Raw genomic sequence first — 206,042 nt, 5'->3', positions numbered from 1 at the left:
TCTTCCCGGCCGTTGGGCCGTTCCGACGTCTCAAACCTTAGCGGATCCTCCCGGCAGTTCCTAATCGAGCTGCCGAGCCCAAATCGAATTGAATTCGGGCACGCCGAATTCCATCCCGTTGGGAGATCGTGCTGGTGGTTTGTGTGCCGCTGATGCGGCGGGAGGTGCTGTCGAAGAACCGTTACGGCTCTGCGGCAACCCGAAGAACTCTACGTACCTCGAAGGGCGGTGTCAACCACCCCTGTCAAGATCTTTTCGGGTGACGCGTCAGTCCAGGTCAGAGAGGCGACCGCCCGCGTCCGGCTGGGCGTGCTCCACCCTGCGCAGGAGGCGGGTGAGGACATCGCCGAGGGCAGTGCGCTCCTCGGAGGACAGGTCCTGGAGGAGGTCCTCCTCGAAGACCGTCGCGAGGCGCATGGCCTCCAGCCACTTCTCGCGCCCCTCCGCCGTCAGCTCCACGATGACGCGGACGCGGTTGGACTCGTCGCGCTCACGGGTGACCAGCCCCTCCGTGACCATCCGGTCGATGCGGTGGGTCATGGCGGCCGGCGTCAGGCCGAGGCGCTTGGCGAGCTCGCCGGGGCCCATCCGGTAGGGGGCGCCGGAGAGGACGAGGGCCTTGAGGACCTCCCAGTCCGTGTTGCTGATGCCGAGGGCGGAGGTCTGACGGCCGTAGGCGACGTTCATACGGCGGTTCAGTCGCGACAGTGCCGAGACGATCTGCTCGACCTGCGGGTCGAGGTCCTGGAACTCGCGCTGGTAGGCGGCGATCTGCTCCTCGAGTGTCGGCTCGCTGCCGATGTGGAGACTGCCGGGACCGCCGGGGGTGTCAGCCATGGACGCAGTATCGCACGCGGCCGCTTGGCGTTGAAGTCCTTCTCTGTGTACTCTTTAGCTCTGAAATTTAGCTTCGAAGTCTTCGGTTCTAAGTACTGAGGGACTCCAACTACCTGAGAGAGGTGAACGTGACCAGGGCGATGGGCGCAGCGATGCGCCGGATTCACGTGGGTAACGCACTCAGCGCGTTCGGGCTCGGCTTCACCGTCCCCTACCTGTACGTCTATGTGGCGCAGGTGCGGGGGCTGGGAGCCATGACGGCGGGGCTGGTCCTCGCCGTCTTCGCCGTGGCCGCGCTGATCGTGCTGCCGTTCGCCGGCCGGGCGATCGTGCGGCGTGGCCCGCTTCCGGTGTTGCTCGTCGCCCTGGTCACGGCCGCGCTGGGTGCGCTGAGCCTGGGGCTGGCGAGCAACGGGACCACGGTTCTGCTGTCGGCGGCGGCGCTGGGCGCAGGGCAGGCCGTGATGCAGCCCGCTCTGGCGACAATGATCGTGGACTGCTCCGCGTCGGAGACTCGCTCGCGGGCCTTCGCCATGCAGTTCTTCCTGCAGAACCTCGGGCTCGGTGTCGGCGGACTCATCGGTGGTCACCTCGTCGACACCACGAAGGTCTCCTCGTTCACCCTCCTCTTCGCGATCGAGGCGGCGATGTTCCTGCTGCTCGCCGTGGTGATGGCGACGGTGCGGATGCCGCGCGCGCCGCGGATCGAGGGTGCGCCGTCCGCTTCCGCCAAGGGCAGCTGGAAGCAGCTGCTGGGGAACCGGGCGATGGTGCAGCTGTGCGTGCTGGGCTTCGTGCTGTTCTTCGCCTGCTACGGCCAGTTCGAGTCGGGCCTGGCCGCGTACGGCGTCGAGGCGGCCGGGATCTCCACGTCCGCGCTGGGAACGGCGCTGGCCGCCAACACGGCGATGATCGTCGTGGCGCAGTTCGCGGTCCTGAAGTTGGTCGAGCGGCGCCGGCGCTCGCGTGTGATCGCCGCGGTCGGGATCATCTGGTCCGTGGCGTGGGTCGTGGCGGGGTACGCCGGGCTCGGCCACGGCAGCCAGGCCATGGCGACGGCCGCGTTCGTCTCGACGTACGCCCTCTTCGGTCTGGGCGAGGCGATGCTGTCCCCGACGGTCGCCCCGCTGGTGGCCGACCTCGCCCCGACTGGCATGGCCGGTCAGTACAACTCGGCTTTCGCCCTGGTGAAGCAGCTCGCCCTGGCGGTGGGCCCGGCAGTCGGCGGCCCGATGGGCGCGTCCCTGCACGCCCCGTACATCGTGACCTTCCTGCTGTTCTCGCTGGGCATCACGTACCTGGCACTGAGGCTGGGCCGTCAGCTGACACCGACACAGGACCACCCGTGGCGAGCAAGGAGCCGCGTAGTGGCCCAGGGCGGCACCCAGCAAGAAGCAATCGCCGCCTGACTGGAGCTACCTAGGGGCGCGGGGAACTGCGCGACCAGCCACAACGCACCCGCAGTCGCCACACGACCCCGCGCCTCTACCCCTTAGGCAGCACGAACTCGCACCAAACCGCCTTCCCGCCCCCAGGCGTCCGCCGCGACCCCCAGTTCGAAGCAATGGTCGCCACGATCGCGATCCCCCGCCCCGACTCATCCCCGGGTTCAGCCTTACGACGCCGAGGCAGATGGTCGTCCCCGTCAGTCACCTCAATGATCAAGCGACGGTCGGTCCGGCGAAGCCTCAACCGCATCGGCGGCGTCCCGTGCTGCAACGAGTTCGCGACCAGCTCACTCGCCGCCAGCACCCCCAGGTCATGCAGCTCCGCAGGGAACCGCCAACTGGTGAGCACGCCGGAGGCGAACGCACGCGCGCGTGGCGCCGCCTCCACCCCGCCGAGGAGTTCGAGCGCGGCGTTGCGGAAGAGGTCGCTGTCGGGGCCCGTGCGGGACGGGTGCTGGAGGACGAGGACGGCGACGTCGTCGTCATGGTCGGCGGTGACGCCGGCGGAGCGGACGAGGCGGTCGCAGACGACCTGGGGTGTGCCGGTCGCGCCGGACAGCGCGCGCTCCAGCGACGCGATTCCCTCGTCGAGGTCCTCGTCACGGCGTTCGACGAGGCCGTCCGTGTAGAGGACCGCCGTGGCGCCTGGGCCCAGCGGGATCGAGCCGGAGGCGTGGATCCAGCCGCCGGTGCCGAGAGGTGGGCCGGTCGGCTCGTCCGCGCGGAGCACCGCGCCGCTCTCGTCGCGGACGAGGATCGGGAGGTGGCCTGCGGAGGCGTACACCAGCTTGCCCTCGTTGGGGTCGTGGATGGCGTACACGCACGTGGCGATCTGGTTGGCGTCGATCTCCGTGGCGAGGCCGTCGAGGAGTTGGAGGACCTCGTGCGGGGGCAGGTCGAGGCGGGCGTACGCCCGGACCGCCGTACGGAGTTGGCCCATGACCGCTGCCGCGCGGACGCCTCGGCCCATGACGTCGCCGATGACGAGGGCTGTGCGGCCGCCGCCGAGGGTGATGACGTCGTACCAGTCGCCGCCGACCGCGGCCTCGGTGCCGCCCGGCTGGTAGGTGGCGGCGATGCGGAGGTCGTCGGGTTCCTCCAGGACCTGGGGGAGCAGGGAGCGCTGGAGGGTCACCGCGGTTTCGCGCTGGCGGCGTTCGCTGGCTCTGAGGCGCTCGGCCGCTTCGGCGTGGTCGGTGACATCGATGGCGAAGATCAGGACTCCGCCGGTGTCACCTTCGGTGACCGGGGTGCAGGTGAAGGTGTAGGAGCGGCCGTCGGGGGCCTTGCGGGACTTGACCGTGCGCGGCTTGCCGCTGCGCAGGACCTGGTCGAGGAGGGGGAGGAGGCCCGTCTCGTGGAGCTCGGGGAGGGCGTCGCTCGCGGGGGTGCCCGGGGATCGGGGGCCGAAAGCGGTCACATAGGCGTCGTTGACGTAGGCGAGGCGGTGGTCGGGGCCGTGGACCAGGGCGACGAGGGCCGGGACGCGGTCGAGGACCTCGCGCACGGGGAGTTCGTCGACGGCGGGGACGGGGGGTGCGTCATCGGTGAGTTGTTCGGCGCGGGCCGCGGGTACGGCGCCCTCCCCGAGTCGGTCCGGGGTGAGCTCGTGGTCGGTCCGCGCGGCTGCGCGGCGCTGCGTTCCGGGGAGCCGGGCGCTCCAGCGCGTGAAGTTCACGAATCCTTGCCTCGTGTCGTCGTCTTCGGCCGGCTCCGGACCCGGCCTGGGTCCTCGCGGGTTCGGTGGGCGGGCGTCCACCCGTCCTGGGTCGGGGATCAGTGTGGCAGTGTGACCGACCGGGCCGACATCCGTCAGACGCCTGCCCCGCCGGTGGAGTTCCTCGGTCCGGTCAGGACGACCCCTTCGGGTCGTTCGTGGGGTCGTGAGGAGGCTTTCCACCGGCCGCGAGTTCGAACTCCGCTCGGGGATGTTCGAGCGAACCCAGCGAGACGATCTCCCTCTTGAAGAGCCCGGACAGGGTCCATTCGGCCAGGACGCGGGCCTTGCGGTTGAAGGTGGGGACCCTGCTGAGGTGGTAGACGCGGTGCATGAACCAGGCAGGGTAGCCCTTCAGCTTGCGTCCGTAGACGTGTGCGACGCCTTTGTGGAGGCCGAGGGAGGCGACCGAGCCGACGTATTTGTGGGAGTACGTCTCCAGGGGCTCGCCCTTGAGCGCGTGGGCGATGTTGTCGCCGAGGACCTTGGCCTGGCGCACCGCGTGCTGGGCGTTCGGGGCGGTCTCCTTGCCGGGTTCGTCGGCGGTCACGTCGGGGACGGCGGCGGCGTCTCCGGCCGCCCACGCGTGCGTGACGCCCTCGATCGTCAGTTCAGCGGTGCATTTCAGCCGACCTCGGTCCGTGAGCGGGAGGTCGCTGGCGGCGAGGATCGGGTGGGGTTTGACGCCGGCCGTCCAGACGACCGTACGGGTCGGGAAGCGGGCTCCGTCGCTGAGGACGGCGATCCGGTCGGCGCAGGATTCGAGGCGGGTGTTCAGGCGTACGTCGATGTTGCGGCGGCGCAGTTCGGTGACGGTGTAGCGGCCCATCTCGGCGCCGACCTCGGGGAGGATGCGGTCGGAGGCCTCCACGAGGATCCACTTCATGTCCTCGGGCTGGACGTTGTGGTAGTACCGCGCGGTGTAGCGGGCCATGTCCTCCAGTTCGCCGAGCGCCTCCACGCCCGCGTAGCCGCCGCCGACGAAGACGAAGGTGAGGGCGGCGTCGCGGATCGCGGGGTCGCGGGTGGAGGAGGCGATGTCCATCTGCTCGATGACGTGGTTGCGCAGTCCGATGGCCTCCTCGACGGTCTTGAAGCCGATGGCGTGGTCGGCGAGACCGGGGATGGGCAGGGTGCGCGAGATCGAACCGGGGGCGAGGACGAGTTCGTCGTACGTCAGCTGCCGGGCCCCTGTCCCCTCCTCCTCGGTGGCGAGGGTGGTCAGGGTGGCGGTGCGCTTGGCGTGGTCGATGGCGATGGCCTCGCCGATGATCACGGTGCAGTGGTCGAGGACGCGGCGCAGCGGGACGACGACATGGCGCGGGGAGATGGAGCCGGCGGCCGCCTCGGGAAGGAACGGCTGATAGGTCATGTAGGGGTCGGGAGTGACCACCGTGATCTCGACGTCTCCGCGCCTGAGTTCCTGTTTCAGCTTCCGCTGGAGACGCAGGGCCGTGTACATCCCGACGTAGCCGCCGCCGACAACGAGAATGCGCGCGCGTTCCTTCACCACCCCATGACGCACCCGGCGCTTGAGTTTGTCCACAGCCCCGACAATTTGTGTGACCGGCGGCTTCGTGTGCGCGGGGTTGGCCGAATCGACGGCGTGCGGGGAAGGATTGCAGGTCAGCGGGTGTGCGCCGGGGGTCCTTGAGGGGTGCAATCGGGACGTATACGACCCGTACTCCTTTCGGGGGGCGCTCTGTGCGGAACCTGCCCCTTCTGAATTGACTCCCTCTCAACTATGTTCGTGTGTCGACGGGGTGTAGGGGGATGCGCTCATCGGGTCCGCGACGGGCGGCCCGTGTACCGGGTTCGTTCCCTGTGTCGCCCCGGCCTTTCAGTGGCGGGGAGAGTCTCCGGGGGGAGACGTCATTACCGGGGGATCGCTTATGCATGTTCAGGACTCTCATTGGTCTTCCGCGTCCGCCATCGCATCCGGTGGCGGAGCGATGAGCGCGGCGGCGGGCAACGGACGCGGGGACGCGTCGCGCTCGACACCGCTGCGCGTGGACGCACAGCGCAATCTGGAGCACGTACTGCGTGCCGCGCGCGAGGTCTTCGGCGAGTTGGGCTACGGCGCGCCGATGGAGGACGTGGCGCGTCGCGCGCGGGTCGGTGTCGGCACCGTGTACCGGCGCTTCCCGAGCAAGGACGTCCTGGTGCGCCGGATAGCCGAGGAGGAGACCTCCCGGCTGACCGACCAGGCGCGGGCGGCGCTCGGGCAGGAGGACGAGCCGTGGTCGGCGCTGTCGCGCTTCCTGCGGACGTCGGTGGCCTCGGGTGCCGGGCGGCTGCTGCCGCCGCAGGTACTGCGGGTGGGGGTCCCCGAGGAGCACGCCGGGCACGCCGACGGGGCCGTCTTCGACGAGGCGCGGGTGCCGCAGCAGCGGACCCAGCCGGGCTCCGGTGAGTTGCGGCTGGTGTCGGAGGAGTCGCTGCCGGCCGACGACACGGGGGCGGCGGCGCTGCTCGACGTGGTGGGACAGCTCGTGGAGCGCGCGCGGGCGGCGGGTGAGCTGCGGGCGGACGTGTCGGTGTCGGACGTGCTGCTGGTGATCGCGACGGCGGCGCCCTCGCTGCCGGACGCTGCGCAGCAGGCGGCGGCCTCGGCGCGACTGCTGGACATTCTGCTGGAGGGCCTGCGGTCGCGACCGTCGTGAACTCCGCGCGACCCTGTGACTCGAAGAGGTGACGACGGGGTGTGAGCGGTGCGCCGCCCACACCCCGGTCACATTCCGGCCTTTTCGGATACGTCCCCCAACTCCCGCGTGGGCAACGTCAGTTGAGCCTTCCCCGGATGGGTGACGGCTAGTACTGCCTTGCCACAAGTCCCCACGGACGAGTGGATGCCCAGTCCTGCCGGGGCCCGGTCAAAAGCCGGTATGGCACTCTGACCCGGTGTTCGGGACTGGTAGGGCAGGCGGCGGGGGCTTTCCGCGATGAGCGTTGACGGGCGGGACGAGTCACACGGTGACGGTGAGCCGGACGGCCTCGCGTCGCCCCAGGTACCGAGCCAGGGCGGCCGGGCGGGCCGCCCGCAGAGCGGCGGCGACCCGGTGGAGGGCAGCGTCCCGACCCAGCGCGACCGGCGTGACGACGGCGTCCTGCCGCCGCCCAGGGACCTGCCGCCCTCCGACGCCGACCTGATCGGCCGGATGCGCTCGGGCGACGACACGGCCTACGAGGAGCTGTACCGGCGCCATGCGGACGCGGTGCGCCGCTACGCCCGCACCTGCTGCCGGGACGCCCACACCGCCGACGACCTCACCGCCGAGGTCTTCGCCCGCATGCTCCAGGCGGTGCGCGGCGGCTCGGGGCCCGAGCACGCCGTACGCGCCTATCTCCTGACCACCGTCCGCCGGGTCGCCGCGAACTGGACGAAGTCCGCGAAGCGGGAGCAACTGGTCGACGACTTCGCGCTGTTCGCCGCGCAGTCCGCGCGCGTGAGCGAGGTCTCCGACGACGACACGCTGGACCTCGGCGCGGACGTCCGCGCGATGCACGAGGCCGAGCAGTCCATGGCCATGCAGGCCTTCCGGTCGCTGCCCGAGCGCTGGCAGGCCGTGCTGTGGCACACCGAGGTCGAGGACGAGTCGCCCAGCGACGTCGCCACGCTCTTCGGACTCGACGCCAACGGCACGCGTGTGCTGGCCTCCCGGGCCCGCGAGGGCCTCAAGCAGGCCTACCTCCAGGCCCATGTCAGCGCGACCCTCGCCGACGACGAGGAGTGCGCCCGCTACGCCGACCAGCTCGGCACCTACGCCCGCGGCCGGCTGCGCACCCGCGCCGAACGCGGACTGCGCAAGCATCTGGAGGAGTGCGCCAAGTGCCGCCTCGCGGCCGCCCAGATCTCCGAGGTCGCGAGCAGCATCCCGGCCGTCGTGCCGGTCGCGGTCATCGGGTGGTTCGGTGCCGCCGGGTACGCCAAGGTCGCCGCGCTCATCGCCGGTGGCACCGGAGTGGGCGCGGCGGGTGTCGCGGGCGCCGCGGCGGCGAGCAGCGGCTCGTCGGGCGGGGCGGGCGCGGCCGGTGGCGCGGCGGCCTCCGAGGGGCTGGGCGCGCCGGTCAAGGTCGGTATCGCGGCCAGCGTGCTGGTCGCGGCGGGCGTGGCGGCGGCGCTCGCCCTGGCCGGCAACGACCAGCCGGCCGACAACAAGCCCGAGGCCAGGCCGCCCGCCTCCACGCCGGTGGTGGAGCCCGCGGAGGAGACGCCCAAGCCGCCGAAGAAGCAGCCCGCGCCCGCGCCGCCGGTCATCGCCCCGACCCCGACACCGACACCGACGCCCACCCCCACACCCAAGCCCACCCCGAAGCCCACGCCGACCCCGACACCCACCCCCACACCGAAGCCGACGCCCAAGCCGACCCCGACCCCCACTCCGACACCCACCCCCACACCCGCTCCGGCCGTCTACCAGTGGAGCGAGCTGGCGTACAACATCAACGGCGACGGCACCCAGCCCGAGATGCGGATCGCGGAGAGCAGCTGGGTGTGGCAGCGGTACGGCGTCTCGATCGCGGACAAGAGCTACGCGCACGGCGTGACCGTGCACGGCCGGTCCTCCGTCACCATCGACCTCAACCGTGAGTGCACGTCCTACGACGCCTATGTCGGCGTCGACGACATGACCCTCGGGCTCGGCAAGATGTACTTCTCCGTCTACGCCGACGGCGTCCAGCTGTGGAAGTCCGGCATGGTCCAGGGCGGGGACGCGGCGGTCCCGGTCCATGTCGACCTCACCGGGCGCAAGACCGTACGGCTGGTCGTCGAGCCGCACAGCGAGTACGACGACCTGATGCTGGCGGACTGGGCCGAGTCCAAGTTCCGGTGCTCCTAGGGCCTGTACGGCCGCGCCTCAGCGGCCGGTGACACCCGCGCGCAGTGCCTCGTCGAGCTCGTCGAGGACGCCGGCCGGGGTGAGGGTGACCCCGCGCGCGTGCTCCGCCTCGTGCCGCGCCGGCCCCAGCCCGGTGCGGGCCGCCGACTCGGCGCGCTCGGCGCGGGCCGCCTCCGGCTGGGAGCGCGCGTCGTCGCCCCGCCAGTGCCCGGCGGCGGCCAGCAGCCTGGCGGCGCGAGGCAGGTCGCCGAGGTCGGCGAGCAGGGCCGCCGTGGCGTCCACGAGCGTCGCCACGATCAGGTCGGCGCACTGCTTGTCCACCGCCTCCCGGACGGTGGCGACCAGCTTCGGCAGCCCGTGCTCCGGGCCCGATTCGGCGACCGTCACCATGGCCTCGACCGAGTTCAGCATCACGATGAACTGCGGCGGCGGGGTGCCCCGCGCCGTCTCCCCGCGGGCCTCCTCCAGCAGCTCGCGCGCGGTGGCGGTGTCCTTGTCGTCCAGCGCGACATGCGCCCGCAGCAGCAGGACGAACGCCCTGCTGTCGCCGACGCTGTACCGGTCCGCGGCCTCGCTCGCCTCCTCCAGGGCCGTGATCGCGGCCGAGCGGTCACCCGCGCGGTAGGCGATCTCGGCGAGGCGGGCGATGAGGAACGGCGTCTCCGTGTACGCCCCGACCTCGTAGGCGAGTTGCAGCGCCTCCTCGTACTCCCCCTTGGCCTCCTCCAGCCTGCCGCGGGCCATCGCCGTCTCCCCCGCCGCGCTGTACACCTGGGCCCGCAGCCAGCGATCGCCGACGCGACGGCTGAGCAGGCGCAGCTCCGCGAGGTCGTCGTCCACGCCCTGCATGCCGCCCGGCGAGTCGACCACCATGTGCGTGCGGAACATCAGGGTGACGCCCAGCTCCCAGTCGCCGCCGTACTTGCGGCAGTTGGCGACCGCGGAGTCCAGGACGCTCCGGGCGTCCACCCGGTCGCCCATGAAGAACGAGGTCAGCGGCCAGACGAGGCCGGGCATCCGGGCCGCCTGCGGGCCACCCTTCTCGAAGTACGCCCGCACCTGGGCGATGTACCGGCCCAGCCGCTCGTCCGGTTCGCGAGTCCGTGCCTCGAGCTCCGAGACGAGGAGGACGTGCAGCATCCGAAGCTCCATGCGGAGCGCGTGCAGCGGGTGGCCGGCCTCGCCGTCCGGGGCGGAGAGCAGGGCCTCTACGGGGTCCATGGCCTCCATGAGCGAGCAGCGGGCCCGGGGATCCGCGGGGAGTGAGGGGGCTGCGACGGGGCCCGCGGTGAGTGAGGGGGCGACGGCTGCGGGGTCCGCGGTGAGTGACGGCGCGGCGGCTGCGGGGTTCGCGGGTGAGGTCGTGTCCAGGGCCGCGCCCAGTCGCAGGATCCGGTCGACCCAGTCGGCGCCCTCGCGGCGGTAGTTGCGCAGCCACCAGAACCAGCCCATGTGCAGGGCGAGGGCGCCCGCCGCCGCCTCGTCCCCGTCCTCCACGGCCCGGTGCAGGGCCGCGCGGATGTTGTCCAGCTCGGTCTCCAGGCGGGAGATCCACGGGAGTTGGCCGACCGAGCGCAGTACGGGCTCGGCCTCCGCGACCAGGGCGCCCGCCCACGCGCGGTGCCGCCGCTCGGCGTCGGCGCGCTGCTCCGGGGCCTCGGCGGCGCGCTCGACGGCGTACTCGTGGATCGTCTCCAGCATGCGGTAGCGCATGGCTCCGCCGCTGTCCGGGGCCTCGGACGGGGCCGCCACGATCAGGGACTTGTCGACGAGCGCCCCGATCAGCTCGGCGGCGGGGCCGGTGCACACGGCCTCCGCGGCGGCGAGGTCCCAGCCGCCCGCGAACACCGACGCCTCGCGCAGCACCGTCCGCTCCCGCTCGTCGAGCAGGTCCCAGGACCAGTCGACGACCGCGCGCAGGGTCTGCTGGCGGGGCAGGACTGTGCGACTGCCGGAGGTGAGGAGGCGGAAGCGGTCGTCGAGGCGGTCGGCGATCTGCCGGGGCGTGAGCAGCCGCAGGCGGGCCGCCGCCAGCTCGATGGCGAGCGGCAGTCCGTCGAGGCGGCGGCAGATCTCCGCCACGGCGGCGGAGTCGCGGAGGACGAGGTCCGCCGCGTCCGGGCGGACGGCCGTCGCGCGCTCCGTGAAGAGCCGGTGGGCCTGGTCGGGGAGGAGGGGCTCGACCGGGCGCACGGACTCGCCGGGGACGCCGAGGGGTTCACGGCTGGTCGCGAGGATCGTGAGCCCCGGGCAGTGGGTGAGGAGGGTTTCGGCGAGGTGGGCCGTCGCCTCGATCACATGTTCGCAGTTGTCAAGGATCAGGAGTTGGCTGCGCGGGGCGCAGTACTCGACGAGCAGGGTGAGCGGGTCCTCCTGCGGGGTGGACAGCTCGGTGGCCATCAGCACGGTCTGCCGCAGACCGAGAGCGCTGACCACCGCGCCAGGCACCGCCTCCGGGCGGTCCAGCGGTGCCAGTTCGACCAGCCACGCCTGCGGCAGCCCGGCGGCGGCTTCCTCGGCGAGACGGGTCTTTCCAGAGCCTCCCGGTCCGGTGAGGGTGACGAGCCGGGCCCTGTGCAATTCGGAACGGATGGCGTCGAGTTCGGGTTCCCGGCCCACGAAAGAGTTGAGGCGCGGACGGATGTTGCCGGTGCGGGTGGGGTGGGACGGTGGCGGGATCGGCCCAGGTGTCGGGGGTGGCGGGACCGGCCCGGCTGTCGGGGGTGGCGGGGCCAGGAGTTCGGCGTGCAGTGCTCGGAGTTCCGGGCCCGGGTCGGTGCCGAGGCCCTCGGACAGGGCGCGGCGGGCCGTCTCGTACGCGGCCAGGGCGTCGGCCGGGCGGCCGGTGTCGCGCAGGGCGCGGACGAGGAGGGCGTGCAGCTTCTCGTCGTACGGATGGGCCGCGGTCAGCTCTGTCAGCTCCGGTACGGCGTCCTGGGCGCGGCCGAGGCGCAGGGACGCCTCCGCGCGGGTTCTGGTCGCCTCCAGGCGGAGCGTCTCCGGGCGGGTCGCGGCGGTGCGGTCGGGGAGGTCGGCGAGGGCCGGGCCGTGCCACAGGGCGAGGGCCTCGTCCAAGGCGCGGGCGGCGGCGCCGGGGTCGCCTGTGCGGAGGGCCTCGGTGCCCTGGTGCACGAGGTGTTCGAAGACGAAGAGGTCGACGTCCGTCCTGGTCGCTTCGAGGCGGTAGCCGCCGGGGGTCGAGACGATCGTCGTCCTGCCGATGGCGCGGCGCAGGCGGCCCACGAGGGCCTGGAGCGCCGCGTTGGCGTCCTGGGGCGGGTCGTCGGCCCAGATGTCGTCGATGAGGGTGTCGGGGGCGAGGGGGTGGCCGGGGCGGAGGGCGAGGGCGGTGAGCAGGGCTCGGACTCGGGGGCCGCCCAGGGGTACGACGGTGCCGTGGTCGTCCTCTGCCTGGGTGACACCCAGAATTCTGTACCGCACCGGGTCATTGTCGCCGGGGAGGCTGTGGGGGGCACGGGGTTTGTGGGCGGTGGGGTGTCTTGTGGCGGGTGGGTGGGGGTCCGCGCCGGGTTGTTTCCTCGCCCCCGCCGCCCCTACCCGTCCCATCCCCAGGGGCTGCCGCCCCTTCGACCCCGCCGTCCCTGGGGGCTGCCGCCCCCAGACCCCCGCTTCGGCCCCTAAAGGGCCTCGTCCTCAAACGCCGGACGGGCTGAGAGATGCAGGCCGGCGCTGAGAGGGTGACGCCCCCTGCGGGTGGGTGGGGGATAGGGATGGTGGATCCCGACCTCGAACGCCGGACGGGCTGAGCGATGCGGACCGGCGCTGACAGGGTCACGCCCCCCGCGGGTGGGTGGGGGACAGGGATGGCGGATCCCGACCTCGAACGCCGGACGGGCTGAGCGATGCGGACCGGCGCTGACAGGGTCACGCCCCCCGCGGGTGGGTGGGGGACAGGGATGGCGGATCCCGACCTCGAACGCCGGACGAGCTGAGCGATGCGGACCGGCGCTCACAGGGTCACGCCCCCCGCGGGTGGGTGGGGGACAGGGATGGCGGATCCCGACCTCGAACGCCGGACGGGCTGAAAGAGGCGGGCCGGCGCTTCAGAGGTGCCGGGCCGGCTGAGGTGTCGGCCCGTATTGGAAGGGGCCCTACCCCCTCCTCGCCGCAGCCCCCGCCCCCAGCGCCCCCCGCTGTGGCGTGATCCCCGCCGGTACCGCACGCGCGCGGGCCGGGGTTCCGGTCCAGCAGGTTCCTCGGCGGGACAGGAGGCGGCGTAGCCAGAGTTCCAGGGAGACCAGGTCGGCCAGGCCGTCCAAGGGGAGTGGTTCGCCCTCTGCCGCTGACCGCAACGCCTTGCGGACCACCCTTGCCTCCACCAAGCCCGCCTCTGCCAGGAGCGGCGTGCCGAAGAGGGACATCAAGGAGTCCGCGGCCACGCGCAGGCCCGTGCGGGCCGCCACCGCCGCCGAGGCGTGGGACGGGGCGCCCCAGCCCGGGGGGAGGTCGGCCACGCCGGCGCCCTGGAGGACAGTGCGCAGGATGGCGGCCCGGGCGCCCGGCTGGACGCGGAGGGCCTCGGGGAGGGCTCGGCAGGCGCGGACGACCTGGTTGTCGAGGAAGGGGGCGTGCAGGCGTTGGAAGCGGATCTCGGCTGCCTGCTCCAGCACCCTCAGGTCCGCCGCGTGCCTCGCCAGTGCCGCACGCGCGCGGTAGTCGCCCGGGCGCTGACCCGGGCCCACCGCCGAGCGGCTCGTCGCACCCTGGAGGCGAACCGATACTTCAGCAAGGGCCTCGCCGGTCAGCCAGCGGGCCGCGGGGCCCGGCCTGGCCCAGGTGAGGGCGGCCAGGGAGGCGCCGACCGCGCCTCCGGGCTCGTCGAAGCGGCGGTCCATCAGGCGGTCGGCCAGTGCCTCCAGGCCGGTGCGGTACGGCGTACGGGACAGGCGGCGCGCCGCGCTGTACACGCGCGCGGGGACCATCACCGAACCGTCCGCCTTCGCGAGGGCCGCGACCGGGCGGACCAGGTGGCGGCGTTTGCGGTCCATCAGGAGGTCGGCGAGCCGGGCCGGGTGGGCGTCCAGGACCTGGCGGGCGCCGTAGCCCGTGAAGTGGTCGGCGCTGCCGGAGGCCAGGCGGGCGCGATGGCGGGCGGCCGTCACCAGGCTCGCGCCGGGCTCGTCCGTCAGCGGGCCGTCCAGGTCGGCGTACGGCAGTGTCTCCTCGCCGCCGGCCACCACCACGTGGTGCAGGCGCGGGTTGGCGGCGAGGTTCCCGGCGCGTTCGAGCTCGGCCTCACGGCCGCCCACGGCCAGGTCGTTGAAGGTGACCGCCAGGAGGCGTTCGCCCGCACCCGTGCCGTGTCCCAGCACCGTGCCCGGCATGCCCGGGAGGCCCGCCGCCAGCAGGGCGAGGGTGCCGGACGCAGGGCCGCCGGAGAGGTCGGCGCCGATCCCCGGTACCGGCATCCCGCGCGCGGCACGGCGTTCGGCGGGCCCCATGCCGGGCACGGGACCCGGGTCGATGTCGGCGCCGGGCACATGCCGAGGAGCCGACAAGCGCGCGCGTACCGCCTCCACCAGCGCGTCCCGTACGGCGTCCACCGCGCTGTCGGGATCGGCCGTGGGCGCCGCCACCGCGAGGGAGGCGACCGGCTCGTACCCGGCGATCTCACGCGCCCCGGCGCGCAGGATCAGCGCGTGCCCCGGCGGAATGCGCCGCACGCCGTCGTAGGGCGTCGAGTCGTGCAGGGCAGCCGGTACGTCGGGAGCCGCCAGCAAGGCCGCCAGATGGCCGAAGTCGAGGTTGGCCTCGATGAGGTCGGCGAGCGGGAGGGCGGCCGTCGCGTACGCCGTACCGCCGGCCCAGGGCGTGTAGAACACCGGTCGGGCGCCCGCGAGATCGCCGCACACCGTGACGCGGCGGCCCACCTGGACGACCGCGGTGTAGCTGCCGGGCCAGTTCGTCAGATGGCGAAGTGCCCCTCCGCGCGCGGCGAACAGGCCGACCCGCAGCTGCTCGTCGCTCGCGCCGCAGGTGCCGAGGACGGCGATGCGGGTCTGGGCGTCGGCCGTCACCACCCGCACCTCGTCGGGGCGCCAGTCGCCGACCGCCCACAGCGGATCGGGGTCTCCCCACAGGAGTTGGGACCCCACCGGGTGCACGGTCTCGCCGTCCGCGCCGGTGGCCCCGGCGGAGCCGATCTCGGCCGCTCCCGCTGCGGTGCTGCTCCACCCCACCAACCACCGCATGGACGCCTCCACAGGCTGTGGACAACCAGTGCACCGTACGAATCGGTTCACCATGCTGCCATGAAGGACGCGCGCCGGAGGGGCGGCGGAGCCGCTTGAGCTCCGCCGGATGCGCCCCCACGCGCGTGCCCGTGAAGAAGCGAACACCCGTACCGGGGAGGGGGTCTGCGACCTGAATGCGCCCCCGATACGCTCCCCCAGAACGCCCTTCGCGCCGCCAACTTCCATGGTGGGAGCGGTAATTGCCTGCGAAATGCGGGGTCGGTTTTCAGCCAAATTGGCGCAGCGGGGACAGGCTCGCGCACGCTCCGTACAGGCTCTGCGCACCGCCTCGACAACGCGCAGTCCGGGGAACGGAGTTCGCCCCCCGGACCGTTCCGCCGCCCGCGGGGATGGAGGCGGCGGAATCCCCCAGCCCACTGGATCCAGTACAGCGGGCCGACCCACGCACGATCCATGGAACCGCTCCCCCGATGGCCGGAGAAGAGCGCACGCACAGGCGCACGGCCACACAGCGGGAGCACGCCACGACGGTGCGTGTGGGGCCCGTACGCGCGTACGGGCCACAATCCCGCCATCCGGAAGAATGCCCCTTAACGCTTGGGATGCGGCGAACTACGCTGGGTTTACGAATGCCGCGTGGTTATGCCAGCGCGGCAGCCGTCTGTGTCGAGGGGTGGCGCATGTCCAGGGAGCAACGCGGGCCGAACGAAAAGCTCGGCGCCGTTCTCGCCCTCGCGGGAATCAGCAACGCAGGACTCGCGCGTCGCGTCAACGATCTTGGCGCTCAACGCGGGTTGACTCTTCGCTACGACAAGACCTCGGTGGCGCGCTGGGTGTCCAAGGGCATGGTGCCGCAAGGCGCTGCGCCGCACCTCATCGCCGCCGCGATCGGCCAGAAGCTCGGCCGCCCGGTGCCGCTCCACGAGATCGGTCTGGCGGACGCGGATCCCGCACCCGAAGTGGGCCTCGCCTTCCCCAGGGACGTCGGACAGGCCGTCCGCAGCGCGACGGAGCTGTACCGGCTCGACCTCGCGGGGCGCCGGGCCGGCTCCGGCGGCATCTGGCAGTCACTGGCCGGATCGTTCGCAGTAAGCGCGTACGCAACGCCCGCCTCACGGTGGCTGATAACCCCGGCCGACAGCTCGGTCGCGCGCGAGGTGAACACCTCCGAGGACTCCGGCGCACCGCTCAAAGTCGGCCACAGCGACGTGCAGAAACTGCGGGAGGCCGCCGAGGACGCCAGGCGCTGGGACTCCAAGTACGGAGGCGGCGACTGGCGTTCGTCCATGGTGCCGGAGTGTTTACGGGTGGAGGCGGCACCGCTGCTGCTCGGCTCCTACTCCGACGAGGTGGGCCGGGCACTCTTCGGTGCCAGCGCCGAACTCACCCGGCTCGCCGGGTGGATGGCCTTCGACACCGGCCAGCAGGAGGCGGCGCAGCGCTACTACATCCAGGCCCTGCGCCTGGCCCGCGCGGCGGCCGACGTGCCCCTCGGGGGCTACGTCCTGGCCTCCATGTCCCTCCAGGCGACCTACCGGGGCTTCGGCGACGAGGGCGTCGACCTCGCCCAGGCCGCCCTGGAACGCAACCGGGGCCTGGCGACCGCCCGGACCATGAGCTTCTTCCGCCTCGTCGAGGCACGCGCGCACGCACGCGCGGGTGACGCGCATGCCGCGGGCGCGGCGCTGCGGGCCGCCGAGGGCTGGCTGGAGCGGGCGCGGGACGGCGACCAGGACCCGTCCTGGCTCGGCTTCTACTCCTACGACCGGTTCGCCGCCGACGCGGCCGAGTGCTACCGCGACCTCAAGGCGCCGCGCCAGGTGCGGCGCTTCACGGAGCAGGCGCTGTCGAAGCCGACGGAGGAGTTCGTGCGCTCGCACGGACTGCGGCTCGTCGTCTCCGCGGTCGCCGAGCTCGAGTCGGGCAATCTCGATGCGGCATGCGAGCAGGGCGTGCGGGCGGTGGAGGTCGCGGGGCGCATCTCGTCGGCCCGCACCACCGAGTACGTGAAGGACCTGCTGCACCGCCTGGAGCCGTACGGCGACGAGCCGCGGGTGGTGGAGCTGCGGGAGCGGGCGAGGCCGCTGCTGATGGCTCCCGCCTAAGCCCGGTCGTGTCCCGCGTTTGAAGGGACTGTCAGTGGCGCAGTGCACTATCGAGGTGGGAGGTGGTGCACGTGCGTTCGGCCGTCGCTTACGACTGTGACGTGCTCGTGGTCGGTGGGGGCATCGTCGGGCTGTCCACGGCGTACGCGATCACGCGTGCCGCGCCCGGTACGCGGGTGACCGTGCTGGAGAAGGAGGCGGGGCCGGCCCGGCATCAGACGGGGCGGAACAGCGGGGTCATCCACAGCGGGATCTACTACCGTCCGGGGTCGCTCAAGGCGCGGTACGCCGTCAAGGGCGCCACGGAGATGGTGAAGTTCTGCGCGGAGTACGGCATCGCCCACGCCGTCACCGGCAAGCTGATCGTCGCGACCGAGCGGGACGAGCTGCCGCGGCTGCACGGCCTGGTGCAGCGTGGCCGGGAGAACGGCATTCCGGTGCGCGAGCTGGGGCCCGCGCAGATCTCCGAGTACGAGCCGGAGGTGGAGGGACTCGCCGCCATACACGTCGGCACGACCGGCGTGTGCGACTTCGTCGGGGTCGCCCGGCAGCTCGCGGCGGCGTCCGGGGCGGAGATCCGGTACGGGGCGCGGGTCGAGCGGATCGACCGGCGCCCGGAGCTCGGCGTCGCCGTGCGCACCACCGCCGGTGACGTGATCCGCGCGCGCGTGCTGGTGAACTGCGCCGGGCTGCACTGCGACGAGGTGGCGCGGCTGGCCGGGGACGACCCGGAGATGCGGATCGTGCCGTTCCGGGGCGAGTACTACGAGCTGGCGCAGCCCGAGCTGGTGCGGGGGCTGGTGTATCCGGTGCCGGACCCGGCGTTCCCGTTCCTCGGGGTGCATCTCACGCGCGGGATCGACGGGGGCGTGCACATCGGGCCGAACGCGGTGCCGGCGCTCGCCCGGGAGGGGTACGGGTGGGGTGTCGTACGGCCTCGGGAGCTGGGTGCGACGCTCGCGTGGCCGGGGTCGTGGCACATCGCGCGGCAGCACTGGCGGTACGGGGCCGGGGAGCTGCGGCGGTCGGTGTCCAAGGCGGCGTTCACGCGGGCGGTGCGGCGGCTGTTGCCTGCGGTGCGGGAGGACGATCTTGTGCCTGCGGCGGCGGGGGTGCGGGCGCAGGCCGTGTTGCGGGACGGGACGCTGGTGGACGACTTCTTGATCAAGGAGGGGGCGCGGACGGTGCATGTGCTGAACGCGCCGTCTCCGGCGGCGACGGCTTCGCTGCCGATCGGGCGGGAGGTGGCGCGGCGGGCGTTGGCGGTGCTGGGCGGGGACTGAGCGGGTGCCCGGGGTGGGGGTCGCCGTAGGGACGTTTTCGCTTGCCCGCGCTAGCGGGGTGCCGCTGCGCCCACCCGTGCCGCCCCAGCGGCACGACTGCCCGCAGCTACGGTGAATGGACGGCTGCCGCTGCTGGGGTGGGTGCAGCCTCCGCGGCACGACTGCCCGCAGCTAAGGGGCGGCCGCACACGTAAAATCGACCCCACTGTGTCTGACTCCCTCAACACCCCCGACGCCCCCCAGCCCGCCGCCACCCCCGGCGAGCCGACCCCGCACGCCCCCGGCGAAGCGTCCGAGCACACCCCCGGTGTCTCCGTCCGGCACACCCGGTCCAAAGGGGAGCCGCGGTTTCCCGATGGGCCCAAGCCTGATCCCGCCGGGTCTCACTTCGAGCGGCGGATTCGGAGTTTTCAGCCGCGGCGGAGTCGGGTGACCGCCGGGCAGGCCGACGCCTTGCAGCGGCTGTGGCCCAAGTGGGGGCTGGACATCGACGGGCGGGGGGTCATCGACCTGGGTGAGCTGTTCGGCAACGACCATCCCGTCGTCCTGGAGATCGGGTTCGGCATGGGTGAGGCCACCGCGCAGATGGCCGCCGCCGACCTCGGCACCAACATCCTCGCCGTCGACGTGCACACCCCCGGCCAGGGCAACCTGCTCAACCTCGCCGACCAGAACGGCCTGCCCAACGTCCGGGTCGGCAACGGCGACGCCATCATCCTGCTGCGCGAGATGCTCGCCCCCGACTCCCTCGACGGGCTGCGCGTCTACTTCCCCGACCCCTGGCCGAAGAAGCGGCACCACAAGCGGCGGCTGATCCAGCCGGAGTTCCTCAGTCTCGCCGCGACCCGCCTCAAGCCGGGCGCGATCGTGCACTGCGCGACCGACTGGGAGCCGTACGCCGAACAGATGCTCGAGGTGCTCACGGCGCACCCGGACTTCGAGAACACCCAGGCCGACGGCGGTTTTGCGCCGCGTCCCGACTACCGGCCGCTGACCCGTTTCGAGGGCCAGGGACTGGACAAGGGACATGTCGTGAACGACCTGTTGTTCCGTCGCGTACAGCGATAGGCAGCGATAGGCAGCATTAGACAAGGCAAGAGAGAACCGAGAGAGACACGCACCGCAGCCACCCCCCTCGTTAAGGTCAATGCCGTGGCCACCTTTCCCCCGTACCCCACGCACCCTCCCACCGGCCCCGCCGGCGGTGCGCTGCGGCACGCGCACTGGTGGCAGAAGAAGTGGGTGCGCTACGGCGCGCTGACCACCCTGCTGGCCCTGTCCGGGCTCGTCATCCTCGCCCTGGTGCGCGAGCAGACCGGCACCGAGGGGTTCCTGGTCGGCCTCGGCCTCGCGATCCTCCCCGTGCCGCTGCTCATAGCCGCGTTCCGCTGGCTGGACCGCGTCGAGCCGGGCCCCTGGCGCAATCTGCTGTTCTGCTTCGCCTGGGGCGCCTGCGCGGCGGCGCTGATAGCGATCGTCGCCAACAGCTTCGCGACGAGATGGATAGCGACCGCGACCGCCGACCCGTCCAGCGCGGACACCCTCGGCGCGACGGTCATAGCGCCGGTCGTGGAGGAGTCCGCCAAGGCCGCCGCCGTACTCCTGGTCTTCCTGTTCCGCAGACGGGACTTCACCGGGATCGTCGACGGCGTGGTGATAGCCGGGGTCACCGCCACCGGCTTCGCGTTCACCGAGAACATCCTCTACCTGGGCACCGCCTTCGGCACCGACCAGCTCACCGGCGACCGCGGCATCGCGTCCGTGACCGCGGCGACGTTCTTCGTGCGCGTCATCATGTCCCCGTTCGCGCACCCCCTGTTCACGGTCCTCACCGGCATCGGCTTCGGCATCGCCGCCCTCTCCGCCGACCGCCACCACCTTCGCCGCGTCCTCCTCCCCCTCTCCGGCCTGCTGCTCGCGATGGGCATGCACGCCGTCTGGAACGGCTCGTCCACCTTCGGGGAGTACGGCTTCTTCGCCGTGTACGCGGCCTTCATGGTCCCCGCGTTCGGGCTGCTGACCTGGCTCGTCATCTGGACCCGGCAGCGCGAGCTGAAGACCGTCCGCGAGGAACTGCCCGCCTACGCCGTCGCCGGCTGGCTCACCCCCGCCGAACCCTTCGCACTCGGCTCGATGCGGGCCCGGCGCATCGCCCGCCAGTACGCCCGCCATCACGCCGGCAGGCCCGCCGCGCGGGCGGTGGCGCAGTACGAGGCGTACGCGACGTCGCTGGCGTTCCTGCGGCACCGGGGGCGCCGTGGCCGCGCCGGCGCCGACTTCGTCGTACGGGAGAGGGAGCTGCTGCACGAGCTGTGGGCCCGGCGGGACGTCGCCCGTCCCGCCCTGGACCACGCGGCCCGGGCGACAGCACCGCCGGTCCCGGTGGTGGCGGCGCCGTGGCCGATGTACGGGGTGTACGGGTACGGGCAGCAGACGGCCCCGTACCCCCAGACGGCGTACCCCGCGTACAACCCCTACCAGTCCTGACGAGGGCTACGCGGACGCTTCCGTCAGCCGCTCCACCTCAGCCTCCGTGAGGGTCACCTCCGCCACCCTGACCAGCGCCGGCAGCTGGTCGACGATCCGCGCCGAGGCGATCGGGGCTGTCACCGTCGGCTGGGCGGCGAGCCAGGCCAGGGCGATCGTGGCGACCGGCACGCGGTGGGCCTCGGCGATGTCGTCGAGGGCGGCGAGGACCTTGCGGCCCCGCTCGGTCTCCAGGTGCTTGCCCGCGCCGGCGGCCCGGGCGCCCTCCACCACCTCGCCGTCGCGGTACTTGCCGGTGAGGAACCCGGAGGCGAGCGCGTAGTAGGGGACGGCGGCGAGGCCGGTGCGCTCCGCCAGGTCCTGGAGCTCACCCTCGTACGTCTCGCGCGAGACCAGGTTGTAGTGCGGCTGGAGCGCCACGTACCGGGCCAGGCCCTCGCGCTCCGAGAAGGCCAGCGACTTCTCCAGCCGCTCGGCCGAGATGTTGGACGCGGCGATGTGCCGCACCTTGCCCGCCTTCACCAGCTCGTCCAGCGCGCCGATGATCTCCTCGACCGGCACCTCGGGCTTGTCGAAGTGGGTGTAGTAGAGGTCGATGTGGTCGGTGCCCAGGCGGCGCAGGGAGGCGTCCGCGGCGGCCTTGATGTTGGCGGCCGTCAGGCCCTGGAACTCCGGGTGCTGGCTGACCTTCGTGGCGATCACGACGTCGTCGCGGTTACCGCGCGCCTTGACCCACCGGCCGATGATGGTCTCGGACTCGCCGCCCGAGTTGCCCTCCACCCAGGCCGAGTAGGAGTCGGCGGTGTCGAGGAAGTTGCCGCCCGCGGCGGCGTAGGCGTCGAGGACGGCGAAGGACTGCGCCTCGTCGGCGGTCCAGCCGAAGACGTTGCCGCCGAGGGAGAGCGGGAAGACCTCGAGGTCGGACGTGCCCAGCTTGCGAAGAGAAGTCATGGTCATGGACAACGCGCGCGTCGGAGGCGGATCTTCCGGACCAGCCGCAAAATCCACGCCAAGAAAGTCCACGGCAAAAACCGGCAGCCCTGACGTCGGGGGGTGAGCGTCAGGACCGCCGGGGTTCAGAAGGCGACGCGCCTCAGGGGTTGAGGCCCTTGCTCCGCAGCCACGCCATCGGGTCGATGCCGGTGTCCGCCCCGCCGGGGTGGACCTCCAGGTGCAGATGGGCGCCGGTCACGTTGCCGGTCGCGCCCACGCGCCCGATGACATCACCGGTGCTGACCTTCTGGCCGACGCTGACGCTGATCGAGGACTGGTGGCAGAACCACAGCTCGGTGCCGTCGTCGAGGGTGAGGATCGTGCGGTAGCCGTAGGAGCCGGCCCAGCCGGCCTCCGTGATGGTGCCGCTGTGGATCGCCTTGATCAGCGTGCCCGTGGGGGCCGCGAAGTCGAGACCGGTGTGGTAGCCGGAGGACCAGAGCGAACCGGCCTGACCGAAGGTCGAGGTGATCGTGTACGAGGAGGTCGGCAGCGTGAACTGCTTGGCGAGCTCGGCGAGGCGCTTGGCCTCGGCCTCCTTCGCGGCCTTCTCCTCGGCGGCCTTCTTCGCCTCGGCGGCGTCGTCGGCGGCCTTCTTCAGCGCGGCGGCCTCGGCCTTGGCGGCCTGCTCGGCGGCCTCGGCCTCGCTGGCGAGCTGGGCCTTGTTGTCGACCTGGTTCTGCTGGCTCTCGGCCTGCGCCATGATCCGGTTGCGCAGCGCCTCACCGGCGTCCGAGCCGCTCTCGGCGGTCTCCGTGGTGCTGGTGGCCAGGCTGCTGAGGGCGGTGGCGGAACCCTTGGGGGCCTCGTCCTCACCGCCGAAGACGCCGCCCACGCTCGGCAGGTCGGGCATCGAGATGGAGACCGGCGGCTTGCCGGTGTTGGCGCTGGCCATGCCGCCCGCGCCGACGGCGGCTATGACACCGACGCCCAGAACCGTGGAGCTGCGGGCGAGTCCCCCGCCGCGCTGCTTGGCCACCCGGTGCTTGCCACGCGCCGGACGGAGGGCGTCCTCGGTGGGATTCCAGACCTCCTGCGGACCCTCGTCGTGGTGGTAGCTGCCGTAGCCGAAGGCATCGGTGCTGCGCTGGCTCGGCACGTACGGGGCCTCGGGGGCAGGCCGGTTTGACGCCACGTGGGCGTGCTCCTTTCCTTCCTTCTCGCCTACCGGGTTAGCTGACGGGTTCGGAGCAGGAAGGTCTCCTACGCGCGTATAACCGCCGTGCTGCCACGGCGACTTACGCGTGATTCACCCCAAGTTGGTGGTTCCCCGGTTCCCTTGCGGGATTCGGCGCGTGCGCACGGAGCCGACTCTTGTGACGGCTGGGACGACCGCGCTGCGTTATCGAACGTTAATAGACCCGGGGTGCGGATTCCAAGCTGTTCCGCTTGATCATTAACCTTTTTCGGCAGGACGTAGGGGTCATGGCCGGTAAAAAACGGGCGAGTTGACCCCACCGACACAGACTCTCAGGCACCTCACAGGTATTGACGGTATGTCAGTTGTTATGCGGAGGGCGCTCATCTGATCACCCGCCGTGACATCGTCAGGGCCGTCGTACAGCGAGCGGCGCACAACGACTCAGGGCCGGAATCCGTTGACTGGATTCCGGCCCTGGGCCTTCAGTAGCGGGGACAGGATTTGAACCTGCGACCTCTGGGTTATGAGCCCAGCGAGCTACCGAGCTGCTCCACCCCGCGTCGGTGAAACCAGCATACGCCATCCGCGGGACCGCTCGCGCCACCTTTACGTCGCCGCAGCTCAGGGGCCGGTTCTCAGCTGGCGGGATTGCCCGCGTGGGTCAGGGTCTCCCAGGAGACGAAGAGGTTGTCGGTGCCGGCCGGGCGGGTCTCCTCGGCGAGCTTGTGGGCGGCCGGGACGGCGATGTCGAGGCGGTTCTCCAGGTGGTTGAGGGCAACCTCCAGGTCCGGCCCCATGTTCCGGTCGACCTTCCCGCCGCACAGCCACACGGGCGCGGACTCCCCCGCCTGGTACCGGGCGTGGAAGGCAAGCGCGCTCTTGAGCCGGTCCTTCACCTCGCCGTACAGGTCGATGCCCTGGTGCCAGGCGGTCTCGGCGATGTGGGCGGTGGCGGCGATGGAGTAGCCGACGTGCTTGAAGTTGCGGCAGGTCTCCTGGGACATGCCGTCCTTGTACGTCTTCTGCCCGAACCAGTACGTCGTGAGCTTCTGCGGGGTGTTGACGGTCGACCCCTTGGGCGTGAGCGGCAGCCTGCCGTCCTTCGCCAGGTAGAAGTAGGCGGGCACGCGCTGCCGGAACCGTTCCAGGGCGTGCTCGAAGGCCTTGCGGTCCTCCAGGAAGACGGCGATCCCGATGGCCGCGTCGGTCATCACGAGGTCCCAGTTGCCGTTGTAGTCGGGGACCTTGCGGGTGACGGTCGGGAGATAGGCCGCCCGCAGCATGGTCTCGAACCGCGCGACCCGGTCCGCCGGCCAGCCCGCGCCGGGACTGTGCCGGACGATCTCCGCGGCCCGCGCCCACGTCGCCCCGGCCCACCCGGTCTGCAACCCGGCGTCCTCCTCGGTGTGCCGCCGCATCCGCGCCGACCAGGCGTCCATGATCTCCCTGGCCTTCACGGCGTGCTGCTGCTTGCCGGTGATCCAGAAGAGCAGGGCCTGGGTGTAGGCGGCGATGGCGTCCTCGCGCTCCTCGACACACCCGTGCGCGGGCCGGTCGGCGTGGTCGCCGCCGGGGCAGTCGACGCTGGCGTACGGCTCGGGCCGGTACTTGTACGCCCCGTACTTGCTGTCCCGCATGTCGAGGTAGGCCTTGAGCCACGGCTGCTTCCCCGCGGTGACGTTCTTCTTCACGGCCTCCAGCTGCGCCTCGCTGACGAGCACGCCGGGGTGGGTGAAGGCGGTGTCCGGGGGGAGGGCGCGGGCCATGGTGCGGGTGTCGGCACCGGTCCCCGCGCAGGCGGTGGCGAGGAGGGGGGCCAGCAGGAGAGCGGCGGTGAGTCGGGGCCTCATAGGGGAAGCGTGGACCGGGAGTTGCCGGGCCGCAGGATCTGTTGGGCCGATCGGTCGGTCGAGGCCACGGCCGCCGCTGCCGCGGCCGGCTGACGCTACGACAGCAGGTACTGGTTACGACAGCAGGTGCTGTACGACAGCAGGTACTGGTACGACAGCAAGTGCGGGTTACGACAGCAAGTGCCGGTTCGGCGCCTTCGCCCGCTCCTCGTACTCCGGCAGTACGACGACGTCGACGCCCTCCGCCGCCAGCAGCCCGTTCCCGTCCGCCGCCGCCACGAACGTGTCCGGCTCCCGCCAGGTCGTCACCACGCGGCGCACCCCGGCGTCGAGGATCAGCCGGGCGCAGGGCGCCGGGCGGGAGGCGCGGCGGGCGCAGGGCTCCAGGCTGCTGTAGACGGTCGCCGACGCCAGCCGGGGATCGTTCGCGTCGATCTTCGCCAGGGCCGCCTCCTCCGCGTGTACGACGGGGTCGTCGCCCTCCCTCGAATACCCGCGGGCGAGTTCCGTGCCGTCGGCGGCGACCACGACCGCGCCGACGCTGAACGCGGTCCGCGAGGGCGGGCAGAGCGTCGCCAGTTCGCAGGCGAGGCGGAGCCAGTGGTGGTCGGCGGGTGTGGCGCGCGGGCCGGTGCCGGGGGCCGTGGGTTCGTAGCGCATGAGGACCACGTCCTCGATCTGCCGGGTTTCCGTCAGTCGCAGGCGTCCGCCCTGGTAGCCGCCGGGGCCGAAGAGGCGGGGGGCCTCCGGGGTGCCGACGAACAACGGGGCCAGGACCAGCTGGAGTTCGTCGGCGAGGCCCAGTTGGAGGAGCTGGGTGTGGATACGGCCGCCGCCCTCGACCATGAGGCGGTCCACGCCGCGGGCGGCGAGGTCGGCCAGGAGGCGGTGCCAGTCGAGGTCGGGGCCGAGGGGGACTACGTCGGCGGCGAGGCCGTGCGCCTCGGCGCGCTCGGCGCCCTTGTCCGTCGTATAGAGGAGCTTGTCGCCGCCCGTGTGCCAGAACTTCGCCTCCGGGTCCAGGTCGCCCGAGCCGCTGACCGTGACCTTCAGGGGGTACTCCGGCTTGCCCGCCGCCACCCGGGCCGCGCGGCGCTCGGCGGAGTTCACCAGCAGGCGCGGGTTGTCGGCGCGGATGGTGCCGGCGCCGATCAGGATCGCGTCGACGGAGGCGCGGACCTCGTCGACGCGGTCGAAGTCGGCCGGGGAGGAGAGCAGGAGCCGGTCGGGGCCGGTGTCGTCGAGGTAGCCGTCGAGGGAGACGGCGGCGGAGAGGAGGACGTACGGGTGGGGCATCGGCGCGGTCCCTCTCGCTGAGATGTGCTGGCGCGTGGCTGTGACGTGCTGGGGCGTGCTGTGACGTGCAGCTCTTGGTTCAAGTTTGAAGCAAACCTACACTGGGGGCATGACGACCCGCTGGCTCACCCCCGAGGAGCAGCGCGCCTGGCGCGCGTACATCGCCGCGGCGCACCTCCTGGAGGACGCGATCGACCGGCAGCTCCAGCAGGACGCCGGCATGCCGCACCTGTACTACTCCATCCTCTCCACTCTCTCCGAGGCGCCGGAGCGGAGGCTGCGGATGACCGATCTCGCCGAGGGGCTGAAGATCACGCGTCCGCGGCTGACGTACGCCGTGACCCGGCTGGAGAAGGACGGGCTGGTCGGGCGGGAGAGCTGTCGCTGGGACAAGCGCGGCAGCATCGCCGTACTGACCGACGAGGGCATGGCGGAGGTGGAGCGGGCGGCGCCCGGACATGTCGAGACGGTCCGCTCCGCCCTCTTCGACCGGCTCAGCCCGGAGCAGGTGGGTCAGTTGGAGGAGATCTCGCGGGCGATCGCGGACGGGCTCCAGGAGGACACGGGGGACGAGGTTCCGTGGCGGCGGCGGTCGTCGCCGTCCTGTTCGTGACGAGCGCCATATATCCGCGAGCGCCATAAATCTGTTGCTTCAAATTTAAAGCATGGGGTAGGGTCTCGACCTGTAGATCTGCTTCAAATCTGAAGCAGATATGTCTACGGACCGGAGTACCCGCATGACCGACATCCCCGCCGCAACCCAGCGCTCCCGTGTCCGCGTGCCCCTGCGCTTCGGTGACGGCTACCGCGTCGACTCCGAGCTGGTCACCTTCCACGGACTGGTCGACGGCCAGGAACACCTGGCGGTCGTCCTCGGTGAGCCGGGCCCGAACCCGCTGGTCCGGCTGCACTCCGAGTGCCTCACCGGTGACGTCTTCGGCTCCGCCCGCTGCGACTGCGGCCCGCAGCTGCGCGAGGCGGTCGAGCGCATCGCCGAGCGCGGCGGCGTGCTGCTGTACCTCCGTCAGGAGGGCCGCGGCATCGGTCTCTACAACAAGCTCGACGCGTACGCCCTCCAGGACCAGGGCCTCGACACCTACGCCGCGAACACCGCGCTGGGCCTGCCCGAGGACGACCGTGACTACACGGCGGCCGCGCAGATGCTGAAGGCCCTGGGCATCGAGTCGCTGGACCTGCTGTCCAACAACCCCGACAAGGCGGGCCAGTTGCGCGACCTCGGCATCGACGTCCGCGATCGCGTCCCCACCGGCGTCTTCACCACCGCCCACAACGTCCGCTATCTGCGGGCGAAGGTGCTCCAGACGCAGCACACGCTGCCGCTGGGCGAGCTCACCGAGTTGAGCGTCGGATAACTACTTGGGCGTGTGCGCCAGGTAGGCCAGGACGGCCAGCACCCGGCGGTGGCCGCTGTCGCTCGGGGGCAGGCCGAGCTTCAGGAAGACGTTGCCGATGTGCTTGTGGACGGCGCGTTCGGTGACGACGAGAGTCTTCGCGATGGTCGCGTTGTCGTGGCCCTCGGCCATGAGCGCGAGGGTCTCGCGCTCGCGCGGGGTGAGGGAGTCCAGCGGGCTGTCCTTGCGGCGGGTGAGGAGTTCGGTGACGACCTCGGGGTCCAGGGCGGTGCCGCCGGCGGCGACCCGTTCCAGCGCGTCGAGGAACTCGTCGACCCGGCCCACCCGGTCCTTGAGGAGATAACCGACCCCGCTGGTGCCGCCGGAGAGCAGTTCGGCGGCGTACGACTCCTCGACGTACTGCGAGAGCACGAGGACCGGAAGGCCGGGCAGCTGCTGCCTGGCCTCCAGAGCGGCCCGCAGCCCCTCGTCCCGGAATCCCGGCGGCATGCGCACGTCCAACACGGCGACATCCGGCCGGTGTTCGAGGAGGGCGGGCATGATCTCCGGCCCGGTCCCGGCGACGGCCACCACCTCGTGCCCGGCGGACGTCAGCAGCAGGACCAGGCCCTCCCGCAGCAGGGCGTTGTCCTCGGCGATCACCACACGCACGGCAGCTCCACTTCGATCACGGTCGGCCCCCCGACGGGGCTCGACACGTCCACGGTCCCGTCCAGCGCGGCCACCCTTCGCCGCATGCCCAGCAACCCCGAGCCGCCGCTCTCCTCGGCACCGCCCCGACCCTCGACATCGCTCACCCGCACCCGCAGTCCGCGCCGGGTCCGGGTCAGCCGTACCTCGGCGCGGGGCGAGCCACTGTATTTGGCGGCGTTGGTGAGGGACTCGGCGACCACGAAGTAGGCGGCGGCCTCGACGGCGGCGGGCGCGCGCACCCCTTCGTCCAGCCCCTCGTCCTCGATGCTCACGCGCAGCCCGCTGCTCGCCGCGAGGGCCCGTACGGCACCGACCAGACCCCGGTCGCTGAGGATCGGCGGGTGGATGCCGCGGACGACCTGGCGCAGCTCGGTCAGCGCCTGCTCGGCCTGGTCCTGGGCCTCGTCCAGGAGCTTGCGGGCGGCCTCGGGGTCACGGTCGTAGGCCCGTTTCGCCAGCCCGATCCGCATCGACAGGGCGACCAGGCGGGCCTGGGCGCCGTCGTGCAGGTCGCGTTCGATACGGCGGAGTTCGGCACCGTGCGCGGCGATCGCGTCGGCGCGGGTCGCGGCCAGCTCCTCGACCCGGCGGGCCAGCACGGCCTTCGGGGACGGCTTGAGCAGCGCGGTCGACCAGTCGGCCTCCAGGTCGGCGATCCGCACGATGAGCGGCAGGACGACCGGCTGCCGCCGCAGCAGGCCGCTCCACACGCCGTCCACGACGAGCCCGATCGGCCACAGCGGGAGGGCGAGGAAGACCAGGGCGCCGTACAGGTAGTACGCGACCATCCAGCGGAAGTCGGTGAGCGTGCCGGGGTCGTGCACGGCGGTCCGGAAGCGCTCGCGGGTCGTGCCGGTGAGGGGCTGGTAGGCCTCGGGAATCCGTACGCCGGTCCACGCGGCCGTCGTCTTCCGCTTGGCGCCCGCGATCCGCCGGATCAGCAGCACCGTCTCGGGCAGCAGCCAGGCCCCGACCAGCGCGAGGGTGCCCACGGCGGTGATCAGCAGCACACAGACGAAGATCCACACGCCGAAGGCCATCGCCGCGGCGAGCAGTAGATGCCCCGTCGCCCGCACGGCCCGCCGCATGGTCTTTCCCATGCGGGAAGGCTAGGTCACGGGGGTGCGGGACGGCGGTCGAGCGGGCTCCCCTGTCGGGGTGTAGCGGGCTACACCTCCAGCTCTTTCTCCATCAGCACGGTGTCGATCCACCGGCCGTGCTTGGGTCCTACGGCGGTCAGCCGGCCGGCGTCGGTGAAGCCGAAGCGGCGGTGGAGGGCGAGGGAGGCGGCCGCGGCGTCGCTGTCCGCGACCACGGCGATCATCCTCCGCTTCCCGGCCAGGGCCGCCGCCTCGATCAGCGCGCCCAGCAGGGCACTGCCCAGCCCCTTCCCGGTGGCGTCCGGGGCGAGATAGATCGAGTTCTCCACGGTGAACCGGTAGGCGGGCCGGGGTCGCCACGCGGTCGCGTACGCGTACCCGGCGACCGTCCCGGAAACCTCGGCGACGAGGAACGGCAGCCCCGCCTCGGCGAGTTCACGGCGCCGCTGCTCCCGCTCCGCGGCCGAGCACGCCGGTCGCCGTGGCCGTGGCCGTGTCCATGTCCGAGTTCGTCTCCGTCTCCTTGCGCCGGTTACGCCAGGACCACGCACCCCCGCCGCTCCAGCTCGGCCACGAGCGGCGACGAGGTGTCCACGGCGTTCCACCGCAGGTCCAGCTTCTCCAGTGCGGGCAGGTCGGTGAGCCAGTCCGGCAGGTGGGTGAGGTGATTGCTGCGCAGGTCCAGGTGGCGCAGGAGGGGGAGGCCGGCGAGGGCGTCCGGGAGGTCGGTGAGGGCGTTGTCCCGCAGCTCCAGGTGGCGCAGCTCGCGCAGGCCGGCGACGGACGGGGGCAGGCCGGTGAGCCGGTTGCCGCGGAGCCAGAGTTCGCGCAGGGCGGGGAGGTCACCGATGCCGTCCGGCAGGGTGGTGAGCAGGTTGTGCTGGGCCCGGAGTTCGACGAGCCCGGTCATCCGGCCGACGGCGTCCGGGAGTTCGGCGAGCTTGTTCTCGCCGACGTTGAGATAGCGCAGCCGGGTGAGGTCGCCGAGGGCGCCGGGGAGTTCGGTGAGGTCGTTGTCGTGCAGGTAGAGGAAGCCGGAGAGGCCGGTCAGGGCGCCGAGTTCGGGCGGCACCGAGGTGAGGTGGTTGTGGCCGAGGTCGAGCGTGGTCAGGCGGTGGAGGCGGCCGATGGCGGGCGGGAGGTGCGTGAGGCCGTTGTCGGCGAGGATCAGCACCTGGAGTTCGGTGCGCTGCCAGACCGAGTCGGGGACGTGGCCGAGCTGCCGGCGCCAGAGATTGAGGACGTGCGGTGCCGTCATGCCCGCGCCTCCGCCGCCGCGGCCAGCATCCGGAGGGTCTCCCCGATCCGGCGGCGGAACTCCGGGTCGGTGACGGTCCCGTCCGCGCCGAGCATCCCCCGGTCCACGGGAAGTTTCACGCAGGCCGACTCCACGATCCCGGCGCCGGTGTAGCCGAGCACCGTCCGCAGGGTGGCCTCCGCGCCTCCCCCGCGTCCCTTGGCGGCCGCGTTCACCCAGGCGGCCGGCTTGTCGCTGATCTCGGTGCCGCCGACCGTCCAGTCGAGCAGGTTCTTGAACGAGCCCGGCAGCGTCCCCGCGTACTCCGGTGTGCAGATCAGGAGCCCGGCCGCCGAGTCGATCGCCTCCCTCAGCGCGGTCACGGGCGTGGGCAGCGGGTCGGTGTCGTCGTCGGGGTTGAAGTGCGGAAGGCCGGCGAGACCGTCGTACAACACCGCCCGTACTCCCACCGCCGGCGCCACGGCCTCGGCGGTGCGCAGTACGGCCTCGTTGGTGGAGCCGGAGCGCAGGCTCCCCGACAGCAGCAGGATCACCGGTGACGTCGACATGGGCCCAACCTACGTCGCCGCCACAGGTGTTGGACTCGCGTTACCCGAGCGGGCCGAGGATCTCCTGGGACTCGATGAGGCCCTGGTCGCTGGGGGCCTTGCCGTCCTCGAAGACGCGGGCGGCCTGTCGGGCGCGGAAGTCGAGGTGGGCCTCGGCGGGCCTGGGGTAGCCGTGGCGGGCGCGGGCCTCGGCGGGCGTCAGCACTTCCTGTGTGCGGGGCGGGATGCCGAGTTTCATCGGCGCGATCACCGGGACCGTGGAGGGCGAGAGGCGTCCTATCAGGAGCAGTTCGAGCCGGGGGCTGAGATGGGCGAGCGCGAAGGCCGTCTTCATGACGGGCACGATGAGGGTGTCGAGGAGGCGTGACTGCCGGATGCCGGCCAGCTCGCGCATCCAGCGCGGCAGGGTGGCGATCGTGGCGATCCGCTGCGCCCGCGCGACGACCAGGCTCGCGGGCTTCGCCCACCACGGCGTCGGCGGCAGCACGAGCTCGGTCCTCAGCAGGTGGTTCATGGCCTGCCGGGCGATCGGGCTGGCGGACAGCCGCGGGCGCATCTCCGCGAAGTACGCCCGGACGCCGTCCCGGCTGCGAGGGACGTCATCGGGCGAGCAGGTCTGGAGCTCGGCGGCGAGGGCGCATGCCTCCCAGTACTCCGTCTCCTCCTGCTCGGTGAGCTTGCCGGGGCCGTACTTCTCGTACGCGTAGAGGATCGAGTGCCAGCCGGTCAGCTGGATCCACAGCTGGGAGGCGGGGTCGTTGGCGTCGTAGGTGCCGCCGCCGTACGGCAGCTCGCCGATCGCCTTGGAGTGGACCTTGACCAGCACGTCCGCGGCCTTGCAGACCTCACGGGTGCCGGCGAACGCCACCATCGCGAAGTACCGCAGGGTGCGGTCGTAACGGGTGCGGGCGCGCCGGTAGATGCCCTGGGTCGCGTGCACGGCGGCGACGAGCGGCGGGTCGAGTTCCTCGACGACCACGGCGCGCTGGAAGCCGACCGTCGGGGCGGTCGGATAGCTCCAGACCTTCCACACGACCGAGCCGGGCCCGAAGAAGCCGTAGTCCTCGTGCGGTGCGACGTCACCGCGCCTCAGCCTGGCCATGGGCCACTCCTCACTTACGACACTGGTGTCGTAAATTAAGACACGGCTGTCGTAAACTGCCAAGGTGTCAGCGCCCATGACTTCCGAGGACAAGCCCCGCAAGCGCCGCCCCTACGCCCCGCGCGTCCCGATCGAGCAGCGCCGCGAGCAACTGCTGGACGCGGCCCTCGCCGTGATCGTGAGCGAGGGGTACGACCGGATCTCCATCGACGCGATCGCGAAGCGGGCCGGTGTCGCCCGGTCCGTGGTCTACGGCGCCTACGACAACCTCGACACCCTGCTGACCGCGCTGCTCGACCGCCAGCAGGCGCGCGCCTACGACAGCCTGCTCGCCACGCTGCCCGACTCCACGGACTCCTCCGACCCGGCCACGTTCGCCGCGGAGACGGTCCACCGCATGTCCGCGATGCTCCATCAGGACCCGGACACCTGGCGGCTGATCCTGTCCCCACCCGGCAACATGCCGACGGTGGTCCGCGACCGCATCGAGGCGGACCGGGAGCGGTTCCGGCGCCTGGTCGAGGCGTGGCTGGCCCGAACCCTGGCCGACCGCGACGGCCCCGACCTCGACGCCCGCATCCTCGCCCACGCCCTGGTCGCCTGCGCCGAACACTTCGGCCGCATTGCCCTCACCGCCCCCGGCACCTTCGACCCCGCGCACCTGATCGACCAGGTACGGCTGATCCTGGGCACCCTCTGGCCACGGACGCGCTGACCCCGAGAACGAGACGGACGCGCTGACCCCGAGAACAAGTCGGCGCCCGAACCGACCGAAGCCGGCTCGGGCGCCACGCCCCGTAGGCCCTGTGGGACTCGAACCCACAACCAATGGATTAAAAGTCCACTGCTCTGCCAATTGAGCTAAGGGCCCAGGCGATGTTGCCTCCCCGAGCATAGCCGGACGCGGCCGTCTCTCCGATCGGGTATCGGGGACACGGCCGCGCCGCGGTCGGGGACCGGCCGCAAAGATCACGGATCGACCGGTTCGGGGGCACCCTTGCGGGCCGCTTCCCGCGCCCGCGTCCGCTCGTGGTCGGGGTTGAGGAACCAGTGCCGGGCCGAGGCCAGCCACCAGGTCGCCGCGAAGCCGAGGACCGCGAGGACGGCCACCGGCGCGTAGTTGAAGGTCTCCCAGGTGACCGGCGAGACCTGCGGCAGCATGAACAGGACCGTGATCACGCCGACCCACACCACCGACACCACGCCGATCGCCCGGGACCAGCGGCCCAGATGCCACGGCCCGCGCTCGAACTCCTCGCCCTTGCGCAGCCGCAGCAGCGTCGGGATGACGTACGCGATGTAGAGGCCGATGACGGCGATCGACGTCACCGCCGCGTACGCCGTCACATTGATCAGGTACGGCAGGCCCAGGACCAGCGCGCCGCCCGCCGCCAGCCACACCGCCGCGACCGGCGTCCGGGTGCGCGGGCTGACGGTGTGCCAGACGTGCGAGAAGGGCAGCGCGCCGTCCCGCGAGAAGGCGTAGATCATGCGGCTGTTGGCGGTCACGGACGCCATCCCGCAGAACAGCTGCGCCCCGATGACGACGAGCAGCAGCAGCTTGCCGGAGGTCGCGCCCAGGGCGTCCAGCAGGATCTGGGCGGGCGGCGCCCCCGTCGAGGAGTTCAGGGCACCGTCGTAGGACTGGATGGCGAAGGTGAAGCCGAGCAGCAGTACGAAACCGGCGATCCACGACGTCCAGATCGACCGCACGATCCCCTTCGGGCCGGCCGTCGAGGCGTCGTGGGTCTCCTCGGTCATGTGGGCGGAGGCGTCGTACCCGGTGAAGGTGTACTGGGCCATGAGCAGGCCGAGCGCGACCACGTACACGCCGCTGCCCCAGCCCGTGTTGTTCACGAACTCGCCGAACACGAAGGACGCCGACTGGTGGTGGTCGGGGGCGAAGGTGAGCGCCCCGACGATGACCGCGACACCGAGCACGTGCCACCACACGCTCACGCTGTTCAGCAGGGCCACGATCCGCACGCCGAAGGTGTTCAGCAGGCCGTGCAGGACGAGGATCGCCGCGAAGAGCAGCGTGGTCCGGCCCGGGGTCACCTCGAAGTCGAACTGGAGGTTCAGGTACGCGCCGAGGAAGGACGCGGCCCCGAAGTCGATGCCGGCGGTCACGGCGACCTGCCCGAGCACGTTGAACCAGCCCGTGAACCACGCCCACGCGGCCGCCGTCCGGGGCGGGGCCAGCCGATGGGCCCAGAAGTACAGCCCCGCGGAGGTCGGGTACGCCGAACAGATCTCGGCCATCGACAACCCGACGAACAACGTCATCAGCCCGACCGCGACCCAGCCCCAGGTGATCACCGCGGGGCCGCCGGTGTTCATGCCGAACAGATACAGCGTCAGACAGCCCGACAGGACCGAGATGATCGTGAAGGAGACCGCGTAGTTGGAGAACGCCGACATACGGCGGGCCAGGACCTGCGTGTAACCGAGCTGGGCCAGCCGTTCCTCGTCCGACAGGCCGTTCGGCCCCTTGGACGGCCCGCTCGCTATCGCGTCATCTGTCATGCCCCCAGCAATTCCCTCACCGGGGGCGTGACACACGTCACAGCATGGCCAAAAAGTGCCGTGCGGAGCGCCGCCGCCCGCCCGCACCGGGGGGCCACGGCGCTCCGCGCCTCACACGGCGCCGTTCAACCGCAGCTCCGCCCCCTGCCCGTCAGCAGCCGCCGCCACCAACTCCCAGGTGTACGAGCCGTCGTCGACCCCGTCCCACACCACCTCGAGCGCCGCACCCCGCTGCACCGCGTCCAGCGTCTTCACGGTCGTCCCCGACGCGTCCTTGACGACGACGTGCGCGCCCGGTGCGGCCGGCTTGGAGAGTTGCCAGGAGGCGGTCCAGCGGTCGGCGGACCGTTCCGCGTGGGCCTCGGCCGCGGTGAGCGCCGATGTCGGTACGCCCGACGCCACCGCCCGCATCGCCCCCGGCTTCCCGCGCTCCGGGAGCCAGGCCACGCCGCCGCCGAAGCGGTCGACGGCGTAGGCGCCGTGCGCCATGTACCCCGGCAGGTCCGCCGCCAGGACCCGGGTCTGCACCGCGTCGCCCGTGTGGAAGTCGACGAGCCGGAGCTCGCCCGCCGTCTCGTCGTGCACGACCACGTATCCGTCGCCCAGCTCACCGTCCGCCGGTACGTCGATCATGTGCCCGGTCTCGCGGTCCCAGACCCCGGAGCCCGCCGGGTCGCCGGAGGCCGCGCAGGTCCAGTAGACCCAGCGGCCCACCGCCTGGAGGTCGGTCGGCGTGCACTCCTTGCCGAGCGCGAAGCTCTCGGTCGCGCCGGACTTCAGGTCGGTCGACGTCACCGTCCCCTTGGTGGCGCCCGGCGTCCAGAAGCTGCTGCCCCAGACGGCCGCCGCCGACGCGGGCCGGGTCAGGAGGACCTTGTCGGAGCCGGGCTTCTCGCGGTCGATGACGTACTGCTGGTACGAACCGAACCCGGACATGTAGCCGTACCCGAAGACGACGTACCGCCCGGACGCGTCCACGATCTGGCCCCCGCCCGGCACGCCGACCGAAACCGCGTCGTCCGGGGTGGACCGGACGTCGATCCCGCCGCCCGCCGGGTAGGCGAACGCGCCGTCGCCGAGCGCGAACGCCCCGCTGCCCGCCGTACCGCCCGTGCCGTCGGTGCTCAGCGGCGGCTGGGCGACCAGGCTGCGCCCGCCGGCCGACGACACACCGGTGTCGAGGTGGCGCTTGTAGAGGGACGGGAGGTAGTTGGTGTCCGGCTCGCTCGTCGCCAGGTCACCGGCGGCCAGCGTCACCGCCCCGTACGTGCCCGCCTTCGGCGCCACCGAACGCAGCGTGCTCACCGCGAGGGTCCCGTCGGAGGCCGCGGTCACCTTCCGCACGCCCCAGTCGCCCGCCGACGCCCCGCCCGCGACCAACACCCCGCCGTCCGGCGTCGGGTTGAGGCCGTAGGTGCCGCCGAGGCGGGCGTGCGGCAGCAGCGTGCGGACCTGACCGCCGGTCAGGGACACCGCCAGCAGCGGCTCGCCCCGGTCCTTCGGGGCGTCGCTGTTGCGGAACGACTCGGTCTGGCGCAGCGAGACCAGCCAGTCGCCGACCAGCGCGATGTACGCCCGCTGGTCGTACGACGAGGCCACGTCCACCGTGGTCTCGGCACCGTCGAGGGCGTCGCGGCGCAGCAGGTGCGCCTTCTGGTCGCCGTACGCCGGGTCGAACCAGGCGACGTACGTCCCGCCGACCGCGACCTGCGTGTACCCGCTGCCCCACGTGCCCTTGAGCACGCCGGTGATCCGGCCGGTCGTCGTGTCCACCAGGCCCACTTGGCCGGTGGAGTCGCCGGAGACCCAGATGGCGAGGGTGTCGGCGTCGCCGCCGAGCACCTTGTACGACGCCGGCTTCACACCGTCCTTGCCGGTGACCGTGGTGTCCTTCAGCTCCCCGTCGTCGCGGGGGCGCAGCAGATGCAGGGACTCCACGGAGCCGTCCGCGGTCCAGGTCGCGGTCAGCACGGTGTCGCCGTACGTGCCCTGGTACGTCTGTCCCTCGGGGAGCGTGAAGCGGATCGAGGTGCCCGCCTTCATGTCCTTCAGTTCCACGGAACGGTCGGCCGGGGTGTAGACACCGACGACGTCCGAGGCGAAGCCCCCGATGCGCTGGGCGGAGAGGTCGGCCGGGTCCTTGCCGATGGCCGACGCGGTGCCGGACGTGGGGGTCCAGCGGTATCCGGTGAAGTCCTCGGAGCCGTCGCGCTCCACGCGGCCGAGGTCGCCCGTGCCGCCCACCGACTCCAGGTTGAGGCCGCGCGGCAGATAGCGGTCGGGGGCGTCGATGGTGAGGGGCGCCGGGGCCGCCGTGTCGGCATGGGCGGCGGGCAGGACGACGACGGAGGCGGCGAGCGCCCCGGTCACGAGGAAGAGGGAACGGGCGTGGGTGGGCTTGTGGCGTGGGGCCACGACACCTCCAACTGGCTAGGGAGGCGCGGAAGTTAACACAGCCCACACACAGGAATCGAACACACTCACGAATCACAAGGAGTCCGGCAAACCGCCTCCGAGGAGCCCCGAAACGCCGAAGGGCCCGTACGACCGAAGTCGTACGGGCCCTTCTCAGACGGGATCAGCCGTTGCGCTTCCAGCGCGGCTTGTCGTCACGGCGACCGAAGGACGAGCCGGAACCGGAGCCGGTGCCACGGTGGTCGTCACGGCGGCCGTACGGGCGCTCGTGGCCGCCGGAGCGGAAGCCCGGACGGTCGTCGCGGCGGTCGCGGTTGAAGGGACGGTCGCTGCCACGGTGCCCACCGCGCTCGTCACGACGCTCGAAGGAACGGCCGGCCGGACGGTCGTCGCGACGGAAGCCGCCACGGTCGTTGTCCCGACGCTCGAACCCACGCTCGCCACGGTCACGGTTGTCGCGGTTGTCGCGGTTGAAGCCACCGCGGTCGTCACGGCGCTCGAAGGAACGCCCACCACGGTCATCGCGGCGGTCGTCACGACGGAAGCCACCCCGGTCGTTGTCCCGACGCTCGAAACCACGGCCGCCACGGTCGTCACGGCGCTCGAAGGAACGCCCACCACGGTCGTCACGGCGGTCGTCACGACGGAAGCCGCCACGGTCGTTGTCCCGACGCTCGAAGCCACGCTCACCACGGTCACGGTTGTCGCGGTTGTCGCGGTTGAAGCCACCACGGTCGTCACGACGCTCGAACGAACGCCCACCACGGTCATCGCGACGGAAGCCACCCCGGTCGTTGTCCCGACGCTCACGACGCTCGTACGGCGCCGCGCTCTCGGTCCGGTCGACGTCCTGCGCCGCCGGCTGCTCGGGCACGGCCACCTCGGCGGCCTCGACGGCGGCCACGGCCTCCGCCTGCGCCTCGGCCACGGCGGTCTCCGGGTCCTCACCGCGGTCGCGGGCGGCCCGGGCGACGAGACGGTCGGCCTCCTCGCGCAGCTCGGCGGCACGGCGCTGCGCCCGCTCCAGCTGCTTGGTCAGGGAGGCGACCTCACGCTCGGCCTGCTGCGCGGCGTTGCCCGCGGACTCGGCCTGGACCTCGGTCATCGACCGGGCGCCGGTGATCTCGGCGACCTCGGGGTCGAAGGCGCCCGCGCCCTGGATGATGTGCCGGCCGGCGTCGACGCCCGCGTCCTCCATGAGGCGGAAGATCTGGCGGCGCTGGTGCGGCAGGGACAGGGAGACGACCGTGCCGGTGCGGCCCGCGCGAGCGGTACGGCCGGCGCGGTGCAGGTAGTCCTTGTGGTCGCCGGCCGGGTCCACGTTGAGGACCAGGTCGATGCCGTCCACGTGGATACCGCGGGCGGCGACGTCGGTGGCGACGAGGACGTTGACGTACCCGTCCTTGAAGTCGGCCAGCGTCCGGGTGCGGGCGCCCTGGGTCATGCCGCCGTGCAGCGCGTCGGCCTTCACGCCGGAGTCGCGCAGCTGCTCGGCGACGCGGTCGGCGCCCAGCTGGGTGCGGACGAAGATGATGGTGCGGCCCTTGCGGGAGGCGATGGCCGCGGTGACCGGCGCCTTGTCCTTGGGCTTCACGATGAGGATGTGGTGCGACATGGTCGTCACCGCGCCCTGGGCGGCGTCGACCTCGTGCGAGACCGGGTCGACCAGATAGCGCTTGACCAGCGTGGAGATCTCGTTCTCCATGGTCGCGGAGAACAGCATCCGCTGGCCGCCGGCCGGGACCTGGTCGAGCAGCTCGGTGACCTCGGGCAGGAAGCCCAGGTCGGACATCTGGTCGGCCTCGTCGAGGACGGCGATCTGGACGTTCTCCAGCGAGCAGGCGCCGCGGTTGATGATGTCGCGCAGACGGCCGGGCGTGGCGACGAGGATGTCGACGCCGCGCTCCAGGGCGTAGATCTGGTTGCCCATCGACGTGCCGCCGCAGACGACCTTCATCTTCAGGCCGAGGACGTCGCCGTACGGCTGGAGGGCGTCCGCCACCTGCATGGCGAGCTCACGGGTCGGGGTGAGGATGACCGCGCGGGGCTTGTGCTTCTCGGTGCGGCCGCCGGCGAGCGTCGCCAGGGTCGGCAGACCGAAGGAGAGGGTCTTGCCGGAGCCGGTGCGGCCACGGCCGAGGATGTCCTTGCCGGCCAGGGCGTCCGGGATGGTCGCGGCCTGGATCGGGAAGGGGGTGGTCACACCGTTCTGCGCGAGCTTGCGCACGACGCCCTCGGGGAGACCGAGGTCGGCGAAGGTGACCTCGGGGGTCTCGTCGACCGAGTCGGCCGACTCGACGGCCTCGACGGTCTCGAGCGCCTCGACGGCCTCGTTCTCGTCGTTCTCGGGCATGACGATGTGATCAGAACTGGAAATGGACATGCGTAAGCGAAACCTTCCGGAGTCTCGTCGGCACGCGCCCGTCAACTCCGTGATTTCGCAATACGACCGCCTCTATGCGGTCAGCCACGGCAAGGGAGAGAACGCGCCACACGGCGCTCTCTGCAATGGCGCCGGGCAATGGGATCAAACGATCTACCACCATACGCACCCTCCACCCCCGAAGGCAAACCAATCCCCGCGGACTAGACGTACGTCACACATCACGCCGGTGATCCCGCCGTCGGCGCCGGCTCCCGCTGGACCAGCTGCGGCTCGGTGCCCGGGTGCGCGGAGGACGACGGCTCGGCCGTGGGCGTCGGCGGCTCCGGCGACGGGGGCTCCGGCGTCGGCGTCACCGGGTCCGGATCGGCGGGCCTCGTCGGCGTCGGCTGCGCCTTGGTCGGGGTCGGCTGCCCCGGCTTGTCGGGCTTCCCGGGCTTGGGCTTCACCGAGGGGGACGCCTCGTCCGCGGCGGACGCCGAGGCGGAGGGGGACGCCGACTCCCCGTCCTTCCCCTTGTCCTTCTCCTTCTTCCCGTGCTTGCCGTCGACGCCCGCCGCCCCGTACCCGGCGCCGCCGCCCGACACCGCCGCCCCGCCGTCCGGCGCCTCACCGCCCCGGTGCCCCGCGGAGTGCGACGGCTTGGCGCTCTTGCCCCCGTCGTCGTCACCGACGCTCATGCAGCCGGCGGCAGCGGCGACGGCCATGACCGTGGCGGCCAGACGGACGGGTACGTACTTGGGGCGCACGGGCAGCCACCTCCGAGGGCGGGTGAGGGAGTCAACCTGTCCAACTCCCGCCGCCCACAAGAGGACACGCGCCGGGCCCCGGCGCCGCCCGACCGCACCCGAACCGCGCCCGACCCCGCGGATCACGCCCCCGTCCCCGACAATGTCCCTGTGCTGGAGATGACGCGCGACACCTTCGAAGAGCTGGTGGCCGAGGCCCTGGACCAGATCCCGCCCGAGCTGACCCGGGTCATGGACAACGTGGCGGTGTTCGTGGAGGACGAACCCCCGGCGGACGACCCCGAACTCCTCGGCCTCTACGAGGGCACCCCGCTCACCGAACGCGGCGAGTGGTACGCGGGCGTCCTCCCCGACCGCATCTCGATCTACATGGGCCCGACCCTGCGCCACTGCGAGACCCGCGACGACGTCGTCCACGAGGTCGCCGTCACCGTCGTCCACGAGATCGCCCACCACTTCGGCATCGACGACGAGCGCCTCCACGAACTCGGCTGGGGCTGACCCCGGCCCTTGAGGGGCCCTCCGCATACCCACCCCCGCACTTGGGCATACGGGACCAATGGCCCGCGTCCCCGCCGCAGTCCTGAACGCCCTGATCCGTGTCCGCCGCTCGCCGCGCACCCTCGCCCGGCACTACCGCACCCGCCGCCCGCACCCGGCCGTCGAACTCGTGCCCCAGCCGCACCCGTGGGGCCGCGCCCTCGGCCTGGTCGCGGTCGTGCTGCTCGGCGCCTGGCTGGGCCTGCTCATCGTCGGCAACGTCCGCACCCCCGTCGGACCCATGAACACCACGATGACCCTGCGCCCGTCCCTCACCGGCGGCACGAAGATCAACGTCTCCCCGCTCGGCGCCCTGCAACTGGACAGCCACCACGCCCCGGTCCGCCTCGACGTCAACGTCGACCAGCTCGACCCGGCCCGCTCCCAGGCCCTGGTCGACCACCCCGAACGCCTCTCCGGCCTCCAGGACGAGGTCGCCGAGGACGTCGAACACGGCACCCTCGACCTGGCCGTACGCTCCGGCGTCGCCGTCGTCGCCGGCGCCACCGCCCTCGGCCTCGCCGTCTACCGCCGCCCGCGCCGCGCCCTCGCCGCCGGCGGCCTCGCCCTGACCCTGCTGGCCGCGTCCGGCGGGACGGCGTACGCCACCTGGAACCCCGACTCGGTCCTCCAGCCGAAGTTCTCCGGCCTGCTCTCCTCGGCCCCGTCCCTGGTCGGCAACGCCCGCAGCATCGTCACCGAGTTCGACGTCTACCAGCAGGAGCTGGCCCGCCTGGTGACGAACGTGACCAAGCTGTACGACGTCACCTCCACGCTCCCCGCCTACCAGCCGGACCCCACGACCATCCGCGTCCTGCACGTCTCCGACATCCACCTGAACCCGGCGAGCTGGAAGATCATCGCCTCGCTGGTGGAGCAGTACCAGGTCAACGTCATCGTCGACTCCGGCGACACCATGGACCACGGCACCGCCGCCGAGAACGGCTTCCTCGACCCCGTCGCCGACCTCGGGGCGCCGTACGTCTGGGTCCGCGGCAACCACGACTCCCAGGTCACCCAGCGCTACCTGGAACGCATGAAGAACGTCCACGTCCTCGACGACGGCCGCGCCGAGACCGTCGCCGGGCTGCGCTTCGCCGGGCTCGGCGATCCCCAGTTCACGCCCGACCGCAGCGAGAAGTCCGGCGCCCAGGAGACCCAGGAGGCGGCCGGCGCCCGCCTCGCCGCCTCACTCCGCGACTGGACGACCGCCGGAAAGCCCGTCGACGTCGCCGTGATCCACGAACCCTCCGCCGCCCGCGAGGTCGACGGCTCGGTCCCGCTGGTCCTCTCCGGGCATCTGCACCACCAGGAGACGGAGGTCATGAGCAACGGCACCCGGCTGCGCGTCGAGGGCTCCACCGGCGGCAGCGGGCTGCGCGCGGTCGAGGGCAAGTACCCGGACCCGATCGAGGCCTCGATCCTCTACTTCGACCGCGACACCCGGCACCTCCAGGCCTGGGACTCGATCAAACTGGGCGGCCTCGGACTGACGACCGCCGAGGTCAGCCGCCATCTCCCGGAGGAGAACCTGCCGGGCGCGACCCCCACACCCACCCCCTCCCCGACGCCCTCCCCGGCCCCTTCCAGCAGCGCCCCCTAAACCGTTTTGGCGATACCTCCCGGCATCCCATATGCTTCTCACGTCCCCGACGCGCTGCGAGGCGCAAGGCGGGCCGATAGCCCTCATCGTCTAGCGGCCTAGGACGCCGCCCTTTCAAGGCGGTAGCACGGGTTCGAATCCCGTTGGGGGCACGCAACACCGTGTGCGACACTGTCGTACGCAACAGCTTGGTCCTGTGGAGCAGTTTGGAGTGCTCGCCACCCTGTCAAGGTGGAGGCCGCGGGTTCAAATCCCGTCAGGACCGCTGAGGTTTCTCTGGAACCTCGTGGCTGGGTAGCTCAGTTGGTACGAGCGATCGCCTGAAAAGCGATAGGTCGCCGGTTCGACCCCGGCCCCAGCCACAGCTAAGGCCCCGATCTTCGGATCGGGGCCTTGTTGTATGTGTCATAGATTGCTCGGTACGAGCGTCCGCGTCCGCTACCGGAGAGCACTGCTCCCCGGCTTGCAGCTCGCCCCCGCCGATGGCTTCGGCGGCAGCGGCGCATCCAGCCCTATGCGATGAGCGTGAGGGCAGGGGCCTGTGACTCAGCCCCGCAGACCCAGGTCCACCAGCCGCGCTGGCCGATGACGTGGGACGCGTTCAGATCCGCGTGCTCAACGAAGCCGCAGGATCTGCAGGTGAAGACGGACTGGCTGGGCCGGTTCCGCCGGTCGATGTGGTGGCAGCGGGAGCACTCCTGGCTGGTGTACGCGGGGTGTACGTGGACCAGGGGAACGCCTGCCCTGCGGGCTTTGTAGGCGATGAACTCGCCGAGTTGGGCGAAGGCCCAGGAGTTGATCGTGACGCGTTGGGGCTTCTTCAGCCGTGCCCGTTCGCGGATGCCGCTCAGGTCTTCGAGGGCGATGCCGCGGCCGGTGCGTTGTGCCTCCGCCACGATGTGCTTGCTGATCTTGTGGTTGATGTCGCGGGTGCGCCGCGCCTGCTTGCCGGCGTGGCGTTTTGCTCGTCGCTTGGCTGAGCGAGTGTTCTTCTTGGCGAGGTCACGTTGCAGGCGACGGTCGTTCTCGCGGGTTCGGGTGGTGTGTCGGCCGCTGTGCCGTCTGCCGGTGGAGGTGGTGGCGATGTTCTCGATGCCGAGGTCGACGCCGATGAAGCCCTGAGGTGAGGGGTTTTCGGGGGGTTCGGGCACGTCAATGGTGGCGAGCAGATACCACTGGCCGTCGTGCTGGATCAGGTCGGATTCGCCTTGCCGTCGGCGGGCGAGGAGGAGTAGCTGGTTCTCGTTTCCCGTGTAAGGGATGCGTTTCATGCGGCCTTCGACGGTCCAGATGGACACGGTTCGCTGCTCTGTCTGCCAGGAGAGCATGCGGTCGTCGTAGGGCTGGGCTGCGTAGGGGCGGAAGGTGATCGGTTTGCCGGTGGCTTTGGTGTGACGCTCGGAGCCGGGGCGGCCGAGGTTTCCGGCTTTGAGCTTGCCCGCCAGTGATGCGTATGCGTCGCAGGTCTTCTTGATGACGTGCTGGGCGGCTTGGGCGCCGAGGCTCCAGCGGTCTTTGATCTGGAGGTAGATCTGTGCGCGCAGTTCGCGGTTGCGTTTGGTTCCGGTGGTGAAGGCGTGGCGTGATGCGTGGTTGGCGGCTTCATTGCAGGCGCGGAGGGTGGCCTGGAGTGCCGTTGCCTGCTGGGGTGTCGGCAGGAGCTTCACGCGGATCACTAGCTTCACGGGAGTGAATCTAGGCCTCGTTGCAGGTTCGTTCTGCTATTCGGTGATCGATCACCGTTTCGGATGACTGTTCGCACTGACGGACGGATCAGCTCGGGCTGTGAGAGGGGCAGGGCTGGGGGGTGACGGAGGGGGGTGGACGGGGGGTGGGGGGCGGGGGGAGCAAAAGCGTTCGCCAGGAATTTCGGCGGGATGAGATCCTGGATCGCGTATGTCTACGCATCCCGCCCCCGCCCCCGGCGCCTCCGACGCCCCGAGCCTCGGCGCCCTCGCCCCCCGCCTGAGCGAGCTGTCCCTGCGCGACGCGCACCGGATCGGCCGCAGGCTCGAAGGCGCACGCAAGATCCGCAAGCCGGAGGCCCGTACCGCCGTGCTCGCCGAGATCGAGGGCGAGGTCGCGAAGGCCGAGGAACGCATGGCCGGGCGGCGCTCCCGCGTGCCCGCCGTCAGCTACCCCGAGCAGCTCCCGGTCAGCCAGAAGAAGGACGAGATCGCGGACGCCATCCGTGATCACCAGGTCGTGATCGTGGCCGGTGAGACCGGGTCCGGCAAGACGACCCAGATCCCGAAGATCTGTATGGAGCTGGGGCGTGGCGTGCGCGGCATGATCGGGCACACGCAGCCCCGCCGTATCGCCGCCCGGACCGTCGCCGAGCGCGTGGCCGAGGAGCTCAACACCCCCCTCGGCGAGGCCGTCGGCTGGAAGGTGCGGTTCACCGACCAGGTGAACCCGGACGCCACGTTCATCAAGCTGATGACGGACGGCATCCTGCTCGCCGAGATCCAGACCGACCGCGAGCTGCGCGCCTACGACACGATCATCATCGACGAGGCCCACGAGCGGTCCCTCAACATCGACTTCCTGCTCGGGTATCTGGCGCAGTTGCTGCCGAAGCGCCCCGATCTGAAGGTCGTCATCACCTCCGCGACCATCGACCCCGAGCGTTTCTCCCGGCACTTCGGGGACGCCCCGATCGTCGAGGTCAGCGGCCGGACGTACCCGGTGGAGGTGCGCTATCGGCCGTTGCTGGAAGAGGACTCGGACGACTCCGACCGCGACCAGATCACCGCGATCTGCGACGCCGTCGAGGAGCTCCAGGGCGAGGGCAAGGGCGACATCCTGGTCTTCCTCTCCGGCGAGCGGGAGATCCGCGACACCGCGGACGCGCTCAACAAGAAGAACTACCGGTTCACGGAAGTCCTGCCCCTCTACGCCCGGCTCTCGCACGCCGAGCAGCACCGCGTCTTCCAGCCGCACACCGGGCGCAGGATCGTTCTGGCGACGAACGTCGCCGAGACCTCCCTCACCGTCCCGGGCATCAAGTACGTCATCGACCCGGGCTTCGCCCGTATCTCCCGCTACAGCCACCGCACCAAGGTCCAGCGGCTCCCCATCGAGGCGATCTCGCAGGCCAGCGCCAACCAGCGCAAGGGCCGCTGCGGACGTACGTCCGACGGTGTCTGCATCCGCCTGTACTCCGAGGACGACTTCAACGCCCGCCCGGAGTTCACGGACGCGGAGATCCTGCGGACGAACCTCGCCTCCGTCATCCTCCAGATGACCGCGGCCGGCCTCGGCGACATCGAGAAGTTCCCCTTCATCGACCCGCCGGACCACCGCAACATCCGCGACGGCGTGCAGCTCCTCCAGGAGCTCGGCGCGCTGAACCCGGCCGAGAAGGACGTACGCAAGCGCCTCACCGAAACCGGCCGCAAGCTCGCCCAGCTGCCCGTCGACCCGCGGCTGGCCCGCATGGTCCTGGAGGCCGACAAGAACGGCTGTGTCCGTGAGGTCATGGTCATAGCGGCGGCGCTGTCCATCCAGGACCCGCGTGAGCGCCCCGCCGACAAGCAGACCCAGGCCGACCAGCAGCACGCCCGTTTCCGCGACGAGACCAGCGACTTCCTCGCCTATCTGAACCTGTGGCGGTACGTCCGCGAGCAGCAGAAGGAGCGGGGTTCGAGTTCCTTCCGCCGGATGTGCAAGCAGGAGTACCTGAACTTCCTGCGCATCCGTGAGTGGCAGGACATCTATACGCAACTGCGTACCGTCGCCAAGCAGATGGGCATCCATCTCAACGAGGACGACGCCCCCGAGCAGTCCGTCCACGTCTCCCTCCTCGCCGGCCTTCTCTCCCACATCGGGATGAAGGACGTGAAGGACGGCAACAAGAACGAGTATCTGGGCGCCCGCAGCGCCAAGTTCGCGATCTTCCCGGGCTCGTCGCTCTTCAAGAAGCAGCCCCGTTTCGTCATGTCGGCGGAACTGGTGGAGACTTCACGCCTCTGGGCCCGCGTCAACGCCAAGATCGAGCCGGAGTGGGTCGAGCCGCTCGCCGAGCATCTGCTGAAGCGGACGTACTCCGAACCGCACTGGGAGAAGGACCAGGCGGCCGTGATGGCGTACGAGAAGGTCACGCTGTACGGCGTGCCGATCGTCGCCCAGCGCAAGGTCAACTACGGCCGGATCGACCCCGAGACGTCCCGCGAGCTTTTCATTCGCAACGCGCTCGTCGAGGGCGACTGGCGTACGCACCACAAGTTCTACGCCGACAACCGCAAGCTGCTCAGCGAGGTCGAGGAACTCGAACACCGCGCCCGCCGCCGGGACATCGTGGTGGACGACGAGACGCTCTTCGACTTCTACGACGCCCGCGTGCCCGAACACGTCGTCTCCGGGGCCCACTTCGACTCCTGGTGGAAGCGCAAGCGGCACGAGCAGCCCGACTTCCTCGACTTCGAGCGGGAGATGCTCATCCGGGAGTCGGCGGAGGCGGTCACCAAGGCCGACTATCCGGACTCCTGGCGGCAGGGTCAGCTGAAGTTCCGGGTCACCTACCAGTTCGAGCCGGGCGCGGACGCCGACGGTGTCACCGTCCACATCCCGCTCCAAGTCCTGAACCAGGTGACGGAGGAGGGCTTCGACTGGCAGATCCCGGGCCTGCGCGAGGAGGTCGTGACGGAGCTGATCCGCTCCCTCCCGAAGCCGATCCGCCGCAACTACGTCCCGGCGCCGAACTTCGCGAAGCGCTTCCTGGACACGGCGGTCCCGCTCCAGGAGCCGTTGACGATCACGATGGCCCGTGAGCTGAAGCGCATGGTCGGGGTGCCCTTCGAGGCCGAGGACTTCGACTGGTCGAAGATCCCGGACCACCTCCGCATCACCTTCCGGATCGTCGACGAGCGGCGCCGCAAGCTGGCCGAGGACAAGGATCTGGAGGCGCTGAAGCTCCAGCTGAAGCCGAAGGCGCGCAAGGCCCTCTCGCAGGCCGCGGCGGCCACCGCCGAGCGCCAGGGCGGGGAGTCGCTGGAGCGCAAGGGCCTGACGGACTGGAGCATCGGCACGCTGACGCGGGTCTTCGAGACGCGCCGGGCGGGTCAGCCGGTGAAGGCGTACCCGGCCCTCGTGGACGACGGCGACACGGTCTCGGTCCGCCTCTTCGACACGGAGGCGGAGCAGGCGGAGGCGATGTGGAAGGGCACGCGCAGGCTGGTGCTCCGCAACATCCCGGTGAACCCGGCGAAGTTCGCGAGCGACCACCTGACGAACGCCCAGAAGCTCGCCCTGTCTGCCAATCCCCACGGCACGATCCAGGCCCTGTTCGACGACTGCGCGATGGCGGCGGCGGACAAGCTGATCGGCGACTTCGGGGGGCCGGCGTGGGACGAGGAGTCGTACCGGAAGCTGTACGAGAAGATCCGCGCGGAGATCGTCGACACGACGGTGCGTACGGTCGGGCAGGTGCAGCAGGTGCTGGCCGCCTGGCAGGCCTGTGAGCGCCGTCTGAAGGGCGTACGGAGCCCCGCGCTCCTCGCGAACCTGACGGACGTCCGCAAGCAGCTGGACGCGCTCGTGAAGCCGGGCTTCGTGACGGCGACGGGGCTGCGCCGGCTGCCGGACCTGATGCGCTACCTGGTCGCCGCCGACCGTCGCCTCCAGCAGATGCCGACGGCCGTGCAGCGGGACACGACGCGCATGGAGAAGGTCCACGAGATGCAGGACGAGTACGCCTGGCTCCTGGAGCAGATGCCGCAGGGCCGCCCGGTGCCGGCCGCGGTCCTGGACATCCGCTGGATGATCGAGGAGCTCCGGGTCAGCTATTTCGCCCACGCGCTCGGCACGGCGTACCCCATCTCGGACAAGCGGATCGTGAAGGCGATCGACGCAGCCGTCCCGTGACCGACCCTGCACACTGGGTGAGTTCGCGCAGGAGGCACCCCCTCCTGTACAGTCCTTCTCGCAGCGCAACGCAGCAATAAGCGCCGCGAAACCTGGTCCTGTGGAGCAGTTTGGAGTGCTCGCCACCCTGTCAAGGTGGAGGCCGCGGGTTCAAATCCCGTCAGGACCGCAGTGAGAAGCAAGGGCCGCATCCCGGCAAGGGATGCGGCCCTTCTTCGTGTCCGTCCGCGCCATTCAGCCCGTCCGGCGTTTGAGGACGAGACCCGTTCAGGGCCGAAGCGGGGGTCTGGGGGCGGCAGTCCCCGGGCGGTACCCGCAGCGCCGGGCACGGGGAACAGGCGGCGCCCCAGCCACTGCCCCACCCAGCGGAGCGTCGCGCCGTCTTGACGGCGTCACATTCGGTCGGTACCCAGAAACCAGGGGTCCTTCCCTGTGTGGCCCCTGGAGGTGGCGTATGGCGGCTTCGGTCAGGCATGAGACTCGGGCGCTGCTCCGTGCGCATCTGTCGGCCGCTTCCTCCTATCGCCATCTGACCCGCCACTGCCCGATCTGCCATCAGCTGCTGCGGCTGGCCATGGACTCCCCGCCGCGCGCCGCCGCGGAGGGGGCCGACGCCCCGGCGGAGGACGAAAGTCCCGCCGACGCGTGACCATCGGCGGCCCCAACACCCGTGCGCGCGTGGGACGGTGGAACGCGTGCCTCCTCTAGCGCACCCGAGTCGGACGCAACAAGGACTCTGGCATGTGACGGGTGTCACCGCATGAGTTTCTGAAAGCGCGGTACTTACACCCCACCTACAACTGGTCAATTTAATATGTGCAATTGCACCAGCCCGGAGGGCCGTCCACAGGAGATCCGACACCCCTCCCCAGACTCCGACAAGCCCGCTCACAGAGCCCGGTGGCAACCCACAGTCCGCGCACAAAAAAGATCGCGCTGGACCCGGCGGAGTCCAGCGCGATCGACGACGCACCCTGTGATGTTCTTGGGATGAGCTTGGGCGTGGGCCCCGTTGGGGCGGAACCCGCGTCGCTTGGAGCTTGTGAAGCGGTGTCACGGACGTATCGGCACGTTGGGGGACCTGCCGGTTTGCCCGTTATTCAGTTGGTTCAGGCCTCGCTGCGCTGCTGCGGGATGCCCGCGAGCAGTGCACGGACCTCCGCCTCGCGGTAGCGGCGGTGCCCGCCGAGCGTACGGATGGAAGTAAGCTTCCCGGCCTTCGCCCACCGCGTGACCGTCTTCGGGTCCACGCGGAACATGGTGGCGACCTCAGCCGGGGTCAGCAGCGGCTCGGCATCAGGGGTGCGAGCGGTCATGAGCGGCCTCCTCGGGAGAACCGAACCTTCTCGGTTCTTTCCTCTAAATTCTGCACCTTGACCCGCGTTGCCCGAAATGGCGGACGCGAGTCGAGTCGGTTATAGGACGAACGGCTTGTCCTCGGCACTACAACTACACCATCTGTCCAGCCGCGTCGGCCAAACCGATGGAATTGCCCCCCAGGTGTTCATCGGCGACAGAGGCCGATGGACCATGCCATAGCGGACAGTCACGCCACTGTGACGATCAGTCACAGGGCGATCAGGAGTCACCAGACCCCCCAAAGCGGAACCTCCCCCGGGCCCCTTGTCCTATTTTGGCATGAGGAGGGGGAAGAGACGCAAGGGCCAGGTACGTGCGGTCCATCACGCTTGACCGCACTTGAGCCTCAGTTGAGATGAAAGCCCGGATCGTGACGTACGTCCCATGTCGGGGGAACCTCAAGCTCCGCAGGCAACTCAGTGCGAGGACAAAACCCCAAAACGAGCGTCACGTCAAACGTCCGTTCGTGACCTAAGCCTCACTCAGTTCGCCGAACGCCGGTCCCTGACCGACCGCCAGCGCTCCACGAGACGCCCGTACGCCTCCCCCGCGGCCGCCCCGTCGCCCTGCCGCAGCGCCTCGATGCCCTCGGCCACGTCCGCCGCCGAGTGGTCGTCCTCCAGCTCGCCGGCCGGCAGCGCGTGCACGAGGCCGCCGTAGTCCAGCTCGACCAGCGAGCGCGGGTGGAACTCCTCCAGCCAACGCCCCACATCCACCAGGCCGTCGATGAGCGGCCCCTCGTCGAGGGTGTCCTTCAGCGTCCGAAGGGCCCGCGCCACCCGCCGCCGCGCCTGCACCATCGGCGTCCGGTAGCGCAGCATCGCCGGGATCTCCCCCGACCCCTTGTCGAAGGACCGCTCCTCGTCGCCGACCAGCACGAACCAGTGCAGCGGCACCTGCCAGGTCGAGGAGCGGATCCAGGGGCGGGCGTCCGGGTTCCGGATCAGCCAGCGCTCGTAGTCCTTGGCGGCCTGGAGCCTCACGACCTCCGGCAGCACCGCGTCCAGCACCGGCTTCGGCAGCTCCTCGCCCAGCTCCGCCAGCGCCTGCCAGCCGCGCAGCCGGGTCCGCCAGGGGCAGACGCAGACCACGCCGTCCACGTCCAGCACGAAGGCGTCGCTGCTCTCGTGCACCGGCACCGCCATCGGCGGGGTGGGCAGCAAGTCGGCCAGGGAGCGGCGCAGTTCGTCCTGGTACGAGGGGCGGTCGGGGCGGCGGGCGTAGCGCGCCCAGTGGCTGCGCTCCGGCTCCGGGAAGGCGGCCAGCGGCTCGTACACGCGGAGATAGGTCGGATACGGGACGACCACCGAGGACACCTTGGGCACGCCTGCTCCCTCCCCCGCCCACTGCCAGGAAAACCTGCGGAACCCGCTCACAAACGGGCGGGAAATCTATGCAAATCGTCGCACGGGGGTACTCCGTGCGTAGGTGATCCTGAGCACGGCGAGGTGGACGGGTCCGGGCAGGCTCTAATCTCGTGCCCACAGCGCCCGCCACCCTTACGGGAGCTGGTCCCAACCGCCGCTACGCATCCAGGAGTCACCACAGTGACCGAAGTATCAGCCGGCGTCCTGCACACCCTGTTCCACTCGGACCAGGGCGGTCATGAGCAAGTCGTGCTCTGCCAGGACCGTGCCAGTGGCCTGAAGGCCGTCATCGCCATCCACTCCACCGCGCTGGGCCCCGCCCTCGGCGGCACCCGCTTCTACCCGTACGCGACCGAGGAGGAGGCCGTCGCCGACGCCCTGAACCTCGCGCGCGGGATGTCGTACAAGAACGCCATGGCCGGCCTGGACCACGGCGGCGGCAAGGCCGTGATCATCGGCGACCCGGACACGGTCAAGAGCGAGGAGCTGCTGCTCGCCTACGGCCGGTTCGTCGCCTCGCTCGGCGGGCGCTACGTCACGGCCTGCGACGTCGGTACGTACGTCGCCGACATGGACGTCGTCGCCCGTGAGTGCCGGTGGACGACCGGACGTTCGCCCGAGAACGGCGGCGCGGGCGACTCCTCCGTGCTGACCGCGTTCGGCGTCTACCAGGGCATGCGGGCCTCCGCCCAGCACCTGTGGGGCGACCCCTCGCTGGCGGGCCGCAAGGTCGGCATCGCGGGCGTCGGCAAGGTCGGCCACCACCTGGTGACCCACCTGCGCGAGGAGGGCGCCGAGGTCGTCATCACGGACGTCCGCGAGGAGGCCGTGGGCCGCATCCTGGCGGCGCACCCGACGGGCGTCACGGCCGTCGCCGACACCGCCACCCTGATCCGCGCCGAGGGCCTCGACATCTACGCCCCCTGCGCGCTGGGCGGCGCCCTGAACGACGACACCGTGCCCGCGCTCACCGCGAAGATCGTCTGCGGCGCGGCCAACAACCAGCTCGAACACCCGGGTGTGGAGAAGGATCTCGCCGACCGCGGCATCCTCTACGCGCCGGACTACGTGGTGAACGCGGGCGGGGTCATCCAGGTCGCCGACGAGCTGCACGGCTTCGACTTCGACCGCTGCAAGGCCAAGGCGGCGAAGATCTACGACACCACGCTCGCCATATTCGCACGTGCGAAGGCGGACGGTATCCCGCCGGCCGCCGCGGCCGACCGGATCGCCGAGCAGCGGATGCACGAGGCGGCGGTGGCGCGCCGAGCGCGCTGAGTAACGCCGTAACCGGGACGTGGCCGGTACCCGTCGGCGGGCACTTAGAGAGAACTCTCACGTTCGTCGGCGGGTCGGCCGCCAAGAAGTGGTTAAAATCGCGGTTGACCAGCGGGGACAGGGCGCCTCGCGGGTTCTGGGGCCAGGCACGTGCTGCGGGCGACGTACCGTATGGGCGTGGGCTCAGGTACCGTGGAAGCCCTACGGGCCGGTCTCTCCATGGAGAGCCCGTTCCAGATCATGAACGCGTGTCAAGACTCTGGGGCCATCGAGCCCCGTCACCGAGGGGGTCGAGCCATGGGGCGCGGCCGGGCAAAGGCCAAGCAGACGAAGGTCGCCCGCCAGCTGAAGTACAGCAGCGGCGGGACTGACCTGTCGCGTCTGGCCAATGAGCTGGGCGCTTCGACTTCGCAGCAGCCGCCGAATGGCGAGCCGTTCGAAGACGACGAGGAAGACGACCCGTACGCCCAGTACGCGGATCTCTATAACGACGACGATGAGGACGAGGACGACGAGTCCGGTCCGTCGTCGCAGCAACGCCGCGGCGCTTGACGCTCTAGCTGTGCTCGACCCGGTCCGGGGTGGTCCACACCACCGGACCGGGTTTTGCGCTGCCCGTCAGCGGTCCGCTCAGGCGTAGTCGCCGACCAGCTCCGCACCCGTGGTGTGGTCGCCGCGGTCGGTGATCTCGCCGGCCACCCAGGCCTCGACCCCGCGGTCGGCCAGCGTCGCGAGGGCCACGTCCGCCGACTCCTCGGGGACGATCGCGATCATGCCCACGCCCATGTTGAGGGTCTTCTCCAGCTCCAGGCGCTCGACCGAGCCGGTCCTGCCGACGAGGTCGAAGATCGGGGCCGGGGTCCAGGTGGAGCGGTCGACGATCGCGTGCAGGTCGTCGGGGATCACGCGGGCCAGGTTGGCGGCGAGGCCTCCACCGGTGACGTGCGAGTAGGCGTGCACGTCGGTGGTGCGCATCAGCGCCAGGCAGTCCAGCGAGTAGATCTTGGTGGGCTCCAGGAGCTCCTCGCCGAGGGTGCGGCCCAGCTCCTCGATCCGCGCGTCCAGGGACAGGCCCGCCTGGTTCAGCAGGACGTGCCGGACGAGCGAGTACCCGTTCGAGTGAAGACCGGAGGCCGCCATGGCGATCACCGCGTCACCCGTACGGATGCGATCGGGGCCGAGCAGCCGGTCGGCCTCCACGACGCCCGTACCGGCGCCGGCGACGTCGAAGTCGTCCGGGCCCAGCAGGCCGGGGTGCTCGGCCGTCTCGCCGCCGACCAGGGCGCAGCCGGCGAGGACACAGCCCTCGGCGATGCCCTTGACGATCGCGGCGACCCGCTCGGGGTGGACCTTGCCGACGCAGATGTAGTCGGTCATGAACAGCGGCTCGGCACCGCACACCACGATGTCGTCCATGACCATCGCGACCAGGTCGTGGCCGATCGTGTCGTAGACGCCCAGCTGGCGCGCGATGTCCACCTTGGTGCCCACGCCGTCGGTGGCGGAGGCGAGCAGGGGCCGCTCGTAGTTCTTGAGGGCGGAGGCGTCGAAGAGGCCGGCGAAACCGCCGAGGCCGCCGAGGACCTCGGGGCGCTGCGTCTTCTTCACCCACTCCTTCATCAGCTCTACGGCGCGGTCGCCCGCCTCGATGTCGACGCCGGCAGCCGCGTAGGAAGCACCGGTAGAGGAACTCTCAGACATTGCCTGGGATCTTTCGGGTTGGGTTCTACGAGGCTTACGGGCGACGGATCGCGTCGGCCGCGGCCGTGGCTGCGGGACCCGCGGCCAGCTCCGTCTCCAGAAGCTGCTTGCCGAGCAGCTCGGGGTCCGGGAGCTCCATCGGGTACTCGCCGTCGAAGCAGGCGCGGCACAGGTTCGGCTTGGCGATGGTGGTCGCCTCGATCATGCCGTCGATGGAGATGTACGCCAGGGAGTCGGCGCCCAGCGAGGTGCCGATCTCGTCGATGGTCATGCCGTTGGCGATGAGCTCCGCGCGGGTGGCGAAGTCGATGCCGAAGAAGCAGGGCCACTTGACCGGCGGCGAGGAGATCCGGATGTGGACCTCGGCGGCGCCCGCCTCACGGAGCATGCGGACCAGGGCGCGCTGGGTGTTGCCGCGCACGATCGAGTCGTCGACGACGACCAGGCGCTTGCCCTTGATGACTTCCTTCAGCGGGTTCAGCTTCAGCCGGATGCCGAGCTGCCGGATCGTCTGGGAGGGCTGGATGAACGTACGACCGACGTACGCGTTCTTCACCAGGCCCGCGCCGAACGGGATGCCGGACGCCTCCGCGTAGCCGATGGCGGCCGGGGTGCCGGACTCCGGGGTCGCTATGACCAGGTCCGCCTCGACCGGGGCTTCCTTCGCCAGCTTGCGGCCCATCTCCACGCGGGAGAGGTACACGTTGCGGCCGGCGATGTCGGTGTCGGGGCGCGCCAGGTAGACGTACTCGAAGACACAGCCCTTGGGCTTCGCTTCCGCGAATCGGGAGGTGCGCAGGCCGTTCTCGTCGATGGCGACGAACTCGCCCGGCTCGATCTCGCGGACGTAGGACGCGCCGCAGATGTCGAGGGCGGCGGACTCCGAGGCGACGACCCAGCCGCGCTCCAGGCGGCCGAGGACCAGCGGGCGGATGCCCTGCGGGTCGCGGGCGGCGTAGAGCGTGTGCTCGTCCATGAAGACGAGTGAGAAGGCGCCCTTGACCTGCGGAAGGACCTGGTGGGCCGCCTCCTCGATGGTCAGCGGCTTGCCGTCCTCGTCGACCTGGGCCGCGAGGAGCGCGGTGAGCAGGTCGGTGTCGTTGGTGGCCGCGACGCGGGTCGAGCGGCCGTTGGTGTCCTTCGGGAGGTCGGCGACCATCTCGGCGAGCTGCGCCGTGTTGACCAGGTTGCCGTTGTGGCCGAGCGCGATCGAGCCGTGCGCGGTGGCACGGAACGTCGGCTGGGCGTTCTCCCACACGGAGGCGCCGGTGGTCGAGTAGCGGGCGTGTCCGACCGCGATGTGACCCTGGAGCGAACCGAGCGAGGTCTCGTCGAAGACCTGGGACACGAGGCCCATGTCCTTGAAGACGAGGATCTGGGAGCCGTTGCTGACCGCGATACCCGCGGATTCCTGGCCCCGATGCTGGAGGGCGTAGAGCCCGAAGTACGTGAGCTTTGCGACCTCTTCGCCCGGAGCCCAGACACCGAAGACGCCACACGCGTCCTGGGGGCCTTTCTCGCCGGGGAGCAGATCGTGATTGAGTCGACCGTCACCACGTGGCACGTCCCCGAGTGTAGGCGAGGTCGACCACTGGTCCGAATTGGGGAATGCCTGGTGGACGCCCGCCCAGTGGATCACCTCTCGGCGGTCGCTTTGGCGGTTTTTCCGTTTTCGCTGGTCAGCGTGAGGGACCGGTGATCGATTGCGTACTTCACCGTGCCGTCGAAGAAGCCGAGCAGGCTCTTCTCCGTCTTCATGAGTGAGGTGTCGCACACCATTCGGGTGGTGGCCGGGGCGCCCAGGGTGATATGCCCGGCGCTGACCGTGGCGGTCGCCGTGACCTTGTTGCAGCCGAGGCTGCCGGTGACCTTGCCGGTCCTCTTGTCGAAGGTGAGCCGGGCCTTGCCGGTGGGGCTCGGTGACGTGATGTCCCATGTCGTGCCGTACAGCGGGGCGTCCGGTTCCTCGGTGAGGCGGACGGTGTCGCCGTCGTCGGTGGTGAGGGTGAGCCGGTGGTCGGTGACGTCGGTCTTCAGGGCGCTGCCGGCGAGGGTGCGGGCGAGGGTCCGCTCGAAGGCCATGGGGCGTTCCTCGCAGGCCATCTCGGTCGTCGTGGTGTCGCTGAGCCGGAGGGCCCCGTCCTCGAAGGCGACCTTGGCGTTGAAGTGGTTGCAGCCGTAGTTGCCGGCCGCCTTCCCGTCCTCGATGGTGACGTTCGCCCCGGCGGGGGCCTGGTGGATGGTGCCGTCCACGGTGACGCTCTCGACGCTCCAGTGGATGCCGGTGACGGATCGCTCGGCGCCCACCGAACCGCCGTCGGCCTGCTCGGTTCCGCAGGCCGCGGCGAGCGGGAGGACGGTCAGGACGGCGAGGGTCATTCGCTGTTTGTCCATGCCGCTGGGACGGGTGGGACGGAAGGCCGGTTCCCCGGTCACCCCATCAGGGGAAGGAGACCGCTCAGGTCCGCCCGTTCCCCGCTCGCGCTCACCTTGGCGTCCTCGACCGCGTCCTTCCAGGTCAGCCGCCCGGTCGCGAGCCTGATCCAGGTCAGCGGGTCGGTCTCGACGACGTTGGGCGGGGTGCCGCGGGTGTGCCGGAGCCCCTCGACGCACTGCACGACGGCGTACGGCGGGATCCGCACCTCCGTCGAGCCGCCGGGGGCCTTGGCGGCGAGCGCGTCGGCAAGGAGCCGGGTGCAGGCGGCCAGGGCCTGGCGGTCGTGGGGGATGTCGAGGCCGGGGACGGCGGCGTTCAGGTCGTCGGTGTGGACGACGAGTTCGACGGTCCGGGTGACCAGGTAGTCGGCGAGGGTCATGGCGCCGGTGCGGCTGCCGATGAGGCGGTCGTCGGGGGCCTGGGCAAGGCTCTGGGTGAAGCGTTCCTCGGTGCGGGCGTAGAGGGCGTCGAGGTCGGGGTTCTCCTGCGCCAGCCGCCGGGTGCCGTCGTCGATGTCGGCACCTCTGGACGCGGTGGTGGCGGGCCAGTCCAGGAGGGCGAGGGCGCGCTTCGCCGGTTCGTCGGCCTCGAGGGCGTTGCTGATGGCGCCGACGGCCATGGTGATGTGCGCGGCGAGGTCGCGGACGGTCCAGTCGCCGAGGCGGGTGGGGCCGGCCAGCTGCTCGGGGGTGAGGGTGCGTACGGCCTGTCGTACGTTCCCGAACTGGGTGAGCACCGCGGTGCGGATCTTGGCGGGGTCGTAGCTGCGGGTGCGCTTCTTGGCCGGTGGCATGGGGGTCAGCCTAGGCCGGTCTGACGGCGTATCCGGAGAGGCCCCCTGCCACCAACGCGAAGGCGCGCTCGGCCCGTTCGGCGGCGTCGGCGGCGACCTCGTCCACGCTCTCGCCGGCGTCGATGCGCAGGTGGTGCTCCTCGACCAGGGCCTGGCGGGCGGAGGTGAGGGTGGTGGCGGCGATCAGCGCGAGGGTGCGGTCGCCGGTCTCCTCGGTGAGCAGGTCGGCGAGTTCGCGGGCGCCCTTCTCGGCCGACAGGTAGGCCCGTTCGCGCAGGACGGGCGTGGCCATGATGACCGAGCGGATACGGCGGGCGAAGGGCTCGTAGTGCAGGCCGACCGAGGGGTCGCGGGCCTCGACCATCTCCAGGAACTGCCGTCGTACGGCCGCCACCGCCGACTCGCCGGGCTCACGCTCGCGCACCGCGCGGGCCGGGTCGTGGAAGTGCTCCTCCATCGGCTTGAAGACCAGGTCCTCTTTCGTGCCGAAGTAGTTGAAGACGGTCATCTTGGAGACCTCGGAGGCGTCGGCGATCTCCTGCACCGAGACGGCGTCGAAGCCCTTCTCGTCGAACAGCGCCACCGCGGTCCGGTAGATCCGCAGCGCCGTCTGGAACTTCTTGCGCTCGCGCAGCCCCATGCCCTCAGCAAAAGCCATGACGGCACCTTACCAAGCATCGATGTACCCAGATGAAATTTGATCCTGGATGAAACATTGACTCGGTACATGATTCTCGGGCATGGTGCTGCCCATGACCGAAACCCAGCGCAAGATCGGCTTCCTCGTCTGCCTCGCCACGATCGTGCTGGCCGTCCTGGACATGCAGATCGTGTCCGCGGCGACCGTCCCGATCGTCCGGGACCTCGACCCCGCCCACGGCATCGACAAGATCCCGTGGCTGGTCAGCGCCTTCTCGCTGGCCTCGGCCGCGGTGCTGCCGCTCTACGGCAAGCTGTGCGACACCCTCGGCGCCAAGCAGGTCTTCCTCGGGGCCGTCGGCACCTTCCTGTTCGGCTCGGCGCTGTGCGGCGCCGCCCAGTCGATCGGGCAGCTGATCGCCGCCCGGGCGGTGCAGGGCATCGGCGCCGGCGGGCTGATGAGCGTGACGATGGTGGTGATCGCCCAGCTCAAGGGGCCCGGCAAGGAGAAGGACAGCAAGGGCGCCGGCATGGGCGGCATCGTCGCGGGCGGCGGCATGGCGCTCGGTCCGTGGATCGGCGGCGTGCTGTCGGACCACGCGAGCTGGCGGTGGATCTTCTACGTCAACCTGCCCATCGGCGTCGCGGTCCTCGCCCTCGCCGCGCTCGTCCTCAAACTCCCCCGGCACACCGAGCGGCACCGCATCGACTTCCTCGGCGCGGCCCTCGCCGCCGCCTTTTCCACCACGCTGCTGCTGGTCACCGAGTGGGGCGGCAAGACGTACGACTGGACGTCCCCGCAGGTCATCGGGCTGGCGCTGGCCTCGGCGGCCTCCCTCGCGCTCTTCCTGCACCGCCAGAGCACCGCCGCCGAACCGATCCTGCCGCTGTCCATGTTCCGGGTCCCGGAGCTGCGCTGGGGCTTCGTCATCCAGGGACTCGTCGGCGCGGCCATGGTCGGCTCGATGTACTACGTGATGGTCTATCTCCAGGTCGTCCGCGGCATCGCGACCTCCTCGGCGGGCCTGTACCTCATCCCCATGGCGATCGGCATGACCGTGGTCGGCATCGTCACCGGCAAGCTCACCGAACGCGGCTGGTCCGAGCGGACGTTCGTGATCACCGGCTCGGCCGTCACGGCGGTCGCCTTCCTGCTCCTGGCCACGACCGGCACCGGCACCTCACTGTGGTGGCTGCGCGCCGAACTGCTCCTCGTCGGCGCCGGGTTCGGTCAGCTGATCGGCCAGCTCATCCAGCTCGTGCAATACGCGGCACCCCGCCACCAGCTCGGGGTCGCCACGACCGGCATCCGCTTCTTCCAGACCCTCGGCACGGCCCTGGGCGCCGCCCTGTTCGGCACCCTGATCAGCAGGCTGAGCGACGGCACGGACATGACCTCGTACGTCTCCGCCATGGACGCGGTGTTCCTGTGCGGGGCCGGGCTGATGGGGCTCGGGGTGGTGCTGGCGCTGCGGCTGCCGAGGCCGGCGCCCACGGAACCCGTCGCGACGCCGGTACCCGTCACGAACTGAAGTCCGTGGGGAACTTCAGGCCCGTGCAGTCCCGGCGGGCGGCGACATCGTCGACGTACGCCTGGAACAGCGCGCGGAGGTGGGGGCGGATGTACTTCTCGTACGGGTACTGGACGCTCAGGGTGTGGACGGCGGGCTCGCCGCCACAGGTGGAGGACGCCCACCAGACGTCGGCCTCGGTGTCGACGCCCGCCGTGCCGGGGTCGAGGTGGCGCTGGTCGGTGCCGATGCCCTCGGCGACGACCTCGCCGGCCTCGTCCCCGAAGAACGACTCGGCCTCCAGCCACCAGGGCGTGTACGGCTCGCTGCTGTCCCCGCGCTCCTTGTCGCTGAGTCCGTACCAGATCTCGCTCGCCTTCTCCCCGCTCACCGCGAGCAGGCAGCTCTCCTCGGAGACGCGGGCGCCGATCGGGGCGCCGAGGGCACGGTCGGGAAGGCGTCCGCCGCGCTGGTCGGCGTACCAGGCGCAGGTGCCCTTCGCCTTGCCGGCGGGCGTCAACCGGGCGCTGGGAGCGGGGAGTTCGGTGGGGAGGGCGGGTAGCTCGGTCGTACAGCCCGTCTTCGCCGCGGCCCGTTCGGCTGCGGTGCGGGCGAGTTCGGCGAGGGTGCGGCGGTCGGCGTCGGAGAGAGGGGTGTCGTCGTCGGCGTACAGGGCGGTCGCCTGCACGTCGATCGAGGTCTTGTCCTCGGGCTCGTTCGCGCAGAAGGCCTTCACGGACACGCTGCGATCCCCGTACGTCCCGAGCCGTCCGTCGCCCAGCGGGTACGCGGGGCTCCGGGAGGCCTCGCGCGTGACGTCGTCGTCCCCACGCCGGGTCCGCGCGTCGAACGGGTCGTCCCAGCCGTCGGCGATCTGCGCGTAGTCGTCGGACGGGGTGGCCCACACCGACAGCGCGAAGTGGTTGTACGAGGTGCCCGGGTCGCCCACCCGGTAGATCACGCACTCCGTGGGCATCGTGGCCAGCGGAGTGGACATGTCGTCGAGGTCGAACATGACGTCGTCCGCGCTGCTGCCCGGCCGGGCCCTGTCGGTACCGTCGTTCAGCCCGAGGACCCGGTCCGGGTCGACCAGCCCCTGGCAGGCCCGCGTGATCTTCTCCCGGCTGTCGGCGCGGTCGAGGACCTCGTCTGTCTCCAGCCACAGTCCCCAGCCACCCGCGCCGATTCCGACCACCGCGGCGATCACCACAAGTCGGTTGAGCCGGTCACTGAGCCTGCCGCCGCGGCCGGGTATGCGCCAGTACTCCATCGCCCTCGTCCCCCATGATCACCGATGACCGGGCGAAGCTAACACGCTTGAAGGCCCCGGCCGTCGAAACGACCGGGGCCTTCACAGGCGTATCACCGATTACGCGAGCAGCGCCGGGATCGTCTCCTCGTGGGCCTTCTTCAGCTCCTCCAGGGAGAGCGCGAACTCGCCCTGGATCTCCACGGTTTCGCCGTCGACGACACCGATGCGGGTGACCGGCAGGCCCCGCGCACCGCACATGTCGTTGAAGCGGACCTCCTCGGAGCGCGGTACGGCGACGACCGCGCGGCCCGCCGACTCGGAGAAGAGGAAGGTGAAGGCGTCGAGCCCGTCCGGTACGACCAGACGTGCGCCCTTGCCGCCGAGCAGCGCCGACTCCACGACCGCCTGGATCAGACCGCCGTCGGACAGGTCGTGCGCCGAGTCGATCATGCCGTCGCGGGAGGCCGAGATCAGGATCTCCGCGAGGAGGCGCTCACGCTCCAGGTCCACCTTCGGGGGCAGACCGCCGAGGTGGTCGTGGACGACCTGGGACCAGGCCGAGCCGCCGAACTCCTCGCGGGTGTCACCGAGCAGGTAGAGCAGCTGGCCCTCCTCCTGGAAGGCGACGGGCGTGCGGCGGGCTACGTCGTCGATGACACCGAGGACGGCGACGACCGGCGTCGGGTGGATGGCGGCCTCGCCGGTCTGGTTGTACAGCGAGACGTTGCCGCCGGTCACCGGGGTGCCGAGCTGGAGGCAGCCGTCCGCAAGACCGCGCACGGCCTCCGCGAACTGCCACATGACCGCCGGGTCCTCGGGCGAGCCGAAGTTCAGGCAGTCCGAGACGGCGAGCGGCTTGGCACCGGTCGTCGCCACGTTGCGGTACGCCTCCGCCAGCGCCAGCTGCGCGCCCGTGTACGGGTCGAGCTTGGCGTAGCGGCCGTTGCCGTCGGTGGCGATGGCGACGCCGAGGCCGGTCTCCTCGTCGATGCGGATCATGCCGGAGTCCTCGGGCTGGGCGAGGACGGTGTTGCCCTGTACGAAGTGGTCGTACTGAGAAGTGATCCACTTCTTGGAGGCCTGGTTGGGCGATGCCACCAGCTTCAGGACCTGGTCCTTCAGCTCCTGCGAGGTCGCCGGGCGCGGCAGCTTGTTCGCGTCGTCCGCCTGGAGCTCGTCCTGCCAGGACGGGCGGGCGTACGGGCGCTCGTAGGTCGGGCCCTCGTGGGCGACCGTGCGCGGGTCGACGTCGACGATCTTCTCGCCGTGCCAGAAGATCTCCAGCCGGTCGCCTTCGGTGACCTCACCGATGACGGTGGCGATGACGTCCCACTTGTCGCAGATCTCCAGGAAGCGGTCGACCTTCTCCGGCTCCACGACCGCGCACATGCGTTCCTGCGACTCGCTCATGAGGATCTCCTCGGGCGAGAGCGTCGAGTCACGCAGCGGGACGTCGTCCAGGGTGACGCGCATACCGCCCGAGCCGTTGGACGCCAACTCGCTGGTGGCGCAGGAGATTCCGGCGGCGCCCAGATCCTGGATGCCGACGACGAGCTTCTCCTTGAAGGCCTCCAGGGTGCACTCGATGAGCAGCTTCTCCTGGAAGGGGTCGCCGACCTGGACGGCCGGACGCTTCGACGGCTTGGCGTCGTCGAAGGTCTCGGAGGCCAGGATCGAGGCGCCGCCGATGCCGTCGCCGCCCGTGCGGGCCCCGTACATGATGACCTTGTTGCCCGCGCCGGAGGCCTTGGCGAGGTGGATGTCCTCGTGCCGCATGACGCCGATGGCGCCGGCGTTGACCAGCGGGTTGCCCTGGTAGCAGGCGTCGAAGACGACCTCGCCGCCGATGTTGGGCAGGCCCAGGCAGTTGCCGTAGCCGCCGATGCCGGCGACGACGCCCGGCAGGACGCGCTTGGTGTCGGGGTGGTCGGCCGCACCCATGCGCAGCGGGTCGACGACCGCGACCGGGCGAGCGCCCATCGCGATGATGTCGCGCACGATGCCGCCCACGCCGGTGGCCGCACCCTGGTAGGGCTCGACGTACGACGGGTGGTTGTGCGACTCGACCTTGAAGGTGACCGCGTAGCCCTGGCCGACGTCGACGACACCGGCGTTCTCGCCGATGCCGACGAGCATGGCGTCGGACTGGGGGGCCTTCTCGCCGAACTGGCGGAGGTGGACCTTGGAGGACTTGTAGGAGCAGTGCTCGGACCACATGACCGAGTACATGGCGAGCTCGGCACCGGTGGGCCGGCGGCCGAGGATCTCCACGACCCGCTCGTACTCGTCCTTCTTCAGACCGAGTTCGGCCCAGGGCAGCTCGACGTCGGGGGTCGCGGCCGCGTGCTCGACCGTGTCCAGAGGCGTCCGGCTCATGCGTTGACCAGCTTCTTGAGGATCGAGGTGAAGAAGGGGAGGCCGTCGGTGCGGCCCGACCCGATGAGCGGCTCGACGGCGTGCTCCGGGTGCGGCATGAGGCCCACGACGTTGCCGGCCTCGTTGGTGATGCCGGCGATGTCGCGCAGCGAGCCGTTCGGGTTGAAGTCGACGTACCGGAAGGCGACGCGGCCCTCGGCCTCGAGCTTGTCGAGGGTGTACTCGTCGGCGACGTACCGGCCGTCCATGTTCTTCAGCGGGATGTGGATCTCCTGGCCCGCGCTGTAGTCGACCGTCCACGCACTGGAGGTGTTCTCCACCCGCAGCTTCTGGTCGCGGCAGATGAAGTGCAGGTGGTCGTTGCCGAGCATCCCGCCCGGGAGGAGGTGGGCCTCCGTGAGGATCTGGAAGCCGTTGCAGATGCCGAGGACCGGGAGGCCGGCCTTCGCCTGCTCGATGACCGTCTCCATCACCGGCGAGAAGCGGGAGATGGCGCCGGCCCGCAGATAGTCGCCGTAGGAGAAACCACCCGGGAGGACGACCGCGTCCACCTGGTGGAGGTCCTTGTCCTTGTGCCAGAGGGCGACCGGTTCGGCGCCCGCGAGGCGGATCGCGCGCTGGGTGTCCCGGTCGTCGAGACTCCCCGGGAAAGTGACGACGCCAATACGAGCGGTCACTTCGCGGCCTCCGCGACTTCTTCCACCTTCACCGTGAAGTCCTCGATCACGGTGTTGGCGAGGAAGGATTCCGCAAGATCATGGATGCGGGCGAGCGCGGCCTCGTCGACCGGCCCGTCAACTTCCAGTTCGAAACGCTTTCCCTGACGGACGTCCGAGATGCCTTCGAAACCCAGACGCGGCAGTGCGCGCTGCACCGCCTGGCCCTGGGGGTCGAGGATCTCCGGCTTGAGCATGACGTCGACTACGACGCGTGCCACTGGCACTCCCGGTGTGTGGTGCTGAGCAAGGTTCCTGCAGGTGTCCTCCAACAGGCACCTTCAGACTACCCGCACAAAATTTCTACGCGCGTTGACTTGTAGGAAGCTACGTGACCGCAGTCACGATCCGGTATCGGGAGCGGCGTTCACCAAAATTTCCAGGAAAGATCCGCGATCGACACCCGATACCTATTGCGCTCGGACACGCCAAAGGATTTAGTCGGGCTTCACATTGCATTGCCGGGCACTGTACAAATGAATTGGCAAGTGCCGTACGAAGGGACCGATATTCGTGGCGCAGAAGGTCGTGGTCACTCTCTTTGACGACATCGACGGCTCGGAAGCGGCGGAAACGATCGCCTTCGGACTCGACGGCAAGTCGTACGAGATCGACCTGAATCAAGCGAATGCCAAGAAACTGCGTAAGGCCCTCGAGCCCTACGTGGAAGCCGGCCGGAAGCGTTCCCGGTCCGGCAAGGCGTACAAGCAGACCGAGGTCGCTCCCGACCCGGCGGCGGTCCGCGCCTGGGCCCAGGCGAACAAGATGGACGTGCCGGCCCGCGGCCGCATCCCCAAGAAGGTCTACGAGGCGTTCGCCGAGGCGCAGTAGCCCCGTCGACGCCCGGTCACCCGCCCCTCGGGACAACCGACTTGCGCTGCACCCCTCCTGGTCGGCTAGAGTCTGGAGCACGCCGAGGGGCGGGGACGGAAAAGCCCAGCCCACGGAGTACATGCGGGTGTAGTTCAGTAGCAGAACATCCCCCTTCCAGGGGGAAGGCGCAGTGTGCAATTCCTGTCACCCGCTCTGCATCGCCGGCCTGGTCCTCTTGTGGATCAGGTAGGATGGTGCTCGCGCCGGTCGGTGAGAGCTGACCGGAGGCAATGCGAACGTAGCTCAGTTGGTAGAGCGCAACCTTGCCAAGGTTGAGGTCGCGAGTTCGAACCTCGTCGTTCGCTCCAGATCAAAGCCCCTCGCTTCAGCGGGGGGCTTTTTTCGTGCCTGGTCAGGCCTCTGACATTTGTCATGCGGAGTGATGACAGCGCGCACTCCTTCCGGGCCCGCGGCGCCGGGACGCTGGGACCATGGACACGAACACGAACGTGATTGAGGTCACCGACCTGCGACGCGTCTACGGGGGCGGGTTCGAAGCGGTCCGCGGGATCAGTTTCTCCGTCGCCCCCGGCGAGGTCTTCGCCCTGCTCGGCACCAACGGGGCCGGCAAGACGTCCACGGTCGAGCTGCTGGAAGGGCTCGCGCCGCCGACCGGGGGCCGGATACGGGTGCTCGGACATGATCCCTACGCCGAGCGGGCCGTCGTACGGCCGCGGACCGGCGTGATGCTCCAGGAGGGCGGGTTCCCGTCCGAGCTGACCGTCGCCGAGACGGCGCGGATGTGGGCGGGGTGCGTGAGCGGGGCGCGGCCGCCGCTGGAGGCGCTGGAGCTCGTCGGGCTCGCGCGCCGGAGCGACGTACGCGTGAAGCAGTTGTCCGGGGGTGAGCGGCGGCGGCTGGATCTTGCGCTCGCGCTGCTGGGACGGCCCGAGGTGCTGTTCCTGGACGAGCCGACGACCGGGCTCGACGCCGAGGGCCGCCGGGACACCTGGGAGCTGGTGCGGGCGCTGCGCGACGGCGGTACGACCGTGCTGCTGACCACGCACTATCTGGAGGAGGCCGAGGGCCTCGCCGACCGGCTCGCCATCCTGCACGAGGGGCGGATCGCGGTCACCGGGACCCCCGCCGAGGTGACGGCCGGGCAGCCCTCGCGGATCTCCTTCGAGCTGCCCGACGGGTACTTCGTGGGCGATCTGCCACCGCTCGGGCAGCTGGGGGTGCTGTCCCACGAGGTCGACGGGCGGGTCGTACGACTGCGGACCCGGGAGTTGCAGCGGGCGGCCACGGAAGTGCTGGTGTGGGCCTCGCGGGCGGGGGTCGAGCTGCGGGGCCTCGATGTGCGGTCGGCCTCGCTGGAGGAGGCGTTCCTGGGGATCGCGGCTCAGGAGTTCGCTCAGGAGGTCAGGGCATGAGCGCCGTGGTGGATCGGGTCGTGGTCGGCCGGGTGAAGGCCCTCGCGCGGGCCGAGCTGACGCTCTTCGGGCGCAGCAAGGGAATGATCGTCACCGCGGTGTTCGTGCCGCTGGTGCTGCCGTTGAGCGTGCGGACCGCGGTCGAGGACATGGACCTGGAGGGCACCGGGCTCAGCGTCGGGATGGTGCTGCTGCCGGGGGCGATCGGGTTCTCGCTGCTGTTCGCCGTGTACTCGGCGCTGGTCGGCGTCTTCGTCGGGCGGCGCGAGGAACTCGTCCTCAAGCGGCTGCGGACCGGGGAACTGCGGGACGGCGAGATCCTCGCCGGGACCGCGCTGCCCGCCGTGACGACGGGGCTCGTGCAGTCCCTGGTGCTGGCCGCCGCCTGTACCGCCCTGCTCGACGTACCGGCTCCGAAGGCACCGCACCTCGCCGTCGTGGGCCTGCTGCTGGGCCTCGCGGTGTGCGTCCTGCTCGCCGCCGTCACCGCAGGGCTCACCCGGACCGTGGAGAGCGCTCAGGTCACGGCGTTGCCGCTGGTGATGGTCGCCATGGTGGGTTCGGGGATCACCGTGCCGCTGGAGCTGATGCCGGACCGGATGGCGTCGCTGTGCGAGCTGCTGCCGCTGACCCCGGTGATCACGCTGATCCGCGGCGGCTGGACCGGCGAGCTCAGCGCCTACGAGACGATCGGGCCGGTGCTGACCGCGCTGGCCTGGGCGGCGGCGGGGGTGTTTGCTGTAGGGCGGTGGTTCCGGTGGGAGCCGAGGCGCTGAGGCACGGGGAGAGCATGCGCAAGCCGGGGAGCTGGTGGGGGCGGAAGAGCACGCCGGCCAAGGTCGAGACGTACACCCGCTGGTCGTTCCACTTCTTCGCGGTGATCGAGGTGGCCTCGATCGGGCTGCCGCTCCTCGGTGCGATGACGCCCTGGCTCGCGGCTCCGCTGCTGGCGCTGGTGACCGTGCACGCCGTGGTCTGTGCCGTGACCGCCTCGCGGGCACTGGACTGGACGCGCGGGCGGCGCGAGCAGCCCGTCCACATGCTGTGGACACTCGGCACGGTGACCGCCGCGGTCGCCGTCGCGGCGATCGGCGTCTCGGAGCGCGGGCCCGGCGGGGACGACGTCGAGACCGCGGCCGGCGGGGTCTTCGGGGTGGTCCTGATCTTCGGCGCCGGGGTCATCGCGCTGGGCGTGCGCGAGCGGCGGCGGGTGTACGGCGTCGTCGCCGGCTTCGCGGCCGGGGCGGGGGTCGTCGCCTTCCCGCTGGGGCTGCCCGCGCCCGCCACCCTGGTGACGATGCTGGCAGTGCTGCTCGGCGGCGGGTTCCTCGCCTTCACCTCCGCCTTCTCCGTCTGGCTCCTCAACGCCGTGTACGAACTCGACGAGGCCCGCGAGACCCGGGCGCGGCTCGCCGTCGCCGAGGAGCGGCTGCGGTTCGGGCGCGATCTGCACGACGTGGTGGGCCGCAACCTCGCGGTGATCGCGCTGAAGAGCGAACTCGCCGTCCAGCTGGCCCACCGGGGCCGGGACGAGGCGGTGGACCAGATGACCGAGGTGCAGCGGATCGCGCACGACACCCAGCGCGAGGTACGAGAGGTCGTACGCGGGTACCGGGACGCCGATCTCGGGGTCGAACTGAGCGGCGCGCAAGGTGTGTTGACGGCCGCCGGGATCGAGTGCGAGGTGACCGGCGAGGCCGCCGGGCTGCCCGCCGAGGTGCAGTCGGCGCTCGGCTGGGTGGTCCGGGAGGCGACGACGAACGTGCTGCGGCACGGGGACGCCCAGCGGTGCACGGTCGCCGTACGGAGGTCGGAGGACGGTGTCGTGCTGACGGTGGAGAACGACGGGGCCGCCGGTCCGTCCGGGCCGGGCGGGTCCGGGCTCGCCGGTCTGCGGGAGCGGCTGGCGGCGGTGGACGGGACGTTGGAGGCGGGGACCGTGCGGGAGGGTGTGTTCCGGTTGGTGGCCCAGGTGCCGAAGGTGACAGAGGTGGCCTCGTGACCGTACGGCTGTTGCTGGCCGATGACGAGCATCTGATCCGGGGGGCGCTGGCGGCGCTGCTGTCGCTGGAGGAGGACCTGGTGGTCGTCGCCGAGGCCGCGTCCGGGCCGGAGGCGCTGGCGATGGCCCGGGCGCACGAGCCGGATGTGGCGGTGCTCGATCTACAGATGCCGGGGGCGGACGGTGTGAAGGTCGCCACATCGCTGCGGGCCGAACTGCCCGGCTGCCGGGTGCTGATCGTGACCAGTCACGGGCGGCCCGGGCATCTGAAGCGGGCCCTTGAGGCGGGTGTGCGCGGGTTCGTCCCCAAGACGGTGAGCGCGCAGAAGCTCGCCGAGATCATCCGCACGGTGCATGCCGGAAACCGTTACGTCGACCCCGAGTTGGCCGCCGACGCGATCTCCGCAGGGGACTCCCCGCTGACCGCGCGCGAGGCCGAGGTGCTGGAACTCGCCGCCGACGGGGCGCCCGTGGCGGAGATCGCCGAGCGGGCCGCGCTGTCCCAGGGGACCGTACGGAACTATCTGTCGTCGGCCGTCTCCAAGCTCGGTGCGGAGAACCGGCACACCGCCGTGCGTCTCGCGCGCGAGCGAGGTTGGGTATAGTAGGCAGCGCGCTTCGGCGCAGTGCGAACGTAGCTCAGTTGGTAGAGCGCAACCTTGCCAAGGTTGAGGTCGCGAGTTCGAACCTCGTCGTTCGCTCCACTGCAAAGGCCCCGGTCATCGACCGGGGCCTTTGTCATGCGGTCACGCGGTCAGCTCCAGCTCGTGCCGGTCAGCCGCTCGTACGCCTCGATGTACTTGGCGCGCGTGCGGTCCACGACCTCCTGCGGCAGCGCGGGCGGCGGCTGCTCGCTCTTGCGGTCCCAGCCGGAGGCCGCCGAGGTCAGCCAGTCGCGCACGAACTGCTTGTCGTACGACGGCTGCGCGTGCCCCGGCTCCCACGACTCGGCCGGCCAGAAGCGGGAGGAGTCCGGGGTGAGGACCTCGTCGCCGATGACGAGGGTGTCGCCGTCGAAGCCGAACTCGAACTTGGTGTCCGCCAGCAGGATGCCCCGGTCGCGGGCGATGTCCCGGCCGCGGGTGTAGACGGCGAGGGTGGCCTGGCGCAGCCGGGCGGCGGTGTCGGCGCCGACCTGGCGGGCGACCTCCTCGTACGACACGTTCTCGTCGTGCTCGCCGACCGCGGCCTTGGTGGCCGGGGTGAAGATCGGGGCGGGGAGCTCGCTGCCGTCGGACAGGCCCTCGGGGAGGGCGAGGCCGCAGACCGTACGCGACTCGTTGTACTCGACCAGGCCCGAGCCGGTGAGATAGCCGCGGGCCACGCACTCGACCGGGACCATCTTCAGCGACTTGCAGACCACCGTGCGGCCCGCCCAGTCGGCGGGGGCGCCCTCGGGGAGGTCGGTGCTGATGATGTGGTTCGGGATCAGGTCGGCGAGCTGGTCGAACCACCACAGGGAGAGCTGGGTGAGGACCCGGCCCTTGTCCGGGATCTCGGTGGGCAGCACCCAGTCGTACGCGGAGATGCGGTCGCTGGCGACCATCACGAGGTCGCCCGCCTCGTTCTGGTACAGCTCGCGCACCTTGCCGGTGTGCAGATGCACCAGACCCGGAACCTGGATCGGCTCGGGCTTTTCTACGAATCCGGACACGGTTCCTCCCCGTGGTTCTGTCCAACGGGTCGATTGTCGCTTATAGGCGGCTGACCTTGGACTTGGGGTGTGCTGGTGGTGTTCTGCGGGTGATGTGCGTGAGCTCAGTCACGCTTGCAGATGCGGTCCAGGAGGTTGGCGGTGGCGCGCTGGACGCGGGTGTCCACATGGCCCGGGCGGTCCAAGGACGGGGACCAGGCGAACGTCCCCGACGCGAAGACCAGGGCGCCCGAGGGGGCGCGGTAGAGGGACGTCTCCTGGTGGCGGAGGGCGCCCTCGGTGTCGGTGTACGGGGAGTGCGCGAGCAGGATGCGGTCGTCGTGCTCGGGAAGCGCGGTGCGCGGGAAGTAGCGGTCGGCCTCGCCCGCTACCAGGCCCTCGATCGCGTCGCCCTCGTGCGCCCCGGTCGCCTCCCACAGCCAGTGGTCGGCGTTGCGCACGATCAGCGGGGAGGGGTCGGGGACGCGGCCCGCGTACTGGATGCCGACCAGCTGCTGCTCCGGGCGGTCGATCTCCCGCCACAGCACCGGGCGGCCGGGGCCCCGGCGCTTGCGGCAGGTCAGGAGGCGGTCGGGGACGCCGGACGGGGACGGGCCCAACTCCACCTGCCAGTACATGGTGTTGGCGGAGAGGAAGACGAGGGACGTGCCATGGTCGCGGGCCCGCTCCACAGTGCGGCGCATGTTCGCCGACCAGTACTCGTCGTGGCCGGGGAAGACCAGCCCGCGGTAGCGGGTGGGGTCGACGCGGCCGGAGTGCAGGTCGCGGGCGTCGGCGTAGGCGAGGTCGTAGCCGTAGCGCTCGGCCCAGCGGATGAAGTCGTAGGCATGGCCGACGTGGAGGGGCAGGCCCGCGCCCGCGTACGGGCGGTCGAAGGAGACCGTCGTCGCGGCGTCGGACTCGCCGAGGAGACGGCCGTCCTCGTCCCACGCGTGGTAGAGGCTCGCGCCGGTGCGGCCATCCTCCGGATAGAGGTTGTACGCCTGCCACGTCACGTCCGGGAGGAGCAGGAGCAGGTCTGCCGGCTGGTCGTGGCGGACCGTGAAGGGGACGTGGGAGCGGTAGCCGTCGGCGGTGGTGAGGACCGCCACGTACGCCCCGATGCTCCAGTACGACGGGATCTGGAGGCGCCAGCTGAGCCACCAGTGGTGGCAGGAGACCGTACGGTCCGCGGTGAGGGGCGGGGGCTGGACGATGCCGGAGAGGCGCGGGCTGGTGGTGATCTTCGCGGCGCCGTCACCGCCGTAGTGGCCGATGCGGTAGACGTCGACACTGAATTCCTGGGGCGGGTCGACCGTGATGTGGAAGTCGATGGCCTCGCCCGGGGCGACCGCGCCGGTGGAGGCGAAGCCCTTGATCTGGCGGCGGACGTCGTCGGCCGCGCGGGGGCCGCCGGCGGAGCGGGGGGTGGGGATACGGGCGCCGGTGGCTCCGGACGGGGGGTGTGGTGGTGCCGGGTCCACGTACCAGGGGACGACCTGGCCGGTGTCGTCGAAGTACGTCTCGCTGCCCCTGAGCCACGGGAGGGGGCCCTGGCCGAAAGGGTCCGTCACGGCGTGCGCCAGGGCTCCCGACTCCCAGCGGCGGATCGGCTCCGAACCCATGGCTGCTCCCCTCCCTCGTGCCCCCGTGTGGTCGTACGTACCTGTGCGCGCGTGTGAAGCGCTTGTCCTATGTCGCAAGCCCTTGCCATGTGCGCGATCGGTCCCAGCACATCACATAACGCACGCAGGCTGTCACTATTCGTTGCGAATTGGCCGAAAGTGGAATTGGGGGTTCCGATACGGCTGCCTTGACCTGGAGTTCAGGGGTGGGCTCAGACCAGGCGGAGGGGCTTCTCCGGGCGTATGCCTGCCTGGGTCAGCCAGTGGCGCAACGGGGTGGGGTCGCCGTCCTCGATGAGGCTGAGGACTCCGGGGGCGAGGTCCGGGGCCCGTTCTCCGTTGATGAGGAGGGTCGGGCCGTCGAGCCAGTCGAGGCCGGGGGTGGCGCCGGCGGTGTCCATGGCGGCGCAGCAGACCATCGCCGTGACGTGGTCGGTGAGGAGTTCGCGGGCGGTGCGAGGGGGTTGGAGCGGGAAGAGGGGGAGGGTGGTGTCGTCCCAGGGGGGTGGTGGGGTGTCGGGGGTTGTGGTGGTGCGCGGGGGCGTTTCCTCGCGGGCGAGTTCGGTGGTGAGGGCTGCGGCGAGGGTGGCGGTGCGTTCGTTGTCGGCCTCGGCCTCGGCTTCGCCTTCGGCCGTGGTGGTCTCACCCGCACCAACCGTGCGGGTTTCGTGGTCGAGTGCGGGTGGCCCTTGTGGGGGGTGCTCGCCGTCGGCGGCTTTCGGAGAGTGCGTGGGGGTGGTGGCGTGCGCTCCGGTGTCGCGCGTGGGTGCGCTGGCGCCGTTCGCCGGTGCGGTGGCGTCGGCGGCTGTGGTGCCCCGCGCGAGTGCGGCTTCGGTGGTGTTGGGTGCCGGTGTGGCTGACAGGTAGTCCAGGATTCTTGCCAGGGTCGGGGTGCCCGCTGTGGTCGGCGGTGTTGGTTCCGGGGTGTGGTGGGCTCGCTGGGCGTCCAGGGCTCGGTGGAGGCGGGCCGCGTCCAGGCGCCACTTTCGGTCCACTACCTCTTCCGGGTACTCCTGCCAGCTGACCGGGGCCCAGTCCGGGCCCTGTTCGGCGGGGCCGCCGTGGAAGAGGCGGGCGGCGAGGAGGGAGGCCGCCTCGTCGATCGCGCCGGGTTCCTCCAGGAGGTCGCAGGCCGGGCGTTCGCCCAGGCGGGAGGCGAAGCCCTCGGCCAGACGGTCGCGGCGGGACAGCTCCGTGAGGGCGGCCACCACGCCGGCGTCCAGTCGGGAGGGCCAGCGGCCCATCCGCCAGGCGGGCAGCGCGACGCGGGTCAGGAGGCGGTCCCAGCCCGCATACGCCAGGCCCACCTGCTCCTGCGCGACGATCCGCAGGCCGTAGTCCACAGCCTGTGCGCGCTCGGCGGCCGCGGCGGCCACCCCGCGCTCCATCAGCGCCGCGTGCTCCCGGCAGCTTCGGAGGAGCAGCCGAGCCACCCAGCCGACGGCCGCGCACACCCCACGGGTCAGGGGGCAGCGGCCGGACGTCGAGGAGACGGCCACCGCGGCGTCCAGACCCCGCACGAAACGGCGGGCCGCGGCTATGTCGGGGTGGGCAGAGGGGCCCGTACCAGCGACGACGGGGGCGAGGACGGCGCGGAGCTCGCCCACGCGCATCCACCACAGGAACGGGGAGCCGATGACGAGGACGGGGGCCGCTGTCGTACGGCGGTGCGCTCCGTGGGCGCCGGTGAGCTCGTCGCGGTCGGTCTGCGGGGGCGGGCCGTGGGCCGGGTGGGTGCGGTCCTCCAGCCAGCTGTCGCAGTCCGGGGTGAGCGCTATCGCGGAGGGGGCGGGGACGTCGAGTCGGTCGGCCAGGTCGCGGACCATGCGGTACAGGTCCGGGGCGGACTCCTCGGCGATCGGGACCGTCGGGCTCACCGCGGGGCGGGCGCGCGCCACGACCAGGGCGATGCCGGCGGCTGCCAGCAGCACGAGGGCGGCGAGCGGGGTGACGGTCCAGCGCGCGGCATGCCAGCCGGGGCCCACCAGATGGCCGGTGGTGTCCCCCGCGTACAGCACCACGGCGACCGCGGCGGGCAGCAGTGCGACGGCCAGCGCGCGGCTGCGGATGCGCAGCACGGCGAGAGCCCGGGAACGAGCGGCCTGTGCGCCCGCCTCCACACCCATACCGGTCACGACCGGAGTCGCCCCCTCCCTGCTGTCCTGGCGTTGCTCATTCCCCCACTGTGGCACCCACCACCGACATCGCAATGCCGGTGGGCCAAGTGCCGGAACGCTTGCGCCGCACCCTAGTTGGGCCCTCGGTCTCCGTCAGCCGTTAAAGACACCGGTCACTCGATGGAATGGCTTTGGGGAAAGGTGGATGACGGACAGCGAGGATCAGGCCTTGGATCTTGACTTGGATTCAGTCACGTTCATCGTCCTGTTCACGGTCGCGCAAAGGGGCAGGCCCCGAATCCAGAGACGGATTCGGGGCCTGCTCGGTTCATCGGGTCCCGGGTCGGGCTGCGCCGGTTCAGGCGCCGGACGCCGCCTTCGCGGCGATGTCCGTACGGTGCTGGGAGCCGTCGAGGTGGATACGGCCGACAGCGGTGTACGCGCGGTCGCGGGCCTCGTGGAGGTCCTTGCCGGTCGCGGTGACGGACAGGACGCGGCCCCCCGCGCTGACCACTGCGTCGCCGTCGTGCTTGGTGCCCGCGTGCAGGACGTACGCCTGCGGGGCGTCCTCGGCGGCCACCGCGTCGAGGCCGGTGATCGGGTCGCCGGTGCGCGGGGTGCCGGGGTAGTTGTGCGAGGCGATGACCACGGTGACCGCGGCGTCCTCGCTCCAGCGCAGCGGCGGCAGGTCGGCCAGGTCGCCCTTGGCGGCGGCCAGCAGCAGGCCGGCGAGGGGGGTCTTCAGACGGGCCAGGACCACCTGGGTCTCGGGGTCGCCGAAGCGGGCGTTGAACTCGATGACGCGGACGCCGCGCGAGGTGATCGCGAGGCCGGCGTAGAGGAGCCCGGAGAAGGGGGTGCCACGGCGGCGCATCTCGTCGACGGTCGGCTGGAGGACGGTGTCGAGCACCTCCTCGACCAGCTTCGGGTCCGCCCACGGCAGCGGGGAGTACGCGCCCATGCCGCCGGTGTTCGGGCCCTCGTCGCCGTCCAGCGCGCGCTTGAAGTCCTGGGCGGGCTGGAGCGGGACGACGGTCTCGCCGTCGGTGACGGCGAAGAGGGAGACCTCGGGGCCGTCGAGGAACTCCTCGATGACGACGCGGTCGCAGGCGTTGGCGTGCGCCCGGGCCGCCTCCAGGTCCGCGGTGACGACGACGCCCTTGCCGGCGGCGAGGCCGTCGTCCTTCACGACATACGGGGCGCCGAAGGCGTCGAGGGCCTCGTCGACCTCCTCGGGCGTCGTGCAGACGTAGGAGCGGGCGGTCGGCACTCCGGCGCCGGCCATCACGTCCTTGGCGAAGGCCTTGGAGCCCTCGAGCTGCGCGGCCTCCTTGGAGGGGCCGAAGACCGGGATGCCCAGCTCGCGCACGGCATCGGCGACACCGGCGACGAGCGGTGCCTCCGGGCCTACGACGACCAGCTCGGCGTCGAGCTCACCGGCCAGCGCGGCGACGGCCTTGCCGTCCAGGGCGTCGACCTGGTGCAGCTCGGCGACCTCGGCGATGCCGGCGTTGCCGGGGGCGCAGTACAGCGCGGTGACGTCGGGGTCGAGGGACAGGGAGCGGCACAGGGCGTGTTCGCGGGCGCCGCTGCCGATGACGAGGACCTTCACGGGGTTCAGGGTAACCGGCGTGGGGGGTGCGGGTTTGTGCGGGTTGCTGAAGGGCGGGGGGTGAGGGGCCTGTGCGTTCCTCTAATTCCTGCCCGGCGTCGAGGCTCGGCGTCCCTGGGGGCTGCCGCCCCCAGACCCCCGCTTCGGCCCTGAAGGGGCCTCGTCCTCAAACGCCGGACGGGCTGAGAGATGTGGACCGGCGCCGCAACGGGCTGAGAGATGTGGACCGGCGCCGCAGAGACCAAGGGACGACGAGCGGATGCGTTCTCGTATGTCACGCCCGCTGTAGGGAGCCCGTCGGCTTTGAGTTCGCGGCCTACTCGTTCGTGAACTCCTCCACCACCGTCGCCCCCAGCTCCCGCACGATCAGTTCGCGGCCCGAGAGAGCCGACTCGTTGAGGTCGGGGTCGTCGTCCTCCGGGATGTCGTCCTCGGGGGCGACCGGGGGCGGTTCCGGGGCGGAGGGCTGGGGTGCTGGGGTGGGGGCTGTCGACGGAGGGGGTGTCGACGGGGTCGGGGCGGAGGGTGCCGCGGGTGTGGGCTGGGGGGACTGGGGGCGTTGCGCGGGGGCGGCCGGGGCGCCGCCGTACGCGCTGGGGGCGCCGCCACCGCCGTAGCCGCCGTTGAAGTTCTGTGGGCCGCCGGTCGGTGGAGGTGCCGAGCCGCCCGACGCGTCGACGATCGCCTCGATCTTCCACTGGACGCCGAACTGTTCGCCCAACGCCTGCTTCAGGACGTCCTCGCTGCCGCTGCTGACGAAGTTGTCGCGGGCGCCGGCGTTGACGAAGCCGAGCTGGAGGGTGGTGCCGTCGAAGCCTGCCACCTGGGCGTTCTGACTGAGCAGGATCCAGGTGAAGCGGCGGCGGTTCTTGACGGCCTCCAGGATGTTCGGCCAGAGCATGCGGGGGTCGAGGCCACCGGCCGGGGGGGCGTAGGCCGCCGCGGCCGCGGGGGGTGCGGACTGCGGCGGGGCGGGTGCCGGGGCGGCGGAGGGCTGGGGTGCCGCGGGGGTGCCGGCGGCCGGTGCGGCCGGGGGCTGGGCGCCGCCGCCCGCCGGGGTGGCCGTGGGCCAGCCGCCGGGGCGTCGGCCGCCACCGGCGGGGGCGGCCGTGGGCCATGCGCCGGGGGCGGGGGTGCCGGGGGCGGCCGGGGCGGGGGCGGTAGGCGGGGCAGCGGGCGCTGAAGCTACGGGGGGCTCTTGAGTCGGCGGCTGGACTGGCGGCGCCGACGGTGCCGAGGGAGCCGGCTGGGCCGGCTGAGCCGCCGGAAGCGGCTGGCCCTGCTGCACGGGTTGCCCCTGCTGCACCGGCTGGCCCGCGGTCCCTCCCGCTCCCGCGGCTCCCACGGGCCCTGCGCCTCCGCCTCCACCCCGGACCGCCGCTCGCGCCGCCGCCGCGCCGCCGCCCGGCGGGATCGGGGCGGCAGCCGCCGGGGCGTGGGCGTCGGGTCCGGGGACGTAGCCCATCGCAGGCGCGCCCACGCCACCGGAGAAGTTGCCCCCGGCGGCGTTGCCACCAGAGAAGTTGACGCCTCGCTCCAGGCGGTCGAGGCGGGCCATCACGGAGCGTTCGTCGCCGTAGGCGGCGGGGAGCAGTACGCGGGCGCAGATCAGCTCGAGCTGGAGCCGGGGAGACGTGGCGCCCCGCATCTCGGTGAGGCCCTCGTTGACGAGGTCGGCGGCGCGGCTGAGCTCGGCCGGGCCGAAGGTGCCTGCCTGGGCCTGCATCCGTTCCAGGACGTCGGCGGGGGCGTCGATGAGGCCCGTCTCGGTGGCGTCCGGGACGGCGGCGAGGATCACGAGGTCACGGAGGCGCTCCAGCAGGTCCGCGACGAAGCGGCGCGGGTCGTTGCCCCCCTCGATGACCCGGTCGACGACCTCGAAGGCGGCGGCGCCGTCACCGGTGGCGAAGGCCTCGACGACGGAGTCCAGGAGCGAGCCGTCCGTGTAGCCGAGGAGGGAGGTGGCCATGGCGTAGGTCACACCCTCCTCCCGGGCGCCGGCGAGGAGCTGGTCCATGACGGACATGGAGTCACGCACGGACCCCTGTCCGGCGCGGACGACGAGCGGGAGCACGCCCTCCTCGACGGGGATGTTCTCCTTGCCGCACACCTCGCCGAGGTAGTCCCGCAGGGTGCCGGGGGGCACGAGCCGGAAGGGGTAGTGGTGGGTCCGGGACCGGATCGTCCCGATGACCTTCTCGGGCTCGGTGGTGGCGAAGATGAACTTGAGGTGCTCCGGGGGCTCCTCGACGACCTTCAGCAGCGCGTTGAAGCCGGCCGACGTGACCATGTGGGCCTCGTCGATGATGTAGATCTTGTACCGGCTGCTGGCCGGTCCGAAGAAGGCCTTCTCGCGCAGCTCACGGGCGTCGTCCACACCACCGTGGGACGCGGCGTCGATCTCGATGACGTCGATGGAACCCGGGCCGTTCCTGGCCAGGTCGCGGCACGACTGGCACTCGCCGCACGGGGTCGGCGTGGGACCCTGCTCACAGTTCAGACAGCGGGCCAGGATGCGCGCGCTCGTCGTCTTGCCGCACCCGCGCGGACCGCTGAACAGGTACGCGTGATTGACCCGGTTGTTCCGCAGCGCCTGCTGCAACGGGTCGGTGACATGCTCCTGCCCGATGACCTCGGCGAACGACTCCGGGCGATAGCGGCGGTACAGCGCGAGAGACGACACGCATACGAGGTTATAGGCGCCCACTGACAACCCGGGCCCCGCGGAGGCTCCACCCGCCCCGGGAAAGCAAGCGCCCCCCACGCACCCGCCAGAGCCGACCTACCCTTGCTGCCTTCCGGCCCTGGGGGAGTTCAGTCAGATAGCGCCGCGTGAGGGGCTGCCCAAACAGTACCCGATGGCCGGGGGTGGGAACGAGTTCGCGAGCACTCCTCAACGTCTTGTATTGTTTGCGGCGGAGGATTCGCCTAGAGGCCTAGGGCGCACGCTTGGAAAGCGTGTTGGGGGCAACCCCTCACGAGTTCGAATCTCGTATCCTCCGCCAGCCCAGAGGGCCGGACCGTGAAAGCGGTCCGGCCCTCTGGCGTTTGTGCGGCTCGGGCCGGGGCCCGAGCCGGGTCAGGTGGCCCGTGCCGGGGCCGGTTCCGGTTCTGGTTCCGGCTGTCGTTGGGTCGGCAGGGAGATGTCCCGCCGCTCCCATGCCCTGGTGGTCCGGAGGTAGCCGTAGATGACGGAGCCCATCGCCAGCAGGATCAGCGGGCCGTACAGCCACGGGAGGCGGGCCAGTTCCGTCGGCAGGTAGCGGTACGACAGGAGCAGTGCCGTGAAGATCGCCGTGCCGTAGGTGACCAGGTGGGTCGCGGAGCGGTCCCAGCCGCGGGCCTGGGCGCGCAGGGCTGCCTCGATCGTGAGCGTGAAGACCACACCGGCGACGAGGTCGGTGCCGTAGTGCCAGCCGAAGCCGAGGGTCGCGGCGAGGGTGGCGATCAGCCAGAACGTGCCCGCCCAGCGCAGCACGCGCGGACCCCTGCGGGAGTGGATGAAGATCGCGGTGGCCCAGGCGGTGTGCAGGCTGGGCATGCAGTTGCGCGGGGTGAGCTCGTCGAACGGGATCGCGTGCGGGTCCGTGAGCGGGGGTGGTGTGTTCGGCCAGAAGTCGCCCACCATCCAGTGTTCGGTGGCCGGGGTGTGCGTCCACAGGCCGTCCGGCTGCCAGTGCTCGATGCCCGTGCCGTAGGCGAAGATCGGGCCGACCACCGGGAAGATCATGTAGATGCCCGGTCCGAGGAGGCCGATGACGAGGAACGTGCGGACCAGGTGGTGGCGCGGGAAGCGGCGCTCGGCCGCCACGTTGCGCAGCCCGTAGAGAGAGACGACGACGGCGGCCACGGCGAGCTGGCCGTAGACCAGGTCGAGGAAGTGGGCGCCGAGCGGGCCGGTGGCCTTGAGCATGCGGCCCGCCACCCAGGACGGGTCGCCCAGCGCGCGGTCGGCGACCGCCAGGTACGGGTCGAGGACCAGCGGGCGGGCCTTGGCGGTGATGAGCAGCCAGGTGTCGCCCGTCTTACGGCCGGCCACCAGGAGCAGCGCGAGGCCCACGCCCTTGAGCAGCAGAAGGCGTTCCGGGCCGGTGCGGCGGGTCAGCGCGATGACTCCGCAGGCGAGGACGACCCACAGCGCGCCGTTGCCGAACGGGTGGCCGCCGTGCAGGCCGGTGCCGGTCGCCCAGCGCGCCAGCAGCAGGACGGCGTCGATGCCGAGGGCGACTCCGGCCGCGAGGAAGCGCTCCCGCCGGGTGAGCACCACCATCATCAGCGCCATCGCGCCGTACAGCAGGAACCCCGACTTGGGCGGGAACGCCACCTCCTTCACCTGGGTGGTGAGCGGTCCCGGCAGGCCGTAGTGGCGTGCGGTGAGCTCCAGCGCGATGAGGAAGCCGAGGGTCACCGCACCGGCCGCGGTCCACAGGATCGTCTGTGGGCGGCGCCACGCGGCGGACGTGGATCTTCGTCGTATTCGCGGGAGCGGGTGGTCCCGCGACTCTCCAGGTATCAATGGGCCGGCCGATTTCTTGGACGTGGGTGCGGGCGGACGTTGGACGGGCGTGGTGCGGTGTTGGGGCGCAGATCATCGTAAATTCAAAGACCCCCCACAGTTCAGAGGGCCGGGTCGGGAAACTGGTTCGGCTCCGCCGCGTCCGTGCGGTCGCTCACGTCAGATTCAGGCCACCGTCCAGCATGATCACCTCGCCGGTGAGGTAGCTGCTCGCGATCAGGGAGGCCACCAGGTCGGCCACGTCGGCGGGCTGGGCGGGGCGGTGCATCGGGGCGCGTTCGCGCCAGAGTTGGTGGGCCTCGGCCCAGTCCTTCGTCATCGGGGTGTCCACCAGACCGGGTGCCACCGCGTTGACGCGGACGTCCGGGCCGAGGGCGGCGGCGAGGAGGCGGGTTACGTGGTTCAAAGCCGCCTTGCTTGCCGCGTACGGGACGGACGAGCCCTTGGGGCGCACCCCGGCGTGGCTGGTGATGTTCACCACGCTGCCGCCGCCGGGCGCCTCGCGGAGCGCCGGGAGGGCCTCTGTGCACAGCAGCCAGGGGGCGATCAGGTTGACCTCCAGCAGCCGGCGCCAGTCCGCCGGGGTCGCCGCGGCGAGGTCGGCGTGCGGGATGGGCCAGCTGATGCCCGCGTTGTTCACCAGGACGTCGAGGCGGCCGTGGCGGTCGAGGGCGGTCCGGACCAGGGCCCGCGTCTCGTCCTCGACCTCCAGGTCCGCCTGTACGTACGTCCCGCCGAGCTCCGCCGCCAGGGCCTCGCCGGCGTCGGTGCTGCGCCGCGAGTGCACGACGACCCGCATCCCACCCCCGGCCAGCCGCCGGGCCACGGCCTCACCGATGCCGGAGGTGGAGCCGGTGACGAGGGCTACCGGGCGGTCGTGCTGTTCAGTTCCCATGCGGGACGATCCTGCCACCGCGGCCGGGCACCCTTCGCCCGGCGCCCGGCAACCGGAACGCCGCGCGGCACCGCATCGGGTGAAGCCGTCCCGTCTCCCCCTCACCGGCCATCACGCCCTGAAAGCATTCGAGCACAGTGCGTGAGAGGGGACGTTTCTACATGGGGTCTGCGGCGGAGCCGGAGAGCGGGCAGGACACATCGGACGTGCGGGCGGGAAGGCCGCTCGCATGGCAGCCCGTCATGGCGGCGGCCGTCGCGGCCGTGGCGACCGTCGCGGCGGCGTGGATCGCCGCGGTCGGCACCGGGGGGCCCTCGGCGGGGTCCGCGGTGCAGAAAGAGGACGTCCGGCCCCCTGCGGCCGCGCTCAAGCGATGCGACCCCGTCGGCTCCTCCTACCGGTGCTTCGGCGTCTACAGCGATCTGCCGCCCGACTACAGCGTCTTCGTCGTCACGTCGTCGGGCCGCTCGTTTCACGCCAGCCGGGCGGTCGTCCTCCCGGACGGCACATGGCGGGTGTCCCTGGACGAGCCACCGATCGAGAGCGGCCTCCTCGTCGACCCCGCGCACCATGACTCCTACAGCAACGTCAGCGAGCCCTTCGGTTAAGGCCTGTCCGCCGGGTCAGACGGCAGGAGGGCCTCAGCACTCGACGCCCCGCGTGAGGAGTCGGCGCGTCGTCTCCACCCCCCACTGGTCCAGCGACAGCAGCCGGTCGCTCGATGCCGTCAGGCCGCCCGTTGCCTCGACGTGGGCCGCCCAGCGTTCGCGGGTCTCCACGGCCGGGCGGGCCATCAGGCAGTCGGGGTCGTTGACCCAGAGGCGGGCGTGCTGCCACTGGCGTCCGGCGCCGGTGAACTCGGCCGGGTCCTGGCCGGGTTGGCTGTAGTCGTCGGCCTCGGGGCGGCGGTGCGGGGCCGCGTCCGGGCTGACGCGCATGGCGTCGAAGAGGCCGATGGAGGGGAGGATCGGGGCGCCGCAGCCCAGGAGGTAGGCGTCCAGGCCGATGGCCTCGCGGATCAGCTCGATGCCCTCGCGGTACGCCTGGAGAGCGTCAACTGCCGTGTGGCGTACGCCGTCCAGGGCGCCCGCGTACAGGAAGTCGACCTTGAAATAGTCGTAGCCCTCGGCGCGCAGTGTCCGGAAGACGTCGGCGAGGTACTCCGCCGCCTCCGGGTGGGTGGTGTCGAGGACGTTCAGGTCGTGGCCCCAGTTGCGGCCGGCGTGCAGGAAACCGCCCTCCGCGTCCCGGACCAGCCACTCCGGGTGTTCGGCGGCCAGGTCGCTCGCCGGGTCGACCAGGAAGGGGGCCGTCCAGATGCCGGCCCGGCGGCCCCGGGCGCGGATGGTGTCGGCGATGCCCGCGCGGGAGCGGAAGCGGCCGGAGAGGGTGAGCCAGTCGCCGAGGGCCTTCTGGTAGCCGTCGTCGATCTGGACGACGTCGATGGGCAGGTCGAGGGTGTCCATCGCGCGCAGGTTCTCGTGGATGTCGTCCTCGGTGACCTCGGTGAAGTACTCGTACCAGGAGCACCAGACGGTGGGCGCCGGTCGGGGCGGCCGGACGCCGAGGGACGCGGCCCACTCCTCCAGTACCGCCTGGATGCCGGTCCCCGTCCACTCCTTCACCGGGCCGTCGGCGCTGACCTGCGCGACGGTTCCGTCCACGGCGAGCCTGATGGACGGGACCTCGCGGACCGGGTCCGGGGCGGCCCAGAGGCGGACCGGGGTGCCGTCGCCGGGGTCCAGGGCCAGCAACCCCTCGCCCTGGAAGGCGCCTTCGGGGACGGTGACGCCGGGGCGGTAGCAGACCGTCGCCCAGTTGGGGTTCGTCGGGCGGTACGGCTGGTCGCCGAGGGCGTAGCTGCCGCTGGGGCTCCAGGACTGCCAACCCTCCTCGTGGACATGGGCGTTGGCCGGATCCACGGAGACGGCGGCGACCGGGGTGAAGGAGTGGGACACGGTGGTTCTCTTTCAAGTACGAGGGCTTCAGCCCTTGTTGGCGCCCAGCGTCAGTCCGCTCACGAACTGCCGTTGCAGCGCGAAGTACACGATCAGTGTGGGGATCGCGGTCAGCAGCGCGCCGGCGGCCACCAGGTTCGGGTCGGTGAAGTACTGGCCGGAGAGGTTGTTGAGGGCCGAGGTGATCGGCATGTTCTCGCCGGTGGAGATGAGGACGATGGCCCAGAAGAAGTCGTTGTAGATCCAGATGGAGAGCAGGGTGGCGAGGGCGGCCATGGCCGGCTTGCACAGCGGCAGCGTGATCTGCCAGTACAGGCGCCACACGGACGCGCCGTCGACGAGCGCGGCCTCGGTCAGTTCGTGCGGGAGCGAGCGCATGTAGTTGCTCAGCACGAAGGCGCAGAAGCCGGACTGGAAGGCGACGTGGATGAGGACCAGGCCGAGGGCGGAGTCGTAGAGCTTGCCGGAGGCGGTGACGCCCGGCAGGTCGATCAGCAGGTACAGCCGGTACAGGGGCGTGATGATGACCTGCTGCGGCAGCAGGTTGCCGGCCGTGAAGACCAGCAGCAGGGCGAGGTTGAGGCGGAAGTCGAAGCGGCTGACGTAGAAGGCCACCATCGACGACAGCAGCAGGGTGAGCAGCACCGCCGGGACCGCGATGAGCAGCGTGTTCCCGAAGTAGTGCAGCATGTCCGACTGCTGGAAGGCGTTGGTGAAGTTGTCGAGGCTCAGCTTGTCCGGCCAGGAGACATAGCCCTTCTCGCTGGTCTCGGCGTAGGGCCGCAGCGCCGCGAACAGCGCCCACAGCAGCGGGGCGAGCCAGGCCAGGGAGGTCACGATCAGGAAGGTGTGCAGCAGGATGCGGGCCGGGCGTACCGGCTTCCTGCGCAGGGCGAGGGTGCTCATGCGCGCCGCTCCTTCCGGAAGGTCGCGATCAGGTACGGGATGATCACGGCGAGGGAGATGACCAGGAGCACGACGGCGATGGCGGAGCCGTACCCGATGCGGCTGGACTCGCCGATGATGTTGTTGGTGACCAGGATCGACAGCAACTCGGTGCCCTGGGCACCCTTGTTGAAGACGAAGACCAGGTCGAAGGCGCGCAGGGCCTCGATGATCGTGACGACCAGCACGACGGTGTTGGTGGGGCGCAGGGTCGGGAAGATGACGTTCTTGAACGTCTGCCACTCACCCGCGCCGTCCAGTGCGGAGGCCTCCCGCAGGGCCGGGTCGACGCTCTTCAGACCGGCCAGGTAGAGGATCATCATGTAGCCCGCATGACGCCAGGAGGCGGCGACGAGGATGGCCCAGAGGTTGAGGTCCGGGTCACCGATCCAGTCGATGTAGTGGCCGGAGGTGTTGGCGCCGATCATGCTGTTGATCAGGCCGGTGTCGGGGTTGTAGATGAGCTGCCAGACGAACCCGATGACGGCCATCGACATGACGACGGGCAGGAAGAACGCGGTCTGGTAGACGCGGCTGAAGCGGATCTTCTTGTCCAACTGCACGGCCAGGAACAGGCCGAAGGGCGTGGGCAGCAGGATCAGTACGACGAACCAGATCACGTTGTGCTGGACGGCGGGCCAGAACTGCGGGTTGGTGGTGAACAGTTCGCGGAAGTTGTCCAGGCCGACCCACTTGATGGAGTCGAAGCCGATGCCGTCCCAGGTCGTGAACGCCAACGCGATCGACGCCAGGGCCGTCAGCCAGACGAGGGCGACATGCAGGACGGTCGGCACGCCCGCCATCAGACCGAGGGTGAGCCGGTCGCGGCGGGTGAGGAGGCGGCGGTGGCCCGTCGGCCTCTTGCGCGGGGCAACGCCCGAAGGCGACGCGAGGGGCGTCGCCTTGGGGGTCTCGGTGGTCTCGGTGTCGGTCGTCATGAGGAGGCGAAGATCGTCTTCTTCTGGCGCTCGACCGAGGTGAGGATGGAGTCGATGCCCTTGGGGTCCCGGATGAACTTCTGCAGCGCGGGCTGCATCACCGTCGAGGTGAAGTCGGGGCGGCTGTCGCGGTCCATGAACTGGGTGAGGCTCTTGGCGCCGCTGATCATGTCGTACGCCTTCTTCTGCAGGGCGGTGTACGAGGAGGTGTCGGCGGTACTGGAGGCGGCGACGACGCTGGAGTCGGCCTTGAGGTAGATGGCCTCGGCCTCCGGGGTGCCGAGGAACTCCAGGAGCTTGACGGCGCCCGCGTGGTTCTTGGGGCTCTTGCTCATCATGAAGCCGTCGGTCGGCGCCTCGACGGTGTCCTGCCCGAACTCGGGGCTGATCTCGGGGAAGGGGAAGAAGTCGAGGTCGTCCGCGATGGTCTTGTCGGTGGCCTGCTGGCCCACGAAGGAGCCCAGCAGATACATGCCGGCCTTGCCGGAGAGCATGCTCTGGGCGGCGTCCTGCCAGGTGCGGCCGACGGCGCCGTCCTGGTGGTAGGGGAGGATCTCGGCCCACAGGTCGAAGGCCTTGCGGACCTTGGCGTCGGTCCAGGATGCCTTTCCGGCCATCAGGTCGACGTGGAAGTCGTAGCCGTTGGCACGGAAGTTGAGCTGGTCGAAGGTGCCGAGGGCGGGCCAGGCGTCCTTGTCGCCGAAGGCGATCGGGACCAGGCCGTCCTTCTTCATCTGCTTGCACAGGGCCACGAAGTCGTCCCACTTGGTGGGGACCGTGTAGCCATGCTTCTGGAAGACGCTCCGGCGGTAGAAGACCGCCCACGGGTAGGTGTCCAGCGGCACGAAGTAGTACTTGCCGTCCGCGCCCTTGCTGAGCTTCTTCATCGCCTCGGGGAAGTTGCCGCCGATCTTCTCCCACACGTCGTCGAGCGGGGTGGCGAGGCCCTTGGCCGCGAAGAACTGCATGCGGTACCCGGCGAACCAGTTGAAGACGTCGTCCGGTGTGCCCTGGAGGTAGGCGTTGATCTGCTCCTGGAAGGTGTTGTGGTCCTTGGTGTTCACGTCGACCGTGATCCCGGACTGCTTCTTGAAGGCCGCGTAGATCTCGGCGTACGCCTTCTTCGGCACCGCGTCCGAGCCGTTGGAGCCGAGGGTGACGGTCTTCGGGTCGGCGGCCGTGCCGCTGCCGCCGCAGGCGCTGAGCAGGGGGATGCCGGCGCCGAGCACGGCGGCGCCGCCTATGCCGCGCAGCAGGGACCGGCGGCTGGGCGAGGGGAGGTGGAGGTCGGGCATGAACGGCTCCTGGGGGCAGGGTTCGGCCAGGGCAGGGCAAAAGGGGAATGCTGAAGTCCGTCGTAATCGACCAGAAATCAACTTGACCGAACACGGTTGCGTAATGACAGCCGTATGTCTTGTCATGCGTCAAGAGATGACTGTCACCTTTGTGGAAACGTGACCGACACATACAAGATCGGGTCGAAGGCCCGAAAAGCCTTCGACCCGTCGAACACCCTGTCCGTGGCCCGCTACCGGATCTCGACCTTGTCCGTCTCGCTGACCTGGTCGATCTCGGAGATCCGCACGGTCGTCCGCATCGTCCAGGTCCCGGCGATGGGCAGGTTGAAGTCGCTGGTGCCCCAGTAGCCGCCCTGGTCGGTGAGCCGGGCGTCGAGGGGGCCGATGTCCTGGGACGGCAGCGTGAAGGTCAGCCGCAGCTCGGGGACGGTCGCGAAACCGCCGTCGGCGCCGTAGACGATCGCCTGCACCTGGTTCTGGCCGACCCGGCCCGGGTCGAGGGTGATCTGCACGGTGCCGCGCCCGGCGGCGCCCAGGTCGAAGGGCACGTTCGTGACCGAGGCGACGGGCAGCCCGCCGGCCGGGGCCGCCGTGCCCGCCTCCTCCGCCGCCCGCCCGGGCAGCGTGCCGGTCAGCACGGTCGTGAGCACCAGCACGACCACACCCACGGTGATCTCGATGGCCACGGACCGCCGCAGCCCCCGCCGGTACCCGTCGTCGCCGGGGGCGTCCGCGGCCTTCTCCGGCGCGGGCAGCGGCGGCCCGCCCACCGGCTCGGGCACCCGCTCCTGCTCGCGTACGACGCTCTCGGCGCCCACCGTGACCAGCCGCGCCGTCCACTGCCGCGACAGTCCGGCCGCGCCGAGCAGCACGAGGACCGCCGCGAGCTTGAAGAGCAGGAGACGGCCGTACGACGTCCCCGTCAGCGCCGCCCAGGAGCCGAGGCCGCGCCAGGACTGGTAGACGCCGGTCACGACCAGGACGGTCACACAGGCGAAGGCGAGGCGGGAGAAGCGGGCGACCGTGGCGGCCTCGACGACGGAGGCCCGGTACAGGGTGGTGACCAGGGCGGTGAGGCCGCCCAGCCAGGCCGCCATCGCGAGGACGTGCAGCACGGAGGCGGCCATCGCCACCGGCACCTGGATACCGGCGGAGGCGTGCTCACCGGCGGCCCAGGTGAGGGCGAGGGCGACGGCGAGGACACCGCCGGCGATCCGGGTGCCCTTGGCGCTCCACGCCTTGCGCACCCAGCGCAGGTACAGCGCGGTGAGCGCGAGCAGCCCGAGCCGGGCGAGGAGCACCAGGCCGGGCCGGGTCGTCAGCGTCCGGTCGAAGCCGTCGAGGGCCGGGGCGGTGCCCGTCTCGTACGAGGCCCGCAGCAGCAGCTGGGCGACGGTCGCCGCGGCCAAGGTCCCCCAGCCCGCCCAGAGCAGCCGGGGCAGGACGGTCGCGTCCGCGGGGCGGCAGCCGGCGAGGAAGACGGCCGTGCCGATGAGGAGGGCGGCGGCGAGATAGGCCAGATAGCGGGCGATGTTGTAGAGCGTGGCCGTCGTCGGGTTCTCGACCGGGCCGGGGTCGACGACCGCCGAGGTGGCCGAGGGCTTGCCCACCGAGAACGTGAACGCGCCCGACACCGGGTGGCTGTCCGCCGAGACGACCCGCCAGGCCACGGTGAAGGTGCCCTCGCCGAGGCCCTTCGCGGGCAGTGTCACGCGGGCCGTGTCGGAGCGGCCCGGCACATGCTCGGCCGCTCCGGTGCGGACCCGCCGGTTGTCCGGGTCCAGGACGCGGAAGGAGTCGTCGAGCAGGCCGACGGACTCGGTGAAGGTCAGGGTGAGGTGCCCGGGGGCGGAGTTGAGGACGGTTCCGTCCTCGGGGTTGGAGGCGCGGAGGGCGGCGTGGGCCGACGCGGGTCCCGCGCCGCCGAAGAGGAGCAGGACCAGCACGGTGCCCAGCAGCACCAGCCCTTGAAATCGCCGCCGTCCTCGGCCACCGTCACGCTCCACGTCAGTACTCCGTCCCGCCGCTCCGGAAGATGTACGTACGCGGGCCCCGGAACACTCACCAGGTCGGGCGCGCCGACACCCCGCCGTCGACGACCAGGTCCTGGCCGGTGATCCAGGAGGCGAGCGGGGAGGCGAGGAAGGCGCAGGCGTCGCCGATGTCCTCGGGGCGGCCCAACCGGCGCAGTGGGGCCGCCTGTTCCCATCTCCGCACGCCCTCCGGCCAGGCCTCGGCCAGCTCGTCCCGGTCGATCAGGCCCGGCGAGACGCTGTTGACGCGGATGCCGCGCGGCCCGTACTCCAGGGCGGCGGACCGTGCGTGCATGACGACGGCCGCCTTCGCGGCGGAGTAGTGGGCGTGCCCGGCGGCGGGCGCGTGTGCCTCGATCGAGGCGATGTGCGTGACGGACCCGCCCCCGTCCATCACCTCGGCCGCCGCCTGCGTACACGCGAACACGCTCGACAGGTTGGCGTCCACGACCTCCCGCCACTCCCCGGCGGTCATCCCGGGCAGCCCCTGGACCGGTTGCACACCGGCGTTGTTGACCAGCGCGTTAAGGCGCCCGCCACCCCACTCGGCGGCCTCCCGCACCAGCCGCCGGCACTCCCCCTCGTCCCGCAGGTCGGCCCGCAGCACGACGGCCCGGGCGCCCGACTCCCGTACCCGCGCCGCCACTTCCTCCGCCGCCGCCACCGACGTACGGCAGTGGACCGCGACCGCCGCCGCGCCCCGTTCGGCGAACCGCAGGGCGATACCGCGTCCGATGCCGCCGCCCGCGCCGGTGACCAGGGCGGCCTGTCCTTCGAGGAGTCTCATGGACGGCACAGTCCCGCGATCCGGTCGGTCGAGAAAACTCATGGCCGACACAGTCCCGCGATCCGCGTCGCCTCGGCGGGATAACGCGCCAGCAGCGTCTCCAAGTCCCCGTGTTCGTAGCCCTCGTAGGTGAACCCCGGTGCCATCGTGCACCCGAAGAACGTCCAGGTGCCGAGGGTGCGGCCGCCCATCCAGGTACCGGCGGGGACGGTCAGCTGGACCGACTGGCCGGCGAGGACGTCGGGGCCGAGGACCGCCGTGCGGGAGGTGCCGTCGGGGGCGAGGAGGAGGAGTTCCAGGGGGTCGCCGAGGTAGAAGTGCCAGATCTCGTCGGCGGGCAGGCGGTGCAGGGCCGAGTGGTCGTCCGCGGTGAGGAGGGCGACTATGGCTGTGCCCTCCGGGCCGCCTTCCGCCCGCTCGGGGCCTTCCCAGGTGCGGCGGAACAGGCCTCCTTCGCGCGGGATCGGTTCCAGTCCGTAGTGGGCTACGAGATCGTCCGGGGTCACCCGGGGAAGGCTACCTCCCGGCGCAGGAAGGCCAGTTGGGCGTGCTTCTCGGGCAGATACACGTCCGGGATGTCGATCTCCGGCAGCACGACCCGCTCCCCCGCCACGAACCCCTGCCGCAGGAAGCGGGCGATCGCCTTCTCGTTGCGGACGTCGGGATCGACGACGACCCGGCGCCGGTCGAGGACCACCAGGACATACGTGGCGACGGCCCCCAGCAGCGCCGACGACCAGCCGGAGCGCGCACCGGCGGCCTCGGGAGGCGCCAGCAGCAGGTGGACGCCGATGTCGCCGGGCTCCACGGCGTAGCACTCACTGACCCGGTCGGCCTCGGGCTCGTAGGTCTGGAGCAGGCCGACCGGTTCGCCGTCCTTCTCCAGGAGGTAGGCGTGGTGGGTGTCGAGGGTGTCCATGTGGGCGTAGATGTCGGCCACTTGGTCCTCGGTGAGGCCGTTCATGCCCCAGAAGGCGGCGCGTTCCTCACGGACCCAGCCGTGCACCAGCCTGGCGTCGGCCTTGGCGTCGAGCAGGCGGACGGCGACGGTGCCGAAGCCGTCGACGTCCTGCGTGTGCACGTAGAGGTCAGACATCGCTCTCCTTGCTGAGCTGTTCGAAGTCGGTGACGACCGGGACCAGGTCGCCGCCGAGCCACAGGGGCAGTTGATCACGGTGGTGGGGCGAGCCGGGCACCCCGGAGGCGCCGAACGGCACCACCCAGCGGCTGTCCTCGCGTCGGGCCAGGTCCCAGACGTACCGGGCGGCGGGCCCGCGCGCGGCGAGGTCGGTCAGCCCCGGGACGGCCGAGGTGCACAGCACGCAGTCGTGGTCGCCGGAGAGTCCGGGGCCGTCGAACGCGGGATCGGGCAACGCCCGCCAGGGGAACAACCGATGGCTCTCGCCCCACGTCTTGACCGGCCCCGCCAGGGCCACCTCCTCGACGGCCGCACGCACCTCCGCCGACCGGTCGACGCCGTACAACTGCCCGGCCCGCAGCAGGTGTTCGAGCGCGTAGCCGATGCGCGGGGTGAGCCCGAGCCAGGGGAGGAGGACCTCCGGGTAGGCGGGCGGCGTGGTGAGCGCGGCGAAGGCGGGGTGCGCGGCGAGCCGTCGTACGACCGCACCGCGCACGGCCGCGAAGAGCGCGGCGGCCGAACTGTCCGCGTCCATACGGCGGTTCCAGGCGAGGAGGGTCGCCCTGAGCTCGGCGGCCTCGGGGCTCAGGTCCGTCAGGGCCGCCAGGTGGTCCAACAGGGGCCCGGCGGAGGCGAGATGGGTGTCCATGTGGATCGCCGGCATGTCGGCGGCCTTCCACTTCTCCTTCTCGGCGAGCAGGGCGGCGATGCGGTCGGCCCGGTGCGGCGGCGCGAACTCGACGCCGAACGGTGCGGCCGGGCCGCGCTGGTTGGCCATCACGGCGACGCCGTCGCTGAGTTCGCCGTACGGCATCACGTGCCAGCCGGTCCACTCGTGCCCGGCCTCCCAGGCGGGCACCACCCGGGTGCGGTTGGCGGTGGACCGTACCGGCACCCGGCCCGCGACCCGGTGCAGCAGCCCGCCCTCGGTGTCGGCGGCCTGCACGACGTTGACCGGCTCGGCCCACTGGTCGAAGGCCCGGTCGACGTCGGCGACCCGGCGGGCGCGGAGGAGAGGGAGCAGGGTGCTGAAGCCCAGGTCACTGGTCACGCGGGGCGGGGTGCGCAGGCTGAGGGCCAGCGGGGTGCCGTCGTCGAGGCCCTCCGGACCGCCGGCGATCACCGGGCCGCGTGCGGTCTCGATGACCTCGACCTCCACCGGCTCCTCCCCGGCGACCTCGATCGTCTCGGTGTGCCGGGAGGCGCGCCGCCAACTCCCGTCCGGATCAAGGGCTTCCACCCCGGCCCCGGTGCGGCGCAGCTTCTCGCTGTAGAGGTCCTGGTAGTCGGCCATGGCGTTGGTGATGGCCCAGGCGACCGTGCCGGTGTGGCCGAAGTGGGCGATGCCGGGGACGCCGGGGACGGCGAGGCCGATGACGTCGAACTCCGGGCATGACAGGTGGATCTGCTGGTAGACGCCGGGGTCCTCGATGAAGCGGTGCGGGTCGCCGGCGATGACGGCCCGGCCGGTCACGGTCCGCTCGCCGCTGACCAGCCAGCCGTTGCTGCCGGAGGTGCCGGGGCCGTCGGTGGCGAACAGTCCGACGGCGTCCTCGCCGAGGTGTTTTGCCGCCTCGGTACGCCAGAGCTTGGCCGGGAAGCCCGCGAAGAGGATGTGGGTGGCGAGCCAGACGGCGAGCGGGGTCCAGGGCTCCCAGCGGCCGGGGGCGCCGAGCGGGAGCTCCGCGTCGGCGAGGCCTTCGTTGACGCCGTCGACGTACGCCCGGACCCAGTCGGCCGTCTCGGGGTCTTTCACGGAGAGGTCGGCGAAGCAGCGTCTCGCGGTGTCGTCGAGGCGGGCGCGTCTGATGAAGCGGTCCCAGGGGAGGGCGTCGACGCCGAGGACGGCGGCCGAGGTGCCGCGGGCGCGGTGCCGTTCGACCTCCAGCTGCCAGGCGCGGTCGCGGGCGGTGACCAGACCCTGGGCACGGGCGAGTTCACGCACGCTGTCCGCACGCAGATGCGGGATGCCCCAGGCATCTCGGTAGATCTCGGCGCTCACTCTGGGGCTCTCCTGTGCTTTAGGTTAGGCTCACCTAAGTATGTCGTGGTGAAATCGTACGCGAGGGGTGAAGAGGCGATGGGGCAGGGGCACGGCTGGGAGGGCGCGGTCCTCAAACTGCTGCGGGCGAAGGACTACGTCCTGACGGTGACCGGCGCCGAGGACGTCACCCCGCACTACCGGCGGCTCCACCTGACCGACGGCGGCCTGCTCGCCGCGACCGGCGTGCACCCGACGATGTGGGTCCGCCTGTGGTTCTCCGCCGCGGGCAAGCCGCACCAGCGGGCGTACACCCTCGTCGACCCGGACCCGGCGGCCGGCACCTTCAGCCTGGAGTTCGCGCTGCACGAGGGCGTGGCCAGCGACTGGGCGCGCGCGGCGAAGCCCGGCGACACCATCGAGGCCACGGTCCACGGCACGGCCTTCGAGCGCCCCGACCCGGCCCCGACCCACGTCTTCGCGATCGGCGACCCGGCCTCCCTCCCCGCGATCAACTCGCTCCTCGCGGCCCTGGACTCGTCCCCGGCGACGATCTGGTTCGAGGGCTCCCGCGACGGCCTCCCGTTCCGCACGGACGCGTCCCGCCACGACGTCCGGTCCGCCGACGACCTGATCACCCAGGTGAAGGCGGACCTCCCCGACCTCCTGAAGGCCCACCCGGACGCGTACGTCTGGATCGCCTGCGACACCCGCACGACCCGCACCCTGTCCTCCTACGTCCGCAAGGACCTCGGCGTCCCGAAGGACCGGATGCACGCGCTCGGCTACTGGCGGGCGAACTGACGTACAACCATCCACGGGGTTCGTGTGTCATGCGGGACGTCTGAGGCGTCAACCCGTATGTCGAGGAGTCCCTTTGCGCAGAGCTGTCACCGCGGCCGCCGTGCTCACCGCGGCCGCCGCCGTCACCCTCACCCCGGTGACGTCGTCCGCCGCCGCCCCCTACAAGGGCGCCAACACGGCCACCGTCCAGGACGACTTCAACGGTGACGGGTACCGGGACCTGGCGGTCGGCGCGCCGAACGCGGCGAACGGCAGTGTGGAGGAGGCCGGCGCGGTCGTCGTGCTGTACGGGTCGAAGTCGTCCGTGAGCAGCACCCGCCGGACCGTCCTCACCCAGGCGACCTCCGGCATCCCCGGCGACCCGGAGAAGTGGGACGAGTTCGGCCGGACCGTGACCAGCGCCGACCTGGACCGGGACGGCTACGCCGACCTGATCGTCGGCACCCCGCACGAAGACGTCGGCGGCGCCGACTCCCGGGGTGCCGTGACCGTCGTCTGGGGCGGGCCGAACGGGCTGAAGGGCGGCGCGAGCATCGCCCCGCCGGCCGGGTTCGGTGAGGGCATGACGTACTGCCGCTTCGGCATGTCCGTGGCCGCCGGTGACATGAACGGCGACGGCGCCCCCGAACTCGGCATCGGCTCCGGCTGCAACACGGCCTCCTACACCGGGCCCTTCACCCGCACGGGCAAGCCCGCAGCGAAGTACCTGGAGTGGCGCGAGAACGCCCGGGGCGTGGTCATGGGTGACGTCAACGGCGACGGCAGGGCCGAGCGCTTCTATCTCGCCGGACCGACGGACGGCGACATCCGCGGCCCGGTGACCCTCGACGCGGGCGCCCCGGACCCGGAGGACCCCTTGGCCAACCAGGGGGTCGAACTCCCCTACGCCGACGGCCACACCGGCCAGATCGGCGATGTCAACGGCGACGGCTACGGCGACCTCGTCACCGGCATCGCGGGCGACGAGTCCCACTTCAACGCACCCGGCGCGGCCCACAAGGGCGGCGAGATCCAGGTCCTCTACGGCAGCGCCCAGGGCATCACCGCCGACCAGAAGCCCAAGGTCTTCCACCAGGACACCGCGGGCGTGCCCGGCACCGCGGAATGGGGCGACTGGTTCGGCCAGTCGCTCAGCGTCGGGGACGTGAACGGCGACAAGTACGCCGATGTCCTGGTCGGCTCCCCCTTCGAGGCCGTGGGCTCGCGCGAGGCCGCCGGTACGGCCGTGCTGCTGCGCGGCTCCGCCACCGGCCTCGGCACGGCCAAGGCCGCCGGATACACCCAGGACACGGCCGGTGTGCCCGGTGCCGTCGAGAAGGGCGACCAGTTCGGGGCCGCCGTCCACCTCGCCGACCTCAACGGGGACGGCAAGGCCGAGACGGTCGTCGGGGCGCCCACCGAGAACACCGACGGCTGCCTCTGGATCGCCCGTGGCGCGGCGGCCGGCCCCGTCCTCAACGGCTCGGTGAACCTGTGCGGCAAGAGCGCCGGCATCACCGTGGGCGACGTGAAGGGCTACTTCGGCGCCGCGCTGACCAGTCCCCACGTGGAGATGTGACCGCACCGGAGGCATGATCGGGGTCATGGACGTCACCCTGCACCTCGCCCAGGACCCCGAGGCCGACGAACTCCTCGGGCGTTCCCCGCTCGCCGCGCTCGTCGGGATGCTGCTGGACCAGCAGGTCCCGATGGAGTGGGCGTTCAAGGGGCCGCGGACGATCGCGGACCGGCTCGGCGGCGACGACCTCGACGCCCACGAGATCGCCGCCCAGGACCCGGAGGCCTTCGCGGCCGTGCTCTCCGAGAAGCCGGCGGTCCACCGCTACCCGGGCTCCATGGCCAAGCGCGTACAGCAGCTGTGCCAGTACCTCGTCGAGCACTACGACGGGAACGCCGAGCTGGTCTGGAAGGGCGTGACGGACGGCCGCGAACTGCTCCGCCGCTTGGAGGAACTCCCCGGCTTCGGCAAGCAGAAGGCCCAGATCTTCCTCGCCCTGCTCGGCAAGCAGCTGGGCGTCACCCCGAAGGGCTGGCGGGAGGCCGCCGGCGCGTACGGCGAGGCCAGGTCCTTCCGGTCCGTCGCCGACATCACCGGCCCCGAGTCCCTGACCAAGGTGCGGGCGCACAAGCAGGAGATGAAGGCGGCGGCCAAGGCGGCGAAGGCCGCCAAGAAGTAACCCGGTCGGCTCAGCCCACCGCGCAGGGCGGCCGGCCGCGGTCCAAACATGGACCATGACCGAGGCACCGAGCGGCTCCTCCTGGAGCCCGGAGTACGACGACCGCAAGGTTCACGCCCAGCGGCGGGTCGCCGAACCGGAACCACCCTTCGAGGGCCCCCTCCACGCGCTGTCCAAGGCAGCCTGGCAGGTGGTCCTGATCACCGGCCTCGCCTCCCTCGTCCTGGGCATCCTCGTGCTGGTCTGGCCGGGCTCCACGCTCCTCGCCACCGGCATCCTCTTCGGTGTCTACCTCGTCGTCAGCGGCGTCTTCCAGCTGGTCTCCGCCTTCGGCACCCACAGGACGACCGGCCTGCGCGTGCTCGCCTTCATCAGCGGCGCGCTGTCGATCCTGCTGGGCCTGTTCTGCTTCCGCGGCCCCATGCAGTCGATCCTGCTGCTCGCCCTGTGGATCGGCATCGGCTGGCTGATCCGCGGCATCACCCAGACCCTGGCCGCCGCCTCCGACCCGTCGATGCCCGCCCGCGGCTGGCAGATCTTCCTCGGGATCATCACGTTCGTCGCCGGCATCGTCCTCATCGACTCCCCCTTCGAGTCGGTCGCCGTCCTCACCGTGGTCGGCGGGATCTGGCTGGTCGTCGTGGGCGTCGTCGAGATCGTCACGGCGGTACGGATGCGGGGGCGGGCCGGCCGGGTGCCGCGCGAGGTGTGAGCGGGTAACCCGTGCGGGCGGATCTGACGGACGACGCGATGAACCTCGTACTCCCCGGGGCAGACCAGCAATCATGAGCAGCACCAGAACCTGGCTCCGCGCCTTCGTCCTGCTGCTCGCGCTGCTCGTGCCGGCCGCACCCGCCGGGGCGCACGCGGCCACCGCCGTCACGCCGGTCGTCTCCGGCGAGATCACCGAGTACGACGTCCTCGACACGGCCCTGCGACCGGCCGCCCGGCATTCCGTCGCCCCGCTGCGTCCCGCACCCCGCGTCGAGCCGCCCTCCCCCGTCGTCCCGGAGGGCACCCCGCTCCCGGCGCCACCGCACCCCTCGTACCGCCTGCTCACCCTCCGCACGGTGGTCCTGCGCTGCTGACCGGCCCTCGCGCCAGAGGCCCGTTTCAGCAACGAACGCAAGGAGCACGACCACCATGCCCGTCGACCCGTACGCCGTCCTGCGCGCCCTCCTGCGCGCGGAAGCCGCCCGCAGCGCGCCCAAGCCACCGGTTCCGCAGGAACAGAAGCCGCCGGTGAAGGAAGGGAAACGCGGCTGAGCCAGCGGCGGAGGCGGGCCCCTCGGGTGACCGGGGTTACCGGAGTTACCGGGGTTACCGCCTCCGCTTGGCCGTGCCGAAGATCGAGCGGGTGATCTCACGGCCGATCTGGGTGCCGAGGGACCGCGCGAGGGACTTGAACATGCCGCTGCCGACGACCTGTTCGACGACGGAGGGGTCCTCCTTCGGCCGGGCCTGCTTCGGCTGGGCCTTCTTCGGGGGCGCGGTCATCTCGTCCGGGCCCTTGGCCCCCCGCGTCGCGTTCAGCTTCTCGTAGGCCGATTCTCTGTCCACAGCCTGTGCGTAACGTCCGTGGAGCGGCGAGGCCTTGACCGCCTCGTCGAGGGCGGTGGGCTCGATCGGGCCCATCAGGGACTCGGGGGCGCGGAGGCGAGTCGCCGCGACGGGGGTCGGGGCACCCTTCTCGCTGAGGACCGTCACCACGGCCTCACCCGTGCCGAGCCCGGTGAGCAGCTCCTCCAGGTCGTACGCGGAGTCGGGGAACGTCTTCACGGTCGCCTTCAACGCCTTCTGATCGTCCGGCGTGAAGGCCCTGAGCGCGTGCTGGACGCGATTGCCCAACTGGGCGAGGACATCGGACGGTACGTCCTTCGGGGTCTGCGTCACGAAGAAGACACCGACCCCTTTCGAGCGAATCAGCCGGACGGTCTGCGTGATGGAGTCGAGGAACGCCTTCGAGGCGTCGTGGAAGAGCAGATGTGCCTCGTCGAAGAAGAAGACGAGCTTGGGCTTGTCCGCGTCGCCGACCTCGGGCAGGTCGTGGAAGAGGTCGGCCAGCAGCCACATCAGGAACGTCGAGAACAACGCCGGTTTGTCCTGTACGGCGGGCAGTTCGAGGACGGAGACGATGCCGCGCCCGTCGGACGCCGTGCGCATCAGGTCCGCGGTGTCGAACTCCGGTTCACCGAAGAAGTCGGCCATGCCCTGCGCCTCGAAGGCGGTGAGGGAGCGGAGGATCACGCCGGCCGTCGCGGAGGAGAGGCCGCCGATGTTCTTCAGCTCGGGCTTGCCCTCGTCCGAGGTCAGGAAGGTGACGACGGCCCTGAGGTCCTTCAGGTCGACGAGTTCGAGCCCCTTGGTGTCGGCGTAGTGGAAGATCAGGCCGAGGGACTGCTCCTGGGTCTGGTTGAGCTGGAGCACCTTGGAGAGCAGCAGCGGGCCGAAGTCGGTGATCGTGGCCCGCACGGGGATGCCGTGTCCGATGCCGCCGAGGGCGTAGAACTCGGCCGGGAAGCCGGTCGCCGTCCACTGCTGATGGACCTCTTGTGAGCGGCTGCGGACCTTGTCATTGGGCTGCCCCGGCGCCGAGATCCCGGACACGTCCCCCTTGATGTCCGCCAGGAACACCGGCACGCCCTGCGCGGAGAGCTGCTCGGCGATCAGCTGGAGCGTCTTGGTCTTGCCGGTGCCGGTGGCGCCCGCGACGAGGCCGTGCCGGTTCAGCATCGGCAGCGGAATCCTGACCTGCGCGTCCGGCAGGCACACCCCGTCCCACAGCAGCGCGCCGAGATCGAGGGCGGGCCCGGCGAAGGCGTACCCGGAGGCGATCTCCAGGGCCTCCTTCGGAAGCGCGGGGGCACTGCCCGGCGCCTCGGGAGCGGTGGCCGGTGGCATGGTCTCGCTGTCACTCATCTCAGGCACCTGTTCCGGTTTGCCCCCGTTTACGGCATCTTTTCCAGCATCACACTCCGTCGCCATGGCTGCGCCCGGAAGGTCTTGACCGGTAGGCTTTCCGTGTGATCTTCAAGCGCATCGGAAACGGCCGGCCGTACCCCGACCACGGCCGGGAAAGCACCCGGCAGTGGGCGGACGTCGCGCCGCGCCCGGTCCGCCTCGATCAGTTGGTGACGACCAAGGGCCAGCTCGACCTGGAAACCCTGCTCGCCGAGGACTCCACGTTCTACGGCGACCTCTTCGCGCACGTCGTGAAGTGGCAGGGCGACCTGTACCTCGAGGACGGCCTCCACCGCGCGGTGCGGGCGGCGCTCCAGCAGCGCCAGGTGCTGCACGCGCGTGTGCTGGAACTGGATTAAGTGACCAGCCTGTAAAGGGTTGGCCCTTTCGGGTTCTCCTGCCCGGTATCCAATGATCATTTAGTAGGCATCGCCGCCGCGGCGCACTACGCTGCGCCCATGAGCATGCTGACTCCCCCAGGCATGGGCGGCAAGTACCGGATCACGGGGGACAAATACCCACGCATGCGCCGTCCCCGACGGCGCGGCAGGCTCGTGGTCGCGCTGGTGGCGTCCGTCGCCGCGCTCGGTCTGGTCGGCTGGGGCACGTTGCAGCTCATCGGCATCTTCACCGGCAACGACGAGAAGGCGTCCGCGGCGGGCCCCAAGGCGGACTGCGCCACGAAGGCGTCCCCTTCTGCCTCGGCGTCCGCGGCCGCCTCCGCGTATCCCAAGCCCGCGCAGATCACCGTCAACGTCTTCAACGCCACGCCCCGCGCGGGCCTCGCCAAGGAGACGGCCGACGCGCTCAAGAAGCGCGGCTTCAAGATCGGCGACGTGGGCAACGCGACCAAGGAGTTCGACAAGAAGGTCAAGGGTGCGGGAATACTGCTGGGCCGTACGTCCGCGATGAGCACGTCGCTGCGGGTGCTGGGGACGCAGGTGGCGGGGGCGGAGTCGCGTGCGGACGGGCGTAAGGGGGCCGACGTCGATCTGATCATCGGCACGGGGTTCAAGTCGCTGACGGCGAAGGCGGCGGCCGACAAGGCGCTGGCCGCGCTGAGCAACCCGCAGCCGGAGCCGAGCTCCTCAAAGAAGGCCTGCTGAAAGGCTTTTAGGGGCGCGGGGAACTGCGCGAGCAACCACGGACCCCCCGCAGCCGCGCTGAATCCGCACCCCTACGGCGATCAGGCGTTATTCCGCAGCCCCGTACAACCGGTCACCGGCATCTCCCAGGCCCGGCACGATGTAGCCGTGCTCGTTCAGGTGGTCGTCGACCGCTGCCGTCACCACCGTCACCGGGGTCCCCGCGAGTTCGCGCTCCATGAGCTCGACGCCCTCGGGCGCGGCGAGGAGCACCACGGCCGTCACGTCATCCGCACCGCGCTTGATGAGCTCGCGGATCGCGGCAACGAGGGTGCCGCCCGTGGCCAGCATCGGGTCGAGGACGTACACCTGGCGGCCGGAGAGGTCCTCCGGCATCCGCGTGGCGTACGTGGACGCCTCCAGTGTCTCCTCGTTGCGGATCATGCCGAGGAAGCCCACCTCGGCGGTCGGCAGGAGGCGGACCATGCCGTCGAGCATGCCGAGGCCGGCGCGGAGGATCGGCACGACCAGGGGGCGCGGGTAGGACAGCTTCACGCCGGTGGTCCGGGCGACCGGCGTGTTGATGTCGACCTGCTCGGTGCGCACGTCGCGCGTGGCCTCGTAGGCGAGGAGGGTGACCAGCTCGTCGGCGAGACGGCGGAAGGTCGCGGAGTCGGTGCGCTGGTCGCGCAGCGTGGTGAGCTTGTGGGCGACCAGGGGGTGGTCGACGACGTGGAGACGCATGTCCACAACAGTAACCGGGCCCGCTGGGCCCGGCGTCCCGGCGATCGTCCCGGCGATCCCCAAACCTCGCTTCACCCGTGCGCTGGCATCAAACCCCCCGTCGGAGGGAAAGTGGGAGGGACGTGACGGGGGTGGTGTGCCTATGCCAGTGCCTGTGCCGGAGCAGGAGCCACAACAGGAGACCGACGCCGAGCGCCGCAGGCGGCGCGCCCAGTTCCTGCGCGATCTCGCGGAGGCCCGGGAGCTGCGGGACCGCGTCCAGCCCCGGCGCGCCAAGACGGCCCGGCTGCGCCACGCCATGCGCATGCGCACCTTCCGCTGGTAGGGCTTGAGACGTTCTTGGACCGCCTGATGCGTGCGCCACGCCGGGAGCCGCGTACGATCCCGCTGGTGGACGATCAAAACGGGCGGACACAGGGAGCCGAAGACGTCCCCTGAACGCTCCGTTTCTGCCACGATTCCGAGTGGGTGGGGCTCGGAGCCAATGCCTCCCCGCCCACAGCCTCCGCCGGGGGGACCCCCAACCGGCACGCCTATGACCAGTGGGAGAGTCACGGTGTACTTCGCCGCACTGCTCGCGCGCACCGAAGACGGGTGGGAAGCGAGCGACACAGAGCTCCTCGACAATGTGGAGACGCTGTCGGATCTGGCCGACCTCGCCCGGGAAGCCGCGGCCGAGGACGACACGGTGCTCGTGCTGATCGAGCAGGAGGACGCCTGGTTCGGCGTCGTCCGCATCGACGGGGAGGACGACCCTCGTATCTACGTCTCGGACGCCGCCGCCGCTGCCCGCAGCAGTTACGGCGAGATCCTGCTCACCGACGAACTGCTCGGAAGGGAGCCCGGCGAAGACGAAGCCGACCTGGACTCCCTCGACCTTGACGGCACCGAGGACGGCGAGGACGAGGACGACGACGACAGCGAGGGCGGCGCCTCCGCCGAGGCCGTGCCGCACGGTCCGGTCGGCGACGTCGAGATCCTCGACGACCTGGGTGTCAGCCACAAGGAGCTGAAGGCCCTGTCGGAGGACGCGCTCACCGAGATCGCCGAGGCCCTGGGCGCCTCGGAGGTCCTGGAGACCGTCCGCTGACCGGGGAGACCTCGAAGGGTCCCCCGGACCCGGTGCGCGACCGGTGGCGGGCCGCGATGCGGCTCGCCCTGGACGAGGCCGGGAAGGCGGGGGCGGACGTGCCCGTGGGTGCCGTCGTACTGGCCCCGGACGGCACCACCGTCCTCGGCGCCGGCCACAACGAACGCGAGGCGGTCGGCGACCCGACCGCCCACGCGGAGGTCCTCGCGATCCGCCGGGCGGCGGCCGAGCTCGGCGAGTGGCGGCTGACCGACTGCACGCTGGTCGTCACCCTCGAACCCTGCACGATGTGCGCGGGCGCCCTCGTGCAGTCCCGGGTGGACCGGGTCGTCTACGGCGCCCGCGACGAGAAGGCCGGTGCGGCCGGCTCCCTCTGGGACGTCGTCCGCGACCGCCGCCTCAACCACCGCCCCGAGGTCATCGAGGGCGTCCTCGCCGAGGAGTGCGCGGCACTGCTCACCGAGTTCTTCCGCTCCCGCTGAGGGGCCCCGGATACCGATTTCAAACCATGCCCCACCTTGCTGTAAGGTCTCCCTCGGTAGCGTGTCCGAGCGGCCGAAGGAGCTCGCCTCGAAAGCGAGTGTGGCGCAAGTCACCGAGGGTTCAAATCCCTCCGCTACCGCTTCAGAAGGGCCCCGTCGAAAGACGGGGCCCTTCGTGCGTACCGAGACGCGAGGGAAGCGAGAAGAGAGAGGGCGGGGGAAGCGGCCTACGGGGGGACAAGCCGCTTCCCCCGACGGGGTCCGGACCCACAAGTACGCGCCGCTTCGGGGGAAGCCATGCCGCGCACCCCGCAGTGGGGCCCGCCCCACCCGGAGATTCCTGCCAGATCCACCGGGCTCACCTCCATCCTGCGCCCCGGCCCACCTCCCGCGGCCCGGCAAAGGGCCTGAGCCCGCAGGCCGTTGGTCCTTAAATAGGACGTGAAGTTACACTCGCCGCCGGCACACCAGTCCCAAAGAGCACCTCAGTCACGGGGGAGGCCGCGATGGCGGTGAATTCGAAGAAGGCCGCCGTCTATGTGCTCGTGGTCTTCGTGCTGTACGTGATCATCACGGACCCGGCCAAGGCCGCCGACTACGTCCAGATAGGGTTCGAGGGCATATCGGACGCCGCCAAGGCGATCGGCGACTTCTTCACCTGGCTCGCCGACGGGGCGCAGTAGGCCGTAACCAGGAGTGCTCATGATCCGCCATCTCGTCCTCTTCAAGCTCAACGACGGTGTCGAGCGCGACGACCCGCGCGTCAAGGAGGGTGTCGAGGCCTTCCGGGCGCTGGAGGGGAAGATCGAGGAGATCCGGTTCTGGGAGCTGGGGTGGAACCTCAGCGACCGGCCCATCGCCTACGACTTCGCCATCAACTCGGGCTTCGAGGACGCGGACGCGCTGCGGCGGTACGTGGAGCACCCGGCGCACCAGGCGGGGGTGGGGCTCTGGAAGGAGTTCGCCACCTGGGTGATCGCGGACTACGCGTACTGAGCCGCCCCACCTCGTTCGGCCCCTCGTCGGAACGGCGGGGGGCTTTCGTGCGTCTTCTGCCTCAACTCTTCCCTCAACACGGCGTTATGGGGTGCTTGCACACAGTGCACATGTCTTGTGATGCTATGACCGCTTTTGACGGATGAGTTGACCGATGTAGACCGATGAAGAGGTGGCGTTGACCGTGTCGGCCAGTACTGCGCCGCCCCAGGAAGAGGCGCCCGCCCAGACGCCGGTGTCCCTCCAGACCCCGGCGCCCGCCGCCCCCCAGCGCAGCCGTGGCGCCGACACCCGGGCGCTCACCCAGGTGCTCTTCGGCCAGCTCAAGGGGCTCCAGCCGGGCACGCCGGAGCACAACCGGGTGCGCGGGGCGCTCATCGAGGCCAACCTCCCGCTCGTGCGGTACGCGGCCGCCCGCTTCCGCTCCCGCAACGAGCCGATGGAGGACGTCGTCCAGGTCGGCACCATCGGGCTCATCAACGCCATCGACCGCTTCGACCCGGACCGGGGCGTGCAGTTCCCGACGTTCGCGATGCCGACGGTCGTCGGCGAGATCAAGCGGTACTTCCGGGACAACGTACGGACCGTGCACGTACCGCGCCGGCTGCACGAGCTCTGGGTGCAGGTCAACAGCGCGACGGAGGACCTGACCACGGCCTTCGGACGCACCCCCACCACCGCCGAGATCGCCGAGCGGCTGCGCATCGGCGAGGACGAGGTGCTGTCCTGCATCGAGGCCGGGCGGTCGTACCACGCCACCTCGCTGGAGGCCGCCCAGGAGGGCGACGGGCTGCCGGGGCTCCTTGACCGGCTCGGCTACGAGGACCCCGCCCTGGACGGCGTGGAGCACCGGGATCTCGTACGGCATCTGCTGGTGCAACTGCCCGAGCGGGAACAGCGCATCCTGCTTCTGCGGTACTACAGCAATCTCACCCAGTCCCAGATCAGCGCGGAACTCGGCGTCTCCCAGATGCATGTCTCGCGGCTACTCGCGCGTAGCTTCCAGCGGTTGCGGTCCGCTAATCGCATCGAGGCCTGAGGCTGGAGCTCCGGTCCCGAATCGGACGAGGGTCAACCGAATGCAGAAGCGATAGATCACCTTCGCGAGCGAATCGCTCACCAGCGCGGATCCCGACAGTTCTGCGCCGAAAAACCGTCAGACCCCCTTTATCCAGGGCGTATTCACGTCTCGCATGTCGACATGTCACTACAGCGTGTTGCCGACATGTGACATTCTGCCGGAAGCGCGTTTGCCGGGGCTTCGGCTCCGGTATTCAGGTGAAGGCTGACGTTCTCGACGGAACGCCCGCCGCGACCGTCCCGCGACCCAGAGGGGGTGGCATGTCCGCAGACCAGGGCAGCTCGAAGGTGCTCACGCTCACGAAGAGCGAGGCTGCGCCCGCGCTCGACGACGTAACCGCTGTCGAGGCCGCGCCGGCCCCGGCCCTCCCGGCTCCCCCGGCCGTCTCCGGAGCCATCGACACCCGCACCCTGTCCCGCTCCCTCTTCCTGCGGCTCGCCGCACTCGACGAGAACAGCCCCGAGCGTGCCTACGTCCGGGACACCCTGATCGAGCTCAACCTCCCGCTGGTGCGGTACGCGGCCGCCCGCTTCCGCTCCCGCAACGAGCCGATGGAGGACATCGTCCAGGTCGGCACCATCGGCCTGATCAAGGCGATCGACCGCTTCGACTGCGAACGGGGCGTGGAGTTCCCGACGTTCGCGATGCCGACGGTCGTCGGTGAGATCAAGCGGTTCTTCCGTGACACCTCGTGGTCGGTGCGGGTCCCGCGCCGCCTCCAGGAGCTGCGGCTCGCCCTCACCAAGGCCAGCGACGAGCTCTCGCAGAAGCTCGACCGCTCCCCGACCGTCGCCGAACTCGCCGCGGTTCTCGGGGTGTCGGAGGAGGACGTCGTCGACGGCCTCGCGGTCGGCAACGCCTACACCGCCTCCTCGCTGGACTCCCCGGCCCCGGAGGACGACGGCGGCGAGGGCTCCCTCGCGGACCGTCTCGGCTACGAGGACACCGCCCTGGAGGGCGTCGAGTACCGCGAGTCCCTCAAGCCGCTGCTCGCCAAACTGCCGCCCCGTGAGCGGCAGATCATCATGCTGCGCTTCTTCGCCAACATGACCCAGTCGCAGATCGGCGAGGAGGTCGGCATCTCCCAGATGCACGTCTCCCGGCTGCTGACCCGGACCCTGGCGCAGCTGCGCGAAGGTCTCATCTCCGACTGACCGTCCCGGAACGACCCCTTCATAATTGACGGGGCGTCAGCCACCATGGCCCGATGCTCCGTACAACACCGAGTACGACATGGACGCATGGCCGTCGAGGCGCCGCGATCGGCGCATCGGCGGCCGTCGTCTGTCTGGGCGTGGCACTGACCTCGTGCGGGAGCACGGGTGAGGGTTACACGGCCGTCGGCCCGGCGGCCGGCCCGCCCTCGTCCGCGAAGCCGACGGGGGACGTGCGGGTGGTGCCGCTCGAGAGCAGCGGTGCGGCAAGCCCGGGTGTCAGCAACTCCCCTGCCCACCCGGATGATTCACCGGCCCCGGAAGTCCCGTCGCCGAGCACCCGTCCGTCGAGCGGTGCCAAGTCCGGTCGTACGGCGTCCGGTTCGCCGTCGCCGACAGCTTCCTCCAGTCGTACGACCGCGCCCGCCGCCCTCACCTGGGACGATCCCGTGCGGACGGCCACCGACCGGCGGTGGTGCGAGGACGTGACGCTCGTCTTCCGCAATTCCGGGGAGGCCGCGGTCCGTTCGGGGACCGTGCGGTTCGGGACGCACGTCATCGGGGCGCTCGGGATCGACTGGGGGACCGTCGAGTCGGAGGTGGAGCTTCCGGTGCCGGTCGAGGGCGGCGCGCGGAAGGAGCGGACGTGGACGGTGTGCGTCGAGGCGTGGCGCGTGCCGCTCGGCATGCACATCGAGACGCGGGACGTCGACGTCCGCTGGAAGTGACGTCCGGAACTACTTGAGCGCCAGCCAGGCCACCGCCGCGACGATCGCCACGGCGACGACGACACCGACGATCAGGCCGAGGCGCGGGCCGGAGGACGTGGGGGCGGCGGCCGCCTGCTGGCGGCCCTGGGGGCCCTCGTCGACGAACGCGCGGAACATCTGGGTGCTGCCGGCGGGGTCGTAGTTGCCCTGGGGGTCCTGGGGGTTAGCCATGGGGCGAGAGACTAGCGAATGAGGCGGGGCGGCCCAAGTGCGGGGCTCGCCGGTTCGTTTCCGGGTGCGGCTCGGTCGTGGCTGGTCGCGCAGTTCGCCGCGCCCCTTACGTGCGCATGGTCCCGTCTCTCCAGCCGCTACCTGCGTGTTTACTGTCGCAATACTTGCCTTTGCCAAGTTTTTATGCCGCACCCATCCCGTTTTATTTGCCTGTAGCAACCAACCGCTCCTATGGTTGCCCCAAGCAACGAATACGGGAGGTGGAATGGCCGGGCAGCCGCAGTACGAGGAGCTGATGCGCCAGTTCAGTGCCTTCGGCGCCGTGAAGCGGGAGATGGGGCGGATCCTGCCGTCCGACTGCCCGAGCGGTTCCGCCGCCGTGCTGACGCTGCTCGCCCGCCACGGGGACATGCGCATGAGCAAGCTCGCGGAGCTGCTCGCCGTGGACATGTCGGTGACCAGCCGCCATGCGGCGCACCTCGCCGAGCGCGGCTGGATACGGCGCTCCCCCGACCCGGCGGACAAGCGCGGCCGCATCCTGCACCTCACCCCGGCGGGTCTGGCCCAGCTCGACGAGCTGTCGGAGCGGACCTGCCGGATGCTCGCCGAGCGGCTCAGCGACTGGAGCGACGACGAGGTGGCCCAGTTGAGCGGGCTCATGGCCCGGCTCCGGGCGAGCTTCGACGACTGCCGCGGCGCCCCTCACGTATTCGAAGGCGCATCTCACAGCGCATCCGAAGAGACCACCCGTACACCCGCGAACACTTAAGAGAAGGAAACCCATGGCAACGACCACACCAGCCGGTGTGCGGGCCCACGCCAAGCACGGGGGAGGCACCGCGCACGCCGAGCATGCCCCCATGAGCCACCGGCAGATCATGGAGGCGCTCTCCGGGCTGCTGCTCGGGATGTTCGTGGCGATCCTGTCGTCCACGATCGTCTCGAACGCCCTCCCGGAGATCATCGGTGACCTCGGCGGCGGCCAGTCCGCCTACACCTGGGTCGTCACCGCCGCCCTGCTGTCCATGACGGCCTCCACCCCCCTGTGGGGCAAGCTCGCCGACCTCTACAGCAAGAAGGCGCTCGTCCAGATAGCGCTCGTCATCTACGTGCTGGGGTCGGCCGCCGCCGGCCTCTCCCAGAACGCCGGCATGCTGATCACCTTCCGCGTGGTCCAGGGCATCGGCGTCGGCGGCCTCTCCGCCCTCGCGCAGATCGTGATGGCGGCGATGATCTCCCCGCGCGAGCGCGGCCGTTACTCCGGCTACCTCGGCGCGACCTTCGCCGTCGCCACCGTCGGCGGCCCGCTGCTCGGCGGTGTCATCACCGACACCTCGTGGCTGGGCTGGCGCTGGTGCTTCTACGTCGGTGTGCCCTTCGCCGTGATCGCGCTGATCGTGCTGCAGAAGACCCTGCACCTGCCGGTCGTGAAGCGGGACGTGAAGGTCGACTGGGCCGGCGCGTTCTTCGTCGCGGCGGCCGTGTCGCTGCTGCTGATCTGGGTCACCTTCGCCGGTGACAAGTACGACTGGATCTCCTGGCAGACCTACGCCATGGTCGGCGGTTCGATCGCCCTCGCCCTGATCTTCGTGCTCGTCGAGTCGAAGGCGTCCGAACCCCTCATCCCGCTGCGGCTGTTCAGGAACCGGACCATCACCCTCTCGTCCATCGCCTCGATGTTCGTCGGTACGGCGATGTTCTCCGGCACGGTCTTCTTCGCCCAGTACTTCCAGCTGGCCCGCGACGAGTCCCCGACCATGTCCGGCGTGCTGACCATCCCGATGATCGGCGGTCTGTTCGTCTCCTCCACCGTCTCCGGGCAGTTCATCACCCGTACCGGACGCTGGAAGGCCTGGCTGGTCAGCGGTGGCGTGCTCATCACGGCGGGCCTCGGTCTGCTGGGCACCATCCGCTACGACACGGACTACTGGAAGACCGCGATCTTCATGGCCCTGCTGGGTCTCGGCATCGGCATGATGATGCAGAACCTGGTGCTGTGCACGCAGAACCAGGTCGAGCCCAAGGACCTCGGTTCGGCGTCCTCCACGGTCACCTTCTTCCGGTCCCTCGGCGGTGCGATGGGCGTCTCGGTGCTCGGTGCCGTGATGGCCAACAAGATCACCGACTACGTCAAGGACGGCCTGACCGACCTCGGCCCCAAGTACGCCTCCCTCGGCTCCGGTTCGAGCGGCTCCAGCGAGATCCCGGACATGGACAAGCTGCCGGCGCCGCTGCGCACGGTCATGGAGAGCGCGTACGGCCACGGCATCGCGGACGTGTTCCTGATCGCCGCCGGCCTGGCCGCGATCGCCTTCCTGATCACGCTGTTCATCAAGGAGGTTCCGCTGCGGACCAAGGGCGCGATGGCGCAGGCGGCGTCCGAGTCCGAAGGAGCTTCGGCTGAGGCTCCGGCGGAGGTCGCGGCGGAGGTTCCCGCGCCGGTCGCCGAGGAGCGGGTGCCCAGCTGGGCCACCGCCGAGCCGGTCCCCGACGGCACGCAGAAGCTCGCCGCCGTGGCGACCGCCGTCGCGACCGTCGAGGCCCCGGCCGCCGGCTCCGGCGGCGGAATCCCGGTCCGCGGTCACGTCCGCGGCGCCGAGAGCGCGCCCGTCCCGCAGGCCGCGGTCACGCTGATCTCGCTCGCGGGACGGCAGCTGGGCCGGTCGGTGACGCAGGCGGACGGTTCGTACGGCGTGGAGGCGCCGAGCGTCGGGTCGTACGTCCTGATCGCCTCCGCGGACGGCTTCCAGCCGCAGGCGTCCACCGTCGTGGTCAACGGCGAGCCGGTGGCGTACGACATCCTGCTCAGCGGCACGAGCGGGCTGAGCGGGGTCGTCCGGGCCTCGGACGGCGCGCTGCCGGTGAAGGACGCCATGGTCATCGTGACCGACGTGCGCGGAGATCTGCTGGCCACCGGGACCACCGGTGAGCAGGGCGAGTTCGGGTTCGCCGAGCTGGTGCCGGGCGCCGTGACCGTCGCGGTGAACGCCGCCGGGTACCGGCCGCGCGCGCTGCCGGTTGAGGTCGGCGGCACGGGTGTCACCCGTATCGAGGTGGAACTGGACTCCGGCGCCCAGGTCCAGGGCGTCGTACGAGCGCCGCACGGTCCGCTGGCCGACGCACGGGTGACCCTCGTGGACGCGGCGGGCAACGTGGTCGGCACCGCCACCACCGGGTCGGACGGGGCGTACGCCTTCACCGACCTGGACGGCGGCGAGTACACGGTCATCGCGACGGGCTACCCGCCGGTCGCGACGGCCCTGACGGTGGCCGGTCGGGGGACCGACGGCCATGACATAGAGCTCGCGCACCCCGGCGAGTGAGTCACTGAATACCCCGGCCCGTGGAGCGCGTTTCGAGCGGAGGCGCGTTCCGCGGGCCGGACCTGTGTGAGGAGAGAGCTGAGATGGGACTGACCGCGAGGATCCGTACCCGGGACGGATGGGCCGTGTCGCACGCGGTCGTCACGGTGACCGACATGACCGGCACGCAGGTGCTGCGCGTCGAGGCCGACGAGGAGGGCGCGGTACGCGATCCCGAGCCGCTGGCGCCCGGCGCGTACACCGTCATCGTCACCGCCGTCGGCTACGCGCCCGCCGCGTCGAGCGCGATCGTCACGGCGAGCGGCCGAGCCGAGGTCGGCACGGTCACCCTGGCCCGGCAGGGCGGCACCGAACTCCCGCCGCCGGGGCCGTGGACCATCGACCCGGTGCACTCCAGCGTCGGCGCGGTGGCCCAGCACCTGGGCATCTCCAGCGTGCACGGCCGCTTCACGGACTTCTCCGGCACGATCGAGATCGCGCCGGACGACGTCACCAAGTCCCGGGTGGAGGCGGTGATCCGGGCCGCGTCCATCGACACGGGGAACGCGATGCGGGACGGGCATCTGAAGTCCGCCGACTTCCTGGACGTCGAGGTGCACCCCGAGATCACCTACCGGTCGACGGGCATCTCGCTCGCGGGCGCCGACCGCTGGACGGTCCACGGCGAGCTGGGCATGCACGGTGTCGTACGCCCCGTCGACCTGGACCTCGCCTACCTCGGCACCGGCGCCGACCCGTGGGGCGGGACCCGGGCGGCGTTCCGGGCGACGACCGAACTGCGGCGGGACGACTTCGCGATGAACTACAACCAGGTCGTGCAGGCGGGGATCGCGGCGATCGGTACGACGCTCAAGGTGGAGCTCGACATTCAGGCGGTACAAGGGGAATCGCTGCCTCCGCAGGCCTAGACGGAGACACGGCAGGCCTAGGCTGGGGCCATGGCACCGAGCATCGCTACCAACACCCGTGTTTCCCTCGACGAGTTGCTGGAGTTCGTACGGCCCCGGCACAAGGCCCTGCTGCTGACCCGCCGGGCGGACGGCAGCCCGCAGGCGTCTCCGCTGACGTGCGGGGTCGACGACTCCGGGCGGATCGTCGTCTCGACCTACCCGGAGCGGGCCAAGACGCGGAACGCCAAGCGGGACGAGCGGGTCAGCGTCGTCGTGCTGAGCGACGACTGGAACGGGCCGTGGGTCCAGATCGACGGCACCGCCGAGGTCATCGACTCCCCCGACTCCGTCGAGCCGCTCGTGGAGTACTTCCGGAACATCTCCGGGGAGCACCCGGACTGGGACGAGTACCGGGCGGCGATGGTGAAGCAGGGCAAGTCGATCATCAGGATCACGCCGGAGAAGTGGGGGCCGGTCGCCACGGGTGGTTTCCCGGCCCGTCTCGTCACGCCGGACGCCTGACCATCGCCTCGATCCCCGCGATCAGCAGGTCCAGGGCGAAGTCGAAGTCCCGCTCCCACATCTCCTCGACCGTGTCGCCGCCCCGCGCCGCCATGATGTCCTCGGCCTCCTTGACGAGGTCGGCGGTCTGCGGGGCCTGGGTCACCGCGCTCATCGCGTCGCGGAAGTACTCGTCGGGGGTCATGCCGACCTGGGCGGAACGGGCGTTGAACTGGCCCTCGATCGTGCCGAAGCCGTACACGAACTGGAAGACCGAGGAGATGGCCGCCGCCAACCCGTAGGCGGGCAGGCCGGTACGGCGGATCACGCCGTGGATGACCCGGGAGAAGGCCAGGCTGTTCGGGCCGATGTTGAGGAAGGTGCCGACCAGCGGCGAGATCCAGGGGTGCCGGACCAGCAGGGAACGGTAGCCCCGGGCCAGCGCCCGGAGTTGGTCCCGCCAGTCCTCGCCGTCCGCCTCCGGGTCGGGGAGGTCCAGTTCGCCGTAGATGGCGTCGAGGGCGAGTTCGAGGAGGTCGTCCTTGGTGTCGACGTACCAGTAGACGGACATCGCGGTGACGTTCAACTCGCCGGCGAGCCGCCGCATGGAGAACTTGGCCAGCCCTTCCCTGTCGAGGAGCCGGACGGTGGCCGAGGTGATGCGGTCGCGGTCGAGCCCGGAGGGCTGCCCGCCGCCCCGGGCACTACGCCGTGCCTTGCCTTCGAGCCAGACACTGGTACGCGCCGCCCGCTGCCCCGCCTCCACCATGGCGCACCTTCCTAGCTTCACAAACGCCGATCAGCTTAAGCGCCCCTCCAGGGGCGCGGGGCTGTATCAATTTGCGGCTCCGCCGCGTGGGCGCGACCAGCCACAACGGACCTGCATGCGCGCAATCACCGAACCCCCCGGGCTACTAGGCACCCTCTCCCCGCTCAGCCCGCCTCAACAACGCAGCGGCGACCAACCCACCGGCCAACACCGCAACCGCCCCCACCAGCAAACTGCTCTCCAGCCCAGAAGAGAACGCCTCCGTAATCCGCACCCTCTCCGCAGCCGACCCCGCCTCGGCCAACGCCGCCGGCAACGAAGCCCCCGCCACAGAGATCAGCGCAGCGAACCGCGAGCTCAACACAGCCCCCAGAACCGCCACCCCCAACCCCTGCCCGAACTCCGCCACCGTCCCGTTGATACCCGCCCCGATCCCCGCCTTCTCCGGCGGAATGGAGCTCATGATGGCGTGCGCCATCGCCGGGTTGGCGATCGCCGCCCCCGCCCCGATGAGCAGCAGCCCGATCAGCGTCCCGGTGTAACCGCCGGAGGCGACCGTCGCGATGGACGCGAGTCCGGCCGCCATCGACGCCATGCCCACTCCGATGGCGGCCGGGTTCCCCAGCTTCGTCGCCCATTTCGCCGCCAGGCCCGAGAAGTTGAGGACGACGATCGACAGGGCGAGCGGCGCCGTGCGCAGGCCGGCTTCCAGGGGGCCGTATCCGAGGACGAACTGCATGTGCTGGGTGAGCAGGAAGAGCGAGCCGCCCATGCCGAAGGTGATCAGCACCGCGCCCGCGATGGCACCCGTGAAGCGGCGGTTCCTGAAGAAGTGCAGGTCGAGCATGGGGTGTTCGATCCGGCTCTCCCAGTACGCGAACCCGCCCAGGACGGCCACCGCGACGGCCGCCGTCAGCAGCACGCGCCCCGACGTCCAGCCGTGCTCGGGCCCGGAGATGATCGCGAAGACGAGCGACGCCATACCGATCGTCGACAGCAGCGCGCCCAGCAGGTCGGGACGGTCTCCTCGTGGGTTCTTCGACTCGGGCACCAGCGTCACCGCGGCCACCAACCCCACCGCCGCGACCGGCAGGTTGATCAGGAAGATGGCGCCCCACCAGAAGTGGTCCAGCATGAACCCGCCGAGCAGCGGACCGCACGCGAACCCGAGGGCGTTGACGGCGGCCCAGATGCCGATGGCCTTGGCGTGCTCCTCGGGGGCGAAGATCTGCATCACGACGGCGAGGGTGGTGGTCAGCAGCAGCGCGCCGCCGACGCCCATCCCGGCCCGCGCGGCGATCAACTGGCCCGTGCTGTCGGCCAGTCCGGCGACCAGCGAGCCGATCCCGAACAGGCTCAGGCCGGCTATCAGCATCTTCTTGCGGCCGTAGCGGTCGGCGGCGCTGCCCGCGGTGAGCAGCAGCCCGGACTGCACGAGCGAGTACGCGTTGATCATCCACTGGATGTCCGAGGTGGCCGCGCCCAGTTCGCGGGTGAGCGAGGGGATCGCGACGTTCAGCACGGTGTTGTCGAGGACGACGGTGAGCTGGGCGAGGCAGATGACACCGAGGATGAGCCAGCGCTGGGGGTGGCCTTGGGCAACGGTGGTGGGTGCGGGAGCGGACATGTTGTACACCGTAGAACACTCGCTATACACCGTACAACGCGATTTCTCGCCGTACGACGAACAGGGCGGCGGCCATGGCCAGTCGCCGTACGACGAAGAGGGCGGCGACCATGGCCGGTCGCCGCCCTCTCTCGTTCCTTACGTCAGCTGCTCGCCTTCTGCGTCAGGTCGTAGAAGGTCGACGAACCCACCGTCACCTTCTTGAAGTTGGCCTCGACCCAGGAGGTGATCTGCGAGGACGTGCCGCTGCTGCTGCCGCCCATGCCGCCGCCGGAGCCGGACGAGATGAAGTAGTGGATCTTGCCGTCCTCGACGTACTGCTTGAACTGGGCCAGCGTCGGGGACGGGTCGGTGCCGTTGAAGCCGCCGATCGCCATCACCGGGTCGCCGGTGGAGAGTTGGTAGCTCGCCGCGTTCTGGGCGCCGATCGCCGCCGCGACCCAGGTGTAGTCGCCAGAGTCGGTCTCCAGCAGCTTCTTGGCCTCGTCGGAGACGGTCGCGCCGTTCAGCAGGCCGCCGACGCCACCGCCGCCGCCCATGCCGCCGCCTTCGCCGACCGTGCCGCCCGGCATGCCGCCGTTCTGCTGGTTCTGGGTGCTGCCGTTGCCGTTCTGCTGGTTCTGACCCGGCATACCGCCGCCACCCGGGAAGCCGTTGCCGCCGCCCTGCTGGTTCTGGGTGTTGCCGTTGCCGTTCTGCTGGTTCTGGCCCGGCATTCCACCGCCCATACCGCCGCCGCCACCCGGGCCACCGCCCCGGCCGCCGCCCCCGCCGCCCATCATGCTCGCGCCGGCCGGTCCGGCCGTCACGATGGAGCCGGTGTGGCCCTCCTGGAGGGTGCTGATGGTGTACGCGGTCGGGCCGGCGAGGGAGGCCACCAGGCCCAGGGACGCCGCGGCGAGGGCGAGTTGGCGGTTGATGCGGCCCGCGAAGATCAGGCCGAGGGCGGCGACCAGGCCGCCGATCAGGACCAGCCACTTCAGCCAGGGCAGGTAGTCGGACGTGCGGTTGAGAAGGACGTAGCTCCAGGCGGCCGCCGCCACGACCGACGCCGCGAGGGTGATCGACGCCCACAGCTCGGCGCGCTTCTCCCACAGGAGGCCTGCGCCCATGCCGATCACGGCCGCCATGTAGGGGGCGAGGGCCACCGTGTAGTACTGGTGGAAGATGCCCGCCATGTAGCTGAAGACGACCATGGTGATGACCAGCGAGCCGCCCCAGACCAGGAACGAACCGCGGGTGACGGACGTCCTGCGCGCCTTCCGCGTCGCCCACAGGCCCGCGACCAGCAGGATCAGGGCCGCCGGGAGCAGCCAGGAGATCTGGCCGCCGATCTCGGAGTTGAACATCCGGTCCCAGCCGGTCTCGCCCCACTGGCCGCCGCTGTTGCCGCCACCGCCGCCGACGCTGCCGGTCTCCTCGCCGTTGAGACGGCCGAGTCCGTTGTAGCCGAAGGTCAGTTCAAGGAAGGAGTTGTTCTGGGAGCCGCCGATGTAGGGGCGGGAGGAGGCGGGCCACAGTTCGACGATCGCGACCCACCAGCCACCGGAGACGATCAACGCGGCTGTCGCGGCGGCCAGTTGGCCGAAGCGCTTCTTCAGGGACACCGGCGCGCAGACCGCGTACACGATCGCGAGCGGCGGCAGGATCAGGAAGGCCTGGAGCGTCTTGGCGAGGAAGGCGAAGCCGATCGCCACACCCGCCCACACCAGCCACTTCGTCCGGCCGTCCTCGACGGCCCGGACGACGAAGTAGCAGGCCACGGCCATCAGCAGGGCCAGCATCGCGTCCGGGTTGTTGAACCGGAACATCAGCGCCGCGACGGGGGTGAGCGCGAGCGTGGCGCCCGCGATCAGACCGGCCGCGGGGCTGAAGCGGCGGCGCACGGAGGCGTACACGACGGCGACCGTGCCGATGCCCATGAGGACCTCGGGCATCAGGATCGCCCAGGAGCTGAGCCCGAAGATCCGCACCGACAGGGCCATCGGCCACAGCGAGGCCGGGGGCTTGTCGACGGTGATGGCGTTGGCCGCGTCGAGCGAGCCGAAGAAGAACGCCTTCCAGGACTGGCTGCCGGCCTGGACGGCCGCGGAGTAGAAGGAGTTGGCGTAGCCGGAGGAGCTCAGGTTGTAGAAGTACAGGACCGCGGTGGCGAGCAGCAGGCCCCAGAACGCGGGGCGCGCCCAGCGGGGGTCCTCGGGGCGGCCGCGCCAGAGTCTGCGCACGAACGGCTGCTTGGGCTCGCCGGCCTCGGGGGCGGGCGGGGCCGGGGGAGCCGAGGGCTCCTGCACGGCCGTACTGGTGATGGTCATCGGGCGTCCCTCGGGTCGGTGTCGGTCGGACGCACCGGCTGCAACTGCATGGTGGCGTCCCCCCAGGTGCGGTCCGCGGCTTCACCGGCGCGGAACTGGTCGTCGTACGTGAAGTGGTTGCCGCCCGCGCGCACCGGCAGCGGCGGGTGCAGCGACTGCTGTGCGGCGTGGGCGGGCGTGTGGCTCGCGACCACCGTCGACTCGCGGCGCTCGGGGAACACCCAGGCGCGGAAGAGCAGGAAGCGCAGCACGGTCGCGGCGAGGTTGGCGGCGATCAGGACCGCCAGTTCGGTGGAGTGCGCGGGGCTGCTGCTGGCCGCGTTGAGGGCGGCGAGCGAGCCGCTGGTCAGGGCGAGGCCGATGCCGAAGACGACGAGGCCCTGCGCCTGGTGCCGTACGGCGCCGCCGCTGCCGCGCACTCCGAAGGTGAGCCGGCGGTTGGCCGCCGTGTTGGCGACAGCGGAGACCAGCAGCGCGAGCGCGTTGGCGATCTGCGAGCCGGAGAAGGTCCGGAAGCCGCTGTAGAGGAGGAGGTAGAAGAGCGTCGACAGGCCGCCGACCACGCAGAATCCGACGAGCTGGCGGGCCAGTCCCTTCGGTACGTCCTTGATCTCGCGGTCGCGCGGGTCGTCGCCGAAGGGACGCGCGATCCGGTCCAGCGGCAGGGAGCCGGTGGCCAGGGCCTTGCCCACGCGCCACACCCCCTTCAGGTCCTCGGTCGCCGTCTTGACGATGTGGACGGTGGAGTCGGGGTCGTCGACCCAGTCGACGGGCACCTCGTGGATACGGAGTCCCGCGCGCTCGGCGATGACGAGCATCTCGGTGTCGAAGAACCATCCGGTGTCCTCGACCATCGGCAGCAGCACCTGCGCCACGTCACGCCGGATGGCCTTGAAGCCGCACTGCGCGTCCGAGAAGCGGGCCTGGAGCGAGCCGCGCAGGATCAGGTTGTACGAGCGGCTGATGAACTCCCGCTTGGGGCCGCGCACCACTCGTGAGGAGCGGGCGAGCCTCGATCCGATCGCCAGGTCGGAGTGGCCCGAGATCAGCGGGGCCACCAGCGGGAGCAGGGCGTTGAGGTCGGTGGACAGGTCCACGTCCATGTAGGCGAGGATCGGCGCGTCCGAGGCGGACCACACGGTGCGCAGGGCGCGACCGCGTCCCTTCTGCTCCAGTCGGAAGGCCCGGACCTCGGCGATCTCCGCCTCCAGCCGCTGGGACACCTGCGGGGTGGTGTCCGTCGACGCGTTGTCCGCGATCGTGATGCGGAACGCGTACGGGAAGGTGCGCGTGAGGTGCTCGTGCAGTCTGCGCACACACGGCTGGAGGTCCTTCTCCTCGTTGTAGACGGGGATCACTACGTCCAGGACAGGCGTACCGGCATCTGCGGCCGGGAGGTGCTCCCGCGCCGGCAGAGTGCCGGGAGAAGAGTCGGTTCGCATGAACCGACTGTCGTCAAGTGCCCTGTTGCACCCATGTGCTGGCACTGTGCTGTGCCTGTGAGTGCGATTGCCAATTCGTTTCGGGCGCCGGGCGGGGGGTCACGGGGGCGAGCGCGGGCAGGTGGACCGTGAAGACGGTCCGTCCCGGCACGCTGTCCACGGTCACGGCACCGCCGTGCGCGGTCGCCACGGCCTGCACGATGGCGAGCCCGAGCCCGGTCGACCCGGAGGCCCTGGACCGGGACGAGTCACCGCGCGCGAACCTCTCGAAGACATGCGGCAGCAAATCCGGTGGGATGCCCTGGCCGTTGTCCTCGACGTCCACGCACATCCAGGGGCCGCGCCGCTGGACGCGGGCGGTGATGGTGGTGCCGGGGGCGGTGTGCTTGCGGGCGTTGCCGAGGAGATTGACCAGCACCTGCTGGACACGGGCCGCGTCCGCGGACACGAGCGCGGGCTCGTCGGGCAGGTCCAGCCGCCAGTTGTGCTCCATGCCGGCGGCACGGGAGTCGCTGACGGTGTCGACGACGAGGGGGATGAGGTCGGTCTGCTCGAACTGGAGAGGCCGACCGGCGTCGAGCCGCGCGAGCAGCAGCAGGTCCTCCACCAGCAACGTCATACGCCCCGCCTCGGACTCGATGCGTCCGAGGGCGTGGCGGGTGTCGGGGCCGATCTGCTCTCTGCCGCGCCGGGTGAGCTCGGCGTAGCCGCGGATGGAGGCGAGGGGGGTTCTGAGCTCGTGACTGGCGTCGGCGACGAACTGGCGTACGCGCATCTCGCTCTGCTGGCGGGAGTGCAAGGCTGCGTGGACGTGGTCCAGCATTCTGTTGAGCGCGACGCCCACCTTGCCGACCTCGGTGTTCGGGTCACACTCGGACTCGGGGACCCGCTCGCTGAGGTTCACCTCGCCGGTGTGGAGGGGGAGTTCGGAGACCCGGGTGGCCGTCTCGGCGACGCGACGGAGGGGGCGGGTGGCTACGCCGACGATGACGGTACCGGCGATGCCTGCGGCTACCAGGCCGGCGGCGGTGACGCTGGCTTCTACGGCTATGAGGGTGTTGAGGGTGTTGTTGACGCCGGAGGTGGGGATGGCGACGTAGTAGCTGTTGCCGGCGTCGGTGGTCTTGAACACGACGCGGTACTCGCCGAGGCCGGGGAGATCGACGGTGTGCTCGCCATCACCCTGGGAGACCTCGTTCAGCGCCGACTGCGCGGCCTCGCCGACGCTCTCGGCCTTCATCCCGCTGACGTCGGTGGTGTCCTCGTCCTTCTCACCGACCCGGGCATCGGTGATGCTGCCGTTCACGACCTTGGCGATGATCGTGCCCGCCGGCTGCGGGCCACGTGTGACGAAGTCATCGAGGCTGAGGTTGCTCACCTGGGAGTTCTGGGGAACGGCGGCACCGCCCTTGTCTCCCGCGCCGGGCGGCTTGCTGCCCATGTACACGCGCGCCGAGACGTCACCCAGCTGCTTGTCCAACTGGTCGTACAGATGCGACCGCAACGCCAACGTCGTCACAGTCCCGATCACCGCACACACCACGGCGATCAGCACAACGGACGCGACGACGAGCCGCGCCCGCAGGGTACGCGGCTTGCCCAGTCGCTTCTTCTGCGGACGCGGCCGTCGTCGTCCGCTCATGACGCCGCGGGCTTGATCAGGTAACCGGCGCCGCGCCGGGTGTGGATCATCGGCTCGCGACCGGCGTCGATCTTGCGGCGCAGGTAGGAGATGTACAGCTCGACGACATTGGCCTGGCCGCCGAAGTCGTAGGACCACACGCGGTCCAGGATCTGCGCCTTGCTGAGCACCCGCCGCGGGTTGCGCATCAGGAAGCGCAGCAGCTCGAACTCGGTCGCGGTGAGGTGGATGGACTCCCCGGCCCGCGAGACCTCGTGGCTGTCCTCGTCCAGGGTGAGGTCACCGACGACCAGCACGGAGTCGGAGCGCCGGTCGGCGGCACCGGAGCGCCGGATGAGGCCACGCAGCCGAGCCACGACCTCCTCGAGGGAGAACGGCTTGGTGACGTAGTCGTCGCCCCCGGCGGTGAGCCCGGCGATACGGTCCTCGACGGCGTCCTTCGCGGTGAGGAACAGGACGGGGACGTCCGGCAGCTCACGCCGCAGCCGCCCGAGGACGGTCAGGCCGTCCATGTCGGGCAGCATCATGTCGAGAACGACGGCGTCGGGCCGGAACTCCCGCGCGGTCTGGATGGCACCGGTGCCATCCCCCGCACTCCGGATCTGCCATCCCTCATAGCGCAGGGCCATGGACAGCAGTTCGGTGATCGACAGCTCGTCGTCCACCACAAGCACTCGGACGGGGCTCCCGTCCGGCCTCAGCAGTTCGGTGCGCCCCTGGGGCGAGGTCGTGGTCATGGTGAACACACTGTCGGGACGCTCTGAGAACAGGCTTTCGGCTTCCTGTGATTTCCCTGAGAAACGCACAGGGAACACCAAGACAACGCTGGCCGTACCCCGTCACGCCAAGGATTCAGCCCCCTTTTGTGATGCTCTGCACCCCGCTCCCGGCCTCGTCCTTCAAAGGAAACCCTTTCGGGAACCTGTCACCGCCTCCCCCTGTCTCCCTCCGTCCGTCAGAACAACCCGTCCGTCAGAACAACCCGTCCTGCACTCCCGCCTCCCTCCTGAACTCCCGCACCGGCACCGAGACTTCCGCCCCCTCCACCGGCACCAGCCCCCACCCCGTCATCAACCGCGTGTCCAGCACGACCACCCCGCCCCCCGTGTCCAGATGCAGATCCGGCCCGGCGGCGGCGACCAACCGTCCGCCCACCGCGCCGCCCGCGACGAGCTCGGCCACCTCGCCGGCGGCGTCCGGCAGGCCCGCGAGGCCGAACACCTCCACGTGGTCCACGGGCCGGAAGGGCTCGGCCCGCAGCGACTCCGGCCAGGCACCCAACGCCAGCGCCCGCCCGTGCAGTTCCGCGATCTCGGCCGCCCGCTCCGCCTCCGCCCCCGGCAACGCGGACCGCACCGCGCGCTTGTCGGCGTACGGAATCCGGTCCGGCACCCGGAGGGCGGCCCGCAGCAGCTCCTCCGTGCGCCGGGCGGCCATCAGCGGGCCGACGCCGAGCCAGCTGAAGCAGACGGCTCCCTGTTCCAGCAGTCGCGCGGAACCCCGCTCCTCAGCCGTGATCCCGACCTTGGTCATGCCGGGCCCGAACCAGGCCAGATATACGTGGTACGGGCGCGGGTCGTCCGCGATGGTGTCGGCGGCCACGGAGTGCGCCCGGTCCAGCCGCGCACACTCCTCGCACCGCGCCCCCGTGCTCCGCCCCGACACGGCCGCCCGCACCGGACACGCATGCCCCCGCGCTCCCACACACGTCCGCACACCCCCGTCCGCGACCCCGAAGGCCACCCGTTTCCCCCAGGTCAGCGCGCTGCGCCGACCGCCGTCCCACGCCAGCACGGGACCGTCCGCCGACCATCGCAGCCCCGAGCACTTCCATGCCTGTGCCATCTCTGACGAGAGTAGGGGCCGGCACTGACAACGGGCCGATCAGCCGACCACGTCCGACGGCACCACCGCTCAGCCACCGGCGTCCGCGGTGACGACCTCCGGCTCGGCGGCGGCGACCACCGGTACCGCGGCCCGCCGCCCCCGCCCCGCCAACCGGCACCCCACACACCCCGGATGCCCGTCCCGCGCCGACAGGTCCCGCGTCCGCATCCCCCACTCCTCCCGCGGCCGGCGCCCCGGCGGCTTGCCCCAGCCCGCCAGATGCAGGCCCCAGGTGACAAGGACCCCCAGCACCACCAGGGCACCCCCGCCCGCCAGCACCGGGACCGACACCATGACCACCCCGAGGCCCAGGACGACACCACCGACCGTGGCCACGGCGCATCCGGTCCACCCCGCGATCGTGTGCCCCTCGTCATACTGGTGCGCACTCACGTTCCAGCCTCCCGCCCACAGCAGAACCGCTCGAATCTCTCACGTCGTAAGTAATTTAGCAGCTAAATCTCTCACGATCTAAGGTAATTCACGGATGCACGCCAAGCCCCGCCCCGCCACGACCCCGGCCGAGGCGCTGTCGTCGATGGACTCCCTCATCGCGACGCACCTGCTCGGCCAGCAGGAGATGGCCCAGCGGCTGGGCCTGAACGTCACCGACCTGCTCTGCTTCGCCTGCGTCCTGAAGGCCGGCGAGAACCTGCTCACCGCTGGCGACCTCGCGGAGCACGCCCACGTCACCACCGGCGCGATGACCGGCATCCTCAACCGCCTGGAACGCGGCGGCTTCATCACCCGCCGCCCCGACCCGAACGACCGCCGCCGCGTCCGCGTCGCCGCCGTCCCGGCCGCGGTCGCCCGGGTCACGGCCCTGTACGGCCCCTACTACGCCCGCCTCGACACCCTCTTCGCCGACTACTCCGCCGCCGAGATCGCCGTACTGAACGACTGGTTCACGCGGACGGCAGGCCTCGCGCTGGAGTACGTCGAGGAGCTGCGCGGCCAGGACGCGGAGGACGCCGGGCGCACCAAGCAGGCGTAGCCGAAGGGAGCCCAAGTAGGGCGTGACCCAAGGGAGATGGTGGAGCTGGCCCTACCCCCGTTCCGGGAGGGCACACCATCGTTTCGCGAGGCCCGCCGGGAGATCGTGGAGCACGTCAGCAGCTCCCCGACCGCCCCGGAAGGACACCGCCATGGAGACGCACCGCACGGAGCGCCCGGACGTGCAGCAGGGGGTGGGCGCGCTCACCTCCTTCGTCCGGTTCGTGATGTGCGGCGGGGGCGTGGGGCTGCTGGCCGGCGCGGCGGTCCCGCTGCTGGCGACGGTCATGCCCTGGGCGTTGGCGAACGCGGTGATCACGGTCGCGTCCACCCTTCTCTGCACCGAGCTGCACGCCCTGTTCACGTTCGGCACCGGCCGCCGCGCCGGACTGCGCCGCCATCTCCAGTCGGCGGGTTCGGCGACGGTGGCCTACGTGGTGACCTGCGCCGCGATGCTCCTGCTGCACGCCGTGGCGGCCTCGCCGGGCCTCGCCTGGGAGCAGGCCGTCTACCTGGGCGCCTCCGCCCTCGCCGGCATCGGCCGGTTCCTGGTGCTGCGGCTGTGCGTCTTCGCGGGCGGCCGCACGGAGGAGGCGGTGCCGGTACGGCCCCTGCCGACCGCCGCCCGCCTCCACCACGGCGACCTCGAACTCGCCCTCTAGGACACTCCGTTACGAGCCGTCCGCCCGCACCGCGTACACGTACCGCAGACCGTCGTACTCACTGACGTTCCAGATCACGGACTCGCCGTACGCCCACCCGGAGGCCCCGCTGCTGTGGAAGCTCAGGTCCTCGCAGCCGACGGCGAGGTCGGCGACGGTGGTGGCGGTGGACGAGCCGGAGGTGAAGGTGCGCAGGGCGCCCTTGGTGGACAGGCCCGCGCTCACGGAGAGGTAGTGCTTGCTGTTGCGGGAGACGATGCCCTGGATCTTCTTCTGCGCGACGGTCACGGCCTCGGTCGCGGTGAGCGAGCCCGGGTGCCGGTCGGTGTAGTCGAGCGGCCAGCGCACCACGTGGGGTGTCGTCTCGGCGGGGGCGCCCGTGCCGTTGAAGGTGTGGCCGGGGTCGTTGTAGGAGACCACGCCGTCCAGCGAGTACTCGCCTATCACCAGGCTGTCGGGGGTGCTGGCGCGGTCGAGGCCGATGGTCGAGTAGCGCAGATACGTTCCCGCATTGTCGTAGGCGTGGCTCTGCGGGAGGACGTACTGGTAGCCGTACCCGTAGTACTTGCCGTCGGTGTGCAGACCGCAGACGTCCTTCTCGGCGGTCTCGACCGTGAACAGGGTGTCGAGATCGAAGATCCGCAGGCCCTTGTAGGTGTCGACGACGTACAGCAGGTTGCCGTACCACATGATGCCGCCGGCGTGCTTCTGCACGGGTTCGAAGGAGTAGGCGCCGGTGGCCGTCCGGACCGGCTCGACCAGCAGGACGTGCCGATAGGTGGGCGCGGCGGCGGCGTTGTAGTCGACGAAGGTCAGGCGCATGCCCTTGTCGATGGGTTGCTCGTCGCCCGGGGTGTCGGGGTCGGTGTCGGTCTCGAAGTACCAGGAGACGAGGACGACCTTGTCCCCGGCGCTGTCCGGGTAGAGGCCGTTGCCGTAGGCGTCGGCGCTGGTGGTGACGCCCTGGGGTATCCAGTACAGGACGTCCTGGTCGGCGGGGTCCCAGGCGAAGCCGGTCTGGAAGGCCTCGGCGGTGCTGGGCGCGCTGCTCAGCGCTTTGGCGTCGCGGTTGGTGGTGGCTATGACGGTGGTGGCGTCCACCTTGGTCAGCCGGGCCGCCAACCCGGCCGCCAGCGCGGCGAATTCGCCGTGCTCGTTGGAGGAGCGGCTCGTCAGGGAGTACTGGTTCGCGGCGACGGTCGCGGCATGGGCGGGGGCGGCGGACAGGACGTTCGCGGCCGCGCCGGCGAAGGGGGCGGCGGCCATGCCCCGCAGGATCGTTCTTCTCGTCATGGTCATGACGCGAAAAACTAGGCGCCTTCGAACATGTGACACAAGCGCACATGTTCGCCTCAACGGGCGGGAGTGGCCGGGCACTTGAGCCCGCACCGGCCCGCCGCACCGGGTGGGTGGGGCTGGCCACACCCCCGGTCCGGTGGGCGACTCCATGGTTCCGCGAGGGGCGTCGCGGCATGGTGGAAGACAGAGGTTCTCAATGGCCTTCGGAAGGGCCTTGGGAATGGCCTTCGGAGGAACGCATCCCGTCCCAGGGGCTTGGCCCCTCGCAGGAAGGAAGCTCCCATGAACACACCGGCGAACCCCCCGTCCCCGGCCGACGACAGCGAACTCGCCCCGCTGCTCACCGCCTGGGACCTGACCCACCCGGCCGCTGCCGACCCCGAGTGGCGCCACCTCCTGGACGAGCTCGCCCACCCGCGCACGATCGAGGCCTTCCACCGGCTGGCCGGGGCGGCGGCCTGAACTGCCGTACGACGCCTACGAGCCGGCGGCCACCGTCAGCGTGTAGTCGACGCCCGTCGCGAAGTCGGCGGCCCGGCCCCGGATCTTCAGCGTGTGCACACCGCTCTCCAGGCCGGGCAGTTGGACCCACAGCCCGCACCCGGTGCCCTCGAACGTCTCGTCCGTGCCGGTGACGGGATTGCCGGCCGTGCCCTCCACGGTGACCGCCTGGTCGCGGTAGACGTCCGCCTGGACCTTCTTGCCGTCCAGGACCGCCGAACCCTCGACATCGTCCATGAACTGCACGCAGTCGGCGGTCCCGCCGATCCGGTTCACCAGGGGAAAGCCGAGCGGCACCCCGGCCGGGACCGGGCAGCTGCGCGCGGCCCGCGTACCGAAGGTGCCGGCCAGGAACCAGATGTCCTTCGGCTGGTTCCGCGCACAGTCACCGCCGTCCTCGTCCGCGACCGGGTTCGTCGACTCGGGCTCCGACGCCGCCCAGGACCACCAGCGGCTCTGGAGCACATCGGGAGCGAGCCGTCCCTGCTCGGACGAAGACGAGGACGCAGAGGCAGACGAGGACGCGGACGCAGACGCAGACGCCGTGGACGCCCGCTCCGACGCCTCCCCGGACCCCGCGTCCTCCGTGTCGCCCCCACCACCGCACCCCACCAGCACGGCCGCGAGCCCCACCCCCACGAGCCCCGCTCTGCCGCCGCCCCTGACCCTCATCGCGCTCTCCCTCCCCGGAACATCACCATGAAACGCGAAAGGCCCCGGATCTCTCCGGGGCCTTTCACCTGTGTGCACTCGGCAGGATTCGAACCTGCAACCTTCTGATCCGTAGGCGCGTGCACCACCATCGTGGGCCGCTCACCTACTGGAGCCTGCCGAACCCCCCGGGGCTTTCAGGCGTGCCATCGTACGCGGTTGTACACCCCTGTTGATGTCAGCCGCTGATGTCAGCGCAGCCCCGAAATGTGCAGCACCTACGGCTCGTTAGCCGATCCTCCATCGGGCAGACCGCCGCGCCCCCAGCGGTGCACCAACGGAACCACCGCGGCCACCACGCCTGCGGACGTACCGATCGGGGCCGCGAGACGCGGAAAGACCAGCACCAAGGCCACTACCGCGAGTCCGAGTGCAACCACCCCGGTGGTGATGAGTCGCCTCCCTCGGATGAAGCCGGCCCGCTTAGGGGGCTCCTCTTCCTCCACAGGCAGAGCCTCGGATCGCGGCGTCTCGGGATTCATGGGTACCGTCATTGCTAGACCTTTCTCAACCTGGGGACAAGGTCGGGGCGGCTCCCGTGCCAGCGGGGGCCGCCTTTTCGTTGCGGCCACACCACCCGTTGCCGACATGGTGGCAGTGAGTAAGCCCTCAGCCAATTCGGTTATCCACAGCCCCTGTGGACGACGGTCCCGTTTTTGTGCGTAAACCCGCGAAATCTGTGCACGACCTTGGGGAAAGGGCGGTGGACAACGAATAGAAATCCACAGGCCCCCCTGCCTGACCTGCGGAGATGCTGTCCACATGTGGTGGACTAGAAAAATCTTCAGGTGACTACACCGGGTGATGCGGACTCTCTTATTCCGCACCTACTTCTATCCGCGTAGACACGAAAAGGGGGCGGCATTTTAGCTTGTACCACTGACAACACGGATTGCGTCCCGACCGCCAGTCTCATGCCGTGAGGCCACACCGAACCACGAGGACTCTCCGCGTGGACGGACGGGCCACGATGGTCAAGCCGCAGGAGGCACCCATGGCGGAGAGGAGATGTTCGGCGGGGGAACGTCATCGTTGCGATCCGAGGCGAGAACTCGTTACGGGCATGGGGTCTTCCACCTGCCCGCCGTGGGCACGACGGCTGCCCACCACAGGCAGGATGAGGTGGGCGGCTGATTCATGCGAGCCTGATGCCACGCGATCGACCAACCTCGCGAACAATGGCACCCTTCATCTCTAGTTCCACGAGTTGGTAGTGAACTGAAGCACGACTACGCAGGCCAACAGCGGCGCCAATCTCCTGCACGGTGGGAGCCTCGCCACGGTCGGCGATGGTCTCCCGGATGACGCGCAAGATGCGCTCTTGGGTGTCGGTCAGGTAGTCGACCTTGTGTCTGCCCATGACGCCAGTAGAAACCTTGTTCGATTTTCGGCGCAAGCTAGAGGCATGAGCGACTTGCCGCCCGACCTGCCCCGACTCCAGATCCTGGAGACGTGGCTCGTCCTCACCCTGGGACGGGTGCGGGATCAAATCTCGGCGGCTGAGCGGCGTGAGGCCGAGCGGCAGCGTGGCATCCAGGCGCGTCCACCCCAGCCGGATTGGCTGATCGAGCGCGGCCTCAACCGGGATGCACCACCGGTGTACGTCCACGTCGGTGGTTGCCACATGTCGGGCAAGCGGTCTACGGGAGTAACGCGCGCGGAGGCGCTGCGGGCGCTCACGGATCGCGTAGATCCATGCCCGCACTGCCGACCAGACACAGAACTCGGTATCGATCTAGCCTGAGCTGGACGGAGCGCCGATCCATGATTGCCCTGAAATGAGGCTTTAGCACCTTATGTCGAAGAGAATCTGCGGCTTTTAGGTCGGGAGCCTCTCAGGGCTCGCGAATGCTCCCTATTCTTGGATCCCGTGCGAGTAAGTCGAGCGTGAACAGACCCAGAGGTGATCATGACTAGCGCGCTAGAGCCACCAAGCAAGCCGCCGGCGCTGCACGTTGAGATCAGACGACATCGACTGGAGAGCGGCAAATCAATCAGAGAGGTGAGCGAGGAGACAGGGATCAGCCGGACGCATGTCACGCAATGCGAAATGGAAGGGTTTCTTCCGAGATTGCCAATCGTTGACGCCTTAGACAAAGCCTATGGCGCCAACGGGTACCTTCTGGATCTTTGGCACAGGACTTCCGGTCCTCGTCAGCAGATCGTGGTGACAGGCGGAAACAACGTCATCTCCGCAGGGAGAGACATCTCGATTGGTCGGGCGGATGCTGGCGGACCAGCCCAGGAACAATCTGGCCCGGCGACACTCTCAGAACAACGGCAGAAATTCCACTTCAACTACCTTAACCGATCACTAACGCAATCCACTGTCATGTTCTGGGTCAGTGTCGGGTTCATGATTCTCGGCGCCATCATTATTCTGACTAGCGGGGGCATTGCTATATTCCGCGACGGTGGCCAAGGCCTGGATTGGGTTACTGGCCTGTCAGGTGCACTGATCACAGCGGCTGGCGGAGCCCTGCATCGTAAAGCGAGACAGAAGGAGGCTGAGGTCGCCAAGGTCGCGGAAGAGGTTGCAGCAAAGGTTGAATCTGACGACCGATTCCAAAAGGCGACGGCTGTTATCGAGCGCATTGAGGATCCTAAAATTAAGGACCGCGCCAAGACAACGGTGGTATTGACACAGCTAGGGTTCGAGCCGAATGCAGATGACGTGGCCAGACGTTTGCTTCAGGCAGGAGACGACGCACGCCCGGAAGTGACCCGTGGCCCTGAATCGGAAGAACCTGGCTCTCGGTAAAACAAGACGACTAAAAGCCTAGCGGCCGATTCCGAAGTATCGGTTGGCTATTCTTCTAGAGCCGCAATTACTGTCGCAGGATCGCCGTTATACAACAGGTGCGCTTCATCGCTGAGAGGCGGGAAGAACCGAGCGCGGTACCGTTGTAGGTCGCCTTCGGAGAAGTAGATCGAGTTGGGATCGTTCGCGTGGAACTCGTTGCGCTTGCTGATCCTTGCCCACAACTCGTCATGGCTGGCCGCGAGATAGACGAGCACCGGGATTGCCCCAGCGTCTGTGGCGAGTGCTCGCCAATGAGCCCGGTCCGCTGGGGTCCAAAAACCGTGGTCAACGACCACGTCGTGTCCAGCTTTGAGCTCATCAGTGAGTTCAACGGCTATGTCTTCTAGGACCGGCCGCTCAAGGGTGGGGAAGATCCCTCGGGGGAAATCCACCCCATAGACGCCGTGCCGACGGTACATCTCTTCGTCCGGACACAGCCGTACGAACCCGCGAGCGGTCAGGGCGCGCGAAAGAGTGGTCTTACCGGAGCCAGGCAGTCCGGCCATCAGGACACAAAACGGTGGACGTGGCGACATCGGTCTCGTCATGGTCATGGAGATGGCTTCCATCTCCGCTTCAGCTTCGGGCGTGATTGTGCCAGCTCTACGGGCCGCGAGTAGTACCCCTAGGCGGTCTTCGAGCACGCTCGCGAGCGTGTCGTCTACCACCGTCATGCCGACACCTCCGATTCCGTGCGCCACGTGCGGCCGGGGCCTCCGAGGTCCACGCCGAATTCCACGATGCTGCCCTTGCTGTCGACGAACTTTGCTGTCATGACAACCACTGGCTCGGTCGGCGGGTTCTCGGGGTCCAGTTCCAGGAGCCGTGCGTACTCCGGCGTCAGCAGGCTTGCGGAGGCAGTGTCGATGCGGTGGCTGATCGGGTGGCCGGTTGCTAGGGCGATGAGCTGGAGTGACGTCCCCCCTGTCAGTCGTTCGCTCTCCGCCAACTGGGGGATCAGCTTCCCGTACTGGGCAGGAATCCATGAGGTGCTGTGAGCCACGATGCCGTGCCGATCTCGGTAGACGCGGCTCCGGCGGATTACGTCGGAACCGAGCTGGATGTCCAACGCCTGGGCTACCTCGGCGGGCGCCGGCACCACGGCCGCCTGATGCGAGTCTGACCTTTCGCCTGCTCCCCAGCTAGATCCGGTGCGGCGTCCGCGGTCCTGGCGCTGCGAGCCCGAAGACATGGGAGCCGGCTGATCCAAAACCTCGGTTCCGATGCCGTGGATGCCGCGCACAAGCCCCTCGTTGCGTAGCTTGCGCAGGGCCTTCTCGGCTGTCGCGGTGCTCACTTTCCACTCTTCAGCAAGGTTCTTGATGCTGGGCAAGAGGGTTCCTGGCTCCAGTTGGCCAGAGGTAATCAGCTCCGTGTAGTGGGCGGCAATCTTCGCGTACGGCGCCCGGTTGTCCGCCTGGCCTGCCATTTCGCCTGCTCCCTGTCGTCACTTCCCTGAGGTTCCCTAGCCTACCGCTTGACACCGCAGGGAACCCTAGGGAACCTTAGGGATGTGCCTGCCGGACGGCTCAGCCGAACGGGGGTGCTGGACCTCAACACGCCCTGCCCTAGGGCTCATTCGAGGTCAAGGGGCCCGGGACAGAGCGGGCCGAGGGCGCACCCGACCCTTGTCATTCGGGAGGGCTTAGTGACCGAAAGGTCACGTCTCCATACGCCTACAACGGGGTCCCGCGCTACCTGATACGGGCGCGGCTCCCAAAGGAGACACCTGCACATCGCCCCGGCATTCAGCCGCGAGGGCGCGAGATCGGATCTCGCCCGGGGCTCTGCGGCCACTCGATGTGGCCGTGCCGCGCGTTCGGCGTGGCTGATCACCTCACAACGGCGCGCGGCTCCCGGGTGGCACCCCGGGAGCCGCTGTTCGGGCCGTTCCCCTGCTGAGAGGAACCACGACCCATGAGCCCCATCGTGACTGTTCAGGATGCTGTTACCGCGTTCGCCGACTTCATGGAGCCGACGGACGCGGAGCTGGACGCGATCGAGCGGGAGATGCCCGTCATCCTGGCGGACGTCGACCTGATCGACGCGCAGATCACCACCCTCGACCGCACGCCGACCGAGCTGGACGCCCAGCGCATCCGCCGCGCCCGTCGGCGGCTGCTCTCCGCACGCCGCACGCTCGCCAACCAGGTCGCCACCGGCACCGCCGGGGGTGCCGCGTGAGCACCCGGCCCGAAAACCTGACGGCCGCGCACGCTGAGGTGAAGGCGGAGATCGCCCGCACCGACAACAAGACGGCGCTGTTGCTGGCGTTCGTCGGCGCGGCCCTCGCCGGCGCCTGGACCATCGCCCGAGACCTGCCGCTGAACGTGCCCGCCTACGTGGCGGGCGGCGCGGGGATGGCGCTGCTGGTCGCGGCGGCCGGCCTGCTGCTGCGGTCGGTCCGCCCGAACCTGCGAGGGCGGCACGGCTTCCCGCTGTGGGCCACCCTCACCGCCGAGGAGATCACCCAGCATGTCAACGGCGGGGATCTCGCCGCCGACGTCGCGGGACTGTCCCGGCTCGCGGTCGCCAAGTTCACGTGCCTGCGCCGCGCGGTCGACCTCACCCTGACCGGTGGCGCCCTGCTCGTCCTCGCCCTCCTGCTGACCGCCGGGGGTGCCTGATGCACCGGACCGAGTTGACGAAGGTTCAGATCGGTGTGCTGACAGCCGCGTTCGTGCCGATGCTCGCCACCGGCGTGGTCGGCGGGATCGGCACATACAGCAACATCGGCCACGCCTACGGCACCGGCACCGCCCTCGGAGCGCTCGGAGCGGGCGAGGGCGCCACGGCGGTCCTCGCCCTGGTCCTGCTCGGCCTGACCATGCTGGGCCAGTCCTCCCCGCGCATCGTCCGCCTCGGACTGTGGGCCCTGCCCGCCGCCGCGTCCGTGATGGGGGCCATGGCCGCACCCGACCCGGCCCGCACCGTCATCTACGCCCTGACCCCGCTGGGCATGTCCGTCTCGGCCGAGGGCATGGCGTTCCTCGCCCGCAGGATCGTGGTGCACACCGACGGCCGCGACGCGGAGCACGAGCGGCACACCGCCGACCTCGTTCAGGCGCTCGCCTACCACCGCGCCCGCGCCGCCCAGCACCCGAGCGATCGGGTCAAGAAGTGGTCGGAACGCAAGTCATGGCGCCTGGCCCGCAGGATCGGGGTCGGTGACACCGCGCTCGGATCGAGGCTGCTCGACGTGCAGCGCGATCGGGTCACCGAGGGCGCCGATGCCGCCCTGGCGGCCATGTTCGGCACCCCCACCGCCCCCGCACTCCCCCAGGACGCAAATGCGGAGGAATCTACCGAGACCATCAGGAAACGGTCTATGGCTGACCTGGGGGAATCGACCCCCGCTCCGGTCGTCACCTTGTCCCGGTTAAGCGTGCCCGATCCGGTCGCGGTCGACCTGGGCAAGTCGATTCTCCCGCTCAAGCCGATGCCCGCCATCACCGCACCGGCCGCCCCGATCCCTGCACCTGCTCCGCGCACGGTGGCGGCGGCATCGACCCGCCCGCGTACGGCGACCGGTCGACTTCCCGAGTCGGCCCGATCGACCCAACCCCGGCGCACCTACGCGGCGTTGCTCGATGAGGCGCGGAAGGCAGTGAAGGGTTGGCCGGACAAGAAGGTGACCGCGGAGGGTATCCGCAGGGCGATCCACACTTCCCCGGCCAATGCCCGCAAGCTGCGTGATGCTCTGCTCGCTGAGCGCGCGGCCAAGACTGTCGCGGCGCCGTGATGTACGGCGTGTACGGCAAGTGCTTCGACCCCACCGGCGCCCTGCACGGCATCCCCACCTACCCGTGGAAGCTCGCCCCGGACGGCCTGGCCACGCGCCGGCAGTTACGGACCCTGGGACTGCGTCCGGGCGGTCAGCCGGTAGCGGCGCAGGTGATGCGCATCAACCGCCGTACCGGCGGCCCGCGCGTGGCCTATCTCTACCGCCTCGATCTCGCGCTGCCGGTACGTCCGATGACCTCGCGCAAGTGGGGCGCCCTCGCCCTGGCGATGCACGCCCGCCGCACCTGCCCGGCCTGCCAGATCACCTACAGCTACTGCCTGTCGACCCGGCACGGCATCTGCGGCCTGTGCCTGGCCACCGAGGAACAGCGCACCGCTGGCTGAACCCCAACACCCCACCATCTGCAAGGAGTTGCTGTGAGCAGCATCCCGCGCACCACCTTCGTCTACGACTGGCACGGTTGGGTGGACGTTGCCGGACACGGGAAGGTGTGGGCGATCGGTACGGTCGTCCCGCCCGTCGGCGCCCCCTACTGCCGCGCCAAGGCGATGGGGGACATCCTGGCGTGGCTCGCCGACCAGGGCGCCACCGCCACCCCCGACGCCATCTCCATCATGCTCATCCCCGCCCCGCCCACGTCGACCGCCGACGCGTCCGGGGGGTGCTGAGCATGGGCAGGCCAAACACCCGCCGCCTGGACAAGGAAATCGAGCACACCCGGCGGAAGATCGAAGCGGTCCACAATGACGAGTGGTGGCCGCTGACCAGCAGCGAACGCCGCCAGATCACCGGCGCCCTGGTGCGCGGCTCCTACCGCGCCGCGCGGAGCAAGAGCACCGGTCGTGCGGAGCACCGGCTGGAGATGCTCAAGCAGTCGGTTCTGACCCGGCTGACTGCTGAGATGACCGCGTTGCAGACCGAGCGGCAGCGCATCGTCAGCGAGTATGCGCAGGCCAAGGCCGCGAAGAAGTCCTCGGGCTGGTGGTGACCATGGCCCGCACGCAGACGCCTCCGGACGAGTGCCCGCAGTGCTGGCAGCACGCCCACGACCGCAGCATCCACCGCCGCCTCCGTCCCCGTGAGGACTGCGGGCCGTGCGTGGATCACATGGTCAACGGCTGCCCGAACCGGGTGCCGAAGAAGAAGTCGAGTTGGTGGTGACCACGCCCACCGCGCACATCCCGCACGTTGTGTGACCTGCACGTTCCTGCCTTGAGCGTCGGGGCGGCCGTCCCTGCCACGGTCCCGACCGCCCCGACCTCTTTCTCTCAACTCCCGCCCGCATGAGGGCAGTCAGGAGCAGTCCCAGCATGACCGAGAACGTCATCAACCTGCACAAGGACACCGACCCGCCCGCCGACGCCGGCACCGTGACCACCCTGACCGTGGTCACCGACCTCGCCCCGGCCCCGCTCGTGCCGTTGTGGGTGCGCTCCGGTCGCGCCATACGGCGTATCGCTACCGATGAGCGGACCACGACCGCCGGCCGCGCCATCGCCCGGCACAGCCTCTACACGTTCAACGGGGGCCGGATCATGGCCCGTCGCACGTGGGACGGCCGGACCGGGGCCCGCTATGAGCGCATGCTCCGCGCCGCCGAAGCCCAAGGCAACTTGGAGGTCGCGGAGGAATGGGAGGAGCGTCTCCAGCGCTTCCGCGACGCCCGCCACCGCCGCCGCATGGACCTGCTCCACTCCCCGCTGGACGCGGCCAAGGGCGTCGCCGTGGGCACCGGCATGAGCATCGGCATCCTGGTCGCCCTCGGCATCGTCATGGCCCTGAACACCAAGGACGTCAAAGACGTCATCACCCCGCTCTCGGCCACCATCGAGTTCATCGGCGCCCTGATCCACATCGTCCAGGTGATCTGGCCGTACGCGGTCGTCCTCGGCCCGCTGTTCGCGCTGCTGGGTATGTGGTCGGTCGGCCGGCAGCAGCAGGCCGCACCCCAGTGGGCGCTGCCCGCCAACGTCCGCTCGGGCGAGGGCGAGCCGATCACCCCGTCGATCGTCGTCAAGGCCCTGCGGGACCTGGGCATCCCGGCCCTGCGGAACGCCATCAAGGAGATGGGCGATGTCGGCGCGTCCATGCTCTCGCCGATCACGATCGCCGGATGCGGTGTCGAGGTCGACGTCACCCTCCCCTCGGGGGTGTCCACGAACGAGGTGCAGCAGCGTCGGCGCAAGCTCGCGGAGAACCTCACCCGGCACGAGCACGAGGTGTTCATCACCATCCCCGAGGCAGCCCGCACCGTCCGGCTGTGGGTCGCCGACTCCGGCGCCCTCGATGAGCCGATCGGGCCCTCGCCACTGGTCACCGACGAGTCCCTCACCGCGAACTACAAGACGGGCCGCGCCCCGTGGGGCCAGGACCTGCGCGGCGATGCCGCCGCTCTGAGCCTGTATCAGCGCCACCTGCTGATCACGGGCCTGTCCAACCAGGGCAAAACCGCGTCCCTGCGCTCCCTGGCCCTATGGGCCGCGCTGGACAAGACAGTGGAGTTCCGGCTTGCCGACCTCAAGGGCGGTGACTGGGCCATGTTCGACGGCATCGCCACGGTCCTGATCCAGGGGCCGACCGATGAGCACGTGATCGAGGCGACCGAGATGGTTGAGGCCGTGGTCGATGAGATGAACCGCCGCATCGCCGCACGTCAGCACGACCCGAGCATGGTCTTCGATCCGCTGATCTGCATCGTGGACGAGGCACAGGTCGCGTTCATGTGCCCGGTCAAGGACGACGAGGGCCGCCCGTATGGCGGTTCCAAGGCCACCAGCCGGTACTTCATGGCCGTTCGTAAGATCCACAACCAGGGCCGTGTCGTGAACGTGCTGATGTGGCAGGGCACCCAGGACCCCACCGACCAGAACCTCCCCAAGCTGGTCCGCGAGGGCGCACACACCCGCGCCGCTCTCGCCCTCGGTACGGAGTCGCAGGCCGTCATGGCGCTCGGAGAGAAAGCCGTCAACGGCGGCGCCGCCCCCAACCTGCTGCGCCCCGGCCTGGACAAGGGAACGCTGGTCGTCGCGTCCGACGGCATCGACATCCCCAAGGGCCAGTCCTCGATCACGGTGCGCACGCACTTCATCGGCGACGACGACGCCAAGGCCATCGCCGCCCGCGCCAAGGCGATGCGCAGCGGCGTCACGACGCTGCACGTGATCGAGAAGGGTGTGGAGCGCGACGCGTTGGCGGACATCGCGAGCGTGCTGGGCAGCGATGCCCGGGTGCGCACGCAGGAGGTCATCAACCGCCTCGCCGCCCTCGACGCGGACGCCTACGGCGGCTGGTCGTTCCTCGACCTCAAGCGCGTTCTCGACGCGGCCGGCGCGGAGCCGTACAAGTCCGACGGCCGCATGGTCGTCGCCCGCGACCGCGTCACCACCGCCCTCGCCAACCGCGACGCAGACGGTTCCGCTTCCGCCTCCGAGTGACAGGGAGGCAAGCCGCCCCGGGTCAGGGAGACAGGGAGAACTCCCTGCCCCCCTCCCTGACCCGCCTCCCTGGCCCTGACCTGCACGAATGATCGTCCAGGGAGGCAGGGAGGCACCCCAGGTCAGACCCCGAAAACCCCCTCCACAGCGCACCCCGAAGGGGGTGCCGTTGCCTCCCTGACCCATGCTCGGAAGGGATTCCGCATGTACCCCGAACACGCCCCTGAGACCCCTCGTTCCGACGTCCGGATGAGCGCGGACGTGGCCGACGCGGAGGCGCGCCGGATCATCGACGACGCCTACCGGCCCACGGCCTACCGCGACCACACCCCCATCCCTGCCCACGGCGACACCCCGCCCGTCGCACAGCCCGGACGGCCCCCGATGAGTCAGGGCGCCACCGACGCAAGCATCGTCATGCTCGCCGGCGGCACCGCGACCACCATGGTCGGCGGCACGGCGGCCGTGCTCATGTACGTCTCGCAGTTCGCCGACCCGATCGTGTGCGGACTCGTCTTCGGTGCCCCGACCGCCCTCGTGCTCGCCCTCGCCCGCCTCGCCACCAGGGCCAAGCCCGCCCCTGAGATCCACCAGCACTACACCGGGCCCATCCACCAGGAACAGCACCACACCCACACCACCACGCGCGGCGTGTGGGCCCGGACCAACAACCGCCATTAGTTACGCCAAGGGCGACCCCTCACGTCTCGCCAAAGTCGCGGGGTCGCCCTTGTCTCCAGTCCTCTACAGACCTGTTGGAGGTCTCCCAGCATGACGCAACCCACCGACATCCGGCGAGTACCCGGCTACAGGCCCCGCCTGCTGGATCTGTACTGCTGCCAGGGCGGCGCCGGAAAGGGTTACGGCGACGCCGGGTTCGACGTGACCGGCGTCGACATCGCCCCGCAGCCCCGCTACCCCTTCCGGTTCATCCAGGCCGACGCCATCGCGTTCGTGCGCGCCCACGGTGCAGAGTTTGACTTCATCCACGCTTCACCGCCCTGCCAGCACGACAGCGAGTGCCAGCGCCTCCAGGGCAACACCCACCCGGACCTGATCGCCCCCACCCGTGCCGCCCTGGAAGCCACCGGACGGCCATGGGTGATGGAGAACGTGCGCGGCGCCGTCCCGAAGCTGCACAAGCCGGTGATGCTGTGCGGGCAGATGTTCCGCCTGGCCAACTACCGCCACCGCTACTTCGAGACCGGCGGCGGCTTCCATCTGGATCAGCCGGAGCACTCTGTGCATCTGGTGCCGCAGGCCAAGATGGGCCGCCCCGTCCCGCCCGGCCACTACGGGCAGTTCGTCGGCAACTTCTCCGGCGTCGCCCTCGCCCGCGAGGTGCTCGGGGTGCCGTGGATGAACCGCGACGGCATCCGCGAATGCATCCCGCCCGCCTATGCCCAGCACATCGGCCGTGCCGCACTCGCGCAGCTTGCTCCGGAATGGGAGGTGGCCGCATGAGCGAGCACCTGCACACCGCCCTGCGGCTCGCGGCCGGCGGTCTGCCCGTGCTGCCGTTACGGGCGGGGAAGCTGCCGTTCGGGAACTGCCCGACCTGCGCCCGCAACGCGTGCGGCGGCCGGCCGAACATGCGGACCCCCGGCCGCTGCGCCTGCCCGGCCCCGTGCCACGGATGGGCGGCGGCCACCACCGACCCCCACGTCCTCAACTCCCCTGGGTGGGCGCGAGCATGGCGGGAGGCGGCGGCCGTGGCCTACCACCCCGGCGGCGCAGGACTTACCATCGTCGACCTCGACAGCACGGACGCCATCGAGTGGGCCCGTGCCACCCTGCCCGCCACGCGTACCGTTCCGACGACCCGGGGTGAGCACTGGTTCTACCTGGGGACCATGCCGTCCTCGAATGCGGTCCGGCCCGGCGTGGACGTCAAGTCCCTTATGCAGTACGCCCGTTGGGTCGCCCCCGGCGAGGGCGCCACGGCGCCGCTGCCGGACGTTGTGCGCTCGCTGGTGGTAAAGCAGGCACCGAAGCCTCACAGGGCGCCACAGAGCCTCACAGTGCCCGTACCGGGCATTCGGGGCGCCTGCCCGCACCGCACTCCCGCCTACCTCGCCCGTGGCCTCTCCATGGCGGAGCAGCGCATCACGGAAGCCCGCAGCGAGATCCACGCGACGGTCTACCGCACGTTCCTCGCCGTGCTCTCCACCCACGGCGGATGCGGCTGCCTCACCGAAGCACACGTTGCCCGGCTGTTCACCGCCGCGCAGGCCAAAGGCGAAACGGCCCGGCACTGCACCGACGCATGGACCAACGCCCGCACCAGGTTGGGACTCTGAGCATGTCCGACGACGACAAGAACCCCGCTCGCGAGGTCATCGCCGACTACGCGCACTCCCACTTCCGCTACTTCCGCACCGCCGACGGCACCGTCTACGCACAGAAGAACGGCCACCCCGTCGCCCGCCCCATCCGCTCCCAGGGCACCACCGGAAGCCACCGCCAGGAACTCATGGTCGGCCTCTTCAAAGACGGGGTCGGCGTCTTCAACGGCACGGCACTCAAGGAGGCGTTGGACTTGATCGAAGCACTCGCGCTGTCCGAGGACGTACAGCCCGTGCACATCCGCGTCGCCCCCGGATACGACGGGGCCACCTGGCTGGACCTAGGCCGCGCCGACGGACAGTCCGTCCGCATCCACCCCACCGGATGGGACATCAAGGTCCCCGACCCGCGCGAGGTGTGCTGGCGGCGCACCCAGCTCACGGGCGAACTGCCGCTGCCCGCGCGGGACACGAACGGCAAAGGAATCGATCTTCTGCTCGGGCTGTGCAACTTCGCCACGGCGGAGACCGAGTGCCTGGCCCTCGCCTGGCTCATCGGCTGCCTCGGACCGTCCGTGCCCGTGCCCGCCCCGTTCCTCACCGGCCCCCAGGGCGCCGGCAAGTCCACCGGCGGACGCATGCTCGTCCGCATCATCGAAGGGATGACCGGTGACCTGCGCCGCGCGCCGAAGGATGAGGAGAACCTGATCGCAGCGGTCGCGGCAGGATGGGTCACCGCGCTGGACAACCTCTCCTACATGACCCCCGACCTCTCCGATGCGATGTGCTGCATCGTCACCGGGGCCGAGAGCGTCAAACGCGCACTGTTCACCGACGGCGACGTCTACCGCCTCGGCTACCGCCGCCCCCTGCTGCTGACCGGAATCGACGTCGGCGTCATCCGCCCCGACCTCGCCGAACGGCTCCTGCCGCTGCGCCTGGAACGCCCGAAGGTGCGCCGCACGGAAGCCGAACTGTGGACGGAGTACGCGCAGGTGCTGCCCGTCGTCCTCGGCTCGCTCCTGGACCTCACGGTCAAGGTCCGCGCCGTGGACGCGGAGACACCCACCGACCTGCGCATGGCGGACTTCGCCCACCTGTGCGCGCAACTCGACGGCGCCACCGGCTGGGGGGCGCTCGCCGCCTACCGGGCCAGTCTCGACGACCTCAACGACGACGTCATCGAAGGCGACCTCTTGGCACAGACCGTCCTGCGCCATGCCGACACCATCGAGCCGGGGGAAGCGCAGCGCAGGACGTCCACCGAGTGGCTGCACTGCCTCAACCTCCTCTACAGCGGCGAAGACTGCCGCGCGCTGCCCAAAGGGTGGCCGACCACCGGCAAAGTCCTCTCCGACCGCCTCAAGCGGCTCCAGCCCACCCTTGCCGCCCGGGGCGTCCTCATCGACTCCGGGCGCACCAAAGAGGGCCGCTACCTCGAAATGACCCGCACCGCCGCCGCACCCCAGCACGAACAGCAGACGTTCTGACCGCACCTGCGACAAGCAAGAAGAGCACGCCTCGCCGCGAACGGGTGCTCTTCTTGCTGTTCGGCGCCCTGGCGCCGCCCGTAGGACGTGCCGCGCAGCGGCTCCTTCTTCACGTCCTGAGCCGCACCGCACCACTACAGACACCCCCTCTTTTTTCCTAAGTAGGGGAACGCTGCGTCACCTGCGTCACCAACACCCCGCAAACAGCATGTGACCTGCGCAGACAGGGGTGACGCAGAGCCCTTCGGCTGCGTCACCCCTGCGTCACCTGCGTCACCGATGACGAACAGCCTGCGTCACCGATGACGCAGCCCACCCCCGCTGCGTCACCAAAAAACCGCAGGTCAGACACCCTGAATGACGCAGGTGACGCGGTGACGCAGAAATCCGCACCTCGGACACACACGGGCGCGCGCGTCCTGAGCGCGGCCCATTCGCAGGCCCCGCCCCCAGACCGGAGGTAGCCGCGTGCTCACCCTCGTACCCGACGAGCCCCAAGCACTGACCGTCGCTGAAGCCATGGCGGCACTACGCCTGAGCCGCAGCAAGATCTACGACCTCATTCGCTCGAAGCAGCTCCCGAGCTACACGTCCGGCCGCGCCCGCCGCATCCCGGTCGACGCCGTACGCAACTACATGCGTGACCGACTGGAGGAAGCAGCCTGATGGCCAAGCGACGCGCCAACGGCGAGGGAACGATCACCAAGCGCACGGACGGTCGCTACCAGGCCGCCGCCTACGTCTACCGTCCCGACGGAACACGCACCCGGAAGTTCGTCTACGGCAAAACCCGCGAAGAAGTAGCCGACAAGCTCACGGAGATGCAGGAGAAGACCCGGCAGGGCATCCCTGCCGCATCGTCCACCATGGCGCTCGGCGACTACCTCACATACTGGCTCGCCACCATCGCTCCGCAGCGGCTGAAGCCGTCCACGCTCAGCAGCTACGAGGGGCTCACTCGCCTCTACATCCGGCCGGCACTCGGCAAGAAGAAGCTGAACCGGCTCACCCCGGCGGATGTGCGCCGCTTCCTCACGGAGTTCAAGACCTCGTGCCTGTGCTGCCTCCGGGGCGCCGACCACGAGCGGCCCGAGGGCAAGCGTTCCTGCTGCGCCGTGGGTAGGTGCTGCAAGCGTCTCCCGTCTGCGCGCACCGTCCAGTACATCCACGCTGTCCTACGGTCCGCTCTCCAGCAGGCGATGCGCGAGGAACTGATTGCCCGCAACGTCGCCCGGATCGTGGAGACCCCTACCGTGACTCCCAAGGAGGTGCGCCCCCTGGACGCTGCTGAAGCCCGTCTGTTGCTCAAGACCGCCAGATCTCACCGCCTGTACGCCCTGTGGCTCCTGCTCGTGTCGACCGGCCTGCGCAGGGGTGAGGCGCTCGCACTCACATGGTCGGACGTTGACCTCACGAATGGTCAGCTCCGAGTCCGCCGGAACGTGCAGCGCATCCGGCGAGAGTTGATCTTCGGCACTCCGAAGACGACGCGGTCCACCCGCACGGTGCCGCTTCCGAGGCACTGCGTACGAGCGCTCACAGAGCACCGCAGTCAGCAGGAGCGGGAGCGCAAGGTGGCGGGCAAGAAGTGGCAGGCCACCCCCGGGCAGCCGAACGGGCTGATCTTCACGACAGTGACCGGTCGCGTCACCGATCCCCGCAGCCTCAACCGTGTGCTGACCACCCTCTGCAAGAACGCGCACGTGCCGCGCGTACGTGTCCACGACCTCCGGCACACCTGCGCCTCGCTCCTGCTGGCTCAGGGGGTCGACGCTCGCACGATCATGGAGACGCTCGGGCACAGCACGATCACGATGACGCTGGACACCTACGCGCACGTGATGGACACGACGCTCCGCGCCGCCGCTGAGCGGATGGACGACGCGCTCAACCTCGACGAGCCGGAGGGGAAAACGGAGGGCGGAGAGGAACCGGCCAACGACGAATAGGCGCCGTTTCCGACCGCGTTGATGTCAGCCGCTGATGTCAAAGGCCCCTTGGGATGATCCCAAGGGGCCTTTGACCTGTGTGCACTCGGCAGGATTCGAACCTGCAACCTTCTGATCCGTAGTCAGATGCTCTATCCGTTAAGCTACGAGTGCTTGTTTTGTTTTCCCGCCGTTCCTTGCCCTTCCGGGCCGCTCGCGGCGACAGGAAGAACATTACATGACTGCCGCCGCCATGTGAAATCCGTTTGCCGCACCCCTTGTGACCTGCGGAAACACCGTCCAGGGGCCCGTAGAGACAACGACGAAGCCCCGGTCCGGGGACCGGGGCTTCGTGATCAAGCGCGGAGGCGGAGGGATTTGAACCCTCGATGGGCTTTAAGGCCCAAACCGCATTAGCAGTGCGGCGCCATAGACCGGACTAGGCGACGCCTCCAGCACAGCCGCCCGCGCGAGCGCGAGTGGTGCGTGCAGATGATGACACAGTCGAGCGTGGTGTCACCAATCGCCTCCCACGGTACTAGGCAGGCGGGCCGCAGGGCAAAGCTCTTCTCGCCGTCGCCGGGCCGTGCCGCAACCGGCCGGGGCGGGCGGCGTTAGTCAGGTCATGTCCCTGTTCCGGAAGTCCCGCGCCCCGTTCGCCCGGCTGCTCGTCGCCGGCGCCTCCTCCCTCGTCGCCGTCGGCTCCCTGGCCGCCTCGCCCGCCGCCGCCCTGGACCGCATGCCGCCGCCCGCCCGCGACGACCTCGGCACCGGCGACCACCTCACCGTCACCGTCCGGAACGCCGGCGGCGGAAGGGACGGCACCTTCGAGCTGTATTGCCACCCCGGAGGCGGCACCCACCCCGACGCCGGCCGCGCCTGCGCCGCGCTCGACCGCGGCACCCACTGGGGCAAGGACGCCTTCGCCCCCGTACCCGACGACAGCCTCTGCACCATGCAGTACGGCGGCCCCGCCACCGCGCATGTCACCGGGACCTGGGCCGGGCGACCCGTCGAGGCGACGTACGACCGCAGCAACGGGTGCGAGATCGGGCGGTGGGACCGGATGGTGCCGCTGCTGCCCGACCTGCGGGCGTGAGGCCATGGCGAGAGGTCGCGTACACCCGTCGTGTTCGCACAGGCATTTCATGGCGGAATCAGCGGGGACGTGAAAACGGCGCGAGGGTCCCGCGGAGACGAAGCGAGAGGTCGCGGGATGCGGTCACACGTTCTGCGTCACTTCGTCGTGCGACCTCCCTCTCATCCGGGGCCGCGCGCGCAACCGCAGCCCTTAGACTCCCTCGCGTGACACGCTGCGGACCGGTTGGCAAGATGGCCCGAGCGGTCGGCAAGGTGCGGTAACAGGGAGGAAGCGTCTCGTGAGCAGCAGGCCATCCCGAGGCGCTGCTCGCCTCGCAGCCATACTCGACGCGCTGCCCGACGCGTTGGTGCTGGTCAACGCCAATGGGACCGTCGTCAACGCCAACACGATCGCGCTGGAGGCCTTCGAGGCCCCGGGCACCGCGCTCGTGGGGCGCGGGCTGCTCGATCTGCTGCCCGAGTTCGACTCCAAGCTGATCCCGGGCTCCATGCGGCGGCCCGACCACATGGACCCGGCCGGGCGGACCAAGCCGACGCGGATGATCGCGCGCCGGACCGACGGGGTCGAGTTCCCCGTCGAGGTCACCAGCGCCAACCTGGAGAACGGCCAGCAGGCCTACGACAGCTACGGCTACAGCGGCGACGAACTGCTGATGCTCGTCGTACGCGACCTCACCGGCACCGTCGACACCGAGGCCGAGCTGGCCCGCTCCCAGCGCCAGACCGAGATGATCCTGCGCGCCGCCGCGGAGGGAGTCGTCGGGACCGACACCGACGGGCGGATCGTCCTCGTCAACCCGGCCGCCGCCCAGATACTGGGCTACCGGGCCAGCGACCTCGGCGGACGCGAGCTGCACGAGCTGATGCTGCACTCGCGCGCCGACGGCACGCCCTTCCCGTACGAGGAGTCCCCGCTCGCCGACACCCTGCGCTCCGGGCGCAAGCACCGGGTGCGCGGGCAGGTGGTGTGGTCGAAGAAGGGCGAGAAGGTCTCCGTCGACCTGACGACCGCTCCGGTACGGGACGGCGACCAGCTCGTCGGCGCCGTCATGACCTTCACCGACCGGCGGCCGTACGACGCGCTCGCCGAGGAGAAGGCCGCCGTCGAGAAGCAGCATGCGGACGAGCTCGAACGGCTTTCGGAGGAGCACGCCTCCGAACTCACCGCGCTGCGCCAGAAGCACGTCACCGAGGTCGAGGAACTCCAGGAACGGCACGCGGAGGAACTCGCCGCCGGCGAGGAGCGGTACGCCGCCCTCGGCGAGCGCGAGAAGGACCGGTACGAGGCGCTCGCCGGCCGGCACGAGCAGCTGCTGACGCTGCTCGGCGCCTCCCTGCGCGGTCCCCTCGACGAACTCCGCCGCGAACTGGCCACCCTCGCCGCCGACGACGCCGGGCAGTTGTGGCCCGAGGCCAACCAGGTCCTGCACCACCTGTCCGCCGGGTACTCGCGGATCACCCAGCTCATCGACAACGTCCTCGCCTACCAGCGGCTCGACGCGGGCACCGACGGCATCACACGGACCAAGGTGATGCTCGACGCCGTCGTCGCGGCGGGCGTCGAAGGGGCCGTCGAGCTCATCGGGCCCGGACGTGTCCAGTTCGCCGTGCACGCGCCGCCCATCGAGGCCGAGGTCGACCACTCGCTGCTCGCCCGCGCCCTCGCCCACCTCGTCGCCGACGTCGCCGGCGTCGACGCGACCGGTAACGCGCCCGTCTCGGCGGGCGGTTACATGGACAACACCGTCGTGGTGGCCGCCGCCCAGCGCGGTGAGGTCGTACGCATCGAGGTGCGCGGGCCGTACGCCGGGGGAGACCCGGTGCACGAGCCGATCGTGCGCGGGATCGTGCGGGCGCACGGTGGTGTGCTCCAGACCCATGAAGTGCCGGGGATGAGCGGGAGCGCGTACGTCCTTGAGGTGCCGATCGGGGGTGGGGCGGGGGCCGTTCCGGCCGCTGCCGCTGCCGCTGCCGCCGCTGGGCCGGCCGCGATCGAGGCGGCCCCGGAGGCCACCGAGGGGGGCGGGCGGCGCCGGGCTCGGCGGGCGTCGACGGACGCGTTCCTGGAGAGCGAGGACCTGGCCGAGTCGGACGGCTCCGCCGAGGGCTCGGGTGAGGGCGGTGGCGCCGGGGGCGACGCTCCGGCCGGCGTTCCGACCGGGCGGCGCAGGAGGCGTACGGCGGAGGAGGCGACGCCGGTTACGGCGGGCCAGGCGGCTCAGACGGCCGAAGAGTCCGCGTCCGCGCCCGCGTCCGGGGGTACCGGGCGGCGGCGGGGGCGGCCTGCCGAGGTTGCCGTTGCCGGTGGTGAGGTGGCCGCGGGTGCGGCCGCGGCCGTTGCCGCTGGTGCCGGTGTCTCCGAGGGTGCCGTCGTGACCGCCGCCGAGCATGCCGCGGGGACCGCGGCTGTGGGCAGTGGGCTGGGTGGGACCGTACCGCCGCGGGGAGTGCCGTCGCAGGGGGTGCCGCCGCAGGGAGTCTCCCCGCAGGGAGTGCCTGTGGCTGCGCAGCACGCGTTGCCGCCGGCGTTGCCCGCCGTGGCGTCCGGGGACGGGGCCGGTGGGGAGGCTCAGCCGACCGGGCGTCGGCGCCGCGCCCTCGCCGCGGCGAACGAGCGTGCGGCCGCGCAGGAGGCGGGGCCGCGTGCGGTGTTCGCGCTGCCGCCGGCGGAGGCGGACCGGGGGCCCGAGGTGGCCGGGGGCGAGGTGCCGGGGCAGGTGGCCGAGGTGCCTTCGCAGGTTGCCGGGCAGCCTCAGGTTCCTGGAGCACCGCAGGTTGCCGGGCAGCCACAGGTTGCCGGGGCGCCTCAAGTTCCTGGGCAGTCTCAGGTCGCCGGGACACCTCAGGTTCCCGGGCAGCCGCAGGTGCCGGTGTCCGCGCCGGTTCCGGCTCAGGGGACGGGGGCCGCGCCGGTTTCGGTTCCGGCTCAGATGCCGGTTCCGGCTCAGATGCCGGTTCAGGCTCAGATGCCGGTTCAGGCTCAGGCTCAGGCCGCGGTGCCTCCGCAGGTGCCCGGCGCCCAGGTCGCCGTACACGTTCCCGGGCAGGCCGTGCCCGCCGGCGGGCTGGTCGACGACGGGCGGCACGACGCGGTGCCGCACGATCAGTCCGAGGACCACACTCCGCCGCAGCCGCATCCCGCGAGCGCGCCGACCGGTCGGCGTCGGCGGGCCGTGGGTCAGCCGGCGGAGACCGTCGGGGCGACGCCCGCGCCGGGCGTTCCGGCGCAGCAGCAGGCGACCACCGCAGCGCAGGGCGTTCAGGCGACCGCGGCTCCGGGGCAGCCGGTGTCCGCTCAGCCGGTGCCGGCGCAGGGGGTCGCTCCTGGCGCGGCCGCTCCCACGTCCCCGCAGAACGCCACCGGTCAGACCGCGTTGCCCGCGCAGGCGTCGGCTCCGGCAGCCGCTCCCGCGCAGCCGCTTCCGGCGGAGGCCGCCGCGTCGCAGGCCTGGGCCGGCACCGAGGGCGCAGGGGTTGCCGGGGTTGCCGTACCGGCGAACGGCGAGGGCGTCCCCGTACCGCCGAACGCGCCGCAGCCCGTGCAGGCCGCCGGCACTCCCGCGCCCGGCACGCCGTTGCCGCCCGAGGCCGGTGCCGGTGCGGCGCAGGCGCGTGCCGCTCAGCCGCTGCCTGCCGAGGCCGCTGCGAGTGCCACCCCCGCCGCTCCCGTCGACCCGAACTCCACGCAGGGGCGGGCCATCAGTGTGCGGACGCTGGGGCAGGGGGTGCCGTTCACGCGGCAGGCCGCCCAGGTGCAGCAGCCGCAGGCCGCCACGCCGGCGCCGCATCAGCCGGGCGGTTCCGGACGGCGCCGCAAGCTCGGCACGCCGCCCGACCCGGCCGCCGGTCGGCCGCACCCCACCGCGGAGGCCCCTGCGGCTGCGGCCGCGCAGCCGTCGCTCGCCGGGCAGTCGCGGCTCGCGCAGATGACCGAGGGCACCGGACGGTCGTACGCCATAGGGGCGCCGGACGAGAACGCCGCCGAGGGACCCGAGCCGCTGGACGGGCCGGGCGGGGCGGTGGAGGTCGCCGATCCGCCGCGGCCGCAGCCGATGGACGACGAGCTGCCGCCGGAGCCGCTGGACAACCCGCGTCGGCTGCTGGTGTGGCCCGCGCCGGACGTGACGACCCAGCAGGCGCTGAGCGACCGCGGCTATCGGCCCGTCATCGTGCACTCGCGCGAGGAGGTCGACGCGCAGATCGCCGCCTTCCCGGCCGCGCTGTTCGTGGACCCGCTGACCGGGCCGATCACGCGGACCGCGTTGCAGTCGCTGCGGGAGGCCGCCGTCACCGCGCAGGTGCCGGTGATGGTGACCGCGGGGCTCGGGCAGGCGACGCGCGAGGCGGCGTACGGCGCCGACCCCGCCGTACTGCTGAAGGCGCTCGCGCCGCGGGACAGTGAGCAGCATCCGCCGCGGGTGCTGCTGATCGAGGAGCACGCGGAGATCGCGCTGGCGCTGACGGCGACGCTGGAGCGGCGCGGGATGCAGGTGGCGCGGGCCGCGAGCGATGCCGACGCGGTGACGCTGGCGGGGCAGTTCCGGCCGAACCTGGTGGTGATGGACCTGTTGCAGGTGCATCGGCGGCAGGCCGGGATCGTGGACTGGCTGCGCGCGAACGGGCAGCTCAACCGCACCCCGCTCGTCGTCTACACCGCCGCCGTCGACCAGGCCGACCTGCCGCGGCTGGCGTCCGGGGAGACGGTGCTGTTCCTGGCGGAGCGGTCGACCAGCGCCGAGGTGCAGGCGCGGATCGTGGACCTGCTGGCACGCATCGGCACCAACTGAGCCTTTTTGCAGGCCAGTTGGTGCCGACAGGGGTCTTCTAGAGCTTGGTGACGTCCAGGGTGCCCTCCGCGTACTGCTTGCGGATCACCTTCTTGTCGAACTTGCCCACGCTCGTCTTCGGGACCGACTCGATGACCGTCCAGCGCTCCGGGAGCTGCCACTTGGCGATGTGGCCCTCGTCGGCGAGGAAGGCGCGCAGGGTCTCGAAGGTCGCGGTGGAGCCCTCCTTGAGGACGACCGTGGCGAGGGGGCGCTCGCCCCACTTCTCGTCGGGTACGGCGACCACGGCGGCCTCGGCGACGTCCGGGTGGGACATCAGCGCGTTCTCCAGCTCCACCGAGGAGATCCACTCGCCGCCGGACTTGATGACGTCCTTGGCGCGGTCGGTGAGGGTGAGGAAGCCGTCGGGGGAGATGGTGCCGACGTCGCCGGTCTTCAGCCAGCCGTCCTCGCTGAACTTGTCGGCGGGGCGCAGGGGTTCGGCGTCCGGGCCGTTGTAGTACGCGCCCGCGATCCAGGTGCCGCGGACCTCCAGCTCACCGGCCGACTCGCCGTCCCAGGGCAGGCGCTCGCCGCCGGGGCCGGTGAGGCGGGCCTCGACGCCGGCCGGGAAACGGCCCTGGGTGAGCCGGTACGCGAACTCCGCGTCCGTGCCGACCACATGGGCCGGCGGGCGGGCGATGGTGCCGAGCGGGGAGGTCTCCGTCATGCCCCAGGCGTGGCAGACCCGCATGCCGAGCTTGTCGAAGGCCTCCATGAGGGAGGGCGGACAGGCCGAGCCGCCGATGGTGACCTGGCCGAGGGAGGAGACGTCCCGGGGCTTGGCGGTCAGCTCGGCGAGCAGGCCCTGCCAGATGGTGGGCACGGCCGCCGCGTGCGTCGGCTTCTCGCGCTCGATCATCTCGGCGAGCGGCGCGGGCTGGAGGAAGCGGTCCGGCATCAGCAGGTTCACGCCGGTCATGAAGGTGGCGTGCGGCAGGCCCCAGGCGTTCACGTGGAACTGCGGGACCACGACGAGGGAGGTGTCCTGGTCGGTCAGGCCCATCGACTGGGCCATGTTGACCTGCATGGAGTGCAGGTAGATCGAACGGTGGCTGTAGACCACGCCCTTGGGGTCGCCCGTGGTACCGGAGGTGTAGCACATGGCGGCGGCCTGGCGCTCGTCCAGCTCCGGCCAGTCGTAGGTCGTCGGCTTGCCCGCGAGCAGTTCCTCGTACTCGTGCACGCTCGCGTGGGAGCCCTCGAGGAGCGAACGGTCGCCGGGGCCGGTCACCACCACGTGCTCCACCGTCTTCAGGTGCGGGAGCAGCGGGGCGAGCAGCGGCAGCAGCGAACCGTTGGCGATCACCACCCGGTCGGCCGCGTGGTTGACGATCCACACCAGCTGCTCGGCCGGGAGCCGCAGGTTCAGCGTGTGCAGGATCGCGCCCATGGAGGGGATCGCGAAGTAGGCCTCGACATGCTCGGCGTTGTTCCAGGCGAGGGTCGCGACCCGATCGTCGTCGGCGACACCCAGGTCATCACGGAGCGCGTGCGCCAGCTGGGCCGCGCGGGCGCCGACCTCGGCGAAGGAGCGGCGGTGCGGCTCGCTCTCACCGGTCCAGGTGGTCACCTGCGATGTGCCGTGGATCGTGGACCCGTGGGTCAGGATCCTCGAGATCAGCAGCGGTACGTCCTGCATGGTGCTCAGCACGGCGTCCTCCCGGGGCGACATTGCCTACGCGGTAGTAAGGGTTGGGCTGATTCTGCTCACATACCGCGCGGTATGTCACTAGTGAACGGTGATCGATCACGTCACGTTGCGTTCACAGCGGGGCGGCGCTACCGGGAGAGCCCGTCACAGACCCCTAGCGGACCAGGCCCAGCTCCGGGTCCTCGCGCAGTTTGCCCAGCGCTCGCGACACCGCCGACTTCACGGTCCCCACCGATACCCCGAGCACCTCCGCCGTCTGCACCTCGCTCAGATCCTCGTAGTACCTCAGGACGACCATCGCCCGCTGCCGCGCCGGCAGCTTCATGATCGCCCGCCACATCGCGTCGTGCAGCGCCTGCTGCTCCGCCGGGTCGTCGCCGCCGGGCAGCGGCTCGGGCTCCGGGATCTCGTCGGTCGCGAACTCGTCCACCTTGCGCTTGCGCCACTGCGACGTGCGCGTGTTCAGCAGCGCGCGGCGCACATAGCCGTCGAGCGCACGGTGGTCCTCGATCCGCTCCCAGGCGACATACGTCTTGGTGAGCGCGGTCTGCAGCAGGTCCTCGGCATCGCTCGGGTTCGCGGTCAGCGACCGGGCAGTACGCAGCAGCACCGGTTGGCGTGCCTTCACGTACGACGAGAAGGAGGGGTACGTCGCATACGGGCGGGTCTGCCTCGCCGGTACTGCGGCGTCCGAAGCGCTGGTGCAGACGGGTGTGGTCATGGCTCAACGCTAGGAGCGAGGGGGCCTCCGGCTCATCGGCCGCAGGTCCCGAAGACGACTCCGCCTCAGGTTGTAGGGGTGGGGGTGGCTCCACCTCCTGAGGGTGGACGAGGGGGTGGGAACTACTGCGGGATGACCCCTGGGGGCTCGTCCCAGGGAGGCATGGGGGATGGCCTCGGGAAGGTCGTCCCGGGGAGGCTGAGGGATGGCCTCTGGGAGGTCGTCCCACGGCATGAAACGGGCGTCATCCGTCCGCCGTGAGCACCAGCCCCGACGTCGGTACTCCCGTCCCCGCCGTCACCAGGACCCGGCGGGCCGAGGATATGGGGTTCACAGCCGTCCCCCTGATCTGACGCACAGCCTCCGCCATTCCGTTCATCCCGTGCAGATACGCCTCCCCCAGCTGTCCCCCGTGCGTGTTCAGCGGCAGTCTCCCCTCCGCCACGAACTCCGCCGCCTCCCCCTTCCCGCAGAACCCGAACTCCTCCAGTTGCATCAGCACGAACGGCGTGAAGTGGTCGTACAGGATGCCCACGTCGATGTCGGCCGGGGTGAGGCCCGACGTCCGCCACAGCTGGCGGGCCACCACCCCCATCTCCGGCAGGCCGGTCAGGTCGTCGCGGTAGAAGCTGGTCATCTGCTCCTGGGCCCGGCCCGCTCCCTGCGCGGCAGCGGCCACGACGGCTGGCGGGTTCGGCAGGTCCCGCGCCCGCTCCAGCGAGGTGACGACCAGGGCCTGGCCGCCGTCCGTCTCCTGGCAGCAGTCGAGGAGGCGGAGCGGCTCGACGATCCAGCGCGAGGCGGCGTGGTCGGCGAGGGTGATGGGGCGGCCGTGGAAGTACGCCGCCGGGTTGGTCGCCGCGTGTCTGCGCGCGGTGACGGCCACCGGCCCGAAGGCCTCCGGTGTCAGGCCGTACGTGTGGAGATAACGCTGGGCCGCCATCGCCACCCAGGACGCCGGCGTGAGCAGCCCGAACGGCAACGACCAGCCGAGCGCGACGCCCTCCGCGGAGGGTTCCCGGTGCTGCACGCCGGAGCCGAAGCGACGCCCCGAGCGTTCGTTGAAGGCGCGGTAGCAGACCACCACCTCGGCCACGCCGGTCGCCACGGCCAGCGCCGCCTGCTGGACCGTCGCACAGGCCGCGCCGCCGCCGTAGTGGACGCGGGAGAAGAACGACAGCTCGCCGATCCCGCAGGCCTGGGCGACCGTGATCTCCGGGCTGGTGTCCATCGTGAACGTCACCATCCCGTCCACGTCGGCCGGCGTCAGCCCGGCATCGTCCAGCGCGGCCCGCACCGCCTCGACGGCCAGCTTCAGCTCACTGCGGCCGGACTCCTTGGAGAACTCCGTGGCCCCGACACCGACGATCGCCGCCCGCCCACCGAGGGCATCCCGGGTGCGCACGCTCATGCGGCACCTCCTGCGGGGGCGGTTGCCTCCGAGGGGCCGGCCGTTGCCTCCGAGGGGCCGGCGGTTGCCTCTGAGGGCACGTCGGCTGCTTCTGAGGGCACGTCGGCTTCCGAAGGGACCGTGACCGTCACCGTGCCAGTGACATGTCTGCCGATGCCGTTCTCCCCGATCACGCGGACCGTCGCCGTGGCGCCGCCCGAGGCCTCGGCGACCTCCTCGACCGTGCCTCTCAACACCATCGTGTCCCCCGGGTAGTTGGGCGCCCCCAGCCGGATGGCCACGCGGCGCAGTACGGCCGTCGGGCCGAAGTGGTCGGTGATGTAGCGGCCGACCAGGCCGTTGGTGGTCAGGATGTTCATGAAGATGTCGGGGGAGCCCTTCTGCCGGGCCGTCTCGGCGTCGTGGTGCACGTCCTGGTAGTCGCGGGAGGCGATGGCCCCGGCGACGACCAGGGTTCGGGTCACCGGGATCTCCAGCGGCGGGAGTTGCTCGCCGGGTTTCATGCGGTCCTCCCCTCGACGGCGACGCGGCTCTCCTCGGCACGGAAGACCGGGAGCACCAACTCCTCGTCGTACACCTGGAATTCGAGCCGCACCGGCATACCGATCCGCACCTCGTCGTACGGCACCCCGATCACGTTGCTGATCATTCGCACGCCTTCCGTGAGCTCTATCAGGGCGACCGCATACGGAGGGTCGAAGGCCGGGAAGGGCGGGTGGTGCATGACGACGTACGAATAGACCTCGCCCGTCCCGCTCGCCTCGACCGTGTCCCACTCCGGGTGTCCGCAGGTGGCGCAGCCGGGCAGCCAGGGGTGACGCAGGGTGGAGCAGGCGGTGCAGCGCTGGATCAGGAGACGGCGCTCGCGAACGCCCTCCCAGAAGCCGGCGTTGTCGCGGTTGACCACGGGGTGGGGGCGCGGGGGGCTCTTGTGCGGAGCCGTCTCCTGCCGCGCCCCCTCCTTCCCTCGTGCCGGTGCGTACTTGAGGATGCGGAAGCGATGGGTGCCGGCCAGCGCTGGGCCCACGCGGATGTCCATGCGGGTCGTGACGAAGTAACCCGTGCCGAGTTTTGTCGTCTTGCGGTCGGACACGGACTCGATGACCGCGTCGAACGTGATCTCGTCGCCGGGGCGCAGCGGGCGGACGTACTCCTGCTCGCAGTCCGTGGCGACGACCGAGGTGCAGCCCGACTCGTCGAGGAGGGTGAGTAGTTCGTCGTACGCCGACGAGCGGCCCGTATGACCGGAGAGGCCGCCCATGGTCCATGCCTGGAGCATGGTGGGGGGCGCTATGGCGTCCGGGCCGGTGTACGCCGGGTTGGTGTCGCCCATGGCCTCGCACCAGTGCCGGATCATGGGCGCGTTGACGGGGTCCTTGCCGGCGGCGGAGACGGCGGCGGCCTGTCCCTCGTACGCCTTCAGTCGCCTGCCCAACTCGTCGTCCGCCCGCCGCTCGTGTGCCATGGACCTCAGCCCCCTCTGTCTTTCTCGTCCCCGCCGTCCCGCCCGTCGCGTTCTGTCATTTCTGGTACACCGCTGCCGCCGCCCGGGTTCCCACCAACCGGCCACGAACTTCGCGAAGATTTCTGACTGTCCGTCAGATAGCAGGAGCTGTCAAGGTCATCGGCGGCAAGGACCACGCCGCCCACCCCACCCATGCGAAAACGGCTGCGCGGTGGCGCCGAAGCACCACCGCGCAGCCGTACGCCCACCCCTCGGAGCACACCCGTTTGACCAGGCCGGCCGACCCCCCGGTCGGCCGACCTTCCCTTCAGTTCACGTCCTCAGCTCACGCCTTCGGCTCACCACCACAGCGGGGTGAAATGGACGGACGTGTTGTCGTTGCCCTGATTGATGGCCGTGAACGCGGAGCCGTTGACCTGGGCGGTGTTGCTCTGGTTCGTGGCGCCGGAGCCGACCGCGTTCTGCTGCGTGGTGGACGAGTTGCCGTTGTTGGTGCCGCCGACCCCGCTGCCGACGATGCTCGCGACACCCGCGTTCGATCCGTCGTCCGCGAAGCCGCCGTTGTCCGCCGCCGCGACGCCGGTGAACAGGGCCGCGGCGAGCGGAAGGGCGGAGACGGCGGCGATGACGCGGGCGGTACGGATGCTTGCCATGTTTCTTCCTCCAGAACCCGGCCTCTTGAGCCGGAAGTACGTCAAGTAAGGCTGTTTCCAAGGCAGTTGGCCGACCACCTCGGTGTCGTTCACGACGTCGCGAGACCAGAGTTGCCCACCGAATCCCCGGCGAACCACCCCGGAAGCCCCCATTCCCCCTGAAGCGTGAGGACAAGTCGATAAACCCCTTTCGCGATCTACAGCATCAGACCAGCCTGGTCGGGGCATGTCCGCCCCAAGCGCCGCAAGAGGTGAAGCGTTCCGGCGGTTTTCCGGCCAATCCGCCCCGCCCGGCGAGTCGCCCCCGAACTCCCTTCCCTTTTTCGAACACTCGTACGAAAATGGAGGCATGGCCACCACAGACCGGCAGGCCACGACGCTGGCCCTCGCACACGCCCTGTCCGCCGCCGAACGCGGACTGGCCGTCATCCCCCTGTCCCGGACGAAGCTCCCGGCGCTGCGCTCCCCGCACCGCGACGAACCCCAGACCCCCGAGGCCTCCGCCGCTTCCGCCGCCTCCGGGAGCCCCGAGCCCGCACCGAACCCGCCCTGCCACGGCGAGTGCGGCCGCTTCGGGCACGGGGTCTACGACGCCGCCACCGACCCGGCCCGCATCCGCGAACTGTTCGCCGCGGCCCCCTGGGCGACCGGCTACGGCATCGCGTGCGGCCTCCCGCCCCACCATCTGATCGGCGTCGACCTCGACACCAAATCCGGTACGGACTCCTCCGCGGCCCTGCGCGAACTGGCCCTGCGCCACCTCTTCACGATCCCCGCCACGGTGGTCGTGGTGACCCCGAGCGGCGGCCGCCATCTGTGGCTGAGCGGCCCGCCGGACGTGGTCGTCCCCAACTCGGCCGGCCGGCTGGCGCCCGGCATCGACATCCGCGGCGCCGGCGGCTATCTCGTCGGCCCCGGCTCCCGCACCGACCACGGCGTGTACGCGACGGCCCCCGGCACGGCCCGCCTCGCCCCCGCGGCCTGCCCGCCGGCCCTCCTGCGCCTCCTGCTCCCGCCGCCCCGCACCCCCCACCACCCCACACCCGCGTCCACCGGCGACCACGGACAGGGCCTCGTCCAGTTCGTGCTCGCCGCGCACGAGGGCCAGCGCAACACCCGCCTGTTCTGGGCGGCCTGCCGCGCCTACGAGGACGGCATCGGCCCCGCCCTCGTGGACCCCCTGGTCGAGGCGGCCCTCAACACCGGCCTCTCCGAACGCGAGGCCCGCGCCACGATCGCCTCGGCGGCCCGCATGACGGGACACCGGCCGTAGTCGGTCGTCGCACCCATCAGCGGCCGTCGCACACATCAGCGAAGGAGCCGAGGGAACCGAAGAACCGAAGAACCGAAAGAACAGCGCGAGCCGGGGCGCCGGCCGGAAAATCCAGAGGAACACCCATGCACCGCCGCCCTAGAGTCCCGACCATGTCCCTGGCCCGCATCGTCCTCACGTCCGGCCGCAGCGTCGACCTCTCCGAGCTGCGGCTCTCCTCGACCTACGGCGGAATGCTCGAGGGCTACCCCTGCAAGCTGGTCAACGAGATGAAGATCCAGGGTCTGTTGCGGTCGGCCGCTCGGGAGTTCCCGAGTTCGCCGGTCCACCTGGTCCCGCCGCCGCGCGAGTACCCCGACCAGTACGCGGGAGGTTTCGGTCCGGTGGAGGTCATGCCCTCGGTGGCCTGCGTGGGCAGCTTCCGCTCCCACGCCCTGAACCCGTCCCATGACCCGGTCCTGTACCGATCGGCCCTCACGGTCATCTGGTTCCAGCCGACGACCCAGGTGCCGTCGGGGTGCGATGCCGAGGACGGGCTCCGGGACGTGGCGTGGGAGGAACTGGCAAAAGATCACGAGCTGTAGCGGGTGCGGCTCGTTTGACCCGGCACCTGACGGGCAATCACGTCATTCCAGACGTACGGGCCCGTGCCGTGCCCTACTGTGTGGGCCAGCTTGGGGGCAGTGACCGGGGGCGCGCACGGTGCACGGGGGTGCCCGGTTCGGGGGTGCGGTGTGGCTGATGTCGGGCGATTCGATGTGTTCGTGTCCTACGCGCACAAGGACGGCGCGTGGGCGAAGACCCTGGCGGAGAACCTTCATCGGCTGGGCCTCGATGTATGGCTGGACCAGTGGGAGATGGCCGGCGGCCGGCTCGTGGCGTCGCAGCTGCAGGAAGGGCTGGCGAACGCCGACGCCGTGGTGGCCGTCGTCAGCCCCTACTGGATCGAGTCCGGGTGGTGCGGCGAGGAGTTCGCCGCCGCCATGACGGGCGCGGTGGAGCAGGGCAAGCGCCTCATCCCCGTCGTGGTCGGAGAGGCGGAGTTGCCGCCGTTCATCGCTTCCCGGCTGTACGTCGACTTCCGCGAGTGGGCTTCGTCTGACCAGTACTTGGATCTCGTACGACAAGTGGAGCAGGCGGTACGCAGGAAGCCGTCGGCGCAGCGCCCCGGGAGAGGCGAGCCGCTGGTGGTGCCCGACTCGGTGATCTACAGGCCGGACGGGCCCACCCGGGCGGAGTTACGGATCGGCACGGACTCGGTGTGTTTCAGCGCTGCGGGCCAGGAGATCTCCGTGCCGCAGGGCGGCGACGACGAAGAGCTGCAGCAGCGGTTGGGGACGCTGCACCGGGCCCGCGCCGCGGCCTTGGAAGGCGTACCCACGCGACGGCTGCTCATGGAGACCGCCGCATTGGGAGGGCCTGCGGGGGCGCTGGCCGTAACGGGGAAAGTACTCGGCGAACGGTTCGCGGGCGGCGCGGTCGCGGCGGCGATGGTCGAGCATGAGCGACTGGCCCGGGCCCGTCATACGTCGTTGCGAATCGGGCTCGCGGTGGACGACCCGGAGTGGGTGGATCTGCCGTGGGAGACCCTGACCGTCCCGGGTATGGCGCGCCCGCTGGTGCTGTCGGAGCAGGTCGAGCTGTATCGCACGGTGCGTGGCGAGTGCTCGCCGGTCGCGGTGCGGGTGCCGGGGCCGCTGCGGATTCTGGCGGTGGTGGCCAGTCCGGAGTCGGGCGGGGGTGAGCTGCTCGACTACGAGCTGGAGCTGGGCCGCATCCTGGACGCGGTCGACCCCGCGCGCTCCCGGCAGGGTGCGTACGTACGGGTGCTGAACTGGGGCAGCGTGGCCGAGATCCGGACAGCCCTGGAGCAGGAACGCTTCCACATCCTCCATCTGTCCTGCCATGCCGAGCCGGGTGTCCTGCTGCTGGAGGACGAGCGGGGCAAGGCGGACGAGGTCGACGCGCAGCGGTTCCTTGCGGAGGCGCTGCCGAGCGATCGGGGAGTTCCGCTGGTGGTGCTGGCCGGTTGTTCGACCGCGCGCGCTCCCGCACAGCAGCAGAACGCCTCGGGCACCGATCCCGCCGCCAGCGAGGAGGGCCGGGTACGAGCCGGTCTCGCGCGCGAGTTGCTGGCGCACGGCGTCCCGGCGGTGCTGGCGATGACCGACTCCGTCACGGACCACTACGCCACCGAACTCGCCGCGGAGATGTACCAGCGGCTGGCCCGCGCCGAACACCCCAACCCGCTGACCGCCCTCTCCCAGGCCCGCCGCGTGCTGGAGGCGCGGCGCTTGCAACTGCCGGACCAGGACCCGCGCGCCGCCTGGCCCGAGTGGGCGACCCCGGCACTGTTTCTGGCCGGGCCGCCCTTGCCGCTCTTCGACCGGGCGCACAGTGCCGATCGGGTGCCGGTGCCGGCGGAAACCGTGCTGGACGAGGGCATGGTGGTGCGCAAGGTCGGCGATTTCGTCGGCCGCCGCGCCGAGCTGCGCGGCCTGCTGTCCGCGCTGCGTGACCCCGACCGGGCGGGAGTGCTGGTGCACGGCATGGGAGGCGTCGGCAAATCGACCCTGGCGGCCGAACTGCTGCACCACTACGAGACGCACGACCAGGTGATCGTGCCGGTCTCCGCCGCCACGACCCGGACGGTCGACGCCGTTCTGGAGACCCTGCGCCAACGCCTCCTGGCGTACTGCCTGGTGACGGAGGATCTGCCGGAGACGGACCCGTTGCGGCGCGTCCCGGCGGCCCTGGCGGACGCGAGCTCGCCCTGGCGGGACCGGTGGCAGCTGATCCGTCAATTCGTCCTGCCCCGAGTGCGTCTGCTGATGATCGTCGACAACGCCGAGGACCTCCTGGACCCCTCCTCGTCCGACGACGACCGTCAGATGAAGGACGCGGAGTTCGCGGAACTCCTGGCCGCGTGGACCGAGGCAAGCCCGCGCACCCGGCTGCTGATCACCAGCCGTCACCCGTTCCAACTCCCCCGACAGGCCGACGAACGGCTCCTCGCCCATCATCTGGGGCCCCTGTCCCTGGCGGAGACCCGCAAGCTCATCTGGCGCCTGGACGGCCTGGCCGCCCTGAGCCCAGCCGACCAGCGGCGCGCGTACACCGACGTCGGCGGCCACCCGCGCGCCCTGGAGTACCTCGACGCGCTGCTGCGCGGCGGCGAAGCCCGGTTCCCCGACATCGCCCGCCGTATGGAGAACGCGCTGAAGGCCCGCGGCATCCCTGATCCCAAGCGCTGGCTCGCGGGTGCCCGAGGAAATCTGGACAGGGCGTTGGCAGAGACCGTCACACTCTCGGTAGACGACGTGCTCCTCGACAGCTTGCTCAGTCGGCTCGATGACGTGCCTGGAGCCCGAGTGCTGCTGGACGGCATGACTGTGTATCGCATGCCGGTCGATCTGACCGGAGCGGCGTGGCAGCTGTCTGGGCCCACTACGGCGCCTGAGCTAGACGCCGCTCTTGTACGGCGCCTTGAGGCTGTGGAGGCGCGCATCGCCGAGGACCAGGCGACCGAAGCTGGGCCCGAAAGCTGGGATGACGTACCGCCCGAGTTGGTCAGGGCATACAAAGCCGCCTGGGAGGAACTCCATCGGCCCCCGGTCACCCTGGATGACCAGGCAGCCAACGCGCTGAAACGACTGCTGTTCCTCGGGCTGCTCTCCCCGGCTCCCTCACCCCAGGACGAGCCGGGCAGCACACCCACCGGTTTCACGGTCCACAACTGGACCGCCGATGCTCTTCGCCGACGTGCCCACCCCGACGACCTCAAAGCCGCCCACCGTCGGGCCGCCGCCTACTGGCAGTGGCGGGTCAACGTATGGCCACAGTCTCGCGTCGAGGACATCAACCAACTCATCGAGGTACGTGACCACCATCACCAGGCCGACGACCACGACCAAGCCGATTCTGTCACTCAGGGGGTGTGCGATCAGCTGCACACTTGGGGTGCCTGGGGCTGGGAACAACACCTCATCGAGGAAACTCTCGGCTGGGTTCCGAGCCGTTCCCGCTCCGCCTCCGCCTACATCCACCAGCTCGGCATCATCGCGCAGCAGCAGGGGGACTACCAGCAAGCCGAAGAACGCTACCGCGCCTCCCTCACCATCGACGAAGAGCTCAGCGACCGCGCCGGCATCGCCAGCGTCTACCACCAGCTCGGCAGGATCGCGGAACTGCGGGGGAACTATCAGCAAGCCGAAGAACGCTACCGCGCCTCCCTCACCATCAACGAAGAGCTCAGCGACCGCGCCGGCATCGCCAAGAGCTACGGCCAACTCGGCAGCATCGCGGAGCTGCGGGGGGATCACCAGCAAGCCGAAGAACGCTACCGCGCCTCCCTCACCATCCACGAAGAGCTCAGCGACCGCGCCGGCATCGCCATCACATTGCACCAGCTCGGCATCATCGCGCAGCAGCAGGGGGACTACGAGCAAGCCGACGAACGCTACCGCGCCTCCCTCACCATCAACGAAGAGCGCGGCGACCGCGCCGGCATCGCCATCACATTGCACCAACTCGGCATCAACGCGGAGCTGCGGGAGGACTACCAACAAGCCGAAGAACGCTACCGCGCCTCCCTCACCATCCTCGAAGAGCTCGGCGACCGCGCCAGCATCGCCGACAGCTACCTTCAGCGGGGTGTACTCCGCACCAAGCAGCAACGCCCCGCAGAGGGCATGTACTACACACTCCAGGGTCTGTCGCTTCAGCTGGAGATCGGAAGGCCACCCAAAGTGGCCCTCTACTGCCTCCAGGAGCAAAGAGCCCTCCTCGGCGACGACGCCTTCCGCTCCCGCCTCAACGACCTGCTGGCAGACGACGCACTAGCAACAGCGCTCATGGACGCCACACAACCCCAGCAGGAAGACACCGCCCCCACAGGCCAGCCGTAGCCCGCCCCGCGCCCCTCCAACACACAAACGACCCCCGACCAACACCAGGTCAGGGGCCATTCGCACCACTCTGAAACTCACCGCGGAAGCGGTGGGATTTGAACCCACGGTGACATCGCTGCCACGACGGTTTTCAAGACCGTTCCCTTAGGCCGCTCGGGCAACCCACCTCGGCCCCGTCCCACCTGCGGTGGAGCGGCTACCGCCTACCGGCCTTCGGCTTCCCACGGGGCTCATGGTCCACACGGGGTCCACTGCCTCCTACCCAACGCAAGATCCTTCCGCATCGCCGCTTGGGCCAAGGCTCACGCCGACACCGGGCAGCCTATGGTCGTACCGACCGCATCGGTCGCCCCTGGTTCCCGCGCCCGTGGCGGCAGAGCGTGGACACTGGTGCGCCTCATCCGGACCACGCGCACAACAGCCGGCCGCTTCTCCTCGACCTGGCCACGTAGAACGACGGCTCCAAGGTGTGGGCCTCTGCGCAGGTCTCCACAGCAACTGCTCGCCGATACAAGGAAGTCCGGTTACGCCAAGGTCATCCCTGATGTCACACCTCACAGCTACCCTGATGTGATGGAGCGCCTTGCCGTACAAGATCACCAGGTGCTGGTTCTCGCAGCGGGAGACACGGTCGCCGCCCGCAACAACGCCAAAGGTCATCTATTCGAGAGCTTCGTTGCACTCCTGTTGCACGAGTACGGCTATGAGGCGCCCACAACAAGCGACCTGAATGTGCATTCCGACAGCATCGAAATTGACATCACGGCCACAAGCACGATCACGCGCCAAAAGGCGGTAGTGGAGTGCAAGGCTTACACTTCCAACGTCCGCGCACAGGCATGCACATCGTTTCTCGGGAAACTTCAGTTGGCGCGATACGAGGGAGATGACAACGTCTTCGGATACTTTTTTGCCCTACCGCGACTTGTCACCGAAGGTGAAGAAGTGGCAAGAAAGGCGATGGCCAAGGACAAGCTTTTCAGGTACTTCAATGTCACGGACGTAGTCGACCTCCTAAAAGGGAGGGGCCTGATAACAGATCCGCCCACAGAAAGCCAGACCGCCGCAAATCTATTTAGCGATCCAGCGGTCATCATCACCCAATACGGTATTTACAGCTGCGCTAAATCCCTAGACAGTGAAACACATCGCGCTGACTCAGTCCTAGTCTGGGCTGTCGAAGGCAAAGTTGTACCCGACCCGGTTGTCGAACTATTGGAGGGAGACCCCTACGCAACGGGCCTTACCATCCGAACCGCCCAGAGTGAGGGAACGCGTGTAATTCCCACCGCACACGAAGAAGATACCCTTCCGACAATTGTGCGAGTTAGAGGAAGTTCCGAGGATTTCGAATACCAACTGCCGGCTTCGCCTGAGTATTTCGTGGGGCGGGGATCAGCAGTTCAAGACTTGGAGACGTTTGTTAGTCAGCACAAAGGCTCCCTCGTCCTTAACGCACAGTCTGGCTGGGGTAAAAGTTCGCTCGCTCTGCAGCTTAAGAAGATCGTAGAAACTCGTGGCGGATACGCCATTGTTGTAGACAGCCGAACCGCTACGTCTGCACGATTCATCAGTGAAGTACTTCGAGTAGCCGCGTATGAAGCGGAAGCGCTGGACATACTCGAACTGCCGACGGACTGCTCGTGGGCGAGCTTGGCCAGTGCCGTATGGACTCTCCAAAGAGCAAAATGGACGAACGAATCCAAGCCCTTCCTGGTATTCTTTGATCAGTTCGAAAACGTGTTTCAAGATCAACGAATGACTCAAGAGTTCAGGGACCTGACACTCATGGTTCGGGACTCAGAGATTCCGGCTCTCGTTGGTTTTGCTTGGAAAACAGACCTTGTGGCGTGGACGGAATCTCATCCATTCAGACTTCGTGACGAAATTAGAAGTAGCAGCACTTTCATTTCAGTAGGCCCCATGAGGGCACGCGAGATCGAAACTCTCCTCCGTCGTCTGGAGAAGAAGCTTGGCACATCGCTCTCTCGCGACTTGCGACAGAGGCTCAGAGAGTATTCTCAAGGACTTCCATGGCTGTTCAAGAAACTGAGCGGCCATATCATCCGAGAACTGCAGGCGCGGCAGAAGAGCCAGGAGCAACTTGTCAGCGAAGCCTTGAACGTGCAGAGCCTCTTCGACTCCGACCTTTCCGGCCTATCCCCCGTAGAGAATGAGGCGCTTCGCCACATTGCAAGATTCGCCCCAGTATCCGCCATTGAAGTCACGGAGAGATACAACAGTAGTGCCATCCAATCTCTACTCGACTCGCGCCTAGTTGTCGCCCTGGCTGGAAAGCTGGATACATACTGGGACACTTTCAGGGACTTCCTAAACACGGGCCGGGTGCCGATCGAAGACTCCTACATCGTCCGCCAAAGCCCACGCGCCGTGGCAGAGTTGCTCTATGCAGTTTTGGCAGCAGGAGGAGACGCCTCCGTCAGTGACCTTGCCAATGAACTTAATGTAAGCACCAAGGTCATTTATAACCGCTCACGCGAACCTCGACTCTTCGGATTGACCGCCTACGAGCCGAACCGAGTGAAGTTGCTGGATGAGGTGCTTCAAGCAGTCGACATTGAAGCAGAGATGAGGCGGAGGGTCGCTTCTGCTTTGAGGAGAAATAGGGCTTACTCGGCGTTCCTTGGCCTTGCTGAGCGACATGGTGACAGAGTCACCGTTTCCATGTACTCACGGGAACTAACCAATGTCTTTCCCGCCGTAGAGGCCCAGCCGAAGTCCTGGTTGGAGTACGCCCGTTCCTTCGCGATGTGGTTCCATTATGCTGGACTAGCAATCATGGATAGCGACCAACTCCAAGTCCCTCCGGATGGCTATGTACCCGCCGTCACTTTACGCGGAGGGCGCACACAGAGCAGAAATGGTGAATCCTTCACGCTGCGTACACCGAAGAGTGCTTTTGATCTTCTTAGGCAGTTGTCAAGCAGCCCGATGACAGCCCGCCAGTACAGTGCGCTTCCACGGACTCAGCGTCGAGCGGTGACTGAACTTCTGACCTTGAACCTCGCTCGCCAATTGAATGGCGATATTCACATAACAGATGGCATAATTGATAGCTCTGGGCAAGTGATTCCAACAAGAATTCTTGCGGCTCTGCAACGACTTGCTGGTGGCGCTCCGGCCTTGAATTTGATCCAAAGCGACCCCCAGGTAAGCAACTACCACTTGGGACTCGCTATCCAAAACGCTATTGGCGCTACATGGGGAGAGTCGACCACATCGAAAGTGGGCAAAGATTTTCGGGCTTGGGCTAAGAGAGCAGGTATACAGGTTCTGCGCGCTCGGGGATTTGACCCGTCCACAGACGAAGAGGAGACATTTCGCCTATTCTAAATCACGTGGACGGGCCCGAGTAAGCCGAGTGTCTGCACCGCTTTAAAAAGCGCCATTGTCTACATCATGGGTGCGGTTGACCGCAGGCTCACGTCACCTCGGTCTAATGAGGTCAGCCCAGGTACGGCCGCTCCCGCTGTTCCAGGAAGTGCTGAATCCGTAGCCTCTGGGTGTGGTGCATAGGTAGCTTGGCCAGTTCCTCAGCCGGGACAAACCGCAGCTCCGTGGACTCGTCCGAGATCGCGAGTCGGCCGCCAATCACACGGGCGGTGAAGCAGACATTGAACTGTCGGCGCACCTCACCGTCCGTGTAGGCGATGACGTGGCGAGGGTCGGTGTATGTCCCGACGAGCCCGGTGATCTCCACGTCCAGGCCCGTTTCCTCCTTCACCTCGCGGACGGCCGTTCCCGGGAGTGAGTCGGTCATCTCCATGCCTCCACCAGGGAGCGCCCAGAGATCGTTGTCCCGGCGGCGCTGAAGGAGCACGCGCCCTTCGTCATCGGTAACCACAGCAGACGCGGCGACCACCAAGCTGTTCGGCTCAGGTGCCGCCGGGTCGTCGTAGTACTCGGTCCTTGCCATGGTCACTCTTCTCTTACCGGTGTCGCGGTCTCCCACACAGCGTCGAAGCTGCTGGCGTAGGTGTCGAACATGCCGCCATCTCCGTTACGCCGAAGATGCCACACGGGAGCACCGTAGGCATTTACGCCCCAGACATGGGCATTGACCAGCGTCTGGTCATCCGCACGGTAGATCGAGTTGTAGAGCGTGGTGGCATGGGTCCGCACCTCGATGCCTGGTACCCCGGCAAGGGGGCGATAGTGCATGAGGGCAAGTCGGCAACGGGACTCGATACCGTGGCCGAACCGCTCTTCCGTGCCGCGCTGTTGGACATTCACGCTGTCTGGATCGCCGATCGCGATACGAACCGCACACCCGTCGGCAGCTCGCTCTCGCAGCAGGTCGTTGAGCCGCGGGTACGCCTCGTGCAGGAAGACGGCGGCATACACCAACACGTCGATTTGCCTGCGGGCCTGCGTCAACATGTCCACGAAGGTGGAGACGGGGACGTCCGCCCGTTGATCGTAGAGAGCCACAAGTTCCGGGCTGACTGCGCGGGCAGGGCGTGCCTGCCGGAGCGCGGGCCATAGAGCGTGCACGTCTTCTCCTAGCGTTTCCGCTGCCAACAGGGCAGTAGCACGGCGCGGCGTACGCCCCAAATTGACCCATCGTTCAACGGACTTGGGATCGACTTCGACCTTGTCCGCGAGGGCGGTGTACGTCCAGCCGCCGGCTGCCATGGCAGCACGTAGCCTCTCGTTCGGCATCCCAATCTCTCCCAATACTCGGGGACGGCACTAGGGACGTTCTACCCGACGCGGGACGTCCCAAAGTGGTGTTTGTCGGAGGTTCCGACGTCCCCGTGAGCGGCAGGATGCTCGGCGGCATGGCGAGCAACCAGCAGACCAGACCAGGCATCGGTGAACTGGCGAAGGACAGCGCCCGAGACCGGATCGGCGTCGTCATGGGTGAGGTCGGCGGTCGGGTGCAGATGAGGCCGATCGGCGGCGGCACGGAATGGGAGGCCATGCCGGACAACGTGGTGGCGCCGAGTCCACGGGAGGAACTGAGCGCGCGCCTGGCCATCAGGAACGGCAACAGTCGGGAGGGGCTGTGATGCGCGCTGTCGCCCGGTACGCAGGAGTCCTGTTCGTGATCATGGTCAGCGGCTCGTGCGGCCTGGTCATCGGTATGGCTCTCGCCATGGGCCAGTAGACGGGCCGCCCCGGACGGGTGCCAACTCCCCGGCTTCCCCTTTCCCATCCGGGGCCGGCCATCCAACTTACGCACCGCCACACACGAGGAGTACTCGCATGACGGCAACGGCGAACGATCAGAAGACCGGTCGCGCGGTGGCTGGTGAGGAGCTGTTCGAGAGCCTCGCCCACTTCGTGGTCGTCCACAACGGGCAGTCGCGCCAGCGCGCCGAACGGATCGCGGACCAGGCGGTCGCCTTCCTGGTCACTGCGGCCACGGCTACCGTTCCCATGGTCCCGTCGGACGACGTGGACCTCGGCCTGCACGCCCTCATCCTGCACACGCGGGAGTACGCGACGCTGTGCGACCGGTACGCGGGCCGCTTCCTGCACCACAACCCGAAGCCGGGCGGCGGGCCCCGCGACCCGGAGAAGGTCATCACCTCGGCGCGTGCCATGAAGGCGGCCGGGTTCATGGTCTTCGATGACCTGTGGATCGTGAACGGCCAGAACCTCGCGCAGTGCGACTCGGACTGCGGCCGTCCCTACGGTCAGGCGTAGCACACGTCAGCAGCAACGCGGTCGGCCTCGACTCGTGGTCGGCCGCGTTCGCCTGGAAGGAGAACAGACGTTGTCCGGGTCATCCCCTGAACTGCCGATCGTGGTGCTGGACGCGCTCATGCCGACGGCCCAGCGCCTGGTCCTCAACCGCCGGGGCTCCATGGTCTGGGAGGTGGAGAGCGATCGGGGCCACTACGCCGTGAAAGTCGGCTATCCGATCGAGGCCACGGCCGAATGGTCCGCCCAGCCCTGGACCGCCCTCGCACCCGCGCGCGAAGGGGCTGTGTTCCATCGCCTCGGCTTCGTCGACTTCGCGTACGGCGAGTGGGAGCGCGGAACCTGGAACTTCCAGCCGTGGCGTGAAGGGCCGGACCTCTACCAACTGTGGGAGCCGTGCCGTCGCTCTGGCGCGTCCATCGCACCGGACACCAGCGTGGCGCTGGGCTGCGTCGAGGCACTGGCCGAACTCCACGCCAAGGGCTGGGCCCACGGTGACCTACAGCCCGCCCACTTCATCATCGGGCCGGAGCGAACCCACCTCATCGACCTCGCCCTTGCCCAGGGCGCGCCCGTACCCGAGGGGTACGACTTCCCGTTCCGCGGCTGCCTCGTCCACTACGAAGCACCGGAGATCGCCCGGAGCGTACTCGACACAGGCGAAGCCGAGCCGACGCCGGAAGCCGATATCTACGCGCTCGGCGCCTCTCTCCTCATCTCCGCCACTGGCTGGCGGGCGATGGAGTACCCGGACGACGCTCCCCGCTCAGTGCAGCGAGAGGCCGTGGCAAACGGTCGGCGACGGCCGGTCAAGGCGCCAGGGGAGCTGGGAGAGCTGATCGACGCGATGCTCAGCCACGCGCCAGAGGACCGTCCCAGCATCTACGAGGTGGGCAAAGCCCTGAGCTGAACAGGAAGTGCCGGTACACCGACGCCGCTCGTACGACCACACCCGACAAACGAAGACCGGACCACCCCTCAGCCTGGACAGCATTCCGGGTGGTCCGGTCGCGGAAGCCCTGATCAGGACCCCGATGCCGATGGTACCGGGGTAGTTGGCGTGCCCGAATGTGGGTGCGGTTGTAACCCCGGCTCCGCGTTGTCGAGTTGGAGAGGGTTCTGACCTGAACCTCCGAAAGTCAGCCACGGCGGCGGGTGCGCCGACTGAGTACCCGCCATGTGTGTTTCCAGTAACCCCCGCCGGCCTCGGCCACGCTTCTTCGAACGTCACGGACCGCGCCTCGCCCCGGCCTGGGCGTCGTCCGCGCAGCATGGCAACTGGGCCCAGGTTGCGTCGCCGGGGTCCTGCGGCGTTGAAGGCGGTGGGCAGTTGGTTGGCGCGGTCGTGCTTGGTGGGCGTCGGCCTGGTCATGGTGCTCGGCCTGGGCGGGTTGCCTCCTGGTCTGGTTGTCCGCCTCGGCACGGCTGCGCGCTGAGCGGGTGGGGGCCGCCGGAGCGGTGGCGGAGACAAGGAGCGGCGGCGGCCCTTGGCCGCCAGCGCGCGCGGCCCGCCGTAGGCGGGCCGCCTTGATCCAGTAAAGAAACTCTGAACAGCTCCGCTGCGCTGGGCTCCTGGCGGTCGCACGTCCATGCGCTGGCCCCGCTCTCCCACCCGTTCCAGAGCCCCCCAGGCGCTATGAATGCTCATGGCCGTATTGCTGCCCATTTGTCCCGGTGGTCGGCGGAATCTATCCACAGGCTGGCCGATCCATGGTTGGGACCTGTGGAAAAGCGCACAGAAGAAGCGAAAGAAGTGACCGGCATCACATCTGTTCGGGGTCACACGCGACCCGAAAGACCAACCTCTATGGGCGTCCCTCAAAGCGGAGCGCGGCGGAACATAGCCGACGATCGCCGGTTACCCAAACAGGCGTTTCTCCAGACCATTGATGCACTGCCCGGACGGCTGAAAGGACAAGCGACATGAGCGCGCAGAAAGGGCACGGGCCCGTACGGCGGGACGGGAAGAAAGGTTCTTGCCCGCCTGATGGGAGCACGAAGCCGCGCCTCTCGCACCTGTCCGGTTCGGTCGGTAGACCTGACTCAACGGCCATGATGACGGCTTGCCGGGCGGTGCGGGCAAGCCCTGACCTGGCGGTGAATGGCCGCTGGGCAAGCCTTCGGGCAAGCCCTCGGCAGTTGGCTGAACGCGGTACGCAACAACGGCACAGCAACGAACGGGTAACCATGACCGAGCACGAGGCAGCACGTATTGCGGCGCGACTCAAGGAGGTGGAAGAGAAGGTGATGCGGCTGGAAGAGATAGCGCGTCGGATCGCCGACAAGGTTTCCGCTACTTCTTCGGCCCGGTAGCGCCGCCGAGTTGCTGGAAGACCTGCAACAGGCTGTCGAGTCTGGCGTTTATGGCATCCAGCCGTTCGGACAGTTCGACGTATTCGGGTGTGGGCATTCGCCCGCCGCTTGCCGCCTCGGGAGTGCCGGCCTTCGAGTCGGCCTCTGAGGGCAGGGGATCGGCGACGAAGTTGCCCCGACCCGGCATGGAGTAGATCAGCCCTTCATCGCGCAGGATGCGCAGTGCGGACCGCGCGGTCATGTTCGCGATTTCGTAGCTCGCTTCGAGGTCACGTGACGAGGGGACCCTCTCGCCCGGCTTGAGGCGCCCAGAGCGAATCTGCCGCCGCAGCTCCTCGGCGACGAGGCGATACGGCGGAGTGTCGGAATCCTTGGGCAGCTTCATGGTCCGAGGGTAGCGGGCCTAGCTCACCTCGCGCAGTAAGACCCTGATGCACCCCCCAAAGTCACCGCAGAGCTAGCCCACGCCAGGTGCGATGTGCGCTAAGCGCTTGACGCACCCATCTGGCGTAGTGCACTGTTGATCTCGCCCCGCCACCCCTGGCGGAGCACCTGCCGAAAGGACGTAACACCCATGGCCCGTATCCGTGTTGGCCTGCTCCCCTCCGCGTCGTTCATGGTCGGCACCCAGGCGGTGCCGAAGTACTCGGACGCCGAGAAGACCCAGTTCGCGAAGGACCGTGAGACCGGCGCGAAGCTCTACACGATCACCCTCTTCTTCATGGAGGAGGACCGCGCCGAGGCGCTGAAGGTCACCGTTCCGGAGACCGGTTTGCCCAACGGCCTCAAGCCGGGCGTGCCGGTGATGCCCGTGGAGCTGTTCGCCACCCCGTGGGCCCGCATCTTCAACGGCTCGCTCTCGGACGGCATCGCCTACCGCGCCGACCGCATCGACCTGGTCGGCGGCCCTGCCCCGGCTGCTGAAGCTGACGCGGCGTGAGCGGCACGGCATTCCGGTTCGGCGCTGAGCGCAGCTACCCGCTGCCTCACGCCGGACCGGACCCCCGGTTCACCGAATCCCTCGTCAACTCGGTGGCGGCCCTGCTCGTCGGATACGGCTACCCCCGCTTCACCGCCCTGGAGGACTGGGCGGCCCTCGATTCGGCCCTCGCGGCCTTCCTCTACAACCCGCAGGAGAACGACGTATGAAGGATCTCAACGACATGACGGAAGGGGTCTTCGGCTACGGCCCCCTGGTGGCCGGCATGGTGCTGGCCGTGCTGGTGGGCTGGTCGGTGTGGTGGGTAGTCCGCTACCTGCGCGCCGATGCCATGACCCGGCAGTCCATCCGGCAGGCAGTGCGCGTGCGGCGGACCTGGAAGCGGCTCGCGCAGATGCTGAAGCTGTGTGCCACGGACAAGATGCCGACCGCGCTGGCGTCGCTGTCGAACACGGATGGCAAGCCCGTCAAGCCCCGCGTCCTGGTGCCCGCGCTGAAGGTCACGCATGACGCGTATGGGGTGATCGCACAGGCGAACTGCCTCCCCGGCGTCGGCCTGGCGGAGTTTCAGAAGGCGGCCCCCTACCTGGCGGATGCCTGGCGTATGACCCGCGTGTCAGCGCTGCCGGGGGACAAGCCCGGACAGGTCATGCTGCGTGGGGTGCGCGTGGACCCGCTGATCACGCCGACGGTTCACGTGCCTACTGGCCGCCAGCCTGAGGAGTACGCGAAGTGGGACCTGGGGGTGGACGAGTACGGCATGCCTGTCTTCGTGCCCCTCAAAGAAGTGCCCGGAGTGGCTGTCGGCGGCTTGCCGGGCTTCGGGAAGACCTCGTGTGTGAACCGGCTGGTGTGTGACTGGGCGCCCTCGCCGGCCGTGCAGTTCGTCTTCTTCGACGGCAAGGTGTCCCACGCCTACGAGGGCGACTACGCCGACCTCGTACAGCGGGCGTTCGCGTTCTGCGGGGATGACCTGGAAGAAGCGAACAATCTCCTCAGGGAACTGGTGGAGCTGCGCCGTGCCCGCTCCGCGAGCATCCGCAAGGTGCTGGGCAAGAAGAACATGTGGCACGTCGGCCCATCGGCTGACTGGCCCCTGATTGTCGTCGTCATCGACGAGGCCCACACCTACTTCCGCGACCACAAGGGCTCCGACCCGGCCACGAAGCGGCTCGCGGCATTCGCGGCGGAGAACGCCCGGCTCACCGAGGATCTGGTGAAGAAGGGCCGCTCGGTCGGCTTCCTAACGATCCTGACCACGCAGAAGACCACCGGGGACGCCGTCCCCACCTTCATCCGCGATGTCTGTCCGGTCGGCCTGTCCTTCGCACAGAAGACCGCTGACGCCGCCGTTGCCGCGCTCGGCGACGACATCCGCGAGTGGCCGGACGCGAGCCCGGTCCTTCTCCAGGACCCCGCGTACGTCGGTGTCGCGGTCATGTCCCAGCACGGCCGCCCCGGCTTCATCCGCATCCGCACCCCCTACGTCGCCGACGAGGACGCCGCCCGCGTCGCCGAAGCCACCGCCCACCTGGTGCACCATCCGGCCCGGCTCCTGGAGAACCTGACTGGACGGACGGTCGTGGACCTCACCAAGGATGACCCCGAGCCCCCCGCTATGGCGGCCTGACATGCGCCGATTCATGAGGATCTACATCCGGCACATGCGTAAGGCGATCACCGCTCAGGACTTCGACTCGGCCGGTCGGATCGGCATCGCCGCCTACCGCGTCGCCAACGCCAACGAACGTCGGGTCCTGGAAACCTACCTCGGCCCGAATGCCGCGCGCCGGGCGGGCATAGCCCTGAAGCCCTGACCGATTCCCCACCGACACCACGAGAGGAGGTGAACTCCCAATGTCTGAGGACCGGATCACCCAGCGCACCGTGACCGTCGTCATGGGCATCATCGCTGCCCTGGCGTTCGTCTTCTCCTTCGGCAACGTCTGGGCCCTTGCCCTGCGCCTGGGCGTCCCCGCCCCCATCGCGCCCCTGATCGCCCCCATGGTCGACCTGTCGGTGGTCGGGCTCCTGGTCGCCCTGCGCTACCTGTCCCTTCGGGGCGTCCCGTCCGAGCAGATGAAGGCGGCCACCCGCCTCATGCACGTCTCCGGACTGCTGACCCTGGCCCTCAACATCGCCGAACCTGTCGTCGCCGGACACTACGGCCGCGCCGCCATCGATGCCGTGGCGCCCCTGCTCCTCCTCGGCTGGGGAGCGGTCGGCCCACAGCTCCTCCGCTCGTTCCACGCGGTCGCCACCTATGCAGCCGAACCGGCGCCTGCCACCGACACAGAACGGGCCCAGGAGCCCACCTCGGCCCCCGCCGAGCCCGGGCCCGTCACAGTGCCTACCCCGCCCGTCACACCGGAACCGACCCCGGCCCCGGTCGCTCCGGCCTCCGCGGTGCCTGCGGTCAAGGTCCCCGAGCCGCTGCTGACCGAAGCACGCTCTATCGCCGCCTCGCACCAGGCCGAGCACGGAGAAACGATTACTCCGGCTCAGCTCAAGAGGCGGCTCGGCATCGGCCTGCCCATGGCCACCGCCCTCCACGCCGCCCTGTAGCGACGCCCCCTCTGCCGGCCTTCCCGGCACCCCCTCCACCCTCGCCCACCCCTGGGCCGACCCGTCATGCCTGCGGGCAGCAGCCCGAGCGCAATTCGCTGCTGCCCGCAGGCCTCACCCTCGCGCCAGAAGGGAGACCGCGCCACCCATGCGCCGCCGTGACCTCGACTTGCACCACCTGATCAGCCCCAGCGTGCGGGACCTGATCAAACTGGCCAACACCCACGACTTCGACCGCGTCACCGAACAGGTCCGCGACCTACACGGCTGCACCAGCCCCATCAATCTCCACGGCTGGACCATCACCACCGACCAGACCACCAGGGAAGTAGTCCGCTCCTACCGCTCCGAAGACGAACCCTCCGGGCGCCTCCTCACCACCTGCGGCAACCGCCGCGCCTCCCGCTGCCCCGCCTGCTCACGGGTGTACGCCGCCGACACCTACCACCTGATCAAGGCCGGACTGTCCGGCGGCAAGGATGTCGCCGAAACCGTCCGTGAACACCCCCGCGCCTTCGTCACCCTCACCGCGCCCTCATTCGGCCCTGTCCATAACCGCAAAACCGACCACGCGGGCAAGCCCCGCCCCTGCCGCTGCGGCGCCCAACACGCCGAGGATGACACGGCGTTGGGCACCCCGCTGAACCCTGCCACGTACGACTACACGGGCGCTGTGCTCTGGAATGCGCACGCCGGTCAGCTGTGGGCGCGCTTCACCACCTACCTGCGCCGTGCCTTGGCCGAACACCTCGGCATGACCCAGAAGGCGCTGAACGCCGCCCTACGTGTCTCCTTCGCCAAGGTTGCCGAGTACCAGAAGCGCGGCCTGGTCCACTTCCACGCCGTGATCCGCTTCGACGGACCCGATGGCCACGCCAGCCCGCCCCCGGCCTGGGCCACCTTCGACGCCCTGAGCGCCGCCGTGGGCCTGGCGGTCGAGCGTGCCCGGCTCACCGTCGAGTCCGACGCCATCGGCGAACGCGTCATCGCCTGGGGTCGCAAGTTCAAGGTGGACCCCATCACCGCCCTCGGCGACGGCGAACTGACCGACGCCAGGGTCGCCGACTACACGGACGCCAAGGTCGCCGGATACGTCGCCAAGTACGCGACGAAGAACGCCGAAGGTACGGGCACCGTAGACCGGACCCTGATGTGCCGCCCCTGCGCCGGACGCGGCTACGTACGCGGCCCCGACGGCTTCCACGACCGGTGCGCCGACTGCGACGGCACCGGACAGGCCGAACCCATCACGGCCCTGCCCATCCAGCAGCACGTACGGCAGATGATCCGTACCGCTTGGGCCCTCGGCCACCTGCCGGAGTTCGCCCACCTCAAGCTCTGGAAGTGGGCCCACATGCTCGGCTTCCGCGGCCACTTCTCCACCAAATCCCGCGCCTACTCCACCACCCTCGGCACACTCCGCGACGTACGCCGCGCCTGGCGCCTCGCCCAGGCCGAAGCTGCCCGTGCCCGCGCCGGCCTCCCCACCGCCGACGAGAACACCACCCTCGTCACCGCCTCCTCGTGGACCTACCTCAGCAGCGGCTACCGACCCGGCGAAGAACTCCTCGCCGCCCAGGTCCGCCACGACATCGCCCACTCCGAACAGATCAAGTCCGAAGGAGAGCCCTGGCTGTGACCACTTCGCCCAAGGCCAGCATGCAGACCCTGAAGCTGGTGGAAGCGCTGGACGAGATCGGGGTCTCCCGCGCCGCCTTCTACCGCATGCGCGCTCGGGGCCAGGCGCCCAGGCACCTGAAGCTTCCCAACGGTCAGATCCGCATACGCCGGGCCGACCTCGACGCCTGGTTCGATGCCTGCGAGGTGCAGGAAGCGTGCTGACCTACGACGTTCAGGTCTGGGGCATCCGCAAACGGCCCAACCGTGCGGCGGCCTACCAGCTCCGGTGGCGTGTCGGCCCGCGCCCCTTCTCCAAGAGCTACAAGATCAAGGCTCAGGCCGACGGTCGCCGCTCGGAGCTGCTGACCGCACTACGCAACCGTGAGCAGTTCGACACCGAAACCGGCCTGCCCGCCTCGGAGGTGCAGGCGCTCAACTCCTCAACCTGGTACGCCCATACCCGTGCGTACGCCGAGATGAAGTGGCCTGGCGCCTCGGCCAAGCACCGCGCGAGTATCGCTGACACGCTGGCGACCATCACGCCGAAGCTGGTCAAGGACAAGCGTGGGGCTCCGTCCCCCAAGGTCCTGCGCATCGCGCTTTACTCGTGGGTCTACCGGTTCCTCCTGGACGATGAGGGGGCGCTGAAGCCTCGCCTTGACCTCGAAGAGCCTCCGGCCGACATCGTGGCCGCCCTGGACTGGATCGCTCGCAAGTCGGTGGACATTACCGACCTCAACACACCGTCGGTGGTGCGGACAGCCCTGGACGCACTGTCGTTGAAGCAGGACGGCACGGCCGCTGCCGAGAACACGGTGAACCGCAAGCGGACCGTCTTCAGCAACTGCCTGCGCTACGCAGTGGAACGAGAGCTACTGACGACGCTGCCCCTCGACAAAGTGGACTGGACGGCGCCCGAGACCGATGACGAGATCGACTTCCGGTTCGTCCCCGGCCCGAAGCTGGCAAAGGCCCTCATCGATGCTGCCGCCGAGCAAGGCGAACGCGGGCGGCATCTGACGGCGTTCTTTGGCTGCCTCTACTACGCAGCCAACCGCCCTGGTGAGGCGGTCAGTCTGTGTGAGGACGACTTCACCCTTCCCGAAGAGGGCTGGGGCGAAGTCCTGTTGTCGACGAGCATGCCGCGAGTCGGCTCCGGCTGGACCGACACAGGTGAGTCGTTCGATACGCGTGGCCTGAAGAAGCGGGCCAGCAAGGCGACCCGTCCGGTTCCGATCCCGCCCGTCCTGGTGCGCCTGGTCCGCGAACACATCAAGGAGTTCGGCGCGGCCGAGGATGGCCGCCTGTTTCGTGCCGCCCAGGGCGGCCATCTCCTGTCAAAGGAGTACGGGGAGGTGTGGAAGGCGGCTCGGCTCGCGGTGCTGACAGAATCCGAGGCTGCCTCGCCGCTGGCTGACGTCCCGTACTCCCTGCGCCACGCGGGCGTCTCGCTCTGGCTTGAGTCCGGCGTCTCTCCGGCTGAGGTCGCACGCCGGGCAGGACACAGCATCGCGGTCCTGTTCCGCTTCTACGCCAAGGCGATTCACCGAAACCAGCAGCGCTCGAACGAACAGATCGAGCGGGCTTTGGATGCCGCAGATGATGAGTAAGCGGGCTTGGTCGAACAGCGCTGCCCTACCCTGATTCGTCAAAACGTCGCCCCTGCTGAAACCAGCGGGGGCGACTCTTTTTCGTACTTTTAGAAGGCGAATCAGAGGCTTTCACTTCAACTCCGCCACTCAATGAAAGTCAGCAACCAATGAAAGTTGGCGATTTCACTGACTTCTATCGAGATACAGAAAATTCGTGTAAGCCGCAGGATTGTCCAGGGTTCGCTCAAAAGCGACAATCTTTTCTGCAGGATAATTCGCAGTAGCGGCCCTTAGATCCACTCCGGGCGTTGGGGTAGTACAGATCGCAACAGCCCACGAATCACTACCAACAGCCCGCATTACAGCTCTTCCAGTATTGCGCACAGAGTCTAGATCAGACCTGAGCTTACGACTGTCCGCTAGCTCGCTGTCCCCACAATGGGAAATCACAATCAGCGAGGCCATCAACCATCCCGGGGGGCGCCTGGAATCTAGCGCTTCGACTAGTCGTGGCAAAGGAACCGAACCCGGCGAGACCTGGGCTCCCCGCCTTTCCCTGGTTGCAATAAAAGCGATATTTGGCCCCACTTCTTGAGCGGCATCAATCACATCGATCACCCCTTGGGGACCTGAATCCAGATACTTAACCATCCAGTCAGCCTCTGAAGCCGCAGTCACTTGCGGAATTCCCGAGATAAGACAGCGCATGTCGATATAGTTCAGCAATCGCGCCGTCGGCCTAATGGTGCTAGCAATCCAAGATAGGTCGTCCACGTTGGTGATCCACGGGTTCGCTACGAAGCGCGAACCCTCGAGCTCTTCTGCTGCTATTGGGGAGTGGACTCGCGGAGAGACGGAAGACAGATCTTCGAGAGTTACAACGACAGGGAAGAAAGTCTTTACATGTGAAGCATCGAACTCGACCTTTACGTCATTTTCATCCACGCCAGTGATTGGACCCTTTCGCATGGCTCGGATCGTCCGATGAGCCTGAGCCTGTGCGTCCGTGATGAGTTTCTGTACCACGCCGCGAATGGCTTTTATATCGCCCGCTTGAGCCGACGGCGAGAAACCACCAGCTTTAGCCTCTACCACGAGAGCGACATGCCCGAGGACTATCAACCCGTCACCTTCAGGTGAAACCACGTTGGTTGCAGTCCGATCAGGGTCCGGGTAGCGCAGATTCCTGAGAACCAGATCAGGCTTAAGCGCGTGCGAGAAGACTTCGATCGCATGTCGCTCAGTATAGGAGGATTTTGACTTTTGCAATCTTTCCGCCGTGTCACCACCCAAGCTTTTGATCGCTCCGTCCAACATGGGCGCGAGAGCGTGAACAAGGTTGGGATAAACCGGAGCCAAATAGCGCCCATCGCCAATCTGCATGATCGGCTTAAGCCGCATCTCCGACAAAATCTTGAGCGTGTGATTATCTCGCGATTGACCGGACGTCAAATTCGCCAAGATGTATCGCGCAGCGTCCGCTCCTACCGCACGCTCCAAATCTTCACTACTGAAGGAAACGGCCTCCCCGAAACCCGAGATGACATTTCCAGAAATCCTGCCCTTCTTTAGCATTTTAAGCAGCTTTGGCATCAAAGGAAGGTCGACCTTCCTCGCTATCTTGAAGAACTCCGAAACACCCTCCTGCCACACGTCGTCGACGAGGAGTGCAGCCCTTGCTGCCTGTTCTGCAGTCGGGGCGCCTACCGAAATTAGTTCCGCCTCGAAATCGGCGTAAATGTCAAGGACTCGATGCAACTCTGCGAACGCTGGCCCAGGGTCGTGGGAATACAGGTTGGAAATATAGAATTGCTGAGAAGCTGGATCAAGTTCCGAAAGTAGTTCGTTACGGTTCGTGTGCCACTGCTGATCATAAGTAATCGCGCGCGCTAGCGCATTTTCCACTTCATCAATCGACACGGGCTTCTTAGGAGTGTCTACAGTCGGCATGAATCCCAAGAGAAGCGCTTGGGCGTACTCGACAAGCACCGAAGGTGTTTTCGACGACACTTTATTGAGGGGAATAAGCGAAGCCAGTTGCAAGGAGGCGACGACGTCCCCTCTGTCCAGCCCTCCAAGAAGGACTTGAGCAGCCCTTCGGGCATCGTCACGGGCCTTCATCAAGTCAGTCATCGCACTCCCCCTTGGTGTCGCTACCATCAGCGAGTCCACTGCACGGTCGAGTAATTCGACTCATGCCCCCTAGGGGGCATTTATATACGCATGAAACCCCGATGTCGCCAAAATATTGAAATTCGTCGACATAGCGGCCCCAACACTTACCGAAAAGTCGAAGTTTTGTTCGATGGGCACCCGTGGGCTCAGGTGTCTGACTCATTCGGGCACTGGTATGGGACAGCACCTCGTGCTGAACCCCACAACGTCAGCTTGGCTCAGCATAGTCTGTACCAACTTCTTGCCGAACGGCGTGAGTTGCAAACAAACGATCTGGCATCTGCTCACCATCCCGGCCCCATTGTCAGTGCTGGAGCGTAGCCTGCGCGCGGGCCAGGATGCTGATGTGCGCCAGGTCCAACTCCCAGCGCCGGAGGAGGGGGACATGCAACTCTCACCTGAACAACGATTCGCAAAATTGGCCCGCTGGACGAACCCGCCAAGTGAGGCGGAGGAGCAGCGCCTTGAGCGCGCGCGTCGCATGGTCACCCGCGCGGTGCAGCAGCATCCCCGGTTCGCCGGCCTCAAACTCAGCGTCGATGCAAAAGGCTCCTGGGCGAACAACACGAACGTGCGCAGTGAGAGCGATGTTGACATCAAGGTGGAGTTCACCCAGCGCGCCTATCACGGCGTCTCGGCGAGCGGCATGACCTTTTGGGAGCTGGCCCAACAGCGCAACAGCTACAACGGCCCCGGCCCCTGGACGCCCGAGGAGTTCCGCGAAGAGCTCGGAGTAGCACTGAAGGCTGTGTCCAGCGCTGTCGACGCGACACACAATGTCGCCTTCTACGTACCTGATGTCCCTGGCAGCCGCCCCAGCACGGACGTGGTCCCGTGCTTCACGTACCTCCACCAACCCGGCTGGAGCCGCCCCACAGCCCAAGGCACAGTCGTCTTCACGAGAGACGGGAAGCACATTGTCAACTGGTCCCACCAACAGCTGGTCAACGGAAGGGAGAAGAACAAACGCACCGGCCACCGTTACAAGTTCGCGGTCCGCGCCCTGAAGGCAGTGGAGAACGACCTGGTGCGGCTCGGCGAGATCAACGACCTCCCGTCTTATTTCATGGAGTGCCTGATCTATAACGTCCCTGACGCGGTTCTCAAGGCAGGCTCCCTGGACACGGCTTTCGAAGGGGCCCTGACCCACCTACGCCAGCAAGTTCACTTCTGGTGGGGAGATCCGAACGCGTTGATCGAACCGAACGAGATCAAGAAGCTCTTCCAGAGCGGCCAGAAGTGGAAGATCGACGATGCCCGGCAACTACTCAACGCGGCGTGGCACTACCTCAACTACGGGTGATCGCTGATGACTTCACCAGCCCAGTCCATACGCTGGGGCGCGGCAGCCTCCTCCACCATCTACGGCGTTCTGCTCTACGTACTCGGTCTACGCCCTGACCAAGAGCTGAAGTACGCCTTCGCCTATGTCCCTACGGCCCTGGGCTACCTGATCCTGGTCTTTGACAAATGGGCCTGGCGCTGGCCCGGAGTCCACAGGATCACCGGCCATCCGCGCCTGGATGGGACTTGGCGCGCCACGCTCACCCCCAATGCCGAGAGCCACATTCCCACTGGTGGCAACCGGGGCCCCATCCGCGCCTACCTCACGGTCGAACAGTCCTACTGGACCCTCCACGCCACACTGCGCACAGCGGAAAGCAGCTCCCGCCCCAGCAACGCGACCATCCAGAAGACCGACGGATCAGGCATCTCTGAACTCCGTTTCCTCTACGAGAACGTCCCCCAGGTGGCCCATCAGCAGCGCAGCCCTCGACACACCGGCGTCTGCGGGTTGAGCCTGGCAGGCAGGACACCCAGCGCGCTCACCGGCCGCTACTACACCGATCGCTTCACCGCGGGTGACATGGAACTGGTCCTGATCAGCCGGGTCACCGACTACAGCACCTTCGCTCAGGCCACGGCGGCAGACGCCACCGCACCCTGATGACCGTGCTCAGGACGGTGGACCGTGGTCCACGCCTGGTCCACACACGGTGATCAACAACGTGACAGAGCTGCGTCAAGGTGAGACGCGACGCACTCAGAAGGGGTGTCTCTCAAGAGAAACACCCCTTCTGAACTGCATGCTTATGACCTCTGCGGAAGCGGTGGGATTTGAACCCACGGTGACATCGCTGCCACGACGGTTTTCAAGACCGTTCCCTTAGGCCGCTCGGGCACGCTTCCCCGCGCCGCCGTTCAGCCCGGCGGCGCGGGGACAAGAGTAACCGGTGCCCACGCGCGCGTGGGGGCGGTGTACGACCCGCGCGTGGGGTCAGCTGTCGCCCTCGCGGGAGCCCAGGGTGAGCTCCACGGTGTTGGTCTTGCCGTCACGCTCGTAGGTGATCTTGACCTTGTCGCCGGGCTGGTGGGTCCAGATCTCGCCGATGAGGGTCGGGCCGGAGTCGATCACCGTGTCGTCGAGCTTGGTGATGACGTCGCCCGGCTTCAGGCCCGCCTTGTCGGCGGGGCCGCCGGACTCGACGGGGTCGGAGCCGCTGGCGCCCTGCTCGGTGATCTTCGCGCCGCCCGTGGATTCCTCCAGGGAGACCGACGCGCCGATCTTGGCGTAGACGGGCTTGCCGGTCTTGATGAGCTGTTGGGCGACGTACTTGGCCTGGTTGATCGGGATGGCGAAGCCGAGGCCGATGGAGCCGGACTGGCTGGTGCCGCCGAGGCCACCGCTGCTCGTCGACTGGATCGCCGAGTTGATGCCGATCACGTTGCCGTGCGAGTCCAGCAGCGGGCCGCCGGAGTTGCCCGGGTTGATCGAGGCGTCGGTCTGGAGAGCGCTCATGTAGGAGGCGTTCGAACCCGTGCCGTCGCTGGAGGCCACCGGGCGGTTCTTGGCGCTGATGATGCCCGTGGTGACCGTGTTGGACAGGCCGAAGGGGGCGCCGATCGCGATGGTCGAGTCGCCGACCGCCACCTTGTCGGAGTCGCCGAGCGTCAGCGGCTTGAGGTCGCCCGGCGCGTTCTTGAGCTTGATCACCGCGACGTCGTAGCCCTGTGCGTGGCCGACGACCTCGGCGTCGTACTTCTTGCCGTTCGGGAAGGTCGCGGTCAGCTTGCCGCCGTCCACCGCGTCCGCCACCACGTGGTTGTTGGTGAGGATGTGGCCCTCGCGGTCGAAGACGAAACCGGTGCCGGTGCCGCCCTCGCCGCTGCTCGACTCGGCCTCGATGGTCACCGTGCTCGGCAGGGCCGCGGCGGCCACGCCCGCGACGGTGCCCGCGTCGCGCTTGACGTCCCCGCCGCTGTCCGAGGCGGCGACGGTCGTCGAGGAGGTGTTGTCGTCGTTCTTGGCCAGGGTGTAGCCGAGGCCGCCGCCCAGGCCGCCCGCGACCAGGGCCGCGATCAGGACCGCCGCCATCAGGCCACCGCGTCCGCGCCCCGACTTGGGGGCGGGCTGCTGGTAGGAGGCGCCCCAGCCGCCGGCACCCGCACCGCCCGAGCCGCTGTCGGCGTACGACGGGGTCGCGGGCGGCGGGGGCGGCCAGGAGGCGTCCGGGGCCTGACCCGGGGCGCCCTCACCCTGCGAGCCCTGCGGCCCGTGTGGGCCCTGCGCCCCGTACGGACCCTGCTGCCCGTGCGCGTCGGCCGCGCCGCCCGTGCCCGCCGACGCGTAGGCCGGCGCCTGGCCCGCGTGCACCAGTTGCTGCTCCGGTGCGCCGGGGGCGTGCGGGGGCGTCGTGGGGAGCGGGCTGGTCGGGGCGCCGCTGTCGGGCGCGCTCGCCTGCGGGGAGGCCGGGGAGGCTGCGGGGGAATCCACCGGCACGGGAGGTGCGGACGGGGCCGGGGGTACCGCAGTGCCCTCGTTCTCGGTGCTCACAGCTTGTCTCCTCGATCCACGGCTGTTGTCCTAAGGTCGCACTCGGTCACGCTCGTTCACGCTTGCCGACGGTCCGGCGCGATGCAGCTGTGCATGTGCTTTTGTATGCCGTCAGCTTTTCCCACAGGCCGTCAGAGCACCATAAGCGGTGCCTGTGGGTCTGCGACCATCCTTTATATGGGACCTTTCGGACGGATCGGCCGCATCTCGGCGCCCGTATCTCGTCCTGTCATCGCCCACCTCGTGCGACGCGTACCCCGCTGCGGTGGCACCATGACGCGGTGACCCACGCACGGCAGCACAGCATTCAGGTCGTCGCCCACCGAGGAGCCTCCGAAGAGGCCCCCGAGCACACTCTGGCCGCGTACAGGAAGGCGATCGAGGACGGCGCCGACGCCCTTGAGTGCGATGTGCGCCTGACGGCCGACGGCCATCTCGTCTGCGTCCACGACCGACGCGTCAACCGTACGTCCAACGGGCGCGGAGCGGTCTCCGCCCTGGAGCTGGCCGAGCTCGCCGCCCTGGACTTCGGCTCCTGGAAGAACCGGGACGAGGAGCCCGACTGGGAGCACCGCCCCGAGGACCGCGAGGAGACCTCCGTACTGACCCTGGAGCGGCTCCTGGAGCTGGTCGCGGACGCGGGGCGGCGGGTGGAACTGGCCATCGAGACCAAGCACCCCACGCGGTGGGCGGGACAGGTGGAGGAGCGGCTGCTGGTGCTGCTGAAGCGGTTCGGCCTGGAGGCGCCCGCCACGGCCGCCGACTCCCCGGTGCGGATCATGAGCTTCTCGGCCCGTTCGCTGGCACGCGTGCGTGCCGCCTCGCCGATGCTGCCGACGGTCTATCTGATGCAGTTCGTCTCGCCCCGGCTGAGGGACGGTCGGCTTCCGGCGGGCGTGCGGATCGCGGGGCCCTCGATCCGGATCGTGCGCAATCACCCGGCGTACATCGAGCGGCTGAAACGAGCCGGCCACCAGGTGCACGTGTGGACGGTGAACGAGCCCGAGGACGTCGACCTCTGCGTGGAGCTCGGCATCGACGCCATCATCACCAACCGGCCCCGCGCGGTCCTGCGCCAGCTGGGCCGATGACCTTCGCGACGCCTGACGGTGACTCACTGGTAAAGACCTGTGAAGAAACCTTGACCCCACGAGTTGACTGAAGCATCTTCGGTCACGGCCAAATCGTCGAAATCCGGCCACACGATTACAGGGAGTGCTCCGGCGCGTTCGGTCCGTGTTCGATCGTTACGAATGCGTCAGCGGACCTGTATTGGCCGGTTTCCGGTACAGGCCAATGGGGCATCCACACCGTGGCGTGGGGCAAAGGAGGTCTCGGGGGTGGCGTTGGTGGTGGCACAGGAGGTGCCCACGTCGTCGAGCATGGCCGTACCCCATGGCCCTGCGGGCGTGGGGGAAGCAAGACACCGGATGCGTTCTCAGTTGCGCAGGGGCGGTGTGTCGGAAGCGGTCATCGACGACGCCGTACTGATTCTTTCCGAACTCTTGAGCAACGCGTGCAAGCACGGCCGGCCCCTGGGCGACGCCCTAACCGGGGACGGCGACGTCCGCGCCGCGTGGCGCGTGGAGCCGAGCGGCAGACTCACGGTCGAGGTGACGGACGGCGGCGGGCCCACGCGCCCTGCTCCGGCCACGCCCTCGGTCACCGCGCACGGCGGCCGCGGGCTCAACATCATCACCGCGCTGTCCGACGACTGGGGCGTCCGGGACGACGCCCGCGGCGAGGTCACGGTGTGGGTCGTCGTGCACGACGACGTTCATGATCCGGACGCCGGCCACCGCCGGGACGACTTCGCTACGCGCGTCACGGCGCCGTCGGTGTCGTCGATCGCCGACCTGGACTTCGTGGACGCCTTCACCGACATGGACTGAGGCGCGCGGCACCCGCCATGCGCCGCGGACCTTCACCGGCACGGCACGCCCGGGACGTTGTCGAAGGATCCCGTCGCGCAGGGCCGACCCGGCACGTTGTCCACAGGCTCCCGTCGCGCATGGCGTGAACGACTAGGCTCCCGCCCGTACGAGACGAGCCGTAACCGGGAGACCCCACGATGGCCAAGAAGCGACCCCAGACGAAGGCCCAGCGCCCTCAGATCGCCGACGGGGAGGTCCCGGTCGTCGGTGCCCGTGAGCCCTGCCCCTGCGGCAGCGGCCGCCGCTACAAGGCGTGCCACGGCCGGGCCGCCGCGCACGCGGTGACCGAGCTGGTGCAGCGCCCGTTCGAGGGCCTGGTGGGCGAGGGCGACTGGGTCGCGCTGCGCGAGCTGGTGCCGGCCGCCACGGTCGAGCTGTCGCTGAAGGGCGGCCTCCCCGAGGGCGTCCCGTCGGTCACGCTGGCGACGGTGCTGCCGATGGCGTGGCCGGCGCTGCGCCGCGACGACGGTTCGGTGCTGCTGGGTCTGCAGAACGACACGGCGTCGGGCGACATCAGCCGCGACCTCGCCGACACTCTCCAGCGCGCGCTCACCGCCGAGCCGGGCACTCCGGTCCAGGGCCGCCGTGCGCCCGCCGAAGGTCCGCGGCTGCAGGACCTGCTCGACCCCGAAGGCACGTTCGAGCCAGTCGTGCACGAGGGCTTCGAGTTCTGGGTCCCGGACGCGGAGAACGCCACCCCGGAGGTGACCGCCTCCCTGGAGCGGGCCAACGCCGCGGCCATCCCGACCGTGAAGCTCCAGGGCGTGGACGCCGCCTACTGGTGCGAGACGCCGGAGAAGAACCACCTGCGCTGGGTCATGCCGTACGGCGAGGAGCAGCTTCTGGACGCGCTCGCGCGGCTGCACGCGGCCGGGAAGTCCGGCCTCGGCGAGGGCACCCGGCTGGTGGGCTCCTTCCGCGCCCATGGCCTCACCGTGCCGGTGTGGGACCTGCCGAGCGGGGTCTCCGCGGAGGACGTGGAGAAGCCGGCGGCCGAGTTCGCCGAGCGCCTCACCGCCGCGCTGGCCTCGGACGCACCGCTCACCGCGGACGAGCGCCGCGCGCGGGGCGGTCTGACCAACCGACAGGTGACGCTCAGCTGAGACACAGGTACGGGACAGGGTTCGGCTGACTGGTCGGTCAGCCGGAACCGGTCCCGCCGTGCGGCCGGAAGGGATCACAACTGCCGCCCGCGGCAAGTGAGTCGGTGTCCGGAAAGCCGACGAACTTCCGGGATCGAATTTGCGAACAGCCGATCTCTTGTTACCGTTCGAGTAGCCCGGTTGCTGGTGCATCCCCCGTCGCCAGCAACCGGGTCTTTGTACGCCCGCTTCCGTTCACGGAACGCCGAGTGGCGTCAACTGCCGGTAGGCGTCGAGGAGTTGCTTCCGCTTCGCAGCAGCAGCGGCCCGCTGCCGGCCTCGCCCGCGAACTCCGCGACCGCCGTGTAGGCGTCCGGACCGCCCCGGCTGCGCTCCCTGGGCGTCTCGCAGGTCCCCGGCTCGTCCCCCGCGCCCACGGCGCAGCGCATCTGCACGGTCCGGTCGTCCGGACCCATGAGGCTCAGCACGGAGTCGAGCGCGCCGCCGGTGACATTGCGGTAGTAGGTCCGCGCCCAGGTCTCCTCGCCCTGCGTCAGGACACAGGTCTGCGCCTCGATGCCGTCGGGGGAGGTGAGTTCGGGACCGCAGCGCGCGGCGGTGGCCAGACCGAGGCCGAGCAGGGGAGAGCGGCTGGGCGCGGCGGACGGCGCCTTGGCATCGTCGCGCGGGGAGGTGCGCGCCGCCTCACGCACCACCTCGTCGCCCACCTGCCCCGCGGACGCCACGGCCAGCGGCAGCGCGACCGCGCATACCACGACGCCCGAGAGGGCGAGGAGACGAATCTTTCGGGGGTCCGGGGGTCGTCCCCCAGAATGACGCAGCATGAAAGGGGACGATAACGACCGGGCGCACACGGCTGGTTCCGTGCGCGCCCGACACCCCTACAACTCGGGCGCGCTCACACCCGTACGAGTGAGGGCGTCGACCACCGCGTCGACCACGGCCTCCACATCGGGCACCCACGGAGAGGCCGAGCCGGGCAGCGGGGCGCGCTCCCAGCGGATGGCGCCGTGGCCGGTCTCGGACGGGGGCAGGGCGAGGTAGCCGCCCTCGCCGTGGAACCGCAGCGAGCCGGGGACGAAGTCCTTGGCGTACAGCAGTTCGCCCAACTGCTCCATGGAGTACGGCTTGACGAGGATCGACCAGCGGTTGGGTGCGGCGACCACCGGTCCGAGGCGCATGCCCTGACGGTCCAGGGCGGTGAGCGCGCGGGAGGCCGCGAGGGCCGGCAGGGAGACCGCGCAGGGAGCCTGGCCACCGGTGGCCAGGACGATCGGCGCGGCGGGTCGGTTGGTCCACCACCAGCGCACCATGCGCTCGTCGGTGGTGGCCGCGAGGAGGCCGGGATCGAAGGGGTGCGCCCCGGGCACCGTGCACTCGGGGTCGGGACAGGAGCAGCGGGCCCGGCCCTGCGGGTCCGGCGCCGCGCCCGGGAGTACGGGCCACTGCCATTCCGTCGCGAAGGTCAGGGCCGCGCTGATCAACTCAGGCCCCCCGTCGTTCCGCTTGGACAGGAGCCTGCGTGCCTTTCCGAGGATCTCGCGCATGAGCGCTCGTTCCTTTCCGTTGCACCGCTGGCAACACCGTGGGCCACATCACACCATGTGTCGATCACTGCACTGTGCGTACCTGTTGGCGCATCACACCCCTGTCCGAGACAAGGGGAACCCCTATGGGCCGAACGTCGGCTGCGTCCGCGGCAGCCGGGCCCACACTGCATCTATCAAAAGCATGGGCGTGGCGTGGGGGTGGCGAAGTCTGGCGTTTTGCCGTCCCGCGTATTTCTCTTCGCCTCCGCCACGGGAGGATGGGGCTCGGTCGTCGGTGGCTAAGACGCCCGGGTCCGTCACCAGGTTCCGGGTGGTTGTCAACCACCCCTGGCCTTCTCCGAGTACGTACCCATCACGACCGCTGTGACGCTCTGTGGAGCAAGGCCAGTCGACCGCAATAAGGCGTTACCTGAGTCAGTTTCAAGCCAACTTCGCTTTTCGGCAAGGGGTGCACCGGTGACCCACGGACACCAGGAATCCCGGCAGGACAATGCTGGACATCCCCTCACGAGTGCGTGTACATGTGGAGACACTGCTAGCGGCGCAGAATGACATGGGGGTTTGCGATGCTTTTGAGCAATACGCACCGGTCGGAAAGCCGGACGCCATGAACGCCCCTCACCCTCCGAAAGTGGCCGGAATCGATTCAACGGTTCCCTCGCCCGCACACACTGTCGCGCCCGCGCCCGTAGCCCCGGACACCTCACCGGCCCCGCCACCGGGCGCCCCCGGGGCCCTGCTCCAGGACCGGCTCGCCGGCTGGGTCTCCGACCTCACGACCCTCCACGAGCTCACCGAGCGGCTGGCCCGCACGGATTCCCTCGCGGAGGCACTGACCGAACTGCTGCGCGCCGGAGCCGCCCTGGTGGGCGCCCGGCGCGGTCTCGTCGTACTGGAACCCGGCGACGGCCTCGGCCCCGACACCACCATCGGCCTCGGCCTCGCCCGCGCCGACCTCGGCCACATCGAGACCGTCCCGCGCAGCGCCATGTCCTACGGCCGCATCCTCGACGGACTCCCCGACGCCGACGGCGAGATCGCCGAGCCCGACCTCTTCGCCGAGGACGGCCTCGACCCCCGCCACCGCGAAGTGGCCGCCCGCCTCGGCTACGCCGCGAGCTACGCGCTGCCCCTGTCCTCGGACGCGGCGGGCCGCCTCGGCGCGGCCGTGTGGCTGTACGACGAACCGGCCGAGCCCGGCGAGCGCCAGCGCCACCTCGTCGGCCTGTACGCCCGTTACGCCACCGAGCACCTGGCGCGCCTCGTCGAGCTCGAGCGCACGCGCGCGTCCATGGCGACGATGGCCGAGGAGCTGCTGCCGTCCCGGCTCCCCCGCGTCGCCGGCGTCCAGCTCGCCGCCCGGCACCGCACCGGCCCGCGCGGCGGCGGCGACTGGTACGACGCCCTGCCGCTGCCCGATGCCGCCCTCGGTCTCGCGGTCGGCTCGGTGACCGGCTCCGGCCCCAGCGCGGTCGCCGCGATGGGCCGGCTCAGAGCGTCGCTGCGGGCGTACGCCGTCATGGAGGGCGAGGACCCGGTCGCGGTCCTGTCCGACCTGGAGCTGCTGCTGCGCCTGACCGAGCCCGCCCGCTCCGCCACCGCCCTGTTCGCCTACTGCGAGCCCGCCCTGCGCAAGATCACGCTGGCCGGTGCCGGGCACTGCCCGCCGCTGCTGGTAGGCGAGCGGCGCACGGAGTTCGTGGAGACGTCCGTGTCGGCGCCGCTCGGCATGCTCGCCTGCTGGGAGGCGCCCAGCGTGGAGCTGGTGGCCGAACCCGGAGAGACGGTTCTGCTCTACACCGACGGGCTGCTGCACCGTACCGGCGACGCCACCGACCGCGCCTTCGCGCGGCTGCACGCCGCCGCCGCGGGCGTACCGAAGGCGCTGCGGCACGACCCGGACGCGATCGCCGACCACGTGCTGCGCACGGTGCTGCCGGACGGGCTGGACGCGGCGGACTCCGACGAGGACGTCGTGCTGCTCGCCGCTCGTTTCGAGTAGCGCCCCGTGTAACGCCGGACAGCGGCGTGTAACAGGCCTTCCGGCCCTGGGCCCCCTTCCGTACGACCGTACGATGGAGGGGGTCCAGTGCCGTATCGAGGAGGATGACCGTGGCCGACGAGCTCAACCCGGAGACCCCGGAGACTGAGTCGGAAGAGCCCATCAAGCAGCGGAAGAACGGCCTGTACCCGGGCGTCTCCGACGAGCTCGCCGAGAACATGAAGTCCGGCTGGGCCGACACCGAGCTGCACGACCTGGAGCCGATCGCCCAGGCCGCCGAGACCGCGGCCCGCCGTGCGGCGCTCTCCGCCCGTTTCCCGGGCGAGCGGCTGGTGATCCCCGCGGGCAACCTGAAGACCCGCTCCAACGACACCGAGTACGCCTTCCGGGCCTCCGTGGAGTACGCGTACCTCACCGGAAACCAGACCGAGGACGGCGTCCTGGTCATGGAGCCGGTCGCCGACGGGCACAAGGCGACGATCTACCTGCTGCCGCGCTCCGACCGCGAGAACGGCGAGTTCTGGCTCTCCGGCCAGGGCGAGCTGTGGGTGGGCCGCCGGCACTCCCTCACCGAGGCGGAGAAGCTGTACGGCATCCCCGCCTCCGACGTCCGCGAGCTGGCCGACGCGCTGCGCGAGGCGACCGGCCCGGTCCGCGTCGTCCGCGGTTACGACGCCGGCATCGAGGCCGCGCTGACCGACAAGGTCACCGCCGAGCGCGACGAGGAGCTGCGGGTCTTCCTCTCCGAGGCGCGGCTGATCAAGGACGAGTTCGAGATCGGCGAGCTGCAGAAGGCCGTCGACTCGACCGCGCGCGGCTTCGAGGACGTGGTGAAGGTCCTCGACAAGGCCGAGGCGACGAGCGAGCGCTACATCGAGGGCACCTTCTTCCTCCGCGCGCGGGTCGAGGGCAACGACATCGGCTACGGCTCCATCTGCGCCGCCGGTCCGCACGCCTGCACGCTGCACTGGGTGCGCAACGACGGGCCGGTCCGCTCCGGTGACCTGCTGCTGCTCGACGCGGGCGTCGAGACGCACACGTACTACACCGCCGACGTCACGCGCACGCTGCCGATCAACGGCCGCTACAGCGAGATCCAGAAGAAGATCTACGACGCCGTGTACGACGCCCAGGAGGCCGGTATCGCGGCCGTGAAGCCGGGCGCCAAGTACCGGGACTTCCACGACGCCGCGCAGCGGGTGCTGGCCGAGCGGCTCGTCGAGTGGGGGCTTGTCGAGGGGCCGGTGGAGCGGGTGCTGGAGCTGGGGCTCCAGCGGCGCTGGACGCTGCACGGGACCGGGCACATGCTCGGCATGGACGTCCACGACTGCGCTGCCGCGCGGGTGGAGACGTACGTCGACGGTGTCCTTGAGCCGGGGATGGTGCTGACCGTTGAGCCCGGGCTGTACTTCCAGGCCGACGATCTGACCGTGCCCGAGGAGTACCGGGGTATCGGGGTGCGGATCGAGGACGACATTCTGGTGACCGTGGACGGTAACCGGAACATGTCTGAGGGGCTGCCTCGGCGGTCTGATGAGGTCGAGAGCTGGATGGCTGCTCTTAAGGGCTGACGGGTGGTTTGAAGGCTGGGTACCTGTGGGGTGCCCGGCCTTCGTTGCGGGCTGCGGGTGTGTGGGGGCTTGTCGCGCAGTTCCCCGCGCCCCTAGAAGCAGGGGGTTGGTGTGGACCTGCATATAGAGCTCATCGCTTCCGAGGGGCGGCGTCACGGGATTGAGCGTGCCCTTCGTGATGCCGTGCGCGATGGGCGGCTTGCTCCTGGGGCTCGGTTGCCTGCTACTCGGCGGCTGGCAGAGGAGCTCGGGGTTTCTCGGGGGACCGTCAAGGCCGCCTATGACCAGCTTGTCGCCGAGGGGTATCTGACCGCTCGGCAGGGGGCCGGGACGCAGGTCGCCGCGCTGCCCGTTGCCGAGGCCGCGGCTGTTCCCGTCGCCTCACGCGCGCGTGCGCCTCGGTTCGATCTGCGGCCTGGGAGTCCGGACGTCGGGGCCTTTCCTGCCGCCGCCTGGTTGCGGGCGTTGCGGCGGGCCATCGCGACGGCGCCCTCACTGGCGTACGACTACGGAGATCCTCGCGGGCGGATCGAGCTGCGGAACGCGCTGTCGGGGTATCTGGGGCGGGCGCGCGGGGTCGTCGCGCCGCCGGAGCGGATCGTGATCACCTCGGGGTACGTCCAGGGGCTGGCGCTGCTCACGCGCGTGCTGGACGGGGGCGAGATCGCCATGGAGGATCCCGGGCTGGCCTTCCACCGGGAGGTGGTGCGTCGGGCGGGCGGTCGCGTCGTGCCGCTGCGAGTGGACGAGAAGGGGGCCTGTGCGGGGGAGTTGAGGGACTCGCGGGCGGTCGTGCTGACGCCGGCGCATCAGTATCCGACCGGGGTGACGCTCCATCCCTCGCGGCGGCGGGCGGTCACCGACTGGGCACGCGCGCGTGGCGGGTTGATCATCGAGGACGACTACGACGGGGAGTTCCGGTACGACCGGCAGCCCGTCGGGGCGCTCCAGGGAATGGCCCCGGGGCAGGTGGTGTATCTGGGCACCGCGTCCAAGACCCTCGGGCCCGCGCTGCGGCTCGGCTGGATGGTGCTGCCGCCGCACCTGGTCGACGCGGTCGCCGACGCCAAGCTGCACAGTGATCACCACACCGAGACGATCGGGCAGTTGGCGCTCGCCGAGCTCATCGACGGTCATGCCTACGACCGTCATGTGCGCGCGTGCCGGCTGCGGTACCGGCGGCGCCGGGACCAGTTGCTGCACCGGCTCGGGGAGCGGCGGGCGGTGCGCGGGATCGCGGCCGGGCTGCACGCGCTGGTGGAGGTCGCCGACGAGAAAGAGGCCTTCGCGCGGGCGGAGGCAGCAGGGGTCGCGGTGGGGCGGCTGGGGGATCACTGGCACACGGCGGACGGTGGGGAGGGGCGGGCGCAGGGGCTGGTCGTGGGGTACGGGACGCCTCGGGAGCGGGTCTATCCGGAGGCGTTGGAGGCGCTGGGGCGGGTGCTCGATGGACGGGGTCGGGGAGAGGCCTGAAGGCCGTCCCAGCGAGGGCGGATTGGGCCAAGGAAAGGGCCGGTGATTGGGCCTGTTTGTCGGTCCAGTCGGCTTTTAACGTCGGTCGTATGACGAACTCGCTCGTCCCGCCCAGGGGGCCGCAACGCGTCCTCGCCGTCGCCCAGTTGACCAACGCCGTCGGTGACGGTGCCTTCCTCGTGACCTCGGCGCTCTACTTCACGTACGTCGTCGAGCTCGCCCCCGCGCGCGTGGGGCTCGGGCTCACCCTCGCGTGGGCCCTCGGGGCGGTGGCCGGGGTGCCGCTGGGGCGCCTCGCGGACCGGCGCGGGGCGCGCGGGACGGCGGTGCTGCTCGCGGTGGTGGCGGGGGTCGCTGTCGCGGCGTTCCTCTTCGTGCGTGCGTTCGTGCCGTTCGTCGTGGCCGCGTGCGTCTACGCCGCCGCGCAGTCGGGGCTGGCGGCGGCCCGGCAGACGCTGCTGGCGGGGCTGGTGCCGGCCGGGGAGCGGACCGGGCTGCTGGCGCATCTGCAGTCGGCGTTCAACGCGGGACTGGCGGTGGGCGCGGGGCTGGGCGGGCTGGCGCTGCAGGCGGGGACGCGGGCGGCGTATCTCGGGGTGTTCGCGCTGGATGTGCTGAGCTTCGTGGTGTGTGCGGGGGTGCTGCTGCGGCTGCCTTCGGTGGCGCCCGTCGCTGCCGAGCGGAAACGTCACGGCGGCCTCGCCGTCCTGCGCGACCGGCGCTATGTCGCCGTCACGCTCCTCAACACCGTCCTGCTGCTGCGGATGCCGCTGCTGAGCCTCGCGCTGCCGCTCTGGATCGCGGAGCGGACCGACGCACCGGCGTGGCTGGTCTCCGCACTGTTCGTGCTCAACACCGGGGCCGTGATGCTGTTCCAGGTGCGGATGGCGCGCGGGGTCACGGGGCTCGCGTCGGCCACGCGCGCGGTGCGGCGGTCGGGGTGGGTCATGCTGGCGGCATGCGGGGCGTTCGCGCTGTCGGCGGGCGGCTCGGCGTGGCCGGCCGCCGGGGCGCTGGTCGTCGGGGCGGTGCTTCAGGTCGTCGCGGAGATGGGGCAGTCCGCCGGGTCCTGGCAGCTCTCCTTCGACCTGGCGCCGGCCGACCGGGTCGGCGAGTACCAGGGCTTCTTCGGCACCGGGGTGACGGTGGCGCGGACGCTGGGGCCGCTCGTGCTGACGACGCTGCTGCTCGGGTGGGGCACGGCCGGGTGGCTGCTGCTGGGAGGGGCGACGCTCGTGGCGTCGTACGCCATGGGGCCGGTGGCGCGACGCCGGCGCGGCGTCTCCCAGCCGGAGGCCGGCCCGCAGCCGGTGCTCGTGAACTGACGGCCACCCGGCGCGCGTCCGGGCTGCCGACCCGCGTTCAGGCCGCCCTGGCCGGTGAACCCGCCTGTACCGGAAGCGAGTCCAGGAACAGCGCCCCCGCCAGCAGCCCCGCGCTGCCGCGGGGGCTCCACGCGCGCGTGTGCAGGTCCTCGTCGAAGGCGGCGAGGGCCGTGGCGCCCGCCGCCGTGGACGTGCCGCCCGCTTCCAGGACCTCGCGGGCGCCCGCCTGGACGTGGCGCAGGCCGAGGGGGCCCGCGGTGTAGAGGAGTTCGGTGTCCTGGAGGGTGGACATCACGGTGAGCAGGGCGTCCAGCCGGGCCTGCGCCTCCGTGGCGCCGGCCTTGCGGGCGGCGGCGAGCGCGTCCAACGCCCGCCGTACGTGCGGGAATCCGGCCCGCGCCTCGCCACGCGCCCCGGCGGCGCCGTACTTCGCCGACACCGACGAGCCGCGCGACGGCCGCCGCGGGGCCCGCTTGTCGGGGTGCCGGGCGATGCTCTTGGCGGTCGCGGCGACCTCCCAGCCCGTCGTCCCCGGGTTCAGGGCGGCCGCGGCGACCAGCAGGCCGAGCGCCCACAGGGCACCCCGGTGGCCGCCGCCCGCGAGGCCCACCGAGTGCTCGGTGCAGCGGCCGATCGCGCCAAGTTCGCTGCGGAGCCCGGGAGTCGGCTCGCCGGTGCGGCGGGCGGCGGCGGCCATGGCCGCGAGGCCGGGTACGAGCGCCTTCGCCGACCAGCGCAGGGCGCTGTGGTCCAGGCGGGTGGTACGTGCGTCCAGGTCGCGCGGATCGGGCAGCCCCGGCTTGGGAGCCAGGGCCAGCTGCCCGGTCAGCGCGGTCACGGCGGCATGCGCCAGCGCTTCGTCCTCGCGGCTGCTCATGGCCGTACCTTACGAGGACGCCGAGGCGGAGGCAGTGGCGCTTTCGGACGGAGCGTCGGACGGGGGTTCGCCGGTCGGCGCGCCGCTCGGGGGTGTGCCGCCGGCGCCGCCGGCGCCGCTGCCCGCGCCGGTGCTCTCGGCGTCGGGGTCGATGCCGAGGGTGAGGAAGCCCTTGTAGCCCTTGGACGGGTCGGCCTTCTTGACCGCCTTGAGGGTGAGCAGGCCGCTGGAGGCGCCGCCGCCGTCGTACACCATGTCGTTGTCGAGGGTGGTGTAGCTGCCGGAGTGCTTCGAGTACGGCTCCAGGGTGAAGATCTCCTGGGCGATGTCGTCGTCGAAGAAGAACTGGCCGGTGTAGTTGACCTTGCCGCCCTCGTAGGTGCCGTCCTCCTTCTCGCCGCCGGTGTGGACCTTGACGTGGATGTGGCAGGTGCGCGGGGTGTACCAACCCGGGAAGATCGTCTCGAACTTGACGACCCCGTTGCCGTTGGCGATCTGGTAGCCACGCAGGTAGGTGGCGTCGTTGGCGGTGGAGCCGTCCTCGCTCTCGGCGGGGGCCGAGCCGCCGGGGTTGGCGGTGGTGTAGCCGGAGTAGTAGCCCCAGGCGTCGCAGTGCCAGATCTCCACGGCCGCGCCGGGGACCGGGGTGCAGCCGTCGGTGGCGTCGACGACGGTCAGGCGCAGGGTGAGCGGGACGCCGCTCTTGCCCTCGGTGATGTCCTTTCTGACCAGGGCGCCGTCCAGGTAGTACGGGCCTTCGGTGACGCTCGTCATGAGCGTCATGCACGCGCTGCTGGTGCTGGTGGCCGACGCGGTGGCGGTCGCGTCGGCGGTGGTCTCGGTGTCGGCGAAGGCCGACTGGTAGCCGGCGACGGCGAGGCCGCCCGCGGCGACCGTGCCGCCGGTCACGGCGAGGGCGCGGCGCCGGGTGATCGTCTTGTCCTTGTGGTTTCCCGTCATGATCGGGAAGTTAGGGACGCTGTCCGTCAGGGGGATCGGAGGACGCTGGGAGCCGCCTGTGAATGCTGAGGAAGCTGAAATACGGCCCCTTCACGGGGCTTTCGTCACGGCTGCGGGTCGTCGTCGTGCAGGATCCGCTGGAACATCCGGTGGTCGCGCCACTCGCCGTTGATGTGCAGATAGCGCGGCGCCAGGCCGATCGGCTCGAAGCCGCACTTCTCCAGCACGCGTTGCGAACCCGCGTTGTCCACGACCGTGGTGGCCTCGATGCGGTGCAGCCCGACCGTCTCCCGCGCGGCCCGGCTCACCCGCTCCACGGCGGCGGTCGCGAGGCCCCGGCCCTGCTGGTCGGCGGCGATCCAGTAGCCGAGGTAGGCGCTGCGGAACGGCCCCAGGATGATGCCGGTCAGGGTGATCGCGCCCACGATCCGCCCGTCGGACTCCAGGTGCCACGGCACGATCCGGCCCTCCGCGAACTGCCGGAGCCGCTCGTCCAGACGTATCCGCTGGCCCATGACGGTGAAGAAGTCCTCGGGGCGGCGCGGCTCCCACGGCTCGAGATGCTTCCGGTTGGCGACGTAGGCGGCGCACAGCGCCTCGGCGTCACCGGGCGCGGCGGGACGCAGGACCACGCCACCGGGCAGCTCTTCGGACTCGATCTCCATGCCGCGACCCTAACCGGGGCCACTGACAACAGCAGTTGAGCCGTGTGGAGAGCCCTACACCGCCATGAGCGGAGCGTCCTTCTTCCACTTGAGGATCTTGTCGAAGCTGACCACCGCACCGCCCCGGCCCGGCTTGTTGCCGATGTGGACGTGGTCGGCGAGCTCCTGGATCAGACACAGGCCGCGGCCGTGCTCCGCCTCGCTGGGCGCGCGGCGGAAGGCGGGTGCGGAGCGGAGGAACCCGGGGCCGGAGTCGGCGACCTCGATACGGCACTTCTCGCCGTCCAGGTAGGCGGTGACGCGGTACGCCTCCGAGGTGCCGCCGTGCCCGGTGTCCCCGCCGTGCTCGACGGCGTTGGCGCAGGCCTCGCTGAGGGCGACGGAGAGGTCGTAGGAGACGTCCGGGTCGACGCCCGCCGTCTCCATGGTGCCGAGCAGCAGGCGCCGGGCCAGCGGAACGCTCGCAGCCTCGCGCCGCAGATGGAGTGACCACCAGATGCTCATGCTCCAGCCTCCCGGCCGCGGCTCGACATACCGTTACGTATTGCCGCCCGTGCCCGGGTGTAAGCACACCGTCGACGTGATGCCGCCCATATGGGGGATGCGTAGGGGGCGTTGAATGGGGTATGTGGGGCCGTTTGCGCCAGAAGGTGATCTTCCGGTCGTACGACTCGTACGTCATCTTGTGGACCTGCCGTATGGCCGCCGTAAGGCCAGTGCGATGATGAGCCCGCCATGACTGCCCCCCACCCGTGCACGGCGCGCACCGGAACCGGCCTCCGGGTCCTGCGGGCCGCGGTGTTCGCCGCGGTCTGCGTCGTGCTGGCCGCGGGCGGGCACGTGCTCGCCTCCTGCGCCACGGTCCCGCTGTGGACCCTCGGCGCGGGATTCCTCGGGGTCGCCGTGGTGGCCGCGCCGCTCGCCGGACGCGTGCGGTCGCTGCCGGGCATCGCGGGGCTGCTCACGGCCGGACAGGTCGTGCTGCACACGCTGTTCGGGCTCGGGCAGCACACCGTCGCGGCCGAGCCGTCGACGACCTCCATGGCCGGCATGAGCGACGCGTCCCTGATCGAGCAGGCCGCGCGCCTGGTCTGCGGGACCACCGCGGCGGCGATCAGCCCCGTCCAGGCGGCCCGCATCCTTTCCGAAGCGCGCCTGTATCCGGGCACGCACGCGCACATGGACATGTCCGCGGACGCCATGACGGACGGCTCCTCCGTCTCGCTGCTGCCCTCCCTGCCGATGCTGCTCGGTCACGTCCTCGCGGCCCTGGCCGCCGGCTGGCTGCTGCGCCACGGCGACCTGGCGCTGCTGCGGCTGGCCGAACTGTCGGCGCACGGCGTCGCCGAGGGGGCTCTCGTACGGTCCCTGCGCGGCGCGCTCGCCCTGGTCCGCACCCTGCGGGCCGGGCTGCCCGGCGCACCGCTGACCGGCCCGGCGCTGCCGCGCACCGCGCTGCTCGCGCCGCCCGCACCCCGTACCACCGCACTCCAGCACACGGTGATCAGGCGCGGCCCACCGGCCGCCGACGCTCTCGCACTCGCCGCCTGACACGACGCGCCACTTCCCGGGAAGGGGAGGCCGCCGTCGTGCGGCCCACGTACGCGTGCCCGTGTCCGACAGCCGTCGGGCACCTCCACGCGCGCGTACCCCTCTTCATCACCGGAATCACCTCTCGAAGTGGAGTGCCCCTTTTCATGAAGACCTCTCGTATCGCCGCCGTCGGCGCCCTCACCGCCTCGGCCGTCGTCGTCCTGTCCTCCCCCGCGTTCGCGCACGTCAGCGTGCAGCCCGAGGGCACTGCGGCCAAGGGCGGCTACGCGGTCGTCGACTTCAAGGTGCCGAACGAGCGCGACAAGGCCTCGACCACCAAGCTCGAGGTCACCTTCCCGACCGACCACCCGCTCGCCTCCGCGATGCCGGAGCCGGTCGACGGCTGGGACGTGAAGGTCACCAAGGCCACGCTCGACAAGCCGATCGAGATGCACGGCGAGAAGATCGACCAGGCCGTCTCCAAGATCACCTGGACCGCCACCGGCAAGGGCATCCAGCCGGGCTTCTTCCAGAAGTTCCCGGTCTCCGTCGGCGCCCTCCCCGAGGACGCCGACGAACTGACCTTCAAGGCGATCCAGACGTACTCCAACAAGGAGGTCGTCCGCTGGATCGAGGTCCAGCAGGACGGCCAGGAGGAGCCGGAGAACCCGGCGCCCGTGCTGACGCTGTCCGAGGCGACCGAGGACGGCCACTCGCACGGCTCGACGGACGCCGAGAAGGCCTCCGACGACGCCAAGTCGGCCGAGAACACCGCCACCGAGACCGCCGCCCCCGCCGACAGCAGCGACACCACCGCCCGGGTGCTCGGCGTCGTCGGCATCGTCGTCGGCGCGCTCGGCGTCGCGTACGGCGTGCTCGCGGGCCGCCGCCGCACCAGCCCGGGCACCGACGCCTGAGTCCGCCCGTCCGCGCGTCGCACCGGGGGTTGCACGGCCACCCGTACGCCCCCGGTGCACGCCGGAGCCATCACATCTGGGACATTTCTCTATGCGCAAGAAGACGTTCGCCGCGGCCGCCCTGCTCGCCGCCGCCTCCCTGACCCTGACCGCCTGCGGCAGCGGTGACGACACCGGTTCGCCCGTCTCCGTGGTCTCCGAGGACTCCGCCAACACCAAGGCCGCCATCGTCCTCGACAAGCCGTTCGAGAAGCCGGACCTCGTCCTCACGGACACGAACGGCAAGAAGTACGACCTCCGCGAGCAGACCAAGGGCCGTCCGACGCTGATCTACTTCGGCTACACCAACTGCCCCGACGTCTGCCCGACGACCATGAGCAACATCGCCGTGGCCAAGAGCAAGCTGCCCAAGGCGCAGCAGGACGAGCTGCGGGTCGTGTTCGTCACCACCGACCCCGACCGGGACACCCCGAAGGCGCTCGGCAAGTGGCTCAAGGGCATCGACTCCCAGGTCGTCGGCCTCACCGGCGACTTCGCCACCATCCAGGCCGGCGCCCGCACCCTCGGCATCACCATCGAGGCCCCGCACAAGGACAAGAACGGCAAGATCGTCTCGACGCACGGCACCCAGGTCGTCGCCTTCTCCCCGAAGACCGACGGCGGGTACGTCCTCTACACCGAGGACGCCACCGTCGACGACTACATCAAGGACCTCCCCAAGCTCGTCAAGGGAGAGACTCCGTGAGGCGCACCGCCGCGCTCCTCGGCGTCGCCCTGACCGGGACCCTGCTGCTGGCGGGCTGCGGTTCGTCCGACGACGAAGCGGCCGACCTGTCCGTCTCCGGCGCCTACATGCCACAGCCGGTCTCCGACTCGATGGCCGCCGGCTTCCTGACCGTCACCAACAAGGGCGGTACGAAGGACGAGCTGACGTCCGTGACCAGTGACCTCGGCGAGGTCACCATGCACGAGACGGTCGACGCCGCCATGCAGGAGACCAAGCGCCTCGACGTACCCGCACACGGTCAACTCGTGTTCAAAAGCGGCGGCACCCACCTGATGTTCGAGAAGCTGAAGCACCAGCCGAAGCAGGGCGAGACCGTCTCCGTCGAACTGCACTTCGCCGACTCCGATCCGGTCACCGTCGAGATGCCGGTGAAGTCCGCGACGTACACCCCCAAGACCGGACACTGAGGGAGGGACCCACCTTGACGCAGACCATCGCCCCCCGCGTACGGGTCCTGGTGCTGCTGCTCCTCGCGGCCACCGGACTGCTCCTCGCCGGTGCCGGGCCGGCCTCCGCGCACGCCGCGCTGACCGGCAGCGACCCCCAGCAGGGGACGGTGGTCGACAAGGCCCCGGACCAGATCTCGCTCACCTTCTCCGAGAAGGTCGCGATGTCCGACGGCTCACTCCGGGTCCTCGACCCCAAGGGCAAGCGCGTCGACCAGGGCAAGGCGTCCAACGTCAGCGGCACCACCTACGCCGTACAGCTGCACAGCGGGCTGCCCGACGGCACGTACACCGTCACCTACCAGGTCGTCTCCGAGGACAGCCACCCCGTCGCCGGGGCCTACACCTTCTCCATCGGCGCCCCCTCCCAGACGAGCGTCTCGGTCTCCGGCCAGACCGCCGGCGGCGGGGTCGTCGGCTGGCTCTACGGCTTCGGCCGCTACGTCTCCTACGCCGGGTTCGCCGTCATGGTCGGCGGCGCCGCCTTCGTCCTCGCCTGCTGGCAGCGCGGCTCCGGGGTACGGGCCGTACAGCGCACCGTCGTCTCCGGATGGCTCGCGCTCACCGCCGCCACGCTCCTGCTGCTGCTCCTGCGCGGCTCCTACACCAGCACCGGCTCCGTCGGCGACGTCTTCGACCTCAGCCTGCTCGGCCAGGCCCTGCAGACCAAGACCGGCGCCGCGCTCGTCTCCCGGCTGCTGCTGCTCGCCGCAGCCGCGCTGTTCATCGCCGTGCTCTTCGGCGCCTACGACAAGCGCGAGGACGAGGAGAAGCGCGACCTGACCTTCGGGCTCGCCATCGGCGGCACCGTCGTCGCCGCCGGGCTCGCCGCGAGCTGGGCCATGGCCGAGCACGCCTCCACCGGCCTCCAGACCGGCATCGCGATGCCCGTCGACGTGATCCACCTGCTGGCCGTCGCAGCCTGGCTGGGCGGCCTGTGCACACTCCTCGTGGCCCTGTACCGCGCGGACACCCCCATCGAGCGCTCCGCCGTGAGCCGCTTCTCCACGCTCGCCTTCGGCAGCGTCCTCACCCTCGTCGCGACCGGCATCTACCAGTCATGGCGTCAGCTCGGCTCCTGGTCCGCCTTCACCGAGACCAGGTACGGCCAGCTGCTGCTCGTCAAGATCGGACTCGTCGCGCTGCTCGTCGGCATCGCGTGGATCTCTCGGCGGTGGACCGGGCGGTTGGGAGACGCGGGGTCGGTGACGCTCGCTGACGCCGAGGAGACCGACGCGGACGGGACTGCCGTACGGGAGAAGGAGCGCGTCGGTGCCGGAGCGGCCGGGGCCGACTCCCGGCGGGCCGCCCAGCTCGCCCGGCAGCAGGCCGCCGTCGACGCCGCCCGGCGCAAGCGGCAGCGCGACGCCGACCCCGACCGGTTCGGGCTGCGCCGCTCGGTGCTCGCCGAGGCAGGCGTCGCCGTCGTCCTGCTCGCCGTCACCACCGTGCTCACCCAGACCGAGCCCGGACGCACCGAACAAGACGCCAAGGCGGCCACCTCCTCGTCCGCCTCCTCCTCGTCCTCCACCGCCGACTCGTCCGCCGCGGTCACCCTGGACATGCCCTTCGACACCGGCGGCGAGGACGGCAAGGGACTCGTCCGCATCGACCTCAACCCCGCGCGCGTGGGCGCCAACGAGATGCACGTCTACGTGGAGCGGCCCAACGGCCGGGCCTTCGACGTCCCCGAGGTGAAGGTGTCCTTCACCCTGGAGGCCAAGAACATCGGGCCGCTGCCCGTCACCCCCGACCGCATCACCACCGGCCACTGGTCCGCCGCCGGCGTACAGCTCCCCATGGCGGGCGACTGGAAGGTCGCCGTGACCGTGCGGACCTCCGACATCGACCAGACCACCGTCTCCAAGAACGCGCAGATCGGCTGAACCACCGTGGCTGACCAGTCCATTCCGCAGACCCGGACGCCCGAGAAGGCAGTTAATGACGGCGTTTCCGAAAGTGCCTCCAAGGAGGGCCTTTCGCGGCGCCGACTGCTCGGCACCGCCGGTGCCACCGGGCTCGTGCTCGGCGCGGCCGGCGGAGCCGTGGGATACGCCGCCCGGCCCGCCGAGGCCACCCCGCTGACCTCGCTCGGCGCCGAGGAGGTGATGTTTCACGGGAAACATCAGCCCGGCATCCTCCAGGGCCTCCAGGCCCGCGGCCACCTCGTCGCCTTCGACCTGGCGGCGGGCGCGGGCCGCAAGGGGGCGGCCGCACTGCTGCGCCGCTGGTCGGAGACGGCACGACGGCTGATGGCGGGCGAGGCCATGGCGAGTGACGACACGGACGTCGCCCGCGACGCCGGTCCGTCCTCGCTGACGATCGCCTTCGGCTTCGGGCACAGCTTCTTCGCGCGGACCGGCTTGGAGAAGCAGCGGCCGGTCGCCCTCGATCCGCTGCCCGACTTTTCCTCCGACCGGCTCGACAAGGCGCGCAGCAACGGCGACCTGTGGGTGCAGATCGGCGCCGACGACGCCCTGGTCGCCTTCCACGCCCTGCGCGCGATCCAGAAGGACGCGGGCGGCGCGGCGAAGGTCCGCTGGCAGATGAACGGCTTCAACCGGTCGCCGGGCGCCACCGCCCACCCCATGACGGCCCGCAACCTGATGGGCCAGATCGACGGCACCCGCAATCCCAAGCCGACGGAATCCGACTTCGACCGGCGGATCTTCGTGCCCTCCTCGGGGGACCCCGCATGGATGGCGAACGGCTCCTACGCCGTCGTACGCCGTATCCGCATGCTCCTCGACGACTGGGAGCAGCTGTCGGTGAAGGCGCAGGAGCAGGTCATCGGGCGTCGCAAGGCGGACGGGGCGCCGCTGACCGGGGGCTCCGAGACGACCGCGATGGACCTGGAGAAGACCGACGCCAAGGGCGACCTGGTGGTCCCCCTCAACGCCCACGCCCGGATCACCCGGCCCGACCAGAACGGGGGCGCGGCGATGCTCCGCCGCCCCTGGTCCTTCCACGACGGCATCGACACGGACGGCGTCCCGGACGCGGGCCTCCTCTTCGTCTGCTGGCAGGCCGACCCCCTGCGCGGCTTCGTCCCCGTCCAACGCAAGCTCGACCGCGGGGACGCGCTGTCGCGGTACATCCGCCACGAGTCGAGCGGGCTGTTCGCGGTGCCGGGTGGGGCGGCGGAAGGGGAGTATGTGGGGCAGGGGCTGCTGGAAGGGTGAGCGCGTGCCAACGGCGCGGGCGGCTCCGGGTCACGCCGGTTCACTCAGCGGTGGGGCCGTACTGGGACGAGTGCCCGGCGTTCCGCAAGGCCCATTAGGGTGAGGTCATGCCAGCCAGCTATGCGTACCTCGGTCCCGAGGGCACCTTCACCGAAGCCGCTCTGCGCACGCTTCCGGAGGCGGCCACGCGGGAACTGATCCCGTACGTGTCCGTGCAGTCCGCCCTGGACGCGGTGCGCGGCGGCGAGGCCGAGGCCGCGTTCGTGCCGATCGAGAACTCCGTCGAGGGCGGCATCACCACCACCCTCGACGAGCTGGTCGCGGGCGCGCCGCTGATGATCTACCGCGAGGTGCTGCTGTCGATCACCTTCGCGCTGCTGGTCCGGCCCGGCACGAAGCTCTCCGAGATCAAGACCGTCTCCGCGCACCCGGCCGCCCAGCCGCAGGTCCGCAACTGGCTGAAGAAGCACCTCCCGGACGCCCACTGGGAGTCCGCCGCCTCCAACGCGGACGCCGCCCGACTGGTGCAGGAGGGCCAGTACGACGCGGCGTTCGCCGGAGAGTTCGCCGCGGCCCTGTACGGCCTGGAGGCCCTGGAGACCGGCATCCACGACGCGGAGAACGCGCAGACCCGGTTCGTGCTGGTCGGCCGCCCCGCCCGGCCCGCCGCACCGACCGGCGCCGACAAGACCTCCGTCGTGCTGTGGCAGCGCGACGACCACCCCGGTGGCCTGCGCGACCTGCTCGGCGAGTTCGCCACCCGCGGCATCAACCTGATGCTGCTCCAGTCCCGTCCCACCGGCGCCGGCATCGGCAACTACTGCTTCTGCATCGACGCCGAGGGCCACATCTCCGACCGCCGGGTCGCCGAGGCGCTGATGGGCCTGAAGCGGATCTGCCTGGAGGTGCGGTTCCTCGGTTCGTACCCGCGCGCGGACGCGACCGAGGGCGAGGTGCGGCCGCCGCTGCGCGGGACCTCGGACGACGAGTTCATGGCGGCGTCGGACTGGGTGGCGCGCTGCCAGGACGGGCGTTTCTAGCGCGCCGAGCCGGGTTTCCGGCCCGTTTCCCGACCGTTCGGGGACCGTTTCCGTCCGTTCCTACCTGCATATTTTCGTTATCCACAGGAGTTATCCACAGGCCGCCATCTCGACCTGGGGACAAGTCGACACGGAAGCGCCACCCAGTCGACAAATCGCCCTACAGCACCCAACTTCGTCCACAGCCCGACAGGTCACTCTTCGTCCACCCGTTTCCATTGATCAATCCTTTGGGGCGACCCTTTTCCACCCGAAAGTGGGCGTGAAGAGCGTTTGGATCGGGAATTCCCAGCCCGCGGGATCCGATTGGGAATGATCACTTCCGGCATCCACAGATCTTTCGCACACCCTGTGGATAACTCTGCGGCGCTGTGGATTCCTGTGGACGAAGCCGCCTCCAAGTCCCGTTCGCCACAAGGGAATCGAGTCAACCCGCCGTTAACCTCTTGCTTCGTTCCAGGGAGTGAGACGCCTTTTATTGACACGCTCGCATACACAGGGCAATTCCCCCATAACGGTAGGTAAGGGGTCGGCGCGGAATAGTGAGTCGTGGGCGCTCACCCGGCACCGGTAGCCTTGAGCGCGTGATTGACCTTCGCCTGCTCCGTGAGGACCCCGACCGAGTGCGCGCGTCCCAGCGCGCCCGTGGAGAGGACGTCGCGCTCGTCGACGCTCTCCTGTCCGCCGACGAGCGGCGCAGGTCGTCCGGCGTCCGCTTCGACGAGCTGCGTTCCGAGCAGAAGTCGCTCGGCAAGCTCATTCCCAAGGCCTCCGGGGACGAGAAGGCCGAGCTGCTGAAGAAGGCGGGCCAGCTGGCCGCCGACGTCAAGGCGGCCGACGCCGAGCAGCACGAGGCCGACGAGGAGACCAAGCGCCTCGCCCTCCAGCTCGGCAACCTCGTCCACCCCGACGTGCCCGTCGGCGGCGAGGAGGACTTCGTCGTCCTGGAGACGCACGGCACCATCCGCGACTTCGGCGCCGAGGGCTTCGAGCCCAAGGACCACCTGGAGCTCGGCGAGGCGCTGGGCGCCATCGACGTCGAGCGCGGCGCGAAGGTCTCCGGCTCGCGCTTCTACTACCTGACCGGTGTCGGCGCCCTCCTGGAGCTGGCGCTCGTCAACGCGGCGATCGCCCAGGCCACCGAGGCCGGCTTCGTCCCGATGCTCACCCCCGCGCTGGTCCGCCCGCGTGCCATGGAGGGCACCGGCTTCCTCGGCCAGGCCGCGGAGAACGTGTACCACCTGGAGAAGGACGACTACTACCTGGTCGGCACCTCCGAGGTCCCGCTCGCCGCGTACCACATGGACGAGATCCTAGAGGCCGACCAGCTGCCGCTGCGTTACGCCGGCTTCTCGCCGTGCTTCCGCCGCGAGGCCGGCACCTACGGCAAGGACACCCGCGGCATCTTCCGCGTGCACCAGTTCGACAAGGTCGAGATGTTCTCGTACGTCGCCCCCGAGGACGCCGAGAACGAGCACAAGCGGCTCCTGGACTGGGAGAAGCAGTGGCTGACCGGCCTCGAGCTGCCGTTCCAGGTCATCGACGTCGCCTCGGGCGACCTGGGCGCCTCCGCCTCGCGCAAGTACGACTGCGAGGCGTGGATCCCGACCCAGGGCAAGTACCGCGAGCTGACCTCGGCGTCCAACTGCGACAGCTTCCAGGCCCGCCGCCTCGCCGTCCGTATGCGCGACGGCAAGAAGGTGCAGCCGCTGGCGACCCTGAACGGCACGCTGTGCGCCGTACCGCGCACGATCGTGGCGATCCTGGAGAACCACCAGCAGGCCGACGGCTCCGTCCGCGTCCCCGCGATGCTGCGCCCGTACCTGGGCGGCCGTGAGGTGCTGGAGCCGGTCGCCAAGTGAGCGACGCGACTTCGACCGCGGCCGAGGGCTTTCCGTATCGGCTGATCGCGACCGACCTCGACGGCACGCTGCTGCGCTCCGACGAGTCGGTCTCGGACCGCACCCGTGCCGCGCTCGCCGCGGCCACGGCGGCCGGTGCCGCGCACATCGTGGTGACCGGCCGCGCGGTCCCCTGGACCCGGCACATCCTCGACGACCTCGGCTACGAGGGCCTCGCGGTGTGCGGGCAGGGCGCGCAGGTGTACGACGCCGGAGCGCACCGGCTACTGACGTCCGTGACGCTGGACCGGCAGCTGGCCGGGGTCGCGCTCGCGAAGATCGAGGCGGAGGTCGGCCCGCTGTACCTGGCGGCCAGCCGGGACGGACTGGACGGGGAGGTGCTGGTCGGGCAGGGCTACGCGCTCACCGGCGATCTGCCCGCCACCCCTTTCACGGACTCGGCCGATCTGTGGAGCGCGCCGCTGAACAAGATCTACATACAGCATCCGGAGCTGTCCGACGACGAGCTCGCGGAGGCCGCGCGGCAGGCCGCGGGCGGGTTCGTGAACGTCGCCATGGCGGGCGCGGGCATCGTGGAACTGCTGCCGCTGGGTCTGTCGAAGGCGACGGGACTGTCGCTGGCGGCACGCCGGCTCGGCCTGAAGGCCGCGGACACGATCGCCTTCGGCGACATGCCCAACGACATTCCCATGTTCGGCTGGGCGGCTCGAGGCGTGGCGATGGCCAACGCACACGAGGAACTCAAGGCGGTGGCCGACGAGGTGACGTCCTCCAACGAGGAGGACGGGATCGCCGTGGTGCTGGAGCGGTTGCTCGGCTAGGGCCGGTCTGTGCGGCTGAAGCCCGCCTGCAGGGTGTGGAAGGTGACGGTGCCACCACCGAGCATCTCGGCCTTCCGGCGCAGCTGCTCCGCTGCCGCCGGGCTCGGTCGGCCGTAGACGTCGATGGAGTTCATGCGGATGAGCTCGCGGAAGGCGCGGAACTTGGCTCCGCCGACCTCCATGTGGAGTTCCAGCGAGGCCGGGTCGGGGTGGACGGCGACCGTCGTCATCGCGGACCCGGACTCGTCGACATAGAAGCGGTAGGCGATCAGCTGCGGCTCGCGGGCCTCGATGAAGTCGGCGAGATCCCGCATGCCTTCCCTGACCTCGGCGAGCTTGCCTTCTCGGATGTCCGAGCGGTCGATGTAGTAGATGGGTTCCGCGATGTCCGCTGCGCCCGTCATGTCTGTCATGTCGGCTGAACGTAATCGCGTCTTGCGGAGGATGCACGGATCGAACGTGCGCGGAGTTTCCCCCGACCTCGGCTTAGCAAGCCGGTGCCTTGCCTCTCGGCCAATCCTCCGGGTGGGCGGCCCACGCGAGAGCGACATCGCGTGCTCGAAGCGGCCGCCCCGGGCAGTTCCGGTGCGGTGGACTCGACGGTGGGGTAACTACACCGGAGTCCTCCGCGGACTGCCCTGAAGGGTGCTCGACGGACTGCCGTGCATGGACATCGTCGAACACCTCCCCGGTCAGTGGCGCCGGTGGGACCCGGCGGCGTGGACACAACCATCGTGCCTGTACGCCGAGTTGGCCGCCACTGATTTAATCGGCCGTCTGTTCCCCTACCGCCGCCACCGGCGACGCCGCCCCTTGCTGAAGAACCACCCCGCCGGCGGCTCGTCGGAGCGCCAGGGCTGTGGCTCGGGGGCCTCCGCGCGCCAGCGGGCGGCGAGCATGCGGGCCCGGGCGGACGGCTCCGAGGTCTCCGCGGAACGTATGAAGTCCTCGTCCAGGAGGAGGCCGTCCCAGGTGTCGTCCCCGGACCGGTCCCGCTCGTCGTGGTGCGCGTCCGCCATCCCCGTCCTCCTAGCAGTGCATTTCCGTCGATCCAGTCTGCCGGGGCGGGGGTGAAGCCCCCGTCAATAAGCGCGGCGTCTGACTCTCCCAGGGGCCGGCTCCCGCTGCGCCTACTCCTCGCCCGCCAGCGTCAGCGTCCGCAGCTTCTGTCCGGCGTACCAGGTGGCCAGCACGGTCACCGCGATCAGCAGGACCGTCGCCGTGACGATGCCCACGTCCGAGGTGACCAGGTCCCCGCCCGCGACCTTGTGGGCCACCGCCAGCGACCACTGCTGGACGCTGAGCGTGCGCGCACCCGAGACCAGGGAGCCGAACAGGGCCTCCCAGACGAGGGCGTAGACGAGGCCGAAGACGACCGCGTGCCGGGACACCGTGCCCAGGAGCAGGAAGAGCGCGGCGTAGGCGATGGAGGAGACCAGCGCGGCGACCGTGTAGGCGACGGCGATCTGCTGGCCGTTGCCGTTGAGGATGAGGCCGGCGACCAGGGTCGGCAGGGCCGAGAAGACCATGGTGACCGCGACGGCCACGATCAGCTTGGTGAAGATGATCGTGGGCCGCTTGATCGGCTTGGACAGCAGGTACACCACCGAGCCGTCGTCGATCTCCGGGCCGATCGCGCCGGTGCCGGCGATCACGCCGATGATCGGCACCATGGTGGCGAGCGCGAGGCCGCCGAGCAGGTCGGACGCGGTCTGGTCGTCGGCGCCGACGAGGGCGCGCACGATCACCGAGATCACGATCAGCAGCAGGGGCAGGGCGCCCAGGATGAGGGCCCGGCGGCGGCCGAGCAGGGCCCGGTAGGTGAGTCGGGCGACTGTGGGGTCGTACATCTTCGGCCTCCTACGCCGCGACCAGGTAAGAGAACACGGACTCGAGGGACTCGTCGGACGGCGAGACCGTCAGCAGCCGGATGCCGTGGTCGCGGGCGACCTTCGGCAACAGGGCGGTGAAACGGCCGAAGTCGACGGCCTGGATGCGCAACGCGCCTTCCGCCAGGTCGACTTCGATGCCGGACGTGGACGGGTCGGCGATCAGCGCGGCCGCGAGGGCGCGGTCGTCGCTGGAGCGCACCAGGTAGCGGTGCGGTCGGTCGGTCATCAGGCGGCGGATCTTGCGGAAGTCGCCGCTGGCCGCGTGCCGTCCGGCCACCACGACCTCGATGTGCCAGGCGAGTTGCTCGACCTCTTCGAGGATGTGGGACGAGAACAGGACCGTGCGGCCCTCGTCGCCCATGCGGCGCAGCAGGTCCATGAGCTGCATGCGCTGGCGCGGGTCCATGCCGTTGAAGGGCTCGTCCAGGAGCAGCAGGGACGGGTCGTGGACCAGGGCGGACGCCATCTTCACGCGCTGGCGCATGCCCTTGGAGTACGTCTGGATCTTGCGGTCCTGCGCGTACTCCATCTCGACCGTGGCGAGCGCCTTCTGGGCGGCCTTGGCGCCGAGGCCGTGCAACTCGGCGTTGGCGACGACGAATTCGCGGCCGGTGAGGAAGTCGTACATCGCCTCGCGCTCGGGGACGATGCCGATGTGCTGGTAGATGGCCTCGTTGCGCCAGGTCGGCTGTCCGTCGAGGGTGACGGTGCCGGTGGACGGGGCGAGGAAGCCGCCCATCATGTTGATGAGGGTGGACTTCCCGGCACCGTTGGGGCCGAGGAGGCCGGTGACGCCGGGGCCGATCGTCATGGTGACGTCGTTGACGGCGACCACGTTGCCGAACCAGCGGGAGACGTGGTCGATGGAGAGCGTGGTCACAGTCCCACCTTCTTGTAGCGGCGCATCATCAGGCCGTAGCTGGCGGCGATCAGGCCGAGGACGACGAGGACGTACACCACGCCCTGGCCGTTCGAGGGGCCGTGGCCGCCCGGCAGCGAGGGGGTCGCGCCGAGGAAGGCCGTCTGGACGCCGTCGATGAGGGTGACCGGCGAGAAGAGGCCCATCCACGGGATGGCGGAGGTGCTGCCCTGGGCGTCGGCGATGGCCTGGAGGGTGGTGACGGCGCCGTAGGAGATGGTGAAGACGGCGATGACGGCCGCGATGCCGAAGCCGCGCCTCGGGGTGACGGCCGCGATGACCAGGCCGATGCCGGCGAAGAGCAGTGAGAGGAGTGCCACGGAGACGAGTCCCTGCGCGAATCCCTTGGTCTGGTCGGTGAAGTCCAGCTTGGCCAGCAGCGCGCCCACGTAGAGGACGAGCAGGGGAGCCGCGGTCAGGATGAACATCGCCGAGGCCAGCGCCGCGTACTTGGCGCGGACGTAGTCGGCGGTCTCGATCGGCCGCGAGAAGTACAGCGGCACGGTCTTGAAGCGCAGGTCGCGCGAGACGGACTGGGGGGCCTGCGAGGCGACGTACAGGCAGATCACGGACTGCATGATGATCGCGTAGCGCGTGTAGTCGACCGGCAGGTCGTTGGCCTTGGTGGCGACCGCGACGGCGACCATGATGAGCGCCGGGACGCACATCACGACGAACAGCAGCATCGGCAGCACCTTGGACTTGACCGAGCGGCCGAGGCCGTAGGCGCCGCGCAGGGACTGCGAGTACAGGGACCGGGTCGCGTAGGAGCGGCCGAGACGGGGGCCGTCGTAGGCGCGGTAGCCGATGTTGTGGATGCGGGTCTGGTCGCCCGCGGGGGTGGCGACCGGGTGTTCAGCTGCCATGGCCGACGGCCTCCTTCCGCTGCTGTTCCTCGGTCTCCTGGTCGTCCTTGAAGACCTCCGAGATGTGGTGGCGGCGCTGTTCCATGCGGACCAGGCCGAGGCCGAGGTCGGCGACGACGTCCCGGACGACGTCGTACGTCTCCTCGCCCTGCGCGGTGAGCAGCAGGATGTGGCCGGCGCCGGGCAGGCCGCTGCCCGCCTCGACGGTCACCCCGCGCGCGTGGAGCGCCTCGCGCACCGCGCGGGTGCCGTCCGGGTGCTCGTCGGTGTCGGTGACCTCGATCGCGAGGGTGGTGGTGGTCTGGGTGAAGTC

At 70.1% G+C, this 206,042-nt stretch carries 185 protein-coding genes, 16 tRNA genes, 1 other RNA gene and 1 riboswitch (1 of these 203 running past the window's edge); of the genes, 107 read left to right on the top strand and 95 right to left on the bottom strand.

All coding sequences use genetic code 11. From position 1 onward, the window contains the following. Positions 1 to 267: 267 nt before the first annotated feature. A complete protein-coding gene (locus tag IQ210_RS12390; protein ID WP_194078933.1) occupies positions 268 to 837 on the bottom strand; it encodes a MarR family winged helix-turn-helix transcriptional regulator in 570 nt (189 codons plus the stop codon). 140 nt (positions 838 to 977) lie between these two features. Here IQ210_RS12390 and IQ210_RS12385 point away from each other — a divergent pair, with 140 nt between their 5' ends. Beyond that, positions 978 to 2,246 (top strand): MDR family MFS transporter, encoded by a 1,269-nt coding sequence (locus tag IQ210_RS12385; protein ID WP_194078992.1) that lies wholly within the window; start codon positions 978 to 980, stop codon positions 2,244 to 2,246. 76 nt (positions 2,247 to 2,322) lie between these two features. On the opposite strand, the gene IQ210_RS12380 is transcribed toward IQ210_RS12385, so the two are convergent. Further along, a complete protein-coding gene (locus tag IQ210_RS12380; RefSeq protein ID WP_194078932.1) occupies positions 2,323 to 3,963 on the bottom strand; it encodes an ATP-binding SpoIIE family protein phosphatase in 1,641 nt (546 codons plus the stop codon). Between the two features lie 172 nt (positions 3,964 to 4,135). Then, complete coding sequence (locus IQ210_RS12375; protein WP_194078991.1) at positions 4,136 to 5,515, bottom strand: NAD(P)/FAD-dependent oxidoreductase; 1,380 nt, start codon at positions 5,513 to 5,515, stop codon at positions 4,136 to 4,138. A gap of 379 nt (positions 5,516 to 5,894) precedes the next feature. Between IQ210_RS12375 and IQ210_RS12370 the strand changes: the two genes are divergently transcribed. Next, on the top strand, positions 5,895 to 6,665 hold the full coding sequence (locus tag IQ210_RS12370) for a TetR/AcrR family transcriptional regulator (RefSeq protein WP_194078931.1): 771 nt from the start codon (positions 5,895 to 5,897) through the stop codon (positions 6,663 to 6,665). Positions 6,666 to 6,944: 279 nt separating this feature from the next. Then, positions 6,945 to 8,843 carry a sigma-70 family RNA polymerase sigma factor gene (locus IQ210_RS12365; RefSeq protein WP_194078930.1) on the top strand — a complete coding sequence of 633 codons (1,899 nt, stop codon included), beginning with the start codon at positions 6,945 to 6,947 and terminating at the stop codon, positions 8,841 to 8,843. An 18-nt stretch (positions 8,844 to 8,861) separates the two neighbouring features. Here the strand turns inward: IQ210_RS12365 and IQ210_RS12360 are convergent, their stop codons facing one another. Both IQ210_RS12360 and IQ210_RS12355 read right to left on the bottom strand, forming a co-directional pair. Beyond that, entirely contained in the window at positions 8,862 to 12,284 is a 3,423-nt protein-coding gene (locus IQ210_RS12360) for a BTAD domain-containing putative transcriptional regulator (protein WP_322656349.1), read from the bottom strand. A gap of 671 nt (positions 12,285 to 12,955) precedes the next feature. Then, entirely contained in the window at positions 12,956 to 15,055 is a 2,100-nt protein-coding gene (locus IQ210_RS12355; RefSeq protein ID WP_194078928.1) for an asparagine synthase-related protein, read from the bottom strand. 683 nt (positions 15,056 to 15,738) lie between these two features. On the opposite strand from IQ210_RS12355, the gene IQ210_RS12350 reads away from it, so the two are divergent. The 4 genes from IQ210_RS12350 to IQ210_RS12335 all read left to right on the top strand — a co-directional run bounded on the left by IQ210_RS12350 (position 15,739) and on the right by IQ210_RS12335 (position 20,933). Continuing rightward, entirely contained in the window at positions 15,739 to 17,163 is a 1,425-nt protein-coding gene (locus IQ210_RS12350; protein WP_126272930.1) for an MFS transporter, read from the top strand. A gap of 62 nt (positions 17,164 to 17,225) precedes the next feature. Continuing rightward, complete coding sequence (gene lhgO / locus IQ210_RS12345) at positions 17,226 to 18,446, top strand: L-2-hydroxyglutarate oxidase (RefSeq protein ID WP_194078927.1); 1,221 nt, start codon at positions 17,226 to 17,228, stop codon at positions 18,444 to 18,446. A 207-nt stretch (positions 18,447 to 18,653) separates the two neighbouring features. After that, positions 18,654 to 19,514, top strand: a complete 861-nt coding sequence (trmB, locus tag IQ210_RS12340; RefSeq protein WP_194078926.1) for a tRNA (guanosine(46)-N7)-methyltransferase TrmB — start codon at positions 18,654 to 18,656, stop codon at positions 19,512 to 19,514. Positions 19,515 to 19,598: 84 nt separating this feature from the next. After that, on the top strand, positions 19,599 to 20,933 hold the full coding sequence (locus IQ210_RS12335) for a PrsW family intramembrane metalloprotease (RefSeq protein WP_194078925.1): 1,335 nt from the start codon (positions 19,599 to 19,601) through the stop codon (positions 20,931 to 20,933). Between the two features lie 6 nt (positions 20,934 to 20,939). On the opposite strand, the gene IQ210_RS12330 is transcribed toward IQ210_RS12335, so the two are convergent. The 5 genes from IQ210_RS12330 to IQ210_RS12310 all read right to left on the bottom strand — a co-directional run bounded on the left by IQ210_RS12330 (position 20,940) and on the right by IQ210_RS12310 (position 26,213). After that, a complete protein-coding gene (locus IQ210_RS12330) occupies positions 20,940 to 21,884 on the bottom strand; it encodes an aldo/keto reductase (protein WP_194078924.1) in 945 nt (314 codons plus the stop codon). A 142-nt stretch (positions 21,885 to 22,026) separates the two neighbouring features. Then, positions 22,027 to 23,061, bottom strand: a complete 1,035-nt coding sequence (locus tag IQ210_RS12325) for a M23 family metallopeptidase (RefSeq protein WP_194078923.1) — start codon at positions 23,059 to 23,061, stop codon at positions 22,027 to 22,029. 11 nt (positions 23,062 to 23,072) lie between these two features. Next, positions 23,073 to 23,230: riboswitch (cyclic di-AMP (ydaO/yuaA leader) on the bottom strand. A gap of 323 nt (positions 23,231 to 23,553) precedes the next feature. Further along, positions 23,554 to 23,627, bottom strand: a tRNA-Met gene (locus tag IQ210_RS12320). A gap of 75 nt (positions 23,628 to 23,702) precedes the next feature. Continuing rightward, entirely contained in the window at positions 23,703 to 24,917 is a 1,215-nt protein-coding gene (locus IQ210_RS12315) for an alginate lyase family protein (protein WP_228047464.1), read from the bottom strand. Positions 24,918 to 25,085: 168 nt separating this feature from the next. Next, positions 25,086 to 26,213 (bottom strand): dihydrofolate reductase family protein, encoded by a 1,128-nt coding sequence (locus tag IQ210_RS12310; protein ID WP_194078922.1) that lies wholly within the window; start codon positions 26,211 to 26,213, stop codon positions 25,086 to 25,088. Positions 26,214 to 26,322: 109 nt separating this feature from the next. On the opposite strand from IQ210_RS12310, the gene IQ210_RS12305 reads away from it, so the two are divergent. Both IQ210_RS12305 and IQ210_RS12300 read left to right on the top strand, forming a co-directional pair. After that, positions 26,323 to 26,826, top strand: coding sequence for a MarR family winged helix-turn-helix transcriptional regulator (locus tag IQ210_RS12305; protein ID WP_194078921.1), 504 nt, complete (start codon positions 26,323 to 26,325; stop codon positions 26,824 to 26,826). Positions 26,827 to 26,950: 124 nt separating this feature from the next. Beyond that, positions 26,951 to 27,586 carry a GTP cyclohydrolase II gene (locus IQ210_RS12300; protein WP_194078920.1) on the top strand — a complete coding sequence of 212 codons (636 nt, stop codon included), beginning with the start codon at positions 26,951 to 26,953 and terminating at the stop codon, positions 27,584 to 27,586. Here IQ210_RS12300 and IQ210_RS12295 read toward each other — a convergent pair whose 3' ends face one another. The 6 genes from IQ210_RS12295 to IQ210_RS12270 all read right to left on the bottom strand — a co-directional run bounded on the left by IQ210_RS12295 (position 27,587) and on the right by IQ210_RS12270 (position 32,287). After that, positions 27,587 to 28,237, bottom strand: a complete 651-nt coding sequence (locus tag IQ210_RS12295; protein ID WP_194078919.1) for a response regulator transcription factor — start codon at positions 28,235 to 28,237, stop codon at positions 27,587 to 27,589. Then, positions 28,225 to 29,379, bottom strand: coding sequence for a sensor histidine kinase (locus IQ210_RS12290; RefSeq protein WP_194078918.1), 1,155 nt, complete (start codon positions 29,377 to 29,379; stop codon positions 28,225 to 28,227). Before IQ210_RS12290 ends, IQ210_RS12295 begins: the two co-directional genes overlap by 13 nt. A gap of 68 nt (positions 29,380 to 29,447) precedes the next feature. Continuing rightward, a complete protein-coding gene (locus IQ210_RS12285) occupies positions 29,448 to 29,930 on the bottom strand; it encodes a GNAT family N-acetyltransferase (RefSeq protein ID WP_194078917.1) in 483 nt (160 codons plus the stop codon). Next, positions 29,912 to 30,637 (bottom strand): leucine-rich repeat domain-containing protein, encoded by a 726-nt coding sequence (locus tag IQ210_RS12280; protein ID WP_194078916.1) that lies wholly within the window; start codon positions 30,635 to 30,637, stop codon positions 29,912 to 29,914. Before IQ210_RS12280 ends, IQ210_RS12285 begins: the two co-directional genes overlap by 19 nt. Further along, complete coding sequence (locus tag IQ210_RS12275) at positions 30,634 to 31,185, bottom strand: NADPH-dependent FMN reductase (protein ID WP_194078915.1); 552 nt, start codon at positions 31,183 to 31,185, stop codon at positions 30,634 to 30,636. Before IQ210_RS12275 ends, IQ210_RS12280 begins: the two co-directional genes overlap by 4 nt. 40 nt (positions 31,186 to 31,225) lie before the next feature. Beyond that, positions 31,226 to 32,287, bottom strand: a complete 1,062-nt coding sequence (locus IQ210_RS12270) for an oxygenase MpaB family protein (protein WP_194078914.1) — start codon at positions 32,285 to 32,287, stop codon at positions 31,226 to 31,228. A gap of 76 nt (positions 32,288 to 32,363) precedes the next feature. Between IQ210_RS12270 and IQ210_RS12265 the strand changes: the two genes are divergently transcribed. After that, a complete protein-coding gene (locus IQ210_RS12265) occupies positions 32,364 to 33,002 on the top strand; it encodes a TetR/AcrR family transcriptional regulator (protein WP_194078913.1) in 639 nt (212 codons plus the stop codon). An 83-nt stretch (positions 33,003 to 33,085) separates the two neighbouring features. On the opposite strand, the gene IQ210_RS12260 is transcribed toward IQ210_RS12265, so the two are convergent. The 5 genes from IQ210_RS12260 to IQ210_RS12240 form a co-directional block, all read right to left on the bottom strand. Next, positions 33,086 to 33,158: transfer RNA gene (locus IQ210_RS12260), tRNA-Lys, on the bottom strand. Between the two features lie 98 nt (positions 33,159 to 33,256). Continuing rightward, positions 33,257 to 34,813 carry an amino acid permease gene (locus IQ210_RS12255; protein WP_194078912.1) on the bottom strand — a complete coding sequence of 519 codons (1,557 nt, stop codon included), beginning with the start codon at positions 34,811 to 34,813 and terminating at the stop codon, positions 33,257 to 33,259. A 111-nt stretch (positions 34,814 to 34,924) separates the two neighbouring features. Next, positions 34,925 to 37,228: a flagellar hook assembly protein FlgD gene (locus IQ210_RS12250; protein WP_194078911.1), complete on the bottom strand. Its 2,304-nt coding sequence runs from the start codon at positions 37,226 to 37,228 to the stop codon at positions 34,925 to 34,927. 163 nt (positions 37,229 to 37,391) lie between these two features. Next, positions 37,392 to 39,611, bottom strand: a complete 2,220-nt coding sequence (locus tag IQ210_RS12245) for a DEAD/DEAH box helicase (RefSeq protein ID WP_194078910.1) — start codon at positions 39,609 to 39,611, stop codon at positions 37,392 to 37,394. A gap of 221 nt (positions 39,612 to 39,832) precedes the next feature. Continuing rightward, positions 39,833 to 40,360, bottom strand: a complete 528-nt coding sequence (locus IQ210_RS12240; RefSeq protein WP_194078909.1) for a hypothetical protein — start codon at positions 40,358 to 40,360, stop codon at positions 39,833 to 39,835. 150 nt (positions 40,361 to 40,510) lie between these two features. Here IQ210_RS12240 and IQ210_RS12235 point away from each other — a divergent pair, with 150 nt between their 5' ends. The 5 genes from IQ210_RS12235 (at position 40,511) to IQ210_RS12215 (ending at position 42,865) form a co-directional block, all read left to right on the top strand. Next, entirely contained in the window at positions 40,511 to 40,861 is a 351-nt protein-coding gene (locus IQ210_RS12235; protein WP_194078908.1) for a metallopeptidase family protein, read from the top strand. A 58-nt stretch (positions 40,862 to 40,919) separates the two neighbouring features. After that, positions 40,920 to 42,503 (top strand): metallophosphoesterase family protein, encoded by a 1,584-nt coding sequence (locus tag IQ210_RS12230; RefSeq protein ID WP_194078907.1) that lies wholly within the window; start codon positions 40,920 to 40,922, stop codon positions 42,501 to 42,503. 79 nt (positions 42,504 to 42,582) lie between these two features. Further along, positions 42,583 to 42,655, top strand: a tRNA-Glu gene (locus IQ210_RS12225). Between the two features lie 38 nt (positions 42,656 to 42,693). Then, positions 42,694 to 42,768 (top strand) — tRNA-Asp (locus IQ210_RS12220). A 23-nt stretch (positions 42,769 to 42,791) separates the two neighbouring features. Then, a tRNA-Phe gene (locus IQ210_RS12215) sits at positions 42,792 to 42,865 on the top strand. 150 nt (positions 42,866 to 43,015) lie between these two features. On the opposite strand, the gene IQ210_RS12210 is transcribed toward IQ210_RS12215, so the two are convergent. Continuing rightward, the gene (locus IQ210_RS12210) at positions 43,016 to 44,188 is read right to left on the bottom strand and encodes an RNA-guided endonuclease InsQ/TnpB family protein (protein ID WP_194078906.1); all 1,173 of its coding nucleotides are present in this window, start codon (positions 44,186 to 44,188) and stop codon (positions 43,016 to 43,018) included. Positions 44,189 to 44,399: 211 nt separating this feature from the next. Here IQ210_RS12210 and hrpA point away from each other — a divergent pair, with 211 nt between their 5' ends. The 3 genes from hrpA to IQ210_RS12195 all read left to right on the top strand — a co-directional run bounded on the left by hrpA (position 44,400) and on the right by IQ210_RS12195 (position 49,017). After that, positions 44,400 to 48,368: an ATP-dependent RNA helicase HrpA gene (gene hrpA / locus IQ210_RS12205; RefSeq protein WP_194078905.1), complete on the top strand. Its 3,969-nt coding sequence runs from the start codon at positions 44,400 to 44,402 to the stop codon at positions 48,366 to 48,368. 94 nt (positions 48,369 to 48,462) lie between these two features. After that, positions 48,463 to 48,537, top strand: a tRNA-Asp gene (locus IQ210_RS12200). Positions 48,538 to 48,822: 285 nt separating this feature from the next. Further along, positions 48,823 to 49,017 carry a DUF6274 family protein gene (locus tag IQ210_RS12195; protein ID WP_194078904.1) on the top strand — a complete coding sequence of 65 codons (195 nt, stop codon included), beginning with the start codon at positions 48,823 to 48,825 and terminating at the stop codon, positions 49,015 to 49,017. A 460-nt stretch (positions 49,018 to 49,477) separates the two neighbouring features. Here the strand turns inward: IQ210_RS12195 and bldC are convergent, their stop codons facing one another. Continuing rightward, a complete protein-coding gene (bldC, locus tag IQ210_RS12190; protein ID WP_003949541.1) occupies positions 49,478 to 49,684 on the bottom strand; it encodes a developmental transcriptional regulator BldC in 207 nt (68 codons plus the stop codon). 525 nt (positions 49,685 to 50,209) lie between these two features. Then, positions 50,210 to 51,052 carry a hypothetical protein gene (locus tag IQ210_RS12185; protein ID WP_194078903.1) on the bottom strand — a complete coding sequence of 281 codons (843 nt, stop codon included), beginning with the start codon at positions 51,050 to 51,052 and terminating at the stop codon, positions 50,210 to 50,212. 222 nt (positions 51,053 to 51,274) lie between these two features. On the opposite strand from IQ210_RS12185, the gene IQ210_RS12180 reads away from it, so the two are divergent. Together IQ210_RS12180 and IQ210_RS12175 are read left to right on the top strand one after the other, a co-directional pair. Continuing rightward, complete coding sequence (locus tag IQ210_RS12180; protein ID WP_194078902.1) at positions 51,275 to 52,372, top strand: Leu/Phe/Val dehydrogenase; 1,098 nt, start codon at positions 51,275 to 51,277, stop codon at positions 52,370 to 52,372. 297 nt (positions 52,373 to 52,669) lie between these two features. After that, on the top strand, positions 52,670 to 52,924 hold the full coding sequence (locus IQ210_RS12175; RefSeq protein ID WP_194078901.1) for a DUF3073 domain-containing protein: 255 nt from the start codon (positions 52,670 to 52,672) through the stop codon (positions 52,922 to 52,924). Between the two features lie 78 nt (positions 52,925 to 53,002). Here IQ210_RS12175 and purM read toward each other — a convergent pair whose 3' ends face one another. The 5 genes from purM to IQ210_RS12150 form a co-directional block, all read right to left on the bottom strand. Then, complete coding sequence (gene purM, locus IQ210_RS12170; protein ID WP_194078900.1) at positions 53,003 to 54,073, bottom strand: phosphoribosylformylglycinamidine cyclo-ligase; 1,071 nt, start codon at positions 54,071 to 54,073, stop codon at positions 53,003 to 53,005. Positions 54,074 to 54,107: 34 nt separating this feature from the next. Further along, the gene (gene purF, locus IQ210_RS12165) at positions 54,108 to 55,637 is read right to left on the bottom strand and encodes an amidophosphoribosyltransferase (protein WP_194078899.1); all 1,530 of its coding nucleotides are present in this window, start codon (positions 55,635 to 55,637) and stop codon (positions 54,108 to 54,110) included. 71 nt (positions 55,638 to 55,708) lie between these two features. After that, entirely contained in the window at positions 55,709 to 56,452 is a 744-nt protein-coding gene (locus tag IQ210_RS12160) for an META domain-containing protein (RefSeq protein WP_322656348.1), read from the bottom strand. A gap of 53 nt (positions 56,453 to 56,505) precedes the next feature. Continuing rightward, the gene (locus IQ210_RS12155; protein WP_194078897.1) at positions 56,506 to 57,303 is read right to left on the bottom strand and encodes a maleylpyruvate isomerase family mycothiol-dependent enzyme; all 798 of its coding nucleotides are present in this window, start codon (positions 57,301 to 57,303) and stop codon (positions 56,506 to 56,508) included. 10 nt (positions 57,304 to 57,313) lie between these two features. Next, complete coding sequence (locus IQ210_RS12150; protein WP_194078896.1) at positions 57,314 to 57,961, bottom strand: TetR/AcrR family transcriptional regulator; 648 nt, start codon at positions 57,959 to 57,961, stop codon at positions 57,314 to 57,316. Between the two features lie 94 nt (positions 57,962 to 58,055). On the opposite strand from IQ210_RS12150, the gene IQ210_RS12145 reads away from it, so the two are divergent. Next, positions 58,056 to 59,474, top strand: coding sequence for an MFS transporter (locus IQ210_RS12145; RefSeq protein ID WP_194078895.1), 1,419 nt, complete (start codon positions 58,056 to 58,058; stop codon positions 59,472 to 59,474). Here the strand turns inward: IQ210_RS12145 and IQ210_RS12140 are convergent. The 4 genes from IQ210_RS12140 to purS all read right to left on the bottom strand — a co-directional run bounded on the left by IQ210_RS12140 (position 59,464) and on the right by purS (position 64,018). Then, on the bottom strand, positions 59,464 to 60,723 hold the full coding sequence (locus IQ210_RS12140; RefSeq protein ID WP_194078894.1) for a hypothetical protein: 1,260 nt from the start codon (positions 60,721 to 60,723) through the stop codon (positions 59,464 to 59,466). The two genes, IQ210_RS12145 and IQ210_RS12140, sit on opposite strands and share 11 nt — an antisense overlap. 99 nt (positions 60,724 to 60,822) lie before the next feature. Then, complete coding sequence (purL, locus tag IQ210_RS12135) at positions 60,823 to 63,081, bottom strand: phosphoribosylformylglycinamidine synthase subunit PurL (protein WP_194078893.1); 2,259 nt, start codon at positions 63,079 to 63,081, stop codon at positions 60,823 to 60,825. Then, positions 63,078 to 63,758, bottom strand: a complete 681-nt coding sequence (gene purQ, locus IQ210_RS12130; RefSeq protein ID WP_079310179.1) for a phosphoribosylformylglycinamidine synthase subunit PurQ — start codon at positions 63,756 to 63,758, stop codon at positions 63,078 to 63,080. The genes purL and purQ overlap by 4 nt, the downstream gene beginning before the upstream one ends. After that, positions 63,755 to 64,018 carry a phosphoribosylformylglycinamidine synthase subunit PurS gene (gene purS / locus IQ210_RS12125; protein WP_015659417.1) on the bottom strand — a complete coding sequence of 88 codons (264 nt, stop codon included), beginning with the start codon at positions 64,016 to 64,018 and terminating at the stop codon, positions 63,755 to 63,757. Before purS ends, purQ begins: the two co-directional genes overlap by 4 nt. 292 nt (positions 64,019 to 64,310) lie before the next feature. Between purS and IQ210_RS12120 the strand changes: the two genes are divergently transcribed. From IQ210_RS12120 to IQ210_RS12085, 8 genes are all read left to right on the top strand, one after another. Further along, complete coding sequence (locus IQ210_RS12120) at positions 64,311 to 64,628, top strand: histone-like nucleoid-structuring protein Lsr2 (RefSeq protein ID WP_037722176.1); 318 nt, start codon at positions 64,311 to 64,313, stop codon at positions 64,626 to 64,628. Positions 64,629 to 64,751: 123 nt separating this feature from the next. Next, positions 64,752 to 64,823 (top strand) — tRNA-Gly (locus IQ210_RS12115). Between the two features lie 79 nt (positions 64,824 to 64,902). Continuing rightward, a tRNA-Gly gene (locus IQ210_RS12110) sits at positions 64,903 to 64,978 on the top strand. A 123-nt stretch (positions 64,979 to 65,101) separates the two neighbouring features. Further along, entirely contained in the window at positions 65,102 to 66,043 is a 942-nt protein-coding gene (locus IQ210_RS12105) for an ABC transporter ATP-binding protein (RefSeq protein WP_194078892.1), read from the top strand. Further along, positions 66,040 to 66,819, top strand: a complete 780-nt coding sequence (locus tag IQ210_RS12100; RefSeq protein WP_194078891.1) for an ABC transporter permease — start codon at positions 66,040 to 66,042, stop codon at positions 66,817 to 66,819. Before IQ210_RS12105 ends, IQ210_RS12100 begins: the two co-directional genes overlap by 4 nt. Before the next feature lie 14 nt (positions 66,820 to 66,833). Continuing rightward, positions 66,834 to 68,045: a sensor histidine kinase gene (locus IQ210_RS12095; protein WP_194078890.1), complete on the top strand. Its 1,212-nt coding sequence runs from the start codon at positions 66,834 to 66,836 to the stop codon at positions 68,043 to 68,045. Continuing rightward, positions 68,042 to 68,650, top strand: a complete 609-nt coding sequence (locus tag IQ210_RS12090; RefSeq protein WP_194078889.1) for a response regulator transcription factor — start codon at positions 68,042 to 68,044, stop codon at positions 68,648 to 68,650. The genes IQ210_RS12095 and IQ210_RS12090 overlap by 4 nt, the downstream gene beginning before the upstream one ends. A 23-nt stretch (positions 68,651 to 68,673) precedes the next feature. Further along, positions 68,674 to 68,749, top strand: a tRNA-Gly gene (locus IQ210_RS12085). Positions 68,750 to 68,799: 50 nt separating this feature from the next. Here the strand turns inward: IQ210_RS12085 and IQ210_RS12080 are convergent. From IQ210_RS12080 to ffs, 6 genes are all read right to left on the bottom strand, one after another. Beyond that, positions 68,800 to 69,699, bottom strand: coding sequence for a phosphoribosylaminoimidazolesuccinocarboxamide synthase (locus IQ210_RS12080; RefSeq protein ID WP_194078888.1), 900 nt, complete (start codon positions 69,697 to 69,699; stop codon positions 68,800 to 68,802). 104 nt (positions 69,700 to 69,803) lie between these two features. Continuing rightward, complete coding sequence (locus IQ210_RS12075; protein ID WP_194078887.1) at positions 69,804 to 71,303, bottom strand: N,N-dimethylformamidase beta subunit family domain-containing protein; 1,500 nt, start codon at positions 71,301 to 71,303, stop codon at positions 69,804 to 69,806. A 212-nt stretch (positions 71,304 to 71,515) separates the two neighbouring features. Further along, positions 71,516 to 73,429, bottom strand: a complete 1,914-nt coding sequence (locus IQ210_RS12070; RefSeq protein WP_194078989.1) for a M48 family metalloprotease — start codon at positions 73,427 to 73,429, stop codon at positions 71,516 to 71,518. Between the two features lie 349 nt (positions 73,430 to 73,778). Beyond that, a complete protein-coding gene (gene purD / locus IQ210_RS12065; protein WP_194078886.1) occupies positions 73,779 to 75,032 on the bottom strand; it encodes a phosphoribosylamine--glycine ligase in 1,254 nt (417 codons plus the stop codon). Between the two features lie 316 nt (positions 75,033 to 75,348). Continuing rightward, entirely contained in the window at positions 75,349 to 77,715 is a 2,367-nt protein-coding gene (locus IQ210_RS12060; protein WP_194078885.1) for a DNA polymerase III subunit gamma and tau, read from the bottom strand. A gap of 63 nt (positions 77,716 to 77,778) precedes the next feature. Continuing rightward, positions 77,779 to 77,877, bottom strand: an RNA gene (ffs, locus tag IQ210_RS12055) — signal recognition particle sRNA small type. Positions 77,878 to 77,949: 72 nt separating this feature from the next. Here ffs and IQ210_RS12050 point away from each other — a divergent pair. Next, positions 77,950 to 78,037: transfer RNA gene (locus tag IQ210_RS12050), tRNA-Ser, on the top strand. A 74-nt stretch (positions 78,038 to 78,111) separates the two neighbouring features. Here the strand turns inward: IQ210_RS12050 and IQ210_RS12045 are convergent. Beyond that, positions 78,112 to 79,464 carry a phosphatase PAP2 family protein gene (locus tag IQ210_RS12045; RefSeq protein ID WP_194078988.1) on the bottom strand — a complete coding sequence of 451 codons (1,353 nt, stop codon included), beginning with the start codon at positions 79,462 to 79,464 and terminating at the stop codon, positions 78,112 to 78,114. A 238-nt stretch (positions 79,465 to 79,702) separates the two neighbouring features. After that, positions 79,703 to 80,443, bottom strand: coding sequence for an SDR family NAD(P)-dependent oxidoreductase (locus IQ210_RS12040; RefSeq protein ID WP_194078884.1), 741 nt, complete (start codon positions 80,441 to 80,443; stop codon positions 79,703 to 79,705). 161 nt (positions 80,444 to 80,604) lie between these two features. Here IQ210_RS12040 and IQ210_RS12035 point away from each other — a divergent pair, with 161 nt between their 5' ends. Further along, positions 80,605 to 81,051: a hypothetical protein gene (locus tag IQ210_RS12035; protein WP_194078883.1), complete on the top strand. Its 447-nt coding sequence runs from the start codon at positions 80,605 to 80,607 to the stop codon at positions 81,049 to 81,051. A gap of 33 nt (positions 81,052 to 81,084) precedes the next feature. On the opposite strand, the gene IQ210_RS12030 is transcribed toward IQ210_RS12035, so the two are convergent. From IQ210_RS12030 to IQ210_RS11990, 9 genes are all read right to left on the bottom strand, one after another. Continuing rightward, complete coding sequence (locus IQ210_RS12030) at positions 81,085 to 82,401, bottom strand: glycoside hydrolase family 36 protein (protein ID WP_194078882.1); 1,317 nt, start codon at positions 82,399 to 82,401, stop codon at positions 81,085 to 81,087. A gap of 27 nt (positions 82,402 to 82,428) precedes the next feature. After that, entirely contained in the window at positions 82,429 to 83,307 is an 879-nt protein-coding gene (locus IQ210_RS12025; protein WP_194078881.1) for a carbohydrate ABC transporter permease, read from the bottom strand. Beyond that, the gene (locus tag IQ210_RS12020; protein ID WP_194078880.1) at positions 83,304 to 84,284 is read right to left on the bottom strand and encodes a carbohydrate ABC transporter permease; all 981 of its coding nucleotides are present in this window, start codon (positions 84,282 to 84,284) and stop codon (positions 83,304 to 83,306) included. Before IQ210_RS12020 ends, IQ210_RS12025 begins: the two co-directional genes overlap by 4 nt. Further along, on the bottom strand, positions 84,281 to 85,579 hold the full coding sequence (locus tag IQ210_RS12015) for an ABC transporter substrate-binding protein (protein ID WP_194078879.1): 1,299 nt from the start codon (positions 85,577 to 85,579) through the stop codon (positions 84,281 to 84,283). The genes IQ210_RS12020 and IQ210_RS12015 overlap by 4 nt, the downstream gene beginning before the upstream one ends. A 233-nt stretch (positions 85,580 to 85,812) precedes the next feature. Next, complete coding sequence (locus tag IQ210_RS12010; RefSeq protein WP_194078987.1) at positions 85,813 to 87,543, bottom strand: copper resistance CopC/CopD family protein; 1,731 nt, start codon at positions 87,541 to 87,543, stop codon at positions 85,813 to 85,815. Positions 87,544 to 87,643: 100 nt separating this feature from the next. Further along, positions 87,644 to 88,402, bottom strand: coding sequence for an SDR family NAD(P)-dependent oxidoreductase (locus IQ210_RS12005; protein WP_194078878.1), 759 nt, complete (start codon positions 88,400 to 88,402; stop codon positions 87,644 to 87,646). Positions 88,403 to 88,440: 38 nt separating this feature from the next. Then, entirely contained in the window at positions 88,441 to 88,908 is a 468-nt protein-coding gene (locus IQ210_RS12000; protein ID WP_194078877.1) for a cupin domain-containing protein, read from the bottom strand. Continuing rightward, positions 88,905 to 89,498 carry a GNAT family N-acetyltransferase gene (locus IQ210_RS11995; RefSeq protein WP_194078876.1) on the bottom strand — a complete coding sequence of 198 codons (594 nt, stop codon included), beginning with the start codon at positions 89,496 to 89,498 and terminating at the stop codon, positions 88,905 to 88,907. Before IQ210_RS11995 ends, IQ210_RS12000 begins: the two co-directional genes overlap by 4 nt. Continuing rightward, positions 89,491 to 91,542 carry a penicillin acylase family protein gene (locus tag IQ210_RS11990; protein ID WP_194078875.1) on the bottom strand — a complete coding sequence of 684 codons (2,052 nt, stop codon included), beginning with the start codon at positions 91,540 to 91,542 and terminating at the stop codon, positions 89,491 to 89,493. Before IQ210_RS11990 ends, IQ210_RS11995 begins: the two co-directional genes overlap by 8 nt. A 78-nt stretch (positions 91,543 to 91,620) precedes the next feature. Between IQ210_RS11990 and IQ210_RS11985 the strand changes: the two genes are divergently transcribed. From IQ210_RS11985 to IQ210_RS47880, 6 genes are all read left to right on the top strand, one after another. Next, on the top strand, positions 91,621 to 92,325 hold the full coding sequence (locus tag IQ210_RS11985) for a siderophore-interacting protein (protein ID WP_194078874.1): 705 nt from the start codon (positions 91,621 to 91,623) through the stop codon (positions 92,323 to 92,325). Positions 92,326 to 92,398: 73 nt separating this feature from the next. Then, positions 92,399 to 93,883, top strand: coding sequence for an FG-GAP-like repeat-containing protein (locus tag IQ210_RS11980; protein WP_228047458.1), 1,485 nt, complete (start codon positions 92,399 to 92,401; stop codon positions 93,881 to 93,883). Between the two features lie 25 nt (positions 93,884 to 93,908). Beyond that, on the top strand, positions 93,909 to 94,502 hold the full coding sequence (locus IQ210_RS11975; RefSeq protein WP_194078873.1) for an HhH-GPD-type base excision DNA repair protein: 594 nt from the start codon (positions 93,909 to 93,911) through the stop codon (positions 94,500 to 94,502). A gap of 55 nt (positions 94,503 to 94,557) precedes the next feature. Then, positions 94,558 to 95,214 carry an HdeD family acid-resistance protein gene (locus IQ210_RS11970; protein WP_194078872.1) on the top strand — a complete coding sequence of 219 codons (657 nt, stop codon included), beginning with the start codon at positions 94,558 to 94,560 and terminating at the stop codon, positions 95,212 to 95,214. A 73-nt stretch (positions 95,215 to 95,287) separates the two neighbouring features. After that, positions 95,288 to 95,590 (top strand): hypothetical protein, encoded by a 303-nt coding sequence (locus IQ210_RS11965; protein WP_194078871.1) that lies wholly within the window; start codon positions 95,288 to 95,290, stop codon positions 95,588 to 95,590. Between the two features lie 55 nt (positions 95,591 to 95,645). Further along, complete coding sequence (locus IQ210_RS47880) at positions 95,646 to 95,768, top strand: hypothetical protein (protein ID WP_256785857.1); 123 nt, start codon at positions 95,646 to 95,648, stop codon at positions 95,766 to 95,768. A 54-nt stretch (positions 95,769 to 95,822) separates the two neighbouring features. On the opposite strand, the gene IQ210_RS11960 is transcribed toward IQ210_RS47880, so the two are convergent. Then, entirely contained in the window at positions 95,823 to 97,421 is a 1,599-nt protein-coding gene (locus tag IQ210_RS11960; RefSeq protein ID WP_194078870.1) for a helicase HerA-like domain-containing protein, read from the bottom strand. Positions 97,422 to 97,525: 104 nt separating this feature from the next. Here IQ210_RS11960 and IQ210_RS11955 point away from each other — a divergent pair, with 104 nt between their 5' ends. After that, positions 97,526 to 97,822, top strand: a complete 297-nt coding sequence (locus IQ210_RS11955; RefSeq protein ID WP_003999914.1) for a type II toxin-antitoxin system VapB family antitoxin — start codon at positions 97,526 to 97,528, stop codon at positions 97,820 to 97,822. A gap of 99 nt (positions 97,823 to 97,921) precedes the next feature. After that, entirely contained in the window at positions 97,922 to 98,569 is a 648-nt protein-coding gene (locus IQ210_RS11950) for a LytR C-terminal domain-containing protein (protein ID WP_228047456.1), read from the top strand. An 87-nt stretch (positions 98,570 to 98,656) separates the two neighbouring features. On the opposite strand, the gene upp is transcribed toward IQ210_RS11950, so the two are convergent. Then, positions 98,657 to 99,292 carry a uracil phosphoribosyltransferase gene (gene upp, locus IQ210_RS11945; RefSeq protein WP_097274289.1) on the bottom strand — a complete coding sequence of 212 codons (636 nt, stop codon included), beginning with the start codon at positions 99,290 to 99,292 and terminating at the stop codon, positions 98,657 to 98,659. 142 nt (positions 99,293 to 99,434) lie between these two features. On the opposite strand from upp, the gene IQ210_RS11940 reads away from it, so the two are divergent. The 8 genes from IQ210_RS11940 (at position 99,435) to IQ210_RS11905 (ending at position 104,095) form a co-directional block, all read left to right on the top strand. Continuing rightward, the gene (locus tag IQ210_RS11940; protein WP_059194476.1) at positions 99,435 to 99,617 is read left to right on the top strand and encodes a hypothetical protein; all 183 of its coding nucleotides are present in this window, start codon (positions 99,435 to 99,437) and stop codon (positions 99,615 to 99,617) included. Between the two features lie 231 nt (positions 99,618 to 99,848). Next, complete coding sequence (locus IQ210_RS11935) at positions 99,849 to 100,382, top strand: tRNA adenosine deaminase-associated protein (protein WP_194078984.1); 534 nt, start codon at positions 99,849 to 99,851, stop codon at positions 100,380 to 100,382. Between the two features lie 56 nt (positions 100,383 to 100,438). Next, a complete protein-coding gene (tadA, locus tag IQ210_RS11930) occupies positions 100,439 to 100,864 on the top strand; it encodes a tRNA adenosine(34) deaminase TadA (RefSeq protein WP_228047664.1) in 426 nt (141 codons plus the stop codon). A 55-nt stretch (positions 100,865 to 100,919) separates the two neighbouring features. Further along, positions 100,920 to 101,004 (top strand) — tRNA-Ser (locus IQ210_RS11925). Between the two features lie 366 nt (positions 101,005 to 101,370). Then, positions 101,371 to 101,547, top strand: a complete 177-nt coding sequence (locus IQ210_RS11920) for a hypothetical protein (RefSeq protein WP_181387277.1) — start codon at positions 101,371 to 101,373, stop codon at positions 101,545 to 101,547. Positions 101,548 to 101,566: 19 nt separating this feature from the next. Further along, a complete protein-coding gene (locus IQ210_RS11915) occupies positions 101,567 to 101,860 on the top strand; it encodes a Dabb family protein (RefSeq protein ID WP_194078868.1) in 294 nt (97 codons plus the stop codon). Positions 101,861 to 102,032: 172 nt separating this feature from the next. Continuing rightward, on the top strand, positions 102,033 to 102,899 hold the full coding sequence (locus IQ210_RS11910; RefSeq protein WP_194078867.1) for an RNA polymerase sigma factor SigF: 867 nt from the start codon (positions 102,033 to 102,035) through the stop codon (positions 102,897 to 102,899). A 302-nt stretch (positions 102,900 to 103,201) separates the two neighbouring features. After that, positions 103,202 to 104,095: an RNA polymerase sigma factor SigF gene (locus IQ210_RS11905; protein WP_194078866.1), complete on the top strand. Its 894-nt coding sequence runs from the start codon at positions 103,202 to 103,204 to the stop codon at positions 104,093 to 104,095. Positions 104,096 to 104,270: 175 nt separating this feature from the next. Here the strand turns inward: IQ210_RS11905 and IQ210_RS48210 are convergent, their stop codons facing one another. Further along, the gene (locus tag IQ210_RS48210) at positions 104,271 to 104,558 is read right to left on the bottom strand and encodes a hypothetical protein (protein ID WP_322656347.1); all 288 of its coding nucleotides are present in this window, start codon (positions 104,556 to 104,558) and stop codon (positions 104,271 to 104,273) included. Between IQ210_RS48210 and IQ210_RS48205 the strand changes: the two genes are divergently transcribed. Further along, positions 104,545 to 104,823: a hypothetical protein gene (locus IQ210_RS48205; protein ID WP_322656346.1), complete on the top strand. Its 279-nt coding sequence runs from the start codon at positions 104,545 to 104,547 to the stop codon at positions 104,821 to 104,823. The two genes, IQ210_RS48210 and IQ210_RS48205, sit on opposite strands and share 14 nt — an antisense overlap. 9 nt (positions 104,824 to 104,832) lie before the next feature. Here IQ210_RS48205 and IQ210_RS11895 read toward each other — a convergent pair whose 3' ends face one another. Then, entirely contained in the window at positions 104,833 to 105,036 is a 204-nt protein-coding gene (locus IQ210_RS11895) for a hypothetical protein (RefSeq protein WP_194078864.1), read from the bottom strand. Between the two features lie 265 nt (positions 105,037 to 105,301). On the opposite strand from IQ210_RS11895, the gene IQ210_RS11890 reads away from it, so the two are divergent. The 4 genes from IQ210_RS11890 (at position 105,302) to IQ210_RS11875 (ending at position 109,771) form a co-directional block, all read left to right on the top strand. After that, on the top strand, positions 105,302 to 105,805 hold the full coding sequence (locus IQ210_RS11890; RefSeq protein ID WP_194078863.1) for a MarR family winged helix-turn-helix transcriptional regulator: 504 nt from the start codon (positions 105,302 to 105,304) through the stop codon (positions 105,803 to 105,805). A gap of 13 nt (positions 105,806 to 105,818) precedes the next feature. Next, entirely contained in the window at positions 105,819 to 108,359 is a 2,541-nt protein-coding gene (locus IQ210_RS11885) for an MFS transporter (protein ID WP_194078862.1), read from the top strand. An 83-nt stretch (positions 108,360 to 108,442) separates the two neighbouring features. Beyond that, positions 108,443 to 109,267 carry a YceI family protein gene (locus IQ210_RS11880; RefSeq protein ID WP_194078861.1) on the top strand — a complete coding sequence of 275 codons (825 nt, stop codon included), beginning with the start codon at positions 108,443 to 108,445 and terminating at the stop codon, positions 109,265 to 109,267. A gap of 30 nt (positions 109,268 to 109,297) precedes the next feature. Then, positions 109,298 to 109,771: a PPOX class F420-dependent oxidoreductase gene (locus IQ210_RS11875; protein WP_194078860.1), complete on the top strand. Its 474-nt coding sequence runs from the start codon at positions 109,298 to 109,300 to the stop codon at positions 109,769 to 109,771. On the opposite strand, the gene IQ210_RS11870 is transcribed toward IQ210_RS11875, so the two are convergent. The 8 genes from IQ210_RS11870 to IQ210_RS11835 all read right to left on the bottom strand — a co-directional run bounded on the left by IQ210_RS11870 (position 109,755) and on the right by IQ210_RS11835 (position 119,822). Continuing rightward, entirely contained in the window at positions 109,755 to 110,519 is a 765-nt protein-coding gene (locus IQ210_RS11870) for a TetR/AcrR family transcriptional regulator (RefSeq protein ID WP_194078859.1), read from the bottom strand. The two genes, IQ210_RS11875 and IQ210_RS11870, sit on opposite strands and share 17 nt — an antisense overlap. A gap of 145 nt (positions 110,520 to 110,664) precedes the next feature. Further along, on the bottom strand, positions 110,665 to 112,146 hold the full coding sequence (locus IQ210_RS11865; RefSeq protein WP_194078858.1) for an MFS transporter: 1,482 nt from the start codon (positions 112,144 to 112,146) through the stop codon (positions 110,665 to 110,667). A 143-nt stretch (positions 112,147 to 112,289) separates the two neighbouring features. Continuing rightward, complete coding sequence (locus IQ210_RS11860) at positions 112,290 to 114,458, bottom strand: ArnT family glycosyltransferase (protein ID WP_194078857.1); 2,169 nt, start codon at positions 114,456 to 114,458, stop codon at positions 112,290 to 112,292. Next, a complete protein-coding gene (locus tag IQ210_RS11855; protein ID WP_194078856.1) occupies positions 114,455 to 115,900 on the bottom strand; it encodes a bifunctional glycosyltransferase family 2/GtrA family protein in 1,446 nt (481 codons plus the stop codon). Before IQ210_RS11855 ends, IQ210_RS11860 begins: the two co-directional genes overlap by 4 nt. Before the next feature lie 13 nt (positions 115,901 to 115,913). After that, a complete protein-coding gene (locus IQ210_RS11850; RefSeq protein ID WP_194078855.1) occupies positions 115,914 to 117,542 on the bottom strand; it encodes a sensor histidine kinase in 1,629 nt (542 codons plus the stop codon). After that, the gene (locus IQ210_RS11845) at positions 117,539 to 118,279 is read right to left on the bottom strand and encodes a response regulator transcription factor (protein ID WP_194078854.1); all 741 of its coding nucleotides are present in this window, start codon (positions 118,277 to 118,279) and stop codon (positions 117,539 to 117,541) included. The genes IQ210_RS11850 and IQ210_RS11845 overlap by 4 nt, the downstream gene beginning before the upstream one ends. Before the next feature lie 235 nt (positions 118,280 to 118,514). Beyond that, positions 118,515 to 119,387 carry a DUF2797 domain-containing protein gene (locus tag IQ210_RS11840; protein ID WP_194078853.1) on the bottom strand — a complete coding sequence of 291 codons (873 nt, stop codon included), beginning with the start codon at positions 119,385 to 119,387 and terminating at the stop codon, positions 118,515 to 118,517. Between the two features lie 69 nt (positions 119,388 to 119,456). Continuing rightward, positions 119,457 to 119,822 carry an HGxxPAAW family protein gene (locus IQ210_RS11835; protein ID WP_194078852.1) on the bottom strand — a complete coding sequence of 122 codons (366 nt, stop codon included), beginning with the start codon at positions 119,820 to 119,822 and terminating at the stop codon, positions 119,457 to 119,459. Positions 119,823 to 119,916: 94 nt separating this feature from the next. Between IQ210_RS11835 and IQ210_RS11830 the strand changes: the two genes are divergently transcribed. Together IQ210_RS11830 and IQ210_RS11825 are read left to right on the top strand one after the other, a co-directional pair. After that, on the top strand, positions 119,917 to 120,423 hold the full coding sequence (locus tag IQ210_RS11830; RefSeq protein WP_194078851.1) for a MarR family transcriptional regulator: 507 nt from the start codon (positions 119,917 to 119,919) through the stop codon (positions 120,421 to 120,423). Positions 120,424 to 120,574: 151 nt separating this feature from the next. Beyond that, positions 120,575 to 121,084, top strand: coding sequence for a GtrA domain-containing protein (locus IQ210_RS11825; protein WP_194078850.1), 510 nt, complete (start codon positions 120,575 to 120,577; stop codon positions 121,082 to 121,084). A gap of 9 nt (positions 121,085 to 121,093) precedes the next feature. On the opposite strand, the gene IQ210_RS11820 is transcribed toward IQ210_RS11825, so the two are convergent. Continuing rightward, positions 121,094 to 122,377, bottom strand: coding sequence for a hypothetical protein (locus IQ210_RS11820; protein WP_194078849.1), 1,284 nt, complete (start codon positions 122,375 to 122,377; stop codon positions 121,094 to 121,096). A gap of 288 nt (positions 122,378 to 122,665) precedes the next feature. Here IQ210_RS11820 and IQ210_RS11815 point away from each other — a divergent pair, with 288 nt between their 5' ends. Next, the gene (locus IQ210_RS11815; RefSeq protein WP_194078848.1) at positions 122,666 to 122,845 is read left to right on the top strand and encodes a hypothetical protein; all 180 of its coding nucleotides are present in this window, start codon (positions 122,666 to 122,668) and stop codon (positions 122,843 to 122,845) included. 15 nt (positions 122,846 to 122,860) lie between these two features. Here the strand turns inward: IQ210_RS11815 and IQ210_RS11810 are convergent, their stop codons facing one another. Continuing rightward, positions 122,861 to 123,556: a signal protein gene (locus IQ210_RS11810; RefSeq protein WP_194078847.1), complete on the bottom strand. Its 696-nt coding sequence runs from the start codon at positions 123,554 to 123,556 to the stop codon at positions 122,861 to 122,863. 1,174 nt (positions 123,557 to 124,730) lie between these two features. Beyond that, on the bottom strand, positions 124,731 to 125,219 hold the full coding sequence (locus IQ210_RS48200; RefSeq protein ID WP_322656345.1) for a LexA family protein: 489 nt from the start codon (positions 125,217 to 125,219) through the stop codon (positions 124,731 to 124,733). On the opposite strand from IQ210_RS48200, the gene IQ210_RS48195 reads away from it, so the two are divergent. Continuing rightward, positions 125,193 to 125,339: a DUF6233 domain-containing protein gene (locus IQ210_RS48195; protein ID WP_322656344.1), complete on the top strand. Its 147-nt coding sequence runs from the start codon at positions 125,193 to 125,195 to the stop codon at positions 125,337 to 125,339. The two genes, IQ210_RS48200 and IQ210_RS48195, sit on opposite strands and share 27 nt — an antisense overlap. Before the next feature lie 165 nt (positions 125,340 to 125,504). After that, a complete protein-coding gene (locus IQ210_RS11800; RefSeq protein WP_407699694.1) occupies positions 125,505 to 126,356 on the top strand; it encodes a helix-turn-helix domain-containing protein in 852 nt (283 codons plus the stop codon). Between the two features lie 47 nt (positions 126,357 to 126,403). Here IQ210_RS11800 and IQ210_RS11795 read toward each other — a convergent pair whose 3' ends face one another. After that, a complete protein-coding gene (locus tag IQ210_RS11795; RefSeq protein WP_194078845.1) occupies positions 126,404 to 127,072 on the bottom strand; it encodes an AAA family ATPase in 669 nt (222 codons plus the stop codon). After that, the gene (locus IQ210_RS11790) at positions 127,069 to 127,827 is read right to left on the bottom strand and encodes a GntR family transcriptional regulator (RefSeq protein ID WP_194078844.1); all 759 of its coding nucleotides are present in this window, start codon (positions 127,825 to 127,827) and stop codon (positions 127,069 to 127,071) included. The genes IQ210_RS11795 and IQ210_RS11790 overlap by 4 nt, the downstream gene beginning before the upstream one ends. A 488-nt stretch (positions 127,828 to 128,315) precedes the next feature. Here IQ210_RS11790 and IQ210_RS11785 point away from each other — a divergent pair, with 488 nt between their 5' ends. The 14 genes from IQ210_RS11785 (at position 128,316) to IQ210_RS11720 (ending at position 139,301) form a co-directional block, all read left to right on the top strand. After that, positions 128,316 to 128,582 carry a DUF6284 family protein gene (locus tag IQ210_RS11785; protein ID WP_194078843.1) on the top strand — a complete coding sequence of 89 codons (267 nt, stop codon included), beginning with the start codon at positions 128,316 to 128,318 and terminating at the stop codon, positions 128,580 to 128,582. Then, positions 128,579 to 129,025: a Pycsar system effector family protein gene (locus tag IQ210_RS11780; protein ID WP_194078842.1), complete on the top strand. Its 447-nt coding sequence runs from the start codon at positions 128,579 to 128,581 to the stop codon at positions 129,023 to 129,025. Before IQ210_RS11785 ends, IQ210_RS11780 begins: the two co-directional genes overlap by 4 nt. Beyond that, a complete protein-coding gene (locus IQ210_RS11775) occupies positions 129,025 to 130,140 on the top strand; it encodes a conjugal transfer protein (protein WP_194078841.1) in 1,116 nt (371 codons plus the stop codon). The genes IQ210_RS11780 and IQ210_RS11775 overlap by 1 nt, the downstream gene beginning before the upstream one ends. Then, entirely contained in the window at positions 130,140 to 130,526 is a 387-nt protein-coding gene (locus IQ210_RS11770) for an RRQRL motif-containing zinc-binding protein (protein WP_194078982.1), read from the top strand. Before IQ210_RS11775 ends, IQ210_RS11770 begins: the two co-directional genes overlap by 1 nt. A 33-nt stretch (positions 130,527 to 130,559) precedes the next feature. Beyond that, complete coding sequence (locus IQ210_RS11765) at positions 130,560 to 130,811, top strand: hypothetical protein (RefSeq protein WP_194078840.1); 252 nt, start codon at positions 130,560 to 130,562, stop codon at positions 130,809 to 130,811. Positions 130,812 to 130,813: 2 nt separating this feature from the next. Beyond that, positions 130,814 to 131,131, top strand: a complete 318-nt coding sequence (locus tag IQ210_RS11760; protein WP_194078839.1) for a hypothetical protein — start codon at positions 130,814 to 130,816, stop codon at positions 131,129 to 131,131. A 2-nt stretch (positions 131,132 to 131,133) separates the two neighbouring features. Next, positions 131,134 to 131,304, top strand: coding sequence for a pRL2-8 (locus IQ210_RS11755; protein ID WP_194078838.1), 171 nt, complete (start codon positions 131,134 to 131,136; stop codon positions 131,302 to 131,304). 149 nt (positions 131,305 to 131,453) lie between these two features. After that, positions 131,454 to 133,577 (top strand): FtsK/SpoIIIE domain-containing protein, encoded by a 2,124-nt coding sequence (locus IQ210_RS11750; protein WP_194078837.1) that lies wholly within the window; start codon positions 131,454 to 131,456, stop codon positions 133,575 to 133,577. A 204-nt stretch (positions 133,578 to 133,781) separates the two neighbouring features. Then, a complete protein-coding gene (locus tag IQ210_RS11745) occupies positions 133,782 to 134,258 on the top strand; it encodes a hypothetical protein (protein WP_194078836.1) in 477 nt (158 codons plus the stop codon). Between the two features lie 90 nt (positions 134,259 to 134,348). Next, the gene (locus IQ210_RS11740; RefSeq protein ID WP_194078835.1) at positions 134,349 to 135,041 is read left to right on the top strand and encodes a DNA cytosine methyltransferase; all 693 of its coding nucleotides are present in this window, start codon (positions 134,349 to 134,351) and stop codon (positions 135,039 to 135,041) included. Beyond that, the gene (locus tag IQ210_RS11735; RefSeq protein WP_194078834.1) at positions 135,038 to 135,877 is read left to right on the top strand and encodes a bifunctional DNA primase/polymerase; all 840 of its coding nucleotides are present in this window, start codon (positions 135,038 to 135,040) and stop codon (positions 135,875 to 135,877) included. The genes IQ210_RS11740 and IQ210_RS11735 overlap by 4 nt, the downstream gene beginning before the upstream one ends. A 2-nt stretch (positions 135,878 to 135,879) precedes the next feature. Beyond that, positions 135,880 to 137,352 carry an ATP-binding protein gene (locus tag IQ210_RS11730; protein ID WP_194078833.1) on the top strand — a complete coding sequence of 491 codons (1,473 nt, stop codon included), beginning with the start codon at positions 135,880 to 135,882 and terminating at the stop codon, positions 137,350 to 137,352. Between the two features lie 468 nt (positions 137,353 to 137,820). After that, positions 137,821 to 138,018 carry a helix-turn-helix domain-containing protein gene (locus IQ210_RS11725; protein WP_194078832.1) on the top strand — a complete coding sequence of 66 codons (198 nt, stop codon included), beginning with the start codon at positions 137,821 to 137,823 and terminating at the stop codon, positions 138,016 to 138,018. Continuing rightward, on the top strand, positions 138,018 to 139,301 hold the full coding sequence (locus IQ210_RS11720; protein WP_194078831.1) for a tyrosine-type recombinase/integrase: 1,284 nt from the start codon (positions 138,018 to 138,020) through the stop codon (positions 139,299 to 139,301). The genes IQ210_RS11725 and IQ210_RS11720 overlap by 1 nt, the downstream gene beginning before the upstream one ends. Positions 139,302 to 139,381: 80 nt before the next feature. Here the strand turns inward: IQ210_RS11720 and IQ210_RS11715 are convergent. Further along, positions 139,382 to 139,454 (bottom strand) — tRNA-Arg (locus IQ210_RS11715). 189 nt (positions 139,455 to 139,643) lie between these two features. Then, positions 139,644 to 139,734, bottom strand: a tRNA-Ser gene (locus IQ210_RS11710). A 171-nt stretch (positions 139,735 to 139,905) separates the two neighbouring features. On the opposite strand from IQ210_RS11710, the gene IQ210_RS11705 reads away from it, so the two are divergent. Continuing rightward, the gene (locus tag IQ210_RS11705) at positions 139,906 to 140,379 is read left to right on the top strand and encodes an SSI family serine proteinase inhibitor (RefSeq protein WP_194078830.1); all 474 of its coding nucleotides are present in this window, start codon (positions 139,906 to 139,908) and stop codon (positions 140,377 to 140,379) included. 280 nt (positions 140,380 to 140,659) lie between these two features. After that, positions 140,660 to 145,168 (top strand): hybrid sensor histidine kinase/response regulator, encoded by a 4,509-nt coding sequence (locus tag IQ210_RS11700; protein ID WP_194078829.1) that lies wholly within the window; start codon positions 140,660 to 140,662, stop codon positions 145,166 to 145,168. Positions 145,169 to 145,205: 37 nt separating this feature from the next. On the opposite strand, the gene IQ210_RS11695 is transcribed toward IQ210_RS11700, so the two are convergent. The 6 genes from IQ210_RS11695 to IQ210_RS11670 form a co-directional block, all read right to left on the bottom strand. After that, positions 145,206 to 146,882 carry a long-chain fatty acid--CoA ligase gene (locus IQ210_RS11695; RefSeq protein WP_194078828.1) on the bottom strand — a complete coding sequence of 559 codons (1,677 nt, stop codon included), beginning with the start codon at positions 146,880 to 146,882 and terminating at the stop codon, positions 145,206 to 145,208. A gap of 133 nt (positions 146,883 to 147,015) precedes the next feature. Further along, the gene (locus tag IQ210_RS11690; RefSeq protein WP_194078827.1) at positions 147,016 to 147,582 is read right to left on the bottom strand and encodes a SigE family RNA polymerase sigma factor; all 567 of its coding nucleotides are present in this window, start codon (positions 147,580 to 147,582) and stop codon (positions 147,016 to 147,018) included. A 244-nt stretch (positions 147,583 to 147,826) separates the two neighbouring features. After that, positions 147,827 to 148,993 carry a lipid-transfer protein gene (locus IQ210_RS11685; RefSeq protein ID WP_194078826.1) on the bottom strand — a complete coding sequence of 389 codons (1,167 nt, stop codon included), beginning with the start codon at positions 148,991 to 148,993 and terminating at the stop codon, positions 147,827 to 147,829. After that, on the bottom strand, positions 148,990 to 149,496 hold the full coding sequence (locus tag IQ210_RS11680; RefSeq protein WP_194078825.1) for a MaoC family dehydratase: 507 nt from the start codon (positions 149,494 to 149,496) through the stop codon (positions 148,990 to 148,992). The genes IQ210_RS11685 and IQ210_RS11680 overlap by 4 nt, the downstream gene beginning before the upstream one ends. Continuing rightward, the gene (locus IQ210_RS11675; RefSeq protein ID WP_194078824.1) at positions 149,493 to 150,458 is read right to left on the bottom strand and encodes a bifunctional MaoC family dehydratase N-terminal/OB-fold nucleic acid binding domain-containing protein; all 966 of its coding nucleotides are present in this window, start codon (positions 150,456 to 150,458) and stop codon (positions 149,493 to 149,495) included. The genes IQ210_RS11680 and IQ210_RS11675 overlap by 4 nt, the downstream gene beginning before the upstream one ends. A 338-nt stretch (positions 150,459 to 150,796) precedes the next feature. Then, entirely contained in the window at positions 150,797 to 151,111 is a 315-nt protein-coding gene (locus IQ210_RS11670) for a hypothetical protein (RefSeq protein ID WP_194078823.1), read from the bottom strand. A gap of 349 nt (positions 151,112 to 151,460) precedes the next feature. Between IQ210_RS11670 and IQ210_RS11665 the strand changes: the two genes are divergently transcribed. The 3 genes from IQ210_RS11665 to IQ210_RS11655 all read left to right on the top strand — a co-directional run bounded on the left by IQ210_RS11665 (position 151,461) and on the right by IQ210_RS11655 (position 157,291). Further along, positions 151,461 to 152,384: a bifunctional DNA primase/polymerase gene (locus tag IQ210_RS11665; protein ID WP_194078822.1), complete on the top strand. Its 924-nt coding sequence runs from the start codon at positions 151,461 to 151,463 to the stop codon at positions 152,382 to 152,384. A gap of 152 nt (positions 152,385 to 152,536) precedes the next feature. Beyond that, positions 152,537 to 152,968 carry a hypothetical protein gene (locus IQ210_RS11660; protein ID WP_194078821.1) on the top strand — a complete coding sequence of 144 codons (432 nt, stop codon included), beginning with the start codon at positions 152,537 to 152,539 and terminating at the stop codon, positions 152,966 to 152,968. A gap of 180 nt (positions 152,969 to 153,148) precedes the next feature. Next, positions 153,149 to 157,291, top strand: coding sequence for a tetratricopeptide repeat protein (locus tag IQ210_RS11655; protein ID WP_194078820.1), 4,143 nt, complete (start codon positions 153,149 to 153,151; stop codon positions 157,289 to 157,291). A gap of 83 nt (positions 157,292 to 157,374) precedes the next feature. On the opposite strand, the gene IQ210_RS11650 is transcribed toward IQ210_RS11655, so the two are convergent. Continuing rightward, positions 157,375 to 157,463, bottom strand: a tRNA-Ser gene (locus tag IQ210_RS11650). A 404-nt stretch (positions 157,464 to 157,867) separates the two neighbouring features. On the opposite strand from IQ210_RS11650, the gene IQ210_RS11645 reads away from it, so the two are divergent. Continuing rightward, positions 157,868 to 160,648 (top strand): nSTAND1 domain-containing NTPase, encoded by a 2,781-nt coding sequence (locus tag IQ210_RS11645; RefSeq protein ID WP_194078819.1) that lies wholly within the window; start codon positions 157,868 to 157,870, stop codon positions 160,646 to 160,648. A gap of 112 nt (positions 160,649 to 160,760) precedes the next feature. On the opposite strand, the gene IQ210_RS11640 is transcribed toward IQ210_RS11645, so the two are convergent. Continuing rightward, positions 160,761 to 161,231 (bottom strand): NUDIX domain-containing protein, encoded by a 471-nt coding sequence (locus tag IQ210_RS11640; protein ID WP_194078818.1) that lies wholly within the window; start codon positions 161,229 to 161,231, stop codon positions 160,761 to 160,763. 2 nt (positions 161,232 to 161,233) lie between these two features. After that, positions 161,234 to 161,977: a helix-turn-helix domain-containing protein gene (locus tag IQ210_RS11635; RefSeq protein ID WP_194078817.1), complete on the bottom strand. Its 744-nt coding sequence runs from the start codon at positions 161,975 to 161,977 to the stop codon at positions 161,234 to 161,236. Positions 161,978 to 162,084: 107 nt separating this feature from the next. Here IQ210_RS11635 and IQ210_RS11630 point away from each other — a divergent pair, with 107 nt between their 5' ends. From IQ210_RS11630 to IQ210_RS47875, 4 genes are all read left to right on the top strand, one after another. After that, on the top strand, positions 162,085 to 162,327 hold the full coding sequence (locus tag IQ210_RS11630) for a hypothetical protein (protein WP_194078981.1): 243 nt from the start codon (positions 162,085 to 162,087) through the stop codon (positions 162,325 to 162,327). Between the two features lie 196 nt (positions 162,328 to 162,523). Continuing rightward, complete coding sequence (locus tag IQ210_RS11625) at positions 162,524 to 162,967, top strand: glycine-rich domain-containing protein (RefSeq protein WP_194078816.1); 444 nt, start codon at positions 162,524 to 162,526, stop codon at positions 162,965 to 162,967. 70 nt (positions 162,968 to 163,037) lie between these two features. Beyond that, entirely contained in the window at positions 163,038 to 163,874 is an 837-nt protein-coding gene (locus IQ210_RS11620) for a protein kinase domain-containing protein (protein WP_194078815.1), read from the top strand. 1,277 nt (positions 163,875 to 165,151) lie between these two features. Next, complete coding sequence (locus tag IQ210_RS47875) at positions 165,152 to 165,277, top strand: hypothetical protein (RefSeq protein ID WP_265584692.1); 126 nt, start codon at positions 165,152 to 165,154, stop codon at positions 165,275 to 165,277. Here IQ210_RS47875 and IQ210_RS11615 read toward each other — a convergent pair. Next, entirely contained in the window at positions 165,258 to 165,662 is a 405-nt protein-coding gene (locus IQ210_RS11615) for a GntR family transcriptional regulator (protein WP_194078814.1), read from the bottom strand. The two genes, IQ210_RS47875 and IQ210_RS11615, sit on opposite strands and share 20 nt — an antisense overlap. Before the next feature lie 189 nt (positions 165,663 to 165,851). Between IQ210_RS11615 and IQ210_RS11610 the strand changes: the two genes are divergently transcribed. The 8 genes from IQ210_RS11610 (at position 165,852) to IQ210_RS11575 (ending at position 172,012) form a co-directional block, all read left to right on the top strand. Beyond that, positions 165,852 to 166,217, top strand: a complete 366-nt coding sequence (locus IQ210_RS11610; RefSeq protein ID WP_194078813.1) for an SCO3933 family regulatory protein — start codon at positions 165,852 to 165,854, stop codon at positions 166,215 to 166,217. Continuing rightward, positions 166,214 to 166,426, top strand: a complete 213-nt coding sequence (locus IQ210_RS11605; RefSeq protein WP_194078812.1) for a hypothetical protein — start codon at positions 166,214 to 166,216, stop codon at positions 166,424 to 166,426. Before IQ210_RS11610 ends, IQ210_RS11605 begins: the two co-directional genes overlap by 4 nt. After that, positions 166,423 to 167,847, top strand: a complete 1,425-nt coding sequence (locus IQ210_RS11600) for an FtsK/SpoIIIE domain-containing protein (RefSeq protein ID WP_194078811.1) — start codon at positions 166,423 to 166,425, stop codon at positions 167,845 to 167,847. Before IQ210_RS11605 ends, IQ210_RS11600 begins: the two co-directional genes overlap by 4 nt. A gap of 34 nt (positions 167,848 to 167,881) precedes the next feature. After that, positions 167,882 to 168,034: a hypothetical protein gene (locus IQ210_RS11595; RefSeq protein WP_194078810.1), complete on the top strand. Its 153-nt coding sequence runs from the start codon at positions 167,882 to 167,884 to the stop codon at positions 168,032 to 168,034. A gap of 40 nt (positions 168,035 to 168,074) precedes the next feature. Next, a complete protein-coding gene (locus tag IQ210_RS11590) occupies positions 168,075 to 168,782 on the top strand; it encodes a DUF2637 domain-containing protein (RefSeq protein WP_194078809.1) in 708 nt (235 codons plus the stop codon). A 148-nt stretch (positions 168,783 to 168,930) separates the two neighbouring features. Next, the gene (locus IQ210_RS11585) at positions 168,931 to 170,421 is read left to right on the top strand and encodes a replication initiator (protein WP_194078808.1); all 1,491 of its coding nucleotides are present in this window, start codon (positions 168,931 to 168,933) and stop codon (positions 170,419 to 170,421) included. Between the two features lie 20 nt (positions 170,422 to 170,441). Next, positions 170,442 to 170,624, top strand: coding sequence for a helix-turn-helix transcriptional regulator (locus IQ210_RS11580; protein WP_194078980.1), 183 nt, complete (start codon positions 170,442 to 170,444; stop codon positions 170,622 to 170,624). Next, positions 170,618 to 172,012 carry a tyrosine-type recombinase/integrase gene (locus tag IQ210_RS11575; RefSeq protein WP_194078807.1) on the top strand — a complete coding sequence of 465 codons (1,395 nt, stop codon included), beginning with the start codon at positions 170,618 to 170,620 and terminating at the stop codon, positions 172,010 to 172,012. The genes IQ210_RS11580 and IQ210_RS11575 overlap by 7 nt, the downstream gene beginning before the upstream one ends. 165 nt (positions 172,013 to 172,177) lie before the next feature. Here IQ210_RS11575 and IQ210_RS11570 read toward each other — a convergent pair whose 3' ends face one another. Then, the gene (locus tag IQ210_RS11570; RefSeq protein WP_194078806.1) at positions 172,178 to 174,127 is read right to left on the bottom strand and encodes a hypothetical protein; all 1,950 of its coding nucleotides are present in this window, start codon (positions 174,125 to 174,127) and stop codon (positions 172,178 to 172,180) included. Between the two features lie 427 nt (positions 174,128 to 174,554). Here IQ210_RS11570 and IQ210_RS11565 point away from each other — a divergent pair, with 427 nt between their 5' ends. Together IQ210_RS11565 and IQ210_RS11560 are read left to right on the top strand one after the other, a co-directional pair. Further along, entirely contained in the window at positions 174,555 to 175,472 is a 918-nt protein-coding gene (locus IQ210_RS11565; RefSeq protein WP_194078805.1) for a nucleotidyltransferase family protein, read from the top strand. 6 nt (positions 175,473 to 175,478) lie between these two features. Continuing rightward, on the top strand, positions 175,479 to 176,117 hold the full coding sequence (locus IQ210_RS11560) for a Cap15 family cyclic dinucleotide receptor domain-containing protein (RefSeq protein ID WP_194078804.1): 639 nt from the start codon (positions 175,479 to 175,481) through the stop codon (positions 176,115 to 176,117). Positions 176,118 to 176,272: 155 nt separating this feature from the next. On the opposite strand, the gene IQ210_RS11555 is transcribed toward IQ210_RS11560, so the two are convergent. Next, positions 176,273 to 176,359, bottom strand: a tRNA-Ser gene (locus IQ210_RS11555). Between the two features lie 88 nt (positions 176,360 to 176,447). Next, complete coding sequence (locus IQ210_RS11550) at positions 176,448 to 178,004, bottom strand: S1C family serine protease (RefSeq protein ID WP_194078803.1); 1,557 nt, start codon at positions 178,002 to 178,004, stop codon at positions 176,448 to 176,450. Positions 178,005 to 178,285: 281 nt separating this feature from the next. Here IQ210_RS11550 and IQ210_RS11545 point away from each other — a divergent pair, with 281 nt between their 5' ends. The 3 genes from IQ210_RS11545 (at position 178,286) to IQ210_RS11535 (ending at position 181,041) form a co-directional block, all read left to right on the top strand. Further along, positions 178,286 to 179,095, top strand: a complete 810-nt coding sequence (locus tag IQ210_RS11545) for a glycerophosphodiester phosphodiesterase (RefSeq protein ID WP_194078802.1) — start codon at positions 178,286 to 178,288, stop codon at positions 179,093 to 179,095. A gap of 162 nt (positions 179,096 to 179,257) precedes the next feature. Next, positions 179,258 to 179,896, top strand: coding sequence for an ATP-binding protein (locus IQ210_RS11540; protein ID WP_194078801.1), 639 nt, complete (start codon positions 179,258 to 179,260; stop codon positions 179,894 to 179,896). A 179-nt stretch (positions 179,897 to 180,075) separates the two neighbouring features. Further along, on the top strand, positions 180,076 to 181,041 hold the full coding sequence (locus tag IQ210_RS11535; protein WP_194078800.1) for a DUF5926 family protein: 966 nt from the start codon (positions 180,076 to 180,078) through the stop codon (positions 181,039 to 181,041). A 254-nt stretch (positions 181,042 to 181,295) separates the two neighbouring features. On the opposite strand, the gene IQ210_RS11530 is transcribed toward IQ210_RS11535, so the two are convergent. Further along, positions 181,296 to 181,865 (bottom strand): hypothetical protein, encoded by a 570-nt coding sequence (locus tag IQ210_RS11530; RefSeq protein ID WP_194078799.1) that lies wholly within the window; start codon positions 181,863 to 181,865, stop codon positions 181,296 to 181,298. A 57-nt stretch (positions 181,866 to 181,922) separates the two neighbouring features. Then, on the bottom strand, positions 181,923 to 182,588 hold the full coding sequence (locus tag IQ210_RS11525) for a bifunctional DNA primase/polymerase (RefSeq protein ID WP_194078798.1): 666 nt from the start codon (positions 182,586 to 182,588) through the stop codon (positions 181,923 to 181,925). 493 nt (positions 182,589 to 183,081) lie between these two features. On the opposite strand from IQ210_RS11525, the gene IQ210_RS11520 reads away from it, so the two are divergent. The 4 genes from IQ210_RS11520 to IQ210_RS11505 all read left to right on the top strand — a co-directional run bounded on the left by IQ210_RS11520 (position 183,082) and on the right by IQ210_RS11505 (position 188,962). Continuing rightward, positions 183,082 to 184,593, top strand: coding sequence for a PP2C family protein-serine/threonine phosphatase (locus tag IQ210_RS11520; RefSeq protein WP_194078797.1), 1,512 nt, complete (start codon positions 183,082 to 183,084; stop codon positions 184,591 to 184,593). 104 nt (positions 184,594 to 184,697) lie between these two features. Continuing rightward, entirely contained in the window at positions 184,698 to 186,164 is a 1,467-nt protein-coding gene (locus IQ210_RS11515) for an aminopeptidase P family protein (protein ID WP_194078796.1), read from the top strand. Positions 186,165 to 186,275: 111 nt separating this feature from the next. Continuing rightward, positions 186,276 to 187,637, top strand: a complete 1,362-nt coding sequence (pdxR, locus tag IQ210_RS11510) for a MocR-like pyridoxine biosynthesis transcription factor PdxR (RefSeq protein WP_194078795.1) — start codon at positions 186,276 to 186,278, stop codon at positions 187,635 to 187,637. Positions 187,638 to 187,726: 89 nt separating this feature from the next. After that, positions 187,727 to 188,962: an MFS transporter gene (locus IQ210_RS11505; protein WP_194078794.1), complete on the top strand. Its 1,236-nt coding sequence runs from the start codon at positions 187,727 to 187,729 to the stop codon at positions 188,960 to 188,962. A 37-nt stretch (positions 188,963 to 188,999) separates the two neighbouring features. Here IQ210_RS11505 and IQ210_RS11500 read toward each other — a convergent pair whose 3' ends face one another. From IQ210_RS11500 to IQ210_RS11485, 4 genes are all read right to left on the bottom strand, one after another. After that, on the bottom strand, positions 189,000 to 189,839 hold the full coding sequence (locus IQ210_RS11500; protein WP_194078793.1) for a triphosphoribosyl-dephospho-CoA synthase: 840 nt from the start codon (positions 189,837 to 189,839) through the stop codon (positions 189,000 to 189,002). Between the two features lie 9 nt (positions 189,840 to 189,848). Then, positions 189,849 to 190,799, bottom strand: a complete 951-nt coding sequence (locus IQ210_RS11495; RefSeq protein ID WP_194078792.1) for an intradiol ring-cleavage dioxygenase — start codon at positions 190,797 to 190,799, stop codon at positions 189,849 to 189,851. A 104-nt stretch (positions 190,800 to 190,903) separates the two neighbouring features. Beyond that, positions 190,904 to 191,464, bottom strand: coding sequence for a GNAT family N-acetyltransferase (locus IQ210_RS11490; RefSeq protein ID WP_194078791.1), 561 nt, complete (start codon positions 191,462 to 191,464; stop codon positions 190,904 to 190,906). 54 nt (positions 191,465 to 191,518) lie between these two features. Next, positions 191,519 to 191,968, bottom strand: coding sequence for an ATP-binding protein (locus IQ210_RS11485; RefSeq protein WP_194078790.1), 450 nt, complete (start codon positions 191,966 to 191,968; stop codon positions 191,519 to 191,521). A gap of 231 nt (positions 191,969 to 192,199) precedes the next feature. Here IQ210_RS11485 and IQ210_RS11480 point away from each other — a divergent pair, with 231 nt between their 5' ends. From IQ210_RS11480 to IQ210_RS11440, 9 genes are all read left to right on the top strand, one after another. Then, positions 192,200 to 193,015 carry a hypothetical protein gene (locus IQ210_RS11480; protein ID WP_194078789.1) on the top strand — a complete coding sequence of 272 codons (816 nt, stop codon included), beginning with the start codon at positions 192,200 to 192,202 and terminating at the stop codon, positions 193,013 to 193,015. 146 nt (positions 193,016 to 193,161) lie between these two features. Further along, the gene (locus IQ210_RS11475) at positions 193,162 to 193,914 is read left to right on the top strand and encodes a YcnI family copper-binding membrane protein (RefSeq protein WP_194078788.1); all 753 of its coding nucleotides are present in this window, start codon (positions 193,162 to 193,164) and stop codon (positions 193,912 to 193,914) included. A 91-nt stretch (positions 193,915 to 194,005) separates the two neighbouring features. Continuing rightward, a complete protein-coding gene (locus IQ210_RS11470; RefSeq protein WP_194078787.1) occupies positions 194,006 to 194,659 on the top strand; it encodes an SCO family protein in 654 nt (217 codons plus the stop codon). Next, positions 194,656 to 195,108 carry a copper chaperone PCu(A)C gene (locus IQ210_RS11465; protein WP_194078786.1) on the top strand — a complete coding sequence of 151 codons (453 nt, stop codon included), beginning with the start codon at positions 194,656 to 194,658 and terminating at the stop codon, positions 195,106 to 195,108. Before IQ210_RS11470 ends, IQ210_RS11465 begins: the two co-directional genes overlap by 4 nt. A 14-nt stretch (positions 195,109 to 195,122) precedes the next feature. After that, on the top strand, positions 195,123 to 197,033 hold the full coding sequence (locus IQ210_RS11460; RefSeq protein WP_194078785.1) for a copper resistance CopC/CopD family protein: 1,911 nt from the start codon (positions 195,123 to 195,125) through the stop codon (positions 197,031 to 197,033). 6 nt (positions 197,034 to 197,039) lie between these two features. After that, positions 197,040 to 198,329 (top strand): iron uptake transporter deferrochelatase/peroxidase subunit, encoded by a 1,290-nt coding sequence (gene efeB / locus IQ210_RS11455; protein WP_194078784.1) that lies wholly within the window; start codon positions 197,040 to 197,042, stop codon positions 198,327 to 198,329. 107 nt (positions 198,330 to 198,436) lie between these two features. Beyond that, positions 198,437 to 199,369, top strand: a complete 933-nt coding sequence (gene pheA / locus IQ210_RS11450; RefSeq protein WP_194078783.1) for a prephenate dehydratase — start codon at positions 198,437 to 198,439, stop codon at positions 199,367 to 199,369. 584 nt (positions 199,370 to 199,953) lie between these two features. Continuing rightward, on the top strand, positions 199,954 to 201,231 hold the full coding sequence (gene serS / locus IQ210_RS11445; protein ID WP_194078782.1) for a serine--tRNA ligase: 1,278 nt from the start codon (positions 199,954 to 199,956) through the stop codon (positions 201,229 to 201,231). Then, positions 201,228 to 202,052: an HAD family hydrolase gene (locus IQ210_RS11440; protein WP_194078781.1), complete on the top strand. Its 825-nt coding sequence runs from the start codon at positions 201,228 to 201,230 to the stop codon at positions 202,050 to 202,052. The genes serS and IQ210_RS11440 overlap by 4 nt, the downstream gene beginning before the upstream one ends. On the opposite strand, the gene IQ210_RS11435 is transcribed toward IQ210_RS11440, so the two are convergent. The 7 genes from IQ210_RS11435 to IQ210_RS11405 form a co-directional block, all read right to left on the bottom strand. Further along, entirely contained in the window at positions 202,049 to 202,465 is a 417-nt protein-coding gene (locus tag IQ210_RS11435; protein ID WP_228047447.1) for a hypothetical protein, read from the bottom strand. The two genes, IQ210_RS11440 and IQ210_RS11435, sit on opposite strands and share 4 nt — an antisense overlap. A gap of 25 nt (positions 202,466 to 202,490) precedes the next feature. Continuing rightward, a tRNA-Ser gene (locus IQ210_RS11430) sits at positions 202,491 to 202,575 on the bottom strand. 262 nt (positions 202,576 to 202,837) lie between these two features. Further along, the gene (locus tag IQ210_RS11425; RefSeq protein WP_194078780.1) at positions 202,838 to 203,071 is read right to left on the bottom strand and encodes an SGM_3592 family protein; all 234 of its coding nucleotides are present in this window, start codon (positions 203,069 to 203,071) and stop codon (positions 202,838 to 202,840) included. Between the two features lie 111 nt (positions 203,072 to 203,182). Then, positions 203,183 to 203,902, bottom strand: coding sequence for an ABC transporter permease subunit (locus tag IQ210_RS11420; RefSeq protein WP_194078779.1), 720 nt, complete (start codon positions 203,900 to 203,902; stop codon positions 203,183 to 203,185). A gap of 10 nt (positions 203,903 to 203,912) precedes the next feature. Beyond that, the gene (locus IQ210_RS11415) at positions 203,913 to 204,824 is read right to left on the bottom strand and encodes an ABC transporter ATP-binding protein (RefSeq protein ID WP_194078778.1); all 912 of its coding nucleotides are present in this window, start codon (positions 204,822 to 204,824) and stop codon (positions 203,913 to 203,915) included. Then, on the bottom strand, positions 204,821 to 205,729 hold the full coding sequence (locus tag IQ210_RS11410; RefSeq protein ID WP_194078777.1) for an ABC transporter permease: 909 nt from the start codon (positions 205,727 to 205,729) through the stop codon (positions 204,821 to 204,823). The genes IQ210_RS11415 and IQ210_RS11410 overlap by 4 nt, the downstream gene beginning before the upstream one ends. Beyond that, positions 205,719 to 206,042, bottom strand: the 3' end of a protein-coding gene (locus IQ210_RS11405; protein WP_194078978.1) for an ABC transporter ATP-binding protein. It continues 651 nt past the right edge of the window; the window shows 324 of its 975 coding nt (coding positions 652-975); its start codon lies off the right edge, out of view; the stop codon is at positions 205,719 to 205,721. Before IQ210_RS11405 ends, IQ210_RS11410 begins: the two co-directional genes overlap by 11 nt.

The organism is Streptomyces justiciae (genome assembly GCF_015163075.1).
Taxonomy (GTDB): Bacteria; Actinomycetota; Actinomycetes; order Streptomycetales; family Streptomycetaceae; genus Streptomyces; species Streptomyces justiciae.
The sequence above is the reverse complement of the archived record's forward strand: the minus strand, read 5'-3'. Positions and strand labels throughout refer to the sequence as shown.

Excerpts from the sequence above, each read along its gene's own strand:
- IQ210_RS11500 (WP_194078793.1), bottom strand. The coding sequence starts at position 189,839 with ATGAGCAGCCGCGAGGACGAAGCGCTGGCGCATGCCGCCGTGACCGCG.
- IQ210_RS11665 (WP_194078822.1), top strand. The coding sequence starts at position 151,461 with ATGGCCACCACAGACCGGCAGGCCACGACGCTGGCCCTCGCACACGCC.
- IQ210_RS11495 (WP_194078792.1), bottom strand. The coding sequence starts at position 190,799 with ATGACGGGAAACCACAAGGACAAGACGATCACCCGGCGCCGCGCCCTC.
- IQ210_RS11920 (WP_181387277.1), top strand. The coding sequence starts at position 101,371 with ATGGCGGTGAATTCGAAGAAGGCCGCCGTCTATGTGCTCGTGGTCTTC.
- IQ210_RS11860 (WP_194078857.1), bottom strand. The coding sequence starts at position 114,458 with ATGACCATCACCAGTACGGCCGTGCAGGAGCCCTCGGCTCCCCCGGCC.
- IQ210_RS12245 (WP_194078910.1), bottom strand. The coding sequence starts at position 39,611 with ATGTCCATTTCCAGTTCTGATCACATCGTCATGCCCGAGAACGACGAG.
- IQ210_RS12265 (WP_194078913.1), top strand. The coding sequence starts at position 32,364 with ATGACTTCCGAGGACAAGCCCCGCAAGCGCCGCCCCTACGCCCCGCGC.
- IQ210_RS11610 (WP_194078813.1), top strand. The coding sequence starts at position 165,852 with ATGGCCCGTATCCGTGTTGGCCTGCTCCCCTCCGCGTCGTTCATGGTC.
- IQ210_RS11485 (WP_194078790.1), bottom strand. The coding sequence starts at position 191,968 with ATGAGCATCTGGTGGTCACTCCATCTGCGGCGCGAGGCTGCGAGCGTT.
- IQ210_RS11615 (WP_194078814.1), bottom strand. The coding sequence starts at position 165,662 with ATGAAGCTGCCCAAGGATTCCGACACTCCGCCGTATCGCCTCGTCGCC.
- bldC (WP_003949541.1), bottom strand. The coding sequence starts at position 49,684 with ATGACCGCTCGCACCCCTGATGCCGAGCCGCTGCTGACCCCGGCTGAG.
- IQ210_RS12105 (WP_194078892.1), top strand. The coding sequence starts at position 65,102 with ATGGACACGAACACGAACGTGATTGAGGTCACCGACCTGCGACGCGTC.
- IQ210_RS11790 (WP_194078844.1), bottom strand. The coding sequence starts at position 127,827 with ATGGCAGGCCAGGCGGACAACCGGGCGCCGTACGCGAAGATTGCCGCC.
- IQ210_RS11560 (WP_194078804.1), top strand. The coding sequence starts at position 175,479 with ATGACTTCACCAGCCCAGTCCATACGCTGGGGCGCGGCAGCCTCCTCC.
- IQ210_RS11570 (WP_194078806.1), bottom strand. The coding sequence starts at position 174,127 with ATGACTGACTTGATGAAGGCCCGTGACGATGCCCGAAGGGCTGCTCAA.
- IQ210_RS11735 (WP_194078834.1), top strand. The coding sequence starts at position 135,038 with ATGAGCGAGCACCTGCACACCGCCCTGCGGCTCGCGGCCGGCGGTCTG.
- IQ210_RS11800 (WP_407699694.1), top strand. The coding sequence starts at position 125,505 with ATGACTAGCGCGCTAGAGCCACCAAGCAAGCCGCCGGCGCTGCACGTT.
- IQ210_RS11965 (WP_194078871.1), top strand. The coding sequence starts at position 95,288 with ATGAGCAGCACCAGAACCTGGCTCCGCGCCTTCGTCCTGCTGCTCGCG.
- IQ210_RS12365 (WP_194078930.1), top strand. The coding sequence starts at position 6,945 with ATGAGCGTTGACGGGCGGGACGAGTCACACGGTGACGGTGAGCCGGAC.
- upp (WP_097274289.1), bottom strand. The coding sequence starts at position 99,292 with ATGCGTCTCCACGTCGTCGACCACCCCCTGGTCGCCCACAAGCTCACC.
- IQ210_RS11690 (WP_194078827.1), bottom strand. The coding sequence starts at position 147,582 with ATGACCACACCCGTCTGCACCAGCGCTTCGGACGCCGCAGTACCGGCG.
- IQ210_RS12020 (WP_194078880.1), bottom strand. The coding sequence starts at position 84,284 with ATGACGACCGACACCGAGACCACCGAGACCCCCAAGGCGACGCCCCTC.
- IQ210_RS11470 (WP_194078787.1), top strand. The coding sequence starts at position 194,006 with ATGCGCAAGAAGACGTTCGCCGCGGCCGCCCTGCTCGCCGCCGCCTCC.
- IQ210_RS11750 (WP_194078837.1), top strand. The coding sequence starts at position 131,454 with ATGACCGAGAACGTCATCAACCTGCACAAGGACACCGACCCGCCCGCC.
- IQ210_RS11645 (WP_194078819.1), top strand. The coding sequence starts at position 157,868 with ATGGAGCGCCTTGCCGTACAAGATCACCAGGTGCTGGTTCTCGCAGCG.
- IQ210_RS11880 (WP_194078861.1), top strand. The coding sequence starts at position 108,443 with ATGGGACTGACCGCGAGGATCCGTACCCGGGACGGATGGGCCGTGTCG.
- IQ210_RS11970 (WP_194078872.1), top strand. The coding sequence starts at position 94,558 with ATGACCGAGGCACCGAGCGGCTCCTCCTGGAGCCCGGAGTACGACGAC.
- IQ210_RS11435 (WP_228047447.1), bottom strand. The coding sequence starts at position 202,465 with ATGACAGACATGACGGGCGCAGCGGACATCGCGGAACCCATCTACTAC.
- IQ210_RS12175 (WP_194078901.1), top strand. The coding sequence starts at position 52,670 with ATGGGGCGCGGCCGGGCAAAGGCCAAGCAGACGAAGGTCGCCCGCCAG.
- IQ210_RS11810 (WP_194078847.1), bottom strand. The coding sequence starts at position 123,556 with ATGAGGGTCAGGGGCGGCGGCAGAGCGGGGCTCGTGGGGGTGGGGCTC.
- IQ210_RS12140 (WP_194078894.1), bottom strand. The coding sequence starts at position 60,723 with ATGGAGTACTGGCGCATACCCGGCCGCGGCGGCAGGCTCAGTGACCGG.
- IQ210_RS11420 (WP_194078779.1), bottom strand. The coding sequence starts at position 203,902 with ATGTACGACCCCACAGTCGCCCGACTCACCTACCGGGCCCTGCTCGGC.
- IQ210_RS12035 (WP_194078883.1), top strand. The coding sequence starts at position 80,605 with ATGGGGTCTGCGGCGGAGCCGGAGAGCGGGCAGGACACATCGGACGTG.
- IQ210_RS11840 (WP_194078853.1), bottom strand. The coding sequence starts at position 119,387 with ATGGCACAGGCATGGAAGTGCTCGGGGCTGCGATGGTCGGCGGACGGT.
- IQ210_RS11630 (WP_194078981.1), top strand. The coding sequence starts at position 162,085 with ATGCTCGGCGGCATGGCGAGCAACCAGCAGACCAGACCAGGCATCGGT.
- IQ210_RS11410 (WP_194078777.1), bottom strand. The coding sequence starts at position 205,729 with ATGGCAGCTGAACACCCGGTCGCCACCCCCGCGGGCGACCAGACCCGC.
- IQ210_RS11740 (WP_194078835.1), top strand. The coding sequence starts at position 134,349 with ATGACGCAACCCACCGACATCCGGCGAGTACCCGGCTACAGGCCCCGC.
- IQ210_RS12275 (WP_194078915.1), bottom strand. The coding sequence starts at position 31,185 with ATGTCGACGTCACCGGTGATCCTGCTGCTGTCGGGGAGCCTGCGCTCC.
- IQ210_RS11755 (WP_194078838.1), top strand. The coding sequence starts at position 131,134 with ATGGCCCGCACGCAGACGCCTCCGGACGAGTGCCCGCAGTGCTGGCAG.
- IQ210_RS11745 (WP_194078836.1), top strand. The coding sequence starts at position 133,782 with ATGTACCCCGAACACGCCCCTGAGACCCCTCGTTCCGACGTCCGGATG.
- IQ210_RS11820 (WP_194078849.1), bottom strand. The coding sequence starts at position 122,377 with ATGACGAGAAGAACGATCCTGCGGGGCATGGCCGCCGCCCCCTTCGCC.
- IQ210_RS12155 (WP_194078897.1), bottom strand. The coding sequence starts at position 57,303 with ATGCCACCGGCCAAGAAGCGCACCCGCAGCTACGACCCCGCCAAGATC.
- IQ210_RS12290 (WP_194078918.1), bottom strand. The coding sequence starts at position 29,379 with ATGGGAAAGACCATGCGGCGGGCCGTGCGGGCGACGGGGCATCTACTG.
- IQ210_RS47880 (WP_256785857.1), top strand. The coding sequence starts at position 95,646 with ATGCCCGTCGACCCGTACGCCGTCCTGCGCGCCCTCCTGCGCGCGGAA.
- IQ210_RS11660 (WP_194078821.1), top strand. The coding sequence starts at position 152,537 with ATGTCCCTGGCCCGCATCGTCCTCACGTCCGGCCGCAGCGTCGACCTC.
- IQ210_RS12350 (WP_126272930.1), top strand. The coding sequence starts at position 15,739 with ATGTCCAGGGAGCAACGCGGGCCGAACGAAAAGCTCGGCGCCGTTCTC.
- IQ210_RS12315 (WP_228047464.1), bottom strand. The coding sequence starts at position 24,917 with ATGAGGCCCCGACTCACCGCCGCTCTCCTGCTGGCCCCCCTCCTCGCC.
- IQ210_RS11580 (WP_194078980.1), top strand. The coding sequence starts at position 170,442 with ATGCAGACCCTGAAGCTGGTGGAAGCGCTGGACGAGATCGGGGTCTCC.
- IQ210_RS12355 (WP_194078928.1), bottom strand. The coding sequence starts at position 15,055 with ATGCGGTGGTTGGTGGGGTGGAGCAGCACCGCAGCGGGAGCGGCCGAG.
- IQ210_RS11530 (WP_194078799.1), bottom strand. The coding sequence starts at position 181,865 with ATGCTGCGTCATTCTGGGGGACGACCCCCGGACCCCCGAAAGATTCGT.
- IQ210_RS12310 (WP_194078922.1), bottom strand. The coding sequence starts at position 26,213 with ATGCCCCACCCGTACGTCCTCCTCTCCGCCGCCGTCTCCCTCGACGGC.
- IQ210_RS11975 (WP_194078873.1), top strand. The coding sequence starts at position 93,909 with ATGGACGTCACCCTGCACCTCGCCCAGGACCCCGAGGCCGACGAACTC.
- IQ210_RS11505 (WP_194078794.1), top strand. The coding sequence starts at position 187,727 with ATGACGAACTCGCTCGTCCCGCCCAGGGGGCCGCAACGCGTCCTCGCC.
- IQ210_RS11895 (WP_194078864.1), bottom strand. The coding sequence starts at position 105,036 with ATGGCTAACCCCCAGGACCCCCAGGGCAACTACGACCCCGCCGGCAGC.
- IQ210_RS12075 (WP_194078887.1), bottom strand. The coding sequence starts at position 71,303 with ATGGGTTCGGAGCCGATCCGCCGCTGGGAGTCGGGAGCCCTGGCGCAC.
- IQ210_RS11940 (WP_059194476.1), top strand. The coding sequence starts at position 99,435 with ATGCCAGTGCCTGTGCCGGAGCAGGAGCCACAACAGGAGACCGACGCC.
- IQ210_RS11680 (WP_194078825.1), bottom strand. The coding sequence starts at position 149,496 with ATGAAACCCGGCGAGCAACTCCCGCCGCTGGAGATCCCGGTGACCCGA.
- IQ210_RS12270 (WP_194078914.1), bottom strand. The coding sequence starts at position 32,287 with ATGGCCAGGCTGAGGCGCGGTGACGTCGCACCGCACGAGGACTACGGC.
- IQ210_RS12255 (WP_194078912.1), bottom strand. The coding sequence starts at position 34,813 with ATGACAGATGACGCGATAGCGAGCGGGCCGTCCAAGGGGCCGAACGGC.
- IQ210_RS12070 (WP_194078989.1), bottom strand. The coding sequence starts at position 73,429 with ATGGGTGTGGAGGCGGGCGCACAGGCCGCTCGTTCCCGGGCTCTCGCC.
- IQ210_RS11870 (WP_194078859.1), bottom strand. The coding sequence starts at position 110,519 with ATGGTGGAGGCGGGGCAGCGGGCGGCGCGTACCAGTGTCTGGCTCGAA.
- IQ210_RS11985 (WP_194078874.1), top strand. The coding sequence starts at position 91,621 with ATGGGGCAGGGGCACGGCTGGGAGGGCGCGGTCCTCAAACTGCTGCGG.
- IQ210_RS12330 (WP_194078924.1), bottom strand. The coding sequence starts at position 21,884 with ATGACTTCTCTTCGCAAGCTGGGCACGTCCGACCTCGAGGTCTTCCCG.
- IQ210_RS12015 (WP_194078879.1), bottom strand. The coding sequence starts at position 85,579 with ATGCCCGACCTCCACCTCCCCTCGCCCAGCCGCCGGTCCCTGCTGCGC.
- tadA (WP_228047664.1), top strand. The coding sequence starts at position 100,439 with ATGCGGCTCGCCCTGGACGAGGCCGGGAAGGCGGGGGCGGACGTGCCC.
- IQ210_RS12160 (WP_322656348.1), bottom strand. The coding sequence starts at position 56,452 with ATGACCCTCGCCGTCCTGACCGTCCTCCCGCTCGCCGCGGCCTGCGGA.
- IQ210_RS12385 (WP_194078992.1), top strand. The coding sequence starts at position 978 with ATGGGCGCAGCGATGCGCCGGATTCACGTGGGTAACGCACTCAGCGCG.
- IQ210_RS11785 (WP_194078843.1), top strand. The coding sequence starts at position 128,316 with ATGAGCCCCATCGTGACTGTTCAGGATGCTGTTACCGCGTTCGCCGAC.
- IQ210_RS11960 (WP_194078870.1), bottom strand. The coding sequence starts at position 97,421 with ATGAGTGACAGCGAGACCATGCCACCGGCCACCGCTCCCGAGGCGCCG.
- IQ210_RS11705 (WP_194078830.1), top strand. The coding sequence starts at position 139,906 with ATGTCCCTGTTCCGGAAGTCCCGCGCCCCGTTCGCCCGGCTGCTCGTC.
- IQ210_RS11795 (WP_194078845.1), bottom strand. The coding sequence starts at position 127,072 with ATGACGGTGGTAGACGACACGCTCGCGAGCGTGCTCGAAGACCGCCTA.
- IQ210_RS11830 (WP_194078851.1), top strand. The coding sequence starts at position 119,917 with ATGCACGCCAAGCCCCGCCCCGCCACGACCCCGGCCGAGGCGCTGTCG.
- IQ210_RS12300 (WP_194078920.1), top strand. The coding sequence starts at position 26,951 with ATGACCGACATCCCCGCCGCAACCCAGCGCTCCCGTGTCCGCGTGCCC.
- IQ210_RS11685 (WP_194078826.1), bottom strand. The coding sequence starts at position 148,993 with ATGAGCGTGCGCACCCGGGATGCCCTCGGTGGGCGGGCGGCGATCGTC.
- IQ210_RS11950 (WP_228047456.1), top strand. The coding sequence starts at position 97,922 with ATGAGCATGCTGACTCCCCCAGGCATGGGCGGCAAGTACCGGATCACG.
- IQ210_RS11540 (WP_194078801.1), top strand. The coding sequence starts at position 179,258 with ATGCGTCAGCGGACCTGTATTGGCCGGTTTCCGGTACAGGCCAATGGG.
- IQ210_RS12230 (WP_194078907.1), top strand. The coding sequence starts at position 40,920 with ATGGCCCGCGTCCCCGCCGCAGTCCTGAACGCCCTGATCCGTGTCCGC.
- IQ210_RS11770 (WP_194078982.1), top strand. The coding sequence starts at position 130,140 with ATGTACGGCGTGTACGGCAAGTGCTTCGACCCCACCGGCGCCCTGCAC.
- IQ210_RS11875 (WP_194078860.1), top strand. The coding sequence starts at position 109,298 with ATGGCACCGAGCATCGCTACCAACACCCGTGTTTCCCTCGACGAGTTG.
- IQ210_RS11855 (WP_194078856.1), bottom strand. The coding sequence starts at position 115,900 with ATGCGAACCGACTCTTCTCCCGGCACTCTGCCGGCGCGGGAGCACCTC.
- IQ210_RS11515 (WP_194078796.1), top strand. The coding sequence starts at position 184,698 with ATGACCGTGGCCGACGAGCTCAACCCGGAGACCCCGGAGACTGAGTCG.
- IQ210_RS11525 (WP_194078798.1), bottom strand. The coding sequence starts at position 182,588 with ATGCGCGAGATCCTCGGAAAGGCACGCAGGCTCCTGTCCAAGCGGAAC.
- IQ210_RS12040 (WP_194078884.1), bottom strand. The coding sequence starts at position 80,443 with ATGGGAACTGAACAGCACGACCGCCCGGTAGCCCTCGTCACCGGCTCC.
- IQ210_RS12005 (WP_194078878.1), bottom strand. The coding sequence starts at position 88,402 with ATGAGACTCCTCGAAGGACAGGCCGCCCTGGTCACCGGCGCGGGCGGC.
- IQ210_RS47875 (WP_265584692.1), top strand. The coding sequence starts at position 165,152 with ATGACCGAGCACGAGGCAGCACGTATTGCGGCGCGACTCAAGGAGGTG.
- IQ210_RS11670 (WP_194078823.1), bottom strand. The coding sequence starts at position 151,111 with ATGGCAAGCATCCGTACCGCCCGCGTCATCGCCGCCGTCTCCGCCCTT.
- IQ210_RS11760 (WP_194078839.1), top strand. The coding sequence starts at position 130,814 with ATGGGCAGGCCAAACACCCGCCGCCTGGACAAGGAAATCGAGCACACC.
- IQ210_RS11730 (WP_194078833.1), top strand. The coding sequence starts at position 135,880 with ATGTCCGACGACGACAAGAACCCCGCTCGCGAGGTCATCGCCGACTAC.
- hrpA (WP_194078905.1), top strand. The coding sequence starts at position 44,400 with ATGTCTACGCATCCCGCCCCCGCCCCCGGCGCCTCCGACGCCCCGAGC.
- IQ210_RS12025 (WP_194078881.1), bottom strand. The coding sequence starts at position 83,307 with ATGAGCACCCTCGCCCTGCGCAGGAAGCCGGTACGCCCGGCCCGCATC.
- IQ210_RS11585 (WP_194078808.1), top strand. The coding sequence starts at position 168,931 with ATGCGCCGCCGTGACCTCGACTTGCACCACCTGATCAGCCCCAGCGTG.
- IQ210_RS11675 (WP_194078824.1), bottom strand. The coding sequence starts at position 150,458 with ATGGCACACGAGCGGCGGGCGGACGACGAGTTGGGCAGGCGACTGAAG.
- IQ210_RS12390 (WP_194078933.1), bottom strand. The coding sequence starts at position 837 with ATGGCTGACACCCCCGGCGGTCCCGGCAGTCTCCACATCGGCAGCGAG.
- IQ210_RS11720 (WP_194078831.1), top strand. The coding sequence starts at position 138,018 with ATGGCCAAGCGACGCGCCAACGGCGAGGGAACGATCACCAAGCGCACG.
- IQ210_RS12095 (WP_194078890.1), top strand. The coding sequence starts at position 66,834 with ATGCGCAAGCCGGGGAGCTGGTGGGGGCGGAAGAGCACGCCGGCCAAG.
- IQ210_RS11695 (WP_194078828.1), bottom strand. The coding sequence starts at position 146,882 with ATGTCGCCCCGGGAGGACGCCGTGCTGAGCACCATGCAGGACGTACCG.
- IQ210_RS11885 (WP_194078862.1), top strand. The coding sequence starts at position 105,819 with ATGGCAACGACCACACCAGCCGGTGTGCGGGCCCACGCCAAGCACGGG.
- IQ210_RS12100 (WP_194078891.1), top strand. The coding sequence starts at position 66,040 with ATGAGCGCCGTGGTGGATCGGGTCGTGGTCGGCCGGGTGAAGGCCCTC.
- IQ210_RS11590 (WP_194078809.1), top strand. The coding sequence starts at position 168,075 with ATGTCTGAGGACCGGATCACCCAGCGCACCGTGACCGTCGTCATGGGC.
- IQ210_RS11490 (WP_194078791.1), bottom strand. The coding sequence starts at position 191,464 with ATGGAGATCGAGTCCGAAGAGCTGCCCGGTGGCGTGGTCCTGCGTCCC.
- IQ210_RS11535 (WP_194078800.1), top strand. The coding sequence starts at position 180,076 with ATGGCCAAGAAGCGACCCCAGACGAAGGCCCAGCGCCCTCAGATCGCC.
- IQ210_RS11480 (WP_194078789.1), top strand. The coding sequence starts at position 192,200 with ATGACTGCCCCCCACCCGTGCACGGCGCGCACCGGAACCGGCCTCCGG.
- IQ210_RS12145 (WP_194078895.1), top strand. The coding sequence starts at position 58,056 with ATGACCGAAACCCAGCGCAAGATCGGCTTCCTCGTCTGCCTCGCCACG.
- IQ210_RS11815 (WP_194078848.1), top strand. The coding sequence starts at position 122,666 with ATGAACACACCGGCGAACCCCCCGTCCCCGGCCGACGACAGCGAACTC.
- IQ210_RS11775 (WP_194078841.1), top strand. The coding sequence starts at position 129,025 with ATGCACCGGACCGAGTTGACGAAGGTTCAGATCGGTGTGCTGACAGCC.
- purM (WP_194078900.1), bottom strand. The coding sequence starts at position 54,073 with ATGTCTGAGAGTTCCTCTACCGGTGCTTCCTACGCGGCTGCCGGCGTC.
- IQ210_RS11845 (WP_194078854.1), bottom strand. The coding sequence starts at position 118,279 with ATGACCACGACCTCGCCCCAGGGGCGCACCGAACTGCTGAGGCCGGAC.
- IQ210_RS11600 (WP_194078811.1), top strand. The coding sequence starts at position 166,423 with ATGAAGGATCTCAACGACATGACGGAAGGGGTCTTCGGCTACGGCCCC.
- IQ210_RS11890 (WP_194078863.1), top strand. The coding sequence starts at position 105,302 with ATGGCCGGGCAGCCGCAGTACGAGGAGCTGATGCGCCAGTTCAGTGCC.
- IQ210_RS11915 (WP_194078868.1), top strand. The coding sequence starts at position 101,567 with ATGATCCGCCATCTCGTCCTCTTCAAGCTCAACGACGGTGTCGAGCGC.
- IQ210_RS11825 (WP_194078850.1), top strand. The coding sequence starts at position 120,575 with ATGGAGACGCACCGCACGGAGCGCCCGGACGTGCAGCAGGGGGTGGGC.
- IQ210_RS11520 (WP_194078797.1), top strand. The coding sequence starts at position 183,082 with ATGCTGGACATCCCCTCACGAGTGCGTGTACATGTGGAGACACTGCTA.
- IQ210_RS12305 (WP_194078921.1), top strand. The coding sequence starts at position 26,323 with ATGACGACCCGCTGGCTCACCCCCGAGGAGCAGCGCGCCTGGCGCGCG.
- IQ210_RS12195 (WP_194078904.1), top strand. The coding sequence starts at position 48,823 with ATGGCGGCTTCGGTCAGGCATGAGACTCGGGCGCTGCTCCGTGCGCAT.
- IQ210_RS11640 (WP_194078818.1), bottom strand. The coding sequence starts at position 161,231 with ATGGCAAGGACCGAGTACTACGACGACCCGGCGGCACCTGAGCCGAAC.
- IQ210_RS11905 (WP_194078866.1), top strand. The coding sequence starts at position 103,202 with ATGTCCGCAGACCAGGGCAGCTCGAAGGTGCTCACGCTCACGAAGAGC.
- purL (WP_194078893.1), bottom strand. The coding sequence starts at position 63,081 with ATGAGCCGGACGCCTCTGGACACGGTCGAGCACGCGGCCGCGACCCCC.
- IQ210_RS12150 (WP_194078896.1), bottom strand. The coding sequence starts at position 57,961 with ATGGCTTTTGCTGAGGGCATGGGGCTGCGCGAGCGCAAGAAGTTCCAG.
- IQ210_RS11565 (WP_194078805.1), top strand. The coding sequence starts at position 174,555 with ATGCAACTCTCACCTGAACAACGATTCGCAAAATTGGCCCGCTGGACG.
- IQ210_RS12370 (WP_194078931.1), top strand. The coding sequence starts at position 5,895 with ATGCATGTTCAGGACTCTCATTGGTCTTCCGCGTCCGCCATCGCATCC.
- IQ210_RS11850 (WP_194078855.1), bottom strand. The coding sequence starts at position 117,542 with ATGAGCGGACGACGACGGCCGCGTCCGCAGAAGAAGCGACTGGGCAAG.
- IQ210_RS11475 (WP_194078788.1), top strand. The coding sequence starts at position 193,162 with ATGAAGACCTCTCGTATCGCCGCCGTCGGCGCCCTCACCGCCTCGGCC.
- pheA (WP_194078783.1), top strand. The coding sequence starts at position 198,437 with ATGCCAGCCAGCTATGCGTACCTCGGTCCCGAGGGCACCTTCACCGAA.
- IQ210_RS11995 (WP_194078876.1), bottom strand. The coding sequence starts at position 89,498 with ATGTCTGACCTCTACGTGCACACGCAGGACGTCGACGGCTTCGGCACC.
- IQ210_RS11625 (WP_194078816.1), top strand. The coding sequence starts at position 162,524 with ATGACGGCAACGGCGAACGATCAGAAGACCGGTCGCGCGGTGGCTGGT.
- IQ210_RS11865 (WP_194078858.1), bottom strand. The coding sequence starts at position 112,146 with ATGTCCGCTCCCGCACCCACCACCGTTGCCCAAGGCCACCCCCAGCGC.
- IQ210_RS12280 (WP_194078916.1), bottom strand. The coding sequence starts at position 30,637 with ATGACGGCACCGCACGTCCTCAATCTCTGGCGCCGGCAGCTCGGCCAC.
- IQ210_RS11595 (WP_194078810.1), top strand. The coding sequence starts at position 167,882 with ATGCGTAAGGCGATCACCGCTCAGGACTTCGACTCGGCCGGTCGGATC.
- IQ210_RS11425 (WP_194078780.1), bottom strand. The coding sequence starts at position 203,071 with ATGGCGGACGCGCACCACGACGAGCGGGACCGGTCCGGGGACGACACC.
- IQ210_RS11635 (WP_194078817.1), bottom strand. The coding sequence starts at position 161,977 with ATGCCGAACGAGAGGCTACGTGCTGCCATGGCAGCCGGCGGCTGGACG.